Genomic DNA, 230,686 nt, shown 5'->3' on the forward strand with positions numbered 1-230,686 from the left:
GCGCCTTTAAGTCTCAATTTTGGGCACCTCGCTGGACTTCGGTAAATCTTTCTATTTTTGAAAAGGCGCACCCAATTAGCGTTCCTTATTATGATAACCGTATGTGCGAGTTTATCTGTAAAGTACCTGAAAAATATTTAGCAGATCGTAGACTTCAAATTGCCTATATTCAAAAAAGAAATCCGGCAGTAGCTAAAATTACATGGGAAGATCAGCGACCCTTCAATTTAAATAATTACCAATATAACAAAATGCCTTATAATTTACCTTTTAAAGTAAGTAGGAAACTGAAAGCTGGGGTAAATAAGGTTCAGCAGAAAAAATTTATACAGCGCAATTGGGAACTTCAGTTTTTAGGTAAAGAAAATGAAAAACAACTTCAAAATTATTTATTTGAAAATGATTTACAAGATTTCATTCCAGAAAAAATAACGAAAAATTTCTATAAAAAATTTCAAGAAAAAGATTCGGTTAACTATTCTCATCCTATAAGCATGTTACTTACTTTTAGCATTTGGTATCAACAAAAAAATCTAAATATTTAATAATTCTTTTATTTAAATCATGGATATGTTAAGTGTGATTGTGCCTGTTCATAATGGTCAACATTATTTGGAATCCGTAGTACAGCAGCTATTAGCTGAACAGTTAGTTTCATTCGAAATTATTTTTGTAGATAATAATAGTACAGATAAAACTTGGGCTATTTTACTTAAGCTTGCGAATCAATATAACTTTGTGCAAATACTAAAAGAAGATAAACTAGGGGCGTCTGCCGCAAGAAATAGAGGTTATTTAGCTGCTAAGGGAGAATTTATCTATTTTTTTGATGTTGATGACTTATTGATTCAAGGCAGCCTTGTGAAGATGCAGAATTTGTTGGTCTTGCATCCAGAAGCAGCCTGTGTATATGGTAATAGAATCGTAGTTAAGAATCGGCATGAATGTCTCAAGATCGAAAAAGAGGTTAGTTATGCTCTAGAAAAACCACCTACTTGCGGTTTAATGTGGTTTAAAAACTTTTCACTCTTGTCTGGTCCACCGGCTTTTATGCATCGACGTTGTAAGCTAGAAAAGTGGGGTTTATTTCCAGAACATATGCGCATTGGGGAAGATGCTTTCTTTCATATACGTTTGGGATTAAATGAAAAAATGATTCATTTAAAAACTCCAGTTTATATGTATTATAGACATTTAGAATCTACCGTAACAAAAAATAATAAATTAAGCAGTAGAACATCAATTTATTGGAAACAATATATCAATACTTACCTACCCTATTATTTTCAAGAAAAGACACCGTTAGTATTTGATATGTTGTTATTTAGAAAAATACAAGGTAGTTATCTCAAACTACTACTTGAGCCCAATAAAATTAGAAACCGTTATCGTCTTTTTAAGCGCTTAGAAATGGAGATCTTGCCGCTAAGGGTATCCTTTTATTTTAAATGCTTAGCTGTGCTACTGATACTTACAGGGTCTACCAAGATGTACAAGCTTTGTGTATATTATTTATTATCTAAAAAGTCATTAAAAAATGAAAGTTAAAAATAAAGGTGAATATAAAGTTGTACTTTCGTTTCTTAATGCTAATTAATGCTAGTTTATGTGTGGTTTTTTAACCGAGGTAACTTATAGTACAGATTTATTACCAAAGGAAAAATTTATAGAAATTTTAAATCTGTCAAGAAAAAGAGGTCCAGATTCTCAAGGTTACCTTAGTAATAATTCCCAAGTACAATTTGGTTTTAATAGATTGGCTATACTTGACTTGAGCGCTAATGGAGCACAACCTAAATCGAGTTATACTCAAAGGTATATGTACGTTTTCAATGGTGAGATATACAATCATTTACAGCTCCGTGAAAAATTAAGCTTCCAGAAATTTAAGGGAAATAGCGATACAGAAACACTAGGTCATTGTTTTGATGAGTTGGGAATAGAGCGAACGATTAGATGTTTAAATGGGATGTTCGCTATATGTATATATGATCAAAAAACAAAAACAACTACTTTGGTGCGTGATTTTGCTGGTATAAAACCACTTTTTTACGGTTGGGATGGTAAAAAATTAGTAGCAGCTAGTCAATATGATCAAGTTCGATCGCATCCACATTTTAATGTTAAGCCACTTGATTTATCTGTACTTAAACTCTATTTTGAACAACATTTTATCCCTGCACCTTTTGGACTATATCAAGATACATTTCAAGTAAAACCGGGAGAGATAATAAGTTTTGATGAGCAAGGGAAGCTCACGGCCAAACGTTATTGGGAACTATCTAAGTCTAAGAAAGCCACATTTAAAGATGAAACCAAAGCAATAAATAAAATAAAGTCTTCTCTAGATAAGAGTGTCTATGACCAAACTTTGAGCGATGTTCCTTTAGGAGCATTCCTTTCAGGAGGAGTCGATTCCGCCCTAGTATGCTCAAGCTTAAAAAAAAATAACTTCAATTTTGATAGTTTTACAATAGGTTCCGAAAGCAAAACCCATGATGAAACGGAACGAGCTAATGCCTTTGCTAGCAATTTAGAAATTCAACATCATATATGGCATCTTGATGCTAAAGAATCTTTATCTTACTGGGATGAGGCTATGCAAAGCATCCACGAACCAATAGGGGATTTTAGTTTACTACCCACCTTTTTAGTTTCTAAACTAGCTAAAAATCATGTGAGTGTAGCTTTAAGTGGGGATGGAGGAGATGAGTTGTTTTTTGGGTATGAGCGATTTCAAAGTGTAGCTAAAAATATTAAATTTCAACATTACCCTAAATTGGCCAAAAAAATGATTTATGCGGCCGATCGATATACCTTAAATAAAAAATACGTTAATGAGGTGTTGTTAGCTAATAAACAATCCTTAGCACACCAAGGTTTGCATACTCGTTTTAGAAATGATGATATTTTAAAGTTAAATGCCGATTTAAAAGAAATTAATTTACCTTCTAATTTTGATGTATTTAATTATAATAACACTAAAAATAAAGAGGAACTTCTAGCAAATATGCGTTATGCTGAATTTTATGGTATGATGCAAAAAACTTTGCGCAAAGTGGATTTAGCGAGTATGGAAAATAGTCTTGAAGTACGAGTGCCTTTTTTGGATAAGCGATTAATTAATTTAGCATTAGAGATAAAGCCGCGACTGAATTTTTATAAAGGAACCCAAAAAATATTACTTAAAAAACTACTAAAACAGCGAGTGTCTGGAGTACCTATGGAAACCAAGAAAAAAGGCTTTTCTGTACCTTTATCTGGATGGTTAAGAACTTCTCTTTATGAAAAATTTTGTGATACTTTGCTTCAGGATAAAGCCGAAGACTTTGGGTTGGATGTACGTCACATCGAAAAAATGTTAAAAGAGCATCGAAGTGGAGAAGCCGATTATAAGTGGCCTCTGTTTACTTTATACACCTTATTGAAATGAAAAAGATAAAAATACTTTATACTATACCAAATTTTGACACCGCGGGTAGTGGAAAGGCTTTATTAAATATTGCCAAGAGACTTAATAAAAATCGCTTTGATGTCCATATTATGTGTTTACACAACCGGGGAAAATTCTACAAAGAAGTAGAACAATCTGGAATTCCTTTACATATCTATCCTTATATATCCCCATCACGACCATATACTGCTTTGGCCCTAAATGTGGTTAAAGTAGCTCGAAAATTTAGGACACTCCAGCCCCATATTATACATAGTTTTCATTATGCAGCGGATTACACTGAGGTTTTAGCCGCTAGATTAGCAGGAGTACAGTGGATATTTACCAAAAAAAATATGAATTGGGGAGGTGCTTCAAAAAACGCGTGGTGGTTACGCTCTAAGCTTGCCAACCGTATAGCGGTACAGAATACAGATATGATCTGTCAGTTTTATCCAAATTCTAAAAAAATTGAACTTATACCTAGAGGAGTAGATATTACATATTTTAATATACTGAGTAGCTATACAAGCGACCTAATACCTTCATTTCCCAATAAAAATTTGCGCTACGTTGTTTGTATTGCTAACATGGTACCTGTAAAAGGGATTGAATTTCTTATTAAAGCATTTAATCAACTGCATGAACAACATGTGAATTGGCGTTTGAATTTGGTGGGTGATATAAATAGTAGTTATGGAGAAGAATTAGAACAATTAGTCAGAAATTTAAAATTAGGCCATAAAATTGAGTTTAGTGGAAAAGTAATGGATGTTAGACCTTATCTTCATCGAGCTGAAATTTTTGTATTACCTACAAGGGACAAAGGTCGTAGGGAAGGTAGCCCTGTAGCTTTACTAGAAGCTATGGCTTCTGGAAAGGTAGTATTAGGAACTAATATTCCAGGCATACGAGATCAATTAAAAAATTTTCCTGATTACTTAGTAGCACCAGAAAATGTTAATGACTTGTGGTTTAAGTTGAATCTTTTAATGGAGAAAGGTACACAAGAGTTGGATTATCTAGGAAAAATATTTGCAAGTTATGTGCAATCCCATCATACCATCGAGATGGAGACAAAAAAGCATGAAGAAATGTATTTAGAAGTTGCTTTATGAAGATAGGAATTGTTTTATCGCAGCCTCCAGGCTATTCAGAAACATTTTTTAATTCCAAAATAGAAGGATTACAGAAAAATGGATTTGAGGTCACTCTATTTTGCCAAAATAATGGTGTTGGATTTAATACCTGTAAAGTGAAGCGATTTTCTAAAACCACTTCTAACCCTATTATTCAATTGTTGTATTTTTTTAAGGTGTATATGGTTTTACTTCCATATCTCAAAAAAGTGATGAATTGGTACTCATTGGAAAGCAAACATGGGGTAAGTAAATTAAAATTTTTAAAGAAAGTGTATATCAACGCTCCAATTTTAAAAGCAGATTTAGATTGGTTACATTTTGGTTTCGGAACTTTAGCTTTAGAGCGAGAAACCTTAGCAAAAGCGATAGTAGCAAAAATGGCAGTGAGTTTTAGAGGGTTCGATATTGGTATTTACCCATTGAAAAATCCCAATTGTTATCAGAAATTATGGAAGCATTTAGATAAGCTACATGTTATTTCAGAAGATATTCATTCTTTAGCTGCAAAGCAAGGTTTACCAGAAACCATTCCTGTAACTAAAATTACACCAGCCATAGATTTGGAGTTTTTTAATACAGAAAAAACCGAAAACCTTTCTACAATGCCAATCTGCAAAATGATAACTGTTGGAAGGTTGCATTGGAAAAAAGGTTATGAAGAAGCCCTTCTTGCTTTAAAAATTGTAAAGTATGCGGGTTACCAGTTTCAATATAAAATTATTGGAGAAGGAGACGAATATGAACGCATTGCCTATGCGGCTTATGAGTTGGGATTGAAAGATGAGGTTTTGTTTTTAGGAAAACTCAGTCGGGAAGAAGTAAAAAAAAACGTAGAAGAAGCTACTGTTTATTTACAATACAGTATTCAAGAAGGTTTTTGTAATTCTGTTTTAGAAGCACAAGCACTTGGTAAACTCTGTATAGTTTCTAACGCTGAAGGACTTTCTGAAAACGTGCTAAATAATAAATCTGGCTGGGTGGTGCCTAAATTACAGCATGAACAATTAGCCCAAAAAATTATAGAGGTTATAGAAATGCCAGCGGAACAAAAAAAGAATATTACCAGTTTTGCAAAAAGACGGATAATAGAAGAGTTTAATATTAAAAAACAGCAACAAGAATTTGTTGAGTTTTACAAAAATTAACTATGCAAATATTTTATCCCTTTGAGCATTATAAAAAAAACTGTAGGGGACAGCTTTTTCCTTTGCTCAAACCTTTCGTTAAAAATGAAAACTTTACCGATGAACAACGTATAAAACTCTACGGAGTTTCAGCAAAGGATTATGAGTTTACCAATTCTCTTTCCACAGCAGAGATTGTAATTTTACCCATGTCTTGGAATTATTATGTACAAAATAAGAAGCTTCATCTAGCGAAAGAATTAATTGAACGAGCTGCAGGTTATCATAAAACAGTATGGAGTTGGAATTCTGGTGATTTTGGGGTGAAGGTTCCAAGGTACAATAATCTGAAAGTTTTTAGAATGGGAGGATATATGTCTCGACAGCAAGCGGGTCATTATGGAATGCCTGTATTTATTAAGGACCGATTAACTGAATATCAAGAAGAGATACCTTTTACATTCCCCTATACACAAAAACCAGTCGTTGGTTTTTGTGGACAAGCTCGTTCATCTGTTTTAAACGCAATTAGCGAAAAGTTAAGAATTGTACTTCGAAATTTACAATCTAATCTTAATCTAAGTGTAAACGAACCTCAAGCTCTGATAGCATCCACTCATTTAAGGGCACAGTTACTAAATAACTTAATTAAAAGCCCACATATACAGGACAATTTTATTTTAAGAAAAAAGTATAGAGCAGGAGCAAGTACAAAATTGGAACTTAATAGAAGTACTAAAGAATTTTATCAAAATATAAATAACTCTGCTTATGTTTTGTGTGTTCGTGGAGCAGGGAATTTTTCAGTTCGATTTTATGAGACTCTTATGATGGGACGTATTCCAGTTTACCTAAATACAGATGGTTTTTTACCTCTTACAGATCAAATTGATTGGAAAAAACATGTAGTATGGGTGGAGTATGAAGAAAGAAATCAAATAAGTAATATTGTAAAGAGTTTTCATGAAAGCTTAACACGAGAGAATTTTTTTAAGCTTTCAAAATCGAATAGAGAACTTTGGTTAAATGAGCTTAGCTTAGGAGGGTTTTTTAGAAATCAAAAAATGTTATAACTAAAAAACGGAGCCATTGGAAATCTAGGCATAAAGTTATCTTTAAAAAATTGCAGGGCAAGAGTTGATAAATTTAAGTTATGAAAAAAACAATAATAGTTAAATGAATGGTCATAAAAATCAAAAAAAGTACATCTTTATTTCTACATCAAGACCAGGTAATGCAAGACCAGATTACTTTTTCAATCTTGCTAACAGTTTTGTAAACAGGAACTATAAAGTAGTTATGCTTATTGATAAAAATTCTCTTGTAAAGTTTGATAATCCTAATATATCTTGTATCAATTGGCCCAGTAGAAGGCCAACTTCTTTAAAAGATTTTTTCTTTATTTGTAAGAAAATCACGAAATATAAACCTACGATCTTAATATCTTCTTTTGGTTCTGTAAATCTTATGAATATTGCAGGTAGTTTGTTAATGGTTAAAAACCGTATAAATTACTTACTCTCTGTAGTTGAATTATTTGGCAGCTCTAATTCTGGTAAAGAAAAAGTGCTAAAATGGAGGAAGCGTTATATATATAATATGGCTTCACTTTTTGTCGCTAATTCAAATGGGACCAAAGAAGGAATATTTAAATATTATAACCTTAATAATAAAAATAATATATTACTGCCCAACCTTATAAAATCTTCAAAATTATCTTATTTTTCAAAAGCGGATAGAAAATACCAAATCTTGATTTTAGGCAATTTGATTGAGCTTAAAGGTCACAAATACTTAATACAACAATTTGTTAATGTAATTGAGGTTTTTCCTAACTTAAAATTGTTGATTGTTGGCAATGGTATGGAAAAATCAGCTCTTGAGAAACAAGTAAAAGATTTAAATTTAGAAAATGATATCCTTTTTAAGGATAAAGTAAGCCATGCTGAAGTAAATCAACTTTTTGCTGAATCCTTAGTGCACATTTCTGCAAGTTCTCACGAGGCTTTTGGATTTGTGAATATTGAAGCATTACGAGAAGGGACTCCGATTATCTGTACACGAAATGAAGGAGCGGTAGAAATTATTAAAAAAAATATAAATGGTGAATTTTTCGATAGAGAAGAGAACTTTTCATTAACTAATGCGCTCGAAAGAATTTTAAAAAATTGGGAAAGTTACTCTAAAGGTGCTTTAAATTCTTTTGAAGAAAAATATGATTTGGATAAAAATATTGATCAACACGCCTCATTAATTTTAGAAAATTGTTCATGATTTTTAACTTTCTAAAATATCTGCAACCCGCCCATTACTTTGCTTTAAAAAGAAGAGATGAATCGTATGTTTTTCCAAAGACTGAAAACTTACCCCAAAAAGTTTTACAACAACTGGAAGAGGATAATGGTTTTAAAAGTGATTTGGCTAAAGAATACGATCTTTCTTGGCAGGCTTTAAACAAAGGCTATATAGCCTCTGGAGAAAATTATACGTATTTTAAAAAGTTACCCTTGGTAGATGAATACCGGTTTATACATAAGTACTTTCATCCCGTTTGGTGTCTGTATGGATTGGTGCTAAGATTATTTACTTTTAAAAACCCTTTAAAAGAGATTCCCGCATACTTAAAAGGAAGGAAAGTAAAACGGAGTACTTATTTACAGCGTCCCATTGATTATACAAGTTATAAGGATTTTGAATCTACATTAGTTGAAGAAAAGCCTTTTATTTCTGTTATTATTCCCACACTTAACCGTTATCTTTATTTAAAAGATGTACTGAAAGATTTAGAGCTTCAAGATTATACTAATTTTGAAGTGATTGTGGTCGATCAATCAGAGCCTTATCAAGAAGATTTTTATAAAGGCTGGAATCTAGACTTGAAAGTTATACAGCAAACCGAAAAGGCTTTATGGTTGGCAAGAAACCGAGCCATTCAATTGGCCAAAGGAGAATATGTTTTGCTCTATGACGATGATAGTCGGGTAGAAACCGATTGGATCACGCAGCATATCAAAACCTTAGATTTCTTTAAAGCAGATATTTCTTCTGGCGTTTCTATTTCTACGGAAGGCGGAGAAGTACCCGCACATTATTCCTTTTTCCATATTTCCAGTCAGTTAGATACCGGAAATGTTTTATTGAAAAAGAAAGTGTTTAAAAAAATAGGGCTATTCGATCGGCAATTTGAGAAACAACGTATGGGGGATGGAGAATATGGCTTACGATCTTATCTAGAGGGTTTCTTAAACGTTTCTAATCCATATGCCAAACGTTTGCACCTTAAGGTAGGCTCTGGAGGATTACGTGAAATGGGTAGTTGGGATGCATTTAGAACAGAAAAGTGGTTTGCTCCGCGACCTATTCCTAGTGTATTGTACCTGTTTCGAAAATATCACGGCAATAAACGAGCAAGACTCGCTTTGTTAAAAACGGTACCACCGTCTATAATCCCCTATAAATTTAAAAGGAACAAACCTATGCTTTTAATTGGGGTGTTCCTATCTGTATTCTTACTGCCTGTCATCTTAATTCAAGTCTATAAATCGTGGAGGTTATCCACTCAAAAATTAAAAGAGGGAGCGAAAATTGAAAGGTGGTAGGGACCTATTAATTTTGAATTTTAAAAAGAAAGATTTTTAGCTTTGCCTTGCTCCGTTCTGAATAATAAATGATGAACGCTTTCTAAGGAAGAGATCCCTCACTACACTGCGTTTTGTTCTGACTGACAGGTTATTTGTCATTTCGAAGAAGGCACGACTGAGAAATCTTTTAAAATAGGAGTTGTTTTTTCATTTAAAAATGCTTCAATAAAAAGAATATTTAGAGTTTTTATTTAAAGATACTTCGACTCCGCTGCGCTACGCTCAGTATGACAGTGATTTTTTGATTTCTATTTATATTTTTACTTTTTCCCATGGCCGAAAAAAGACCTCTTCGATAGAAGATGCACGAGCTCCAATAAAATAGTAAAGTGTGAGCTAAATTTTACGAATTCACCCGATTGGCATCGGTATCAGACAGCCTAAATTTTAAGTCTAACTATTTACCAACCTGCCAGACGCACAGGCTGGTTTCACAAGTAATTTTCGGTATGCCGAAGGCTTCCTAAGGGTATTATCAAATTTTTAAGGAAGAGACTCCTCACCGCACTGCATTTTGTTCTGACTAACAGGTTATTTGTCATTTCGAAGAGGCACGACTGAGAAATCTTTTAAAATAGGAATTGGAGTTTTTATTTAAAAGACGCTCCATTAAAAAGAATATTTAGATTTTCTAAGTTAAAGATACTTCGACTCCGCTGCGCTACGCTCAGTATGACAGTAATTTTTTGATTTCTATTTATATTTTTACTTTTTCCCATTGCCGGAAAAAGACCTCTTCGCTAGAAGATGCACGAACTCCAATAAAATAGTAAAGTGTGAGCTAAATTTTAGGAACTCGCCGATTGCCATCGGTCTCAGACAGCCTAAAATTTTACGCTCACTGCACTGCCAATTTCACGAGTAATTTTCGATAGGCCGCAAGCTTTCAAAAGATTTTTTTTGTTGTTATTAAAATAATTTGAATTTTTCTTAGAAAGATAAGTGACCTACTTTTCATGAGCGTAGTAAAATCAAGAAAAAGCTTAGCGTTGGGTGAGGAGGATAGCCTAGCGAAGCGGTTTGCTATCCGCAGGATAAAGTTTTTTAGCAGATTTTCAAGTTCAGGAAAATCAGTCTAGATTTTTGCTTCTTTTTAGCAATGAAAAAGAAGAAGCAGCTTCTAGAATACTTAGGCAATAACAAAGTGAGTGAGTAAACTGAAGTGATTTTTTCTTAAAAAGAATATTAAGGTTTTCTAAACTAAAGATACTTCGACTCTGCTACACTCAGTATGACAGTAATTTTTGATTTATATTTTTACTTTTTCCCATTGCTGGAAAAAGAACCAAACCAGCCTGCGGTACGGGTAGGAAGGTCTAGGCTTACGAACCTTACTCTAAATTTATCGTTCGAGGTCTAAATTTTAAGAAATCACTCCGTTCAAACAGCTTAAAATTTTACGTCCTCTTCACTTCATACTCGCCAGTTGCACAGACTGGTTTTATGAGTAATTTTCGATAGGCCGCATTTGTTGATGGATAATCTATATTTATAGATTAAGAGTAGAGTCTTAAGCCCTATGTTTTATCAAGAGATTCACAAGGAGTGCCCCAATCTTCCCCCTTGCTATATAGATCCCCCATAGATAAGCCCTATCCAGTCCACACTGAAACTATAGTGCTCAGACACCCTAACTACAATACTCCACTATATAGTGTTTTGATAGTGGACTGAAATTAAATTGGATATGTTAAAAGGGTATAAAATAAGGGTAGGATAGGGGGAAATAAGGGTGTGAAACCTTTATAAAAAGGGTATGTTCTGTTTTCTTCCTATAATCCTTATCTCAATCGTGTTAAATATTATTTCATTTTTTGAAAATGAAAACTGGATTTAAAAACACTCGAAGCATCAATAAAACTAAGCTTGTCTCTTCGAGGGGTTTTTAAAAACGGTAGCGTTAAAAATTGTATCGAAAAGTACTTAGTAGTACTAAACTCTTTCTCGACTAGTAGTATTGATCTTTTGCTTTGTTTTATATCAAGATAAATCAACTTTTGGAGATTCACGCAAATTTAAGATATAGTGAGGTGAGTGAGTAAAATGAAGGTGTTATTCCTTAAAAAGAAGATTTCTAATTACGATTTATATTTTTATTTTTTCCCATGGCTGGAAAAAGACCTTTTCGCTAGAAGATGCACTAACTCAATAAAAATGTAAAGTGCGAGCTAAATTTTACGAATTCACCCGATTGACATCGGTATCAGACAGCCTAAATTTTAAGTCTAACTATTTACCAACCTGCCAGACGCACAGGCTGGTTTCACGAGTATTATTTGATAGGCCGAAGGCTTTCTAAGGGTACTTTATATCAATTGATAGATAAGGATTATATGTCGTACGTCCTATGTCCTAGCTTCATCATTAAAAGCTAAGTCTTAAGTCTCACCTCTTTTCTCTCATATCTTGGATATAAAATCTAGGCTTACGAATCTTACTCTAAATTGTAGGTTTGCAAGCTAGGTTTAAGGAACTCACTTCGCTTAAACAGCTCAAAATTTTACGCCCTTCTCACTTTAAACCTGCCAGACACACAGGCTGGTTTCACGAGTAATTTTCGATAGGCCGTGTGCTTTCTAAGAATATTTAGAGTTTCTAAGTTAAAGATACTTCGACTCTGCTGCGCTGCATTTTGTTCTGACTCGGGTTATTTGTCATTTCGAAGGAGGCACGACTGAGAAATCTTTTTAAATAGGAGTTGGAATTTTTAAAAGATACTTCGACTCCGCTGCGCTGCGCTCAGTATGACAGTAAGCGATTGTCATTTCGATCTACAGAGGACTGAGAAATCTGCTTAATTGAAAATTGTACGCTGTCATTTCGAAGAAGGTACGACTGAGAAATCTTTTTACACAGAAGTTAGAATTTTTAAAAGATACTTCGACTCCGCTGTGCTACGCTCAGTATGACAGTAAGCGATTGTCATTTCGATGTACAGAGGACTGAGAAATCTTTTTAAATAGGAGTTAGAATTTTTAAAAGATACTTCGACTCTGCTGCGCTGCGCTCAGTATGACAGTAAGCGATTGTCATTTCGATGTACAGAGGACTGAGAAATCTTTTTACACAGAAGTTAGAATTTTTATTTAAAGATACTTCGACTGCGCTCAGTATGACAGTAGTTTTTTGATTTCGTTATCATTGTTTTAAAAGTATTTTTTCTATTAAAATAAAGATCTCTGCACTCGGCAGGCAAGCTTGTTTTATTTTTCTAGCTTTTTAAAAGAAAAAGTAAAAAGAGCGTTAAATAGAAAACTTTTGCTTTTTTTTGATGAATAATCGTAGATAGCATTTCATTAGAAAACGAAGACCTTGAAACAATCTAGAAAATTTTTATTGATCACCTCAGAATTTCCCCCACAACCCGGCGGCATTGGAAATCACGCATTTCATTTGGCAAAATCTTTTCAGAATAAGGACATACAAGTACAGGTGATTTCTGATCAGCGTTCTGGGGAAGGAGAAGAGGAAAAGCAGTTTGATCAACAACAACTTTTCAAGACTATACGAATTAAACGTAGAAGCTTAATATTGATTAGTTACCTTCATCGAATTCTAAAAGCCTTTCAGCTGGCGAAAGAGCAAGATATAGTTTTACTTTCAGGGAAATTTTCAATTTGGGTAGGCGGGTTGTTAAGTCTGTTTATTCAAAAAGAATATGTGGCGGTGTTACACGGGAGTGAAGTTTTACTTCCGTCAAGTTTACAACGAAAATATACTCAATTCTGTCTTCAGCGCTTTGATAAAATTATAGCGGTTTCTCATTATACCAAAAGCTTGATTGCTCATTTGGAACTAAATCAGCTAAAGGTTATTCCCAATGGTTTTGATATTTCTTCTGTCGAGAGTGTTCCCAAAGATGATGTTTCAGTACCGTTGCAATTGGTGACCGTAGGGAATGTGACCCCTAGAAAAGGGCAACATAATATCATAAAAGCTTTGCCTTACATTTTAAAAAAATATCCTCAACTTACCTATCATATTGTAGGAATTCCTACCACTCAGCCGCAATTGTTACAATTGGCAGAGAGTTTAGGGGTAGAAAAACATCTTGTTTTTTACGGAAGGGTTACTGAGGAAGAGAAATTAAGAATTTTAAAGCAATCTACTTTATTCATGATGTTGAGTGAACATACTAATGAAGGGGATGTAGAAGGGTTTGGAATCGCCATTTTAGAAGCAAATGCATTAGGAGTCCCTGGTATTGGAGCGAAGGGCTGCGGAATAGAAGATGCTATAGATAATTATGCATCGGGTGTATTGGTGGATGCGAAAAATGCACGGGAGGTGGTGCAAGCTATTGATGAGATTATAGTTGATTATCCGCTGTACAGTCAAAGAGCACTCAAATGGACCCAAAACTTTACTTGGGATAAGATTATTCGGCAATATTTAGATTTTCTAAGCTAAAGATACTTCGACTCCGCTGTGCTACGCTCAATATAACAGTAGTTTTTTGATTTTAGTATAATTTATTTTAAAATTAATTTTGAGTTTTAAAATAAAGATTCTTTACTGCATTGCGTTTTGTTCTGGCTCAGGTTATTTGTCATTTCGAAGGAGTGACGACTGAGAAATCTATTTAATAAAAAAATACCCTGTCATTTCGAAGAAGGCCCGACTGAGAAATCTGTTTAAAGAGGAGTTAGAATTTTTAAAAGATATTTCGACTCCACTGCGCTGCACTCAATATGACAATAAGCGATTGCCATCAATGTGCTAAATACTTTTGAAGTATATTTTTTCAATTATTAAAATAATGCAAATTTTTCTTAGAAAGCGAAGTGACCTACTTTTCATGAGTGTAGTAAAATCAAGAAAAAGCTTAGCGTTGGACGGAGAGGATAGCCTAGCGAAGCGGTTTGCTATCCGCAGGATAAAGCTTTTTAGCTGATTTTCAAGTTCAGGAAAATCAGTCTAGATTTTTGCTTCTTTTAAGCAATGGAAATCGACTTTTTGGAGATTCACGAATACTTAAGCAATAGCAAAGGGAATGAGTAAAATGAAGGGATTTTTCCTTAAAAATAAAATTTCTAACTAATATTCATATTTTTACTTTTTCCCATCGCCGGAAAAAGTAACAAAAAGGTCTAGGCTTACGAAATTTACTCTAAATTGTAGGTTTGTAAGCTAAATTTTAGGAACTCACCCGATTGCCATCGGTCTCAGACAGCCTAAAATTTTGCGCTCACTGCACTGCCAATTTCACGAGTAATATTCGATAGGCCGGGTGCTTTCTATGGATAATCTATATTTATTGATAAAGAGTCTTAAGTCCTACATCTTATCCTTGTATTCTTGCATCTTCTGTAAAAGTTGACCTATCTGAAAATATATTGAAAATCAAGGAAGCAGCGAGGGCTAGAAAATGAAAAGCTGTTTGAGACCGACTGATAAGGAGGGTGAGTTCTTTTCATTTGTGGCTGTGGTTTCCGTAGTATTTTTTTATAGATTTTTAGTCAGTCTTGATCTTTTGCTTCGTTTTGTATCAAGACAAAATGAAGAAATCATTAATATAATTTCTATTTAAAAGATGAAAGTTCAACTTCTATTGGTATTTATTCTTTTTTGCATTGCTAGAATAAAACCTCTTCGCTAGAAGATGCACGAATTCCAATAAAATAGCAAAGCGTGAGCTAAACAAACCCGCCTGCGGGATGGGCAGGGAGGTTTAAGTTGATAAATGTTCCTTTCTTTTCTTTTGCATTGCCCAAAAGAAACAAAAGTCTAGGCTTACGAACCTTACTCTAAATTGTAGGTTTGCAAGCTAAATTTTAGGAACTCGTCCGATTGCCATCGGTCTCAGACAGCCTAAAATTTTGCGCTTACTGCACTGACAATTTCACGAGTAATTTTCGATATGCCGAATGCTTTCTAAGAATATTTATATTTTCTAAGCTAAAGATACTTCGACTCTGCTGCGCTACGCTCAGTATGACAGTAATTTTTTGATTTCTATTCATATTTTTACTTTTTCCCATTGCCGGAAAAATACCTCTTCGCTAGAAGATGCACGAACCCCTATAAAATAGCAAAGCGTGAGCTAAACAAACCCGCCCGACCGGTACGGGCAGGAAAGTCTAGGCTTACGAAACTTACCCTAAATTGTAGGTTTGCAAGCTAAATTTTAGGAACTCGTCCGATTGCCATCGGTCTCAGACAGCCTAAAATTTTGCGCTTACTGCACTGACAATTTCACGAGTAATTTTCGATATGCCGTGTGCTTTCTAAGAAGATTTAGATTTCTTAAGTTAAAGATACTTCGACTCCGCTGTGCTAGGCTCAGTATGACAGTAATTTTTGATAGGTCGTGTGCTTTCTATGGATATTTAGAGTTTTTATTTAAAGATACTTCGGCTTCGCGGCGCTACGCTCAGTATGACAGTAATTTTTTGATAGGTCGTGTGCTTTCTAAGGATATTTAGATTTTTTAAGCTAAAGATCCTTCGACTCTGCTGTGCTAGGCTCAGTATGACAGTAATTTTTGATTTATATTTTTACTTTTTCCCATTGCCGGAAAAAGTAACAAAAAAGTCTAGGCTTACGAACCTTACTCTAAATTGTAGGTTTGTAAGCTAAATTTTAGGAACTCACCCGATTGCCATCGGTCTCAGACAGCCTAAAATTTTACGCCCTTTTCACTTTAAATTTCACGAGTAATTTTCGATAGGCCGGTTGCTTTCTAAGGGTATTTAGATTTTTTAAGCTAAAGATACTTCGACTCTGCTGCGCTACGATCAGTATGACAGTAACTTTTGATTTCTTTTCATATTTTTTCTTTTGCATTGCCCAAAAGAAACAAAAGTCTAGGCTTACGAAACTTACTCTAAATTTATCGTTCGAGGACTAAATTTTAAGAACTCACTCCGTTCAAACAGCTTAAAATTTTACGCCCTTTTCACTTTAAATTTCACGAGTAACTTTCGATATGCCGTGTGCTTTCTAAGAATATTTAGAGTTTTTATTTAAAGATACTTCGGCTTCGCTGCTCTGCGCTCAGTATGACAGTAATTTTTGATAGGTCGTGTGCTTTCTATGGATATTTAGAGTTTTTATTTAAAGATACTTCGGCTTCGCGGCGCTACGCTCAGTATGACAGTAATTTTTTGATAGGTCGTGTGCTTTCTAAGGATATTTAGATTTTTTAAGCTAAAGATACTTCGACTCCGCTGCGCTGCGCTCAATATGACAGTAATTTTTAGATTTCGTTATAATTGTTTTAAATGTAATTTTGAGTTTTAAAATAAAGATTCTTCACTTCACCCTGCTCAACTCTGAATGACCGTAAGGAATTTATTAGTATTATTGCAACGGCCTTACAAGTTTTAATTTTTAGACCTCATTGATGGGTTTACTCTGCTTAAAAAGATTTCATGAAGTTAGCTATTATTTCACATACGGAGCATTATAAAGATGGTGATGGGAATATAGTGGGATGGGGACCGACGATAACAGAAATTAACCATCTGGCTAAAGATTTTGAAAAAATATACCACGTTGCTTTTTTTCATCCAGAGGATGCTCCGCCTAGTTCTTTGAGGTATACAGTACCAAATGTAGAGTTTGTTCCTTTACCTCCTTCAGGAGGAAGAGATTTTAGGAGTAAAATGACGGTTCTTACCCATTTGCCTCAAACCATTTCTGTGGTTCGGGAGGTGTTAAAAATGGTTGATGTTTTTCAGTTTCGTGCTCCCGTAGGTATCGGAGTTTATTTGATCCCTTACCTCACTTGGTTTTCATCTAAAAAAGGCTGGTTTAAGTATGCCGGGAATTGGAGTCAAGAGCATCCTCCTTTAGGTTACAAAATTCAGCGTTATTTACTGAAAAGGCAGAGGAGGAAGGTTACGATAAATGGAAAATGGCCTGATCAACCACAGCAGTGCCTTACTTTTGAAAATCCTTGTTTGACTTTAGCAGAGCGAGCCGCTGGACTGAAAATAGTAGAACAAAAACAATATGTACCTAAATTTACATTCTGTTTTGTAGGCCGATTAGAGGATGAAAAAGGGGTGCAACGAATATTAGATGCTTTTACACAAAATGTGTGTACACAATTTGTGAATAAAATTCACTTGATAGGAAACGGACCTAAACGGAATGATTATGAAGCGCAAGTGAAAGAGAAAAATATTCCCGTTCAATTTCATGGCTTTTTAAGTAGAGAGGAAGTATTTGCAGTTTATAAAAATTCTCACTTTCTTCTATTGCCTAGTACAGCTTCAGAAGGTTTTCCTAAGGTTATTGCTGAAGCTATGAATTATGGGTGTATTCCTATTGTATCTCAAGTTTCCAGTATAGGTCAGTATATTCATACTTCAAACGGCTATCTTGTACATCCTCCAACTGCTGATACTTTAAAACAAATATTAAATCATATCTTTAAAGAAGAAAAGGAGCAGGGGTTGAGTGAAAAAGCTCTTAAAGCTTATCAGGTAGCCACAGACTTTACTTTTGAGCATTATAGAAAGAGGATTCAATTAGAGATTATTCCACATGATAAGAAGGATTAAAAGAAAAAAAAAGCTTAATGATCTTAAGCCAATTTCTACCATTTTATTTCATGTAGTATTAGGTGTAGTAGCGATCATGTATAGGCCTATTATGCAGGTGTATGTTATTGGTTGTGTTTTTTACTTTTTATACCGCTTTTTAACCCGAAAAAACAAAGAGAAAGAAGTGCTGATAGCTTGCGCCTATATGGCGGGAGGAGAGGTGTTTTTTAGAATGACTAAAGCCATGGTGTTTTATGAAACCGGAAAATATGCCGTGATCCTATTTCTTTTATTTGGTATGTTTTATCAAGGTTTTAAGCGAAAAGCTTATCCTTATGCTATTTACCTTATTTTATTGTTGCCCGGTCTTATTGGGGCTTTAGATTATTTTGCAGGAGACCTTTTTCTCTATAGGAAAACGGTTCTTTTTAATTTAAGCGGACCGATTAGCTTATGTGCGGCAGCTTTGTATTGCTATGGAAGAACCTTGAAGATGAGTGAATTTCTTCAAATTTTAGATACAATAGTCTATCCTATTATTGCCATGACAGTTTATTTATATTTGTATAATCCTGCAATTAGAGATGTAGTGACCAATACCGCTTCTAATGCAGCAACCTCTGGGGGATATGGACCTAATCAAGTTTCAACCATGCTGGGTTTAGGGGTATTTATTCTTTTTACAAGATTACTGCTTCCGTACAAACATAAACTGGTGCAATTCACCATGATGTTTTTTTTAATCGCCATGGCGCATCGGGCTTTGCTAACCTTTTCTAGAGGAGGAGTGTATGTGGCGATCCTTATTGCTTTTGCTTTTGTGATTATGCTGTATTTTTCATCTGGTTTAAGAATGAAGGCTAAACTCAGCTATAAGATATTGGTTACCTTTGCGGTGACATTTGGAATCTGGTTGATAGCGGTGAGTCAAACTGGAGGTTTATTAAGCAATCGCTATGCGAATGAAGATTCTTTAGGAAGAGAAAAGGAAGACATTTCAACAGGGCGTGGAGATTTATTGAGTGCAGAGATAGATGCCTTTGCGGATGAACCTATTTTAGGAATAGGGATTGGTGCCACCAAAATCTATCACATCCAACACTTAGGAAGTGCCTTGCCTACGCATAATGAAATTAGTAGGATGTTAGCAGAGCACGGTCTATTTGGTATAATAGCTCTATTGATTTTAATATTTGCTCCTTTAAGCAGTAAATTGCAGGGGCAACAGAATATATATTTTTACTCTTTTTTAGGGTTTTGGTTTCTTACCGTGGCTCATAGCTCTATGCGTATTGCAGCCCCTGGATTTATCTACGGATTGGCTTTATTGAATTTAACTTATGGAAAAAAGAAAAAAAATACTTTACCTAGGCAACCAACTCTCCAAGCACGGAAAAAATGAAACGGGGGTTGAATTTTTAGGACGAAGGCTGATGAGTTGGGGATATGCTGTAAAGCAAGTTTCCTCTTATGAAAATTCCGTACTAAGGCTATTGCATATGCTATGGAGTGTGTTGTGTTTTCAACGTAAACATTCTGTGATCTTGATTGATACTTATAGCACTAAAAATTTTTGGTACGCATATCTTACTGCCCAGCTGGCACGAATAAAAGGAATGGTGTATATCTGTATTTTACATGGAGGAAATTTACCCACGAGATTAAAAAAATCACCTAAGGCTAGTCATAATTTATTTAATAAGGCCTTATATAATGTAGCTCCTTCGGGTTATTTAATAGATCAATTTCTTCAGCAGGGTTATAGGGATGTTCGGTTTATCCCTAATGGGTTTGATGTATCTGAATATTCTTTTAAAGAGAGAAAAGAGGTGGCTCCGCGGCTCTTATGGGTACGTTCTTTTGCGGAAATTTACCATCCTTTTTTAGCGATACAAGTTTTAGAACAACTTTTAGAAACCTATCCTGATGCTCAGCTTAGTATGGTGGGGCCTTTAGATAATGATGTGTTTCCTCGTTGTAAAGCTTACGTAGAAAAATATCAACTTCCAGTTCATTTTACAGGAAAACTTTCAAAAAAGGAATGGATAAGTCTTTCTACCAATTTTGATATGTTTTTAAATACCACCAATTTTGATAATACCCCGATGAGTCTTATGGAGGCGGCTGCGTTAGGATTGCCTATAGTTTCTACACGAGTAGGTGGAATTCCTTATTTATTAGAAGATCAAAAGCACGCATTATTGGTGAAGCCCAGGGATGTGACAGAGATGCTAGGAGCTATTAAAAACATTATTGAAAAGCCAATAGATGCTTACCAAAGAACCTTACATGCTAGACAATTAATAGAGGGGTTTGATTGGAGAAAAATAAAAGAAAAATGGATTCAAGTTTTAAACTCTTAGAAATTAATATATTTACCGATTGATAGCATAGGTATGAAACCAAAATCTAAAATACACTTCGAAATTTCTGAACGTAAGATTTTGTTGAGGATTTTTGATGTGCTTCTCGTCTTAGCGGGGCTTTATTTTGTGAGTTCGGTCTTTGACTTTGCCTATTTTAAAATTAGTACGACCAATTGGGCTTGGTCCATAGTTCTAGCCATTTACTTAACGGTTTTTGCTACTATTTTTGAATTGTATAATTTGCAAAAAACGAATGACATTGACAGAGTCTTTAAAAACATTGTCCTCACTACATCGGTAACGGTATTGTTTTACTTACTTACTCCGTTTTATACCCCCTCTCTACCCGCTAATCGTTTACAAATCTTATATTTCTTTTTGGCTATCTTAGGTTCGCTATTTATTTGGCGATTGGCATACATTACTTTTATTAGTTCTCCAAGATTTTATAAAAATGTTTTGGTAGTCGGAGATTCTTTTGAAATCGATAAAATTGTGTCTAACCTCCAAGCTGCTGATCCGCATTACGTAGTTGTGGGTTACCTTAATACTTCTAACCATAATCCTTCTAGTTCAATCCCGAAAGTAGAAATAGCAGAACTCCTGCAAGCAGTAAAACACATGCGCATAGGTGAAATTGTAGTTTCGAGCTCCCTACAAGAAGGAGTAGGAAAAGACTTATATACCAAATTGATGGTATTATTAAAACAAGGTTATCCTATTAAAGAATACTTTCACGTGTATGAGGATATTACGAGCAGATTACCAGTAGAACATATGGATAAGGATTTTTATAAATATTTTCCATTCAGTCGAAGCAATCAAAATAAACTTTACTTATTCTTTCATCGCTTATTTGATCTTATTTTTTCGGGAATAGGCTTAGGAGTGCTACTTCTTTTTATTCCTCTTGTTTGTTTATTGAATTTGGCCTGGAATAGAGGCGCTTTATTTTATCGACAAACCCGAGTGGGTAGAGGGGGGAAGAATTTGAAATCATCAAGTTTAGAACGATGGTTAAGGATGCCGAAAAGCACGGAGCTCAATTTGCCAGTAAAGATGATGCTCGAATTACTGTTTTTGGTAAATTTTTAAGGAAAACTCGTATTGATGAGATTCCACAATTTTTGAATGTGATAAGGGGGGAAATGAGTTTTATTGGTCCGCGACCAGAGCGACCGTATTTTGTAAGAGAATTATCAAAATCAATTTCATTTTATGAAATTAGACATAGTATAAAACCAGGATTAACAGGATGGGCACAAGTAAGTACGAAGTATGGCGAATGTGAAGAAGATAGCTTGACTAAACTTCAATATGATCTCTACTACATCAAACACCGTGGTATGTTTTTAGATTTAAGAATTATTTTAAAAACAATGAGTACGGTGATTTTCTTTAGAGGACAGTAAAATTAGGGTTTTACCATCGCATCTACCAACTTACTTACACCCCACCATCGTACGTGATTTCCTTTTCGGGTTTCTATGGCCGCATAAATGGTTGCGATAAATTCAATGGCATTGATACCTATTATAACTGCCATATATATAAAGTAAGCTGAGTTTGCTTCCGTAAAGGTATAGAAAACTCTGAACGTCCACCAAAAAGCAATAGAGTTAATAGGAAATACAATAAGTTGAGAGATAAGAGCCTGGGTACAGTGCCACCTAATAAAATAACTTTTACGGGTGTGGGCTGTATAAAATATAAAAGTGGCTAATAAGTTAAGAATAGGTAGTGGTAGTCCTGCCATGATAGCTATTAAGGACATTAGGTAACTGTTGGAAGCTTTTTCGGCTTCATATTCTTTTTCTAAAAAGGATTTAGAATTCATAAATCTTTATATACATTCCATCCCCAATTTAATAAAATGATAGCGATAAGACTTATCATAATTGGTTTTTTTACAATCCATTTTTCAAATAGAAGGTAAAATTTAAAGAAAGAATTTTTTTTTAAAACCACATCCCTTATGATCCAAAGCGGTAAAATAAATAATCCGGTTACCAATAGAAAACCTAACGGATTAAAATAAAAGGCTTGAGAAAGATCTCCTTGGAGGATAGCTAACACCGAACGTGTTGATCCGCAAGAAGGACAGGGCAAAGTTGTAGTTGCTTTAAACATACAAACTTGCCCTATACTGGAGTTTTGCTTTTCGGAATAGGTTTGATAACCTAACCATGCATAGCCCAACAAACTCAATACGCTGATGAAAGTATAGAGTTTATTTCGTGTCATTCTTTAATATAATACTTGCTGAAGCTTGGCGATGTTTTTGTCTTTAGCAGCTCCCATAATGATAAACCAGTCTACAATTGCCCAAATACCAAATCCGCCACAGGTAAGTAATTTTCCTACTCCCAATCCTGTATCTCCAATCATAAAACGGTCGATTCCTAGACCTCCTGCTAAAAGAGAAACGATAAGAATAGTAGTTGGGTCTTGAAATTGAAGGGTTTGAATTAGCCCCCATTTAGAGTCGTCTAAAGCCAATAACTGCTCTCTGATTTGTGGGAGGTGATGACTTTCAAAATACTTGCTATTGGACATGATAAACATGTCTACTTTTTGTGAATCCATGGATTTTTGTTAATTAGAGCTGCAATATTACAGTAATTAATTGAATGTATAAAGCGTTTTTTCTAGTGTTAAATGTTTAAGCTTGAATTTATACTTCATTTCTTCTTCGGGTAAATGCGAAAAGGAGTACAAAAATTAAGATAAAGAGAGAGATTCTAGCGATATAATCTCCGAATAAAACATAAAACGTCATTTTTTTAGAAATAGGCACGTGCGCCAAAATACTTCCTTGTTCTTCATAATCGAGACGTTTACTTACTTCTCCATTTGGTAAAATAGCCGCCGAAATTCCTGTATTGGCGCTTCTCACTACCGAGCGTCTGGTTTCTATGGCTCTTAATCTTGCATAGCTAAGGTGTTGTTGATGGCCTTGGGTATTTCCCCACCAAGCATCATTGGTGATAATCCCTAAGACTTCAGCTCCATTTCTCACGTAGCCCGTAACATATTCTCCGTATACAGATTCATAACAAATGATAGGAGCTATTTTGTGATTTTTAAGGGTGCTAAATACCTCTCTATCGTTTTGCGTGGTTTTCATAGCTACAGTTCCTCCCAAATCGATCATAGCATCTCCTAGTATAGGTTTTAAAACACTCTGATAAGGAAAGTTTTCTACACCCACCACGAGTTTTGATTTGTGGTAAATCTGCTCTAGATCATTTGTATTCACCATAAAGGCAGAATTATAATCATTATACCATAATCCTTCTCTAAGGTAATTGGTTTGTTTTTGAACTTGATCTTGAGAAGTGATTTTTTCAAAAAAGGAAATTCCTCCTAAAAAGCTGGTTTGGGAGTGATTTTTAATAGCGCTCAAACTCATATTCTTCGCAAAAGAATAATCCCACTGTGCTAGTTCTGTCCCATCGGCAAAAACAGTTTCGGGAGCTAATACCAAATCTGTATTGGAAGTAATTTTTTCTTGGGTGAGTTGCGTTAATAAATCACCTATACGTTTATCTGTAGTGTTGTACTTTTCGGTATAAGGATTAATATTGGGTTGTAAGATTAAAGCTTCTAGTTGAGGTTGATCCTCGTAAGTAAGCGAGTAAAATAAATAGTAAGAAAACGCAATGGGAATGCCTATCATTAAAACTGCTTTAAGGGCAGCTCTTTTAATAATTGCTGTGTCTTTGTATTTAAGGTATAAAAGAATACTTTTAAAAATACTAAAGTTAAGAATCCACACCCAAAGGCTACCACCAAAAGTTCCTGTAAACTCATACCATTGTATCCACTGGTAATATTCAGAAAAGGCATTTCCTAAATTAAGCCAAGGCCAAGAAAATTCCCACTGTAAGTGCAAGCTTTCAAAACTAATCCATAAGGTGGTTAAAAATATAGCAGAGAGATGAAAAGGAACTTTTTTTGCTAAAAAATGATAAAATAGAAAAACTAAACTCATTAAAAGCGTATTGACGCCTACTGCAAACCACATGCCAAAAGGGGTGGAGAAGTATAGCCAATAGGTGGTAATGATATTCCAGATAAAGAAACTGAGGTAAGTGTATAAAAAAACTTGAAGGGCTCCTTTCTTTTTTTCCGCTTGACGGATATCATATTCCAACCATAAAAGAGGAATAAAAGCGACAAACAACAATACAGGAAAACCGTAGGTGGGCCAAGCTAAAGCGAGTAATATTCCGCTAAGGCAAGAAGCGATAAGTTTTTTGATCATGGCATAGAAAATATACCCAAAGATACTATTATCACTTTAAAAAAAAACGAATTTATACATGTTCTAAGCATGAACTCAACTTGAAGCTTTCGCTGAAATATAACCACATTTAACGCATAGGTTTGATTACCTAAAGATACTCCAGTCTATTTTTAAGGAAAAAACATTAGAGTATAAAGCGACACTTTGGTCTCCAATATCGGTAAAGGCATAATCTACGTGAATCCCTTTGTATTTAAATCCTAGTCCGAAACCAGGTTGAAAACCTACTTTAGAAGATTGGTCTAGCTGTTCTACATTTTGAAAATTTCCCACACCTCCTCTTAAATATATCATATCTATATAACCCACCTCAAAGCCAAAAGCAGGGGTTATACTTACTGCAGAAGTAGAGATAATATCGTTGGTTTCTGCAAAGCGCATTTGTAAATCGAGCTCTGTCTTAATATCAAAGTCATAGCGAATAGTAAAGGTTTTAGCGACTCCTAATTGTAGTTTGGGTAAAGTAATTTCGGTAGTTTCGGGGAGTTCTTGGTTTTGTCCTTCTACCGCTTCTTGAACAGTGCTGTATTCTTCTTCATCTATCGTCCATGTATTATAAGTAGTTGTAATGTCTCTCGCCATAGCACCAAACTCCCAACCATTATCACTTTGGTATTGAACGCCAAGGTCTAAACCAAAGCCCCAAGAATTAGCAAAATCACCAATAATACGTCTAATTACTTTTGCGTTCACACCATACGACATGCCATCTAAGGGTAATTGTCTCGCATAAGAAAACGTAAAAGCATAATCGGCTGTAGAGAATAAACTTATTCGGTCATAATTAATTTCCCCTTGATCATCTATAAGTTGTGTAGTATTTAGAATATTATCTACCCCAAATCTAATCACATTTATAGCTACCGCACTGCGATCGTCTAGAGGCATAGCGCCTCCTATATAGTCGTAGTTGGCAATATTGGCAAAATAACTGGCGTGCATTAAAGCAATTTCATTATCCTCTAAGCGTGTAAGTCCGGCCGGATTCCAATAGCTAGCATTCACATCAGCAGTCGTGGCGGTTACCGCATTGGCCATCCCAAAAGCCGCAGCATCCACACCAATATTCATAAACTCGTTAGAATATTTTCTAACGCTTTGCGCGGAAGTGGCTAGAGTAACTAAAAATATAAGTGGTAGAAGTTGTATTTTCACTTCACAATTTTTTTTGCAAATATCTTATTAATTTATAATATATAAACTTTAATTTACCTTAGTTATTGTACTTTGTGTTTTACAAAGGCTTTCTTTTGTATTTTTGATAAAAATTATTGGCATGTTAAAAAAGCAAATTCCTAATCTTATTACGTTATTAAATCTGTTAAGTGGTAGTATAGCCGTTATTCTAGCTTTACAGAATCAACTTTTAATGGCTACCGTTTTTGTAGGTTTAGGTATTTTCTTTGACTTTTTTGACGGACTAGCAGCTAGAAGTCTGAACGTACAAAGTGAATTGGGTTTACAACTCGACTCCCTTGCCGATATGGTTACTAGCGGGTTAGTGCCTGGTATAGTTATGTTTCAACTATTATGCCAAGCCTTAGGAGCCGATGTTCTTGCTCCATTAGCCTGGGGAGCTTCTACTTTTGAAATCAATTTTCCGCTTATTGCTTTATTCGGGCTGCTAATTACTTTGGGTTCTGCCTACCGATTAGCTAAGTTTAATATTGATGACCGCCAAACGAGTTCGTTTATAGGTTTGCCAACACCTGCCAATGCTATACTCATTTTAAGTTTACCATTAATTCTTCATTTCCACGAAAGTGAAATGGTTACTACTTTTATACTCAACCCTTACTTTCTGATTGGTTTAAGTATTTTGAGTTGTATTTTGCTGAATGCGGAAGTGGCCTTGTTTGCTCTGAAATTTAAAAACCTATCCCTTAAGGATAATTGGTATAGATATCTTTTTCTACTTATGAGCTTGGTTGGAATTGTTGCATTTCACTTTATCGCTCTACCTTTTATTATTTTAGGTTATATTCTATTATCTGTTTTGGTCCAGAATAAAGCTTAAAATCTTTTTAAGTGGTTTGATGAATAGCAAGAATATCCAGAGACTCTTCTCGTATCCTTTTGTTTTTAAATGTGAATTTACCCATATATAGCAAAGTAATGCTTCGTATTTTAACTCTTGTTCCCAATTTACAGTTATTCTTTTAATTTTTTAAGATAAATGGTGTTAATCATCGACTTATCAACACTTTGCTCGTCTGTGTTTATTTAAACGAAAATAAGCACCGTTTAACGAGTTTATTTGTCTAGCCTGTTTTTAAGTACTCTTACACACTAATTTTGCACCCTGAAAAATAATGTTCTACTGATTATCAGTGTTTAAGAGTTTTTGTTATGATCTATGGTATTAGAATTTTAGTAATGTTTTTAGTGTTTACCACGGGAAGTGTAATGTCGCAAAATACAACATGGAATGGTGCTCAAAGTAGCGACTGGACACTAGCCAGTAATTGGACTAATGGTGTTCCTACGCCTAACTCAAACGTAAAGATTGGTTATATACACTCTTCCAATCACCAACCAATTTTATCTTCTCAGGCAGTTATAAAAAAATTGACTTTAGGGAGTAATAACCAAACCTTAGAATTTGATGACCAAGCACAGCTTCAGGTAAATGGAACCTTGAGCATAGGTAATAGCGGAAAAATTAATTTAGGAGATGGTTCTTTAACTGTGGAGAAAAATTCTACTATTGGAGGAGAGATAGAAATAGCTAGTGGACATCTTACCTTTTTAAAAGATATGACCTTGAATGGAAATGGAAAGATAGACAATCAGTCTGGAGTCATTACCGTAGGAAGCATAAATAACTCTAATGTGAACTTATTACTAGCTGGGAATGGAGAGTTTCAATTAGGATCGGGTGATCTTATATGTTTTGGATCCTTTAAGTTTTCTGGTTCTCATATGTTTTATGGAGATACAGGAACTATAGAATTAAAAGAAGATGCTCAATTTAATGGTGGTGCAGGTTTTTATTTAGGAAATGCTACAATGGTTATTGAGGAGGATGTAGTATTTACACAAGGGGATAATTTCAAAGCTCAGTATGGAAATATTTCTATTTTAGGAGATGCAGAGTTTAGTGGTGGGGTAGATTTCTATTTAGATAACTCCAACTTAGATATTTCAGGAAAAACCCAATTTACAGGAGGAGCCTATTTTTATGGAGGAAATGGAACGGTGACTTTTAATGATGACATCTTGTTTTCTGGAGGTCCAAGTTTTACTCCGCAAGAAAGCTTAACTATTTTAAATGGGAGTTTTTCAATCGATCAGCAAAGTAATAATTCGGTTACTTTTAATGATGTAGAGGTAACTAGTGGTTCTAACATAAACTCTAATTTAAACACCACGATGAATGGGTGGTTAGATAATAATGGAAATTATACTCAAAACTCAAATACCACTTTGAATGTTGTAGAACAGGTGTATGGTTATCAACAAGTTATTTCAGAAAAGCCTTATGCAATCTCGATGGAATATATAAATGCAAACCAATTTAAAGTAGTCTTCAATGAAGTTTTAGATGGAAATGTGACCAATGGTTCTTGGATGTATACCTTAAGAAATGGGTTAGATTGGTCCTCTACGATTAATGATCAATTAAGCTCGAGCCCTATTTTAAGTCCTAACGGAAAAGAACTTATTTTTACTACTAGCAGTACAATTACTACAAACAGTACAGATATTGTTTGGATGAATAATATTTTAGATATCGATGGTGATCATGCTAATTCTCCACATAAGAAAAGATTTACAGAAGAAGACCTAGGCATTAACTATGTTTGGGTTGGAACGACAGATGATCAATGGACAACTTCAAGTAACTGGTTGAATATGACTACTGGTTTTCCAAATCCTAACGGAAACATTAATTTAATTTTTGATGATAATGCTATACATGATTTAAGACTTCCAGTAAATGTAAAAATTCATAATTACCAAAATAATGGATCGGCTAACTTGGATGTTAATGGAAAAGAATTAAAAATTAGTGGTCAATTTATCACCAACGGAAGCAATTATATTAAAGCGTCAGATTTAAGTTCCGTTATATACTTTAATGGAGAAGCAGCACAAAACATTCCTGCAAATGTATTTGAGGGTGATTATATGAGTAATTTGGTAATTGACAATCCAGTTTCTGTAAGTGTAGATACTCCTATTTCGGTTTCAGGAGTGGTAACATTAAAACAAGGTGATTTTAATACCAATGATCAGCTAACTTTTAAAAGTTTTCAAAGCCATACTGCTGTTTTAGCGCCAATAGAGGGAGGCCAGGTTGTAGGAGAGGTAATTACAGAGAGATACCTTCCTGCTAAGAGAGCTTTTAGGTTTATTTCTCCTTCGGTAACTTCAACAGGAAGTATAAAAGACAACTGGCAAGAAGGAGTTAATAATACCACATTGAGTAGCAATCTAAATCCTTATCCAGGTTATGGAACACATATAACAGGTTCTACTACAGGACAAAACGGCTTCGATGCAACTGCATCAGGTAGCCCTTCACTTTATACTTTTGATGATTCTACACAAAGTTGGAATGTGGTAAATAATACCAATCAAAATATAGTTGAAGCAGGAAAGGCTTATCGTTTAATGGTACGTGGTGATAGAAGTATAAACGTGACGAGTAATGCTGCAGTTCCTACTAACACCGTTATCAGGACTAAAGGTAACTTAGCTCAAGGAGATCTTCAATTTTCTGGAGATGCTCCAAACGCAGGTTTTATATTCCTAGGAAACCCCTATCAAGCCATTGTAGATATGGAAGAAGTTTTAGCAAATTCTAATAATGTGAATGGTCAATTTGTATATCTATGGGATCCTACAATTAATGAAAGAGGAGCTTTTGTTACAGTAGATGCTAATTTAAACGCAAATAGTAACTCAGGTTCTACAGCTACAAAGTATCTGCAACCAGGGCAAGCTGTATTTATAAAAAAAGTAGGAGGAGGAAATAACCCTGCAACGATAAATTTTACTGAAAATAATAAATTATATTCTAACGTCACGCAAAGTGTTTATAGACCACAGTTTTCTCATACGGCTTCTATAAAAGTGAATATGCTTAGAGAGGATAGCCAAAGTAACTTAAGTAATTCTATTGATGGAGTAATTATAAATTTTAATTCCAATTTCGAAAATACAGTCGATGCTGGAGATGCTGCAAAACTTTTCAATTTAGATGAGAATTTAGCTGTTAAAAATGGAAACGATTTATTGAGTATAGAGAATAAGGAGTTACCAGTTGCTGGAGATGAGCTTCAGCTGGCGAACTACACTTATAGAGGGAAAGATTATCAATTTAAAATTCATGTTAGTGAATTCAATATGCTAAACGCTTCTTTGTACGATGCTTATTTAGATATTTATACTCCGCTTCAAAATAATAATTCTACGTGGGTGTCATTTTCGGTAGATGAGAATTTACCTGCTAGCATTGATCCCAACCGATTTAAAATTGTGTTTGATGAAAATAGTTTAGATGCTACAAGCGATCATTGGGTAAGTAATTTTCAATTGTATCCTAATCCGTCTATGGGGGATGTGGTATATATCAAAGGGGAGAATTTTTTAGGAAATAAAGTTAGTATTGAAATTTATGATGTTGTAGGAAATAGAGTTTCGGAAAAGAAATATTCTGATTCTTCATCAGATACTCTTGCTATAAATGTGTCTTCCCTTGCGGATGGTATATATATCGTGAAAGTAAATTCTCAAGGGAAGAGTTTTAGTAAAAAACTCCTTAGAAAATAGATTTTTAATTGCTTTTAGAAAAGAAAAAAAATCCCGTTTTATTATTATAAAACGGGATAAAATAATTTTACTCGAAAATTCTCTTTTTACGGAGTTCGAAATTCTGTCCTAGATATACTTTTCTAACCATTTCATCGGAAGCTAATTCTTCGGGTTGACCGTGTTTAAGAATATTTCCTTCGAACATAAGATAGGTTCTATCGGTAATCGCTAGAGTTTCTTGTACATTATGGTCGGTAATTAAAATACCAATATTTTTATTTTTTAACTGGGCTACAATGCGTTGAATATCTTCAACTGCCACGGGATCTACACCCGCAAAGGGTTCATCTAATAAAATAAATTTAGGATCTGTAGCTAAAGCTCTTGCAATTTCTGTTCTTCTACGTTCCCCTCCAGAAAGTAAATCACCTCGATTGGTTCTTATATGACCCAAACTAAATTCATCGATGAGGCTTTCCATTTTTGCTTCTCGTTCCTTTTTAGAAAGCTTAGTGAGCTCTAGTACACTCATGATATTATCTTCAATACTTAATTTTCTAAAAACAGAAGCTTCTTGTGCTAAATAGCCAATGCCATGTTGAGCCCTTTTATACATGGGGTATTTAGTAATATCAGTTTTATCTAAATAAATATTACCGCTATTTGGTTTAATAAGTCCGACTATCATATAGAAAGAGGTGGTTTTTCCAGCACCATTTGGACCTAATAAACCAACAATTTCACCTTGATTAACCTCTACTGAAATGCCTTTTACAACCTCTCGGCCTTTATAGGCTTTCATTAGATGATCTGCTCTTAGTTTCATATTTTTTAATTTTTTTTACTGGATTTTTTTAGCTTCTAAGGTCTCCCAGTAATCGTAAGCTCTTCTTAAATGTGGAATTACAATGGTACCACCAATTAGTGTACCAATACTTAAGGTTTCCATAATTTGATCTTTAGACATTCCGCTACTGTGACTAGATTCTAGATGATACTTTACACAGTCATCACAACGCAATACTAAAGAAGCTACTAAGCCTAATAATTCTTTTGTTTGTTTATCTAGAGCACCTTCCGTAAAAGCATTAGTGTCTAGATTAAAAATTCTTTTTAACACCTTATTATTTTCTCCAAGAATCTTATCATTCATCTTTTGGCGATAAGCATTAAACTCATCTACTTGATCACTCATTTCTTATTTTTTAGCAATTGATTTTTCTTTTTTTCTTTCTTTTCTTATCACAAAAGCAGAGATATAAATGCTCACTTCATATAAAATCATCACAGGAATAGCTACTATAATTTGGCTTGCAATATCTGGAGGAGTAATTAAAGCTGAGATAATTAATATACCTACCAAGGCAAATTTTCTGTATTTCCTAAGTATCTCTGGCGTTACCAATCCTATTTTAGTCAGTAAAAACATAATGATAGGAAGTTCAAAAATTACCCCACAAGCTAATGAAGAGGCTCTCACTAAACCAAAATAACTGCTTAAATCAATATCATTAAAAACCTCTTCACTCACTTGATAAGTTCCTAAGAAGTTAATAGATAATGGGGAAATTACATAATAACCAAAAAGCACTCCTAAAAAGAATAGAAAAGAGGCTATAAAAATAAAACCTTTAGAAGCTTTCTTTTCATTTGCGTGTAGTGCGGGAGATATAAAACGCCAAAATTCATACAGTACATAAGGAAAAGCTACAATAAACCCAGCGGTAATAGACGTCCAAATATGCGCGCTAAACTGCCCTGCCATTTGCCTACTTTGTATTCTAAAAGGAATTTCAGTAAAACAAAAACTTTCATCCATCCCCATAGAAGAAGCGATATTACATAGCACTCTATAGGTAATAAAATTAGGATCTTTGGGGCCAAAAAGAATTCCGAATATAAAGTCTTTAGCGATAAAAGCAACTGCACCAGCAATTACAATAGCTAAGGTTGATCTAATTAAATGCCATCTTAAATCTTCTAGATGGTCTAGAAAAGACATTTCTTCAGGGTTTTTAACTTCTCTCTTTGCCATAGGCTTATATAATTCCTTCTTTTATAAGATTGTGCAAATGTACAATACCTGCATACTTTCCTTTATTGTCTTTAGCAATTAATTGTGATATACCGTTGTCTTCTAAAATATCCATCGCATCTACCGCCATCGCATGATTATCGATAATTTTGGGAGAAGCTCCCATAATATCTTTAGCTTTTAGCTGAGAAAAATCTTCATTCTTTGTGAGCATTCTACGAATATCACCATCGGTTATGATCCCAACTATTTCTTCATTTTCAATCACAGCAGTAACACCCAGCATTTTTTCTGAAATCTCTATAATTACTTTATTGATAGAAGTGTTAGGAGTCACCTGTGGCTTTTGATTTTCTGAAGTAATATCACTTATTCTTAAATATAATTTTTTTCCTAAAGCACCTCCTGGGTGATATTTAGCAAAATCTTTGCTAGAAAAACCCCTTAAGTGCAATAAGCAAACTGCAAGAGCATCACCTAATACCAATTGCGCCGTCGTACTGGTTGTAGGAGCAAGGTTATTAGGACATGCTTCTTTATCGATATACGCATTTAAAACATAATCAGATTGCTTTCCTAAAAAAGAATCTTTATTTCCTGTGATTCCAATCAAGGTGTTTTTAAAATTCTTAATGAGAGGGACTAAGACTTTAATTTCGGGAGTGTTTCCACTTTTAGAAATACATATTACTGTATCATCTTCTAAAATTGTTCCTAAGTCTCCGTGAATAGCATCTGCCGCGTGCATAAAAATAGCAGGAGTGCCTGTACTGTTTAAAGTAGCTACAATTTTGGTAGCAATAATAGCACTTTTGCCAATTCCTGTAATAATTACCCTACCTTTGGAGTTATAGATATGTTGAACCGCATGCGCAAATTCATCATTTAAATAATCTTGAAGTTTTTCAACGGCTTTTGCTTCATTAGAAATTGTATCTCTAGCGACAGAAAGTATGTTGGATGCTTGCATTTAAAATTTTAAATTTGAATTTGTAGGTACTAAAGAAAAACGTATCTTTAGTGTAACAAAGGTATGTAAAATTGTAACATTAAATAATCAGTTTGTCAGAAATCGATTTACATCAAGAATTAAAGAAATATTTTGGCTTTAGCCAATTTAAGGGATTACAAGAAGAAGTAATTAAGAGTATAGTAGCTAAGGAACACACATTTGTCATTATGCCTACGGGTGGTGGAAAATCGTTGTGTTATCAATTACCTGCGTTGATTAATGAAGGTACTGCTATTGTAGTTTCTCCTTTAATTGCTCTTATGAAAAATCAAGTAGATGCTTTACGCGGAATTTCTTCCGAACACGGTATAGCCCATGTACTCAACAGCTCTTTAAACAAGACTGAAGTGAAGCAGGTTAAGAAAGATATCTCTGAAGGAATCACTAAATTGCTTTATGTAGCGCCCGAATCTCTTACCAAGGAGGAGAATGTGGAGTTTTTACGCGGAGAAAAAATCTCTTTTCTAGCCATAGACGAAGCGCATTGTATTAGTGAATGGGGTCATGATTTTAGACCAGAATATAGAAACTTAAGAAGCATCATAAAGCGAATAGGAGATAATATACCTATTATCGCGCTTACTGCCACAGCAACCCCTAAAGTTCAAGAAGACATTCTTAAAAATTTAGGAGTTACGGATGCTAATACTTTTAAAGCTTCCTTTAATAGACCCAATCTTTACTATGAAGTAAGGCCAAAAACAGCCAATGTAGATGCCGATATCATTCGTTTTGTGAAGCAAAATGAAGGAAAAAGCGGGATTGTCTACTGTTTAAGTCGGAAAAAAGTAGAAGAATTGGCACAGACCTTACAAGTAAATGGAGTTTCGGCCGTTCCCTATCATGCAGGTTTAGACGCTAAAACTAGAGCCAAGCATCAAGACATGTTCTTAATGGAAGATGTAGATGTCGTAGTGGCAACCATTGCTTTTGGGATGGGAATCGATAAACCCGATGTTCGTTTTGTGATCCATCACGATATTCCAAAAAGTATAGAAAGCTATTACCAAGAGACCGGTAGAGCAGGACGAGATGGAGGCGAAGGACATTGTTTAGCTTTTTACGCTTATAAAGACATTGAGAAACTCGAGAAATTTATGAGCGGTAAACCCGTGGCCGAACAAGAAATAGGTCATGCGTTATTGCAAGAAGTAGTGGCTTATGCAGAGACATCGATGTCGCGTAGAAAATTTATACTTCATTATTTCGGCGAAGAATTTAACGGCGGAAAAGAAGATGGTGTAGATATGGATGATAACGTTCAGAATCCTAAAAAGCAAATTGAAGCTCAACCTGAGGTAGAATTACTCTTAAAAACTGTAAAAACGACCAACCAACTCTACAAATCTAAGGAAGTAGTCAATACCCTTATCGGAAAATCAAATGCGCTCATAAAATCACATAAAACAGATGAGATTGCTCTTTTCGGAAAAGGAAAATATAAACAAGCCCCTTTTTGGATGGCTCTAATCCGCCAAGCATTAGTTGCGGGTTACCTGAAAAAAGATATAGAAACCTACGGGGTTGTAAAAATCACCGAAAAAGGAAAAGAGTATATTAAAAATCCTGTCTCTTTTATGATGACAGAAGATCATAGTTACGATAGTCAAACCGATACTAAAAATATAATCTCCACAAAATCTGGAGGAGCGACAGATGAGCGACTCATGAAGATGCTTAAAGATTTAAGAAAAAAAGTAGCTAAGAAAAAAGAAGTTCCACCATTTGTGGTTTTTCAAGATCCTTCTTTAGAAGATATGGCTACAAAATACCCTATTACATTAGCAGAATTGAGTAATATTCATGGGGTAGGAGATGGGAAAGCTAAAAAATTCGGTAAAGAATTCATTCAGCTTATCTCTAATTATGTTGAAGAAAATGATATTCTTCGTCCAGATGATATGATTGTTAAATCTACTGGAGCTAACAGCGGATTAAAACTATACATCATTCAAAATGTGGATAGAAAACTTCCTTTACCCGATATCGCTTCTTCTAAGGGTATGGAAATGAAAAACTTTATAAAAGAAGTTGAAGCCATTGTTTATAGTGGTACCAAACTAAATATTTCGTATTGGATAGACGAACTTTTTGATGAAGAACAACAAGAAGAATTACACGATTACTTTTTAGAAGCTGAAACTGATGGTATCGAGGAGGCTATGGAAGAATTTGATGGCGATTACGAAGATGAAGATCTACGTTTGTATCGCATTAAATTTATGAGCGAAGTAGCCAACTAGAAAAAATAATATTGAATACAAAAACCTGATTTCTAATAGTTTTAGAAGTCAGGTTTTTCTTTTTAGGAAAAGCCCTAAGAACAACTTATCTTTGCACTTTTAATAAAACAATTACTATGGAAAACGGATTATACGCTAAATTTACGACCAATAAAGGAGACATCTTAGTCAAATTAACCCATGATAAAACTCCCGGTACTGTGGGGAATTTTGTGGGACTTGCTGAAGGAAAAATCAAAAATGACGCTAAAGCGGAAGGAACACCGTATTACGACGGACTTAAATTTCACCGTGTGATAGAAGATTTTATGATTCAAGGAGGAGATCCTAAAGGTAGCGGAGCAGGAGGACCTGGTTACCAATTTGAGGATGAAATTCACGCAGATCTAAAACATGATGAGCCAGGGATTTTATCTATGGCAAATGCAGGACCAGGAACTAACGGAAGTCAGTTTTTTATCACTCACGTACCTACGCCTTGGTTAGACGGTAAACATACTGTTTTTGGGAAAGTAGTAGAAGGAAAAGAAATTGTAGATAAAATTCAGCAGGGAGATAAAATTGAAAAATTAAGTATAGAAAGAGTAGGGGAAGAAGCTGAGAGCTTTGACGCAAAAGCTGCTTTTGAAAAATTTAATGCTTCTAAGGCAGAAAGAGAAGCTGAAGCGAAAAAACAAGAAGAAGAAAAAATGAAGTCACTAACCGAAGGGATGACAAAAACCGATAGCGGCTTACATTATAAAATTACGCAAGAAGGTAAAGGATCAAAACCAAATAAAGGAAGCAACGTTTCTGTACATTATAAAGGTATGTTAACCGACGGAACTGTATTTGATTCATCTTTTAAAAGAAATCAGCCAATACAATTTCCAGTAGGAATGGGTCATGTAATCGCAGGATGGGATGAAGGTGTGATGTTATTAAACGAAGGAGATAAAGCTACGTTTGTAATTCCGTCTCATTTAGGATATGGAGCGCAAGGAGCTGGTGGTGTAATTCCTCCAAATGCAACTTTAATCTTTGATGTAGAGTTGGTGAAAGCTTAATTCACTATTTAAAATACAATTACCTTATTAAAAAAGCTATTCTTCTAGAGTAGCTTTTTTATTTCCATTTTATACTACAGCCTACACTAGGCTTTTGAAGCTGAGGTATAGGTCTGCTATTAAAAAGAGCATCTAATACTTCTCGCACACTTCTTCCATTGACAGCAATACCATTTTGGGGTCTAGAATCATCGAGCTGTCCGTGATAAACCAATTCCGCGGAAGCGTTATAGACATAAAAATCTGGGGTACAAACCGCCTCATATTTTTTTGCTACACGCTGGCTTTCATCATACAGATATGGAAATGTAAAATGATGTTTTCTGGCGAATAACCACATATGTTCTAAGCCATCTGCTGGATATTGTTTGGCGTCGTTACTAGAAATCGCTACAAAACCAAAACCTAAAACTCGGTAATCATTAGCTAGTCTTACCAATTCATCTGCCACATGTTTTACGAACGGACAGTGGTTACAAATAAACATGATGACCGTTCCTTTTTCTCCCTGTATATCGGCTAAGCTATAGAGGTTATTGGTGCTGGCATCTAAGAGAGAAAAATCGGGTGCTTTTTCACCTAATTTTATTTGAGAAGACTCTAGTTTCATATCTTTTCTTTAATTTTAAATTTAATAAAAATTAAAACTATTTGGGCATTCCTGCTTAAAAAAAAGCAGGTCGGGCTTTCCGCTGTATTTTCTATCTCGCAAAAAAAAGCTAGAAAGAAAGATGCCGCAGCGATCCCTAATGCAAAACTTAAAAAAGATGAAAGAAATAACTTGGAGTGATTTTGAAAAAGTAGATATGCGTGTGGGTACTATTATAGAGGTAAACGATTTTCCTAAAGCTAGAAAACCAGCCTACCAACTTAAAATAGATTTTGGAGCAAAAATTGGGATTAGAAAAACTTCGGCTCAAATTACTAAACGTTACACAAAAGAAGATTTATTAGGTAATCAAACCATCGCGGTGGTTAATTTTCCTAAAAAACAAATCGCCAATTTTATGAGCGAATGTTTAGTGTTGGGAGCAGTTGATGGAGATGATATTACTTTAATACAGCCCGAAGCTCAAATTGCAAATGGTTTGAGAATAGGATAGAAAACAAAAAGCTCGTCTTGAAGAAGACGAGCTTTAAATATTTTTTCTTTAATGATTAAATATCATCAAAACTTACATCAGTGAAATCACCTGTAGAAGTTCCATTAGAGGAAATATCTTCGGTGGTTTCGTATTCTTTTTTGAAATCTTTTTGGTGACGTTCACTAATTACTTCTTCTCCTTTTTCATTGATGATGTAATTTGTCATTTCTTTTAAAATCTCTTCAAAACCTTCAAAATCCTCTTTATATAAGTAGATTTTGTGCTTTTTGTAGAAAAATGAACCATCATCGTTAGTGAATTTTTTACTTTCTGTAATGGTTAAATAGTAATCATCAGCTTTAGTCGCTCTTACATCAAAGAAATACGTACGTCTTCCAGCTCTTAAAACTTTAGAAAATATTTCTTCTTTCTGCATCGTTCCGTTGTCGCTCATAGTCAAAAATATTAGTGTTTATTTTTAGTTGCTGTCAAAAATCATAAAAATATTAACATATAGCAAGAAAAATCAATTTTCTTTTTCACTCAGTTGCTTTAAATAAAGCTCTTTGTAATAGCCTTCTTTAGTGATAAGTTGATTGTGAGTACCTTGTTGTAAAATTTCTCCATCTTCTAAGACAATGATTTTGTCTGCATTTTTAGCAGAAGAGACTCTGTGACTTACAATTACTGTAGTTTTCTTGCTGGAGATGGCGTGTAGGTTATTAAGAATTTCTTCTTCCGTCTCCGTATCTACAGCAGAGAGACAATCATCAAATAATAGAATTTGAGGGTCTTGAATAATAGCTCGTGCAATAGAAACCCTTTGTTTTTGTCCGCCAGAAAGAGTGATTCCTCTTTCTCCTAAAACAGTATCGTAACCTTTGGAGAAGTTGGTAATGTTTTTATGAACGGCGGCATTTTTAGCTGCGGTCATAACTTCTTCTTCCGAGGCATCGTTTTTACCAAATTTAATATTGTTTTTTATAGAGTCGCTAAACAAAAATGCATCTTGAGGTACATAACCTATAGCTTTTCTTAAGCTAGATAAATGGAGCTGCTTTATCTCTTTTTTATCAATTAATAATTCTCCGTTTTGGACATCGTAGAGTCTGCTTATAAGTTCTAGAATAGTAGATTTGCCCGAACCTGTTTTTCCTATAATAGCTAAGGTTTCTCCAGGATGAATATTGAAAGAAACATTTTTTAAGGCTGTTATACCTGTGTCTTCGTAAGTAAAAGTGATGTTTTTAAATTCGATATCTCCATTAATTTCTGTTTCTTCATCAGAATGATTGTTGATTTCGGGTTTTTCACTTAGAAACTCATTAATTCTTTTTTGTGAAGCTTCTGCACGTTGAACCATATCGGCCACCCAGCCTACGGTAGCTACTGGCCAAGTAAGCATATTCACATATAAGAGAAATTCAACAATAATTCCAAAATTGTCAATTTCACCGCTAATGACTTGTTTACCTCCAATGTAAATTACCAAAATATTACTGATTCCGATAAGCAAAACCATTAAGGGAAAGAAAAAAGCTTGCACTTTTACAAGGTCAATGTTCTTTTCTTTATTCATATTGGAGAGTTCAACAAACTCTTTATTAATTTGCTGTTCTAAACCGTAGGATTTAATCACTGTAATTCCGCTAAAGCTTTCTTGAGTATAAGTATTAAGCTTAGATAGGTACTGCTGAACGATAGTACTTTTTTTGTTGATTTCCCGACTTAATTTGTAAATCGCAAAAGATAAAAAAGGTAAGGGAGCAACGGTATAAAGAGTTAACATAGGAGCTGTACTTATCATATAAGCCAGAACCACCACAAATAAGGTAATGGTTGTAGCGCTATACATTAAAGCAGGTCCCGTATACATTCTTACTTTAGAAACATCATCACTTATACGGTTCATTAAGTCTCCTGTTCTGTTTTTCTTATAAAAATTTAAAGACAGGGCTTGGTATTGGCGATATACTTCATTTTTAAGATCAAATTCAATGTGTCTAGAAACTACGATAAAAGTTTGTCGCATTAAGAAAGTTAGAAATGCTGAAATTAAAGTAGCTCCTAAAATGATAAGTATATTATCGATTAAGGTAGATTTTACATAGCTAGCATCGGTAATTTCATCATTGATGTATTGTTCGATGACGTGGGTAGAGTCTCCAATAAACTGGGGAACATATAAAGCAAAAATTCGTGCAGCTATGGTAATTATGAGTCCTAAAAATAAGCGTCCTTTATATTTTGCGAAGTACTTATTGATATGCTGAAGTTCTTTCATAAAACTAAATCAGTAAATATTTATTGATGATTATTCAATTTAACACCAAGATCGTTCATTATCTTTCAAACAATGTTTACTTTTGCGGTTCGATATTAAGAAATACATAAATTAAAAAGTTTTACCTATGAACGCTGAAATTTTAAAAGCAAACGAATTAAAAAAAGTAGCGCCAGTATTTGGGCAACTTTCTTTTGATGAACATGAACAAGTTGTTTTTTGTAACGACAAAGATACAGGTTTAAAAGCAATAATAGGAATACATAATACAACTTTAGGACCTGCTTTAGGAGGAACTCGAATGTGGGATTATGCTAGTGAATGGGAAGCATTAAATGATGTGTTGAGATTATCTCGCGGGATGACCTTTAAAAGTGCAGTGACTGGTTTAAACCTTGGAGGAGGAAAAGCGGTTATTATAGGAGATGCTAAAACTCAAAAAACACCTGAATTAATGAGGAAGTTTGGAGAGTATGTAGATTCATTAGGTGGAAAATATATTACTGCGGAAGATGTAGGGATGGATACTGCCGATATGGACACGGTAAGAGAGGTAACTAAACACGTAACAGGTATTTCTGAACATTTAGGAGGTTCTGGAAACCCTTCTCCAATTACTGCTTACGGTGTGTATATGGGAATGAAGGCTGCAGCAAAATATAAATATGGAAAAGATTCTTTAGCTGGTAAAAAAGTATTGGTACAAGGGATTGGACATGTAGGAGAAACTTTAGTTAAATACATTGCTGAAGAGGGAGGAGAAGTACTTATTGCAGATATTAACCAAGAGCGTTTAGAGCAAATAAGAGATAAATATGGAGCTGTGATTTTTGGAGGCGAAGATTTATATACTGCCGATGTGGATATTTATGCACCTTGTGCTTTAGGAGCTACGGTAAATGATGAGACTATTCATAAGTTAAATGTTGATATTGTTGCAGGAGCAGCGAACAATCAATTAGCCGATGAAAAAGTTCATGGAAAAATGCTACAAGAAAAAGGTATCGTTTACGCTCCAGACTTCTTAATCAATGCAGGAGGGATTATTAATGTTTATGCAGAATTAGAAGGTTATGATAAGCCAGAGATTATGCGTAAAACTGAAAATATCTACCATACTACTTTAGAGATTTTAAATTCTGCGGAAGCGAATCAAATCACTACGCATCAATCTGCTTTAAAAGTTGCTCAAGATAGAATTGAAAAAAGAAAAGCAGAAAAGAAGCAGTAAGCATTAGAAAAACATAATTTAATTATATTTTTGCAGGGCGAAATAACTATTTCGCCCTTTTTTAATTTAAAGTTCTTTAAAATACGCTATGTTAACAAGAAGACATATTCGAGTAAAAGTAATGCAGTCTATGTACGCATTTACACAATCGGCTAACGATAACTTAATTGCTGAGCAAAAATTTCTTCAGAAGAGTATGGGAGAAATGTATGATTTATTTTTACTCAACTTAGATTTACTGGTTCAAGTAAAAAATAAAGCTCAAGATTACTTAGAGAAATCACAGAAGAAACATCTTGCTACAAATGAGGATAAAAATCCTAATCTTAAATTCATTCAGAATAAATTAATTTACAAGATTGAACATAGCGAAAATCTTAGTGAGTTATTGGATGATAAAAAATTGACCAATTGGCAACAGGATGACGAATATGTGAATATTATTTGGGAGGAAGTAAAACAAAGCGAAACTTATAAAGATTACTTAACATCAGACCTATCTTCGTTTCAAGAAGATAAAGAATTTATCATAACTATATTTAAGGAAATCATAGCTCCTAATGATAAGCTTTATGATTACTTAGAAGATAAAAAACTGACTTGGTTGGATGATTTACCTATTGTTAATACCAGCATCCTTAAGTTTTTGAAAAAAGAAAAGGAAGCCAATCCAGAGGTAAAAGTCCCTAAACTATTTAAGAATAGGGAGGATGAGGAATTTGCAATAGAATTGTTTAGAAAAACACTTTTAAATCAAGAAGCTTACGTAGAAGATATTCAAGAAAAAACTCCTAATTGGGATAAAGATAGAATAGCTGGCGTAGATAGCATATTGCTTAAAATGGCAATTTGTGAATTTATGAAGTTTCCTTCGATTCCTGTCAAGGTTACTATTAATGAATATTTGGAGATTGCAAAAGAGTATAGTACTCCAAAAAGTAGCGTGTTTATTAATGGAATTTTAGATAAGTTATCTAAGGAGTATAAAAGTTCAGAAAAAATCAATAAAATTGGTCGCGGATTAATGTAATCCATTAAATTTTATTATTTTTAGCACTTGAAAAATCAATTACAAACAATTAAAATAAGTTAAAATGAAAAAAGGATTTTTAATGTTAGCTGCTGTAGCGGCAATGGTTTTTACATCATGTAAAGAAAATGCAGCAGATAAGGTAAATGCAGAAAACGAGAAAGAAGTTGCTGAACGTGATGCTAACACTTCTGGAGCTCCAGCAATGAAGTTTGAAGAAGACATGCATGATTTTGGAACTATCAATGAAGGAGATGTTGTAGAGCATACGTTTACATTTGAAAATACCGGAGATGCGCCTTTAGTTGTTTCTAATGCAAAAGGAAGCTGTGGTTGTACTGTTCCTACTTGGTCTAAAGAACCAATCGCTCCAGGTGAAAAAGGAGAGATGGTAGTTAAGTTTAACTCTAATGGTAAGCCTAATAACCAAATGAAGACTGTTAGAATTACTGCTAACACAGAGTCTGGTCAAGAAACTATCAAAATTAAAGCTTTCGTAACTCCTAAAGCAGGTGGTGCAGCAACTGGAAATCCTGTTAATAATACAGCAGTACAGCCAGGACACGAAGGACATAACCACTAATTTTTTTTAATGGAAAACTTAACCAGTTTTTTACCTTTTATTGCGATTATAATCATATTTTACTTCTTTATGATTAGACCGCAGCAAAAGCGTCAAAAGGAAGAAAAGAATTTTTCTGAAAATTTAAAAAAAGGTGATAGAGTTATTACCAAGAGTGGAATGCACGGTAAAATTGTAGATTTTAGTGAAAAACTAAATACTGTAATTATAGAAACGGGTGCAGGAAAAATCACTTTTGAAAGATCTTCTATATCATCGGAGTTGAGTAAGCAATTAAATACAACTACTCCAAAAGAAAATTAATTCTACTATTTAGATAATAAAATAAAAAGGATTCCTTAACGGAATCCTTTTTTTATTTATACTTATTATATAAACCCACCTGATTTATGATCATAGGTTTAATTTTTTCTAATCGTTTATCTTTTGTATTTGATCTTTTGGCTTCCCTTATATAATCAGCATACTCTCTTTGTTTGCCTTTTGTTAGGTTGTGAAATGAAGTTTCCATTTCAGGGTTTTTTTGAAAATATTGAGTTAACTCTGTGGGGATAAGTAATTCCTTATTTTTTTGAATAGGGACAGACTTACCCTCTTTTTGTAATTCGATTGCTTCCTCTATATAAGTTTTTAGCGTAGGAGAGTCAATTTTATCTTCCTTGGTAAATCTAATTTGCCTGAGGGCTTTTGTTTTTCCTTCTTGAGCATTTACCAACAAACTGGTATTCTTTTTCAATAAGGCTCCGTTAAAAAACCATAGTGCATAGTGATTTTTAAAACCACCGAGACTTACTACATTTTTATTGTTTAAGGTGTATGTAGGAGCTCCCCATTTAATGGTTTCCTTTAAGTCTGTTGACAAAATGACTTCTCTAAGTTGTATAAGTTCATGTTCCCATTGGGGGTGTTTTTCTATATAGTCTTCAAAATTCTTAACTGGCATTTTTTTTAGATTTATTGGTAATTAATTATTTAAGATAAAAAGGTATAAAAAAAAGCCCAAGTAAAACTTGAGCTTTTGAGTAATTAATAGCTTTATCTAAGCTTGGTATTTTTTCGCTGTAAGTTCAGCTACTTTAACAATAACTTCTGTAGCTTTAATCATACTTTCTACAGGAACATATTCGTACCTTCCATGAAAATTATGACCTCCAGCAAATATATTAGGACAAGGTAGCCCCATAAAAGAAAGTTGAGAACCATCGGTGCCGCCTCTAATTGGTTTAATTAAAGGTTCAATGTTCACCTCTCTCATCGCTTCTTCTGCAATATCTACAATATGCATTACAGGCTCTAGTTTTTCACGCATATTAAAGTATTGATCTTTGATTTCTATTTCAATAACTTCTTTATCATGCTGAGAGTTAATTTCGCTTACTAGATCTAACATCATTTTTTTTCGAGCTTCAAAGTGAATTTTGTCGTGATCTCTAATAATGTAGTTCAATTTGGTTTCTTCTACTTTACCATTAATTTCTGTTAAATGGAAAAAACCTTGAGTTCCTTCGGTATGTTCTGGAGTCTCAAGGCGAGGTAGGGAATTGATAAAATCTTGAGCAATATACATGCTATTTACCATTTTTCCCTTCGCATAGCCAGGGTGAACGATCTTTCCTTTTACTTTTATTTTTGCTCCTGCAGCGTTAAAATTTTCATATTCTAACTCACCAATTTGACTTCCATCCATGGTATAGGCCCATTCTGCACCAAATTTGGCAACATCAAATTTATGTGCTCCCCTTCCAATTTCTTCATCTGGTGTAAAACAAACTTTTATAGGACCGTGTTTTATTTCTGGATGTTGAATTAGATATTCCATCGCAGACATAATTTCTGTGATTCCTGCTTTATCATCTGCTCCTAACAATGTAGTTCCGTCGGTGGTGATAAGCGTCTGCCCTTTATATTGCAATAGATCTTCAAAATAATCTGGAGAAAGAATGATCCCTTCCTCTTCATTTAAGATAATATCTTTCCCATCATAATTCTCTACAATCTGAGGTTTTATATTCGCTCCGGTGAAATCTGGTGAGGTATCAAAATGAGAAACAAACCCTATGGCAGGTACTTCGTGATCTACATTACTAGGTAGAGTAGCCATAACATAAGCATTATCATCTATATTTACATCGCTCATTCCTATAGCTTTTAACTCTTCAGTTAATTGCTTTGCTAAATCCCATTGTTTGTTGGTGCTTGGTGTGGTACTGCTTTCTGGGTCACTTTCGGTATCTACAGTTACGTAACTTACAAAGCGATTTATAATAAGTTGTTTTTCTATCATGGTTTACTTTTTTGGTAAAAATAATTAATCGTTAGGGGAGTACAAAGACTTTTAAGAATATGCTTTTAGATTTTTTAAAATAAAGTATTTTTGCCAAAACTTTCCCATTATGTATAAGTCTATTATTCGTCCGATTTTATTTAAGTTTGATCCAGAAAAGGTTCATCACTTTACTTTTTCAACTCTAAAAAACAGCTTAAAAATTCCTGGAGTTTCTTCCGCTTTAGCGAAAACCTATTTAGTTGAGGATAAAAAATTAGAGAGAAATGTATTCGGACTTAACTTTAAAAACCCGGTAGGCTTAGCAGCAGGCTTTGATAAAGATGCTAAACTTTACAAAGAATTAAGTCAATTAGGATTTGGTTTTATAGAGATAGGAACGGTAACTCCTAAAGCTCAAGGCGGAAACCCTAAGCAAAGATTATTCCGTCTAAAAGAAGATCAGGCGATTATTAATAGAATGGGATTTAATAATGAAGGAGTTGAAGCTGCGGTTAAAAGACTAAAAAAGAATAATCACGAGGTTTTAATTGGAGGAAATATTGGGAAGAACAAAATTACTCCAAACGAAAATGCAGTTGATGATTATAAAATTTGCTTTGAAGCCTTATTTCCTTACGTAGATTATTTTGTAGTCAATGTGAGTTCTCCTAACACCCCAAATTTAAGAGCGCTACAAGATAAAGAGCCTCTTACTAGATTGTTAAATACTTTGCAATCGCTTAACGCGGAAAAGGAAAACAGAAAGCCCATTTTACTAAAAATAGCACCAGATTTAACTGATGATCAACTTTTAGATATTATTGAGATTGTAAATACCACTAAAATTGCTGGAGTCATCGCTACCAATACAACAATTTCTAGAGAAGGTTTAGAATCTGAGCATAAAGAAGAAATGGGAGGTTTAAGTGGGAAGCCATTAACTTCTCGTTCTACAGAAGTAATTCGATTTTTATCTGAAAAAAGTAATCAGGCTTTTCCTATTATTGGAGTAGGAGGAATTCATTCTGCTCAAGATGCTTTAGAAAAACTACAGGCGGGAGCAAGCTTGGTACAACTCTACACAGGGTTTATATATGAAGGTCCTCAATTGATTAAAGAAATTAATCAAGCGATTTTGAAAGAAAACGCTTGAATATAGAAATTCTCATATCGTTTGTGGTAGCTGTTTTTGCTTTGGCAATTTCACCAGGGCCCGATAATATTTTTGTACTAGTACAAAGTATTCGCTTTGGTAAAAAGTACGCCTTGGCAGTGGTATTAGGTTTAATGGCGGGCTGCTTAGTTCACACCTCTCTCGTCGCTTTTGGAGTTTCATTATTTATAGCAAAAAATGAAATTTTATTTACTTTACTTAAATTTTTTGGAGCTGCCTATTTATTATACCTAGCTTTTAAAGTATATAAATCTTCTGATGAGATAGATTTTAATACTGAAAATATACCAGCTAAGCCCGTGACAAAATTATTCCGTCAAGGCTTTATGATGAATGTACTCAATCCTAAAGTTTCCTTATTTTTTTTAGCTTTATTTCCTGGATTTTTATTTTCTGAAACCTTATCAGAAACGCTTCAGTTTTTCATTTTAGGAGGAGTGTTTATCGCTGTTTCTTTTCTTGTTTTTGGAAGCATAGCTATGCTTGCGGGCTCGTTAAAAACCTATATAGAAAGACACCCAAATTCTGGAGCTTTTTTAAAATGGTTGCAAATAGTTGTATTTATAGGTATTGCAATTTTTATCTGCATCTAAGCCTATAATACTTATATATTTTAAAGCTAATGAGTATCTTTGAGCTATGAACAAGATTAAGCTAATAGAATGTCCTAGAGATGCCATGCAAGGTATTAAGGACTTTATACCTACTGAAAAAAAAATTCAATACATTCAGTCTTTGCTACGTTGTGGTTTTGATACCATAGATTTTGGAAGTTTTGTATCTCCCAAAGCCATCCCGCAAATGGTAGATACCAAAGAGGTATTGGCAAATTTAGATTTATCAAAAACCAGTAGCAAATTATTGTCTATTGTAGCTAATGTTCGTGGTGCACAAGATGCCGTACAACATCCAGAAATAGATTATTTAGGTTATCCTTTCTCTATATCAGAAAACTTTCAAATGCGAAATACGCATAAAACCATAGAACAATCTGTAGAGACCTTACGAGAGATTTTAAACATTGCCCATAAACACGGGAAACAAGTAGTAGCTTATTTATCTATGGGATTTGGAAATCCTTATGGGGATCCTTGGAGTGTAGAAATTGTAGGAGAGTGGACACAGCGTTTATCTTCTTATGGTGTAAATATTTTATCCTTATCGGATACTGTGGGGACTTCAGATGCAGAAACTATAGATTATCTTTTTTCTAATTTGATTCCTGCCTATCCAAATATTGAATTTGGAGCGCACCTGCATACTACACCAACTTCCTGGCACGAAAAAATAGACGCAGCTTACAAAGCTGGGTGTGAGAGATTTGACGGAGCTATACAAGGTTTTGGTGGATGTCCTATGGCTAAAGATGACTTAACTGGAAATATGCCTACCGAAAAAATGCTAAGCTACTTTAATGCGGCTAAAGCAGATTCTAATGTAAAAATGGGTAGTTTTGAATCTTCTTATAATGAAGCTACCAAAATTTTTAATCTTTATCATTAATCTTATTTAAATTAAATATAAATAAAATTTGTTTGCAGACTTAAATAATATATTTTTGCAGCCGAATTAAAATTATTTTTAAAAAATCTAAATAAAGGTATAATGAAGAAAATTTTTATCCCCGCGTTAATTTGTACTACTATATTTTTTACCTCTTGTTCTAGTGATGACGATAATAATATTATCGGAGGAGAAGATCAAATAAACGTTCCTGCCAATTATGAATTTGAAAGAGAAGGTGTTTCTACTGTAAGTTATGGTGGTCAAACAACTAGAATTTTAATGGCAAAAGAATTAAGTGATGCTTTTACAGACTTTGATAATTTAACGGCCGATCGTTTAACAAATATGTTTTCAAATGAAAACGCACCATTTTCTGAAGGAGATTTAAACAGTTCTTCAAAAAGTATAAAAAGTAAAGTTGCAGCTTCTAACGATTATTTTTCATTAAATTCAACTGGTTCTGCAGCTGTAAAAGAAGATTTTGAATCTTGGATGAATGCTCAATTTGATGAGGTTCTAGCTAATCAAAATGTAGGGGCAACCGCAGGAGTTGCTGGACAAATTGCACAAGGTGATAAGACTAGGTATGTAAGTGCAAAAGGATTAGAATACAATCAAATGTATGCTAAAAGTTTAATGGGAGCTTTATTAGCAGACCAAATGTTAAACAATTATTTATCGCCAGCTGTTTTAGATGAAGGAGATAATATTGTCAACAACGAGAACGGAGTTACCGAAGAAGGGAAATCATATACTACTATGGAGCATAAATGGGATGAAGCTTATGGATACTTATATGGAGATACAAGTATATCAACTTCTAACCCTATGAGCGTATTAGAAAATAATTCAGATAAATTTTTATTCAACTATATAAGACAAGTTGCTGCCGATGATGATTTTGAAAATGTAGCGCAAGCAACTTTTGATGCATTTAAAAAAGGAAGAGCGGCAATTACTGTAGGTAATTATGAGGTAAGAGATGCACAAGCTGACATTATTAAAGAAAACATCTCTTTAATTTTTGCGGTAAGAGCAATTCACTATTTCCAAGCAGGAAAAGAATCTATTGCTGCTGGTGAAATGGGAGCTGCTTTTCATGAGTTATCTGAAGGATTAGGATTTATGTACAGCATACGTTTTTCTCAAAATCCAGATACTGAAGCACCTTATATGAGTGCATCAGAATTAGAAACTTATAAAAACGAATTGTTGGAAGGTAACGGATTTTGGTCTGTTTCTGCAGAAAAGTTAGATGAAGTTTCTGAAGCTATTGCAAATGCATACAGTATTTCTGTAAGTCAAGTTGATTAAGCTAATCAGTTAGAATTCAAATAACAAGGTCTTTTGCGAAAGGCCTTGTTGTAATTTTAAGAATATGAAAAAGTTAATTTTATTATTTATTTCCCTTAGTTTATTTGTAGTGAGCTGTAGCGATGATGATTCATCCTCTACTACTGCTGGCGATGATGCTTTTGATAGAAAAGAAATGCTCACACATTGGGCAGATCATATAATTGTACCTGCTTATACTAATTTTGTAGCTTCTTCTACTGCTTTAGATGCAAGTACCCAGACGTTTATAGAAACTCCTAATGAAGCAAATTTAGTTCAGCTTCGTGAAGATTATCAAAAAGCTTATTTAGATTTTCAAACCATATCTATATTTGAAATTGGCCCAGCTGAAACTATTGGGTTTAGAGGCTTTGTAAATACATATCCTACCAATGCCATTGCGATTACAAAACTTATAGAAAATTATGAAACTCCTAATTTAGAATTACCTTCAAGCAGAGCGGCACAAGGTTTTCCTGCTTTAGATTATTTTTTATACGGTGTAGCCGATAATGACAATAGTATTATTGAAACTTATAGCACAGGTAATTTTGCTAATGGTTATAAAACTTATTTAGGTTTAGTAAGTAAACGTATAAAAGATTTAAGTACTCTTATTCTTAATGATTGGAATAACGAATATAGAGATAATTTTGTAGCGAACACCAGTTCTTCTTCAACAGGATCTGTAGATATGTTAGCAAATGATTTTATCATTCATTTTGAAAAATTTATCCGTAGCGGAAAAGTGGGTATTCCTGCTGGAGTGTTTTCGGGTAATGTAGAGCCTCAAACCATTGAGTCTTATTACCAACCTTCATTTTCAAAAAGTTTGTTAGAAAAATCTCTTAATTCAAGTAAAAACTTTTTTAAAGGATTATCTTTTGATCAGAGTACTACGGGCTTGAGTTTTGAATCTTATTTGGATTATCTAAATTCAATTAAAGAGGGAGAAGATTTATCGACTTTAATTCTTAATCAATATGAAGATAGCGCTTCTAAAATTGGTTTACTGAATGATAATTTATTACAAGAAGTTGAAAATAACAATTCTAAAATGCTTACTGCATATGATAGTATGCAAGCCAATGTTATTTTATTAAAAATAGATATGTTGCAAGCACTTTCAATAAGCGTAGATTATGTAGATACCGATGGAGATTAATCTATAGAAAAAAAAATAGATGTTAATTAAGATTAAACATTATTTTAAAAAAAATACGGATGCAGCTCCTTTAGCAGTATTCCGTATTTTTTTTGGTTTAATGATGAGCTTAAGTATCGTTCGGTTTTGGGCAAATGGTTGGATAGATAAGCTTTACGTGCAACCTAAATTTTTCTTTTCTTATTACGGGTTTGAATGGGTGAAGCCTTTAGGGATTTATACTTATTTTATTTTTTTAATAGCACTAATTTCTGCTATTGCCATTATGATAGGCTATCGTTATAAATGGTCTATACTTATATTCTTTTTAAGTTTTACGTATATAGAACTGATGGATAAGACGACTTATCTTAACCATTATTACTTTATAAGTATTCTTAGTTTTTTAATGATTTTCTTACCGGCTTCAGCTCATTATTCTATAGATGCTTATTTAAATCCGCGTAAAGCGTATCAAAAAATACCCAAGTGGTGTATTCACAGTATTCAGCTTTTAATGAGTATTGTGTATGTGTATGCAGGTTTAGCTAAGCTTAATTCTGATTGGCTTTTGGAGGCCATGCCTTTAAAGATTTGGTTACCTTCAAAATATGATATACCTCTGTTAGGAGATTTTTTACAACAAACTTGGGTGCATTATGGGTTTAGTTGGTTGGGGATGATGTACGATTTAAGCATTCCTTTTTTATTACTCTATCGTCCTACTCGAAAAGTCGCCTTTTTTATGGTCATCGTTTTTCATGTATTGACGCGGGTATTGTTTCCTATTGGTATGTTTCCCTTCATTATGATTGTGAGCGCTACGATTTTTTTTGATGCTAAAGTGCATCGGCAAATTCTTAAAATCATTAGTAAAGTTTTTAAAATCTCTTACCATCGTTTTCAAAACCATAAAACTTTAGTTTTTTCCGCAAAAAAAAATAGCTTATTAACATTTGTACTTGTTTTGTTTTTTACAATTCAGCTATTTTTGCCGTGGCGTTACTTAGCTTATCCTAATGAGTTATTTTGGACAGAAGAAGGTTTTAGGTTTTCTTGGCGGGTTATGCTTATGGAGAAAGCGGGTTATGCGCAATTTAAAATTGTAGATGCTCAGACACAAAAGCGTTTTTATGTTGATAATTCAGATTTTTTAACGCCATACCAAGAAAAACAAATGTCTTTTCAACCCGATTTTATATTAGAATATGCGCATTTTCTGGGGAGTCATTTTGAGAAACAAGGTCATAAAAATGTAGAGGTTTATGTAGAAAGTTATGTGGCATTGAATGGGCGTAGGAGTCAGCCTTATATAGACCCGACTGTAGATTTATTACAAATAAAGGAATCATTTATTCCTAAAACATTTATACTTCCTTTTTATGATCAGATTAAAGGTCTTTAATTTTATCGCACTTTTCTTTTTGCTAAGCGTTTCTTTACATGCGCAATTTAGTTTTAAAGGAAGGGTAACTTCCGCTACGACGGGAAAAAATATACCAGAAGCAGAAGTGTTTCACGTATTGACAGGTGCTGTAGAAAAAACCAATGCCAACGGAGAATTTAGTTTCGATAATTTAAAAGAGGGTACCTATACTTTCGTAATTTTTGCAGAATCTTTTGAAGTGTATGAAACGCAGCTTAGTCTTAGTGAAGATGTTGAAAAAACTTTTGTTTTGACAGAACTTTCTGAAGAGTTATCTGAAGTAGTTATCATTCAACGAAAAGAAAGAATTTTTGCTTTACGGAATTTAAAACCCGTTGAAGGAACCGCTATTTATGCAGGTAAAAAAACCGAAGTTGTTCTCTTAGATAAAGTTACAGGAAACCTTGCCGCTAATAATGCTAGACAAATTTATAGCCAAGTAGTAGGTTTAAATATTTATGATAATGGAGATGCAGGTTTACAGTTAAATATTGGAGGACGAGGTTTAGATCCTAATCGCACGCAAAACTTTAATACGCGGCAAAACGGTTATGATATTTCTGCCGATGTTTTGGGTTATCCTGAAAGTTATTATACGCCACCTCCAGAAGCGTTGGAGGAAATACAAGTGATACGCGGTGCTGCTTCTTTGCAATATGGAACGCAGTTTGGTGGATTGATCAATTTTAAGTTCAAAAAACCAAATAGGTATAAAAAAATAGAATTGGTTTCAAGGCAAAGTTTAGGTTCAAATCAATTATTTACCAGTTTTAATAGTTTAAGCGGGACGGTAGGTAAGTTGAGTTACTACACATACTACCACTATAAAGGCGGAAATGGTTTTAGGGACAATTCTGGATTTGATTCTCATCAAGCATTTGCACATTTAGGTTACCAAATTTCTGAGCAAACCAAATTAGAATTTGAATATACATTTTTAGATTATTTAGCTCAGCAACCTGGCGGAATTACCGATGCTCAATTTTATGAAAACCCAGATTATAGCAATCGTGAACGAAACTGGTTTAAAGTAAATTGGAATTTATTTTCGGCTAAATTAAAGCATCAATTTTCTAAAAAAACAGATTTTAGTCTTAACCTTTTTGGCTTGTCTGCTTCGAGAAAAGCTTTAGGATTTAGAGATAATCGAGTTTCAAGTGTAGATGATCCTAGTTTGCCTCGAGAATTATTAGTAGATCATTTTGAAAACTGGGGAGCCGAAGCTCGTCTTCTTACAAGATATCAGTTATTAGATCAAGAATCTGTTTTTTTGATAGGAAGCAAATTTTACAAGGCGCATAATACACAAATGCAAGGAGCTGGTAATGCTGGGAGTGAAGCTAATTTTAATTTCGCCACGAGAGAATTTCCCAATTATGAACGTCAGGCAGATTTTACATTTCCCAATCAGAATTTAGCTTTTTTTGGAGAAAACATTTTTAGGTTAAACTCGCGTCTTTCAGTAACTCCTGGTTTTCGTTTGGAGTTTATAGATACCCAAAGTAAGGGATCGTATCAAAACATTGTGAGTGATAATGCAGGAAATGTTTTGGTAAATGAAACTTTAGAAGACAATAGAAATTTAGAACGTTCTTTTGTATTATTAGGAATAGGAGCTAACTATCAACTCTCTTCTCAAGTAGAATTACTCGCTAATTTTTCTCAAAATTACCGTTCAGTTACCTTTAATGATATACGTGTAATTAATCCAGTTTTTGTGATCGATCCTAATATTAATGATGAAGAAGGCTTTACAGCCGATATCGGCATGCGTGGAAAATTATCTCGAAAATTACGATATGAATTAGGGGTTTTCGGACTTCAATATAAAGATAGAATAGGAGAGATATTACAAAACCAGGGGAGAATTGTAAGGTATAAAAGTAATATAGGAGATGCTTTTATTTACGGAATCGAAACTTTCGCAGAATTTGATCTTAAAAATCAATTTTTCAATTCTAACAAAAATTTACAGTGGAGTATTTTTAATAATTTTACATTTACCCAATCCGAATATACTCAATCTCAGCAGACGAATGTAGAAGGAAATAAAGTAGAATTTATACCAGAGTATAATCTTAAAACAGGAATGCGTTTTGGTTATAAAAATTTAATGGGTAGTTTGCAATACTCTTATTTATCTAAACAGTTTACAGATGCTACTAATGCTCCACAAGTAAAAACAGATAGTCAACGAGGTATTGAAGGGGAAATACCAGCCTACGGGATTTTAGACTTTTCTCTATCTTATGTGTATAAACGATTTAGATTAGAAACGGGAATTAATAATCTTTTAAATAATGATTATTTTACCCGAAGAGCTACGGGGTATCCAGGTCCTGGAATAATACCAGCTCAACCTATTAATTGGTATACCACCTTGCAAGTGAAGATTTAAATTAAGAATTATCGTCAAAAATTAAATTAAAAGTAGTATCTTTTTAAATGAAATTTTCAAACTTTCTTAATTAAGAATATACAAGTATCAATATGTGTTTATGGTTTAAATACAGAAATTATATACGTGTTTAAAAAAATACTTACTTTCTTTTTTTTGCTGACTATAATTTCAACTTATGGTCAAAATATAGACTCTATTAGGTATTTTAACAAAAAAGCAATAGATACTTATAGAAATAATTCTGAGGAAGCACTAAACTATCTAAATGAGGCAGAATTACTATTACAAGAATTTCCTAACGATTCTTTAAAAGCAAAAGTCAATCAGATTTATGCCTTTACATATTATTTGAAAGGTAATTATAAGGAATCCTTATCTTATTATTTAAGTGCCCTTAACGGATTTAAAAGACTACAAGATGAACATAATATGGCTAGGTGCTATAATGGTTTAGGTCTTATTCAGCAAGGCATTGGTAGACACAATCAAGCTATTCAATATTTTGAAAAATATTTAGAATTTGTAGATGATAAAGATCCATCTGCAGCTTACCTCAATTTAGGAATTTCTTATTTGGCTTTAAATCAAATCGATAAGGCTAGTCAGTATTTTGATGAGTCGTTTAAATTTTCTATTACTTCCGAAAATAAATCTATAAAATTAGCGGCAAAAAATAGAATAGCACAAGTATATTATTTAGAAGAAAACTTAGAGGAAGCTATTTTGACCTACAACCAAGTAATCAATGAATCTAAGAATGATAATTGGGAGTTAACCTTTGCGTATGGAGGATTAGCGGAAATTTACATAAAATTAAACGAGCAGGAGAAAGCTCTTTCTGCAGCACAAAAATCATATCAAGCCGCTATTGAAATTGATGCACTTTGGGATCTTGAACGAAGTACAGCATTATTAGCTAAAATCCAAGTCTTAAAGGAGGATTACAAAACTGCTTATCGTTTTTCAAGGGACAATAGAAAGTATAAAGATTCTCTTTTTAATAAAGAACAAGCACAGATTATAGCAGTAATGCAGTTAGATAAAAAAGAAGCAGAAAATGAAATTTTGACAACTAAAAATCAACAGTCTGAGAATAAAATCTTTTTTAATCAATTAGTTACAGCCCTTATTGCTTTAATATTGGTTATCACTTTATTCTTTGCATTTAAATATAAAAAAATAATTAATGAAAAAGAGGAGTTGAATACAGCCTTAGCTCATAAAAATAGACAGCTTGTAAAACTAGATAAAGGAAAAAATAAACTTTTTTCGATCATATCTCATGATTTAAGATCGCCTATTGCAGCTGTTTCTCAGGTAATGGACTTACTGCTTCAAAATGCCTTTACGGAAGAAGAAAAAATTGAAGTTTACTCTTCTATGCGTTTGCAATTAGACGAAACTTCTAGAATGCTTAATAACCTATTAATTTGGGCAAGTACACAATTAAATGGAACGAAAATAAACTTTACGAAAATTAATATTGTATCAGAAATGATAGAAATTTTAAATGTATATAAAATTTCGAGTCAGAGTAAAGGGGTGACGATCATTCATAACATTTATAAAGAAGCTATTATGATTACGGTAGATACTGTCCAATTGCACGTAATCTTACATAACTTATTATCAAATGCATTAAAATATACTCCCAAAGAGAAAAGTATAAAAATATCTTATCAAATTAAGCCGGAACATATCGAAATACATATTTTTAATGAAGGAACACCTATTTCTAAAGATCAATTAGATAAAATTTTCTCAGAAAATAATTCTTCCATCACTTCTTTAAAAGGGACAGATGGCGAATTTGGAACTGGCTTAGGCTTGTTTTTAATTAAAAAATATGTAGAGCTTAACAAGGCTGAGTTTGCGATCCAACCCATTGAAAACAAAGGAACTCTTGTTGTACTTTGTTTTGATAAAAGCTAACGCTTATTTTTTGTCTTTGTATTGTTAAAGCTATCAAGGGATACAAAAAAATGCATACCTATGTGGGTATGCATTTTATATTTTAAAAGTTAATTATTTTTAAGCTGTAACTTGAGGCGCCCAATAAGAACATAACATATCGGGTGCTGCTTTTTTAGGGTGGGCACAAGTAGGGCTCATATATCTTGAACAAGTGGTACAGTTTTCCTTGTCCAAAAATCTATTTTTCATGGTAAAACTATCACACGTATGCCTATCACTAACAGAGGTATCATGTTTCATACAAAAATCATTTTCAAATTTTTTACAGTTTACACAGCTATTTCCTAATCTAATACTCATAACACTCAGTTTTTTAATTAATTACTTAAATATAAAATTTAGATAAGGAAGAAGCAATATAAATAACTGAATTTGAGTATTTTGTAATTGGATTGATTAAATATAAAAAGCTACTCTGTGCAGAGTAGCTTTAAAATAATTTGGTTGGTATTGGCTAATTAATTTAGAATCAACTTTTGAGTTGTACTATGACTTCCTGCTTGATATTTAACAATATAAGTACCGTTTGCTAATTGCGACAAGTTTAATGTTTGATTAGTAAACCCAGCATTTTGCAATTGAGAAGTGAATACTTTTTTACCCAAAAGATTATAGATTTCTACGGTTTGATTAGCATCTTCGCTTTCAACTAAAACATTAATTTGTTTGTCTGAAGATGGGTTAGGGTAGATACTAAATGAATTTTCAGCATCAAAAGCCACCGTGTTTAACTGGCTTGTTACATCTTCATAGTTAAACTGAATGTCTCCTGTAGAACTTCCTCCAAAATCAATAAAATTTAATTTGTAAACTGTTCCGTCAAGGTATTTTACGTAAAAATAAAGATCTGGTTCTATATCATAAGTATAACTTGCATTTAATGTTTTCCAGTCGTAACCAATTGTATTGATTTCATCTGAATAATTAAGATTACTAGTATCTCCATTTCCGTTAGGCTCTATGTTCTCTGCTACGACTACGTCTGGATGTTGTAAAGCTCCTGTTACTACATACTTCATAGTTCCTCCGCTATAAGCATAATCTGTAGTGAATTTTGTAAATTTTAGATCCCAGTCTGTACTTGCAGGTTCAGCAACTACTTCGGTAGCGGTAGTGAAATTGTAGTAGTTGAACATGTTGTTAGGATTGCTGGTGTTAGAAACAGTTTCGGTAGTATCTGCACTCCAAGTAGAAGTGGTTTCGTCCCAAGTAGCATATTTAAATGTATATCCACCAAAATAATCTTCAATGAATAATTTTTTGAAGCTCCCGTCAGCATATTTTAATAAAAAGGTAACGGTTCCTTCTACGTGGTGGTTTGCTGGATTATATTCTCCAAAACCATAAGAAGCCGAACCTGTATTAAAAGCTCCTTCAAACCAACTGATGTCACTGTTGTATAACTGTGTGAAGTTGGCAACATTGTTAACATCTACGGTAGCATAATCTGCAGGAGTATTAGCTGCTTCAAAAACTTCTAAACCAATTCCGTCATTAATTCTAATGGCAAAATTCATATTGTTATTTCTCAAAAAAGCAATTTCCCAATCGGTTGCCGTATGGTCGTAACTTTGATTGGTAGAAAACTTATAATAAACTTCGTTTGCATAAGAAGGATCTAAGCTAAGATTTACGGTAGTTTGTGCCGTTGCGATTAAGCAAAAGCTAAAAAACGCTAAGAAAGATAGTTTTAAATTCATGAGGTGTAATTTTTAGTTATGATTGTATATTTAATTAAGGATTTGATATTCAAATTTTGGATAACCGCGTACTCCATTTTCATTCACCATCGAAGTAAACTTTAACTTATAAGTATTTCCGTCAGTATCTTGAATGATGTAAAAACGCTCGTTAAATAGTCCGTTAAAAACATCTCTCCAATTGGCTCCAATTACTCTTTGATCGATTTCATATAATGAATTATCGATATTTGAGGAAGTGAAATCTTGATAGGCAATATCTTCAGTCATTACTTGATAAGCTCTGGTGTTAGAAAGAGTGTTAGTAGCTACATAATCAGAAAAACCATAAGCAGATTCTCCACCTTCTGGAAGATCTAATACTTCCGTGAAAACAGTGAAATTCAGATCCCATTTCCCTTTTGTTGGAGCAACATCTACCACATTTTCATTTACCATACTGAAATAGTTGAAATCGTAACTGTTATCCTTAGCAATAGTGATTTCTTGGTGAGTAGTTGCATCTAAATCGGCATAAAGCAATTTATAAGCACCGCTTTCTTGTACAATTCTTATCTTTTTCCAACCTCTATCGGCTCCAGCAACGGCAACGCTTCCAGTTTCTGGAGTGTCGGTTCCAATTTCGTTCCCCATTTTAATGAGGTAAACTTTATTCTCTTCAAGGTTGATAGAAATTTCTTCGATCACCGTTTCGTTTAAATTTCCGCTAGGAGCATCTACAAATTCATTAGATCCTTGTACTAAGAAAGCCATTTGTGACTGTAAACTAGCAACATCAGCTTCGGCAACTGCATCAATATTCGTAGTTTCTAATGGAGCAGCCATCATAAATAAAGAGCTATTTAGCTTAACGCGGAATTGATCTCCGTTATAAAAAGCTAAATCCCATTTATCTCTACTGACAACGGTTTCTTGTTGTGTACTTAAATCTAAATACACTTGATTTCCTTCATTAGGCCCTCCTAAATTGGGAGAAATACTTCCGCCAAGAGAAGCAGTATCAGAGAAACTTACGAGATTGGTAGTGTTTCCTTGAGTAAAACCATTAGCAATATTCACTTCTGTTATGGAGAACTCAATAGATTTATCAGTGTCATTTTGAGCAGGATTTGAGTTTAATCTTTCCAGACTGAATGAGGTTTGATGGGTTCCCATCACAATAGGAATTTCAATAATTCCGCTTTGCGCGGATGGAGTAGTGCTATAATCCTCACCGTAACTTAAGTTGATTTCGGTATAGGTAATAACGAGCATTCCGTCTTGTGGCGCTTCATTAGAAAAAACAAGGTCTATTTCTTTTTCATTATCAGTTTCCGCGAAAGCTGTAGAAGGATTTTTAAAAGCCACGACAAATTCAGAATCATTGGCTGTGGAATCATCATCTTTATTACAAGCCGTAAAGAAAATAATGACGAGAGAAAAAAGTACTAAATAGTTAGATTTCATAATTAAAAATTTAGATGGTATAAAAGTTTTACAAAGAAAGACCTGCCATATCCTAATAACTGAGATGAAGATGCTGCAGTGTGCGTGCCACCTTGGCCTGTACTAGAGTTTACTTCTGTAATATCTAATACATTTCTTGCGCCTATAGTAATATCTAAATCTTTGTAAAATGTTTTTTTGATAGATGTATTTAACCACCCATAACCGTCAATTTTTCCACGGGTAATAATTGTTTCTCCACTATCGTTTATGCTAGAAACAAATTGGTATTGAGGACCATTTAACTTGAAAAATGTAGAAAAAACGGTATTCCATTTAGGAATTTGGTAAGATAGATTAGAGTTAAATTGAAGCGCATATAAATAGTCATCATTATATGTTTCACTACTGTTCAATATTTTAGACTCTCCAGAGAAAGCAAGTCCTAAGGTAGCAGAAAGGTTTTTGTATTTAAGGGTATTTCTTAAAGAAAGCCCCCAGGTTTTGTGTAAATCTATATTGTTGTATTGGTAGGCGAGGGGAGAAGTACTCGTAATAATTAAATCTATTTTATCTTCTACATCTAGATACCAAGTCGATAGTTTTGGGGTGTATTTTACTTGGTAATCCTTAAACCAAAAGGTTTTTTTAAAATGAAAAAATATAGACTTCCCATATTCCGGATTTAAATTTTCGTTTCCTTGTACATTATGGTTGCTATCTACCATATAAAAGTAGAGCTGCTCAAAAGTAGGTGTTTTTGGCGCCGCTCCAACAATTGTTCTAAGTTGATAACCTCCCTTAAAGCTATATTTTCCGCTAAGGGAAAGCGCATATTGCGGCGAGAATTGTGTAGAGCTTATGATTCTAGCGCCTGGTCTTAGAGATAATCTGTTGGTAGGTTTAATTTCCGAAGAAACAAAAAAGCTATAGGAGTTAAGCGTGTTGTTTTGGGTTCTTTTTGTAATATCTTGAGAAGAAAGTCCACTAGCAGAACCATTATCCAGTGTAGTTTCATAACCTAATTCTAATTTAAACTTCTCTTTATTAAAAAAGTTATTGAAAGTTCCTCTAGAGAAAAAGCCTTTGCGAGTATTGTAATCATAATTTTCAATATTAGACTTCTCTTCAGCTTTTATGGTGTAAGTAAAAGTTTCAATATTCTTAGTTTGTTCTTGGTAAGATGCAGAAATATTGAAGTTGATTTGGTCTCTAATTTTCCCTGTGGCATTTAAATGATGATAAAACCTGTCTGAATTAAAGATCTCATCATTGGCTGTGGGGTTATTAGTTTGTGTAGAACTATTATGATTTAATAAAACATTGGTATTGTACTTATTAGTTTCTTCCGTGAAGTATTCCAACTTGTAAAAAACGGTAAAGTTTTTAAAACGATAATTAATTAAAGTTTTAATACTATTTTGTTCTTTAGGAAGCCATTCATAACCTCTTAAACCATCATTTTCATCCTCAGGATTAAAATAATTTTTCCCTTGGTTTTGATTAAGAAATCCTTGAAAATCATTTCTGGTAAACAACACATTCGCGTAGAGTTTATCCGTAAAATTATGGCCCACTTTTAAAGACTGTATATGTCTGCCTTCATCAAATAATCCATATTCGCTGCTAATGGTTTCTTCTTGAATATATGGCGTGATTTGCCATTTCGCTTTCGCGGATTTTTTAGTGATAATGTTCACTACACCGGTTACTGCATTAGAACCGTATTGTACACCCATAGCACCTTCAATAATTTCTATTTGCTGAATGTCATCTAAGTTAATTTGAGAAATATCTATAGCATTCCCGAAACCTTCATCCCCTACAATGGGTACATTATCTACTAAAATTTTTACATATTCTGAGTTAAATCCAAACTGTTGAATTCCCGATCTGCCTTCACCGGCTTGCGGAATAATATTCATATTTAATGTTTGGGTAAGAACATCGGCAAGGTTATTTCCTGCCATCAACTGAATGTCTTTTTCTGTAATTACCTGTACTTCAAAAACTGATTTTTTTACAGATTGGGAGTTGTACTGTCCTGTGAGAATGACTTCCTCTAGATCATTCACTTTTATGCTGTCTTTTTTCTTGTCATTCGTTTCTTTCTTAACCTCAGTCTCTTGAGCTTGAATGTTAAAAAAGTTTAAAAGTAAAATGATGAGTAGAAATCTATTTTTCATTATTTAGACTAAGTCTTAATTAAAATATTTCGACAAATATATATATTATTTTAATCCAATCTAAATAAATTTAATATTTTTGTTCCAGAAATCAATCTATAAAAAACTAATAAAAATGAATTTCAAGAACTTATTATTGACAAGTGTTTTGATGGCAGCCACTAGCGTTGGTTTTGCCCAAAAAAATCTAAAAGAAGATAAACAAGCTATAAAAGATATGTGCGGCTGTTTTGAAGTTACCTTTAAGTATACCGAGACATTTTCTCCAGAAATTGATTATGAAAAGCATTATGATTATACAGCTACAGCATTAGAATGGGCAGAATTGATAAAAGATGAAAAAGATGAAATTTCTATTCAGCACCTTTTAGTACTTAATGATACCATGGTCATTAAGCACTGGAGACAAGATTGGTTATATGAAAATACAAAGCGTTATGACTTTAACCACGATAACCAATGGACTTTTGTAAATATGAATAAGAAAGATGTAAAAGGACAATGGACACAAAATGTATATCAGGTAGATGATAGTCCGCGTTACTCAGGTTCTGCAACTTGGATTCATGCAGATGGAAGGCATTATTGGAATAATACTACAAGTTCTCCTTTGCCGCGTAGAGAATATTCTAAACGAAGTGATTATAATGTAATGATGCGTGGTAATCAAGTTGAAATTACAAAAGAAGGGTGGTTACACGAGCAGGATAATGAAAAAGTAATTCGTGAAGATGATAAAGAAGATGTGCTTTTAGTAGAAGAAAAAGGATATAATGTATATCGTAAAGTAGCCGATGAAAAATGTAAAGCTGCAAAAAACTGGTGGGCTACCAATAAAGATTTTTGGAGTAGAGTAAGAAATAAGTGGAGTGATGTTTATGGTCGCGATAAAGATTTAGCTTTAGAGAAAGCGGTAAATGGTCAGGCTTTATTTATGCAATTATTCCCAATGGATATTGAAACAGAACAATCAAAAATTGGTAGTACCGTAGAAGAATACGTAAAAAAATAAATGATGATTAAAAGGTTATTAATATTTTGTGGCCTATTAAGTTGTTTTGCTTTTACGATTACAACAACCCAAGATAGGCTTCAAGAAAAATTTGATAAGGCGATAAAAAGCACTTACGAAGTAAAGGATTATCAGTTAGAATCTATTACGGCTTTAGGAAATATAGAAGAAAAAATTCCGGCGAAGACCGCAGCCAAAAACCTTTCAAGAATTTCTGTACAAGGAGAACTTATAGGTTATACCTATTTGGGAACTGCTCCAAGTAAAAAGAAGAAGTTTGAATATGTGGTGTTGTTTGATAAAGATTTGAAGATTAAAAAATCTAAAGTTCTTATCTACAGAGAAGATTACGGACTTCAAATAGGTTCTCAGCGTTGGCTTAAGCAGTTTATAGGTATGACGCCAGATTCTAAGGTTGAGTATGGAGGGAATATAGCTGCCATTAGTGGAGCGACTATTTCAGCCTCATCTATGGCGAGAGCTGTAAATAATGTATTAAAAACAATGCATATTTTAAAACAGGAAAATCAATTATGATCAACCTTAACGGATTTATTTTTAGGTTACCCAAAGAAGTAAAATTATTAATCGGCGCTTTTCTTGTAGTGTTAAGCGTCGGTTATTTTACGGGTTTGACTTTTGTAAATGATACTACTGAAAATCATCCTCAAGGTATTCAAGAAAACTATTTAGGTAACGAAGAAGACCTGGAAGCAGAAGTGATGAAGTTTAAAAAACCAGAAAGAGAAATGCTTACCATCATTCATACGCACATTCTTTCTATGTCAGTTATATTTTTTCTTCTTGGCGGATTGGTTTCCATAACCAAGTCTAACAAAAACTTAAAGAAAGCTTTGATGATAGAGCCGTTATTGTCGGTCTTGTTAACCTTTGGCGGAATTTATTTAATGTGGACTGGTTTACATTGGATGCGTTATGTGGTGGTGGTTTCTGGAATACTTATGACTACATCTTTTGTTATATCTGTACTTCTGGTTTTCTCACAATTGTTTAGAAAATAAATAATAACTTTATTACAAGTTTCTTAGCATAAAAGCTTACTTTTGCATGCAATTAAATCTTTAATTGCGATGACTGCACACGATAATAAAATTGTAGGAGAAGGATTAACATATGATGATGTTCTTTTAGTTCCTGCATTTTCCGAAGTTCTTCCTAGAGAAGTTAACATTCAAACCAAATTTACCAAAAACATAACCATCAACGTTCCTATTGTTTCGGCAGCTATGGATACGGTGACAGAATCTCGCATGGCTATTGCTATGGCTCGAGAAGGAGGTATTGGTGTTTTGCATAAAAACATGACTATCGAGCAGCAAGCACTTAAAGTCCGTAAAGTAAAAAGAGCAGAAAGTGGAATGATTATCGACCCTGTTACTTTACCTATAGAAGCAAAAGTAAAAGATGCCAAAGAATTGATGCGAGAGCATAGTATTGGTGGAATCCCCATTGTAGATCAAGAAGGAAAATTAATTGGGATTGTTACCAATCGTGATTTGCGTTTTGAGAAAAACAACGAAAGACCTATTGAAGAAGTAATGACTTCTAAAAATTTGGTAACCGTGGCAGAAGGGACTTCTTTAGAAGATGCAGAAGAAATCTTACAAGAGAATAAAATTGAGAAATTACCTGTTATTAATAAGGATAACAAGCTAGTAGGTTTAATCACGTTTAGAGATATTACTAAACTAACTCAAAAGCCTATCGCTAACAAAGATCAATACGGTAGATTACGTGTGGCAGCAGCTTTAGGTGTCACTGCAGATGCTGTTGATAGAGCAGAAGCTTTGGTAAATGCAGGGGTAGATGCTGTAATTATAGATACAGCTCACGGCCATACTAAAGGCGTGGTTCATGTATTGAAAGAAGTGAAAAAGAAATTCCCAGATTTAGAAGTAGTAGTAGGGAATATCGCTACTGCGGAAGCTGCGCAATATTTAGCTGACGCTGGAGCTGATGCCGTAAAAGTAGGAATAGGTCCGGGTTCTATTTGTACCACACGAGTAGTAGCGGGAGTAGGTTTTCCACAATTTTCTGCTGTAATAGAAGTAGCTGCAGCTTTAAAAGGAAGCGGAGTGCCAGTGATTGCAGATGGAGGTATACGTTATACGGGAGATATTCCTAAAGCCATAGCAGCAGGAGCAGACTGTGTGATGCTAGGTTCTTTACTGGCAGGTACTAAGGAATCTCCAGGAGAAACTATTATTTACGAAGGAAGAAAATTTAAATCTTATCGAGGGATGGGATCTGTAGAGGCGATGCAAAAAGGCTCTAAAGATCGTTATTTTCAAGATGTAGAGGACGATATTAAGAAGCTTGTTCCAGAAGGGATTGTAGGACGTGTACCTTATAAAGGAGAATTATTTGAAAGCATGAATCAATTTATTGGAGGTTTACGTGCAGGAATGGGATATTGCGGAGCAAAAGATATTGAAGCTTTAAAGAACGATGCTAAATTTGTGAAGATAACATCGTCGGGAATTCATGAGAGTCATCCTCACGATGTAACCATTACCAAAGAAGCACCTAATTATTCTAGATAGTTTTAAGTATAAACTTATAAAATTGAAGAAAGCTCTAATTGTATTAGGGCTTTTTTTTTAGGTTAGATTTTTTCTGCAAGCCATAAAAAAATATACTTCCTAGAAAATACATTACTACATCCCACCCATCAGAAGTGTAGCGAGGGTTTATTTGAGGTTGATAATATTCAAAATAAATAGCATAATAGATAGTCAAAGAGATAATTGTAAATAGAGATAGTCTTATGGAATCATCCTTTTTAATCTTTTGCACAGCTATTAGGCAAATAGTAAGTACAATTGGCATACATAACAAATCGTTAGTATACGAATTGATTATGGTGGGCAGTTGGATATGGAGTAAATGTTTTGTAGCTAATAAACACAGAAATAAAGTAAGAAGAGAATATAGAACTTTATAGATGAGGGTCATAATAAAAGCAAGGAAGTAATAAATGCTAAAATTCCTCCTATGACCATGACAATCATCCATACCGAGTAGCCCATTTTAGAAAAAAATAAGCTCAATTTACTTTTTGGTTTTTCTGATGTAGATTTATTTTCGCTTTCTTTTTTCATCCTTATTTAAATAGTATAAAGTTGTCCTCGATGCGGTTTTAGCGCATCTCTAATAGGTTTCATTTCATCTTTGGAGACAATCATAAATGCCAGAGAATGCATATCTGATAGGTTTTCAACTCCTGTAATATTTAGCTGAGTTTTTTCAAACTTGATAAAATCTTTAAGATGAATTTCATGATGCTCAGCAGTTTTTTGAGCGTGAGTACCTCTAAAATCCCATATAAGTTTAATATGTTCCATTACGTATTTTTTACACTTGTACCATCTTCCGCGAAAGCTTTAAAATCTTTCATATATTTTAAAGATTGTTTCTTAAATAGATTTGGCATAATCCATCCTAAAAACTTAAGACTTAAATTAGAAAATTTAAATTCACTCTCACTTATCCAAGTGGTTTGGTTCTCACCTGTTACTTTAAAATAATTGTGTTGAATATTATGAACACCTTTGGTGTCGTAGGTAGCGTGAAATTCTTCTGGGAAATCATTTTCAATAATGGTTTCAATCATTTCCATTTCTCGCTTCCCCATTTTATAACTAAGCTTCATTTGAGAACCTTCTTTACCAGGCTCTCCTGTCAGGAGACTAGCTTCTAATAAACCTTTTTGCCAGTGCTGTAAATTTTCCATAGAATCCATTTTCGCAATGACTTCTGTTCTGGGTAATTCGATAACAATTTGGCTGGTGTATTTCATAAAGAAGTAATTAAAAAGTTGAATTCAAATATAATTAATAATTTATTGAAGCGTTACTTTTCCTAGTGTCTTTATGCAGATTGAAAATTTGATTTTAGCAGAATAATAGAATTTTATTTTTACAACTTTATTTAGATGTAGGATCTTAATTTAAATACTTGTATAACCTTTTATATTTCTTATTTTTGAGCACTTTTAAAAATTATAAAATGAAAAATCTACTTTTACTTGTTTTCTTTGCGACAAGTTGTTTTGCAATTGCACAAAAAGACGAACAAAAAGTATTATTGACCATTAATAATCAACCCGTTTATGCCGATGAGTTTAAACGTGTGTTTTCTAAGAATTTAAATCTTCTACAAGACGATCAAAAAGATGTAGAAGAGTATATGGATCTTTTTGTAGATTATAAATTAAAGGTTTTAGAAGCCGAAGAGCAAGGCTTTGATACGCTTCCTTCTTTTATGGGGGAATATAATATCTATAAAAAGCAGTTGGCAGATAAGTATATGAAGGATTCTGAAATTACAGAGAACCTTTTAAAAGAAGCTTACAGTAGAAAAACTGAAGAAGTAAATGCCAGTCATATCTTAATTAAACTTTCGGCCAGTGCAACAGATACTTTAAAGGCATATCAAAAAGCAATGAAGGCAAGAAAAGAAATCCTTAGCGGAAAATCTTTTCAAGAAGTGGCACAAGCTTATTCAGAAGATCCTTCCGTAAAGCAAAACAATGGAGATTTAGGTTGGTTTTCTGTGTTTTCTATGGTTTATCCATTTGAATCGGCTGCTTATAAAACCAAGAAGGGTGGTATTTCAATGCCAGCAAGATCGCAGTTTGGTTATCATATTGTAAAAGTAAATGATAGACGAAAAGCAGAGGGTACCGTAAAGGTGGCTCATATTATGATAGAAAATAAAAAAGGAAATTCTGATGCTAAAACTCAAATTTTTGAAGTCAAAGAGAAGTTAGATAGCGGCAATGGTTTTTCTGAAATGGCTAAGCAATATAGCGACGATAAAAATACAGCCATAAATGGAGGTGTAATTAATACTTTTTCTAGAGGTAAATTAAACTCTAAAGAATTTGAAAATGTAGCTTTTGGTTTAACTGAAGTAAATGAAATCTCTCAGCCTTTTAAAACAGAATATGGTTGGCATATTGTAAAACTTTTAGAGAAAAATCCTATTAAAAGTTTTGAGGATGAGAAAGTAGAGCTTTCTAGAAGAATGAAGGGAGATATAAGAGCACAGCTTATAAGGGAAGATGTTTTAAAAGACATAAAAGAAACCTACAATGTTAAAGAAGATGAAGAAGCTTTAGCTTATTTTACTCAAAATGTTTCTGATGATATATTATCTTCAAGATGGGATATAGCAGATTTAAAAGATATTCCGCAAAAGAATATAATAGAAATAAAAGGAGAAGGGAAAAGCTATGAGGATTTTGCAAAGCTTATGAGTAATGCTCAACGCCAAATAGGTAATGTAGATTCTAAAGAAAGCTTAATTGCAAATTGGTTAGAGATGTTTAAAGAAAACTTTCTTATTTCTTACCATAAAGATCATTTAGAAGAAACCAATAAGGAGTACGCTTACATTATTGAAGAATACCGTAATGGATTGCTGTTGTTTGAGCTAATGGAAGATAATATTTGGCAAGCTGCTAAAGAAGATTCTATTGCTTTAAAGCGTTATTATGATCAGCATAAAAAAAGCTTTGTCAAAGAAAAACAATATACTTTGACAATGGTATCGACCGATACTAAAGATATGGCGAAGCAAGTGAGAAAATGGATGAAAGATGAGGTAGCTAAAGAAGAAATTGAAAAGAACGCTAAAGAAATGGGACACACCATATTATTTAAGTCGGGTGAATTCAAAGAGAATAATGAAGCGTTGCCTACTAAAATAAAAGATAGAAAAGGTGTTTCTAAAGTTTATGAAAATAATGGCGTATTTCTTGTGTTAGATATTAAAAATATTGAAAAAGAGGGAATAAAAACCTACGAAGAAGCAAGAGGTGAAGTGGTAAGTAAATATCAGCAGCAGCTAGAAAAAGAATGGATAGAGAATATTAGATCAAAGAATAATGTGACTATCCATCAAGAGGTATTAAAAAGTTTAGAGAAAGAATTTGAATAAAACTCCCTATTACATATTTATATTAAGTTGTTTCTTGCTAATGAGTTGTGATTTCTTTCAGCCTAAAGATGAAAGAGTTCCATTAGCAAAAGTACATGATAATTACCTCTATCAAGAAGATGTAAAAGGATTAATTCCCGATGGAGCTTCTTCAGAAGATAGTGCTTTATTTATGTCTAACTATATTAATCGTTGGGCTCAGGATGAATTGTTTATGTATCAAGCAAAAATAAATTTATCAGAAAAAAAACAGCAAGACTTTAAGGAACTTATTGAAAATTATAGAAGTGAGTTATATACAGAGGCTTATAAAGATGTTATAATTTCTAAAAAGATAGATACTACATTTCAAGATACGGTTATTCACAGTTACTTTGAAGCTAATAAAATAAATTTTAAGCTGAATCAAGACCTCATAAAACTAAGGTATGTTGATGTAAGTAAAGATTACCCTGATGTAAAAGAACTCAAGGAGAAAATTACAAGGTTTAATCAAGAAGATAAAATAGAGCTAGAGGAAGAGTCTTTAAAGTTTAGAAATTATTATTTAAATGATTCGGTATGGGTAAAGCCTATAGAAATCTATAATAAAATAGGACCTTTAGATACTTCTAAAAACGAAGAGTTTTTAAAAAAGGAAAACTTCTTGCAACTTGAGGATTCTTTAGGAGTATATTTGGTATACATAAAGGATGTCTTAAAAAGAAACGATCAAGCGCCTTTGGAGTATGTAAAACCAACGATTAAGCAAATTCTTCTTAATAGAAGGAAACTAGAACTATCAAAAGAATTAGAAAAAGAAATAATAAAAGATGCAATTAAAAATAAAAAGTTTGAAATATATAATTAATATCTGCTGTATAGCCTTATTCTCAATAACCGCGTTAAATGCCCAAACTAAAGCTGTAGATAGCAGTTTGGTTGTTACTGGTGAAGAAGAAATGGTAAAAACAGAGATCAAGAAAAAAGATTCTGTTCAGCCATTTAAGCGTTTCAAAGCAGATGGTGTTGCTGCAGTAATAGGTGATTATCTTATTTTAGAAACAGATATCATTAAAATGCGTGAAGACATTAAAAATCAAGGAATAGCTTCTGAAGAAATTTCTGACTGTCAATTAGCGGGTAGATTAATGGAAAATAAACTGTATGCGCACCATGCGTTGCAAGACAGTACCATTACGGTTTCTGAAGATGAGGTGAATAATATGATCGATCAGCAGATGGATAGAATGGTTCAGCAAATAGGAAGTATGGAAAAACTGCTGGAGTTTTATAGAAAAGAAAGCGAGAAAGATTTAAAAGAAGAGCTTTTCATAATCAATAAAGAAAGAACTTTAAGTGATCGTATGCAAAGTAAAATTGTAAGCGAAATTGAAGTTACTCCAGAAGAAGTAAGACAGTTTTTTGATCGTATTCCAGAAGATGAACGTCCGCAGTTTGGTGACGAAGTAGAAATTTCTCAATTGGTAATTGAGCCAGAAGTTCCGCAAGAGGAGGAGCAAAAAGTAATCGATCAGTTAACTGAAATGCGTAATGATATTGTAGATAATGGAGCGAGTTTTGCCACTAAAGCTGTTTTGTATTCTCAAGATGCAACCAGCACCAAAGGAGGACAAATGACCATTACTAGAAAAGATCCTCTAGATAAAGATTTTAAACAAGTAGCTTTTAGTTTACAAGAAGGAGAAGTGAGCAAGCCCTTTAAATCATCTTTCGGGTACCATATTATTCAGTTAGATAAAATAAGAGGTCAGAAATTAGATATTAGACATATAATCATCATGCCTAAAGTAACCGATGCAACTATTAAAATAGCAAGAGAGAAATTAGATACTATAAGAAATAGCATTGTTAACAATAAAATTTCTTTTGATGAAGCGGCTAGAAGATATTCAGACGAAGAAGAAACTCGTGGTGATGGGGGTAAATTAATTAACCCTAAAACAGGAGACACTCGTTTTGAATTAACAGATATAGATCCTATTATTTATGAGAAAGTAAATAGTTTAAATGAAGGAGAGACTTCTTTAATTTTAATAGATCAAACCCGAACAGGTACTAAGTTCTTTAAAATAATTACCGTTAATAAAAAGTATAAAGAGCACATTGCAAATTATTCTCAAGATTATACCAAAATAAAAGAATTAGCTTTGAGGGAAAAGCAAATCAAAGCCATCGAGAAATGGCAAAAAGAAAATATTAGCGATACTTACGTAAAAGTGGGAGAGGAATATAAAGATTGTGCTTTTAGTGGTAACTGGTTAAAACAATAAATTATGTCTGGAGATGTGCGTGCCATCGAAAATTTTGTAGAAAAATATAAACAACTTCAATTAGAAATAGGAAAAGTCATTATAGGACAAGAAAAAGTCGTTAATGAAATTTTACTATCTGTATTTGCAGGAGGACACGCACTATTAATCGGAGTGCCAGGACTAGCTAAAACCTTAATGGTTAATACTATATCTCAGGCTTTAGGTTTAGATTTTAAAAGAATTCAGTTTACACCAGATTTAATGCCGAGTGATATTTTGGGTTCAGAAATTTTAGATGAATCTAGAAATTTTAAGTTTATAAAAGGACCTATTTTTGCTAACATTGTTTTAGCCGATGAGATCAATAGGACACCGCCTAAAACACAGGCAGCTCTCTTAGAAGCAATGCAAGAAAAAATTGTTACCGTTGCCGGAAAACGTTATCCTTTAGAGCAACCTTATTTTGTATTGGCTACACAAAACCCTATTGAGCAAGAAGGAACATATCCTTTACCTGAAGCGCAATTAGACCGATTTATGTTTTCAATTTTTCTAGAATATCCTAGTTACGAAGAAGAAGTAAATGTGGTAAAAAGTACAACTTCTACTAGCAAAGTAACCATTAATGCGCTTTTTAATGCACAAGAAATTATCGACTTCCAGCAGTTAATTCGTAGAATTCCTGTAGCAGATAATGTAGTGGAATATGCTGTTAAACTTGTCGGAAAAACCAGGCCACAAGGTGAGTTTGCCCCACAGTTAGTAAAAGACTATATAGATTGGGGGGCAGGACCAAGAGCTTCTCAAAACCTTATTTTAGCTGCAAAAGCTAATGCAGCTACCAAAGGAAAATTCTCTCCAGACATTGAAGATGTAAAAGCTGTAGCTAACGGAATTTTAAGACACCGTATCATCAAAAATTATAAAGCAGAAGCGGAAGGCTATTCTGAAGAACAGGTTATTAAGGAATTACTTTAAGTAAAATGCTAAACCATTCAATTTAACTTAGCTTGATAGGTGCTCTAATTTTAAAACCAAGGAGAGCAGAAATTCATTATCTGGTAAAATTAGTTTTTCAAGTAGTCTTATAGTTGTAATCCTAGCTTGTAAAATATTCGAAAAGTTCTCGAGCGATTAATTTTAAAATAAATTTTAGTTAAATTACTATCTCTTTAGAATAGAATATTCATTCTGCTTTGCATTAAATTTTATTTTTAGAGTTGTAATAAAAATTCAAAATAATTACAATCTTTAAATAAATTCACTTTTTTTTTATTAAATCGTCAATTCAAATCGTTTAAATTATCAATCCGTTAATTATTCTTCAAAATAACCTTATTTTGATTCACTATAATTAAGGTTTTTGCTATTTCACTGAATTATCTTCCGCTAAATTGATGTTTTGATAGTTATTTTTTAATTTCATTAAATTTCATTACTTTCGCAGGACTAAAAAAACAGACCTATGGCATACGATATTGATATGATTAAGAAGGTTTATACTCAAATTGCTGAGCGTGTAGATAAAGCCCGCGAAGTAGTAGGTAAACCATTAACACTTTCAGAAAAAATCCTTTATTCTCATTTATGGGATGGTGAAGCTACACAAGCTTATACCAGAGCTGCAGATTATGTAAACTTTTCACCAGATAGAATTGCTTGTCAAGATGCAACCGCACAAATGGCATTATTGCAATTTATGCAAGCAGGAAAAAAGAAGGTAGAAGTTCCTACTACGGTTCACTGTGACCACTTAATCCAAGCTAAGCAAGGAGCTAAAAAAGATTTAAAAAGAGCTAATGAAACCAGTAATGAGGTTTTTGACTTTTTAGGTTCAGTTTCTAATAAATATGGTATCGGATTTTGGAAGCCAGGAGCAGGAATTATTCACCAAGTAGTTTTAGAAAACTATGCATTCCCTGGAGGGATGATGATTGGTACCGATTCTCATACTGTAAATGCTGGTGGTTTAGGAATGGTAGCTGTTGGTGTTGGAGGTGCAGATGCTGTAGATGTAATGGCTGGAATGCCTTGGGAGTTAAAATTTCCTAAACTGATTGGAGTAAAGTTAACTGGAGAATTAAACGGGTGGACTGCTTCTAAAGATGTAATTTTAAAGGTAGCTGGTATTCTTACGGTAAAAGGAGGAACTGGAGCTATTATAGAATATTTTGGAGAAGGTGCTAGAAACCTTTCTTGTACTGGTAAAGGTACGATTTGTAATATGGGAGCAGAAGTTGGTGCTACAACTTCTACTTTTGGTTATGATGATTCTATGGAGCGTTTCTTACGTGCTACCAACCGTGATGATGTTGCTGATGCTGCAAACGGAGTTCGTGAGTACCTAACAGGAGATGATGAGGTTTACGAAAACCCAGAACAATATTTTGATGAGGTAATCGAGATTAACTTATCTGAATTAAGACCACATTTAAACGGACCTTTTACGCCAGATTTAGCAACACCTATTTCTGAAATGAGTGTAAAAGCAAAAGAAAATGATTGGCCAATTAATGTGGATTGGGGATTAATTGGTTCTTGTACAAACTCTTCTTACGAAGATTTAACAAGAGCTGCCTCTATTGCAAAACAAGCAGTAGATAAGAAAATTAAAGCAAAATCAGACTTCGGGATTAACCCAGGATCAGAGCAAATTCGTTACACAGCAGAGCGTGATGGATTGTTACAGATTTTTGAAGATTTAGATGCGACAATATTTACTAATGCTTGCGGACCTTGTATTGGTCAGTGGGATAGAAGCGACCGTAAGGGAGAAGAAAAGAATACTATTGTTCATTCTTTTAACAGAAACTTCTCTAAGCGTGCCGATGGTAATCCAAATACTCACGCTTTTGTAGGTTCTCCAGAAATGGTAGCTGCAATCGCGATTTCTGGTCGTTTAGATTTTGATCCTACTCGTGATAAATTAATCAATGAAGATGGAGAAGAGGTAATGTTAGAAGAGCCTAAAGGAATTGAACTTCCTACAAGAGGTTTTGAGGTTGAAGATGCTGGTTATGTAGCGCCGATGAAAGATGGAAGTGGTGTAGATATTAAAGTAGCTAACGATAGTGAGCGTCTAGAGTTACTAACTCCATTTAAACCTTGGGATGGTAAAAATTTATTAGATGCAAAACTATTAATTAAGGCTCACGGTAAATGTACTACAGATCATATCTCTATGGCAGGACCTTGGTTGCGTTATAGAGGTCACTTAGATAACATTTCAAATAACTGTCTTATTGGTGCGGTAAACGCGTTTAATATGAAAACTAACTTTGTAAAAAGTCAGTTAACAGGAGAATATGGTGGTGTGCCAGATACACAAAGAGAATATAAAGCTAAGGGAATTCCAACTGTAGTGGTGGGTGATCATAACTACGGGGAAGGTTCTTCTAGAGAACACGCGGCAATGGAGCCTCGTCATTTAGGAGTTCATGTAGTATTAGTAAAATCTTTTGCTCGTATTCACGAAACTAACTTGAAAAAGCAGGGTATGTTAGGAATTACTTTTGATAATGAAAGTGATTACGAATTAATTAAAGAAGATGATACCTTTAACTTTATTGATTTAGAAAATTTTGCTCCAAATCAACCTTTAACTATCGAAATAGTTCACGCTGATGGTTCTAAAGATACGATCAAAGCAAATCATACCTATAATGAAAATCAAATTGAATGGTATAAAGAAGGATCTGCGTTAAATTTAATTAAAAAATTAAACGCTTAATCAGTCCCTTTTTATAGTATAAAAATAAAACTCCTGCATTTTGCAGGAGTTTTTTTATGAATATACTTAGTATTGGGTATTTCAGAAGAATGCTAAAGGTCTTAATTTAGATTAATAATTCTTTAAAGCAAAGATGATGAGAGCGATAGAAATTGAAAACGAGACTAGCGAAATAAATGTAGAATCAAATACTTGGGAGCACGAATATTGGGAAATAAACGATCACGTACCTTTAATTTAAGCTTTTAAAGAAAGCTTTGATAAATGCTGAAGAATATAAAGTTCCCATGATTTTTAAATCTTCTGAGAATTTTGTTTCTTCATCTAAGTATTTAAATATGTCTTGAATGCTGTTTTCACTATAAAACTGATCAAACAACCATTCTCCCTTTTCATTTTCTTTCTCTAAGACTTTTAAAAATACTTTATCGTAGTAATAAAACTTTTTATTGAAAGTTCCATTAGAAGGAGATTTCTTTTCCTTAAGATTTTGGAGAATATGTTGTACTTTCTTTTTGGTATGTTTAAACGAATAACCTGTTGAAGGTTTAACCCATCCGCCGCCTGTTCCTATTTTTGTAATTTTGTTGGAATGATATTTATGAAATGGAAAATTGGTCATAGGTATATTTCCCATTTCAGTTTCGGTAATACGGTAATCTTTTAGCTTTAGATATTTTTTAATATATCTTTTCAATTGTTCATCGTACACACCTTCCTCGGTAGTGAAAGGGGTAAAAAAAGTATATTCTACGAAAGCTTTGGTCGGTGATATAGGCAAAACGTAAGTGAAACTAGTAGAGTTTTTCCATTTAAGTCTATAATCCATCATAATAAATTGCTTTGGATTAAATTGCGGTGTACTTGTTTCTATCATCCAACCTTTAAAATGTTGATGAATCTTAGTTATTTTTTTATCTTCTTTATGATAATCATTAGGAATACGACTATCAAAAACATGAGTAGCAGTATAAATTTGTTGCTCTCCTATAACTTGAACCTCGGTTTCGTTTTCTTCCATGGAAGTGACACAATCCTGAATAAATTTAATAGAGTTATGCGCTTTTAATTGAGATTTAGCATCGCTATAAAAGTCGATAGCCCTTAGCATTTTATAAGTGTAGGGGCTAAGTTTTAATGATAAGTTTTTATGATTAGAAATAAAAGCACCTTTATCCCAAGAGGCGTATATAAGGTGATCCCAATTTCCTTTTCCTTTTTCCCAATAACACCAGGTTTTATCGTTTTTAGATTTTGATGATTTATCTATAAGAGCAATGCTTTTGTCTTTAAAAAAATTATCCTTTGAAAAAGCAAGCGCAAGCTGTAAACCTGCTAAACCACTTCCAACAATGATAAAATCATAGTGGTGATTTTGCATGTTATTTTTGTTTAAAATATTTAAAAGGAACCATAAGCATACCAAAATTCTCACCTTCTTCTTTACCCAGATGTTTATGATGAATTTTATGTGCTCTTCTTATACCTTTAGCATACCAATTGTCGGCATTTCTAAACATTTTAAAGCGTTGGTGTATAAAAATATCATGCACTGTAAAATAAGCTATTCCATAAGCTAAGATGCCTAAACCTATAGGAAGTGTAAACCAGATATTTTCATATTGCCAAAGCAAAAAGCAGCCTATGCTAACGAGTGCATAAAAGATAAAAAATAGGTCATTTCGTTCCCACCAACTGCCATGATCTTTGTGGTGATGGTCTTTATGTAAAGACCATAAAAACCCGTGCATGACATATTTGTGCGTGAACCAAGCCATAAATTCCATAAAGAAAAAGGTGGAAAAGAATATAAGTACCCAATAAACTGTTTGCATTACTAAATAAGGTTTAATCTACAAGAAATATATGATTTTGCTAAGAGTCCGGCTTTTTGGTAATTAGGAACTCTTATGCGTTGCTCCTTGATTTGTAGGGAAGGAGTTTTTTTAAGTTTGTTTAATAATTTATAAAAGTAAATATAAGCAGTGTAAACTCCTAATTTTGCTTCGACTGGTAACTTTGAGATTCCACGTAAAGCTTGAGTAAAATCGTCTTCAATTTCTTGAATGATTTCTTTTTTAGTCAATTCATCTAATTGCTCAAGATTTGCGTTGGGAAAGTAAGAGCGATTTAAATTTTCAAAATCGGCTTTTAGATCACGTAAGAAATTTACTTTTTGAAAAGCAGATCCTAGTTTCATAGCATCCTCTTTTAGTTCCTTATATTTTTCTTCATTTCCTTTTACAAATACTTTTAAACACATAAGCCCCACAACATCTGCGCTACCGTAAATATATTGCTGGTATTCTTCTTGAGATAAATAAGTGGTTTTATGTAAGTCTGTTCGCATGCTTTTTAAAAAAGCAACGTATAATTCTTTTGGAATTCGATATTTATGAACTGTTTCTTGAAAGGAGTTTAAAATAGGATTCAGACTTATCTTGTGTTCTAAAGCTAAATATAAATCTTCTTCAAACTTATTAAATAAAAACTCTTTATCGTAATCATGAAAGGTATCTACAATTTCATCGGCAAAGCGAACAAAACCGTAAATATTATAAATATCCTGCCTTATTGATGGGGCTAAAAGCTTGGTAGCAATTGAAAAGGAGGTACTGTAAGATTGAGTAACTTCTTTACTGCAAAGCTTTGAGACAAGGTCAAAAGTTGCTTTCATAGAGGTTGTTAGTTATGTTTTTTTATAAGTTCTGCTACTAATTTACCTGAAATTAACGAAGGAGGAACTCCGGGTCCTGGCACGGTTAGTTGTCCGGTAAAATAGAGACTTTTTACTTTTTTGCTTTTCAATTTGGGACGTAAAAAAGCCGTTTGAAAAAGTGTATTTGCAAGTCCGTATGCGTTTCCTTTATACGAGTTATAGTCTTTAACAAAATCATTTACACAAAAGGACTCTTTAAATATAACGTAATCTGAAACATTTTGGTTGGTAATTTCCTCAAAGCGTTTAATTATTTTTTTAAAATAACGTTCTCTTAAGGATTGTTCATCTCTTAATCCTGGTGCAAGCGGAATGAGAAATATGGCTGCTTCTTTCCCTTGCGGAGCTATGTTATCATCTGTTTTAGAAGGGAAACTAGCATAAAATAAAGGCTCTTCAGGCCATTCTGCATTATCGTAGATGGCTTTTGCATGGGCTTTAAAATCGACATCAAAAAATAAGGTGTGATGTTCTACGTTTTCAATCTTCTTATCAAAACCTACGTAAAAGAGAAGGGAAGAGGGAGCAAAAGTTTTCTTGTCCCAATAGGTTTCTGAATACTGACGAAGTTCTGGTTGTAGTAAAGTTTCGGTATGGTGATAATCGGCACCACTCAAAACGATATCTGCTTGGTGTTCTTTTCCGTTCGAAATGATCCCTGTAGCTTTGTTATGATTATCGACTAGAATTTTTTCCGCGGAAGCGTTTAAATTAATTTTTACGCCAAGGCTTTTTGCCAATTCACTCAAACCTAAAATTACTTGATACATTCCTCCTTTAGGATGCCAAGTTCCTAAGCCAAAATCTGCAAAATTCATAAAACTATAAAAAGCCGGAGTGTCGCTAGGTTTCGCACCTAAAAATAATACAGGGAACTCGAGTACTTGTATAAGTTGGTCATTTTTAAACTCTCTTCTCACTTCTTTGGCTATAGTGCTAAAAAACTGATTGAGTTTGGTTGCAGTTTGAGGCGTGATAAGTTCTAAGGGAGAAACTCCAGGTCTATAAACCAAATCTTTAATAGCAATATCATAATTGCTTCTGGCTTTTTCTATAAATTTTTCTAATTTTTGAGAACTTCCTTTTTCAATGCTTTCAAAAGCAGCATATATTTTGTCTAAAGTATCACCTATAGTGATACTTTCTTCTTTACTGAAGTAAACTTTATATGCCGGACTGAGTTTTATAAGGTTATAATAGGCTTGGGGAGTGGTATTAAAATCTGCAAAAAAACGTTCAAATACATCGGGCATCCAATACCAAGTGGGGCCAATATCAAAGGTGAAGCCTTCTTTTTTTAATTGTCTGGCTCTGCCTCCTATGCTGCTATTTTTTTCAAATATTTCTACCTCATAACCTTGCTGTGCTAAATAACAGGATGCACTTAGCGAGGAAAATCCTGAACCTATAATTATAATTTTCTTTTTCATGGTTATAATTTTAGAGTTAGTTCAGAAATATTTTTGAAAGTAGAGATATTTTCATTCAATAGGCTTTTATCGATTTCAGATTTTTTGTGTCCCAAGATCCAAAGCTTAAGTTGATGTTCTTCGCTAATTAATTCTTTTTTAAATTCTTTAATATAAGAAGTGGGATCTTCTGGTTGTATGGTAAAGTAAGATATAAAAAATATTTCTTTCGCCATGTGAGTAAAAGTCTTTAAGTTTTCTAGCGGAATGGTATGTCCTAAGAAAATTACCTTATAACCTAAAGATAAAAGTTCATAATTAATAAAAAGTATGCCTAAATCGTGGATTTCATTTTCAGGTAAAAAGAGAATAAACAACTTCTCTTCGCAAAAAGGTTTTTCATATTGAAGCTTCTCAATATTGCTATAAACTTTTTGCCGTATAAGATTAGAGATAAAATGCTCGTGAGATGGGGTAATGGTATTGGTTTGCCATAATAAACCTATATGCTCTAAAAAAGGTATAAAAACGTCTTTAAAAACTTCTGAGAAGGTTCTCTTTTTTAGAAGTTCATCGTAGGTATTTAAAAACAGAACAGCATCGTAATTAAACATAGCTACCAAAAAGGACTTTATAGCTCTGTTTTCATAATTGTTTGAGGAGGATGTAGATTGTACTAAATCACTAATTTCCTTATCGGAAAGATTTGATATTCTTGAAATCTTATATCCATTTTCATTGAGAAAGGCAATATTGAGTAATTTTTGAAGGGACGTAGTGTCGTAAACTCTAATATTGGTATCGGTTCTATTAGGCTCTAAAATATGATATCTCTTTTCCCAAATTCTTATGGTGTGAGCCTTTACTCCGCTAAGAACTTCGAGGTCCTTAATACTAAATTCTTTTTTGATATACTGCATAGGTCTATATTCAACACTTCAAAACTAAACTATAAAAAATAATTTTGTTTAAAGAATAAGTTAAAATATTAAACAAAATGTTTTACGATACTTCAAATGGCCTTGAAGGTTGAGTTTATAATATCAAAAGTGTACTAAGAATGATTGGAAAAAGGTGAGCTAAACTTATGTTATTGATTTCTTGCCTAACGATAGAAGAAGAAATAAGTTTTACTTATTATTAATTTTCTTAAGTAGTCTAAAAGCTTTGTTCGCTTAATCTTCCTTTATAAGAATGTAATAAAGTTATTGTGTTAAATAGAGTATAGTGTTCTTATATCTTTAATAAACACATCGAGATTACTAAAAAGAGGAGTTAAAAGGGATGTAATATAAAATTATAAAGAAAAAATATTGAAGTAAAGTGCCCAGAATGGGAGTCGAACCCACACGCCCTAATGGACACATGGCCCTCAACCATGCCTGTCTACCAATTCCAGCACCTGGGCCGAGGATTTTGAAGAGAATTAAAAAGTGATCTGGCTGGGGCTCGAACCCAGGACCCTCTCCTTAAAAGGGAGATGCTCTACCAACTGAGCTACCAGATCATTTTTAAAAAGTATATTTAAGAACTAAAATCTTTGTGATCTGGCTGGGGCTCGAACCCAGGACCCTCTCCTTAAAAGGGAGATGCTCTACCAACTGAGCTACCAGATCTAAATAACATTCTTTCCTTGAACGCGGGTGCAAATATAAGATGTATTATTAATTTATCAAGTAAATCATCAAACAATTTTTAATATCTTTAAAAAAAAATAATTTCTCATTAATTTAAGCTTATGAAAATTGTCTTGTGTGGATATATGGGTTCGGGGAAATCTCAAGTTGGAAAGTTGTTAGCCAGTAAATTAGGTTTGGTTTTTTTTGATCTGGATGATCAAATTGAAATAAATCAGCAAAAATCAATAAAAAAAATATTTTCAGAAAAAGGTGAAATTTTTTTTAGAAAAAAGGAAAATGAAGTATTAAAAGAGCTTTTAAATGCTCCTGAAAATTTCATTTTATCGCTAGGAGGGGGAACGCCATGTTATGCAGACAATCTAGAAATTTTAAAAAACAATAAGGAAGTACGACTTATTTATTTAAAAGTAGAGCTAAACGAACTCACTAAGCGGTTATTTAATGAAAAGGAGAAGAGACCTCTTATTAGTGGACAAGAAAGTCGAGAAAGCTTAAATGATTTTATAAGAAAACATTTATTTGAACGTCAGTATTACTATTTGCAAAGTGATATAATTTTAGATGTTTCTGAATTAAGTATAGAAGAGACTGTTAATTCACTAGTAAAACAGTTATAATAGTTCTGCCTTATATTCTTTGCCTAAAGACACTTTTACATTTTCACTTAATGAAGTAGAAAGAGATATTCCTTTAAAGTCGGCTTTAATAGGAAACCTTTTGTGACTTCTATCTACTAACACTGCAGTTTGTAGTTTTTTTAACGGAACGTTTAAAAAATACTTGATACCATAAATTAAGGTAGCTCCAGAGTTTAAAACATCATCTACCATAACAATAGATTTATTGGTGTAAAGATCTTCACTTAGTGAGGTTGTTACTTTGTTGAGAGGCTCTTTCTTATTTACTCTAACTTCACAAAGATTAATCTTAATAGGGGAAATATCTTCTAAACAATCTTTTAATTTTTGAGCAAAAAGATATCCACTATTAGCAATTCCAGCCAAGAAAATTTCATCTTCATCAATGTTGTTTTCATAAATTTGGAATGCTATTCTTCTTATCTTATGCTCTATTTGAGTGTGGTTTAAGATTAATGTGGCTTCTTTTTTCATAGATTATTCTTTAATTTCTTTGTCTGTTGCTGGGGTTTCAAACCAATCATCGATATCTCTACGATCTTTTTTAGTGGGTCTTCCAGTTCCTTTTTTTCGATAGTAATCTTTGGAATATTTTAAAAGATCTAATTTTTCTAAATTCTCTTTAGGAGTAATATCAGTAATATAAATGCTTACCAACTTAGCACCTACCCGAGATGGAGGTAAATCTAAAACTTCAATTTTATAATTAATTTGATTTTTTCTTACTTCAATTTTATCTGAAGGAAAAACATCACGAGAAGGCTTAACACTATCTCCATTTATTTTTACGTGTCCTTTTTTACAAGCATTAGTAGCAATACTCCTAGTTTTAAAATAACGAACACACCATAAAAACTTATCTACCCGCATAGTTGTTTAATTTTAAACTTTAAGTCAAAACAAAAATATAAGAAAATTGTATCTTGCACGCTTAAAAAGCATAAATGATGAAATATAAACTGATTTTTACATTAATGATTGCCGCAATTACTCTTGTGTCTTGTAATGATGATGATGGAGGAAATGGAGTTACTTACCGAGATAGAGCAGAAGTTGCAGCGGAGAATCAACAAGAAATTTTAACTTTCTTAGAAACTCATTTTTACCGATTAGAAGATAACCCTGCAAATACTAACTACCAAGTTATGGTTTTTGATACCATTGCTGGAGAAAATGCAGATGAAACACCATTGATTGATTCTGAATTTTTAAAATCTAAATCCGTTTCTGATGGAGTGGTAGATTACACGTTGTACTATCTTCAGGTTAGAAAAGGAAATGAACAAGAATATCAGCCTACTTTTGCGGATAATGTAATACTTACTTACAAAGGTGAGTTGTTAGATGGAGAACTTTTTGATCAAAGTATAAATTATACTAACTTCCAATTACCAAATTTAGGAGATGGAGGTTTAATAAAGGGGTTTGTAGAGGGTGTAAATGAATTTAAAGGCGCATCTGGCTTTGTGACTAATGAAGATGGCACAGTTTCTTATAATGATGACTTTGGAATCGGAGCGGTGTTTATTCCTTCTGGATTGGGGTATTTTGCAGAACCACCAATAAGTACTCCAATTGTAGCGTACGAATCTTTAATCTTCAGCTTTCAGATTTATAAAGGAATTCAAAATGATCATGATAGTGATGGGATTCCATCTTATATGGAAGACTTATCAAATGATTCTTATCTACTAAATGACGATTCTGATGAAGACGGGGTGGTTGATGCGTCAGATATTGATGACGACAATGATGGAGTCTTAACCATAGATGAAATAGAGGTAAATGATGCTAATGAAGACGGTTGGATTTCTCCAGATGAAATTATTTTAACAGATTCTAATAATGATGGAACTCCAGATTATTTGGATCCTGATGTATTTTAAATACAACTTTTAAAAAGCCTCAATTTTTAATTGAGGCTTTTTTTATCTTCTTTTCTTGAAAATAAAAACCTTGGTATTTCGTTTCCTATCATAAATGGTTACTTTTGCCGCTATGCAAAAAATAGGGTTATTACTCTTTATATTCTTATGTTCGTTCGATTTGTCAGCTCAAATTGGAGGGCAATCGACTTACCAATTCCTTAATTTGGTAGCTTCTCCAAGGCAAGCTGCATTAGGAGGAAAGAATATTACAGCCTACGACTATGATCCTACCGCAGCTATTTACAATCCTTCATTGATAAATTATAGAATGGATAATCAGCTATCGGTTAACTATGTTAACTATTTAGGTGATGTTAACTATGGAACAGCTTCGTATGCTTATTTGTTTGATAGGAGAACTCAGGTTTTTCATACAGGGATTACTTATGTAAATTACGGGACGTTTGATGGATATAATGAATTTGGAGAGGCTACAGGAGAATTTAGTGGTGGGGAAGCTGCACTTTCATTTGGTTATGCTTATAATATACCGTGGTCAGATTTTTATGTAGGCGCTAATGTTAAATTAATTTCTTCCAAGTTGGAACAGTATTCTTCTTTTGGAGGTGCAGTAGATTTAGGAGTAACTTACTTTTATGAAGACTGGGACTTGGTAGTTGCAGGAGTAATAAGAAATATTGGTACTCAATTTACTCCTTATAATGAAATTTACGAAAAAATCCCGTTAGAAGTCAATTTGGGGATTTCACAAAAAGCTAAAAATATACCCATTCGTTGGCATGTTACATTAGAGAATTTACAAGAATGGAATATTGCGTTTAGTAATTCGGCGAGAAACGAGACCGATTTAGAAGGAAATGTAGAAGAAGATGATCCTAGTTTCTTTAATAACGTACTAAGACACACTATACTTGGTGCAGAAATTTTTCCTGAAGGAGGTTTTAATTTAAGACTTGGTTACAGTTTTAGACGCGGCGAAGAACTAAGAATAGTAGATCAGCGTTCTTTTGCAGGAATTAGTGGTGGTTTGTCGGTTAAATTTAATAAAATCCGCCTAAGCTACAGTTATGCAAGATACAGCAGTGCGGCAAGTTCTAGCTTTTTTGGAATGCAGATTAACTTACAGTAATTAGTCAAAAACTGATAAGTCTTTTTAGTCTGGAGAAGTGATTTTTTGCTTTCTGCCGATAGAAAAATAAAGCAAAGTTCCTATTAAGTTTAAAAAGAGTACGACAAGTACCCAAATGATTTTATCATTTCCTTTAAATTCACTTTTTAAAATATCGATTAAAGCTATTACAGGTAATAAAAAACCTACAATAAGCAAAACGATTAAAATTGTCTGCCATATTCCAATAATTTCCATCCTTATATAAATCATTTAGTTAGTGTATAATTTTTGCAATATATTAAAATAATATAGTTGTGGAGACTAGTTAAAACTAAATCCGAGACCTATTTTAAAAGCAAAATTATCATCAAAACTGTCGAGATGATACGCTCCGTAGCGATAAAAAACTCCGGCGTTGAGGCTAAAATATCCCATATTAAAGTAATTGATCTTTATTAATCTTCCAAGTTGTAAACCTGCTTCTAAGTATATATTTTTTTTAGTTTTGAAATTTAGAGTATGATCGTCTAGATTTCCCCAACCAAAATTATGATGTATAATAATTTCTGGATTAAAATCTCCTTTCTTAAAAAGTAAGGATCCAAAATTATGAGAAAGAAAAAGATCTACATATTCTTGAGATAAAAACTCATACAGAGTTTGAGTTTGGAACGTGTTTTCAATTAAAAATAATATATCTGGATCATAGCTGCCTTCTCCCGTAAACATAAGTCCGTTTGGTAAAACTTTATTGATGTACCCTCCTTGTAGTCGGTAAGAGGTTTCTCCGAAATTGCGAAGAAAAAAATCTTGTTCCGCTCTAAATTCAATTTTTTGGTAATCAAGCTCTCCCTCCAAAATATTATCAAAACCTTTGGTGTAATTGAGCGTAAAAACGGGGTAAGAAGTTCCTAAACTTACATTTTGATGTGGAGTTTGAACCAATTTCTCTCTAAAAGCATATCTCAATCTCACACTAGCGGCAGTATGTTGATATTCGTTGGGAATAAGTTCTGGGGTTTCAAAACCATAATTTTCTAACGGAGAAATTTTATCATGCTGGCTCGAAACATTTACTTTTAAATATTTAAAAATTCTAAAACCAGTTTCTACTTTATATTGCTGTAAATGATCCATTTTTGAAGCCATAAAATCCCTTAAACCACCAAAAATTTGATTAGATATTGGTAACCCATAACTTCCAATTTCTTTTACATTGTTTTGGTAAGAGGTTTTTATAAAAAACTCATTTTCTCTATTTATAATATGTTTTGCTTCTACACCGTATTTCCAACGATTATCTTGTAATCCGTATCCAAAAAAGCCTCCAAGACTCGAGTCTTTAAATAGTTTTTCATTCGTATAAAGTCCGGTTCCTAATCGATAACCTTCAAACTGATTGTAAATAAATGTTTTGCTAAGATCGATATCTATAAATTTCACGGGAATTCTACCTTGTGGTAGTTTTTCCATATAAGAAAGAATACGATCAAATTTATATTTTTCTCCCAAGCTATCCATTACTTGGTAGGTGATTGCTTCTCTATTCCGTAAAGGGTCTACACGATATTGAGTCCAAAATAAGCTATCTCTTTTTGCGGCTTGCTCTTCAATTTTTACGCTTAACGCGGAAAACTCTTTCTTCTTGATTTCTGAGTTAAAATCAACCTCATTAATATAGCTTTTCCCATTTACTTTTAAAATATCTCCATCTTCAGAAACTGTATGGACTTGAAGCTCGTAATTCAACTGTTCGGGAAACCAATATTTGTTTTCTAAAAATTGATATTGTTGCTGAATTTTTAAATCCATTTTAAGTCCATTTGCAGGTTCTGCAATTACGTTTTGTAAGGCATAATTATTTGTATTAATGTAAAGAACACCTTTTAAACCTTCAAAGTTTTTATTGGGAATTGGTTTAAATAAAATCAAGTGAATTTTATCTTCTCCTTTATATAGAGTTTCCGTTAAACGGAATTCATATTTCTTCAACGCACCATTACTAATAGGGTTAAGGAAAGGAATTTCTAAAAGCTTAATGTTTTCATCATAAAATGAAAAGGGTTGCATATCGGTAGCTAAAGTTGCGAAATAGGGATTCTTAAAACCAGAAACCTTATTACCAATTACAGTTTCTTCACTTAAATTGGGGGCAATAAATTTTTTCTGGGTAACCGATTCCATCACAGTAAGATGTCCTCCTTTAAAAACACTGTTCATAACAGAGTCTGTCTTCTTATCTTTGGCGACATAATCGAAAATAGTTTTATTGTAAGATGTGTATTGAAAAGACTTAATGTTATTAGGATTGTTTTCTTCTCGTTTAGCAATCACTTTTTCTATAATCGCGTGAGCAGGATTTTTGGCAGAGAGAATTACTTCTTCTAATTGATCTTCTTTAGGAGAAAGAGAAATTCTTAAATAATTATGACCGCTTATTTGTAAGGTTTTAGTTTCAAAACCTAGATAACTACACGTAATCGTATTAATTTTTTCATTCTGTTTTATGGTAAACATCCCGTCAATGTCTGTAATAACCCCTGTTTTTGTATTGTGGTTAATGATGATGTTTACAAAAGCTAAAGGCTCTCTGGTTTCTTCATTAATAATAATTCCGCTAAGGTCAGCTTGTGCACTTAAAGAAGAAACGATAAAGGCTAAGCATAAAAAAAGAAGCTTTTTCATAGAGTAGGTATGGCAAATTAATTATATTTTCGTGCTAAAGCCATATTGCTTAACGAATATAAACAAACCTACTTTTGAAAAAAATAATTATTGCCATAGACGGTTTTTCGTCCACAGGAAAAAGTACTGTTGCCAAACAACTTGCGAAAGCATTAGGATATGTTTATATAGATACGGGAGCGATGTATCGTGCCGTGACGTTGTTTGCTATGAATCATAATTTAGTAGGGCAAGGCTATTTACACGAAAAAGAACTAGAAGAGAAATTAAGCGAAATACAAATTCATTTTAAGCTCAATCCCACCACCGATGTTGCCGATGTTTACCTTAATGGAGAAAATGTAGAGAGAAAAGTAAGAACTTTAGAGGTTTCTCAATATGTAAGTCCTATTGCTACAGTTTCTGCGGTAAGAAGAAAACTGGTAGAACAACAGCAAAAAATGGGAGAGGAGAAAGGTATTGTGATGGATGGTCGTGATATTGGAACAGTAGTTTTTCCTAAAGCCGAATTGAAATTATTTATGACTGCTTCCGCAGAAAAAAGAGCAAGACGTCGTCATGACGAATTGTTAGAGCGAGGAGAACATGTAAGTTATGAAGATGTATTAGAAAATGTAGTCACTAGAGATAAAATTGATGTTTCTAGGGAGGATTCGCCATTGGTAAAAGCTGAAAGTGCTATAGAAATTGATAATAGCAACCTAACTTTACAAGAACAGTTTGATAAAATACTCAGTTTGTCTAAAAAGAGTATTTCAGAGACATCTTAAAAACTGTTTTCTTTCAATAGAGAGTATTACTTCTCATATTAACTTCGTTAAAAATCATAAATCTATAATTTAGGTTTAAAGGTTTGAATATCAAAAAATAAGTTGTATTTTTGCACTCCTTTTTGCAGCGTTTCGGAAAAGAGAAAGGGAAAATATAATCTATTTTTATAAACACTTCTGTGTTTCAGTTGTTTAAATCTTCCGAAGAGATTACAGAATACAAATTTATAATCAGCAATGGCTGAAGAAAAAAACACTCCTGAGGTAGAAGAAGTAGCAGGTATGGCTACCAAATCTCAACCAGCTCTTAGTGAGCAACAAGAAAATCCTGAAAAATTCTTATCAGATTTTAACTGGCATAACTACGAAGAAGGAATTGATCCTATCGACGATGAAAAGCTAGAAGAGTTTGAGAAATTAGTAGCAGAAAACTTTGTAGATACTTTAGATGATGAAGTAGTAGAAGGTACGGTAATTAACATTACAGATCGTGATGCAATTATTGATATTAATGCAAAAAGTGAAGGGGTAATCTCTTTAAATGAATTTCGCTACAATCCTAATTTAAAAGAAGGAGATAAAGTAGAAGTACTTATTGATGTTCGTGAAGACTCAACAGGTCAATTAATACTTTCTCACCGTAAAGCTCGTGTAATCAAAGCTTGGGATCGTGTTAATGCAGCACACGAAGAAGGAACTATCGTTAACGGATTCGTTAAATGTCGTACTAAAGGTGGTATGATTGTAGACGTATTTGGTATCGAAGCTTTCTTACCAGGTTCTCAAATTGACGTGAAGCCAATTAGAGATTACGATGCTTACGTAAATAAAACAATGGAATTTAAAGTTGTGAAAATTAATCACGAATTTAAAAACGTTGTAGTTTCTCATAAAGCGCTTATTGAAGCTGATATCGAGGAACAGAAAAAAGAAATTATTGGTCAATTAGAAAAAGGTCAAGTATTAGAAGGTACTGTGAAGAATATTACTTCTTACGGTGTGTTTGTTGATCTTGGTGGAGTTGACGGATTAGTTCATATTACAGATCTTTCTTGGTCTAGAATCAACCATCCAAATGAGATTGTTGAATTAGATCAGAAATTGAATGTTGTAATCTTAGACTTTGATGAGGCTAAAACAAGAATTCAATTAGGTCTTAAGCAATTAAGCAAACATCCTTGGGAAGCTTTAGATGAAAACTTAAAAGTTGGAGATAAAGTAAAAGGTAAAGTAGTTGTAATCGCAGATTACGGTGCATTTATCGAAGTAGCTGAAGGTGTTGAAGGATTAATCCACGTTTCTGAAATGTCTTGGTCTACACACTTACGTTCGGCTCAAGATTTCGTTAATGTTGGAGATGAGGTAGAAGCGCAAATCTTAACTTTAGATAGAGAAGAGCGTAAAATGTCTCTTGGTATTAAGCAATTAACGCCAGATCCTTGGACAGATATTACTACTAAATACCCAGTTGGTTCTCGTCACTCAGGTATCGTGAGAAACTTCACTAACTTTGGTGTATTCGTAGAATTAGAAGAAGGAATTGATGGTTTAATCTATATCTCAGACCTTTCTTGGACTAAGAAGATTAAGCACCCGTCAGAATTCTGTAACGTAGGAGATAAATTAGACGTTGTAGTTCTTGAGTTAGATGTTGATGGACGTAAATTAAGTTTAGGTCACAAACAAACTGAAGATAACCCTTGGGATAAGTATGTAACTGAGTTCGCAGTAGGAACGAAACATACGGCTACTATCGATGAGATGGTAGACAAAGGAGCTACAATCGAGTTTAATGAAGATATTACAGCATTCGTACCAACACGTCATTTAGAGAAAGAAGATGGATCTAAGTTAGGTAAAGGAGACGAAGCAGAATTTATCATCATTGAATTCAATAAAGAATTTAAAAGAGTAGTTGCTTCTCATATGTCTATTCATAAAGAAGAAGAAGCTAAGATTGTAAAGCAAGCCGCTAAAAAATCTCAAGAGGAGAATAAACCGACTCTTGGTGATGCAAATGCAGACTTACAAGCTTTAAAAGATAGAATGGAAGGGAAATAATTTTCTAACTATTTTTTCTAATAAATTAAAAGCCTTCTCAATTTGAGAAGGCTTTTTTTGTAAAGTAATAACTCTCTTTGAAAGGTTTATTTATGAAGAATATAATTATAATTTTAATCGACTTGTGTTGACTAAAATAATTAATGCTTCTTTACTTAAAAATATTGTTACAAAGTATTACTTTTGTTACTTTTACGAATCAAAATTGAACTTCTAGAAAAACCTGATTATGAATTTACACGAATATCAAGGAAAAGAAATATTAAATAGTTTTGGAGTAAGAATACAACGAGGAATCGTTGCAAATACACCAGAAGAAGCAGTTGAAGCTGCAAAGAAATTAACTGAAGAAACAGGAACTGGATGGCACGTGATTAAAGCACAAGTACATGCTGGTGGACGTGGAAAAGGTGGTGGAGTAAAGCTTGCCAAAAACCTACAAGAAGTAGAAACTATTGCAGGAGAAATTCTTGGAATGCATTTGGTAACTCCTCAAACCTCTGCTGAGGGGAAATTAGTAAATCAAATTTTGATTACAGAAGATGTTTATTATCCTGGAGATAGTGAACCAGATGAGTATTATATGTCTGTGCTTTTAAATAGAGCAAATGGTAGAAATATGATTATGTATTCTACTGAAGGTGGAATGGATATCGAAACCGTTGCAGAAGAAACTCCGCACTTAATTTTTACAGAAGAAATTGATCCTGCTACAGGGATTTTACCTTTCCAAGCTAGAAAAATTGCTTTTAACTTAGGTTTATCTGGAGCAGCGTTTAAAGAAATGACAAAATTTGTTACCGCTCTTTATACAGCTTACGATAAGTCAGATTCATCATTATTTGAAATTAACCCAGTGTTAAAAACAAGTGATGATAAGATTATGGCAGTAGATGCTAAAGTATCTTTAGATGATAACGCACTATACCGTCACAAAGATTACGCGGCTATGCGTGATGAGCGTGAGGAAAATGCAACAGAAGTAGAAGCTAGAAATGCAGGTTTAAGCTATGTTGACCTTGACGGAAACGTAGGATGTATGGTTAACGGAGCAGGTTTAGCGATGGCAACTATGGATTTAATTAAATTTGCAGGTGGTGAGCCAGCAAACTTCCTAGATGTAGGAGGTACAGCTGATGCAAAACGTGTAGAAGAAGCTTTTCGTTTAATCTTAAAAGATGATAAAGTAGAAGCTATCTTAATTAATATATTTGGAGGAATTGTTCGTTGTGACCGTGTAGCACAGGGAGTTGTAGATGCCTATAAAAATATGGGTGATGCGATTAATGTGCCAATTATTGTACGTTTGCAAGGAACAAATGCAGATATCGCTAAAGAGCTAATTGATAATAGTGGTCTTAATGTAGAGAGCGCTGTTCAATTTCAAGAAGCGGCAGATAAAGTTCAAAAAGTCTTAGCTTAAACATTAAGATTAACTCATAAAAAAACCCGCTATTATAGCGGGTTTTTTATTTGTCAAAATCCTACAAATGCAAACCGCATTCTGTTTTTGGATTATTATTCCAGCGTCCGCTACGGTCTTCGCCAGGTACGGTACAGTGGCTACAACCTATAGAGTGGTATCCTTTTTCAACTAATGGATGAAAGGGTAGTTGGTGCTTTTCTATATAAGAATCTCTTCTTTCTTTAGATACATCTAATAGAGGGTAAAACTTCAAGATCTCTCCTCTTTGCTCAAAAATGTTTAGGGTAGAACGGTGATCTGATTGCCATTCCATTAATCCTGAAACCCAAACAGAATAATTTTCTTTGATAATCTCTAATGGTTTTACTTTATTGATAGAACAACAAAAATCTGGATTTTTTTTCCAAGTTTCATCTTTTGTGGTAAATGCGTGTTCTTCTTTTAAAGCGCTAATAGACTTTACATTCAAGTTGTATTTCCTTGAAAGCTCTTCTTTATAGTCAAGTGTTTCGGGAAAATGATATCCTGTGTCTATAAAAAATACCTCTTGTTGTTTGTTGATATCAGCAAAAAGTTTTAGCAAAAATGCAGAAGTAGCAGCAAAGGAACTTGTAAGCATTACTTCATTTACATCAAAGTCATTGTAAAGCTCATTTATTCTTTGATCAACAGATAAAGGCTGATATTTTTTATTTAGAATATTAATTTCTTCTTCAGTTAGAACTCGCTTGGGGTAGGCAATTTCATCTATCATATGATAACATTTATGCAGTAGGCTTTTTGTCTTTAGGTTTATTATCTTTTTTAGGAGGCATAGGTCCTCTTAAATGAATAATAAGTCCGTTAAGGAAATTTCTCAAAAATTGATCTCCGCATTCTACATACTTAGGGTGATCCTCTTTTCTGAAAATAGCACTCAATTCACTTTTAGTCACTTTAAAATCTACTAAAGCAAAAATTTTAATTATATCGTCGTCTCTCAACTTGTGAGCCACTCTTAATTTCTTAAAAGTATCATTATTGGTTAAAGGCATAATAATTTTTTAGGATGCAAATTTACTGATTTTAATTGGTTTTGGGTTGTGGTAGTGATTTATATAAAGATTCAATTCTATTGATATCGGTTTGATTTTTTATAGTTCGTTTGGTGTCTTGAAAAAGTAATTCAGCTTCAGCTAAAATAGCAGAATGATATTCTTTAAGGTGTGGTTCCTGTAAGAGAAGATATTTAAACATAATAAAAAGTTTTTGGATACAAGTAAGGTCATTTTTACAATAGGTTCTGTAAGAAGACATCACTTGGTAAAGAACCTCTTTAAAGTTAGCTGTTGTAATAGCTATTAACGGTTCCTTTTCTTCTGAAGATATTACCGTTTTATCATTTTTTTGAAGTCTTAGTGCAAATAATTCAGTTAAATAATCTATACTGTTGATGGCGGTACCAGGATCGTTTATACCTGGAGACATAGCTTTTACTCCAATCTCTGTAATTTGTTTAAACGCTAAAGCATAATTATCTTCTATAAATTCTCCTCTTGCGAAGTTGAAGTTGGAAAGTATTTTTTTTACTAACTCTGAATCTATTTCTTGATTTACTTTGATAATAGGAACTTTCTTAAGTACAAAAATTCCTTGTATAGGTAAAATTTTTATTTTTATTTGGTGTTCTTTACAAATGGCAATAAGGTTAGATACAGCAATTTTTTGAAAATATCCTGTTTCTGTACTGTAATAGCTTTTCCAATTTGAAGTGTCGGGAAATTCAGGTGGAGTTTCTTCTTCTTTTTCTAATAGATGCTCCAGTCTAATTTTTGCTTTTTTATAGATGTTATCCAGAATATTATTGACTTGAATCGCCTGCGAAATAGAATGTATAAAATAAAGGAAAGCTCCAAAACATATAACAGTAAAAATAATTCCTAGTAAAACAGAAAATCCTGGTAATTGGTATTTACTATCTTCTTGGGGATTTATGCCAACTAGAGTAAATGTGTTATATAGAATGGTGGCTAAATAGATTCCTAATACATATTGATGATTTCTGTTAGATATAAGTCCGGGTAATACGCGGGGCGAAAAGTTACTGGAAGCCTGATTTAACAATACCATTACCATCGAGAAGCTAAAAACCATAATAGAGATAATCCCGCCAGTTAAAAAGCTTAGTAAAGTTTTTGCTGTATCGGGGTTATTAATAACTAATTCAGGTACATGTTCTATGATAAAAGCTGATATTCCCTTATCCTCTAAATAGAGCATCAGCATCGCGAAATTGAACCCAATAACACTCAAAAGAGTAGGGTAAAAAGCAATTTTTCCTCGAATTGTGTTTATAAAACTTAGTAACTTATTGTAGAGTGATTTCATATTGGAATTAATCCTGCGGTAAATTTCAAACAATTATATAGATGAAGAGGTATTATTAACAATCTTTTAATTTAAAAATTGCCAATATGTCACATTTTGGTTGTTTAGCTTTGACAAAATGACACCTAAAGTGATTTGGTATTTAATTTGAAATAGAAATTCTAAACATTAAAAAATAAAATTATGAGTTTAGTTAAAATAAAAGAAAATAGGTTTCCTCTAGTGTTTGAAGACTTATTTAAAACAGACTGGTTAGGAGGTACTTCTGCGGTAAACAATACGGGTTTTAATTCTCCTGCAGTAAATATTAAAGATAATGAGGAAGAATTTGTGATAGAAGTTGCAGCTCCTGGTAGGACTAGAGATAGTTTTAATATAGAGCTTAACAATGATAGATTAATCGTTTCTTCTATAGAGAAAAATGAAATTGAAGAGAATATAAGGTTTACTCGAAAGGAATTTGATTATAGTACTTTTAAAAGGATATTTCGTTTACCAGAGACTATAGATAATTCAAAAATTAATGCTTCTTATAAAGACGGTGTTTTGTTGATCACATTACCTAAAAAGGAAGAAGCGAAAATTCAACCCAAAAGGTTCATTGAAATTTCTTAATTACATTTTAAATATTTGTGTTAGTTAGCTTAAACCTCTTATATTTTATAAGAGGTTTTTTCTTGTTAAGAAACTACTTTTAAGCCTATAATACTAATGATTAAAGTGGTAATAAAAAATATTTTCCAAAAAGTAGCTGGCTCTTGAAAGTAAAATATTCCTAATAAAACAGTTCCTACAGCTCCAATTCCTGTCCAGGTAGCGTAAGCAGTTCCTATAGGTAAATGTTGAGTTACTTTAACTAATAAAATCATACTTATACTTAAGCAAATGATAAAAGAACCATACCAAAATAAGGCTGTATTTCCATTTAATTCTTTTGCTTTCCCTAATGAAAACGCGAAACCTACCTCAAAAAGTCCGGCAACGATTAATAAAAACCAATTCATAACTAATCTTTTTTATCCTTTTTCTTTTCTTGTAACATCTTAATCTCGTCTCTCAATTGTGCTGCAGTCATAAAGTCTAACTCTTTTGCTGCTTTTTCCATTTCTTTACGCACTTTACGAATGCGATCTTCTAATTGGTTTTCTGTAAAGTAAGTAACTTCTTCTTCAGCAGCTTGCAGGGTAGGAGCTTTTTCAAATTTATAAGGTTCTACTTTTTTACCTGCTAGAGCACTGTCTAATGACTTGTTAAGTGCTGTGGGGGTAATGTTATGTTTAGTATTATAATTAATCTGTTTAGTTCTTCTGTAGGCAGTCTCATCAATAGTTTGCTGCATACTATTGGTAATTTTATCGGCATACATGATCGCTTTTCCTTCCAAATGTCTTGCCGCTCGGCCAATGGTTTGCGTAAGCGAACGGTTGCTTCTCAAAAAACCCTCTTTATCTGCATCTAGTATTGCGACTAAAGATACTTCAGGTAAATCTAAACCTTCTCGTAATAAGTTAACACCTACCAAAACATCGAATATACCTTTACGTAAGTCGTGCATGATTTCTACCCGTTCTAGGGTATCAATATCACTGTGAATATAGCGACAGCGGATATCAATTCTGCTTAAATACTTGGTAAGTTCTTCTGCCATTCTCTTGGTAAGCGTAGTAACTAAAACACGTTGGTCTTTTTCTACACGAACTTGAATTTCTTCTATTAAATCATCAATTTGATTAAGACTTGGCCTCACCTCTATAATTGGATCTAATAGCCCTGTAGGTCTAATTACCTGTTCAACATAGACTCCATCAGTTTTATGGAGTTCATAATCTGCTGGGGTGGCACTAACGTAGACAACTTGGTTTTGAAGCGCTTCAAACTCTTCTGCTTTTAGAGGTCGGTTATCCATTGCAGCGGGAAGTCTAAATCCGTATTCTACCAAATTTTCTTTTCGGCTACGATCACCTCCGTACATAGCTCCTACTTGAGGAATGGTAACGTGACTTTCATCTACGATCATTAAATAATCGTCTGGAAAATAATCTAATAAACAGAAAGGTCTAGTGCCAGGAAGCCTTCCGTCAAGGTATCGAGAGTAATTTTCAATACCTGAGCAATAACCCAATTCTCGAATCATTTCTAAATCAAAATTGGTGCGTTCTTCTAATCGCTTTGCTTCAAGGGGTTTTCCTGTATCTTTAAAAAATTCTACTTGTTTACCTAAATCTAAACTTATCTGATTGATGGCTCCATTTAATACATCTGGAGATGTCACGAACATATTGGCAGGATAAATATTTAAGCGATCGTATTTTTCTAGAATTTCGTTGGTTTTTACATCAAAAGCTTCAATTTCTTCAATTTCATCTCCAAAAAAATGAATTCTAAAAGCATCATCGGCATAACTAGGGAAAACATCTACGGTGTCTCCTTTAATTCTAAAATTCCCGTGGTGAAACTCTGCTTCTGTTCGCGCATATAAACTTTGGACCAAGCGATGTAAAAGTTTGGTTCTTGAAATTTCTTGATCTTTATGAATAGAAATCACATTCTTTTGAAACTCTACTGGATTACCGATACCATATAAGCAACTTACCGAAGCTACTACTAAAACATCTCGACGACCAGAAAGAAGTGAAGAGGTGGTGCTTAATCGCAACTTTTCAATCTCCTCATTAATAGATAGATCTTTTTCTATATAAGTTCCAGAAGAAGGTATAAAAGCTTCGGGCTGGTAGTAATCATAATACGAAACAAAATACTCTACTGCATTGTTAGGAAAAAATGCCTTAAACTCTGAATATAACTGAGCTGCCAATGTTTTATTATGTGCCAAAACTAAGGTAGGTCGTTCTACTTGTTCCACCACATTGGCCATTGTAAAGGTCTTTCCGGAACCTGTAACTCCCAACAAAGTTTGGTAACGCTCATTAGAATTAATACCCTCTACTAATTTTTTAATAGCTTGGGGTTGATCGCCTGTAGGTTTGTAATTAGATTCTATATTGAATTTCATGGAATACCCAATTTACTTCCGTTTAACGGAAAATATAATTTAACTGAAAGTGAGGATAAATTTACTTAAAACCTATCTCTTTAATGTGAAATGTGACTTAAAATTAGAACCATCTATAAGTTCTGCACTAAACCAATAATCATTTGAAGGTAGGCTTTTCCCATTGTAAGTTCCGTTCCATGAATCGTAAGGAGAAAGTACTTGAAGTATTTTACCAAATCTGTCAAAAATAATGACTTTCTTTATTATTCTATTACCTCTATCGATACCTAGAAGTCTCCATGTATCATTATTCCCATCTTGATTAGGGGTGAAAAATTTCATGTAACCAATGACGTAGATTTGCTTAGAGCTAATCCCACAACCGTTTTCATCTTTAACGTAAATAGTGTGCTCACCAGGTTGAACATTAAATATAGGAGAGGTGTAATAGGGTCCGTATATATTATCTATGGCATAACTATAATTCCCTGTACCCGAGGCTAAAACTTCTACTTGGTAATTACCAAATTCTCCTAATAAATTATATGAAATAGTAGCTTTTTCTGAAGGAACAACTGTTATAATGTTAGTGATAGTGCAAGAATAAGTGATACCATTAATTTGAGTCTCTTGTGTTATATTAACTTCATAAGTGCCCATTTCAACAACTTCAATTTCTGAAGTTGTTTCTCCGTTTTCCCATAAGAAAGTATAATCATTAGGATCTCCAATTACCCCTGAATTTATCGATACTGAATTTTCTTCACTACAAAGATAAAAAGTAGTGTTTTCTTCAGCTTGTGGAGTGGGAGCTTGATCTAAAATTACTTCTACAATTCCTTGGCAACCTAACGGCGTTTCTGCTCTGGCAAATATACTCTTAGGTAATTCTGAGTTTAAAAGTTCTAGCGTATTTGCTAATTTATTTTGTTGTGTTATAGCATTTTCCGCAGTAGCGTAAAAATCTACAAAAAGATTACTCATGCCTATTTCGCTCTCTATGAGTGAGATCGATTTATTAAAATTAAAAAGTATGGAGGCACCATTCACGCATTCTACATAGCGAACTGGTTTATATAATCCCGATGGCGTAGATAGAGTGATTTCAATAACTTTGTAGCAACCAGGTTTCATTTCTATATTAGCAAAAATAACTTGATTAGGAGTGGTGTTTTGAAATGCCGATGGGGTTGTGATTGGGTTAGCTTCATTTTGAGCATCTGCATACGATAAATAAAAACCTTTTACTGAAAGGTTGGGGTTATTATTAGTAAAAGTATTGTTATTGCTACTTATGTTATAAATTGTAAGACCATCATTGTTGTTGTCACATTCACTAATTGTTTTATCTGTAATATTACTAAAATCGGTATACTCAACTAGAATATCGTCTTCTGCAGTGCAACCATTCCCATAATCTAAAACTACTTTATAAACTCCTGGTGTAGAAACAGTATATGTTGTTTCTGTTGGACCTGTGGTTAGTACAGTTTCGTTAGCATTATTGTCAACTTCTAACCAAGTGTAATTTTGTGGAGTGTTACCATTATCAGAAACCTGTAAGGTATAGGTTTCATTTTCACAAAGTGCATTTGCTCCTACAAGATCATCTCCTAAATCTGCTCCAATGTTAAAGCTTCCTCCTTCTAAAAAAACCGCAGAATCATAACGGTAATTTTGTTCATCGGCAATAATTAATTTAATATGATAGGTCGTATTTTGAATTACAGCAGCAGTAGCTGTGAGTGCTTTTGTTTGGCCGTTAAAATTAATAGGAACATTGACATTGTTAAACGAACCAAAATACTGCTCGTTTTCTGCATCACATCCCCCAGGAATTTCAGGGTGAACTGTAGTGACTTGTACGGGAATATTAGTACCCGGTACAACTGCAATATTGGTATAAGTTCCTCCCTGTGGTTTAATCAAAAATGCAAAAACATCTGAATAAATACATGTATTAGGGTCACCTTCTTGATATTCTTCTGAGGCGAAAATATATCTAAACTGAACTATATTAGCATTTGGAGTAAAATCAAACTCTAAAACTGTGGCATTGGTCGTGTTAGATACCCCTAAAATATTTTCTAAATCTTGATCACTTCCCCAACCAGACGCATCATCATCACTTAGATTGTTATTAGGGCCAGGGACATTCGAAATTCTTCCAGTGCTCATTACAACTCCATTATCAAACGGAAAATTGGTGTTATTACTTTCAAAATATCCAAAACTACTATCATTAGCCCCAAAGTTACCCGAAACAGTATTGGTAACGTTAATATTTTCAATGCAACCACTATCTATTAAGATATCCTCAATAAGTTCTTGTGGGGTATAATTATTATTTACTGTTATATTTTGAGCTTGTAGAGCAAAAGATATAACACTTATAAAAATAAATAGGAAGTACTTCAACATTGTATTTTTTGGGAGTGCAAAAATACACAGTAAAGTTTATTTATAGATAGGTATTAGAGTTATTTAACAGTATGGTAATCTAACACATTAAATTCTTACCTATTTAAATAAACCCAACCTTTATAAGGGCCAAATTTAGGATCTTTAAGATTTAATAAATAAAAGTAAGTTCCTGTCGGTAATTTTTTTCCTACATTATTTAACCCTTTGTTACTGTTGCCATCCCAAGCATCTACATTATTATCACCTCTATAAATTAGATTTCCGTATCGGTTAAATATCTGAAGTTCAAAATTTTCAAAAATATCATAGAGTCCTTTAATATAAAAAGTATCATTGATACCATCTCCGTTAGGTGAGAAGCCTTCAGGAATAAAAGGTTCACAATGTTCTGTAGAAATATCGAAAAAGTAAATATGCTGACACTTATTAGGTAGATTACTATCTATTCTTACATAAATAGTTTGCGGATTTATGGTATTACTGAATGACAATGGTGAATTAATTGGATTTTCAAAATTGTTTGCATCTAAAAAATTTAAAAAATATCCTGAAATCGATTCATCTGAAGATAAAGTAATCTGTTGTGAAATTTCACTTAGATCAAAATTATTGGAATCAAAACCAGTATCACACTTCAAATCCCCATCAATCTCTGTAAGATTAATATCCCCAACATAAAGAATAAATGATGTAATATCCATGCAGTCTTCAAAATTTGAATTGATTAGGGATGCATAAATAGTTTGTGGGTTGTTAGTGTTTTCAAAATTTGTAGAGTTTCTAATAGGATTAGTCCCATTTTGTGCGTCTGATAAAGTAAGGTGGTAATTAATGTTAACACCTTGTTGATTACTAGTGATTAAACTATTGTTTTGGGTTAAGTCAAAAGAAGCAATACCATCGATTTCATTAGTGTCACACACAAAAAGATCATCTGGATTTCCAGCTATCGGAAAATCGTGAATAATTAGGAAAAAGGAGTCAATTTCATAGCAATCTGGATCAGTTAAAGATTGGATTTTAATAAATATTTCTTGAGGATTCTGGGTGTTTTGATATGCAATAGTATTGGTTATAGGGTTGTTATCATTTTCTGCATCATTTAGTGATAAGAAATAATTTACACTTACATTAGTTTGATTTCCAACAGCTAGATTAGTATTTTGAGAAAAATCAAAAATTTCCACTTCATCGTTGTCCACATCGTCGCAAACTTCCAGATCATTAGGAGGATTTTCGATTGTAGCTATTTTCAAATTAACCAAAGTATCATCTGTATTGTTAGTGTTATCTAATTCTGGAATGATAGAATTTTTTGAGCTATCAAAATTAACTTCTATTTCTAAATTAAAATCACTTGGAATGTTGTTAGGAATGGTCAACACCATTTGAAAACTTTCAGCAGCTCCCACAGGAATAAGGTTAGGTGTGAAAACTTCATTTATAAAAGTATTATTGGCAAAAAACTTTACGGAAACACCACTAGGTAAATCTTCTGTTCCGTTTATATTATCTACGGTATAGTTAACATCTATGTCTCTGGAGTTGCAAGCAGTTTGTGTTTGTATAATTTCAGGATGTGGATCTGGTAGGGTACTATTAAATACGGTAATAATATTGTTGACCATAATAAAATCACCACTAACTCCATTACCTGATGTCAACTCAATATTAGCAGTAGCATCACCGATATTAATATAATTTTCAACATCATAAAAATCTAAATCCATATTGTAAAAATTGCTATCCATCGTAAAGCTATTTGTACCGTTAAAAGCATTATTAGCAGGATTTAGAGGAGGGTTACTTAAAATATTTCCGTTAATTCTTAAGGTTTCATTTATTGCTATTGCAGGATCTTGATCGCCTTCCCAAGCTAAAAATCCAATTTTGCTTCCAAGATTATCAATTACATTGAGATTATTTAATGTAATTTGAATTGAATTTTTAGTCGCTGAAACCGCTTGTAAACCATCATATATATTGATTTGATTAAGAGGTAGAGATAAATCTTCATAGATAATCATAAGAGCCCATCCTCCAAAATTAGTTTTATTTGTACAGTTAGGAATAATGGCTTGAGTTAAATCTAATTCACTAATGGTATATAATGCAGAACCCGTACTTATTACTTGAGATGTAACATCAGCAAAAGCTGAGAAAAAATCTAGATCGCCTGCGCTAGAAAAATTTTCTGAATAACTAAAAGTTCTAGTGGCAGCAACATCAATTCCGTTTAATTTAATATTAAAGTCGCCAGTTCCAGAACCAGCCCAATATAAATAAGCTTTTTTAACTGACTCGTTACTATTTAAAGTAAGGGTTGCAGATGCTGTGGTTTTTATTGTACATGGAGTTGAAGAAGGAATTTCATTATTTTCAATAGGATTGAGAGTTGCACCAATTGCCTTATAATCGTAATTTCCATTTAACTGTTGGTATAAATCTATATTTTGGCTATAGCAGTTTAAATATGAAACTAAAAATATAAAATAGAGTAATGATTTTTTCATAGGGAAGAATTTACTTCCCTAAAGATAGCAATTTTTTTAAGTTATCTTATTAGCGAAAAATTACCTGTAAAAACCTGTCCGTCTTCCAAAATAATTTTGTACCAATAATCGTTAGAAGGCATATTTTTTCCATTATAGCGGCCATCCCAACCTAGAGAACTTCCTTTAAGACCCGCTAAAAGTTTACCAAAGCGATCATAAATATAAATTTTAGCGTTTGATAAATTACTTTCATATTTCCCTAAAATCGTCCAGCGGTCATTGAACCCATCTTGATTTGGAGTAAAAAACTTCATGATGTTTTTAACACCTACTGTTTTTTTCGTAATACCGCAGCCATTGAGATCTCTAACATAAATATTATAGACACCAGGTTTTAACCCATCAAAATAAGGTTCAGGTTGATATGGTCCTAAGCTATTATTTAACGCATATTCGTAGCTTCCAACAGAGCTTTCATTTAAAAGGATGGTTAAACTATTATTTTCAGAAAAATCATTGACATTAACTTCAAAGCTAGCTTTGTTAGATGCTTTTATAGTAATATTTCTTGTTTGGCTGCAGCCGAATTGATCTGTTACCGTTACACTATGAGTAGTAATTTCATTAGTTTCTATGGTTTCGCTAGTTTCTCCACTTGGGCTCCATAGATAAGTATAGTTACTGATTAAATTCGAAGAAATACCAGAATTCAATTCTATTTTTTGTGGTAGGTCTTCTAGGCAATAAATTATTTCAGGTATATCTTCTCCAATAGGAATAGGTTCATAGACTTCTAAATTCACTTTTAAAATGTCATTACAACCTAATGAAGTGTCTATTCGTAAATAAAGTGTTTGATTAAAAGGGTTTTCATTTTCAAAGGAATTTTGATTCTCTATGGGGTTGGTTTTTAAGACCGCATTTTCTAGACTTGTATAAAAAATTCCGTTAAGGTTTGGGTTGTTATTAATTACATTATCTTCAATTTCAGACAAATTAAAAATTTCTATACCTGAATTACTCGTAGGACAAAGACTTTTAGTGATTTCTGTATTTTGTATAATTACCACCTCTAATTCTACTGTGGCTATTTTTGAACAGCCCGTTTGATTGTCAAATACTTTTACATATAGAGTTTGAGGATTTGATGCATTTTGATAATCGGTAATTTTATTAATAGCATTATTTTCATTTTCTGCTTCAGCAAACGTTTCGAAAAAAGAAGCTTCTAGGTTGGAAGAGGTTTCTATATCTGGATTTACTTTGCTATAAATACTTTCTAGGTTAAATAATGAAGTAGGTTGTGAGTCTAAAGAACAGTTTAAATATTCTACATTATTTGCGGTAGGAAAATCATTATAAATTATGGTAGCAATACCTTTAAAAGGGCATTCTCCATTATTAGGCTCGATCTCTAATTTATAGGTGTGTGAATAAGGTAGTGTTTGAGAAGTATCAAAACTAGTATCTAAAGTATTGTCAACTTCTCCGGGAATTAATTGACCATCTTTATACCAGGAATAAGTTGCTCCAGGTATATCTAGATAGGATAAACTATAATTCTGTTGTGGACAAAGTTTAAGTTCTGTAACAATATTTTCATCATTTCCATCTATAATGTTTATCGTATTGAGGAAGAAAGACTGGATGAATGGAGGTAAACCAAAAGTTGAGCTATTTCCCTTAAGGCTAATTGCTCCGTTGGCAGTAGATTGAGAATAGTTAACATTGGCAGCATCAGCTTCTGGATTATTGATTACCGCTAAGACATTACTTCCGATTATAGATTTGTAAATTTTTCCATTTGATGCTAACTGTAATGCGGTTGCAGATGATCCAGTTGCTCCAGGAATAGACTGAATACTGTTAGGAATATCACTGCTTTCTAAGTCCCATTGGTATAAATTAAGTGTGTTTTGTTGAGTAGTTGTTGCATAAGCCTTTTTGGTGTTCATCGAAAACTCAACCCCATAAGCATTAACATTTTCTATTAAAGCAATACTGTTTGAAACTGTTCCTGTGATAGGATCAAAATCAGATAAATAAACACCACCATCATCCAAATCTTCGTTTCCGTTTTGGTTAAATGTCCTAGTATTATGGGCTATTAATATTTTTTCTCCATTTGGAGATGCTTTCATATAGCCTAAAGCACTACGTCTATAGGAAGCTATTGGTATATTAGGACCAGTTTGGGATATGATAGGAGTAGTGTCGATACCAGAAGCATCTATCTTAAAAGCATAAAATTTATCAATAAAATGTGTCATCAACCAGATAGAATTACAATCTGCACCTTTAACAGCTGTAATTTTTTCTGAACACTTATATTTTATTTCTTCAGCATCATTGGGGTCATAAGTGATCAACGGCATGTTTTTTTCCGTGGCAACGATATCACCTAAGCCGCCATTAAGATTCATATCTACCAACGAATAATTAAGACCATTATTAAAGCCATCATCATCTTGCGGAATAGTTCCATTAATATCGGTATAAGCAGGAATAGAATTCCCGCTAGCATCTGCTGGTCCTTGATTAGGGTAGGCATTAGCATTTTCATGATGAGGTTCATCTACTGTGAAAATGTAATATAAATCATCATTGGTGGGGTGAGGAACGATAAGTCCGCTAGAAGTACTGGAAGGGTCACCTAATAATCCTGAACCACCAAAATAGTTGGCATTTGCCATAATTTGGTGGTTTCTATTCCATACTGTTCTTCCGTCGGTATAAAAAAGTAGCTGACCATTTTCATTTGAAATAGAGGAACATCCTTCATTGGTATTCACTTGTCCATTATTTAAAGCGGAAGGAGGAGAGGTGTTAAAATTAACACCAGCATTGTTTCCAAAGTACCAAGTGTTGGCTTCTCCTTGTGCATAAACTCCAATTGAGAATAGAGCAAGAAAGAGACTTAATAAAGATTTCATGGGGCAATTTTCCCCAAAAATAACACTTTTAATTATAAATCTCTCTTTTTAAGCAGTGTAAGTGAGCCCCATATAAATATAGCTGTCCAACCCAAAACGATGATAACTTGATACCAGTGTACTGCATAATCAAACGCAACATCTGTTTGAAGTTGATTAGCAGCAGATTGTATAATATTTAATCGAGTAAGAGGTTGCTTTACCAAATTTGCCATAGATTCTAATGGTAAAAATTGAGAAATATATTCGGTAGTTACGGCATCTTTTAAAATAAGAAAACGTAGAACCCCTATAATAATACTTTCAAAAATCCACCAAACAAATAAAAATCCTAACGCAAAAGCAGATCGTTTTACCAAAACGCCTAAAAATAAACAAAAACTAAAAAAGCCTAAAAGCTTAACGAAGTATGCTAGTAAGTATTCTAAATCAGAAAAAATGATTCCAAATTCAGTATAATCAGAGAAAATTAAACCTAAGATTAAAGAGACTAGAAATATAAAAACGGTTGATATGAGTGCAAAGGAAGCAACTACATAAAATTTAGATAATATAAATTCTTTTTTGCTTAAGCCATCGATTAGGTTTTGTTTAAGTGTGCGATTGCTATATTCATTAGAAATAAGAGAGACTATAACAATTGCTAAGAAAATTTTTAATAGTGCTGCGCAATACGTGTTAAAGTGCCAGATGTAAGGGAAATTAAAAATTCCTTGATCGGCAATATGAATTTCTGCACCAAATAAATTAAATTTAATAGAGGCGATGAGAGCGATCAAGGTAAATAAGCCAAAATAGATAATAGATAATACTTTAGCAGATCTACTGTAGCGTAATTTTTGGAATTCTATTGTGAGTAATCGTAACATCTAGGCGCTTTTTTGGTTGGTTAATTGTAAGAATTGCTGTTCTAAGCTCTCTCTTTTCTTTACTAAATGAGAAAGAATAATTCCTTTCTCTATAAGTATTTTATGAAGCTCTTCGGCCTCCATAGGTTTAGTTAGAATAGCTGTAAAAAAATCATCTTCTTGATTTTTCTTAACGGAATCGAATAAATTAGTTTCCGTTAAGGCATTTTTTAGAACCTCCATATTACTACTTCTCAATTCAAAGAAACCATGATTTGCATTTAATTGATCAACAGGACCGGCATAAAGCTTAACTCCCTTTCTAATTATAACCACATGATTACAAACTTTTTCTACTTCGTCTAGTAAATGTGAAGCCAATAGTATGGTAGTTCCTGTAGAGGCAATTTTTCTTATAATCTCTCTGATTTGATGAATTCCTTGCGGATCTAATCCATTAGTAGGTTCATCTAAAATAAGAATTTCAGGGTCATTAAGTAAGGCAGAAGCAATAGCTAAACGCTGCTTCATACCCAATGAAAAGGTTTGAAACTTACTGTTTTTTCGATCTAATAATCCTACAATTTCTAGCTTTTCCTCAATCTTAGCATCAGTCACATTCTTTATCTTGCATACCAAATCTAAATTTTGGGCTGCTGTCATGTAGGGATAGAAGTTTGGCCTTTCTATAATGGCACCAACTTTTTTTAAAGCCTCGTGTGTGGTATCACTTCCGTCAAACCAATGAAAATCCCCACTAGTTTTATTTACCACATTTAAAACCATGCCTAAGGTGGTAGATTTACCGCTACCGTTAGGGCCTAAGATTCCGTAAACATTTCCTTTTTCAATGGTAAAAGATAAATTATCTACGGCAGTGATGGGGCCAAATTTTTTTGTGAGATTGCTAATCGTAAGAATTGTTTTCAAAATAAGATCGATTTTCTAATACGACGTCTAAGTTAACGTTTTGTTACAGTGATATTACAAAATAGAATGCTATTTTTGAAAAAACCGAAAATCAATGGATGAGAAGTTGATGTCAAAAAAAAAGCCTAGTTTTCCTATAAATGAAAGGCTTAGCAAATATTTGATCAAGCACAATCGAAATACAAAAATCCCTGTTTTCTATGAGGATTTACTTAGGTTTTCGGGTTCGATCGTGGTTTACGATCAACATGATGAAGACACACTTTGGGTACGGTGTTATTATCCAGATCATGAACGTACTGAAATTGACAACAGTCTTAAACGAGTATATACTATTCTACACTCTGATGGTAGTGATGATTCTTTTGAATTTTTAAATGTAGATGCCATTGATTATTGTACATTTGGAAATTCTAAACCTTTCCGGGTTAAAGTGAGAAATATTTTAAATGATAGTTACACTTACTTTTATGTAAAAAAAGCAGATGCTTCTAGAATCTACGGTTTAGAGTTTGAACATATTCTTTCTCCACACCGTATTAATTTTCTTATTTATAAGGAAACTCTTATAGAAGAACACATTGCCGGAATACCAGGTGACGTCTTTATAGAAGAAAAACTACAAGAGTGCGATGAGCGAGAAAAAACACAAATTGCTAAACAGTTTGTGAAATTTAATGAGCGTTGTACCTTACGCTTATTGGGAGACATGCGATCATATAATTATGTTGTGATTCCTACACACGATTTTGATCATGTTGCTTACCAAATAAGAGCCATAGATTTTGACCAACAATGCTATGAGGGTAAATTAAAAGTGTACCGACCACAATTTTTTAAAGAGAATTATGAAATGGTAATGCTTGTGGCTAATAAATTGGAACAAACCTCTATTGAGCAATACAGAAGAGAAGAACGTTCCCAAGTAGCTAAAAGATTAATTACCTCCCAGAAAAGATATAAAGAGTTGATTCGTTGTATGACGCAAGATTCTATTTCTACCGATAAAAATGTAAAAAGACTTAAAGCCGATTTGGTTGAATTCTCTAAAGATGTAAAATTTAGACGAGCAAAAACTATGGGACATATATTAAGAACTGCCTTAGATTTTGTAAAACGCAATTATGTAGATACCAATACTAAAGAAATTATGGAGTTTTGATTTCCGTAATTTTAAAACAAAAAAAAGGCAGCAATCTAATTTAGGTTGCTGCCTTTTTTGATATACCTAAAATTAGTTTTTTTCTTCTTTGTTGAAGTATACTAGGTAATAGTACATCTGTTTTTCTTCGTCCCAGCCCTTTTCTATAAATTTTTCAGCGCTTTCAGGATTAATAAAATCTAACTTAATTTGCATGTTAGTATCTAAATTAATCACACTTTTAATTTTCTTTCTCGCAGAAGTTACTGCAGTATTAGAAACAGGAAACTCGGTTAAATCTTCAATCTTATATTTAGGAGCTTTCTCGGTTTTATAATTTTGAAATTCAGGAATTAAGTCTGGATTTTCCATAACTTCGTTTAAGAAATTATTTTCCTGAAAATTATCATTTTTAGCAAAATGATTTACTGCGCGGTTCATAAACATTACCTCTTGCTGTTTATCTTCTGCAGGTAAAACAACATCTTTAGCAAAATCCTGACAAAATTTTAAATACTTTTTAGTATAGAAATTTTCATCTGCAAATACATCTACTCCCAAAAATTGCTCCAACCAATATTTAGTATCATAGCGGTTAGAATCTATAGAAAGTACCTTGTAACCTTCTTCCTTATTTTTGTTGAAAATAATAGCTCCTTTATCCAACTTATTTAAATTCACACCTTGTTGTAAAATAGCTTCCAGGTTTTCAGATTTTTCTTCAAACTGAAGAAAATCGTGCTTTAACTCAGATTTAAAAATACCCACGGCATCAACTTTCTCGTTATCCAAGAGCATATTTTCAAAATATACTACGTATAATTCTCCGTTTTTAATGTGCGGATGTTTTCCTTCGTTAAAGAGCAGCTGCGCTATTTTCTTCGAATTTTCATGAACAGTCCTGGGATCATTAAAAATCTCTGAACAAGTATTGTATAAATCATGAAACTCCAAATCGGTTTCGTGTACAAATTGATAGTAATTCTCTTCCTTCTCTCTAAACGACTTCAAAAAGTACTCTTTCAATAAAGAGTTAAGCTCGTCACTTATTACTAACGGAGATTGGGAAAGAAAAATCCCTTCATTTCTAGCTTTATTCCCCACGCGGTGAATAGAAAGCGACTCAATTTGAGCATTATATACGTTAATCATAGTGTTCTGTAAATTGAAATATTAATACTTTGGGCATTACCCTGCGGGTCGGGCTATTCGCTATATCTTTTTTAAAAGCTTAGTGCTTCGCATAAGCAGTTAAAAAAGGATGCCGCTACTATCCCTAATGCAAAAAAATAGAGATTGATTTAATTCCAGTTTTCATCAAAATCGAAATCATCTAAACTCTCAAAACCATCTCCTTGACTATACAAATCTTCATCTTCTTCTGCATAAGGATCATCTTCGGCTTCAAAATTTTTATCTGGAGGACTATCAGGTAACTGCCCTTGAACATACATAAGGTTAGGGTAATCTCTGCCATCTTCTGGTTCAGTAATATCGGCCAACTCCACATAGAATGTCCACATACTTAAAAAGTCATACACATAAATGAGCTTGGTTTCTTTTTGAGAAACTACTGTATCTAATGCAGTTTCATTCATCATACGAACAGGGTTGTGCCCTTCGCTCATATCAAAAAGAACAATTTCCTCACCTTGATTCCACTCCTCATCACTCGTATAAAAGGAAGCCATTTCGGTTCCATCAAAACCAAAGGCCTGTGTAATCGCATTGTGTAAATCTTCTAAAGTATCGTTTTCCTCAATCTCGATATCTCTAAAAACATCATCTAACGTATCTAATACGATTCGAAATTTATAAATCATCATCTTTCAAAAATTTGGATTGCAAAGTTAGCTATTTTTTGTCTGAATTTCGGCTTTCTTGCTTTGCAATAAAAGGTAAAATTGAAGACCGAAAAGTACACTGGCAATTACTAAATGTGCAGCTTGGGTAGCAAACGGAAAATCAAAATAATACATCGCAATTCCCGTAAAAACTTCAAGAATAATAAGCAGCATCACCCAGTGGGTAAGAGGGTAGCCTAAATGCTGTTGTTTGTTTTTCCACCAAATAAACATATTTAATAAAAAGACTAAAACAGAAAAACTTCTATGAGCATAAAATTGAAAGTTTGGATTCTCTAGCCATAAATGCTTTTCGTAGCCTATATCTTTGATTTGCATATCTACAAACTGTCTAACCTCGGTACCTAAAACCACTTGAATAAGAGTTAGTACAATAGAAAGTATAAGTAAATTTTTAAATAAGGGATTATAGCTAAAATTTACTTTTTTAGGGCTAGCTAGGTGTAAAATATAAAGAATCAAAGCTACAATAATCAATGCGACTACCATATGTATGGTAATTCTTACCGGAGCCAACACCGAATATACCACCGTTGCTCCTAGCCAAGCTTGAAACCCCATTAAAAATGTAGTAAACCAAGAAAGTAGGGTTATTCTTTTATTTTTTCTCCATTTCCAAATAGATAAAATAGCCGTTAAAAGTACGGCAAGTCCTGCAAGAGCTCCAAAAAGTCTATTAATATATTCTACCCAAGTGTGAGTAGGATTAAAAACGGCATAATCATGTTTGGTATAAAGTTCCCAATTACTTTTATTAAATTTTTTAGAAGATGTAAATTCAAATTTAGAAACTTGTAAAGTTTCGTCTACTATAATTACTTGACCTTTGTGAAAATTTTGCTCTGGATGCCATTCTAATTGAGCACGTTCTGTAGGAGGTATAAAATGACCAAAACATTTAGGCCAATCGGGGCAACCCATTCCGCTTCCAGTCATTCTCACCACTGCACCTGCGATGATGACTAGATAAACTAGAATAAGAGATATTTTAACAACTTTTTTAAACATTTTTGGTCTCCTTAGTGGTTAATCCTAGTTGCGTGCCTTTTTCAATCATGAACGCTTTAGCAGCTTCATATTCATTAGGAATTTCACCATCTAAAATCGCTTCTTTTATTGCGCTTTTAATAATGCCTATTTCTTTAGAAGGTTGAATATTAAAAGTCTTCATAATCTCTTCCCCTGAAACGGGAGGCTGGAAATTACGAACATGATCTCTTTCTTCTACTTCCTTAAGCTTTTGCCTAACAACTTTAAAATTGTTATGGTATTTTTTGTAACGCTTTGGGTTTTTAGTAGTAATGTCTGCCTCACAAAGTGTCATAAGGCTTTCAATAGATTCTCCAGCGTCAAAAATCAATCTTCTTACAGCAGAGTCGGTTACATGATCTTCTGCGATAACAATAGGACGGGAGCTCATGAAAACCATTTTTTGAACGAATTTCATTTTTTCATTCAAGGGCATTTTTAATCTTTTAAAAAGAGAAAATACCATTTTAGCTCCTACAAATTCGTGACCATGAAATGTCCAACCAATTTTTTTGTGAAACTTTTTTGTGGGTGCTTTACCAATATCGTGTAGTAATGCTGCCCAACGTAACCAAACGTCGTCTGTATTTTTAGCAATATTATCTACAACTTCTAAGGTGTGCCAAAAATTATCTTTATGACGTTGTCCTTCTTTTTCATCAATACCTTGTAAAGCCGATAATTCTGGTAATATAATGGGTAGTAATTTTGTCTTTCTAAGTAATCCAAATCCTATAGACGGAGTATGAGATAATAAAATTTTATTTAGCTCATCTACTACACGTTCTTTAGAAATAATTTTAATGCGTTTGTAGTGAGTAGTAATAGCATCTAATGATTTTTCTTCTATTTTAAAACCCAATTGAGAGGCAAATCTAATGGCACGCATCATTCGTAATGGATCATCTGAATAGGTTACCCCTGGCTCTAGAGGTGTTTTGATGATTTGGTTTTTTAGGTCTTCCAATCCGTTAAACGGATCTAATAATTTTCCAAAGCTGCTTTTGTTTAACTGAAGCGCTAAGGCGTTAATCGTAAAATCTCTTCGGTTTTGATCGTCTTCCAGTGAACCCGATTCTACTTCGGGATTTCGACTATTTTCGGTGTAAGATTCTTTACGTGCTCCAACAAATTCAATCTCCAAATCAAACGCTCTAAGCATGGCGGTACCGTAGGTTTTAAATACTTGTACCTTTGGTTGATGAGGCAATAGTTTTGCTACTTCTTCCGCTAAGGCTATTCCGCTGCCTACAGCAACTACATCTATATCTTTGGCATCACCTCTTTGTAAAAAATAATCTCTAACAAACCCACCGATTGCATAGGTTTCTAGAGAGAGATTATCTGCTGCTTGGGTTATATATTCAAAAACTTTATGTGATAATGCTTCTTTATACGTTTTCTCTTCGGGCATTTTATTTTCTAATAATTTGCACTTTTCCGTCTAAGGTCAATTTAATAATTGTTGAGGGTTTAGCGCTTTTATTTGCTGGCTGCAAATTTACAACATAGTCTACTCCTTTTAAAATTTCGGGACTTATTTGATCGAAAGATTTTGGAGTAGGTTGACCGCTAATATTAGCTGAAGTAGATACGATAGGGCGTTTAAATTTTCTTATTAATTTATTGCAAAACATATCCTTGCAAACTCTAATGGCTAATGAATTGTCTTCGGCAATTAAATTTTCAGCCACTCTAATAGGGTCATCAAATATTATCGTTGTAGGTTTTGCCGCAAATTTTAAGATATCATAAGCGACTTCTGGTATTTCTTCTACATATTGATTAAGCATCTTATAATCTGAAACTAAACAGATAAGAGATTTGCTTTCTGCTCTTTTCTTTAGTGCAAAAACTTTCTCTACTGCCTCTGCATTGGTGGCATCACAGCCAATTCCCCAAACCGTATCGGTTGGGTAAAGTATAAGTCCGCCTCGTTTTAAAACTGTTAGGCATTCGTGAATTTCGTCTATCATGATAGATTATTTATAGTTTGATTTTGTTTTAAGGATAATGAGGTTGGAGCTCCTCGCAGTAATACAAAAAATAGCTTCCAGTATTTAGGTTTTAAGATGCTCGAGAAAAAGTAACGAATAATATAATATCCTAACAATAATTTGTATTGAATAAATCCATAATGTTTTCTAATATAGTAAAGTAGAGATATTTTCTGTTCGATTTTTATAAGAATGTTTTTTTTAGTGCTAGCACTTTTATAATGAATGTATTCTAAATCTGGAAATAAATATGTGCTAAGATTTAATTGCTTAAGTAATCTTCTAGAAACATCGGACTCTTCATAGTAAAGAAATAAATTATCATCGAATCCACCAATTTGATTAAAAGCATCAGCTCTAATAAACATATAAGATCCCTGAACATAGTGAACTTTTGTAGGTTTTTGATAACGAACCTTTCTATTTAAATAAGTTTTAGGGAATAATTTTTCTAGTAAAGGTCTTCGCAAAATCTCTCTCCCTAAGGAAGAAAAGTGATCTATAGTTACTCTGAAATTTTTATCTTGATCTAACATTTGAGGTGAAACAATACCAATTGTCTCATTTTGATTCATGAAATTCATTAGACGTTGTAACGAATTCTCAGAAACATGTAATGTATCATTGTTAATAAATGCATAATAATTGCAAGGACTAGATATTTGTACACCTAACATATTTCCTGCTCCAAACCCCACATTTTTTTTACTTCGAAAAAGCTTTAGTTGTGGTAGATTTAATTTTTTAAACTCTTTTAGCAACCATAGATAATCGTCTTCCGCGGAAGCATTATCTACTACAATAATTTCGTAATTAGATAAGTGATTTTCTAGTGTAATTATAGATTTTACACAAGCTAAAGTATACTTTGCTGTGTTATAATTAATAATAATGCAGCTAACATCTACAGGTTTTATATTAAAATTGGTTTCCATTTTTTTGAGATGATTTCTAAGGTATAATTTTTAGCACTTTCTTTTGCTGCAGTAGCCATTACTTCAGAAAACCCTATTTTTACTGCAGCAGTAATGGTTTCTTCTAAATCTCCTTCAGTGAAAATATAACCTGTTTTATTATTGATAATTTCTTTTGGACCTGCGTGATTACTAGCTATAGGAATTGATTTTTGAGCCATTGCTTCAATAAGAACCATACCAAATAATTCTTCCCACTTTTTTGTTTTCTTTGAGTTTAATAGAAAAAATTGATGTTGATTGAATTGAGTGGCCAACCTCCCTTTATCTGTAATTTTAGGATAAAAACTAATATTTTTAGTTTTATTAGCAACTTCTTTCACTTTGCTTTCTAATTTTCCTGAACCAATGAGGGTTAAATTTAAATTAGAGTTTTTTATAAAGAAATCTAAAATCTCTTCAATTCCTTTTTCAGGAGTTAACCTACCTACGTATAAAAAAGTATTGAGTTCTTTATCCTGTTTATAGTTTTTTAAAAAGGCTTCGTGTAAACTATGATTAACAACACTTATTTTACTTGGTGATAATTGGTAATTTTCTAGGATACTGGTTTTAGTTTGTTGAGAAACAGCAAAAACATGAAGTACTTTCTCTTCTAAAAAATATCGCCAGTTTTTATAAACTTTTTGTTTATTAGTGGGCTTAGGTTGGAAACTTTTATCCCAGCATGTCCAAGAACTGTGATAATATATTTGGTGTTTTTTTAGAATAAATAATAAACGACCTAATTTATGATCAAAAGGAGCAATACCTAGAACTATTTTTTTATTTTTGGTAAATAATAGTTGAATAAAAAAGCCAATATTTATAAGTTGTTTTTTGAAAAGTAAAGGTTTACCTTTTATTAGGCCTTTAAATAGTTTACCAGCAATAGAAAACTCTCTGTGTTTTAACTGTAAATTTTCTTGGTGCAATAGATGTGCTAAACCTAAATAATGGCTTTCAGCACCATTTTTATGTAAAATATAAACAACATTAGTATTCATAGGCGTTAACTATACTGCAAACTTACTATTTTAAACGATGATGATTTACGATTGCTTTATCTTTTTTAATAAATTAGAAGTATTGAAATTTCGGTTTGATACGCTTTGCTATGGTGGATTAAATATATTGGCTGTAGCCGATGAGATAAAATCAGAGAAAAAATAGTTTCTTTATAGTTGAAAAGTTTCAACTGCCTTAATAGTATAAATTCAACCTGCTAAATTAATTGATTTTTTATTTTAATTGATCTCCATGAAAGTAATTTTTTCAGAAACATCCCCTGTAGAAAAGAAAAATGTCAAGCATATTATCAATAATTTTAAAACAGAAGGTGAGGCTTTTGGAGAAGCTGCACGGAATGTAATTCGACTTTTTACTATCAATGGAACTCTAGTAAACGTAAAATCGTTTAAAATACCCAACCTGATAAATCAAATTGCTTATCGTTTTTTTAGAAAAAGTAAGGCTCAACGCTCTTTTGAATATGCCCAGCATTTAGAAAAATTAAATATAGGCACTCCTAAGCCTATTGCTTATTTTGAGGAAAGTACTTTTCTCTTATTTAAAAGTAGTTATTATGTAAGTGAACATTTAGATTGCGATTTGACTTATCGCGAGTTAACCAAAGATTTAAATTTTCCTAATCACGAAGAAATACTTAGAGCTTTTACAAGATTTACTTATCAGCTTCATGAACATAAAGTTCTTTTTTTAGATCACTCTCCAGGAAATACATTAATTAAGTTAAATAATGGGAATTATCAATTTTACTTGGTTGATCTAAATCGTATGAATTTTAAGAGTTTGAGCTTGGAAGAGCGTATAAAAAACTTTGCTCGATTAACCATACATAAAGAAATGGTAGAAGTTATGAGTGATGAATATGCTAAATGTATAGGTGAAAACAAAAATAAAATTTTTGAAATGATGTGGAGTAATACTCAAAAATTTCAAGAAAAATTTTATAGAAAAAGAAGATTAAAGAAAAAATTTAAGTTTTGGAAAAAATAAGTATTCCATACATTTTAAAAATTATCTGGTTTAGACCCTCAAAAGTTTTAAAGCTTATAATTGCTTCTAAGAATAGGGATAATGTATATGTTTTACTTTTTTTGGGAGGGATTGCATATTCATTTTATAAAGCTATTAATAGGGGAGAATTAGGTTTCTCATCTATTTACCATATGGTGATTTTTAGAGGGATTTTAGGAGGACTTTTAGGCTGGTTAGTTTTTTATATTTTCACGTCACTTTTAAGTTTTACGGGAGAATGGATAGGAGGAAAAGCAGAGGGAGATCAATATAGAACAGTTTTGGCTTGGTCTATGATACCAGCCATTGTAGGTTTATTTTTACTTATTCCTGGTTATATGATTTTTGGAGAGGGTTTGTTTTCTAATACTCAAGAAATCTATCAATTTGAATATATTTCCTTTTACTCAGGTTTCAAAATTTTATATTTTATCTTGAATGTATGGTCAGTAATTATTTTTATAAAGGGAATAAAAATAATTCAGAATTTTAGCACGTTAAGAGCTATAGGAAATCTTTTTCTGCCAAGCTTAGCTTTGGCAGCAGTCTTCTTAATATTATTATTTACCTTTAACTTAATTAATTAAATATTGATACTCTAGAAAAAGTTACTTGATACCTTTTCTAAGAAGCCAAATCTTTAAATAACGTGTAAAAATAGAATATGATCTAAGAAAGGCAATGGTTAGACCAGGGACTCCGTCTCTAAATCCGCTTTGTAAAAGATAGTGCTTAAAAAACCCCCAAAATGGTTTAACAATAAAATGGTAAGCAGTTATTTTATCTATTTTTTCATTATAATCTAATGCACGCCACCAAGCATATTTGTTCACTTTCTCAATATGATTGTCAAAACTGGTATAGGTATAGTGAAGAAACCTACTATTTAGTTTTCCAATATTTCCATCAGAAGTAATTTCTTCGTGTACTCTTTTATTATTGTAACGACATTCATCTCTTTTAAATAGACGAATAACTTTATCATTTTTCCAACCACTATGATTAATGGGTTTACCCATAAAGTAGTTTTGTCTTCCTATCCAATACCCGACTGTATCTTTAGATGGGTTTTTAAGAACGTCTAAGATTTCTTGTTTTAACTCAGGAGTAACACGTTCATCGGCATCAACTAATAAAATCCATTGATGTTTAGCCTGAGGGATAGCCCAGTTTTTTTGGGAAGAAGGGTAATCAAATTTTCGTTGTAAAACGACATCTGCAAGAGTTTGAGCTTTTTCGTAAGTGCCATCAGTACTAAAACTATCTACCACCATGATTTCATCGGCAAAATCTACAGAAGCTATTACTTCTTCAATATTGTGAATTTCATTTCCGGTAGGTATTAGTGCTGTAAGTTTTTCCAACTTTTTTAATTATTGCTTTATACTAATGAAAAATTTTAATCTTAAACCAATGACAAATTTATATCAAACAAAAGATACTACATAACAAAGATGTATTTTTCTTAAAATGGTTGCGGCGATTTATTAACTTTTTTTGACTTTAATCAAGCGACTTGGTAAAAATCACTATTTTTGTGGCTATAAAATTAACCCAATAAATTCTTGAAGTTGAATAATAGCATCCATATATCAGTTATCATTAGTACCTATAATTCCGAAGATTGGTTAGAAAAAGTTCTTTGGGGATATGCTTGTCAAGATGATGCTACTTTTGAAATAGTAATTGCTGATGATGGTTCTAAACAACCTACGTTTGATTTGATAGAACGTTTACAGAAAGAGGTTTCTTATCCTATTCAACACGTTTGGCAAGAGGATGAAGGTTTTCAAAAATCAAGAATATTAAATAAGGCAATTTTAGCGTGCAAAGCAGATTATATTTTAATGAGTGATGGGGATTGTATCCCGAGAAAAGATTTTGTTTCTACTCATTTAAAATATCGTGAAAAAGGTTACTTCCTATCGGGAGGATATTTTATGTTGCCTATGAACATCTCCAAAATAATCACCAAAGAAACTATTTTTTCTCAAGATTGCTTTAAAGTTAATTGGTTGAAAAAAAATGGTTTATCTTCTTCTTTTAAAAATAATAAGCTTAGTGCTAATGGTTTCATGCAAGGTTTATTAAATAAAGTGACACCTACGAATGCTAGTTGGAACGGACATAATGCAAGTGGTTGGAAAGAGGATATTTTAGCAATTAATGGCTTTGATGAACGTATGCAATATGGAGGTCAAGATAGAGAATTGGGAGAGCGTTTAATGAATAAAGGTATTAAGTCTAAACAAATTCGTTATTCTGCCGTGTGCATACATTTAGACCATCCAAGAGGGTATAAAAACCAAGATTCTATTGATAAGAATTTAGACATTAGAGCAGAAACTAAAAATAAGAATAAGACTTGGACCAATTACGGAATTAAGAAAAACTAAATTTCTTTAATTTCTTTTTGACCTTCAGCTAAGTGAGGTAATTGAATATAATCTCCTAAAATCTTATTGTATTTTGACGGATGAAAATCTTTTCTTCCGTCAGACGGATAAAAAGTCATTTCACCAAAAATGGTTTTATTTTTAATAGAATATAGGTCAACTCTTACAAAAGGAAATTTATCTGCTAATGTTCTCGCAGCCCAAACCATTTCTTCAAAATTCTCTGGTTGAGTCATTTCTCCTTCATATACTTTATTTTCTTTATTATAAAATTCTAGTTTGTTCCATTCTAAATCATAAAAAGCACGCTGATCATTAATACCTCTTTCTACATCTATTTGCAAAAACTTAGGCTCCCCATTAAAACAAAAAAACTTGTAATCTAAGATAACATCTTTATCCATTTCTGTAAGAAACTTCTCGGCAATAAGCCTTGGCGGAACATTCTTATAAGCCCACTCAAAACCACCTCTAAAATATTGATTTTTGCTCATCCATTTATTCATGAGAAAACGAGCTCTTTTTCGGTTTAGCGTGCTTTTATCTTTTACAATTAAGTTAAAATGAAAACCATGAACTCCTTTAATTACAAATTGATGTGGAAGTTCATCAAAATTCACTTTTGAAGCTTTATCGTAAACAGCGATAAGTTCATTAAGGTATTGAGCACCTATTTTTTCTTTTACATATTCCCGAACAGAATATTTATCTACCAATTGAGTTAATATATCGGGGTGATAATAAGTTTTTAACCATTGTATTTTTTGGTTAAATTCTACAGGATTATTAAGATCAAGTTTTTTACCTAAATAGTACTCATAATAAATAGGGATATAAGTTTCGGGAGGAAGAAACTTCATCTTTTTTAAAATTCCGTAAAGTAATTTTTTAACTCCCATTTAAACTAGTAATTGAATTTTTTATAAAATTAACTAAAGTTTTCTTTATTAACTCAGGTTCAAATTTAAGGTAATATTCTTTTTGATTCTTTCTAAAGTCTTTTTTATTGTAATTTTTAAATAATTGAGGTTCAAAATCTCTTAAATGAACATTTAAATTATGGTCATCCTCATCGTTTGCACCCCAAGTTTCTTTTCTTATCCAAGGTGAAAAAATTGCAAAACTAGGAATGTTTACAGCTTTGGCCATATGAATGGCTCCTCCTTCGTTGCCTATCATGGCATCACAAAAAGACGTAAGTATAATAAATTCTCTTAAACTAGGGGCGTAAAAATTAAGTATATTATTTTGTGTTTTTTGAGAACAATAAGACTTTAAGGTATTTACCTGATCTTGTTGTTTGGGAATATAATTGAATAAAAATTTAATATCTTTAAAGTGATTAACCAATTCATCTAATAATTCGGCTAAATAAGGAAGTGGATAGGTTTTGCTAGGAGAACTGCCTAAAATATTGACCATCACCACAGGATCTTCTTTTAAAGACAATTTTTCATTTTTTAGTTTCAGTTGTAACTGATCCTTCTCTTTTTCAGTAATAAAAATTTGTGGTTCAACCTTGTAATTGATGTTTTTTACAAACGGAGTTAGCATATTGAGTCTATTCTCATAAGCTAACGGAATGCCGTGATTCCTCACTAAATCCATTCCCGATTGGTGTGTATATGCCCAATTAAGATAGGACTTTGATTTTCCTATTCTAATCTTTGCTTTAGAGAAAGATGTAATAAATGCACTAGAAGTTTTGCTATAAACATCTATTACAGCGTCATATTTTTCTTTACGGATTTCTTTAAGAAAACGATAAAACTGAAGCTTGCTATTTTCAATTTTTGGTGTAAATAAAACCAATTTGTCAATAAACGGATTGTTTTCAACTACAGGGACTGTGTGGCTATTGACTAAATAATGTAATTCAGCAGAAGGGTGTTCTAGTTTTATAGCTTCACAAAGAATAGAAGAGGTAAGAACATCTCCAATCATTTTCTGCTGAATTACAAGTACTTTCATATTATACTGCTACATCATAAGTTCGTAAGGCATCATTTAAAGATGTCTTTTTATTTGTGCTTTCTTTGCGTTGACCAATTATTAGAGCACAAGGGACCTGATATTCCCCAGCAGGGAATTTCTTTGTATAACTCCCAGGAATCACTACAGATCTAGCTGGAACAATTCCCTTCATTTCTTTAGGTTCAGCTCCTGTAACATCTATAATTTTGGTTGAGGCTGTTAAAACCACATTAGCTCCTAATACAGCTTCTTTTTCAACACGAACACCTTCTACGACAATAGATCTAGACCCTAGAAATGCATTGTCTTCTATAATTACTGGAGCAGCTTGCAATGGCTCTAAAACACCACCAATACCAACTCCGCCAGATAAGTGTACGTTTTTACCTATTTGAGCGCAACTACCTACAGTCGCCCAAGTATCTACCATAGTACCTTCATCTACATACGCACCAATATTCACATAACTAGGCATCATAATCACACCGCTAGAAATATAAGCACCATGTCTGGCCACTGCATTTGGGACTACACGTATTCCTTTTTCTTTGTAACCTGTTTTTAATGGCATCTTATCGTGATATTCAAAAATACCCGCTTCTAAGGTTTCCATTTTTTGGATAGGGAAATATAAAACAACAGCTTTTTTTACCCATTCGTTTACTTGCCAACCTTCTGTTGTTGGTTCTGCACAACGTAATTCTCCAGCGTCAATTTTATTTATTACTTCTCTAATGCTATTTTGCGTAGACTCTTCTTTTAAAAGCTCTCGGTTTTCCCAAGCTTCTAATATATGTTGTTGAAGTTTTTCCATAGATTTAAAAATTTTGCGTAAATATAAGGCTTCCATATAAATATTATAGCAATACTAAGAGAAGTGTTACCTTTGCAAAAAAAATTTTGATGGCAAGAATCCTCGCATTAGATTTTGGAACTAAACGCACCGGAGTAGCAGTAACCGATGAATTAAAATTAATCGCCTCTGGTTTAACTACGGTAGATACTAAAGAGTTAATGCAGTTTTTAAAGGATTATTTCCGTAAAGAAAAAGTAGAGCTAGTGGTGGTGGGAGAGCCCAAACAAAAAGATGGGACAGCCTCTCAAAGTGAAGTTTATATACAGTCCTTTTTAGAAGAGTTCGCTAAACAATTTCCTACGATGCCCGTAAAAAGAGAAGACGAACGTTTTACTTCTAAAATGGCTTTCCAAACGATGATCGATAGCGGTCTTAAAAAGAAACAACGCCAAAATAAAGCGTTAGTAGATGAGATTAGTGCCACAATTATTCTTCAAAATTACCTTTATAACGTATAGTATTTCTCTCTTTTAATTTAAGATTTCAAATCACTACCTTTGCAAAAAAGAATTAAAGTATCTTATATATGATTTTACCTATTGTAGCTTACGGGGATCCCGTTTTAAAAAAGCAAGCGAAAGATATTACAGAAGATTATCCTAAGTTAAAAGAACTTATAGAAAATATGTGGGAGACCATGTATGGCGCTTACGGAGTAGGTCTAGCGGCACCACAAATAGGTCTTCCTATACGCATGTTTATCATAGATACATCTCCTTTTGCAGAGGATGATGATTTATCTGAAAATGATAAAGAACAGCTACTAGGACTCAAAAAAGTATTTATAAATCCGCAAATCACTGAGGAAACTGGAGATGAATGGGCCTTTAATGAAGGTTGTTTAAGTATTCCTGAAGTGCGTGAAGATGTGTTTAGAAAACCAAATATCGTTATAGAGTACTACGATGAAAACTTTAAAAAGCATACCCAAGAGTTTACAGGTTTAGCAGCAAGAGTCATACAACATGAGTACGATCATATTGAAGGAATTTTATTTACCGATAAACTTTCAAGCCTAAAAAAAAGATTAATTAAAGGAAAATTAGAAAATATTTCAAAAGGAAAAATAAGCATTGATTATAGAATGCGTTTCCCAAAAGTAAAAAAAGGGCGTTAAAATTTTTGTGATTACCTACAGAGATTAGATATTTGCCACCCAAAAAAAATAGAAGATGAGTTTAGACAAAGTTTTAGCAATTTCAGGGAAACCGGGATTATATGAGTTAAAGGCACAAACCAGAGGAGGTTTTGTAGCAGAAGCATTAGCAGATGGTAAAAAACTATCGGTATCTGTGAGACATAATGTAAGCATGTTAAGTGAAATTGCTATGTATACCTATACAGAGGAAGTTCCGTTAAGAGAAGTTTTTCAAAAAATAGCTGAGAAAGAAGATGGGAAAGAAGCTATTAGTCACAAAGAATCGAAAGCTAAATTAGAAGAGTATTTTAAAGAAATTTTACCAGAATATGATGAAGATCGTGTATATGTAAGCGATATCAAAAAAGTTTTTCAGTGGTATAATATTTTAATTGGCGCAGGAATGAACGACTTTTCTGCCCCAGAAAAAGAAGAAACCACTAAAGAAGAAGCAACTACAGAAGAAAACTAACATTTCTTTTTTTGTTATATAAATAGAGCCTTGTTGAAAAACAGGGCTTTTTTTATGGCATTCCCTTCGGGCCGGGCTTTCCGCTATAGCTTTTTCGCCGCAAAAAAGCGATTAAAAAGGCTGCCGCTTCTATCCCTAATGCAAAACGATATAAAGTAAAATATACTTACATTTAAACTTTTAAATTTACCTTTATGACTACAAGAGAACAACAACTCAAAGCATTTGATAGACTGCTAAGCATTATGGATGAACTTAGAGAGCAATGCCCTTGGGATCGTAAGCAAACTATGGAAACGCTCCGACACTTAACTATCGAAGAAACGTACGAGCTAGGCGATGCTATTTTAGATAATGATTTAGAGGAAGTGAAAAAGGAGTTGGGGGATGTTTTGTTACATATAGTGTTTTATGCTAAAATAGGAAGTGAAAAAAATGCTTTTGATATAGCCGATGTAGCAAATTCTATTTGCGATAAACTTATCGATAGACATCCACATATTTATGGAGATGTAGAGGTAGCTAACGAAGAAGAAGTAAAGCAAAATTGGGAAAAGTTAAAGCTTAAAGAGGGTAAAGAAAGTGTGTTAGAAGGGGTGCCAAGATCTTTACCAGCTTTAGTAAAAGCAAGTAGAATACAGGATAAAGTTGCAGGTGTAGGGTTTGATTGGGAAGAACCACAACAAGTTTTTGAAAAAGTTAAAGAAGAGCTGGAAGAATTACAGCACGAAGTGAATAGTCAAAATCAGGATCTTATTGAAGCGGAGTTTGGTGATGTCTTGTTTTCTATGATAAACTATGCTCGTTTTTTAAAGGTAAATCCAGAAAATGCTCTAGAAAGAACCAACAAAAAATTTATTAAACGATTTCAATACATTGAAAAGAAAGCTAAGGAAAACAGTAAAGAATTAAAAGATATGACCTTGGCCGAAATGGATCTTTTTTGGGAACAGGCAAAAAAAATATAAACTTAGAAGCTAAAATGGAACAGAAAATAATTCAGAATACAATAAAAATAAATGCTACACCTCATCAAATTTGGGAGGTATTAACTTTAGCCGATCATACTCAAAAATATATGTATGGATGTAAAGCTATTTCTACTTGGGAAGAAGGAGCACTTTTAAAGTGGGAAATGCTACACGAAGGGAAACTTTTTATTCCTGTAGAAGGAATAATTCTCACTATAGAAAAGCCTTTTGTATTAACTTATACGGTTATTGATCCTTATGCAGATTATGAAAATATCATTGAAAATCATTTGCAGGTTAATTATCATATAGAAGCCATTAATGAGAATGAATCTAGGTTGACTATATCACAGTACGGTTTTGAGACAGTTGAAAGTGGAGAAAAACGCTATGAAGAAATTTATAATGACGGTAAAGGTTGGGAGTCTATTGTTCAGCAAATAAAAAATTTAGCAGAAGCTCTATAGGCAGAACCTAAACTATTGATTCTTCGTAAGTTTTTATATAAAATTAAGACTACAACGGTCAATTAAGTTAATTAACCCTAAGAATATCACACTTTATATGAAATATTCATATCTTTTCTTGTTTTTTATTATTTTTCAGTCAGCTTTTGCTCAGCAGTTAGTAGATGAAGATTTTGAAATTTGTAAAGCAGAACGTCTTTCAGCAGAAAAGCGAATACAATTTGTCTCTAATAGCAATACTGGAAATTATGATGTGAATACACAAGAATTGAATTTACAGCTAGATCCTTCCGTAGCTTATATCGAGGGTGTGATTACAACTACTTTTACAGCCAAACAAAGCTTATCGTCTATTATATTTGATTTAGCTGCAAATATGCAGGTAAATGAAGTTACCAATTCTAGTAATCAAACTCTTAGTCACTCACGTAGTGGAGACGAATTAATTATCAATTTAAATTCAACACTAGCTGCAGGACAAACTTATACACTAAGTATAGATTATGAAGGTAACCCTATAAGGTCTGGATTTGGTTCTTTTGAGCAAACTACACATAATGGCCATGAAGTAATTTGGACGCTTTCAGAACCTTACGGAGCAAAAGCTTGGTGGCCTTGTAAGCAAGATTTAAATGATAAAATTGAAAGTGTAGATATTTTTTTAACGGTTCCCCGATTTAACAGCAATAACGAAGAAAATATACCTGTTGCCAATGGTCTGGAGGTTAGTAACAGTTTTATTGGTAATTCTAAAACCGTTCATTTTAGTCACGATTATCCTATTCCTGCTTATTTAATAGCTGTAGCAGTTACCAATTACGCGGTTATAAATAACAATTATTCTTTTAATGGAATGAACTTCCCGCTTATTGATTATGTATATCCCGAAGATTTAGCGAGTGCTACTCAAGATTTACAAGAAACCGCACCAATCTTAAATCTATTTTCAACACTATTTGGTAATTATCCTTATGAGAATGAAAAATACGGACACGCTCAATTTGGTTGGGGAGGAGGTATGGAACACACGACCATATCATTTATGGGTAACTTTAGCAGAGGCCTTATAGCTCATGAAATGGCGCACCAATGGTTTGGAGATAAAGTAACTTGCGGAAGCTGGAAAGATATTTGGTTAAATGAAGGCTTTGCGACTTATTTATCAGGTTTGGTGGTAGAAGATTTTGACGGAGCTTCAGCTTTTAATAACTGGAAGGAAAGTAAGGTCCTACAAATTACATCGCAACCCGATGGTGCGGTTTATCTATCAGATAATGATACTCTAAGTGTCGGGAGAATATTCAGCGGAAGGTTAAGTTATAGCAAAGGTGCGATGGTTCTTCATATGTTGCGAAAAAAATTAGGGGATGCAGATTTCTATCAAGCGACTCAAAATTATTTAGATGATCCAGCTTTAGCTTATGGTTATGCTAAAACACCCGATTTTAGACAAAAATTAGAGCAGCAAAGCGGTCTTTCTTTAACCGAATTTTTTGATGATTGGATTTATGGAGAGGGTTTTCCAACTTTTTCTGCATACGTAACTCAACCTACTTCTAGTAGTGTGAATCTTACACTTAATCAAACCCAGAGTCATCCTTCAGTAAGCTTTTTTGAAACATTACTTCCGGTAAGGCTTTTAGGTGCTAATGGAGAAATTTTAGATACCACGGTCGAGCATACCAGTAACAATCAGCAATTCACTATTCCTGTGAATTTTACTGTGGTAGATGTAGAAATTGATCCGCAGTACGACGTAATTACTTTAAATAGTACCGCAAACTTATCTATTTCTAACGCTAAAGCGGAATTATTTAAAGTTTATCCGAACCCTGCTCAAGATAAAATATACTTTTCTCAGGTTCAAAAACCAATCCAGCATATTGAAATTTTTGATCTTAACGGAAGAAGTGTAATTACTGAAAAACAAAATTTTAAAGAAGTCAATGTAGAGAGTCTATCTCAGGGAATTTACCTCTTAAAAGTGAATTTTGAAGATGCAACAAGCACAACAAAAAAGTTGATAAAAGAGTAACGTATCTCTATTTTACGAATTAAAAACGCCGATAATTTTAAGAATTATCGGCGTTTTTAATTGGTATATCAACTCAATGAATTTTAGATATTTACTTTTTGATCTTTCAAGATGTCAGCAATAAGTTGAGGTTTTACTTCGTGTACTCCCTCAAAAGGATAAAGTTGTAAACGATCTCCAAAAAGAGATTGTGCAATTTCTTTTTCGGCTTGTAGTTTGGCTTCAGTGATGTATTGATCTTTATTTCCGTAAAGTAGATTTACTTTGCAATTGTTGTTTAAATACTTAAACTGCTCTGGTTGGAGCTCTTTAGGAATACTTCCTGAATGCAAAAACAATGCTTTTGGTTGTAATTGTTTAGCAGCCATCCAACGCGTAATAACAGATACTCCTTGAGAATATCCCAGTAAAATTAAATTTTTATCCTTTCCTTCAGCTTCTTCCGTAAAGACAGCGTTTAAATAAGCCAGAACGTTTTCCATTTCTAAGGCTGTAGCTTCTTTGGTAAGCCAGCTGGCACCAACATGTTTAAAATCTTGTTTTTGGTAATATTTGGCTTGCGCTTGCGGGGCTACAATATAATTTTCTTTACTATCTAATGTTTTAAAATACTGAATAAAATACCTACTTAAATAACCTAATCCGTGACAGCAAATCCATATATTTTTTGTTTCTTGGGTTAGCGAATTTAAAGTGGAATAGGAGTTAGTTGTGGTATAACTTACTTGCTTTTCTATAGAAGCCATTTTATAGGGTTTTTGTACTTTTACAAAAGTAAAACTTTCAGTAAGTAAACGTAAACTTAAACCAATGAAATATTCTAAAGAAGAAATTCTTGCCAGTTTTGCCAAGAGGTGTAAAAACACTTTAATGGAAACTTTAGCTATAGAGTTTATAGATATAGGAGAAGATTATTTGACAGCTAAAATGCCAGTGAATTCTAGGGTTCATCAACCCGATGGAGTGTTACATGGGGGTGCTATGGTAGCTTTAGCAGAGAGTGTAGGGAGCGCGGCAAGTTTTATTTTTCTTGATGGAGAGCATTTTTATATTCGCGGAATAGAAATTTCGGCGAATCATGTAAAAAGTATTGCAAGCGGTGAAGTTTTTGCAAAAGCTCAATTTTTACATAAAGGAAGAACTACCCAAGTTTGGGACATAAAAATTAAAGACGCAGAAGAAAACTTAATTTCTGCTGTAAAATTAACAACCATTGCTTTGCCTAAAAAATAAACTATGAATTTCGATTCTTTTCTAGAAAAAGTAAAGGAGCATCATTCCTTACAATTACCTTTTGTAATGTACCGTCATCCTGGTGAGAAGTTGGTGAAGGGACAGTTACAGCCTAATAATATCATAGAATATATTAGCGATTTTCAAGAAAAGGGTTTTGTATTTGCTCCGTTTAATTCTCAAAAAAGAGCAATAGTTTTTTCCTACGCTTCCGCGGAAGCGATCTCTGTTGAACAAGAATCTTTTAAGGTCAACTTAAAAAAAAGAGAATATAAAAAAGAACAACAAGAACAAGATCGATATGAGAATCTAATAAATAAAACTATAGATACTATTAAAGCTTCAGGCTTAGAGAAAGTGGTTATTTCTAGAAAGAAAGAAATTGAGTTAAAAACAGAGCCTTTTCTTTATTTTAAACGCTTGTTAGAACTTTATCCCGAAGCTATGGTGTACTGTTGGTATCATCCTCTTGTAGGAATGTGGATAGGAGCAACACCAGAAACATTAGTGAAAACAGAAGGTAGACGTTTAAAAACTATGGCTTTGGCAGGTACGCAAGTATTTAATAATACTAAAGAAGTAAGCTGGAAAGAAAAAGAAAAAGAAGAGCAAGCTATTGTTACCAGGGCTATTGTAGATGGGTTGTCTCAAATTACCGAAGTAAGTAACCTACAAGTTGGAGAGCCACATACGATAAGAGCTGGTAATGTTTTACATTTAAAAACGAATGTTTCAGCAACTTATGAAGCCGACGGTTTAAAGAAAATAATTAAAAAATTGCATCCCACACCTGCGGTTTGCGGTCTGCCGTATGAAATAGCATATGATTATATTCTTACTAAAGAAAACTATGATCGTAGCTATTACACAGGTTATTTAGGAGAGTTGAATTTTCAACATACCAAAAATAGAAATCCGCGTCGGAGAAATATTGAGAACTCTGCTTATCAATCCGTTTCTAAACAAACTAATTTGTATGTTAATTTACGATGTATGCAAGTATCTGATAACCGATTAGAAGTATATGTGGGAGGAGGAATTACAAAAGATTCTCAACCTAAATCTGAATGGGAAGAAACACAAAGAAAAGCAGAAACGATGCAACAAGTGTTGTGAAACACATCTTATAAATCTTAGGCATTCCCCAATAATAAGTTTATTTTTGTAAGAATAAACAAGCAATTATTTATGCAAATTTCCAATATTCCTTTGGCGCAATCGGTTGTGTTATTGTGTCTTTCAAAAGGTATAAATCATGTGATTATATCGCCAGGTTCTAGAAATGCGCCACTTACTTTAAGTTTTGCTAACCATCCTCAAATAAATGCCTACAGTATTGTAGATGAACGTTGTGCTGCATTTTTTGCTTTAGGAATGGCTCAGCAATTAAAAAAACCAGTGGCTTTGGTGTGTACATCGGGAAGTGCATTGCTAAATTATTATCCAGCTGTAGCCGAAGCTTTTTATAGCGATATTCCTTTGGTGGTCATTTCGGCAGATCGACCTGTGGAAAGGATTGATATAGGAGATGGGCAAACGATCCGTCAAAAGAACGTATTTCAAAATCATATCTTATATTCAGCTAATTTATATTCAGAGGTTGCTTTAGATATTTCTCCTGAAGATCAAAAAATTCAGCAAAAATTTTCGGAGGCTCAAAAGCATAATGAAAGGGAAATTAACCTTGCTTTAAATACAGCAATAGAGCAAAACGGACCAGTGCATATAAATGTTCCTTTTTATGAGCCTTTGTACGGGATGGTAGAGAAAACATCGGTAAATCCCTTAGAAATTGAGCCTATAAAAGAACCCAAAACTATTTCCGCGGAAGCGTTAAAAAAATATGCATCTACGTGGAATAAAGCCAAAAGAAAATTGGTTTTAGTAGGTGTTCATGAGCCTAACCAAATAGAGCAAGAATTGTTAGATGAATTAGCGAAAGACCCTTCTGTATTAATTTTTACGGAAACAACTTCTAATTTACATCATAAAAAATTTATCACAAGAATAGATAAACTTATTGCTCCTTTAGAAGTAAGTGAAGATCCTGAATCTGAATTTCGACAATTACAACCTCAAATATTACTAACTTTTGGAGGGCTAGTTATTTCTAAAAAAATAAAAGCATTTTTAAGAACTTATAGTCCGCAGCAGCATTGGCATGTAGATACCAAAAAAGCATTGAACACTTATTTTTGTTTGAATAAGCATTTTGATGTTTCTGCAAATGAATTTTTACAACACTTTTTACCTCAAGTAAATCAACCTGAAAGCAATTATAGAGATTCTTGGTTGGAGGTGAAAGAACGAAGAGATATACATCATCTTCAGTATATAGAAAGAATTCCATTTTGTGACTTAAAAGCATTTAGTAAAATCGTTACCAACTTGCCTAAAGAACAACTTATTCATTTTTCTAATAGTAGTATCATTCGTTATGCTCAATTATTTAAGTTTGAAAAAGAGCAATTTATATATTGTAATAGAGGTACTAGTGGGATTGATGGTAGTACTTCAACATCGGTGGGGGGAGCGGTAGCGTCAACGATGCCTACTACATTAGTTACAGGAGATTTAAGTTTCTTGTATGATAGTAATGCTTTGTGGAATAACTACATACCTAAAGATTTTAAAATTATTCTTATAAATAATCAAGGAGGAGGAATTTTCAAAATTCTACCAGGAGCTAAAGAAACTAAAAACTTTTCAACTTTTTTCGAAACTAAGCATCAACTCACTGCAGAACATCTGTGTAAAATGTATGGGTTTGAATATCAAACTGCAAGCAATGAAGAAGAGTTAGAAGGTAATTTAGGTTTGCTTTACGCGGAAAAAAACAATAAACCCCAGCTTTTAGAAGTTTTTACCCCAAGCGATATTAACGATAAGTATCTAAAAGATTACTTTAAGTTTATATTGCCGTAAATTTCATTAAAAATTAAGAAATAATTTTTTTAATTCTTCTTAAAAAGGTTAAATTGAACCTTTATTAACACTAAACGAAACCACTATGAGTAAGTTAGATGAAAAAATGGGTGACTACCTAAAACACTTAGACGAAATTGAAGGAAACCACGATGTAGAACTCCTAAGAAAAGTAGCTAAAGGTTTAGGACCATCAATATATAATAGAGATGCTTCAACAGTTTCTGGGTCTGATCCTAAAGAATTGCAAACTGTGAGAAAAAACTTTCTAGTTAAAAAATTAGGTTTAGAAGATACCGATGATTTAGATAAAGGCATTAATGCGGTTATCGAAAAATACGGTAAATCTAAAACTAATAAATATAGAGCTGTAGTCTATTATCTATTAGCAAAGCATTATAAAAAAGAAGATATTTATAATTAATATCTCTCTCATAAAATTTAAAAACACCGTAAAAATTCTACGGTGTTTTTTTATGTATTAAAAGCATTACCTTTGCCAAAAAATAAAGTAGTTTATGTTAGCGATAGGACAATTACATACCTTAACGATAGATAGAGATACTCCTCCTGGATTATTTCTTAAAGATGATAGTGGAGAAAAAGAAAATGAGATTTTATTACCTAATAAATATAAACCAGAAAGTTTTGAGTTAGAAGATGAAATTGAGGTATTTGTTTACTTAGATCATGATGAAAGACCTGTAGCTACAACTTTGAAACCTTACGTAAAATTAGACGAATTTGCTTATTTACGTTGTGTAGAAGTTAATAAAATAGGAGCTTTCTTAGACTGGGGTTTAGAGAAACATTTATTTGTTCCGTTTAAGGAACAAGCTTATCCTATGAAAGAAGGTCAATGGTATCTTATCTTTTGCTATTTAGATGAAGCTAGTGAACGTTTGGTAGCATCTAGTAAAGTTAATCACTTCTTAGATAATGATGAGTTAACTGTAGAGCCTTATGAAGAAGTAAGACTTATTGTAACTAATAAGACAGAACTTGGTTTTAATGTTATTGTAAATGAATTACATCAAGGGTTGATTTATCACGATGAAATTTTTCAGGATTTAAAGACGGGAGATCAGCTTAAAGGCTGGGTAAAGAAAACTAGAAAAGATAAAAAGATAGACATTACACTTCAACGTTCTGGTTATAGAAGTATAGAGCCCAATGCCCAAGCCATTTTAAATGAACTAGAGTTGCAAAATGGATCTTTACCTTTACACGATAAATCTTCTCCAGAGGAGATTAAATCTTACCTAGAAATGAGTAAAAAGAGTTTTAAAAGAGCTATTGGTACTCTTTATAAGCAAAAGATGATCACTATAGAAGAAAACGGAATTAAGCTGAATAAAGATTAATTTTTTCTGCTAAAAAAATTATAAACCGCTCTATTAGCATCTTTTACAAACTGCGGAGCATTAAAGCGGTAACCTATTAAAAAAGATATAGATCTAATGGTGTCATCGCCTACAACGTTGGCACCATTATTTTGTTTTTGTAATGTCCCTTTAGAGATAATACCAGCGTAAAAATTATCTGTATTATAACCCACGGATAAATCAATAGAGCTTGTAGTAAGTAAAGTAGTAACACTTCTATCACTGTCTATGGTTTGAGTGAGTCCTAATCCCAGAGAAAGCCCTCCAGAGACTAAAAAATGTTCATCTATAACCCAATTGTAATGATAGGCTGGTGCTATTGCAAAATTAATAAACCTAGCTTTCGTATCATAATCTACTTCTTTGGTTTGTTGTAAAGAAGTATAGTAGTAAACTAAAGAAGGAATAAAGCTACCAGTACTTTTTAGCTGCCTTTCATTTTCAAAATTTTTAGCTTTATAAGAAAAGTTAGGGTTAAAATTAAATGAAGTGCTTCCACCGACTTTAAAGGTTTTTAAGTTTTCTAAGTAAATAGATGGTTCATTGAGCAATTCTAAAGTCATCCCTTTTTGATAAAATAAATCAAGATGTTGTATCCAAGGTCCTAAAAATAAATCGGTAGAAAATGATAAAAGTTTAGAGTTTTTATTGTCTCTATTTTCGGTTAAAAAAGCAGGAGCAAAACCAATACTAAAAGCTAAAATGTCATAGTTGGCAGAAAATCCTAAAGACGTTTTTCGGTTGGGAGTAAGTAAAATTCTTTTGTCTGCGTTTTCATCATATAACTCAAAATCATTAGACCTATTTAAAGTAAATATTTTGGTAGATAACTTACCAGAATACTTTTCATAAAACGCTTGATTGCTAATACTATCTTGTTGAGAAAAACTTACTTGATATAATAATATAAAGACTAGTATAAAAAATCTACTCATAAATATAAAAGGAATTTTTAAGATTTAATTAGTATCGCGTTATAGAAAAAGTTGGTCGGTTAGATCTTCGATAATAAGAATTGTTTCTATAATAAGGGGTAAAATAAAACGGACGCTCTTGACTTTCATAAACCTCATTTCTTATACCGCCATCTGGGGTAGTTCCATTAAAATTAAAATCACTATTGGTACGCCTGTCAAAATTAAACTGATTAGCAAAAATTTGCACATTAGAATTTATTTGTGAAGCTTGTTTTTCAGGAAATTCAAATTGTTGAGCAGCCAATTGTTTCTGTCTTTCATTATCCCAGGCCATTCCTAACATATCAATTTTTTTCTTTGTATTAACCCCATATACATCTACAGGAGGAATACTAAACTCTCTTTTTTCTATTTGCATCCCGTAAAAATGAGAGAGAGAAGTGGCGTTTTTTAAAGAAATAAAGTTGTCAAAACCACTATTGAGGTTGGTTAAAGTATTAGATGTAGATAACTCTTGCGCTTTCGCGGAAGAAAATCCGATAAATATTAAAATAAAAAAAATCCTTTTCATACTGAATAATATACCCTTCACACAACAAATATGGTGCTAAAGTAACTTTTAAGAATTTAAAACTTTAAAGTTTAGTGTTAACTTTAGGAAAGTGATGAATTAAAAATTGAGCATTGTTGTCAATTAAAATTCCGCTAGGATAATTAAGATTAGGATACAAAGTTTCATTTAATGAAGCTTCTTTTAAATAATTAATAGAATTATAATATCGAGTTTGTAACATCTTTTTTAAACTCACCTCTTTAGGTTTTAAAAAATCCCGATTAAAAGTAAAAGAATGATCTTGTGCAATATCTATATTCTGTAAAAATCGAGAAAGACGAGGAGTAGAGTCGCGCTCTGTATTTTGATTTAAGTCTACGCTATGACTTTTTTCTTGTCCCCAACTGTTAATTGAAAACAAGCCAATAAATAAGATATAAAAAATTAAGTTTTTCATACTTAAAGATATTACTTTTTTATTTGAAAACAATTAAACTTTTAAATCCCGACAGAAAAATCTTTAAATATTCTCACTTCAACCAGAGGGTAGGGTTGACAAGTTGGGCTCTTATTATAAATACCGTGGTTAGGATAATTTCTATTAGGGTCTAATTGCCTTCGCAATTGTATTTCTTTTAAATCTTCATGAATAGAGAAGTGATTAAACTGTGATGTAGAGTTAATTTGTTTGGCGCTAAAACTAACATCAAAATGATAATTTTCTAAATGATTAGAAAAATTAAATATAGAAAATTTTTCTTTCTTCTTCTGAAATAGAAAAGTTTTAGTATTCGTTTCTCACTCAAAAGGGTTAACCTGACATACCTTTTGGTTTTGAGAAGCCATTTCTTAAGAAATTCCACTTACCGGCATTCCAAAAATGCATATGAATAAATATATAATCAATTTCATATAAAAGAAGTCCTTTTTTAAATATAAGAAATCTAAAGCAAAAACCTTAAATTTGGTCTCTTAAACTTTATGTTTCGAGAGTCTATAGTTCGATTAGCCTAATTTATATTATTACTTACATTAGACTTAAAAAGAATTTTAAAATAAAACTAACAAAAAATATATGAGTTCGATAAACTGGAAAACCGTTAAAGAATATGAAGATATCACCTATAAAAAATGCGAAGGGGTTGCTAGGATAGCTTTTAATCGTCCAGATGTAAGAAATGCATTTAGACCAAAAACGACATCAGAGCTTTTAGATGCTTTTCATAACGCACAAGAGGATACAAGTATAGGAGTGGTATTACTTTCAGCAGAAGGACCTTCTTCTAGAGATGGGGTTTATAGTTTTTGTAGTGGAGGCGATCAAAAAGCAAGAGGACAACAAGGTTATGTAGGTGAAGATGGTTACCACCGTTTAAATATATTAGAAGTTCAACGTCTTATTCGTTTTATGCCAAAAGCTGTAATATGTGTAGTTCCTGGTTGGGCTGTAGGAGGCGGACATAGTTTACACGTGGTGTGTGATATGACTTTAGCGAGTAAAGAACACGCTATTTTTAAACAAACCGATGCCGATGTAACCAGTTTTGATGGAGGTTATGGTTCTGCATATTTAGCAAAAATGGTAGGTCAAAAGAAAGCTAGAGAAATTTTCTTTTTAGGTAGAAATTATTCAGCTCAAGAAGCCTTTGATATGGGAATGGTAAATGCAGTTGTGCCTCACGATCAATTAGAAGACACTGCTTTTGAATGGGCTCAAGAAGTATTGGCAAAGAGCCCTACATCTATAAAAATGCTAAAATTCGCCATGAACCTTACAGATGATGGTATGGTAGGACAGCAAGTTTTTGCAGGAGAAGCGACTCGCTTAGCTTATATGACCGAAGAAGCAAAAGAAGGTAGAGATGCTTTCTTAGAAAAAAGAGCTCCAAATTTTGACAAAAAATGGCTACCATAGAACCTCATACAAATTTTACTAATAACGCAATTAATTCTCAGGAGCTTCCAAATTATAAACTTGAAGCTTTAGAAAAGGTATCAAAAAGATTGCTTAAAAAAATACTAACAGGATTAATTGTTTTTTTAGCCCTAATCCTAATAGTAGCGGCAGTTCTTTATTTGAAAGAATGGGTAAAATTAAATTACATTTTCGTGGGGCTATTAGGTGCAATAGGTTTTTTATTATTAATGTTTATTTATCATTTTTTTGCACAAAAAAATTATGGTTATGTAGTGCGAGAGAAAGATATTTTATTTCAAAAAGGAGTGTTGGTTATTAAAACGACTATCATTCCTTTTAATAGGGTACAACATGTTTCGACTACTCAAAGTTTATTCGATAAGTATTTTAAATTAAAAAATGTAAAAGTTTTTACGGCAGGAGGACAAGGGAGTGATATAAAAATTCCAGGACTAACTCCGCAAAAAGCATTGCAAATTAAAGAATGGATTGCTCATAAAATTGTAGAAGAGAAGATTGATGAGTAAAGCTTTTTCACAACCCGAACGCCAATCATCCATAGGGATTATTCTTATTTTTCTAAGCGCACTATACAAATCTTTACGTGGACTTTGGGCTATTGCTGTGTATGCGCTATTGGGTAAAACCTCTCAGTTTAATTATACTTATATAGTTTTAGGGTTAACGGTTTTTGCACTTCTTATTCTCGTATTTAGTATTCTTTCTTATCGGAATTTTCTTTTTTATATTAATTATGAAGATGATGAGTTTGTATTAAATAAAGGGGTTTTTTCATCTGAAAATATAACCATTTCATTCGATAAAATTCAACAGGTATATTTTAAACGTTCTATCATTCAGCGAATGATTGGGGTTTATAGCGTAGTGATAGAATCTGCTGGAAGTAGTGAGAAAGAAATAGAAATCAAAGCACTATCAGAAGAGAAAGCGGTTTTGCTTCAAAAGAAATTACACTCTTTTATTAGTGAGGAACATGAACAAGAGGAATCTGAACTTTCTACCGATACCACTTCAGAAAAAAGGGTTTCTCCCACTTATTGGGAGCATCGATTAACATTTACCGATCTTTTAAAGCTTGGTATTACAAGTAATTATTTTAGAGGTTTCGGACTTATTCTTATATTTTTTAGTTCACTTTATAATCAATTTTCTGATTTATTTACTGAAAATGAATATGCCGATGAAGCAGCCAATTATCTAAATACATTTCAATCGGTTGGAGAGATTGTTATGGTTTTACTATTTATGTTCGTGGCTGTCTTCCTTGTCGGAATTGTAGTAAGTATTATAGAAATTTTCATCAAGTATTTTGAACTGAAACTTACTCAGAGTAAAGATAGTTTAGAGTTAGAAATGGGCCTGAAAACCAATACGAAAGTATCTTTACGCCCTCATCGCGTTCAAATTTTGAGATTGATTACGAATCCAATTCAGCGAAAGCTAAATTTGTATCAATTACAGCTTTCACTAACGAGTAGCACAGAAACACATAAAAAAAATAGAATTAATATCCCGGGATTGTCTTGGGATAAAGCTAAAAAAGCAAGTCGATTTTTACACCAACACGAACGTAAAGAAGGGGTTATTTATAAACCTCATAAAATCTGGTTGTATAGAAGATTATTTTGGGGAATTGTCCCTTTACTCATAGCGGCAGTGGTTCTAAGTTTTATTTTTGATGATTTGCATATTCCCGTTCTTTCTATTTTTATCTTAATTTATGTTGTTTTGTTTTTTATATATCAGCGTAAAGTATATCAAAAAATGCAGTTGGAAATAAGTGAAGAGTTTTTGGTAAAATCTACTGGACTTTGGAGCAAAGTACAGGTGGAGATAGAAACTTTTAAACTGCAATCTATAAGTGTAAGTCAGCCAGTGTGGTTAAGAAGAAGAAAATTGGTGAATATAACTTTTCATACCGCCTCGGGAGATGTCAGTTTTCCACTAGTAAGCGAAGAATTTGTAAAACAAGTAAATTATTTACTCTATAAAATAGAAACATCCACAAATGAGTGGATGTAACTACTTTCTTGGGGTTTAATAAGCATCGCTATGTACTCGCGCTACCGCTCTACCGCTAGGGTCATTCATATTTTTAAAACTCTCGTCCCAGGCTAATGCAACCGGACTACTACAAGCTACAGAGGGAACCGAAGGCACGCTTAAAGCTGCGGTATCACTCGGGAAATGTTCCTCAAAAATACTTCGATAATAAAACTCTTCTTTACTAGTAGGGGTTTGTATAGGAAATCTGTGATGTGCATTTTCAAATTGATGATCACTAATTTTATCATTTACCATTTCTTTTAGCGTATCAATCCAGCTGTAGCCTACGCCGTCACTAAACTGTTCTTTTTGTCTCCAAACTACACTTTTGGGAAGCATATCTTCAAAGGCTTTTCTAAGCACCCACTTTTCCATACGTTCTCCGTTTATCATTTTGTCTTTCGGGTTAATGCGCATGGCAACATCTATAAATTCTTTGTCTAAAAAGGGAACTCTTCCTTCAATTCCCCAAGCAGCTAAACTTTTATTTGCTCTAAGACAATCATATTGATGTAATTTCTCTAGCTTTCTCACGGTTTCTTCATGAAATTCTTGAGCATTAGGTGCTTTGTGAAAGTATAAATAACCTCCAAAAAGCTCATCACTACCTTCTCCGCTTAATACCATTTTTATTCCTAAAGCTTTAATAGCCCTAGCCATGAGAAACATAGGAGTGGAGGCTCTAATGGTAGTTATATCATAGGTTTCGAGATGATAAATCACATCTTTAATGGCGTCTATGCCTTCCTGAATGCTAAATTTAATTTCGTGATGAACGGTATCTAGATGCTTAGCAACTTTTTTAGCAGCTGCCAAATCTGGACTACCTTCTAAACCTACGGCAAATGAATGTAAGCGTGGATACCAAGCATTTTCTCGGTCTCCAGTTTCTATGCGCTTGTCTGCATATTTTTTCGCTAATGCGGAAGTGATTGAGGAATCTAAACCTCCCGATAGTAACACTCCGTATGGTACATCACTCATCAACTGACGTTTTACAGCTTCATCTAAAGCTTGACGGATTTCTTGTATCGAGGTCTCATTGTCTTTTACAGTGTTATAATCTTTCCAATCTCTCGTGTACCAAGTTTTTAACTCTCCTTCTTTGCTAGACAAATAATGCCCTGGAGGAAATAATTCTATTTTAGTGCAAATCCCTTCCAATGCTTTTAACTCTGAAGCTACATAAAAGGTTCCGTTTTTGTCCCAGCCCATATATAATGGAATAATGCCCATATGGTCTCGAGCAATCAAATATTCATCTTTTTCTACATCGTAGAGAGCAAATGCAAATATTCCATTAAGATCATTTAAAAATTCAACACCTTTTTCCTGGTAAAGTGCCAAAATGATTTCGCAATCCGATTGTGTTTGGAATTCATAGTCTTTTTTTAGCTCTTTCCGTAAAGACAAATGGTTATAGATTTCACCATTAGCAGCAAGAACTAGGTTTTTATCTTTGCTATAAATAGGTTGTTTACCTGAAATAGGGTCTACAATCGCTAAGCGTTCGTGAGCCATTATTGCATTATTATTATGAAAAATTCCACTCCAATCAGGGCCGCGATGTCTAATTATTTTTGACATTTTTAATACTTGAGGTCTTAACACCTCTACCGATTCTTTTAGTTCAAAAGCACATACAATTCCACACATAATCTTCTATTTTTAAATTAAAATTTCATTTTTGGATATAAAAAAACCCGTCAGGTAAAAAACCTGACGGGCTATATATTCGCGACAAGTTTTTGTTACGGGAACGGGTTATTATTATTGTTATTTAAACGAAATACTAACATAAAACTTATCTTATTTGATCAATTGTTATTTGTAAATATAAATTAAAAATACAAATTCACCTTGTTTTTATTAAATTACTTTAATGCAGGAAACTGATTTGGGTTTACTTCATTAAAGATTTCATATACTTTTTCGAATACATCTTCAGCAGAAGGTTTAGAGAAATAATCCCCATCTGTACCGTATGCAGGACGATGCGCCTTAGCAGTTAAGGTTTGGGGTTTACTATCTAAATGCTTATATCCATTTTGGTTTTCTACAATTTCTTGTAAAATATATGCAGAAGCTCCTCCTGGTACATCTTCATCAATAACCAATAATCTATTGGTTTTTGCAACACTTTTTACAAGGTCGTGATTAATATCAAAAGGAAGTAGAGACTGTACATCGATAATCTCTGCATTAATACCTACCTCTAGTAAGTCTTTAGCAGCCTGTTCGATAATTCTAAGTGTAGAACCGTAAGACACAAGCGTAATATCTTCACCTTCTCTTATGGTTTCTACCACTCCTACAGGAGTTCTAAACTCACCCAAGTTATTAGGCATTTTTTCTTTAAGACGGTATCCGTTAAGGCATTCTACAATAAGTCCTGGTTCGTCACACTCTAATAAAGTATTATAAAAACTAGCAGCAATAGTCATATTACGGGGAACTAAAATATGAATTCCTCTAAGTAAATGCACCAATCCTCCCATAGGAGAACCACTATGCCATATACCTTCTAAACGGTGACCACGAGTTCTTACAATAAGCGGAGCTTTTTGTTTTCCTTTAGTTCTATAATGTAAGGTTGCTAAGTCATCACTCATAATTTGCAACGCATACAAAATGTAATCTAAGTATTGAATCTCTGCAATAGGGCGTAAGCCTCTCATCGCCATTCCTATTCCTTGTCCTAAAATAGTAGCTTCACGAATACCAGCATCAGCAACTCTTAGCTCACCGTACTTTTCTTGCATTCCCTCTAAACCTTGGTTGACATCTCCGATGTTTCCTGTGTCTTCTCCAAAAATTAAGGTTTCTGGTTTGTTAGAAAAGATTTTATCGAAGTTATTACGAAGAATAAGTCTCGCATCTACATCTTCCGCGTCAGCGTCGTAAGTTGGTACTACAGCGTCTATGTTTAATGCAGAAAATTCACTTTCACTATGTAAGTGACTGCTATAATCAGGTTGTGTTATTTTTACATAATTATCAATCCAGTTGATCAATTCGCTTTTCGCGGAATTATTCTCTTCACGTACGTAACGTAAGGCTTTTCTTCCTGTTCTAAGAATTTGATGTTTTTCTGGGTTTCCTAATTGTTCTATTTCTTCTTTTAAAGGCTGAATGAAACTACGGTTAGAAGAGTTTTGAGCTAGGTTGTCTAACAGACTTGTCATTTCTTTTTGAGCTGCTTTGGGACCTTGAGTTACCTCGTTCCAAGCTGCTTTTTTACCTTCTCTAACTATTTTTTTAGCCTCTTTTTCTAAGGCTTTTAATTCATCTTCAGTAGCAAGGTCGCTTTCTAATATCCACTGACGCATTTGTACGTTACAGTCATATTCTTTTTCCCAATTAAGGCGATCTTCACTCTTGTAACGTTCGTGAGAACCAGAGGTTGAGTGTCCTTGAGGTTGAGTAAGCTCGTAAACGTGAATTAGAACAGGGACATGCTCTTCTCTAGAAATCTTACTTGCTTTTTGGTAAGCTTCCATTAACTCAGGATAGCTCCACCCTTTTACTTTAATAATTTCGTAACCATCCCCCATTTCATCTCTTTGAAAACCTTTTAAAATTTCAGAGATGTTTTCTTTAGTAGTTTGGTATTTAGCAGGTACAGAGATACCGTATTCATCATCCCAAACGCTAATAACCATAGGTACTTGCATTACTCCCGCAGCATTAATGGTTTCCCAAAATAGCCCTTCACTTGTACTTGCATTACCAATAGTTCCCCAAGCGATTTCGTTTCCTTTGTTAGAAAACTGAGGTGCTATATCTATTCCTTCAACGTTCCTGTATATTTTTGAAGCCTGAGCTAGTCCTAAAAGTCTAGGCATTTGTCCTGCAGTAGGAGAGATGTCGGCACTAGAATTTTTTTGTTCTGCTAGGTTTTTCCAAGTTCCATCTTCTTGAAGACTGTGGGTCCCAAAGTGTCCTCCCATTTGTCTTCCTCCCGCCATAGGCTCTTTCTCTAAATTGGTATTACCATAAAGACCGGCAAAAAACTCTTCTACAGATAGAAGGTTTAATGCCATCATAAAAGTTTGATCCCTGTAATACCCAGATCTAAAATCACCGTTTTGAAAAGCTTTAGCCATTGCTAATTGAGGCACTTCTTTACCATCACCAAAAATACCAAATTTGGCTTTTCCTGTAAGTACTTCACGACGTCCTAGTAAACTACATTCTCTACTAATAACGGCAGTCTTATAATCTTGTATTACTTGTTCCTTAAAATCTTCAAAGGAAAGGTCATTTTTTTCTATAGTTTTCTCTTGCATGGGTTGTATGTTTAATACCCTCATAGGGCGTTATACGTGGTATGTTTTCAAAAATAAAAAAACGCTTATTTAAGAATTCATACTTCAGTATTTAATTCCCAGACTGTGCATTTTGGGAACTTTGCGAAGATAAGAAAAATGATTTTAAAAATCAATCAAAAAGTGAGGTGTGAAATTATTGAATTTTCAGCATTTTCTATTTTTACTGAATTATATTCAAAATTATGTAGTAATTAAAGCTTTTATTGAGAATTATTCAATTTAGTACCATCTCCTTGTAAAGAGTTTTAATAGGGTATTAAAATCTAAAGAAACGATGAATCTTATTTTTTGATCATAATTTGACTGAGCTATTTCCCATCCTAAATTAGAGTGTACGGGGAAAAATAATTCAAAGTAATCTTGCACTAAACTTACGCGTATTCCAGAATCATAGAGAAATTGCGCATTCTCCTCTTTATTTTTTACTAAACCAACATCACCATAAGCGTGAATCCAATTCCATATAGTGAAACTTCCGTTAAGGGATGTAAGCCATTGATTGGCAAATGCAGGTTGTAATTGAGATTTAAAACCTCCTTCGGCTTCAATAAATTGCTGACTAAAAAGTCCTTGATCTTCACTTCTTCCGTAGTAATTATAATCAAATAAATAATCTGTAGGACGGTCTAAAGCAAAACTAAAATAGTCTGAATCTTTCGCTTCATTGAATAAGAAAGCACCAGCGAAAAAACGCAATTCTATTTGTCTATTATTTAGGAATAGCTTTCTCCATTTTGAGGTTACCGATATTTTACTGAATTTTTTAGCTACTTGATAATCAAAAGTACCTGTAAAATAATCGGCAAAATTACGGTCGCTAAAACCGTACCTTGCGTTGAGTACGCTATAATCTGGTTCGTCTACTGTATTTAAAACATCTCTATCTCTAAAAACATTTATATTTCGAATACTTATAAATTGATATTCGTTGCTTCTTAAATCGTCATCTCTAAAACCTATACTAATAAAAGGAGTTACTTTATGATAGTATAAATCTTGTGCATAAGAAAAGCGAGTTCCGCTAATTCCCATTTTAAACTCGTATAAGTTTTGGTTTTGATATTGGGTAGAGTGTGTCACCGATGCAGACCCTAAGATAGCACCGCTACCAAAACCATATTTAGGAGCAATTTTATAATTAAAATTTCGAGATAAAATCGTAGTGTTATACAGTTTTGGACCAATAGTAATACCATCATATAAATTATAATCAAACTCAGGAATAATAAAGAATTGATTGTAATAAGGATCTTCAATATCTAAAAGTAATCTTACTTGCACAGGTTTATCAAGCCAAGTGGTTACTTTTTTATAATTATCTCTTTGGTTAAATTCAGGAATTACAGCTTCATAATTTAAGGCAAGGCGTTCTACATTTTGCGCGGGTATAGTGATGGTTTTCTTGTCTAAAAAATGATTTACCCAAGTTTTAGAAACTATATCTCTGTCTTTTATTCCGTAAAGGGAAATAGGGATTTCTTTATGGGTTTTATTTTTTATGGTTACGTGTAAAGAATCACCAGATTTGTTAACCTTACTAATCTTAAAATCAATATTAATATTATTACCCACATAGTCATCAAAAAACCAATTGACATCTTTAGAAGTATTTTGACGGAGTATTTCTTTAAAAGCACTTGTGCTGGTAGGGTTTAGAACATTTTCGGTATAAAACTGTTTTATAGTCGTATTGATCACCTCGTCATCTTCTAAGTAATCTTTTAAGTAATTAAAACCAATACCAGCTTTATAAGGATTAGCAATATTTTTATTGAATTTTATGAGCTTATCGTTATTTTCATCTAAAGCTTGGTCTAGATTTAAACGAGCCATATTTAAGTAGAGGAGCGGATAACGATCATTAAATTCTAAGTCTGATGCATGAAACCATCTAACTCCTATAATTTCACTAAAGGAACCCAATAGCTTCGTATCCTTATAGAATTGATTCACATAATCCATCAAGATGTAAGTGATGATACCTTCATTTAACCAACTTTCTTCTCTAGAATTAAGAATTAATGTATTTTCTAAATAATTTCTGGTAATGGTTTTTAAGAGTTTAATATCATATTGAAAACCATCTGGAAAAGGCCTTATAAATGTTGGCAATTGGTTAAGTCCGTATACAGGATTAGAAAGATAATCTTCCTCTGAAACCATTAAATTTTTATGAGGAAAATCTCCTAGCCTGTAATTAAGATAGTGAGTAATTCTATCTACAATTAAGGCTTTCATTTCTGGCCTTAGGTTATTATCCTCAATATTGGTAACAACGTTAAGCTTGTCTGTTTCAATCGTTTCAAAATTAGATGACTTAACAATATGTAATTTAGTATCGACTTGCTTTTTTTCGCTAAAGCGGAATTGATGCGTGCTTTCTAAGCTGGTTTTTCCTTCACTATTGAGACCAGAAACAACCACAAAGTCTTTAGGAACTTCTAGATTAAGTTCAATATCATAAGGTAGAACATATAAATCATTAAGATCTTTATTGCTGTAAAATTGCCATCTCCCATCCTCAAATACCGAAGGAAGTATGAGCCAATACCTTAACTCAAATCCTTTTTTGCTATAACCATAACGGGTAAATTTATCGTTAGGGATTTTAACGCGGTATTGAAGCTTAAATGTTATTTCTTCATTGGGAAATAGGGGCTGATCTAAATCTAACTTTATAATATCAGGATGTTTTTCTGGTCTTGACCAGTTGACGGCAGGCTGATTGTGAGTAGAAGTTGAAAACATCTCTGTATTTCCTCTTTCATAACTTTTAGCATAATAAAAATTACGCTGAAACTCTTCCTCAAAACGTTGCGCTAAAGGAGTACGCTTATCTTTAAAACTGTTAGCCCAATCGGTAAGGTAAACGTTATTTAAAATTTCTTGCGAAGTATTTTTATACGTAATTTCTTGACTAATGTCTATCGTTTTCTCTTCTGCATTTAATTTTGCATCTACGGCAATAGAAGATTGCCCCATCGTAGAAAGACAGGTAAAAATAAAAATTAAAAAGAAGAGTAAACGGTTTATCAACCTGAATTAAGATTTATAAGATTTGGGTATTCATAAAAATGCTACTTAAAAAGTATATTATTTTAAGTAGCATGAACTGTGCCTAACAAATTTTAGAAATTAGGACTCAAATTAAATTGTTTGTAGAATTGGTCTAAAATTTCGATCACTTCATCCTCTGTGTCTACCATTTGAACCAAGTCCATATCTTTTGCACTAATATTTTTAAAAGAATCTAGTAGAGTAGTTTGTACCCACTCAAATAATCCTCCCCAAAATTCTTTTCCTACTAAGATAATTGGGAATTTATCTATCTTATGAGTTTGTATAAGCGTAATAGCTTCAAAAAGTTCATCTAGAGTTCCAAAACCTCCTGGCATTACTACAAAACCTTGGGAGTATTTTACAAACATTACTTTTCTTACAAAGAAGTAATCAAAATCAAGATTTTTATCTTTGTCTATATACGGATTATCATGTTGCTCGAATGGTAAGTCTATGTTTAAACCTACCGAAACTCCTCCAGCATTATGAGCCCCTTTATTACCAGCTTCCATAATACCAGGACCTCCTCCTGTAATTACACCGTAACCGTGTTCTACTATTTTTTCGGCAACCTTCGTAGCCAGCTTATAATATTTATGATTTTCATCTGTTCGGGCCGAACCGAAGATAGAGACACAAGGTCCTATTTCGCTCATTCGTTCGTAACCCTGAACGAATTCTGCCATAATTTTAAATAAAGCCCAACTATCGTTGGTTTTAATTTCGTTCCAGCTTTTATTTTGTTGATCGCTTCTCATGATACTCATTATTCAAAAATTTACAAGACGGCTAATGTAATTCTTTTCGTAAGAATTTGGCCGTATAACTTTTTTTATGCTTTACAATTTCTTCTGGGGTTCCTTCTGCAACCACTTTTCCTCCATTTTTTCCGCCTTCATAACCTATATCAATAATATGATCGGCAAGCTTAATTACATCCATATTATGTTCTATGATAAGTACGGTATTTCCTTTATTGGCTAGTTTATTTAATACCTCCATCAATACACGAATGTCTTCAAAATGTAATCCAGTGGTGGGTTCATCTAAGATATAGAATGTGTTTCCTGTATCTCGTTTAGATAATTCCGTAGCTAATTTAATACGTTGTGCTTCTCCACCAGAAAGGGTGGTGCTTTGTTGTCCCAAGGTAACGTATCCCAATCCTACATCTTGGATGGTTTTTAGTTTACGGTATATTTTAGGGATTTGATCAAAGAAATCTGTAGCTTCATTTATGGTCATTTCTAACACATCACTAATCGATTTTCCTTTATATCTAATCTCTAGGGTTTCTCTATTAAAACGCTTTCCTTGACAAGTTTCGCATTCTACATACACATCGGGTAAGAAATTCATTTCTATTACACGTAGACCTCCACCTCGACAAGTTTCACAGCGTCCGCCTTTCACATTAAAGCTAAAACGACCCGGTTTGTATCCTCTAATCATCGCCTCTGGAGTTTTTGCGAATAGAGATCTAATTTCTGAAAATACACCTGTGTACGTAGCAGGATTAGAACGCGGAGTTCTCCCAATAGGGGATTGGTTAATATCTATGACCTTATCAATATGGTCTAAACCATTAATGCTTTTGTAAGGAGCGGGCACTTTTACACCATTAAAATAATGGGCATTCATAATAGGGTAGAGGGTCTCGTTGATTAAAGTAGACTTCCCACTTCCTGAAACGCCAGTTACCAATATCATTTTTCCTAAAGGAATCTTTACGGAAACATTTTTCAAATTGTTACCAGTAGCACCTTTTAATTCAATAAAATTACCGTTACCTTCTCTACGTTTCTTCGGAACTTCAATTTCTTTAGTTCCGTTAAGGTAAGAAGCAGTGATTGTTTTATGTTTTAAAATCTCTTTAGGAGTTCCTTCACTAATAATTTCTCCGCCAAATTTTCCGGCAAACGGCCCAATATCTATCACATAATCGGCACGTTCTATCATATCTTTATCGTGTTCTACCACAATAACAGAATTCCCTACATCCCGAAGAGACTCTAAAGAATTGATGAGTTTTTCATTATCGCGCTGGTGCAAGCCAATACTAGGTTCGTCTAAAATATAGAGAACACCTACCAGCTGAGAACCAATTTGAGTAGCTAATCGAATACGCTGTGCTTCTCCTCCCGAAAGGGATTTTGAACCTCTATTGAGTGAGAGGTAAGTAAGACCAACATCTACTAAAAACTGTAATCGCGTTTTGATTTCTTTTACAATCTCTTCGGCGATTTTCCATTGGTTGGTAGATAAATGCTTTGGCAATTCTTCAAACCATTTGGCTAGTTCTAAAATGTCTTTTTGAGCGAGATCTGCAATATTTTTCTCGTTAACTTTAAAATAAAGTGATTCTTTCCTTAACCTAGTACCTTCGCAGGTAGAGCAAGTTACTTTATCCATATAGCCTTTTGCCCAACGTTTAAGACTGGTAGAATCATTGTTGTTAAAAGTACTCTCAATGAATTTGGCTACTCCTTCAAAGTCTATTTTGTAATTTCGGGCAACACCTAACTCCTTAGAGCTGACTTCAAATTTTTCTTTCCCTCCGTAAAGAATCATATCTAATGCTTCTTTAGGAATATCTTTAATAGGATCAGTAAGCTTAAAATCAAAACGCTGTGCAATTAATTCTAACTGCTTAAAAGCCCAGTTTTTTTTCTGTGGTCCGTGTGGTTCTAATCCCCCTGCTTTGATCGATTTTTTATCATCAGGAATAATTTTTTGAACGTTGACTTCGTATAAAGAACCTATCCCATTACATTTTGGACAAGCACCTTTTGGAGAGTTGAAAGAAAAGTTATTAGGCTCAGGATTAGGGTAAGAAATACCAGAAGTAGGACACATTAAAGTTCTACTAAAATATCTGCCTTCTTTCTTCCCGTGTTCTAAAACCATAAGAACATCATCTCCTTGACTCATGGCAGTATTAATACTTTCGGCTAAACGCTTATCTGTATTTTCGTCTTCCTCAATTTTTATACGATCAATCACCACCTCAATATCATGAGTTTTATAGCGATCGAGTTTCATGCCTTTTTCTATATCTCTTATCTCCCCGTCGGTTCTTACTTTTACAAAACCTTGCTTAGCCACATGCTCGAATAACTCTCTGTAATGTCCTTTTCGAGACCGAACGACAGGAGAAAGGATATTGATTCGTTTTCCTTTAAACTCTTGTTTTATAAGCGATTTGATTTGTTCATCACTATAGCTTACCATTTTGTCACCAGTTTTGTAACTGTAGGCATCGCTAGCACGAGCATATAATAAACGTAGGAAATCGTAAATTTCTGTGATAGTTCCTACAGTACTACGCGGACTTTTACTCGTGGTTTTTTGCTCAATTGCAATTACAGGAGATAAACCATCAATTTTATCAACATCTGGACGTTCTAAACCTCCTAAAAACTGCCGGGCGTAAGCAGAAAAGGTTTCAATATATCTTCGTTGTCCTTCAGCATAAATTGTATCAAAAGCCAAGGAAGATTTACCAGATCCCGAAAGACCTGTTATTACCACCAATTTCTCTCTAGGGATCTTAACATCTATGTTTTTTAAGTTATGAACTCTGGCGCCCAAAACCTCTATATTTTCTTCGAATTTTGCCATAATTTTTTGCAAGACACAAATTTACTCAAACAATTGAAATTGAGAAACCTCAGTTCTTAAAGCTTTAATAAAATTTTTTAACGTTTTGTTTCTGTTTAAAAAACTTCTCTAATATAAAAAGCTATCGTATTTTTGTCCTGTGAAATATGCACTACCCATATTAGCGATGGTTATTTTTTTTAAGCCCGTGCTTCCATTTTTGGATTACGCGTTCAATTATGATTATATCGCAAAAGTTTTGTGCATTAATAAAGACAAGCCAAAGTTAAAATGTAACGGTAAATGTTACTTAATGCAACAGCTGGCTAAAAATGCCGAAGAAGATTCTTCAAAAGAAAATTTACCCAAAAAAGTAGAATTTCAATTGTTGTTTTTTCAAGATAGTAGGTTGCTAGAATTTGAAGTTTTACCGCAACCTGTAAATAAACAATCTTCAACTTTATGGGTGTCACAGTCTTATAAGAAACGTTATATAGACGCCCTTTTTAGACCTCCAATTTTCGCTTAATTCTATTGTATTCGCTTTAAATTTATTTTAATAGATAAGGATTGTTTTTCTAACCTATTGTTTTCTATGTAATTATATAATAGAAAATACATTTATAGCGCTTAGCTTTTCCGTTTAACGGAAGAGAAGACTGATGTTATTATAGAAATAAGCCACCATACTATTGAAATATCTATTTTATATATTTTCTTTTTTAATCTTATTTAAACCTGCTTTCCCTGTCATAGAATACTTAGTTAATTATGACTATATAAGGAAAGTATTGTGTATCAATAAAGATAAGCCACAATTACAATGTGACGGAAAATGCTACCTGATGAAACAGTTGGCAAAAAATGCTAGTGACGAACGAGATAAAGATAAAACCGAGCGAAGAAATAAGGTGGAAACTCCTTTTGTTTTTGTTTTAAAAGAAGAAAATATACTCCCAATTATTGAAGAAGTAGAAAGTCACGAAAAATTTACTTTCTACCAGAATTTTTACAAAAAAACCATTCATTTTAAGTTATTAAGGCCTCCCATGTATGTTTTGAATTCTTAAAAAGAAAACAAAAAATACATTTAATTTAAACTATACAAAAATGAAATTAATACACATAAAATTATCCATATTAGTTGCCGCTTTTATAAGTTTAACTTCTTGTTCATCAGACGATGATAACACTTCTGATGCACTAACAGGTGAAAACAATGTAAGTCTTGAGTTTGATAATAGTATGAATGGAGATGACCTTATTTTAGGAACATCAACTTATACCAATTCAAACGACGAAACTTTAACCATTAATAGACTTAATTACATTGTAAGCAATTTTGTACTTATTGATGAAGAGGGAAATGAGTTTATTTATCCTAAAGATGAGAGCTATTTTGTAATAAGTGAAGAAAATGCACTTAATGAAGTAGTGCTTACCAATATCCCAGCAGGAAAATATGTTCAAATGAGATTTGGAGTAGGTGTCGATCAAGAGAAATACCAACAAGGAGCTGAAGGACAAGGAGATTTTTTACAGATTGCTGAAGAAAACAATATGATGTGGGCTTGGCAAGCAGGATACAAATTCTTGAATTTTGAAGGTACATTCACTGCGCCATCTATTGCTAGCAGTACAGACTTTAAAATACATATGGGAAGTCATGGAAACACTTTAGATAATTATAAAGAAGTAACGGTAAACCTTCCGTCTACAGCAATGGTTAGTGATGAAATGATTCCGCTTATACACCTTGAGGTTGATGCTAATCAAATTTTAGATGGGGAGCATAAAATATATTTATCAGAAGCTCCTGTAGTGATGGTAGATGAGGTTAAATCACCTCAAATTGCAGAAAACACCTCTACGATGTTCGAAGTACACCACGTACATAACGGAGAAGGCGGACACCATTAATTAATTTTTCTCACCCAAGATTTACTTTGGGTGAGAAAATTATTTCTTTATTATGAAGAAAATATGTCTATTTCTATTAAGCATGTTTTTATTGGCATGCTCAAACGATGATACAAGTTATGTTGCTGTAAACAAGAAGTTGTCATTAGAAATTCCTTTTAATTTTCCCAATTTAACTTACAATCTAGACCCAAACCCTCTTACTGAAAAGGGGTTTGAATTAGGAAAAAAATTATTTTATGACGGAAATCTCTCGGCTAACGGATTTATCTCTTGTGGTTTTTGCCACGAGCAACGTTTTGCGTTTACACATCATGAACATCAATTTAGCCACGGTATAAATGATTTGGAAGGTACCAGAAATGCTCCTCCAATTCAAAATGCCGCATTTATGAAAGAGTTTACTTGGGACGGAGCCACTTCTCATTTAGATCTTTTTCCTATTATACCCATTACCAATGAGGTAGAAATGGGAGAAACACTTACCAATGTGATGGCCAAATTGCAAGCGAACCAAGAGTATCAAAAGCTTTTTTTAGAGGCATTTGAAAATGGGGAAGTGAATAATGAAAACTTTTTTAAAGCCCTCTCTCAGTTTATGGTGATGATGGTTTCTTCTAATTCAAAATATGATAAATATGTAAGGAGAGAAGATGATATTTCCTTTACGGAAGAAGAAACTTATGGGCATCAAGTTTTTAAACAAAAATGTGCCTCTTGTCATAAAACCGATTTATTTACAGATGATGCTTTTAGAAATAACGGTCTACCAGCATATCCAGGAATCAATGACGTAGGCAGAGCTGAAGTTACTGGAAGTGCTTCAGATAATTATAAATTTAAAGTGCCAAGCTTAAGAAATGTAGAGGTAACAAAACCTTATATGCACGACGGAAGGTTTGGAAGTTTAAAATCTGTACTCGATTTTTATGACAGTGGAGTGCAAGACTCAGAAACTTTAGATCCTATTTTAAAACAAAATGAGAGGTTGGGAATAGCGTTAAGCGAAGAAGAAAAAGAAGTCTTAATTGCTTTTTTGCTAACCCTAACCGATAATGAATATTTAAACGATGAAAGATTTGCAGAATATTAAATTTAGTTTTTTTATCCTTTTTTTAGGTTTTACACTATCCTTATGGTCTAAGCCACTAGAAAAAGTAGAAGATACTTTACCAACTACTTCTCAAAGACAGGTGTATTTTTTTGAGGATTGCGATGTATGTGGTTGTAGTGGTAATGGAGGAAGTATGGGATATGGCGGTAATTTAACCGATAATTTTATAGGAGTACGTTACTTAAAGCAATCCTATAAATCTAGAGATGGAATTTTTAACAATTCTCCTTGGGTAGATGAAAATTTCAATACGCTACAATTGTGGTCTAAAATACCAGTTACTGAAAAGATAAGTGTCCATGCAATTGTGCCTTATCATTTTCATGATCGTGAGTTCAAAGACAATTCAACTGAAAAAATTAACGGAATAGGAGATATATCGGTATTAGCATTTTATAAACTTATACAAACCAATAAAGATTCTCTAATGTTAAATCCCGATAAACTTGCACATACGTTAAGAGTTGGAGGAGGAGTAAAAGCACCTACAGGAAATTATGAAAAAGACAATAACGCCGGGAGTGTAAACCCTAGCTTTCAAGTAGGGACAGGAAGTTGGGATTATACAGTTGGTCTAGATTACAATTTGGGGTATAGAACGTACGGAGCAAATGTGTTATTAAATTACACTTTTAAAACTGAAAACGATTTAAATTACCATTTTGGAAATCAGACCAATTATGGATTAAGCTTTTTTGGATCTTTCAATAGTCAGAATGCTGTTTCTATTTCACCAAGTTTAGGAATTGCAGGAGAGATTTTTGAAGAAAATGAACAATATGGTGAAGCGGTAGTCAACACTAAAGGAGATGTGCTTTTCTCACAATTGGGTATACATACTACTTATAAAAAATGGTCAGTTGGTGCTAATGTCATGTTACCAATTCATCAAAACCTCAATAGTGGTTTGGTAGAGGTAAATTATAGAACCGCTGTTTATGTCAATTTTTCAATTTAATACTTAAAGCCTCAATACTTATTTTAGTTTGGGGCTTTATCATAAAGTTGATCAATAAGGCTTAACTCTTTTTTACTGTATGCTATTAATTCCGTAAAGAATAAAGAAAACTCATGTTCTAGTTCTTCATAAAATTCTTCTAACTCAACTATAGATTCGTGTAAAGGAACACGATGTTTAATACGATGATTCATTTGTGCTAATATGCCCTCAATTCCGTTTATGGAAGTATAACTTAATAACCAGTTTTGTTCTACCATATAAGGATAAAAACGTTGCACATTTTTAGGTAAGATTTCAAAATGAGTTTGAAGTAATTCATAAAAAGAATTTACGTAATCACTCAACGGAATGTTAGAGTAAGATTTCCAATTTTTAGCCAGAAAATGATCGTAAATCACATCCATTAATACCGTATTATAATGACCGTATTTTTCAAAAAAACGATGAGCACTTTTAAAAACAATAGGATGCGAATCTGTAAAACTATCTATTTTTCGATGTAATAAAATACCTTTTTGCATTTCTACAGGTAGGCTTTTATATTTTTTTCCTTTAATAGAATCGGCTGCAAAATTTCCTATTTGCACTAAATCTCGGTCCTGAGAAAGGTAGATGTGAGCTAAAAAATTCATGGTTCTAAAGTAAGCTTAATAATAACTTTAAACAAGGCTTTTGCGGCAGATGTATTTTGCACTTATATTTGTAATCTAATTAAATCAATCATTGTATGACATTAATCAAATCAATATCAGGAATTAGAGGAACCATTGGCGGGAATGTAGGAGATAATTTAACCCCAATAGATGCAGTTAAATTTGCTTCGGCATACGGTACTTGGATTAAGCAGCAAACCAATAAAGACCAATATCGAGTTGTGGTAGGAAGAGATGCGAGAATTTCTGGTGAGATGATTCAGCAATTGGTAATGAATACTTTGGTAGGTTTGGGAATACACGTTATAGATTTAGGACTTTCTACAACACCAACGGTAGAAATGGCTGTGCCAATGGAGCATGCCGATGGCGGAATTATTTTAACCGCAAGTCATAACCCTAAACAATGGAATGCTTTAAAACTATTAGACCAAAAAGGAGAATTTCTTAACGGAAAAGAAGGAGCTAAAATTTTAGAAATCGCAGAAAGTAATTCTATCGCTTTCGCGGAAGTAGATGATCTTGGTAAAATTAGTGTAAACGATGCTTACATAGATTTACACATAGAAGAAATCTTAGACCTAGATTTAGTCGATGCTGAAGCTGTAAAAAATGCAAAACTAAAAGTGGTGGTAGATGGCGTTAACTCTACAGGAGGTATTGCTATCCCTAGAATTTTAGAAGAATTGGGAGTTGAGGTAGTAAAACTTTATTGTGAACCCACAGGTGATTTTCCTCATAACCCAGAACCTTTAAAAGAACACTTGGGAGACATTTGCGAGCTAGTAGTAAAAGAAAATGCCGATTTAGGGATTGTGGTAGATCCAGATGTAGATCGTCTCGCTTTTATAGATGAAAAAGGAAATATGTTTGGAGAAGAATACACTTTAGTCGCTGTAGCCGATTATATTTTAGGTAAAAAAGGAGGGAATACTGTAAGTAACCTTTCTTCTTCACGTGCTTTGAGAGACGTAACCGAAAAACATGGAGGTTCTTACCAAGCTAGCGCTGTAGGAGAAGTGAATGTGGTGCAACTTATGAAAGATACCGACGCAATTATTGGTGGTGAAGGAAACGGAGGAATCATCCTGCCAGAACTGCATTATGGTAGAGATAGTCTAGTGGGAGTAGCTTTATTCTTAACCTATTTGGCAGAAAAAGATATGACGGTTTCGGCCTTACGAGAAACCTATCCTGCTTATTTTATGAGTAAAAATAAAATAGAGCTTACGCCGGAATTAGATGTAGATCGTATTTTAGAAGAAATGGCCACAAAATATGCTTCTGAAGAGGTTTCTACAGTAGATGGTGTTAAAATTGATTTTCCTGAAAACTGGGTGCATTTGAGAAAATCTAACACAGAGCCTATTATAAGAATTTATACCGAAGCTAAATCTCAAGATGAAGCTACGCAGTTAGCAGATAAAATTATTGCAGAAATAAAAGCTATTGCAGGATTGTAATAAATTAGCAAACATAATCTATAAAAATGCCCATCATATCGTTTTGATAGATGGGCATTTTGTTTTTTATATTTTAAGTAAACCTTAAAAATCTTTCTTTTGATGTTTCCAACGTTTGTGCGTCCAAAGGTAAAATTCAGGTTGGTTTCTAATTTGCTTTTCTAACTCATTGAAGAACGAAGTAGTGATTTCAAAATCTTCTGTTTCTTTTGGGTTTTCCGCTAAGGGAAGAAGTGTAGCTTCATAAAAACCACGTTTTACTTTTTCTACTTTTAAATATAAAACAGCAAAATCTAATTTTTTTGCCATCGCTTCCGAACCATTAAAAACCGGAGTTTCTGTTCCCATAAAGTTAGTCCAATTTTTAACAGTATTCTTTTTAGGAGATTGATCGGAAATCATATAATAAGTAGAAGAAATTGCATCTCTCTTATTTCTAAGCATCGTCGGGATTGCTTCTCTGCTGCTAATTAAGGTGGCACCTAAATTGGCACGAATATCTTTAATTAACTTATTAAAATATTGGTTTTTTATCTTTTTATAAATCGCATAACCTTTATTTTTGGTCTTGTAAAAATTAATGGCTGTAGCCCATTCGTAGCTAGCGTAATGACCACACATTATTATAATCCCGGCAGATTGTTCTTCTAAACGTTGGAGCTCTTCAATATTTTTATAGACAAATCTTTCTTTTAATTGTTTTTTAGAAATAGATAAAGTTTTTATCATTTCTAAAAACATATCGCACATATGGTGATAGAAAGCTTTTTCAATTTTCTTTAACTCTTCAGTAGATTTGTGAGGGAAACATAACTCTAAATTGCCTCTCACCACTTTTTTTCGATACCCAATTAAATAGTAAACAACCACATATATAAAGTCAGAAAACAGATAAAATAAAGGAAAGGGTAGTTTTGAGACTAACCACAATAAGGGATAAGCGATATAAAAAACAAATTTGCGCATAGTAAAAATTATGTGCAAATATAAAACTTAAATCTAAAATTTTATTTGTAACACCAGTTAGTTTTTCTAGATAATACAAACCAAATTCCATTAAATTTTATGTCATAAAAGCTTAGGTAATCTTAGGATTAGAAATAGGCTTTCTGTAAAGTTATAGTATATTTGAATAGTAATAAATATAACTTATGGGAGATATAGAAATCATCACTTTAGTGATTATAGCGATTAACTCAATCGTTTCATTTAAAGGTTTTAACGATCAAGTTTTCTTTGAAGAATATAAATTTGATATTGGGCGAATTAAGGCGGGAGAAAAAATACGTTTTTTTACATCGGGATTTTTACATGTAGATATTACACATTTATTTGTAAATATGTTGACTTTATATTTTTTTGCAAATGTGGTGATCTACAATATGGGAGCTGCTCAATTTCTTATAATTTATTTAGGTAGTTTATTATTAGGGAATCTCTTAGCTTATTTCTTTCACAAAGACGAACCTTTTTATACTGCTGTTGGTGCAAGTGGAGCAGTTATGGGAGTATTATACTCCGCTATTTTATTACAGCCCGATATGATGCTAGGCTTATTTTTTATTATTCCTATTCCTGCCTATGTATTTGGGATAGGTTATTTATTATATACTATTTACGGAATGAAAAATAGACAAGATAATATTGGTCACGACGCTCATTTTGGAGGCGCTATGGGAGGTTATTTTATTACATTATTACTTTCTCCTTGGATATTTACCGAGCACTTAATGATGGTTTTTTTGTTACTTATACCAATTGTGACTTTATTTATTCTGAAAAAAACTGATAAAATTTAAAATTTGGTATTCTTCTTGAAAGCTAATTAACAAACAGAAAAATAAAAACTATGAAAAAACTAATTTTTAGTATTTTAATGCTAGCAGCTGCAACAACATTTGCACAAACAGAACCAACTGGTGTTTTGGTAGTAGGAGAAGGAACTGTTATGGCAGCTCCAGACGAAGTGAACTTAAACATTAGAGTGGAACACGAAGGGAACAGTGCAGAAGAGGTGAAAAATGCGGTGGACAAGGATGTAAGAAACGTCTTCAAGTTTTTAAAGAAAAGCGGAATTGATGACAAGTATATTCGTACCGAATATTTAAATGTAAATAAGAACTATCAATACCAAACGAAAACCTACAATTATGTAGCCAACCAAGCGATATCAATTAAATTGAAAGATCTAAATAAATATGAAAAAGTGATTTCTGGTTTATTGGCAACAGGTATTAATAGAATAGACGGAATTCAATTTGGCGCTTCTAATATAGAACAACTTAAAACTCAAGCTAGAAAAAAAGCCATGCAAAACGCTAAAGCTAAAGCGGAATTATATGTAAATGAATTAAATTCTAAACTAGGATCTGTAGCTTATATTTCAGAAGTTGGTTCCTCTCAACCATATCCAGTAGCTTATAAGTCTATGGCGATGGACAGTGCAGAAAGCGGTGGAGGAGAATTTCCAAGTATTGCTACTGGAGAGATGGAAGTTAAAGTAAAAGTGAACGTAAGGTTTCATATTCTTTCCCAGTCATAAGAACCACAATACAGTTACCATAATAAAATAAAAAATCCCCGTTGAAGAACGGGGATTTTTATTTTTTTTAAAATTAAGCTTAGTCTAATAACTCAGCAATTTTATCATCTAGCATTTTACCTCTTAAATTTTTGGCTATAATCGTTCCGTTCTCATCTAAAATAAACGTAGAAGGAATAGATCTTACTTTATAAAGCTTAGCAATAGGCTCATTCCAATATTCTAGGTTAGATACATGTTGCCAAGTTAATTTATCATCTTCTATAGCTTTTAACCATTTATCTTTTTGTGATGCCTTATCTAAAGAAACACCAATAATATTTAAACCTTTATCGTGGTATTCATTATAAAGTTTTACCACATTAGGATTTTCAATTCTACAAGGCTTACACCAAGAAGCCCAAAAGTCTATAATAGTAATTTTTCCTAACGCATCATTTAAAGAAAGATCCTTTCCTTCAGGAGTTTTTGCGGTGAAGTTAGGCGCTTTAGATCCGATAGAAATATCTTTGTTAGCATCTAAATATTGCTGAATCTTTTTCCCAGAAGGTGAGTTTTTTGCTTTTTCAGATAAAGAATTATATAAAGCTTGTTTATCTGCATTAGGATTAATATTCATTCCAATCATATCAGAAAGAACTAAAATAGAAACCAATGAGTTAGGATTATCTTTTATAAGCTTTTCTCTATATTCATTTTCTTGCTTGGTTAATCTAGCTCTTTCTTCTTGAAGAGATTGAGCCATTTGAGGATCATTTCTTAGATTAGGATCTCTAAATTTTTTCCCCAATTCATTTGCTTTTTCTCCTTGTTCTCCAATAAAAGTTAAATAATCAGATAACAATTGCTGATTTTTACCACCTTTTAATTTAGAGTTTCTTAAACTGTCTTTATAGATTGTAGCGTCTATCTTTTCATTTTCATTAATAAATAAAACATTTCCCTGAACGTTTCCCTCTAAGCTAAGAATACTTAAGGTTTGATAATCTGCTTCTTCAAGATCAAAACTAAAATTCCCATTTTTTACAGTTGCAGTATCAACGGCTTTAGGAGCACCTTCATCAGTCATAGCAGAATAGTATACTTTTGTACCATCTTGGACATCAATTTTAGCCGTTAAAACAGGCTTTGTATCAGTTTCATTTTGACAAGCTACAAGCGTGGTTAAAGCTATAGTTAAAACTAGAAATTTTTTCATTTGATTATATAATTTGATTTCTTGCAAAAATAATTAACTTGCTTTAGATAACGGGCAGTTTAAGCTAAAATATTGTTAATTTAAAGTATTTTGTTTTACTTTATATGGGAGTAAGCTTAATTTGTTAAATCAATATTGTATAGATGAAAAATAAGTCAGAAGATTTACCATTTAGAATAAAAGTAAGCTTCCAAAAAGTGATAGAAGCTTACAAGGAAAGGTATAAAACAGAAGATAAAAAATTAGCAAAAAAATATTTAGAAGATTTATTAGAGTACATACAAGAGTTTCCAGAATTAAGTGACGGTATAGAAAATGTAGAAGACATAGAAAAATATGATGAACCTATACAAATTCTATTAGATGATATATTTCCAAACGTACTTACTAATAATGAAATAAAAGCAGCGACTGTTCCTAAATATGATATTGTATTAAGTCAAACCAATCGCTTTAAAGAGATTATTAATAATGCAGGGGAGGGTTTTGAGTTTAGAATACGAAACTTTGAAGATGAATTTGACTATATAAGGGGATGTCTATTAATACTTAAAAATTTCTATAAATATGATATAGATTTTTCAAGACCTCTCTATTATGATATTCCAGAAAAAGGCGGAATTACAAAAAATTATAAGTTAGCTGTAAATGCAGATTTTGTGAGTTTTGAAAAAACAGAAACGGCATTAGATGTAACCGAAGAAGATGTAGATGTTTTAATACAAAATACAGACAATATTGAGTTGTGGAAAGAGAAATTCCCTCCTCATAGTTGGATATTTAAAGGCTTTATATTACTTAACCTAACAGATGTTACGGTAGACGATGGAATATCTGATTTAAAGACTGAACTTTTAAATAATAATGTTCCTGAAGATAAAAACATGGATGGAATGTTAGAGATATTTAGATCTATTTATAGGATTCCAGACTTAGAGATAGGTTTCACCATGTTTGAAGACACTCTACAAGAGTTCTATAACATGAAGAAAGGGTTAATTAAAAGCTATATCTTAGATAATAAATCTACATTTGATTGTAAAAATATACTTTGTGAATCTGCTTATGATACGCTAATCAATAAACAAAGCTATTTTGTCATTGCCAACGTAGAAAATTATGCAGAAAAAAACAGTGATGTTTTATTAGCGCAAAATTTATTAGCGAACAACGTAAAAAGTTGTATTCTAGCTCCAATTTCTAAAAATAACAATTTACTTGGTGTTTTAGAACTGGTTTCATTTAGAAAAAATGAACTCAACAATATAAATGCGATTAAGCTTGAAGATGTTCTTCCATATATTGTCACTGCCGTGGAAAGAAATAAAACTGACTTTGAGAATAGAGTAAAAGCGGTGATACAAAGTGAATGTACCTCGATACACCCAAGTGTGCTTTGGGTTTTTGAAGAAGAAGCCAAACGATTTATTGAAGATTTAGATTCAGATGGTGTTTCTTCCTTTAGAGATATTGCATTTAAAGACATTTATCCGTTATATGGGCAAATAGATATTGTAGGTTCTTCAGAAGAAAGGAATAATGCTATTCAAAAAGATCTTTTAAGTCAGTTAAATTCTATTTTAATCATCATAAATGAGGCTTACGATATTGAGCCTATTCCTATTTATGAACAAATGAAATTTAGAATTGAAGAATTCAGTAAAGATCTCAAGGAAAATCTTAACGCTTCTAGTGAGCAAAAAATTATAAATTTCATATACAAGGAGCTAAATCCGCTTATAGAACATTTAGAGCATAAATCTGAAAGTCTAAAAAGCAAAGTAGAGGAATACGAGAAAAATTTAGACCCTAAAACGGGAGTGATTTACGATCAACGAAAAAATTATGATGATACGGTACAAAGAATTAACCGTACACTATCTCGTTACTTAGATCGAAAACAAGCTGATGCTCAAAAAATATACCCTCATTATTTTGAAAGGTATAAAACAGATGGAGTAGATCATAATATGTATATAGGTAGTGATATGGTTAAAAATAAACCTTTTAGTGAGGTTTATTTATTTAACTTAAGACTTTGGCAATTACAAGTAATGTGCGAAATGGAAAATAGATTCTACAACGTACAAGAAAATATGCCTTTAAAGTTAGACGCTGCTTCGCTAATTCTTGTTTTTAGTTCTACTTTATCTATTAGGTATAGAATGGATGAGAAAAAGTTTGACGTAGATGGTACTTACAATGCGAGATATGAGATTATTAAAAAAAGAATAGATAAGGCCTATATTAAAGATACTGAAGAAAGAGTAACTCAAAAAGGTAAAATTGCCATTGTATATTCTCAAAAATCTGACGAAAGAGAGTATTTAAGATATATTAAATACCTTCAAAAGAAAAATTATTTAGGTGATCAATTAGAATTATTAGAGTTAGAAGATGTACAAGGAGTCGTAGGATTACGAGCGATAAGAATTAATGTCCTCTACAAATCTGATGATAAAGAAGAAAATATATCCTATGAAAATTTAATGAAAGAATTACATCATTAAAAAAAAAGCTCTTCGATTAAGAAGAGCTTTTTTATTTTATTATGTTGTTCTAAACAGACCAAAAGGCTATCACAAAACTAATAACCGATATAATGATTCCTGTCATAAATATGGTGTAAGTCCATCGTAATAGATTGTACTTTCTATTTAAAACAATACCTAGTAAGTACAAATCTTTTGTTAAGGCTTCATAGACATAATCTTTATCTTTCAAAATTTCGTCAATCGCCCATTTGTATTGATCGAATGGCATTTTATGAAAATTTCCGAAGAATAAAATATTCACGTCTCTATTTCTTACTTGCTCTTTTGTAAACTCGCCGCTAGTTACATTAGGTCGGGTAGACATAATGGATAGAATAATAGAAGCTACACTAAAACATACCAACACCAATATAGGCATCATCAAATGGCGATTAGATGCAGCATCTAGTTTAGGAATAATGTTAGCTAAAGCAAGCGAAATTATAATAGCATTTACAGAAAGTAGGATGTTTGCTTTGGTATCTGCAATATCACTTAATTTAATATGGTTCCTTAACGTAGTCCTATATAAAGTTTGGATACTCCTTTCGGGGTTATCGTTTTTATATTTCGCTTTAAATTTGGCTTTCGCTTTTTCTTTATCATACTTTTTAGAAAGTTTCTTCTGACTTTCCAAAATTGAAAGTAGATTTTCATCTTTCTTAGGTTTCCATTTCTCTATGGCGTAAGGAGTGTAATAGCGATGTTTTTGGGTAAAAAGTTTGATATTTTCTTCTACCCATTCATTCGTAGAAAAATTACGAATCTTCTGAATTTTTAGTTCCTGTCTTAAAAATTCACTAGTTTCCTCAAAATATTCTTTCGATAAATGTGAAGAATCTGCATCCTTAATAATTTTTTCAGGCAAGGTTTCAGGTATAGCCGACATTCTCGTTGTAGAGATGTATTTGACCACCATCTCTGTAATCTCTTTATCTACATTTTCTTCAGTTAAAAAGTCTTTAGCAATTCTTATGCTTTCTTCTTCATGACCTTCAGATTTAACCGTATAGCCAGTGTCATGAAGCCAAGCAGCAAGCAAAAGCGCTCGTTCTTCTTTAACATTTATTTCGGAATTTTCAATTAATTCTTTAGTACTTTTAACCACCCTTTGCGTGTGGTTATAGTTGTGATATATAAAAGTATTTGGTAGTTTTTCAGTAAATAATTGAAGAACAAATTTGTCTACTTTTTCTAAAATATCTGCCATAGGTTTATATTAAATGTCTTGCAAATTACAAAAAATCAAAGTTGATTTATTATTTATGAAGAAAAATAACATAGTTCTAACAATTATAGTTGCACTGGTCATGTTGGGTTGTGCTTCTTTCGAACCTAAGTATAAAGATGAAGATGCTCAAAAGGCGATTGTTTACCCTAATCAAAAAAAGTTAGAGCATCGTTTTTTTCTTTTAGGTGATGCAGGATATTCTCAAGCGGGTGGAACTTCTTTAGGAATCTTAGCATTTAAATCTATGTTAGATTCTATGCAATCTAAAAATTCGACTACTATATTTTTAGGAGATAATATCTATCCTGCAGGGATGCCTCCAAAAGGAGATCCGTTAAGGACGCAGTCAGAATATAGAATTGATGCCCAATTGGATGCTTTAGAAAATTACGATGGGAATATTATTTTTATTCCTGGTAATCATGATTGGTATGATGAAGGAATTAATGGTTTAGAAGAACAGAAAGATTATATAGAAAAGCATTTAAAGAAAAATAATGTATGGGCACCAAATTCGGGTTGCGGATTTGAAGTTAGAGATGTTTCTGAAGATTTAGCTATAATTATTATTGATTCTCAATGGTTCTTAGAAGATTGGGATGAAAATCCTACCATAAATGATAATTGTCCTGAGATAAAAACTCGTGAAGCAATGTTATTAGAATTTGCAAATGAGTTAAAGAAGAATGAAAACAAAAATGTCGTAGTAGCCTTACATCACCCTTTGTTTACCAATGGCGTACATGGAGGTAATTACCATTTAAATAGACACTTATATCCTTCTCAAAGAAAAATTCCTTTGCCTGTTTTAGGGTCTTTAGCTATGTTGATAAGAACCACGGGAGGAGTTTCCATCCAAGATGCACAAAACCAGCGTTACAAGAATATGGTAGATAGACTGTCTACCGCAGCGGCTGGATATGATAATGTAATCTTTGTGTCTGGTCACGAACATAATTTACAATACAATGTAGAAGGGAATATTCATCAAATTATCTCGGGATCTGGTTCTAAAGAATCTTATGCTAGCTTAAGAAACAACGGGGTTTTTGCTTATCCAGGACAGGGTTTTGCTGTTTATGATGTGTTCACCGATGGCTCAACGTGGGTTAAATTTTATAAAAGTGTTAATAATAAACCGGTGTTAATGTTTCAACAGGAAATATTTGAGCCTAAAAAAGAATTTGATTTCGTTCCTCTTATTTCCGATAAAATATATTCTCCTTATATCAAAGCTTCAATTTATGAACAAGAAGAAGCTGAAAAAGGAGAGGTTTACAAAAGTATTTTTGGGAATCAATATAGAAATCTTTACGGAAAAAAAATAAAAGCACCTGTTGCCTATCTAGACACTTTATATGGAGGTTTAGAAGTTATTCGAGCGGGAGGAGGTCACCAAACTAGATCTTTAAGATTAAAAGATAAAAAAGGTAGAGATTACAACCTTAGAGCACTTAAAAAAAGTGCTTTGCAGTTATTGCAAACTGTAGCGTTTAAAGATGAGGAAGTTGGAGAAGATTTTGAAAATACCTTAGCGGAAAAAGCGATTCAAGATTTTTATACTGCAGCACATCCCTATGCATTTATGGTAGTGCCAGATCTATCTGAAGCCATTAATATATATCATACTAATCCACAGATTTTTTATGTTCCTAAGCAACAAGCCTTAAAAGACTACAATGAAGACTATGGGGATGAGCTTTATATGTTGGTAGAAAGACCAGAAGAAGGTTGGATGGATTCCGATAAGTTTGGAAGCCCTAATGAAGATATAGAAAGTACTTCAGGTTTGTTTGAGCGTTTGCGAAGAGATGAAGAATATCATTTAGATGAAGCTACCTATATTAGGGCTAGAGTTTTTGATATGTTATTAGGAGATTGGGATAGGCACCAAGACCAATGGCGTTGGTCTGAATTTGAAGATGAAGAAGGAAATAAAACATTTAAGCCTATACCAAGAGATCGAGATCAAGTTTTTTCAAATTTTGATGGAGCTTTCTTTGCTACCTTAAGAGGAATATCAGGTTTTGGAAATCAATTTAGTACGTACGGCGAAAATATTGGCGATATCGAATGGTTTAACTCTTCGGTAGTAGGATTAGATAGAGCATTACTTCAGAATAAAGGAAAAGAAGAATGGTTAAAACAAGCAAAATATGTTCAAGAGAATATTACCGATGAAGTGATTGAAAAAGCTTTTTCTAAACTTCCAGAAGAAATTTTGGTTGAAGAATCTACAGCAAAATTAAAATCTGATTTAAAAGCGAGAAGAAGGAATATTGTGAATATAGCTGAAAAATACTATGATTACTTTGCTAAATTAGCCATCGTTACTGCGACAGATAAAGATGATTTTATAGATATTACAAGGCTAGGAGATGGTAGTACAAATATATCTATTTATCGAAATATAAAAGGAAATCGTAAATACGTGGTGAGTAACAAGACCTATTCAAAAAAGGAAACCAAAGAAATTTGGATTTATGGTTTAGATGATGATGATGTCTTTAATGTAGTAGGAGAGTCTAATCACTATATTCCAATTAAAATCATTGGAGGACAAAATAATGACATCTTTAAAATTAAAAATGGAAAAGGGGTCACCGTCTATGATTACGAATCTAAGCCAAATACGATAGACGAGATTGGGGATGCCAAACTAAGACTTACAGATAAATATGCGGTAAATATTTATAATAAAGATAAAAAAATATCTTCTTCAACTTCAGTTTTACCAGGATTTGGTTACAATCCAGATGATGGATTTAAAATAGGAGTACAAGCAGTACTCACCAATAATCGTTTCAACAGAAACCCTTTTACTTCTCAACATAAAGTAGGAATAGCATATTATTTTGCATACGATGGTTTTGATGTTAATTATGAAGGACAATTTGCAAACGCTATAGGCAACTTTAATTTTGCTGTTGAAGGACATTATACTAGCAATAATTATACAACTAACTTTTTTGGGTTTGGAAATGAGACTACCAATTTTGCTGAAAATGGATTGGCTTATGATTACAATCGCGTAAAAATAAATAAAATAGGTGTAGAGGCAGGACTAAAACAAGCGACACCATTTGGTAGTTATTTTGAGTATATGCTTTCTTTTGAAACTGTAAATTTAGAAGAATCTTCAAATAGGTATGTAACCGATTTATACAATGCCAATGATGATGAATTCTTTGAAAGAAAGTATTTTGCAGGAGCTCACGGTACGTATAAGTATGAAAGTTACGATGATGAAATAAACCCTACGAGGGGAATGGATTTTGAGTTTACCCTTGGCGGAAAAATAAACACTACAGAAACTAAAAATTCTTATGCATATATAAAACCACATTTAGAGTTTTATAATTCTATATCCAGAAATAGAAAATGGGTGATAAATACTCACGTAGATTCTCAAATAAATATAGGAAATGATTATGAGTTTTATCAAGCAGCTCAATTAGGAGGAGAAACGGGACTTAGAGGATATAGAAATGAAAGATTTTCAGGGCAAAGATCATTCTCAACCGGAGCAGATTTAAGATATAGTTTTAATCAATTTAAAACACGTTTCTTACCATTTCAAATAGGAGTGTTTGCTGGAGGAGATTTAGGTAGAGTCTGGATGGATGGAGAAGGTAGTGAACAATGGCACAGTGACTATGGTGGAGGTATATTTGTGAATAGCGCCCAATCTATCAATGGTAAATTTAATATGTTTAACGGAGAAGATGGCTGGCGTTTTAGTTTTGGATTCGGATTTAAATTCTAATTCCGTAAAGATAATTGAAGTGAATATTTTAATTTTTTTAATTCTCTGAACCGCTTCTGTTTATCTGATTTAAATGCAAATGTTAAAAAAATTTAATGGTTAATATTTATTCAGAAAGAGTTTTAATACGGCCTATTCATTCCAAAGATGCTTTAGAGGTTTTCTCGTATAGATCAAATTTTGAAGTGAATAAGTATCAAAACTGGATTCCTTCAACTACGGAAGAAGTGAATCGTTTTATTGATAAAAATCCAAATGCTTTCAATGAACCCCATACTTGGTTTCAGTTAGTGATAGAGAAAAAAGATACTCAAGAAGTAATAGGAGATATTGGAGTACATTTTGAAGACCCACAGAATCTTCAATGTGAGTTAGGATGTACGATAAATGAAAAATATCAGCATCAAGGCCTTGCATCAGAGGCCTTAAAAGCAGTGATTAATTACTTGTTTCACCATTTAAATAAGCACAGAGTCAAAGCTTCAGTAGATCCTAGAAATACAAAATCTATTCGGTTAATGGAACGCTTAAACTTTAGAAAAGAAGCGCATTTTAAAAAGAGCCTATATTTTCGTGACGCTTGGGTTGACGATGTTATATATGCGATTCTTCAAAAAGAATGGAAAGTAATTGAATTCAAAAAATAAAAAATCCGCATTTAGCGGATTTTTTATTTCAAATATTTTGAACTTATTCCTTTTGTGAAGAATTAATTGTAATCGCTTCAGATCTAAATTTATTTTTCCCAAAATCGAGCGTTCTAATTGGGAAAGGAATATTGATGTCTTCCTCGTTGTAAGCTTTTTTAATCGCAAGGATAGCTTTGTGTGTGTGAAGTAGAATATCTCTCTGTTTAGTTACATCTGCCCAGAATCTTACTACGTAATTTATAGAGCTATCACCAAAACTTTGATAAGCAAATTCTATTTGTTCACCATTATTTTGTTTGAATATTTTTGCAATAGCGTCGATAGTTATTTTTTCAACTTTTTCGAGGTCACTCTCATAACCTACCCCACAATTAACCATTATCCTAGATCTAGGGGTTCGACTAAAGTTTTTGAAAGAATCTTCGGCTATTTTGGAATTGGGAATAATTATATGATTATTATCCGATTGTTTGATAACAATATTTCGCAGATTAACTTCTAAAACTTCTCCAGCATATCCATTGGTTTCAATCCAATCACCAATTTGCAATTCGGGTAAGAAACTAAGAATAACTCCGCTAAAAGTATTATTTAAAGTTCCTTGTAAGGCAAGACCTACAGCAAGACCAATTACCCCAGCTGCACCTAAAATTGTGGTAAGTAGTTTATCTAGATTAAGAACGCTAAGCGCTATAAAAAAGCCTATTGCGATTATAATTAGATTAAATACTCTAGTAGTTATTCCTCTAACGGAATGCTGCATGTTTCTTCTTAATAATAATTTATCAAGAAACTTAGTTAGGTATTTAGCAACAAATACAAAACCGATAAAAACTAAAACAGCTAAAATAAAATTGGGTAGATTCAAGACAATAGAATCTACCCAATTAGATAATTTATCCCAAATTCCACTTATGGCTTTGGTAATATCAAATACTTCTTCTTTCATGAATATCTATGATTAAGACTTGATTTCTTTATGAGTGTCTTTTGTTTTCATAGACCAAGCATCTAACATCCAACTTGTTTTTTCTAATTCTCTAATATAAGCACCAATAAGATCTATAGTTCCTTCATCTCCGGCTTTATCTGCTGTTTCAACAACATTAGACATTTGTGAAAGAATCTTGCTGTGATCACCTAATAATTCTTTTACCATTTCTTTATCAGACTTATCTGAATTAGATTCTTTTAAGTTTGAAAGCTTTAGGTAATCAGAAAAATTACTGGTTGGTTCGTATCTTAAAGTTAATATTCTTTCTGCTATCTCATCTATTTTAAGCATAGCATCATCATACATTTCTTCAAATTTTTCATGTAAATAGAAAAAGCTTTGGCCAACAATATTCCAGTGATAATTTCTTAATTTTTGGTAATAAAGGTGGTAATCAGCTAGTAAAATATTTAACTGTTCTACCGTTTTATTTGTTGTTTCTTTATCGAGGTTTAAATACTTCATAATAGTTTTTGTTTATTATATATTTTATTTCAATACAAAAATACAATAGTTAATGGTTTTAATTTCTATTGAAAACTGACTTTAATATAATTTTAACCCGCGCTTAAGGTTGAGTAATACGTAATTTTTCAAGAATTTCTTTAGAAATTTGTCCGCTATAAGCACCATAAGCATCGGTGAGTAAGCCTTTCTTATTATTTGAGGTTGTTATAGCATATAAGATAGAATTATCATCAGGATTACTCATTCCTTCAAATCTTAATACTTTATCAACTTCAAATTCTTTTGCTGTAAATTTCTCTCTATCTTTTTTATTTTCTAGGTATTCATCAATGAGGTTAAAATCTAAAGTGTAACCTTCTTCTAATTTCAATTTATTGATAGCCTGAGATAATGTCCCGTAATCTTTCATGGTTAATTGGTTTTGTTTAGGTTCAATTTAATAGGAAACTCAGAAACTTTCAAGTTTTGTAATGGGTTTAGTATAAGTTTAACTCACTTAAGTATTTAAATAAAAAAACCCAACAATAAATGTTGGGTTTCGAGTGGTTATAAAATTGGTTGGTTAGTTGGGCATTAGCTATTAAGCATTACTGGCATTACTAGCATAGTTACTTTTTCGCCTTCATCTAAACCGTCTTTTGGAGTTAGAATACCAGCTCTATTAGGAAGGCTCATTTCTAATTGAACCTCGTTTGCGTTAAGGTTGTTAAGCATTTCGGTTAAGAAACGTGAGTTAAACCCAATTTGCATATCGTCACCTTGATAATCACAAGTTAAACGCTCTTCTGCTTTATTATTGTAATCGATATCTTCGGCTGAAATATTTAATTCAGCTCCTGCTATTTTAAGTTTTACTTGATGAGTAGTTTTATTAGAAAAAATAGAAACACGTCTTACAGAACTTAAAAATTGACTTCTATCTATTACTAATTTATTAGGGTTTTCTTTTGGGATAACAGCTTCGTAGTTAGGATATTTCCCATCAATTAACCTACAAATCAATTGAGTTTCATCAAAAGAAAATTTAGCGTTAGAGTCATTATATTCAATTAAAACATCACTATCGTTTCCTGCTAAAATAGCCTTTAATAAGGTTAAAGGTTTTTTAGGCATAATGTATTCTGCCGTTTGTGTAGCAGTAACATCTTCTCTCGTGTACTTAACTAATTTGTGAGCATCTGTCGCCACAAATGTTAAACCATCTGTAGAGAATTGAAAGAACACTCCGCTCATTACGGGTCTTAAATCATCGTTACCAGAAGCAAAAATAGTCTTGCTAATTGCGGTAGATAAAACCTCTGCAGGAACAATGGTTTTGCTAGGATCGTCTAATTCAACCGCATTTGGGAATTCTTCCCCATCAGCGTAAGCTAAAGCATATTTACCGTGACTAGAGCTTAATTCTAAAGTTCCATTTTCTTCAATAATAAAAGTAAGTGGTTGTTCAGGAAAAGTCTTTAAGGTATCTAAAAGTAATTTTGCAGGAACGGCTATTTTTCCGTTAGAATCAGAATCTACTTCTAAGACTGCAGACATGGTAGTCTCTAAATCTGAAGCAGAAACCTTAAGTTGGTTTTCATTTAATTCAAACAAAAAGTTATCTAAAATAGGTAACGTATTGCTGTTATTGATAACACCTCCTAAAATTTGAAGTTGTTTTAATAAATATGAACTTGATACTATAAATTTCATGTGAATGCAATTGAAAATTTAAAACATCTACAAATATATTTTATTAACTGAACAAATGCCATCATGCGCCCTATTTTTATTAACAGAAATACCCACAAATATTGTATAACTTTTAGAATTGAAAAATTGCACCTACTTATAGAACATTTAGAATAATATTTTTAATTACTTTTGCTTACTAGAATACCGAATTTCTTTCTTACACATGAGTCAAAAAATCTTACTTAACGCCAAAGAGATAGAAATTATCTTGCATAGGCTCGCCTGCCAATTGTTAGAAAAACACTTAGATTTTTCTGAAACAGTTCTTGTAGGTATTCAGCCAAGAGGTGTATTTTTAGCAGATAGAATTCAAAAGATATTAAAAGAAAGTTACGGTTTACCCGATGTAAAAGTTGGTAAGCTAGATATTACTTTTTACAGAGATGACTTTAGGAGAAGTGATAAGCCTCTAGAAGCTAATAAGACGAAGATAGAATTTTTGGTAGAAGATAAGCGAGTAGTATTTATAGACGACGTGCTTTATACAGGTAGAAGTATAAGAGCAGCTTTAACAGCTATACAATCTTTTGGACGTCCTAAAGAAATTGAATTGCTAACTCTTATCGATAGAAGATTTAGCAGACATTTACCCATCCAGTCTGATTATAACGGACGACAAGTAGATGCTATTAATGAAGAAAGGGTATTGGTAAACTGGACAGAAAACACTAGTGAAGACAGTGTTTACCTTGTAAAAAAATAAAATTTATGAGTGAATTAAGTGTAAACCACTTATTAGGAATTAAATATCTTAAAGCAGAAGATATAGACTTAATTTTTAAGACGGCAGATCATTTTAAAGAAGTGATTAACCGCCCCATAAAAAAAGTTCCTTCGCTTAGAGATATAACTATAGCCAATCTATTTTTTGAAAATAGTACCCGAACAAGACTTTCTTTTGAGTTGGCCGAAAAACGCTTAAGCGCAGATATCGTGAATTTTTCTGCGGCATCTTCTTCCGTAAAGAAAGGAGAAACACTTATAGATACCGTAAATAATATCCTATCTATGAAGGTAGATATGGTAGTAATGAGACATCCTAATCCAGGTGCTGCTGTATTTTTATCTCAACATGTAGATGCAAAAATAATAAACGCGGGAGACGGGGCTCACGAGCATCCTACCCAAGCATTATTAGACTCTTATTCTATAAGAGAAAAGTTAGGAGATGTAAAAGGTAAGAAAGTTGTGATTGTTGGTGATATTCTTCACAGTAGAGTGGCATTGAGTAATATTTTTGCACTTCAATTACAAGGTGCAGAAGTAAAAGTATGCGGACCAAAGACTTTAATTCCCAAACATATTGAAGAATTGGGAGTAGAGGTAGAAACTAACCTTATTAAAGCTTTAGAGTGGTGCGATGTGGCAAATATGTTACGTGTGCAAAATGAACGTATGGATATGACCTACTTCCCAAGCACTCGAGAGTACACACAACAATACGGAGTAAATAAAAAAATATTAGATCAATTAGGTAAAGAAATCGTAATTATGCATCCTGGTCCCATTAACAGAGGGGTTGAAATTACCAGTGATGTAGCTGATTCAAAAAATGCTATTATTCTAGACCAAGTTGAAAATGGAGTAGCCATTAGAATGGCAGTTATTTACCTCTTGGCATCCAAAATTTAATACCCATGAAATTAATAGAAAAAGATTTTTATATCATTGTGGAAGATGAAAAAGGTGATGTGAAACAATTTGCATCATTTTTGGAAAACACGGGTTATGAGAATATAAAAGATAAAAATGTAGTTGTAGATATCCAAAAATACGGAGAATTACAGTTACCTGAATTGCTTTCATTTTTATCACTTTCTAATAAGCATCGTTCTAGCAAACATTCTTTCGTATTGGTAAATAATACGATTATGATAGACGATGTGCCAGCTGAACTTATTGTGGTGCCAACCTTGTTAGAGGCAGCAGATATAATTCAGATGGAAGAAATAGAACGTGACTTAGAAGCGTTTTAAAACCTAAAATTTCCATTGATGGAAGTCACTATTCTCGGCTGTTATTCTGCCACTCCACGTACGTTCAATCATCCAACCTCTCAGGTTCTAAACATTGCTAATCACTTATTTTTAATTGATTGCGGAGAAGGTACACAGGTTGAGTTGAGAAGACATCGCATAAAATTTTCACGAATCAAACACGTATTTATTTCTCATCTACATGGGGATCATTTTTTTGGTCTTATCGGACTTATTTCCACTTTTAGCTTATTAGGCCGAGAAACTGATTTGCATATTTATGGCCCAAAGGGAATTAAAGAAATAATAACCCTTCAGTTAAAACTCTCTAAAGCTTGGACGAGTTACGGTTTATATTTTCATGAACTAACCAGCAAATCTCCCCAAGTAATTTTTGAAGATGATAAAGTGAGTGTAGAAACCATTCCGTTAGATCATCGAGTATATACCAATGGATTTCTGTTTAAAGAAAAAGAAGGAGATCGTAAATTACTAATGAATGAGGTGCTTAATTACGACATAGACAAAGCTTATTATAGAAGTATTAAAAAAGGGAAAGATGTAACGCTAGATGATGGCACAGTTATAGAAAATAAGTTACTTACAGGACCTCCGCCACCTATTAAAAGCTATGCATTTTGTAGTGATACATCTTACTTGCCTTCTATTATAGAGCAAATTAAAAAAGTTACAGCTTTGTACCACGAATCTACTTTTTTAGAATCTCACGTACATTTATGTAAATCTACCAAACACTCTACTGCAAAACAAGCAGCACAAATTGCCAGTCAAGCAGAAGCAAAACAACTCATATTAGGTCATTATTCCACTCGTTACGATAATATTAATTTATTTAAAGAAGAGGCAAAGGCTTGTTTTGAGAATGTGGTTTTAGCAGAAGATGGAAAAACTATTTCTTTCGATTAATTTATTGCTAAACTTTTAAAATTCTCTTTTTCCCTAAGCTAGATTCTTGTAAATTGCAGTATGGAAAAAGACTTGCAAAACTATCGTAAATCTTACGAAAAATCAGAACTCAGACTTAATCAACTTCATCGAGACCCTATTTTACTTTTTAAAGATTGGTTTATAGAAGTAGAAAAAGCACAATTAGTAGATGAAGTAAATGCTATGAATATAAGTACGGTTGGGGAAGACGGTTTTCCTAAAACGCGTATAGTATTGCTTAAAAAGTTTTCTAAAGATGGTTTTGTTTTTTACACTAACTATAAAAGTGAGAAAGGTTTAGCTATAGAAAAACACCCGAAAGTGTGTTTATCTTTTTTTTGGCCAGCAGCCGAAAGACAGGTTATTATTAAAGGAATTGTAGAAAAAACCCCACAAGAACAGTCGAGTAATTATTTTGCTTCTCGCCCTAAAGGCAGTCAAATGGGAGCAATTGTTTCTCCGCAAAGTCAGCCAATTCCTAATAGGGAGTTTTTAGAAGAAAAATTGAGCGAACTACAAAAAGAAGAAAGCGAACTTAAACGTCCAGAGCATTGGGGCGGTTATATTGTAAAACCTCAAGAAATGGAGTTTTGGCAAGGAAGAGCTAATAGGCTTCACGATAGGTTTTTATATACCTTAGATTCAAAAACTAATGATTGGAATATCGTTCGTTTAGCACCATAATTTATGAAAACACTTATCTTAGTAAGACACGGAAAATCATCTTGGAAAAATGATTTACCAGATCATGAGCGTCCGCTTAAAAAGAGAGCTTTTAAGGATGCTAATCTTGTTATAAATGCTCTTAAGCTTCAAAAACAATATCACCCAAGAGTTTTTTCAAGTAGCGCGGTAAGAGCTTTAACTACTGCGCGATTATTTAAAGATGCTTTACAAATTCCAGAAGATCAATTTTCAGTAAAAAAAGAACTTTATACATTTGATGAGGAAGATTTATTGAGTTTTGTTAAAAACAGTGATGATCATATAGAAACGCTCATGCTTTTTGGTCATAATCCCGCTATGACGAATTTAATTAATGATTTAGGAGATGAATATTTAGATAATTTGCCTACTACGGGATTAGTGATTTTGCAATTTAATACCACTTCTTGGAAAGATATAAAAACAGGAAAAACCTTATTAAAATTATTCCCGAAGACATTTAGGTAATGCAGCATAAAAATACATACAATAATAGAGAGATTAGTTGGTTGCAGTTTAATGCAAGAGTTTTGCAAGAAGCGGCAGACGAAAGCGTTCCGTTGATTGAGCGATTACGATTTCTCGGAATTTTCTCTAACAACCTCGATGAGTTTTTTAAGGTTCGATATGCTACGGTAAAGCGTATTACTCAAGCAGGAAAAGGAGCTAGAAAAGCCCTTGGCGGAATTACTGCAGGGAAACTTTTAAAGCAAATAACACAGATTGTTATAGATCAACAATCTCGCAGTTTAGAAATATTACATGATATTCAACGAGAACTAACAGATCATAATATCTTTATAATCCGTGAAAACGAGGTAACCGATCAACAAGCGCAATTCTTAAAAGATTATTTTCTACAAAAAATAAGCCCGGCTCTAGTCACAATTTTACTCAATGATCTAGAGGAGATTCCGCGATTAAAAGACAGCGCAGCCTATTTGGCTGTAAAAATGATTTTGAATACCCAACATAACGGAAAGGTAGATGAAAAGCAGTACATTCTTATAGAGATACCTAGGGGAATTGATCGTTTTGTAGAAATTCCTTCAGAAGACGACAAGAAATACATTATAATTCTAGATGATCTCATTAGGTATAATTTACAGAGTATCTTTAATATTTTTGACTACAAAAGTATTTCGGCTCATATGATTAAGATCACCCGTGATGCCGAATTAGATATGGCGGGAGATTTAAGTAAGAGTTATATAGAAAAACTATTGTCTAGTGTAAAAGATAGAATTGAAGGTCAGCCTGTAAGATTTGTATACGATAAAAACATTGAGCCAGATACCTTACACTTTTTACTATCAAAAATGGGGATTGATGATTCAGATAGTTTAATTCCTGGTGGGCGATACCATAATCGAAGAGATTATATGAAATTCCCAAGCCTGGGAGCTAAGAATTTGTTATACAAAAAATACAGTCCGCTTCCCGTTAAAGGCTTAAGCTTACAAGGAAGTTTGTTACAAAAAATTGCTGAAAAAGATTATTTACAATATACACCCTATCATACCTTTTCTTACACAGTAAAATTTTTGAGAGAAGCTGCTTTAGATCCTAAAGTGCAAACTATTAAAATTACAATTTACCGTCTAGCGGAAATTTCACATATCGCAAGTTCGCTTATCAATGCCGTTAAAAATGGAAAAAGTGTCACCGTTTCGATCGAGTTAAGAGCACGTTTTGATGAGGCAAATAACATTCGCTATGCAGAGCAAATGCAACAAGAAGGTGTAAAGCTTATTTTTGGTGTACCTGGTCTAAAAGTTCATTGTAAAGCCTGTGTAATTGAACGTTTAGAAAATAAAAAATTAAAAAAATACGGTTTCATAAGTACGGGGAACTTTAACGAGAATACAGCAAAACTATATACAGATTATACCTTGTTTACTGCAAATTCTTCTATTTTAAAGGAAGTGAATAAAGTGTTTGATTTTTTTGAAATTAATTATAAAATCAATAAGTACAAGCATCTTATTGTTTCTCCACATTACTCTAGATCTACTTTTGAGAATTTGATTAATACCGAAATAAAAAATGCCAAACAAAATCTACCTAGTGGAATTCGTTTAAAGCTTAATAGTCTTTCAGATTACAAGCTTATTGATAAGCTTTATGAAGCAAGTAGAGCAGGAGTTAAAATTAAACTGATAGTGAGAGGTATTTGTTGTTTAATTCCTGGAGTAGAGGGAATGAGTGAAAATATTGAAGCTATAAGTATTATAGATAAGCATTTAGAGCATCCTAGGCTATTTATTTTTGAAAATGCAGGAGAGCAGAAAATATATATTTCTTCAGCCGATTGGATGACAAGAAATGTAGATCACCGAGTAGAAATTTCTTGTCCTATATATCAAGAAGATATTCAAGAAGAATTAGTAAAAACCTTTGAAATTAGTTGGAATGATAATGTAAAAGCAAGATGTTTTTCAAATGAAACTGAAAATGCTTATATAAAAAATAACCAACCCAAGTTAAGAAGTCAGTTTGCTACTTATGATTACTATTTAGAGAATTTAGCTAAGAATTAAAAGACAGTATATACGTGTTAATAATAAAAAAATATGCAGCAATCGATATAGGCTCTAATGCCGTTAGATTGTTAATTTCTACCATTACAGAACCAGAAGATAAAGATCCAACGTTCAAAAAAACCTCACTCGTTCGAGTTCCCATAAGGTTAGGAGAAGATGTTTTTGTAAACGGTAAAATCTCTGCATTTAATATGATGCGTATGCGAGATACCATGAAAGCCTTTAATTTGCTTATGAAGTCTCATCAAATAGAGTGTTATAAAGCTTGTGCTACATCAGCCATGCGAGACGCTAAGAACGGACAAGAATTAGCAAAATTGGTGAAAGAAGAGTCAGATATTGACATTGAAATTATAGATGGTGAGCATGAAGCAGCTATCATTGCGGCGACAGATTTGCATACACTTATTCAGGATGATAAAACATATCTTTATGTAGATGTAGGAGGAGGTAGTACCGAATTTACGCTTTACGCGGAAGGGAAAACGATAGCGTCAAAATCTTTTAAATTAGGAACTGTTCGTATTCTTAACGATATGATTGAACCTAATATATGGGAAGAAGTTGAAGCTTGGATTAAAAAAGAAACAAAAAATTATACTAAGATATCACTTATAGGTTCTGGAGGAAATATCAATAATATTTTTAAAAGTAGTGGAAAAAAAATGGGAAAACCCTTGTCTTATTTTTATCTGAGCTCTTATTATCAATTACTTAACTCTCTCACTTACGAAGAAAGAATATCTCAGCTAAATCTAAATACCGATAGGGCAGATGTTATTATCCCAGCCACCAAAATATACCTTTCTGCGATGAAGTGGAGTAGAGCAAGGAAAGTATATGTTCCTAAAATTGGACTTTCAGATGGAATTATAAAATCACTTTATAATGACGAAAAGGCAAAGGAGTAATTAACCGTGAATACTTTCTTTTTTACTCAAATCCTCCATAATTTTAGCTTCGTACTCTAATAGAGATTGCCATTTTTCATCTACCTGTTCACGGTCTCCATATTGGCGTGCAAAATTGAGAAACATTGTGTAATGGTTAGCTTCACTAATCATTAGCTTCTTATAAAAAATGCGTAATTCCTTATCGTTTAATTCTTCCGATAGTAGCTTAAATCTTTCGCAACTTCTGGCTTCGATCAATGCAGCATATAGCAGTCGATGTACCATTTGGTCAATCCTACTTCCGCCTTTAGGGAAAAATTTGAGCAATTGTAGAACATACTCATCCTTACGATCTCTTCCCATTTCATACCCACGTTTTAAAAGTTCGTCATGCACCATTTTAAAATGACTCATTTCTTCTTGTACCAAATCTATCATAGCTTGAGTAAGCTCTGTAAATTCAGGGAAACTTACAATTAAAGAAATAGCCGTTGAGGCTGCTTTTTGCTCACAATAGGCGTGATCAATTAAAATTTCTTTTAAGTTTTTTTCAGCAATATTTACCCAACGAGGATCTGTAGGAAGTTTTAAACCAAGCATCATTTTATATCTAAATCAAAGGTTTTACGTAGTTTTTCGAGCATAGGATTCTTTTCGGCCATCTTATCAAATTTTTCTCTTCCTGTAAAAGCATATTTCTTTGCAACGGCTTCATTTACATTAATTTCAAGATCGACGTAAGAATTGTTTAGTCGCTTTCTTAAATATTTAATGACAGGACCTTTTGCTCTTTCTAATTCAACTTTCATGGTAGAATTTGGCAACGTGATGTTGAAAATCTTATTTTTTATTACAGGTGTATCTGTATCTAATATAGAAGCTAATATTTTCTGTCCGTTTTTTTGGAGTCTTTGTACGTATTCATTCCAGGCAGCTAAAGCTTGCGTTTCTGTAAAGTTTTCGTCTAATTTCACCTCCTCTTTGGCGACTTTTTCTTTCTTTTGGGCTTCTATTTCTTTTTTACGTTGAATACTTTTTATAGAAAGACCAGAGGTTTTTTTCTTTAGAGTTTTCGCTTCCGCGGAAGCGTTAACAGGAGGAGCTTTTTCTTCTACAAGAGCGGGCTCAGTATTCTTTGTATTATTGGTAGCATTTTCAGGGTGCTCATTAGTGACAATGACTTCTTTAGAGGCCGGAGTAATGGAAACAAAGTTCTTAGCAGGAATTATATAGTGCTTAGACTTTTTTTTTTCTCCATCGAAAGTGATGGAGGCCAATTGCATTAAGCAAAGTTCGACGAGTAAACGTTGATTTTTACTCGAACGATATTTAAGATCACACTCATTGGCGAGCTCAATAGCTTGCAGTAAGAAACTCTGACTCGCTTTTTGTGATTGCTCAAAATATTTCGCTTTAGTTTCTTCTCCAACTTCTAACAAGGTGATAGTAGATTGATCTTTACAAACTAATAAGTCTCTAAAGTGTGAAGCTAAGCCGGAAATAAAGTGATTTCCGTCAAATCCTTTCGCTAAAATCTCATTAAACTGAATAAGAAGTTCGGGAATTTTATTTTCTAAAATATAGTTTGTAGAAGTAAAATAGACTTCGTAATCTAAAACATTTAGATTCTCTGTGACCGCTTCTCGAGTAAGCTTATTCCCAGAAAAACTAATTACCCTATCATAAATAGAAAGGGCATCTCGCATAGCACCATCTGCTTTTTGAGCAATAATATGTAATGCATCATCTTCTGCTTCTACCCCCTCATTTTTAGCAATTCCAGATAAATATTCTTTAGCATCACTTACTGTAATTCTTTTGAAATCAAAAATTTGACATCTAGAAAGAATAGTAGGTATGATTTTGTGCTTCTCTGTAGTTGCTAAGATAAAAATAGCGTGTTTTGGAGGTTCTTCTAATGTTTTTAAAAAAGCATTAAAAGCCGATGAAGAAAGCATGTGTACCTCATCTATAATATATACCTTATAAGACCCTACCTGTGGCGGGATTCTTACTTGATCTATTAAATTACGAATATCATCTACCGAATTATTAGAAGCAGCATCTAATTCAAAAATATTAAAAGCAAAATCTTCCTGCTTATTTTCGGTAGCTTGTTGGTTAATTTTTTTAGCCAATATTCTAGCGCAAGTTGTCTTTCCAACTCCTCTAGGACCTGTAAATAAAAGTGCTTGTGCTAGGTGGTTATTTTTTATAGCATTTTCTAGCGTATTGGTGATAGCCTTTTGTCCGACTACATCGGCAAAAGTTTCGGGTCTATATTTTCTGGCAGATACTATAAAATGTTCCATCGCTTACAAAGATAAAAATAGGGGGGTAAATTTACTTATAAGTGGAGTGTTTTTTTATTGGAGTTATTCACAATTTTCAATTGGGAAAAACTATATTTGCTGTCTAAGCAGACCGCCTTATCGCTCTATTTATAGAGAGGAAAGTCCGGACACCACAGAGAAGCATAGCGGCTAACAGCCGCCAATACCATTTTATGGTATTAGGACAAGTGCAGCAGAAAGAATGTACAGGTAATGCTGTAGTGAAACCAGGTAAACTCTATGCGGTGCAATGTCATGTAAACCAGTGCTTGAGGGTGCTCGCCCGATGTTGGAGGGTAGGCAGCTAGAGGTTTTTGGTAACAAAAACCCCAGATAAATGATAAGGGCCTTTTAGGTACAGAATCCGGCTTATAGGTCTGCTTTTTTTAAATTGTTTCTTCCACCCAATTTATAGCATTTTCAATTTCCATAAACACATTAAAAGGTTTATTGTAAAATCTTTTTTCATAAAAAGCCATATCTTTTTGACGTTGGCTTTTGCACACTATAGCAAATGCAGATAGATTTTTATATTGCGCAGTTCTATAATAAGTAAGTGGGTTTATAGAATAAGCATTCACTCGGTTTGCTATATAACCAAATTTTGTATTGGGATAATATTTATCAAATAAATCGCTAAACCAATCTATATGTTCATGATCTAGGGCTAGTCCTTCTGTAATAGTAGATATTGCGTAAGATTCATAAATTTCTACAGTGCTAATTTCATTAGAAATTACAATTATGGGTGAAGTACGAGGCATCTTTATGATTTAGAAAAAAAAGAAAATACAGATCCACCATAACGTCTTTCTTCTGTAAAGTAGGTATGGTTCTTTAAATGTTCTGTGTGTTTTGAGTGTTCTATAATTAGAACTCCATCTTCTTCTAAAAAATCGTTTTCAAAAACTAGTTGTACGATGTTTTCAAAAAGTTCCTCAGAAAAATCATAAGGAGGATCGGCAAAAATTAGATCGAACTTTGTATTTACTTTTTCTAAATATTTAAAAACATCACTTTTAATAGTATTTACAGATCCTTCTAACTCTAGTGAGGTTTCTTTAATGAATTTTACACAACCGTAGTGTTGGTCTACAGCAGTAATATTTTGAGTGCCTCTAGATATAAATTCATATGTGATATTTCCTGATCCTGAAAATAAATCTAATACCGAAATGTCTTGAAAATGAATGCGATTATTCAAAATATTGAAAAGACCTTCTTTTGCGATATCTGTAGTAGGACGAATAGGTAGCTTTTTGGGAGCTATTATTCTTTTACTTTTAAATTTTCCAGAGATAATGCGCATTAAAATTGACTTATTAAAAGGTTATGTCTTTGAGTGTCTATTTTTAAATTTTCCGATAAGGAAATTGAAGAATATTCTTCTGTAAAAAATTCTATGTGTTGAATGTATGTAGAGAGTATTTTAAAATTTTGATCTTCCTCTTCTATATTTCCGCTTAAATATACAAGAATATTTAATGGGTCTAACTCTAATTGCTCTAATACAAACAATAGGTAATAAATAAAATCTTCTTTAGTTTGATAGTTAAAACTATTAGCTAATTGTAATTCTCCTTCTTTAAAAACTACGGCATGAAAATGAGTAGAATATACGTTTAGCAAAACCTTATTTTCTAGATCCTCTTTTTTAAATAGGTCAATTAATGTCGAGCTTATGTGTTTAAAAGAAAACTCCCCAAAAATTTCAAATAAATAATTATTGATATTAGTATAGGGAATATAAACATTTTTAGCTGAAATAGATTCCACATTGTCAAAAGTCACATAGTCTGTAGCTAATATTTTTGTATTAAACTTTAGATAATCTGTTAAGTTCTTTTCGGAAAAAAAAGCATCTGGGACTAACGTATATAAGGTGTTAGAGTAGAAAACTTCTAGTTCATCTATAGTTTCTTTTTCTTTGAGAAATGAAAACTCTAGGGTGGTTTTAATTTCTTTAAGTAAGTTTTCTGGGGTTTGTTTAGAGAGAAAAGACTTGTGTTTAAATTCTAATACGGTATGGGTATCTTTATTTCCTTTACAAAAAGAAAATCCATCCTGAGTTATCAGGATGGATAATTTATTTTTTATAGGTTGACTGTTATTGGTCGTTTGCTCCATAAACTTGTGGCCAGTTACCGTTGGTGTTAATTTCGGTCATAGAACCAATGGTAATGTATTCACCATTTACCCCATCTACAGATATAACCTGCTTTTCTTGCATTAATAGGTCTTTATCTAGATCGCTTAAAATAACATCTTTAGAAACTTTTACTTCAAATACAGAAATCTCGGTATCATTTTTATTGATTTTTCCAGACTCAATTTCAAACTTGGCTTTCTTATCGGTTGTAGGAACGTACATCATTTCCTTATAACGAGAAGAGTTTTTGAAGATAGAATCTTTTACAGGTACATATCCTAAAGTATCAACAATAGTTTGACTCTTATATTGATCTACACCATAAGTCTTTTTATATTCTTCGTCTAATACAGTAGTATCTCTACGTTGAGTTACTGTATATTCAGCTGTATCAATAAATTTAATTAGATTATCAAAGTCCCCTGCAAAAACACCAGTTACTTGCTTGTGAGCAAGTTGTGCTTTTCTAATATCCTTAAGTTTATCAATTACTTTTTGGTAACGAGCTTCTTTAACTTTATTAAATTCAATTGGTTCATAAACTGCGTTAAAAGTTAAATAACCTAAAACACCAATAACAATCCAAAGTAGTAATTGAATTACAAGTTTCATAGTTTAAAATTTATGATTTATAGTATCTACGCAAATCTACAATTTTTTTTTGTTCGTAAAAGTTTCAAAAGATAAAAATGCGTCTTTATATTTGATTTTTTTATATTCTTCCATTATGACTTCACAAGAATTATACCGTTTGCTTAAAGAACAATTTTCTTTTCAGCCTACCTTACATCAAGATATTGCTCTTCAAAAACTGTCTCAGTTTTTAACGGAGGATAGTAAAGATAATATGTTTATCTTAAAAGGGTATGCAGGTACGGGAAAGACTACTATCATTGGTACTATAGTTAAGAACTTATGGAAAATAAAGAAAAGCCCTGTACTTATTGCTCCTACAGGACGTGCTGCTAAAGTAATGAGCAATTATTCTGGTCATCAGGCATTTACTATTCATAAGAAAATTTATTTCCCTAAAAAAAGTGGAGGCGGAGCTAATATTCAATTTACTTTACAACCTAACAAACATAAAAACACCATTTTTATAGTAGATGAAGCTTCTATGATTTCTGATTCTACAGCAGATAAGAAGCTCTTTACGGATGGTTCTTTGCTCGATGATCTTATTCAGTATGTGTATGCGGGTCGTAATTGTAAATTAATATTTATAGGAGATACAGCACAGTTACCACCAGTTCATCATAGTTTAAGTCCGGCGTTAGACCCTAAAAAACTTTCTATTAATTATGATAAAGAAGTAGACCAGGTAGAGTTAACTGAAGTGATGCGTCAGCAATTAGAAAGTGGAATATTAGTCAATGCAACTTTATTAAGAGAAACGATTAAAAGCAGTTTCTACGACACCTTTAAATTCAAAAATACGGGTGGAGACTTTGTTCGTCTCATAGATGGTTACGAAATCATGGATGCTATTAATGATGCTTACAGTTCTCAAGGGCATGAAGAAACAGCCATTGTAGTCATGTCTAATAAAAGGGCAAATATTTACAATGAACAAATACGTTCTCGCATTTTATTCCGCGAAAGCGAAATTGCAGCAGGAGATTATTTAATGGTGGTAAAGAACAATTATTTTTGGATTAAAAGTAATAGTGAAGCAGGCTTTATAGCGAATGGTGATATTATTGAAGTCTTAGAAATTTTTGAAATCGTAGAGCTTTACGGATTTAGGTTTGCCGAAGTAAAAGTACAAATGGTGGATTATCCCAAAATGAGCCCTTTTGAAACTGTGGTTATGTTAGATACGCTAACCTCTAATACGCCTTCTTTGCCTTACGAAGAGTCGAATAACTTGTATCAAGAAGTGATGAAAGATTATGCCGATGAGACCTCTAAATACAAGAAGTTTTTAAAAGTAAAGAACAATAAATATTTTAATGCCTTGCAGATAAAATTTAGCTATGCCATGACGTGTCATAAATCGCAAGGGGGACAATGGAATACCGTTTTTGTAGAGCAACCTTATCTTAAAGATGGTATTACTGAAGATTACTTACGTTGGTTGTACACTGCTTGTACCCGAGCAAAGGAACAGTTATACCTTATAGGATTTAAAGATAGTTTTTTTGAAGAGGAGAATGAAATACATTAGTAGAAAGAAAAAAAACTTATTTTTGAATCAAACTTTAATATCGTGAACAAAACAAAGCTAAAAGTAATTGCAATGATTCCCGCTAGGTATGCGGCAACACGATTTCCTGGTAAATTAATGCAAGATTTAAATGGTAAAACAGTAATTACTAGAACGTATGAGTCTGCATTAAAAACAGGATTATTTGAAGATGTTTTTGTAGTAACTGATAGTCAAATTATATATGATGAGATTATCGCTCAAGGCGGAAAAGCAATATTAAGTAAAACTGAACACGAGTGCGGGAGTGATCGAATTGCTGAGGCTGTAAAAGATATGGATATTGATATAGTTGTTAATGTTCAAGGCGATGAACCATTTACTTCCAAAAGTAGTTTAGAAAAAGTGTTGAAAGTGTTTTACGGGAGTGATGCTCGCCAAATTGATTTGGCATCTCTTATGACTCCATTACATGAAAAAGAGGAAATCGAAAACCCTAACAATGTAAAAGTTATTGTTAACCAAAACAATTTTGCGCTATATTTTTCAAGATCTCCTATTCCTTATCACCGAGATAAAGAGGTGGAGGTTACTTATTATAAGCACATTGGTATTTACGCTTTTAGAAAGCAAGCAATTTTAGATTTTTATCAATTACCCATGCTTACTTTAGAAGCTTCAGAAAAAATAGAGTGTATTCGATATTTAGAATACGGTAAAAATATTAAAATGGTAGAAAGCGAACCTATGGGAGTGGGTATCGATACACCTGAAGATTTAGAAAAGGCAAAGCAAATTTTAAATAAAAGAGGAGCGTAATATTTATTTTTTTACAGCTTCTTTATATACTTGTAAACATCGTTCACGGGCTTCTTTGTGGTCTACCATCCTTTCTGGATAGTCTTTGGTATCATATTCTGGGATCCATTGTTTGATGTATTTTTTATCCTTATCAAATTTTTCTAATTGAGATTGGGGATTAAAAATTCTAAAATAAGGAGAGGCATCGACACCACATCCTGCGACCCACTGCCAATTACCAACATTAGAAGACATTTCATAATCTAACAATTTTTCGGCAAAATAAGCTTCACCCCATCGCCAATCGATTAAAAGATGCTTACAGAGAAAGCTACCAACTACCATTCGAACTCGATTGTGCATCAACCCAGTTTTGTTGAGCTGTCGCATTCCTGCATCAACCATTGGGTAGCCTGTTTTACCTTTTTTCCATAGCTCAAATTCCTTCTGGTTGTTCCGCCATTTAATATTGTCATATTTAGATTTAAAAGCATCGGTGACCGTTTCAGGATAATGATAAAGAATTTGCATAAAAAACTCTCTCCAAATAAGTTCATTCCAAAAAGTTTCATTTTCCGCATTAAGCGCCTTTTTCAATACTTTTCTTATGCTGATCGTACCAAATCTAAGATGCGGACTTAAATTACTAGTACTTTCTTTTGCGGGTAAATCTCTATTGTTTTCATATTCTTGAATAGTGGTTGGGGTTATGTCATATTCAGGAAATTGAATAGAAGATTTTTTAAAACCGATATCGCTTAAAGACAGGTTGGGTAATCTAGTATTTGCTATAAGGTTAGAAAGGTAATCGTTGGTATAATAAATCTTTAAGTCATGTGATTTAAAAACCTCTTTCCATTTTTTCATATATGGCGTGTAGACAAGGTAAGGGGTGTCATCTGATTTTACCACTTCGCTTTTTTCAAAAATCACTTGATCTTTATAGGAGAAGAATTCAATTTCCTTATTTTCTAATAGGTTTTGTATTTGACTGTCTCTCTCTTTAGCATATGGCTCATAATCTGTATTTGTAAAAACTGCTTGAATGTCATAATCATCTAACAATTTCTCAAAAATATTTAAAGGTTTACCGTAAAACATGCCTATTGAACTCTCATAATTTTCTTGTAGTTCTTTACGCATAATTTGTAATTGCTCAAAAATATAGCTTACACGAGCATCGTCATTAGGTAACTCACTTAGGATGCCTTTGTCAAAAATAAATATAGGAAGTACAGGGTATTCTCCTTTTAAAGCTTGTAGGAACCCTAAATTATCATCGAGTCTTAAATCTCTTCTAAACCAAAAAATAGAAACTTTATTTTTTTTCACACTTATACTTTTAAAGTTGACATTCCGCCATCAAGATGGATTACCTGCCCCGTCATCCAACTACTTTTATCAGAAAGGAGGTAAGTAGTTGCATTTGCAATATCTATTGCTTCTCCCACACGCTTAAGCGGATGTCTTTCATCCATCAATTTTTTTTTCTTGTCATTGTTCAAAATATGGTTAGACAAGCTGGTATTGGTGAGGGAAGGTGCTATTACATTAATCCTTATTTTTGGGGCATATTCTGCCGAAAGTGCTTTGGCAAAACCTTCAATTGCTCCTTTAGAAGCAGCAACGCTAGTATGAAAAGGCATCCCTAATTTAACTGCCACGGTACTAAAATAAATAATACTAGCTTGATTAGATTTTTTTAAACGAGGAAGTATTGCTCGGGTACAATTTGTTAAACTAATAAAGTTTTTATGCAAATCATCTTCAAAATCTTCTTGTTTAAGCATTTTGAAGGGTTTTAAATTGATTGTGCCAGGGCAATAAATAAAACCATCCAATTGTTCTGGCAGATCTAGATCTTCTAAATTATCTTTGTAAGCATCAAATGTGTGGTGAGTTACATTTAACTCTTTTAAGTGATCATTAGTTCTTGAAGCTACAATAACATTGTTGTTAGTATGCAGTTGTTTTACAACTTCTAATCCGATTCCGTGGCTACCGCCAATGAGTAAAATATTTTTCATAATCGTGAATTTTAAAGAGTTCCAAACATTTCAGTAAGTTTACTTTTTCTATACTCAAATATTTCTCTTAATTTAGGTTTAACCAGAAAAGGATGCACCATCTGACCTAAAACACCTAAGGGTAATTTATAATCTACAATATCCTCCATTTGCACCCCACCTTCAACTTCTTTAATAAAGTGTTTATGATGCCATAAGGAATAAGGGCCAAAACGTTGTTCATCCACAAAATATTCGCCCTCTTTTACGTGAGTAATTTCAGATACCCATTTAGTTTTAATACCAGCAATAGGGGTAACTATATATTGAATAATCTGGCCAGCATACATGCTTTTATTTTCTTCAGTCAAAATATTGAAGCCCATATAATCTGGAGTAATTACTTTTAGATTTTTAGGATTGGATAAAAAATCCCAAGCTTCAGTAGTTGATATAGGAAGATTTTGCTTTTCGTGTAGTCTATAAATTTTCATAAAGCTAAATTAACCTATATTTTGTTTAATGTAAAATAAAATAAGTTAAACAAAAGTTATTCTTTTCATTTTTAATTGAGTTTACATTTTAAAAAAATTACTTTTATTATATATTAATAAAAATCAAATTTATGAAGAGCGTTCTCGCCTTAAGTTTAGTGTTAATACTATTTGCTTGTAATGGCACTAAAACAATTAATGATGTATCTTCTAACGAAGGAAATACCGATGACAAGCAAGAGATGTCAAATTATATAAATGAAATAAGTTTAGTATCGGGTTGTTTATCAGGAGGGGAATGTAGTTTTGAAGTAATGCAAAATACGAAAATGGATTTCAAAACAGATACAGCTAATATGCTTTATCCAGATTTTGTAGACGCTAAAGATACAAATACTATAAAGTTTGTATATAATGAAAATGCAGATAAAACTGAAACAGACGGTCATTATCGCGAAGAAATCTATTTTGAAGTAAAAGACGGAATTGATTCCATAAATCTAGAAAATGCTGAATTAGCAGATGTTAACTTTCTTTACGGAAGATTCTGTTATTGCAAGGGTAGTGCAGGTTATTTTAAGGTGAAAGAGGGAACATTGTTGATGGAAGGAGGAAGATTAATTATTAGTTTCGCAAATGGTCAAGTACCCCAAAAATTATCAAAAATCACTGCCGATTACAAGTAAATAATCTCAAATGAAAAAAGCAGCTCCAAAGAGCTGCTTTTTTTTATTTGAAATCTATTTGATGATTTAGTTAGCTTTATCAACCACTAGCCTTTCATCTCTATTGGCAACTTCCCAAGCAGTATAAAAAATAAGTTTAGTTCGCTTAGTCATTAATTCGTATTCAATTTTGTCTGGTGTGTCAGTTGCTTTGTGATAATCTGCGTGAGTTCCGTTAAAGTAAAAAATAACAGGAATATTATGTTTAGCAAAATTATAATGATCACTTCTGTAATAAAAACGATTAGGGTCATTATCATCATTATAGGTATAATCTAAGTCTAGATTCACATATTTATTGTTCATTTCTTCCGATAAGTTATGCAGATCTGTACTTAATTTATCACTTCCGATAAGGTAAATGTAGTCATCCTTACCTTCGTGAGCAGGATCAATTCTACCTATCATGTCTGTATTTAAGTCGGTCACTGTATTTTCTAAAGGAAAAATAGGGTTCTCGGTATAATATTTTGAACCTAATAAACCTTTTTCCTCACCAGTTACGTGTAAGAACAGGATCGATCTTCTAGGTCGGTAACCATCTTTTGCTGCTTCTTGAAAAGCTTCAGCGATTTCTAACATAGCTACTGTTCCTGAGCCATCATCATCGGCTCCATTATAAATATTACCTTCATCGTTCACGCCAATATGATCATAATGAGCAGAGATCACGACAATCTCTTCAGGAAACTCACTACCTTCAATAAATGCAACTACATTTTCTGAATCATTATATCTATCGTTAAAATAACTTGAGGGTATTATTTGGTAGTAATCATCTCCGCCTAAAGGAGAAGGTACGTCCATTTTTTTATATTCTTTTTTTAAATACTCAGCAGCTTTCTTTTGTCCGGGTTCACCTGTATCGCGACCTTGAAACTCATCTGAGGCAAAAGTATAGAGGTGATCCTTTAATTCTGTAACTGTAATTGAATTACCGTAGGTTTCTACATTGGCTTCAGATACTGCTTTGTCTTTTTGAACGCTACAAGAAAAAATTGTTCCTATAGCTGCAAATAATAAAATTTTTCTCATCATTTATTTTAGCTTAATTTATAGTGGTACAAGGTATTAAATTAATGAGAATTTTATCAAATAGAAATTCTTAAAAAAAAAGTATAAAATTATTTTTGTGAATTGAAAAAAGCTTTTATATTTGCACTCGCATTCAGGGAATACCTGATGAGGCACTCAAGGAGAAATGGCAGAGTGGTCGAATGCGGCAGTCTTGAAAACTGTTGAGGGTCACACCTCCGGGGGTTCGAATCCCTCTTTCTCCGCAAAAAAAAACCGCAACAATGTTGCGGTTTTTTGTTTTTAAGATCACTTCTCGCATTTATTTATCACTCAATAAGGTATTTGGGTTTCTGAAGATATTTATGAAAATTGGCTAAAATGTCCAAGACTCATATGTTCTAAATAAAACTAGCTTATTTTATTAGGTGAGTTATGAAATCGGGTAATTAGCAGATTGGTTTTGCGAAAACCTAAAAGATAATATCTAGTAAACACTTTTATTTAGAACCTCATCGAAAGTTTTACATTAAATACTCGAGGAGATAAATAATTAGGTATTGAATATAACCTCTTGGTGTATACATCTCTTATAAAAGTATTGGTAATAGAGTTTTGATTATCAAATAGGTTAAAAATTTCTATTCCGATATTTAACTCTTCAAATGCTTTTAACCAATTTGTATTGGTGTTGTTTTCAGAAGGATCTACAATTACATAAGAAAAGCCAACATCGGCTCTTCTGTAATCTGGTAAGCGCGTTTGATAGTCGTATGGATCTGCATAATTAGGAGAACCGCCAGGCAATCCAGTATTATACACTAAATTTAAATACATTTTTAAGCTTGGTATTTTAGGAACATAATCCTGGAATAACACAGCGAATTTTAGACGTTGATCGGTAGGGCGTGAGATGTAACCTCTGTCGTTAATGTTCTCTTCGGTTTTTAAATAACCAAAACTTAACCAGCTCTCGGTTCCTGCTACGAACTCACCGTTTAACCTAAAATCAAATCCATAAGCATACGCTTCAGCAATATTAGCAGCCTCATAACGTATTCTAACATTTTCTAAAGTATAAGGATTTACATCAGTTAACTTTTTATAATATGCTTCAGAAACCAGCTTAAATGGTCTGTCTCCCGCTTTAAAACTATAGTCATTTCCTAATACAAAATGCACAGATTTTTGAGCTTTTACATTTGGATTAACTTCACCCGTTTGTCCTCTTAACTCCCTATAAAAAGGAGGTTGATAATAATACCCTCCAGAAAGCCTAAATAACATATCTGCTTCCCAATTAGGCTGAATGGCAAATTGGGCACGCGGACTAATAACGCTTTGCGCGGAAGCGGTTTCATCATCATTAGTTACTGCCCAAGTATGAGAACGTACACCAGCGTTAAACCAAGCATCACTTTCTCCTAAAGTAGTTTTATAGCTCCATTGTACATAAGACTGTATTCTATTAATTTGAGTAGAATTAAACGCTCTTACACTATTAAAAGATTCTAGGGGAGCGTCAAAAGCTTCATAAGGCTGATTGTTTTGAAAATCTTCAAAAGGAGGTCTTATAGAAAATCCAGCAGAATCTATAATTTCATATTCTTGAATACGGTCTCTAATGTCTTCATGCGTATATTTAATTCCGTAATCAATTTGATGATCTTTAATTTTTAAAATTCCTTTATGTTCCACATTGAAAATTAAAGCATCTAGATCGTTTCTTGCGTGGGTAAGTTGAGCTCCAACACCTTCAGAAAATTCAACTTCTCCAAGATCTGAGCTTCCAATATCAGTATTTACATCACCTAATCGGTATTCTGCTAAAATATCATAATGCTCTTGCTCTTGCGTATTGAAAACCGAACCAATAAGCTTAGCGGTATAATTATCTGAAATTTCATAAGAGCCTTTTAAAGCCGCGAAATAGGTTTCGTATTGATCTTTTTCCTGTCCTTCATAAAAGATGAGTAAAGCTTTGGGGTCTTGAATGGTACCAAAATTGGTTTGTCTCGTAAAGGGTTCGTAATCGTATTTATTGATAGAAACATTTCCTAAAAAACCTAATTCAAACTTGTCATTTACTTGATAGCTAAGATAAGTCTGAGCATCGGCAAAGCGAGGTTTAAAGTTACTCTCTGTTTCTTTAGCATTTACAAAAAGACTATTATCTCTGTACCTTAGACCTATAATAGCAGACAGCTTCTTATTTTTAGAAACACCTTCTACAGATGCGCTTGCTCCTAATAAACTGGCTTGGAGAGAAGCTCCAAAATCTACAGGTCTTCTATAATCAATACTTAATACAGAAGAGAGTTTATCTCCGTATTTGGCTTGAAAACCTCCAGCAGAAAAGTCAACATTTCTAACCATATCGGTATTTACAAAGCTTAAACCTTCTTGTTGTCCAGAACGAATTAAAAAAGGACGATAAACTTCTATTTCATTAACGTAAACAAGGTTTTCATCATAGTTTCCTCCTCTAACGGAATATTGTGTACTTAATTCATTGTTAGAAGAAACCCCAGGTAAAGTTTTTAGTAAATTTTCTACACCGGCATTGGCCCCCGGTATTTTTCTTATCGTTTTAGGTGAAATGGTAATAAGGCCTTCTACTTTACTTCTTCGATCTCCTGTAATAATTACGGTACTTATTTGCTCGATGTCAGTTTTTAAAACTGGGTTAATTTCTTTGTCTTCACCTTCTTTTAAATTAACTGTAAAAACCACTTTTTTAAATCCTACATAGCTAATGGTTACGGTTATATTTTTATTTGCAGGTATAGCTAGATTATAAAAACCGTTTTCATTCGTAAGTGTTCCGCCATCTAGATAGCTAACATTCACAGATGGAATAGGGGTCTTGCTTTCATCAAGTATAATTCCTTTTATTTGGGCAGTTTGCGCAAGTAAAGTCGTAGAAAATAGGAGAAGGGCTAAGTAAAGAAAACTTTTCAAAGGATTGTAGGTTTAATTTTTTCTGAAAAATGTACCTTCAAATGTAGTACTATTTCCTACATTATCAAGTACGATAAGTTTTAATTTGTTTTCGGTTTCTTTTATGATATCATCCTCAAAGTAATATACCAGTCTGTCTGTTTTATAATCATACTCCATCAATATAAATTTTCCGTTAATAGTAGCTCGGTAGCCCCCAATATTGGTGAGTTCATCTTCAATCTTAAAGATCAATTCATTTTCACTAGACATCCATCGTTTTTCTCTAAAATTTATAGGAGTAATCTTAGGTCCTACACTATCTTGTTTAAGTTCATATTTACCGAAGGTTTTTGTGCTAACGCTAAAACGGTTGTTTTTCTTATAAGTATCAACATAATAAGCAGCTCCCCAATCGGTCATTCTTGCTACATATAGCTGTTCTCTATCTTTTACGGTGTAATTGCTTACATCAAAACCAATAGTCATATTTTTATGTAGAGGAGTGCTGTCGTGATGTACTTTTATTCCTTCTCCGTCTTTTTGTATATCTAAATAAGCGTCTTCATATAAAGCGCCTTTAGGAATATAAATATCAAAACCATCTTCGTCAAAAGCGATTGCTTGTCCTGCTTTTGCAAAATAAGCCGTACTGTCAATTTTTTTAGGAGTAATTTCTTCCAAAGAAAAGGTTTTACTAATAATAGGAACTTTAATAGTACTGGTGTTTCCTTTAAAATCTTTTACTTCTATCGTATAATTGTAGTCTAAGCTATCTTGAACATTTACAAAACCTTTTTCCCCGTAAGTGGTAATGATGCTTAAAGGGTTATTATCTTCTTTAAATAGTTTCTGTACACGATTTCGTTCATTCTTATAGTAAGCATAGTCTATAAAACGATTAATATATCTACTTTCAGAAAAAGAGAACTTTTTGAAATCTATTTGCATCAATTTATTTCCGTTAACGGAAGTTTTTATTTGATATACGCCATTTTTGTTGGGAGCAAAATCTAACCGGTCTACTGTAGAAACCCCAAAACCTAAAGTGCCGTACGCTTCAAAATTTTCAGTAATATAATTTCCGTTTCCTAAAGGAATCACTCTCAATTTTTGTCGGTTATTATTTTGATTAACGTGAGAGTTTTCTCCCTGCGGATATACAAACACTCCTTCAATTAAAGGATGAGAATTATCTTCAATTTTAAAACCAAAATCTAATGGATTCATTGGGCTTGCTGCAGCATCTCTAATTTCGAAATGTAAATGCGGACCGCCACTACCGCCACTGTTTCCGCTGTACGCAATAAGTTCGTTTTGTGTTACAGGCAGTTCGTTAGCATTAGGAAAAACTTCTACTTCATAGCTTTCTTTTGCATATTGCACCTTTCTAATATAGGCTTGTATGGCTGGAGAGAATTTTTTTAAGTGTGCATAAACTGTAGTGTAACCATTGGGATGTTGAATGTAAAGGGCTTTTCCATAACCAAAATGGGAAACTTTAATCCTACTTACATATCCTTCCGCGGAAGCGAGGACATTTAAACCTGTTTTTTGATGAGTTTTAATATCTAATCCGCTATGAAAATGATTGGATCTTAATTCGGCGAAGGTTCCCGAAAGAATTAAAGGGATTTCTAGCGGACTTGAAAAGTAATCTTGCGGTAAATCTTCTTGCGCTTTTACAGGAGAGCAGAGGAATAATGGTAACAAGAGTAAAAAAATAAATCTCATAAATAAGGATTAGAAATATGGTTAACTTTAAATATAGACTAATTATTATAAAAACAAAATATATTGATGAAATCCAGCGAAGTAACGCAATCTTTTAAAATAGATAAAGAAAACTGTTGCCATATTGATAAAGGTATGTTAACTTTGTATAGATAAGTATTACGTGAATAGCAGATGAGTAATTTGATTGAAATAGTTGATTCACTTGAAAATAAGATTAGTAAACTACTACATAAATATGAACTTTTAAAGCAGAAAAATAACGAATTAGAAGAAATCATAGAAGAAAATAAAAGTAGAATACTAGAACTTCAAACTGGTTTAGAGTCACTTTCACAAGAAAATCAAACACTAAAATCTGCTAACGCTATACTAGGCAGTAACGAACACAAAAGAGAAACAAAGCTCAAAATAAATAGCTTAATACGAGAGATAGATCAATGTATTGTTCAACTCTCTGAATAATTTTGAATGAGTGACAAATTAAAAATAAAACTATCTATAGCAGACAGGGTGTACCCCTTAACCATTGCGCCAAGCCAAGAAGAAGGTTTGCGTAAAGCTGCAAAAAAGATAGAAGAAGTTATTAAGCAATTTGAGCAGAGTTATGCCGTTAGGGATAAGCAGGATGTATTAGCGATGTGCGCTTTACAATTTGCAGCAAAGACCGAACAGCATTCAATAAATAATGATAAAGAAGTGATAGATGCAAGACAAAAATTAAGCGACTTGGTTGCAGTTTTGGATGATCACTTAAAATAATAACGTTCTTTAAAATAAAAACAAAGGTTTACTGCCTGTATTAGTTATTTATATTTGATAAACTCAACACTTATTCTTTTAAAAAGGGTGAGTCTAAGTTGTAAAAGCAAGCCGTCTTAGAACGGATCCTTGATCAGCTTGTTAGCCCTATACTTGTTTAAAGGAGTTTATACAAAATCTATGCTAATACAGGCTTTTTTTATATATAAAATTTATGGATATACAATTAATTATAGGAGCAGTCATAGGAATAATAGTAGGAGCTATTATTGCCTATTTTATCGTTAAATCATCGCAGAGCAAGAGCGCAAATTCTATTGTTGCAGAAGCAAAAAAAGAAGCAGCGTCTATTTTGAAGGAAGCTAAGGCGGATGGAGAAAGTAAAAAGAAAGATAAAATTTTACAGGCTAAAGAAAAGTTTATCGAACTTAAGTCTGAGCATGAAAAAGTTATTTTATCTAGAGATAAAAAAATTGCTGATGCAGAAAAGAGAACAAGGGATAAAGAATCTCAGGTTTCATCTGAACTTTCAAAAAACAAGAAATTAAATAAAGATTTAGAGGATAAAGTTAAAGATTACGATTTTAGAAACGATTACCTAGAAAAGAAGCAGGAGGAGATTGATAAAGTCCACCAAAATGCAATTAAGCAGTTAGAGGTAATTAGTGGTGTAAGCGCAGAAGAAGCAAAAGCTCAATTAGTAGAGTCATTAAAAGAATCGGCTAAAACCGATGCTATGGTGATTATTCAAGACACGATTGAAGAAGCTAAAATGACGGCTCAACAAGAAGCAAAAAAGATCATTATTAATACGATCCAGCGAATTGGAACAGAAGAAGCAGTAGAAAACTGTGTTTCTGTATTTAATTTAGAAAGTGACGATGTAAAAGGTAGAATTATTGGTCGTGAAGGGCGTAATATTAGAGCTATTGAAGCGGCAACAGGAGTTGAGATCATTGTAGATGATACCCCAGAAGCAATTATTCTTTCTTGTTTTGATTCAGTTCGTAGAGAGGTAGCAAGACTTTCTCTTCATAAATTAGTAACCGACGGGCGTATTCACCCTGCACGTATCGAGGAAGTTGTAAAGAAAACTCGTAAGCAAATTGATGAAGAAATCATTGAAATAGGTAAACGTACTGTAATCGATCTAGGAATTCACGGCTTAAACCCAGAATTGATTAAGATTGTTGGTAGAATGAAGTACCGTTCTTCTTATGGACAAAATCTATTGCAACACTCTAGAGAAGTAGCAAAATTATGTGGTGTAATGGCAGCAGAATTAGGTTTAAATCCAAAATTAGCTAAACGTGCCGGATTGTTACACGATATAGGAAAAGTGCCTGATACAGAAACAGAAGTGCCTCACGCAATTTTAGGAATGCAATGGGCAGAAAAATACGGTGAGAAACCAGAAGTTTGTAACGCGATTGGAGCTCACCACGATGAGGTAGAAATGACTTCATTATTATCACCTATTATTCAAGTTTGTGATGCTATAAGCGGAGCAAGACCAGGTGCAAGACGTCAAGTTTTAGATTCTTATATTCAACGTTTAAAAGACTTAGAAGAAATTGCATTTGGCTTTACTGGAGTTAAAAAGGCATACGCTATCCAAGCAGGAAGAGAGTTAAGAGTGATTGTAGAGAGTGAAAAGGTGAACGACGATAAAGCATCTAATTTATCTTTTGAAATCTCTCAGAAAATTCAAACCGATATGACTTATCCAGGTCAGGTTAAAGTAACTGTAATTAGAGAAACAAGAGCAGTAAATATAGCTAAGTAAAATATTTATTAGGATATAAAAAAAGCCCTCAATATTTAATTGAGGGCTTTTCTTTACACCACCTTCAAACTACTATACCCTTGTCCATTCTGGCTTAGTTGTATCTGTGTGGCAATACGTTCTTTTAAGCTGGTTACGTGACTAATTACCCCAATCATTTTAGAAGATTTGGCTTGAAGAACTTCTAACGTATCTAAAGTTTGGTCTAAGGTTTCAGGGTCTAATGTACCAAAGCCTTCATCTATAAATAAGGAGTTAATCTCTACATTTCTAGAAGCAAAATCAGATAAAGCTAATGCTAATGCTAAACTTAGTAAAAAAGTTTCTCCGCCAGAAAGCGTCTTTACCGAACGTCTTTGTCCGCCCATATGCTCGTCTATTGCCACTAAACTATCATCTTCATCTGCCAAAGGTTTATCCATTTTATAACGATCTGTAAGTAAGACGAGACGCTTATTAGCCAACATTAATAATTGGGATAGCGTTAGGTCTTGTGCGTAATCATTAAATTTTTTCCCTTTAGAATCTCCAATTAAATCATTTAAAATTTTCCAGCGTTTGTTTGTTTTCAACTGCTGACTAATTCCTGCTTTTATCTTCGAAATTTGTTTTAAATACTGCTCTTGATTTTTTATAATACGTTGTAATTCATTGAGCTGAATTTCAGCTTCTTTTCTTTTATTTTCTTGATCTTTAGAGTTCTCTTTTAACTCTTCTAGTGGTTTTTTAGTAGTTTTTTCTAATAAATCCTTCTGCTGATTTTTAAGTTCTTCTAAACGTGAACTTAATCTAATTTGTTTGTTTTTTAAAGCTTGTAATTCTTCCGAATATTTTTTAAATAAAGAGGGCGGCAACAGTTTATCAATAGCTGAAGCAATGCAACTATACCCTAAATTTTTGAATTCGATTTCTAAGGTTTGCTTTGTTTTTTCTTGCTGTTTTTCTAGTTGATCAAGCTCCTCAAAAATAGCTTTTTGTTCATTTGTTAATTGTTTGTTTTCTTGCGTAAGAGTTAGGTAATCTTTTTCAGTTGTGCCGATTTCTTTTTCAAAATCCTCACCTTTATATAAACTTTGTATTGCTTCTTTTTTATGAATACCACGCTTCAATAAATCGTTTAGCTCATCAATAGATTCTTGTAATTTTTGTAACTGTATGAGTTGCTCCAAAATATCTTTATATTTCTGTAGCGCTTTTGTTTTTTTATTAAACCGACCTTCAAGTTCAGCAAAATTATTTTCATTTAATAACTTAATCTCACGAGCAAACTTTTCTTGATAATTTTGCTGCTGAAATTTTATTTTATTTTCAATTTCTAAAATCTTTTTTTCTAAAGTAGAATTTTGCTGTTGCAATCCTTCTAATTGAGTTTCTGCTTGGGTAAGCTGCTTTTGAGTTTGATGCAAAGATTGCTGCAGTACACTAATTTCTGTAGAAATTTTATCATCGTTCACCGGTAAATGTTCCGCAAAAGGATGTTCTTTACTTCCGCATAACGGGCAAGGTGTTTCGGGCTGTAGATCTTGACGATAATCATCTAATTTTTTTTGTAAATCTGCTACTTTTTGTGCATTTTGTTTGGCCTCTAATTGAGCTTTTTGCAACTTAATTTCCTGCTGAAAACCTTTAATTTGCTGGGGAAGTTTTTTTAAGTCTAATTGATTCTTCTCTAAAAGTTCAGATTCTTTGACGCTCTCTTTTTTTAGTAGCTCAATCTCTAAATGTTTTTTTTCTGCAGCTCGAATGTTTTTTAGCTGAAGCTGAATTTTTTCCTGCTCCAATTCAAAATCTATGGTAGTAGAAAAAGAATGTTCATCTTCTAAGTTTTCTTTCTCTTTATTTTTTTTCTGAACAAGAATATTTACCTCACGTTTAGTTTCAAGCGGATTATTTTGGTATAAAACTAAATTGAAGCTCATCAATTGCTGCTGAATATTCTTAGATAAGGTTTTAAATTCAGTTACAATATTTTGGCGTTCGCTATAAAGATTGCGTACCTGTTGTTTGTAATCGTTTAAACTTTGTGTAAAATTATCTTCTTGTGTGTTTAAACCAAAAAGTGAACTAAAATTAGTCTTATTTTGTTGGAGTTTTTTTGAGAGTTTTTTTAATTTTTCTTCGGTGTTAACTCGTTTTTCATTTAATTGCTCTAATTGAGATGTGGTATAATTCCAAGAATTAATTTCATTTGTAAAGTCCTGTAATTCTTGATGTTTATTTAAAGCGTCTCCTTTTTCTTTCTCGAAAGTATTTTTTTCTTTATTATTTTCAAGATGTTCATTTTCTACCCCTTGAATATTTTTTTCAAGTTCTATTAAGTTTTTTTTGTCAGTAATTTGAATATTTAAATTCTCTACTTCTTTTTGAAGCTTGTCTTTTAAATCCTGAATATGCTGAGCTTGCTTTTTATTCTCCTCAAATTCTTCCTGCGAAATTAATTGCTCTTCAAAAGTGGTTATTTTGTCTTGTTGTTTTTTAACGGCACTTTCCAAATCACGGTATTTAAAGAAAGCTAACTGTCCTAGTTTTCGGTAAATTCCGGTTCCCGTAATTTTTTCCAGTAACTCTCCGCGTTCTTCTTTTTTTACTTGTAAGAACTTGGCGAAATCTCCTTGCGCCAACACCACAGATTTAATGAATTGCTCATAATTAAGTCCGATAAGTTCCTCATTTTTTCCTGGAACTTCAGATTTTTTTAAATCTAAGTTTACTTGTGCTGTATCGGCCAAAAACATCTCATAATCTCGTAGATTACCATTTCTATTGGTAGAAATTTCCCAGCGAGAACTGTATTCTCCAGTGATACAAGCATAAGTTACTTCAGCGAAAGCTTCACTTTGATTACGAGTAAGTATAGCGCCTTTTTTCACAATTTCGTTAGTGCTCATTTTTCCCAACCTTGGAACTTGATTAAATAAAGCTAAAGAAATGACATCTAACAACGTGGTTTTCCCGCTTCCTGTTGGTCCAGTAATGGCAAATAAATTGTTTTGCACAAAAGGAGGTTGTGTAAAATCTACTTCGTGCTCACCTTTTAACGAATTAATATTTTTAAAGCGAAGTTTTAAAATTTTCATAGTCGGTAAAATTTAATCAGAAGTGTGTTGCATTTCTTTTAATTCATCAAAAGTGTGTAGCAATTCTTGCTTTTCCTCTTCAGAAAAGGCTTCATTTTTCAGTAAAGACTCAAAAACTTCTTTAGGTTTTAAATCGGCCAAATTTTGCTGGGCCCCAAAAACCTCACTGCTTTGTAGTTGCTGATTTTTAAAGTGCGCACGATGCTTAATGATCTCTACATTTTCTTGATTAAAATTGCTAACCAATTCATCTAAATCTGCTAATTTTTGAGTGCTGTAATGCTCTTCTTGCATTTCAATTTCTACCAAAGTCGCCAAATTTTCTTCAACTTTTAAGTCGGTTAACTTCAATTTTAATTCTGCTAGGTTTCCTTTTAATTTTAAGAGCTTTCTGAAACTCGGAATCGGAATGCTTTTAGGTTCAAACCCGTTCTTGGTATCCAGTAACAAAACTCGTTTTTCATCTTTACGTTCGCTAAAGGAAAGCATTAAAGGAGAACCACTATAAAACGTAGGAATTTGAGTATTTATGCGTTGGGGTTGGTGAATATGCCCCAAAGCCACATAAGAAAAATAGGAGTTGAATTGTTCTGCCTTAAAAGCAGCTTGGTTTCCAATCTGGATGTCCCGTTCACTCTCCGATGTACTTACTCCGGCAGCATACAAATGCCCCATTGCTAATGCAGGAACCTTGGGATATTTATTTTTACAAATTTCTGCAGTTTCATCAAATTTTGCCTGAATCCCTTTTCTAATTGCTGCGAGACGTTCTTCATAAGTATTTCCTTCGTTTGCTAGGCGCACATCTGCATCTCGTAAATAGGGAAGGGCTGCAATTACCACTTTTGGATTTTCGTTGTGTGGCAACGGGATGATACAATCTTCCATATTTTTGGGTAAACCTCCAATAACATCCATTTGTAAAGCCGAAAGCAACTCTTTTGGTGCGTCTAACATACTGGGAGAATCGTGGTTTCCTCCTGTGATGATCAATCTGCAATTCAAGTTTTTTAAGGTGACTAAGGTTTGGTAATATTGTTTTCTCGCTTCCGCGGAAGGGTTTGCTAAGTCGAAAACATCTCCCGAAACTAAGATGACTTCTATTTTTTCATCGATCACCAACTTACACAGCCATTGAATAAACAAATTAAAGTCTTCGTACAAGTAGTGTTTGTGTAAACGCTTACCAATATGCCAATCGGCTGTATGTAGTATTTTCATAAAAGGAATTGAGCTGAAAAAATAAATTTCAATTTACGAAGGAAACCGCGACTATAAAAATGTCTATAACTGCTTTTATAAACAAAAACTTATCTTTGTAGAAAAATTAGAATGGCAAAATCTGGTTCAGAAAAAAATACAAAAAATAAAGCGAAGCATACGAAGTTAATGAATCGGAAGAAAAATAAACTCCGCCAAGAAAAAGCAGATAGAAAAGCGCGCTTAAAAGAGTTGACTGCTAAAATGAAAGAGAAAAAAGAGAATTAAAGGTCTGCTTTTCCTTTAATATCTTTAAAAAATAGTTGAAGCAATCTTAGGTCTTTTTCGTAATTCTTAGTAGGGTAGAAGGGTTCTCCAATTTTGACCACTTTTCTTCCATAATCAAACCCCACAGGAATGATTGGAACATTGGCAGCCAAGGCAATATAATAAAAGCCAGTTTTCCAATTCAATACTTTTTTACGTGTTCCTTCTGGAGCAAGGGATAGTCTAAATTCTTCTTTTTCTGCAAAGATTTTAGCAATAGCTTCCACTTTATTCTCACTATTACTCCTATCTAGAGGTGTGCCGCCCATCCATCTAAAATAAGCTCCAAACGGCCATTTGAACAATTCTTTTTTTCCTACAAAATCAATCGGGATTTTAACAATACTTCTAGTAAAAACACCAATATAGAAATCATGCCAACTCGTATGTGGAACCACAATAATAACAGATTTTTTTATTGAAGGATCAAATTCTCCTTCAATTTTCCATCCCATTATTTTATTAAATATATAATTGACCATCTACTATTTTAAGAATTCAGCAAAAATAAGAAATAAAAAAAGCTACCCCCAATGAGAGTAGCTTTTAATTTTTAAAAAAATGATTAATTGGAAATGATAGGTTTTTCAGATTCATTTCTAAATACCAGTTCCTCACCAAAGGCATCTATCAAAATGATACTTTCTGCGGTAACTCGTCCCGAGAGAATTTCTTTAGAAAGTTTGTTGAGTACTTCTTTCTGAATAGTTCTTTTTACGGGTCTTGCTCCAAACTGAGGGTCAAAACCTTTTTTGGAAAGTAGTGCGATTGCTTCTTGAGTTGCATCTATCGTAATATTCTGCTCCGCTAGCATTCTGCTTACTCCTTTTAATTGTAACCCTACAATCTCTTGAATATTTTCTTGGTTTAAAGGCGTAAACATCACAATATCATCTATTCTGTTTAAAAACTCAGGTCTTACCTGTTGTTTTAGTAAACCAAGAACTTCAATTTTAGCGCTCTCCATAGCAGTTTCAATAGCTTTAACTGCTTCAAATTTTTCTTGAATTATTTGACTTCCCATATTAGAGGTCATTACGATAATGGTATTTCTAAAATCTGCTAAGCGTCCTTTATTATCGGTCAACCTACCTTCATCTAAAACCTGTAAAAGAATATTAAAAGTATCGGGATGTGCTTTTTCAATCTCATCTAATAAGACGACTGAATAAGGTTTTCTTCTAACGGCCTCGGTCAATTGTCCTCCTTCATCATAACCTACATATCCTGGAGGCGCACCTACCAATCTACTTACCGAATGACGCTCTTGATATTCACTCATATCTATTCGTGTCATTGCGCTATCATCGTCAAAAAGATACTCCGCTAAGGCTTTAGCTAACTCTGTTTTTCCGACTCCGGTTGTTCCTAAAAACAAGAAACTTCCAATAGGTCTTTTTTGATCTTGCAGACCAGCGCGACTTCTTCTAATGGCATCACTCACCGCTTGTATAGCTTCTTCTTGACCAACCACGCGTTTGTGCAATTCATTTTCTAGATTCAAAAGCTTTTCTCGCTCACTTTGTAGCATTTTGGTAATCGGTATTCCCGTCCATTTTCCTACAACTTCAGCAATATCTTCATTAGTAACCTCTTCTTGAATTAAAGATTTTCCGCCTTTTGCTTTTTGCTCAGCCACTTCTTTTTGAAGTTTTTCTAAACGTTCTTGCGCTTCTTTAATCTTTCCATAACGGATTTCGGCTACTTTTCCGTAATCGCCATCTCTTTCTGCTCGTTCAGCTTCTAACTTAAAGTTTTCAATGTCGGTTTTTGCTTGCTGAATATTATCTACAATCCCTTTTTCGTTTTGCCATTTAGCATTCAGTTCAGCTCGATCTTCTTTAAGATTGGCTAAATCTGCTTGAAGTATCTTTAGTTTACTTTCATCTTTTTCTCGCTTAATTGCTTCAATCTCAATCTCGAGTTGCATGATTTTTCTATCCAAAACATCTAACTCTTCAGGCTTAGAATTAATTTCCATACGGAGTTTAGAAGCAGCTTCATCCATTAAATCGATTGCTTTATCAGGTAAAAAACGATTCGTAATGTAGCGCTGGGAAAGTTCTACTGCAGCGATTATGGCTTCATCTTTAATTCTTACTTTATGGTGAGTTTCGTATTTTTCTTTAATTCCGCGAAGAATAGAAATAGCACTTTCGGTATCGGGTTCATCTACGGTTACGCGCTGAAAACGACGTTCTAATGCCTTATCTTTTTCAAAATATTTTTGATACTCATCTAAGGTGGTCGCACCGATGGCACGTAATTCACCTCTAGCCAATGCAGGCTTAAGAATATTTGCCGCATCCATAGCACCTTGTCCGCCACCAGCACCCACAAGTGTATGAATTTCATCTATGAAAAGTACAATGTTCCCATCGCTAGAAGTAACTTCTTTAATAACCGATTTTAAACGTTCTTCAAACTCACCTTTATATTTTGCTCCAGCAATTAATGCTCCCATATCTAAAGAATAAATCTCCTTATCTTTTAAATTTTCTGGGACATCTCCAGCAACAATACGGTGTGCTAAACCTTCTGCAATAGCGGTTTTACCAGTTCCAGGTTCACCAACCAACATCGGGTTGTTTTTTGTTCTTCGAGATAAAATTTGGAGTATTCTTCTTATTTCTTCATCCCGACCAATTACAGGATCTAATTTTCCGCTATTGGCTAATTGGTTTAGGTTTTTAGCATATTTATTTAGAGAGTTGTAAGTTTCTTCTGCACTTTGAGAAGTTACACGATCTCCTTTTCTTAGCTCTTCGATGGCAGCTTTCAAACCTTTTTCTGTGGCACCTTGATCTTTTAAAATTTGAGCAACTTTACTTTTAGAATTGAAAATCGCTAAAATGAGATGTTCTACAGAAACATATTCATCGTTCATTTTTTTAGCAATTGAAGATGCTTCCGTTAAGGTTTTTCCTGCTTCCCGTGAAAGCACGATATCTCCACCACTTACTTTAGGGAAACTTTCCATGGTTTTGTCTAATATCTGATTAAACAAAGTCACATTAATGTTAAGTTTCTTCAGTAAAAATGGAGTTACGTTTTCGTCTACCGAGGTAATAGCTTTAAATAAATGCTCGTTCTCGATTTGTTGATGGCCAAATTCTTGAGCAAGTTGTTGCGCCTGCTGAATCGCCTCTTGTGATTTTATAGTATAATTATTAAAATTCATCTTGTTAATTTTTGATAAGAATTAGTCAAATAATATGCCTTTTATCGAAAGTGTCAAAATGGCATTATTTTGTATTAATAATATGACAATATTGCATATTTGCGAAATAATTAAGTTGAATCGTAATCTTTTTATAAAGTTAGAAAGAAGAAGAAATAATATCCTTAAATTTATTTTAAAAAGTAAGTTACAATGGGAATACTAGATAAGCTATTTAAAAAGCAAGATGATATCGCTAAAAAGGAAATAAAAGAAATTCCTTGGAAAATGTTAACCAAAGAAGAGGATTTGGATCTTATTTTAGATGAATCTGAAGAGGTTACTGTAGTAATTTTTAAACATTCTACCCGTTGCGGAATAAGTAGAACAGTCTTAAAGCAATTTGAAAAAAGCTATGATTTTGAACTCGATGAAGTGCAACCTTACTATTTAGATTTACTTCAATATAGAAATGTTAGTAATGCAGTAGCTGAAAAGTTTAAAGTTATGCATCAATCTCCGCAAATGATCGTGATAAAGAATCGGGTAGTAGTTCATCAATCTTCACATCATGAAATTGATGCAGATATACTCGCGTCATTTTAAACGGAAGTAAAAGAAAAAAAGCCATTTCTGTAATCAGAAATGGCTTTTTTAATATCAATTTTTTAGTTTTTTAGAGGTGGTAGTATTTTGGTGCTACATTCTCCAAATCCTATTCGGGTGTTTTTATTTTCGCAATGACCTCTTAAAATAACGGTGTCGTTATCTTGTATAAACTTACGATCACCACCTTCTTTAAGTTTTATTGGCTTTTCCCCATTCCATGAAAGTTCTAACATAGAGCCATAGCTATCTTTGGTAGGTCCAGAAATAGTACCACTTCCCATCATATCTCCACTATTTACAGGACAACCGTTAACCGTATGGTGAGCTAATTGCTGACTCATATTCCAATATAAATGCTTAAAATTGGTATTAGAAACAACAGTTTCTTCTTTTCCTTCCGGCTGAATCGCAACTTGTAAATGAATATCAAATGTTTTCTTTCCTTTAGACTTTAAATAAGGGAGTTGTTTAGTACTAGGTTTAGGTCCTTCAGTTCTATAAGGTTCTAAAGCATCTAGAGTAACAATCCATGGAGAAATAGTAGAGGCAAAGTTTTTTCCTAAAAATGGTCCCAGTGGAACATATTCCCATTTTTGAATATCCCTTGCACTCCAATCATTAAATAATACTAAACCAAAAATATGTTCTTCTGCATCATTTACAGGAATAGGTTCTCCTAAATGATTGGCAGCAGTTGTAATAAAAGCCATTTCCAATTCAAAATCTAAATTTCTTGAAGGGCCAAATATAGGCGTGTCAGATCCGTTAGGAAGTTTTTGTCCGTGAGGCCTTCTAATAGGAATCCCACTAGGGATAATAGAAGAACTTCTACCGTGATAAGCTACAGGAATATGAAGCCAGTTTGGTAATAAAGCCTTATCTGCCCCCCTAAACATTTCTCCCACGTTTCTAGCATGCTCTTCACTTGAGTAGAAATCGGTATAATCGCCAACTTGTACTGGAAGTTGCATTTCTATTTCATCTAGAGTGAATAGAATTACTTTTTGGTGTTCTTTATTTTCTTGAAGCGTTTTGTTATTTACATCAAAAATATCGGCAATCTTATTTCTTACTGCACGCCAAGTTTTTCTTCCGTCAGCAATAAAATCATTTAGTGTATCTTGTAAGAAAATATCATCAGTTAATGGAATATCTTCAAAATACCCTAATTGGTGTAAAGCGCCTAAATCAATCGCATAATCTCCAATTCTGGTACCAATGGTAATGACATCGTCCCTAGTTAAAAATACTCCAAAAGGAATATTCTGAATAGGGAAATCTGTATTCTTAGTAATATCTAACCAAGTTTTTCTATCGGGATTATTGGCGGTTATCTGCATGGATGTAAATTCAAATAGTTTTAATAATATGTATTCAAATATATTATTTTCCATGTATTAACCGAATGCTTTTCTTATTTTTGATAAAATTTTTAACGTTATTTAACTCATGAATAGAGATACTCAAATTTTCGATTTAATAGAAGCAGAAAAGAACCGCCAAATCAACGGATTGGAATTGATTGCGAGCGAAAACTTTGTAAGTGAACAAGTTTTAGAAGCTGCGGGGTCTGTACTTACTAATAAATATGCTGAAGGTTACCCAGGAAAACGTTATTACGGAGGTTGTGAAATTGTAGATGAAGTAGAAACACTTGCCATAGAAAGAGCTAAAGAACTTTTTAATGCCGAATACGTAAATGTACAACCGCACTCGGGTTCTCAGGCTAATACTGCTGTATTTTCAGTATGTTTAAAGCCAGGAGACACCATCTTAGGGTTTGATTTATCTCACGGCGGACATTTAACTCACGGTTCTTCCGTTAATTTTTCAGGAAAATTATACAATCCTGTATTTTACGGAGTAAAGAAAGAAACGGGTTTAATTGACTATGATCATGTAAGAGAAGTAGCGTTAAAAGAAAAGCCAAAAATGATCATTGCTGGAGCTTCGGCTTATTCACGCGAATTTGATTATAAGAAATTTAGAGAAATAGCAGATGAAGTAGGGGCAATCTTGTTAGCAGATATGGCGCACCCTGCAGGTTTAATAGCCAAAGGTTTAATTGGTGATCCTTTACCGCATTGTCATATTGTAACTACTACAACGCATAAAACCATTAGAGGGCCTCGTGGAGGAATGATTTTGATGGGGAAAGACTTTGAAAACCCATTCGGACAAAAATTGAAGAATGGAAATTTAAAGAAAATGTCTTCTTTACTGAATAGTGGTGTTTTTCCAGGAAATCAAGGCGGACCTTTAGAGCATATTATAGCTGCCAAAGCAGTGGCTTTTGAAGAAGCTTTATCTGATGAGTTTTTACATTATATGGTACAGGTAAAGAAGAATGCAAAAGCTATGGCTGAAGCATTTGTAAAAAGAGGTTACGATGTAATTTCTGGAGGAACCGATAATCATATGATGTTAATCGATCTACGAAATAAAGGAGTAACAGGAAAGCAAGCCGAAGAAACATTGGTTAAAGCTGAAATTACTGTAAATAAAAATATGGTTCCTTTTGATGATCAATCTCCTTTTGTGACTTCTGGAATTCGTGTAGGAACACCAGCGATTACTACTAGAGGATTGAAAGAAGAAGATATGGATAAAGTAGTAGGGTTTTTAGATGCTGTAATTAGTAATATTGAAGACGAAAGCCTTATCGAAAAAACTAAACAAGAAATACACGAAATGATGGGACATAGACCATTATTTCAAGCTTAATATTAAAACTAAATAAACATAACTTATGAAAAAATTAATTTTATCGGCAGGATTGGTCATGCTAAGTTTTACCTCTTTTGCTCAAGACGATTTTAAGACAGAAATGTTAAACTTTGTTGAGGTACAGTCTGGTTCTACAATGGATGCAGCACTAAGTCAAGTAATGCCTATGATTCCTGAAGGGAAAAGAGAAGCTTTCAAAAAGGAATTGAAAACAGAAATGAGTGGATTGTACTCAGAGATAGCTGATATCTATATTGAAAAAGTAGGAAAGGAAGACTTGCAAAAAATGTTGGATTTTTATGAAACTCCAGCTGGAAAAAACATTTTAGAAAAAACTCCAGCTGTTGTTGAGGCAAGCATGTCTTTAAACCAAAAGTATATGATGAAATTGCAGCCTATTATGCAAAAATATATGAGTAACTAAATTTATATTTTTTCAAAAAACGAAAAAGCATCTTCTTAACGGAAGATGCTTTTTTTTATTTAAGATGAAGAAAAGCTTACTCTTCAAAAATAACACTTTCATAAGCTCCAGCATCTGGAGAACTACCTCTAGAAGTTCCTAAAATATCTTGAGCGGTTGCTGTTGTAGGATTTGCCAAGCCGTTGGCGGCAGATTCTTCTCCTATTTGTAATTGATTAAGCTCTGTAGCTTTAAAAATAGGATCTTCATTTAAAACAATATTTTCAAATAGAGCAGAATTCTCAAAATTATACTCTGGAATATCTGCATAAAGGTTATTAAAATCATTGAACTTAATTAAGCAGTTTTCAAATTTATAATTGAAAGCCGCTTCTTCAGATTTTGAGAATAAAAGTTCTAAGTTTTCATTTCCGTAAATAATACAGTTATAAAAATTAGCTTCAATCAAATCAGCTACAAAAATGTTTTCTTGGGTTTCTAATAAATTCTCAACCAATACCGCAGGAAACTGCCTAAACCCATTGTTAAAATAATTTGCAAAAGTAGAGTTGGTAAAGTTATATCTTCCGCCAAGGGAAAGGTTTAGAGAGGCTTGTCCGCTATTGTTAATCACTAGATTTTCTCCTTCAATAAAACCAGTTCTAGCCAAAAGTCCAACATTAGCGGAGTTATAAATTTGTGTATTTTTAATGATTAGGGTAGGTTGGTTACTTCCATCGTTATTATCCATACGTATACCCACCGATGCATTTTTAATCGTTGCGTAATTAATTTGATTATTGGTACTTCCGTCTGTTAACCAAATAGCTCCCCATTGACCAGCAACATCGCTAAAAGCAGGTTCTAATCGATCGCCTTCAAAAATAACTTCATTCTCTAAAACTTCGGGATCGTTGCTTAAAGCCCCATTTACGTGCAAAGAACCGTTTTCTGCAACTATAAGTCCGCTTTCACGATGAAAATGTACGCGTGCTCCAGCATCAATAGTGAGTGTTTTATTAGAAGGAACGGCGGCATAACCGTAGATTACATAGGGTTTTTCGTTGGTGAAATTAAGTTCGGTGTCGTCTAAGACAAATCCTTCAATAAGAATCTCTTTGCCTTCATCATCAAAGCCAAATGAAAGCGCTTCTGTAGTGCCATCTGCAAATTTTTCAGGATATAAAAAATGAGCATCTTGTATAAGTGTAACTAATTCTACTTTTTGTTGATTGCTGTTGGTATCAAATTCTATAGCATCAGTATATAGAAATTGATTGTCGGTTTGAGATAGATTTTCGATATCTGCAGTGGTTTCTACGAAAATAAAAATACTGTCATTGGCAAGAATATCGATGTCTCGAAAACTTTTTCCGGGTAAACCGTCTACATTTAAACGATAATTAGAACTTTCACCTTTTGCTAGTTGAATATTAGGTATGGTAATATCATCATCACTTTTATTGTGTACCGTTAGATTGTAAGTGCTAGAACCAATATTGGTAAAAACAGTATCTAGATAAACCGTGTCTTTAGAAAAAGTAAGTTTCCCCGAACTTGGCGTAGTTTCAAAATCTTTTCTACAAGAACTCCACAATACTACCGAACAAAGCAATAAAATGCCGTAAACATATCTCATAAATTACTTTTCTTTAATTTTTATCTCAAAAAGCTTATCCCAGTTTTTACCAGTAACATATAACTTTTTGGTGGTTTTGTTATATGCAATTCCGTTAAGAACATTTTCTTGACCAGCTATATTCTTACTGTTCCCTAATTGGTCTCTTAATCCACGCATATCAATTATTCCCTCGATTGCTCCGCTAATAGGGTTAATAATTGCTATCCCGTCTTTTTGCCACGTATTAGCGTAAATTTTTCCTTCTACCCATTCTAACTCATTCAGTTTGGTAGAAAGTGAAGTGTGAGTTACGGGTTGAAAATAACTTTCTTCTTCTAAAGTTTCTGGATTTAAGATCCAGATTTTCTCAGTCCCGTCGCTTTTATAAAGTTTTTCACCATCATTACATAATCCCCAACCTTCTTTACTTTCGCTATAACTAAACGTTTTTAATTTTTTTAAATTGTTTACATCATAAATTATTCCTTCGCCAGAACGCCAAGTAAGTTGGTATATTTTGTCATTTAAAATGGAGATCCCTTCCCCAAAATAAATATCTTTCAACTTTACCTTTTGAAGTACCTCACCCGTTTCATAGTTTACTTTTCGAAGCGTTGATTGTGCATTTCTTCCTGTGCCTTCATATAAAGTATCATTATAAAACTCTAAACCTTGTGTAAACGCATTAGAATCGTGTGGATAGGTATTTACCACTTCATAAGTATATATTTTAGGAGCTTTATCGTGGTGTAAAACCAATTCCTTTTGCGTATCAAAACTTTCTCCTCCTATAAAAACTTTAGCCTTTAACATATTTCGACCTAAAGGTTTTTGTAATTGAATAGAAATACTTTCGCTTAATGCGGAAGAACCTAATTTTTGATTCTTATAAAAATACTGGACAGAGTCAATCTGAATGTTTTTTGGGTTATTTAATTTTAAATTTAGAGCGTCACCAGCTTGTATTTTTTCATTTTTTGAATCTATTTGAAGAGAAATAGATTCTTTTTTCTTTTCTAGGCTATCACCACACGAGAGAAGAGTAGAGGTTAATAAAATGATTGACAGAGGCTTATAAAATCGCATAATTGTTTACTTAAATTTGTGAGGCTAATTTAGTTAATTCCTTTTAAAAAAAGCTTGTGAAAAAAGATAAACCTTGTATATTTGCACCGGCAAGTCCCACACAACCAGCTCCTGCTGAATCCCCCAGGGCGGGAACGCAGCAAGGGTAAGCGGTCGTAGCGGTGTGATGTGGGTAGCTTGCCTTTTTTTGTACCCAAAACTCAAAGAATTTTCTTCTCTGCATTTTTTCACTTTCGCTTCAAAAGTCGATATTTGCCACTTATCTCAATCTACATGTCAAAACAAGTTGTATTAATTACTGGAGCATCTTCTGGTATAGGAAAATCTATAGGAGAATATTTACATCAAAAAGACTATAAAGTTTACGGTACTAGCCGAAACCCAAAGCATAAAGAGCTCAATGGAATACATTTCGTAGCTCTAGATGTAACCTCTTCAGAAACTATTTCTTCCGCTGTAGCGAAAATATTAGAAAAAGAAGGAAGAATAGACTTTCTTATCAATAATGCTGGAATGGGAATTACAGGTCCTATTGAAGAAACACCAGACGAAGAAATTAAAAAAGTTTTTGACACCAATTATTTTGGTGTTATAAAAGTGATTAAGGCTGTGTTACCAAGTATGCGGGCACAAAAAAGCGGTTTTATTATTAATATAACCTCGATTGCGGGTTATATGGGGTTGCCTTATCGCGGAATTTATTCTGCTACCAAAGGAGCTTTAGAACTTACTACAGAAGCTTTTAGAATGGAGTTGAAAGAGTTCGGAATTAAAATGACGAACATTGCTCCTGGAGATTTTGCCACCAATATTGCGGCTGGGAGGTATCACGCTCCTGTAAAAGAGAATTCTCCTTACAAGAAAAATTATGGAAATACGTTAGCAATAATGGATAAGCACGTAAGCAGTGGTGAAGATCCTATCGTAATGGCAAAAAAAGTATATGAAGTAATGCAAGAAAAAAATCCTACTATACACTATAAAGTAGGAGAATGGTTACAGAAAGCCAGTATAGCTTTAAAGCATATTTTGCCCGATAAAATGTATGAAAAAATGCTTATGAATCATTATAAACTATAACTTTACGGAAAAAACAGATCAACATGAAATTTTTTATAGACACAGCAAATTTAGATCAGATTAAAGAAGCTCAAGATTTAGGAGTCTTAGATGGTGTAACTACCAATCCTTCTTTAATGGCAAAAGAAGGTATTTCTGGAAAAGAAAATATTTTACAACATTATAAAGATATTTGTGAGATAGTAGATGGAGATGTGAGTGCAGAGGTGATTGCAACAGATTTTGATACTATGGTTAAAGAGGGTGAAGAGCTTGCTGCTTTACACGATCAAATCATTGTAAAGATTCCTATGATCAAAGATGGGATTAAGGCTATTAAATACTTTAGTGATAAAGGAATCAAAACCAATTGTACATTAGTTTTTTCTGCTGGTCAAGCATTGTTAGCAGCAAAAGCAGGAGCTACCTATGTTTCTCCGTTTATAGGAAGATTAGATGATATCTCTAGTGACGGATTAAGTCTTATTAGTGAGATTAAACTTATTTATGATAACTATGGTTTTGCAACCGAAATTTTGGCTGCTTCAGTAAGACATACGATGCACGTAATAGATTGTGCTAAAATTGGTGCAGATGTGATGACTGGACCTTTAAGTTCTATTGAAGGTTTGTTAAAACACCCTTTGACGGATATTGGTTTAGAAAAATTCTTAGCAGATTATAAGAAAACCAACGGATAAAACTCAATTAAATAAAATAAAAAAAGCGCTCATTTGAGCGCTTTTTTTATTGATTTAAAAATTGTAAAATCTTGTTTTCAAAATTAGGATCCTCGAGATTTAATCTGTTTTGAACAATATTACCTTGATTGTCAATAATTAAAACTTTATCTATAAAACTTTTATATAAATAACGTTCGTTTTTTCTATCTCTAATCTGATATTCAAAAGCTTTATCGTAACCAAAATTCTCAATTGATTTTTTCCAAAGCTTAGTGTCTTCTTCATCAATATTTACCGCAATAAAAGTAATTTCGGGATATTTATTTCGCAGCTCATTAATAAGATGGTGGTGTAGTTTATGATTTTCTACAAATAAAGACCAAGTATAGGTAATAACAGGTTTTTTTGATATAGCAGAAAATTTTAGCTTTTCCCCATCAGCAGACAAAAGTTTAGCATCTGAAACATTTTTACCTATAAAATATCTTTTTTGAAGGTTGCCTAAGTTTTTTAACTCCTTTAATTGGTCTTTAGGTAAATTAAACTTATTTAATAAACTAATGGTAGAATCAATTTGCCCATCACTTACTGAAAAATTGATCTGTTTCTTTGCTATTTTGCTCAAAAAACTATTTCTTATATTTTTAATTTTAAATAAACTATCGCTCAAATAAAGACGTTGTTTTATATTTTCAATGGTATTCGCCTTAAAGCAATGAGAGGGATTTTCTGTTTCATTATCAATGCAAGTCTCTATGGCTTTATTTTTTAGATAATTGTCTAAAAAGCGTTGATACGTGTAATAAGACTGGATTGAAGCATCATTAAAATTCACATTTTTACGATAGTCGAAAAAATCATTAGGAATTTCACTTCTAAAATCACTAAAATATCTATTGATTAAATAGGCATAGCGTTCTCTTAAATCATAATATTCATAATCAATGGTTTTATGAGCTACTTCCGTAAAGGTCTCAGAAAACTCGTACTTATCTTTTAAAGATGCTAACCTTTCTAATTTGAAATTTTTTATCGAATCGGTTTTTTTAGCAAAATCATCCGGACTCATTTTATAATAAGAAAGGATAAGGTCATTGTCTTTCTCATTAAGAAGATACATCTCCATCAAAAAATTGTTTTCATGAGATTTATCGTTTGTGTACATTAATGATTCGTCAAATTCATCCATGTTTACACGTAGAAGTAAACTGTCTCCTTCTTCTATATAAAAAACTTGACTTTCGGGAGTGTGTCTAAAAGTATAAAGACCAGGGGAAAATTTTTCTTGGTTAAAAGTATACGAGAATTTTTTGTTCTTATCTAGAAAAATAGAATCTATGAGTTCGTTATTCTTTTCTAAAGTTATATAATCGTAATTACTTTTAACAATTTCTCCGGCTAAATAAGTGCCATTAGTGTTCTCAGATTCCTTTTTACAGGAGAATAGAGATAATACTAAAGAAAAAGTTAATAATAATTTAGAATTCATGAGTAGTTATAAATCATTAATATGGGTAATTATGGGGGTTGGCCAAAGACAAATATAGAGTATGTAGAATCTTAGTTTGTTAATTAGTAGTTAAAAGGAAAAGATGAAAAGTTAATCTTTCTTGATGTAGTTTTTATTAGTTACTTTTGCCAAAATTTTAAGAGAAATATGTTATCAGTATCTAATTTATCGGTTCAATTTGGAAAGAGGGTTCTTTTTGATGAAGTGAACACTACTTTTACACAGGGCAATTGCTACGGAATTATAGGAGCAAATGGAGCAGGAAAATCTACATTTTTAAAGATACTTTCTAGAAAATCTGAACCTACTTCAGGTCACGTTCATTTAGAGCCTGGCAAGCGTATGTCTGTGTTAGAACAAAATCATAATTTATATGATGAGCATCCTGTTTTAGAAACTGTGTTAAAAGGAAATCAGCCTTTATACAAAGTTAAAGCAGAAATGGATGCGCTTTACGCGGATTATACCGATGAAAATGCTGATAGAATAGGGGAGCTACAAGTAACCTTCGAAGAAATGAACGGTTGGAATGCAGAGAGTGATGCGGCTTCTTTACTTTCAAACTTAGGTATTAAAGCAGATTTGCATTATTCCCTTATGAAAGACTTAGATGGTAAGCAAAAGGTACGTGTGTTATTAGCACAAGCACTATTTGGAAATCCAGATGTCTTGATTATGGATGAGCCTACCAATGATTTAGATTATGAAACTATTTCTTGGTTAGAACATTTCTTAGCAAATTATGACAATACGGTAATTGTTGTTTCTCACGACCGTCACTTTTTAGATGCGGTTTGTACTCATATTTCAGATATCGATTTTGGTAAGATTAATCATTTTAGCGGTAATTATTCATTTTGGTATGAGTCTTCACAATTAGCAGCAAGACAACGTTCACAACAAAACAAAAAAGCCGAAGAGAAAAAGAAGGAACTTCAAGAATTTATTCAGCGTTTTAGTGCCAACGTAGCAAAATCTAAACAAGCTACTTCGCGTAAGAAAATGATTGATAAATTAAATATTGAAGAAATTAAGCCTTCTAGTAGAAGATATCCTGCTATTATTTTTGAAAGAGAAAGAGAGGCTGGAGATCAAATCTTAAATATTGAAGGCTTAGAAGCTTCTATAGAAGGAGAAACTCTATTTAAAAATATAGATATTAATCTTAATAAAGGCGATAAGGTAGTCGTTTTCTCTAGAGATTCTCGTGCTACTACTGCTTTTTATGAAATTATAAACGGTAAGCAAGAAGCTGTAAGTGGGAAATTTCAATGGGGAATTACTACAAACCAATCTTATTTACCTTTAGATAATGCAGCATTTTTTGAAGAAGACCTTGCTTTAGTAGATTGGTTAAGACAATATGCTAAAACAGAAGAAGAAAGAGAGGAAGTTCATATTAGAGGTTTCTTAGGTAAAATGCTTTTTAGTGGTGAAGAAGCCTTAAAAACAGCTAAAGTACTTTCTGGAGGAGAAAAAGTGCGTTGTATGTTAAGTAGAATGATGATGATGCGTGCTAACGTATTAATGTTAGACGAACCTACGAACCACTTAGACTTAGAGTCAATTACAGCTTTTAATAATTCGCTTAAGAATTTTAAAGGTACCATTATGTTTACTACTCACGATCACGAGTTTTCTCAAACAGTTGGTAATAGAGTTGTAGAATTAACTCCAAATGGAGTAATAGATCGTTACCTTACATTTGATGAGTATATGAGTGATTCAAAGATTAAAGAGCAAAGAGATAAAATGTATAGCGTTAATGCTTAATAATTTATTGATAGGCTATAGCTTTATTACAGCGATAATTCCGCGAAAGCGCTATTGATAGTTTAACGAACATTTTTATCTATAATTTTAAAATCTTATTGGTATTAAATAAAAGTCATTTTTTTAAAAAACCTTTCTATTCAATTAGAAAGGTTTTTCTATTTTTAGAAAAAATTAAGAAAAATGCAACAGCTACCCAAAGGGAACAAAAAATTATTAAACGCTTGGGCGTTTTATGATTGGGCTAATTCGGTTTACAACTTGGTGATTTCTTCAGCGGTGTTTCCTATTTTTTACGGGGCATTAACTATTTTGAAAGATGAAGATGGAAATGTAATTACAGATCAAGTAAGTTTCTTAGGTTTTGAATGGAACAATGACACGCTCATAAGTTATGTGACTGCTTTTGCTTTTTTGACAGTCTCAATCTTGAGTCCGTTTTTAAGTGGAATTGCAGATTATGTAGGAAATAAGAAAAGCTTTATGAAGTTTTTCTGTTATCTGGGAGCTATCTCTTGTATTGGTTTATTTTGGTTTAATCTTGATCATTTATGGTTTGGGTTATTGTGTTATTATTTAGCATTGATTGGGTTTTGGGGAAGTATTGTTTTTTATAATTCTTACCTTCCAGATATTGCTTTTCCAAATCAACAAGATAAGATTAGTGCTAAAGGCTATTCTTTAGGATATATAGGAAGCGTTATTTTATTACTGATTTGTTTAGCGATGATCTTAATGTATGAAACTTTTGGATTCGAAGATAAAGGCTTGCCAACTCGACTTTCTTTTATCCTTACAGGAGTTTGGTGGATTGGTTTTAGCCAGTATACCTATTATTATCTTCCGCAAGGAAATAAGAAACAAAAACTGACAAGAAATGTAGTTTTTAATGGTTTTAAAGAGCTAAAACAAATCTGGATTAAGATTAAAGAGAATTTACAGTTAAAAAGGTATCTATATGCTTTTTTCATGTATAGCATGGCAGTACAAACGATTATGCTTATAGCTACTTATTTTGGTATTGAAGAATTAGATTGGGGTACACAAGATGCTACCACAGGATTAATTATTAGTATTTTACTAATACAATTAGTAGCTGTTCTAGGAGCCACATTAACTTCGAGATTATCTTCTAAATTAGGTAATATTAAGGTTTTAATCGGTTTAAACCTTATTTGGATAGCCATCTGTGCTTTTGCGTATTTCATAGAAACTCCTGTTCAGTTTTACATTACTGCTGCTTTTGTAGGTTTGGTGATGGGGGGAATACAATCTTTATCTAGATCTACATATTCAAAATTATTACCTGAAAATGCTATAGATACAGCTTCTTATTTTAGTTTTTATGATGTTTCAGAAAAAATAGGAATTGTTATAGGAATGCTTTCTTATGGCTTTATTGCTGAAAAAACAGGAAGTATAAGAACTACCATTCTCTTTTTTATTGTGTTTTTTGTACTTGGAGTAATATTTCTTTTACGAGTTCCAAAACAAAGTGTTAAAATTAAATAATTTTAGTTAAGTTTGTCTTTCCCAAATAAATAATATTAGAATGAAAAATATGACCCTATTTAGACCCCTTATCTTGCTATTGGCTATTGTTTCTTTTGTTAGTTGTGATAATGAACCTTTAGAAGGTGAGTTTGAAGCTACTATTCCTAGCAACCCTAATAATAGTTCTAATTACACGTTTAAAGCGTTAATTGATGGTGAAGAGTTTATTGCAGATGGGGCGTTAGCTATAACCCTTATAAACGGAGAATTAGTACAAACAAGCATTTCAGGAACTTCTATTGATGGGACTTCAATCTCTGTAGCTTATATCGATAATACTACAGGAACATTTGAGCTTTCTGACCCTTCTGAAGGAGACGGTTATGCGATGTACTCTATTTTAAACGGTCAAGAAGCTCCTTACAGTACCATGCCGTCTAATTCTACAGGTTCTTTGGAGGTAACAGATTATGATGAAGATGGATTATTAGTTTCTGGAACTTTCTCATTTCAAGCTGAAAGAGAGGTAGAGCTAGAAGATGGATCTACAGAAATTGAAATAGTAAGTATTACTGAAGGTGAGTTTGAAGATGTTCCTTTAACCATTAGTCAGTAAATAATATATAACTCTATAAAAAAAGCTCCCAATTTGGGAGCTTTTTTTATGAGTCAAATAAAGCTTTCATTAAAGTATTTATGCCTTTAAAAATTAAAAAAATAGCTCCTCCGCAGGCTATAATTCCTAAAATAAGTACGGCGATATATAAAGGATGTTCTCTATTATTAAAGGCGCTATATAAAATAGAAGGACCTAAAAAAATAAGTGGCATTGCGCCAGCCAAATACCTTAAACCTTTAAATAGTACCTCTTTGTTAGTTCTTTTCATTTTCTAATATATTTTCAACAGCTCGTCTCACACTTCCGTGGAAACGTAATTGTTCATTTGCTATTTTATATGTTGCTTGTGTAGCTTCCATAATCATTTTAATCCCTCTTTCAACTAGTTTGTCATTACTAAGTTGCATATCTACCATTTTATTGCCTTTCACACGACCTAATTGAATCATACTGCTAGTAGAGATCATATTTAAAACTAATTTTTGTGAAGTTCCTGCTTTCATTCGAGAGCTTCCTGTGACAAATTCTGGTCCTACTACAACTTCGATAGGGAATTTTGCTACCAAAGATAACGGACTTTTAGCATTACAAGTGATACAGCCTGTAATAATGTTTTGTTGATTACACCATTCAACCGCTCCAATTACGTAGGGAGTTGTGCCCGAGGCTGCAATTCCTATAAGAATATCTTTGGAGGAGATTTGATGTTCTTGCAAATCAAGAATTGCTTGTTCTTTACTGTCTTCAGCATTTTCTACAGCATCTCTTATTGCTTTATCGCCACCAGCAATAATACCAACCACCAAATCTTTAGAAACTCCAAAAGTCGGTGGACATTCGCTAGCGTCCAAAATTCCTAATCTACCACTTGTACCTGCACCTATATAAAATAGCCTACCTCCATCTTTTAGTTTTAAAACTACCTGTTTAGTAAGTTCCTCTATTTGGGGTAAAGAATTTTGTACAGCTAATGGAACAGTTTGATCTTCTTGGTTGATTTTAGAAAGCAAATCACCTATTGACATTTTTTCAAGGTGATTATGATTGCTATTTTTTTCTGTGGTTTTAATGAAGTTTTCCATTTTGAGTTTATTAATAAGTTTTACAATTCCTAAGTATGATAAGAATTTGATTGTAAAAATTTCTATTAATTAGAGTACAAAGATAAGTTTATTGAGTTAGTTAGAAGAGGGGATTTTGTTATTATATAAACTTGAAAACCAATTCAAGAATCATAAAGAAATGATAATTTTAAATGATTTAAATCTGAAAACTAGAAGAAATTCCGAGTTTAGTTGTAGTGTAAAGCATTAGTTTTATTGAGTTTTTGTTTTATATGTATCTGTAAATAAGGTTTTTATATAATTTTTAATTTTTTAGTAAAGTTTAACATTTGGTTTGTTTTGTATTTAATAAATGTTGTATCTTTGCACCGCAAAATTAAAGGCTGTCATAAGACATATACAAGTCCTTTAGAAACAAGTTGATTTGAAGAAAAAAATCGCAAAAATATCAATACTACCAGCAATAGGAGCATTGATTTTTTTAAGTTTTTCGAACAAAGAAGAAGCTATAACTGCAAGTGTAAGCACTACAAATTTACCAGAAGCTTACACTGTAAAAATGAACAATGAAATTTTGAACGAGGTAGAAGAAGCAATTTTCTATCCTGTTCTTAAAAAAAGTTACCTAGGTTTTAAAGAAGCTGTAGCTTTTAAAGAATCTAGAGGAGATTACCAAGTGATTAATCAATTTGGTTATCTAGGGAAGTATCAATTTGGTATCGGTACACTCAACCTTATCGGTATTTATGATGCCGAAGCGTTCTTAAACAATCCAGAATTGCAAGAAGCTGCATTTTATGCAAACGCATCTCGAAATAAATGGATTTTACGTAAGGATATTGCAAAATATGTAGGTAAGACCTTAAATGGTATAAAGATTACCGAATCTGGTATTTTAGCAGCAGCACACCTAGCAGGTCCAGGAAGTGTAAAGAAATACTTAAGAAGTGGAGGAGTGCAAGGTTTTTCTGATGCTTTTGGAACCAGTATAAAATACTACCTTAATAAATTTAAGGGTTACGATACTTCTTTTGTTTCTCCTAATAGAAAAGCGAAAGCTAAAGTAAAAAGAAAATTATACGAAGGAGTTTTATAATTATTCCTTTTGAAAAATAAATATAGCCGGTTTTTTATGTAAATCCGGCTTTATTTTTTTCCACTCGGCTATAGTTTTCGTTTTAATATATTCATTTTTTTGAGTCACTTCACAACCAATACATAATTTGGTAGAAGGATGAAGATTCTGTTTTAAATCTTCAAAAAACTTTTCATTTCTATAGGGTGTTTCAATAAAAATCTGCGCCTGATTTTGCTCTAAAGAAATTCTTTCTAAGCGTTTAATATGCTGTTTCTTTTCATTTTTATCTATGGGCAGATATCCGTGAAAGGCAAAATTTTGTCCGTTTAGTCCGCTACTCATCATTGTAAGTAAAATTGATGATGGTCCAACGAGAGGGACAACTTGTATCTCTTTTTCATGTGCAATTCTCACTACTTCTGCACCAGGATCTGCTATACCGGGACATCCAGCTTCGCTTAATAACCCCATATCAATTCCGTCAAGGCAAGCGTTTAAAAAACTAGGAATCTCAGAAGATTCAGTATGTTTATTTAAAATCCAAAATTTAAGATTAGGCTGAGATTTATTTGGACTTATTTGTTTTATATATCGTCTTGCTGTTTTTTCATTTTCGGCAATAAAATAATCTAATTCTTCTATTTTGTCCTTTACGGAAATAGGCATGGTTTCGGCATGAGCATTTTCACCTAATGGAGCAGGAATTAAAAATATTTTACCTTTTTGAGTATTTGTCATTGTATATTATTGAACGATAAATTTATCTACTTGATGCTTACCGTCAAGGTAAGTAGATTTTATAAAGTAAACTCCAGAAGCGAACTTTACAGATAATCTTGTGTTTTTCTTGTTAGGGTATGTGGTTTTGATAACTTTTCCTGTGAAGGAAATAACCTCAATTTTTTTAATTATTTCCTGCGCTTCAATATTTATAACACCTTGTGTAGGAATAGGGTAAATGTTTATTCTCTTTTGATGAGAAATGTCTACGGAAAGGTTGTCATCAACTATTTTGTAAATCGTACCTGTACTTAATCCTGAGATATAGAGGTTGGATTGATGATCGGTTCCAAAAGTAGAAAAGCCATTTCCTGAGAATGGGCCAAAATAGGTGATATTACCCATAGAGTCTACCGTTCCTATTTCGTCGCTACAAAAATCAGCGAAAAGATATTTTCCAGTTAAGTTAGGAAATTCACTTCCTCTGTATACATAACCTCCTGTAACGGAGCATTTACTTACGCTGGTGGCTGTATGAGAATATTCAGCGAAAGGAAACTCCATCGTGCTTTGGGGATCACATCCTGTTGTATTGAAATTGCTTGAAGCTTCATAGCATCGCCATCCATAATTTATCGCTTCCGCGGAAGCAGATTTATTAATTTCTTCAAATTGATTTTGTCCAACATCTGCAATCCAAACATCACCCGTAGTTTCGTCAAAAGAAAATTTCCAAGGATTTCGTAATCCGTAGGCATAAATTTCATCCAAGGCATTGGGATCATTTACGTAAGGATTATTGGTAGGAATAAAAGGTGCTGAAACATCTACATCAAATCTTAAAATTTTACCCAATAGAGAATTTAGATTTTGTGCATTCCCGTTGGGGTCGCCACTGCTTCCACCGTCGCCAGTAGCGACATATAAAAAACCATCATCTCCAAAAGCAATGCAACCCCCATTATGATTACTAAAAGGTTGTGTAATTACTAGCATTACATTTTCTGAAGCAGGAATAGCTTCATCGGGATCTATAGAGCTCGTTTCAAATTGAGAAAGCACCGAATCTCCAGAAGGATTGGTGTAATAAAGATAAAATAATCTGTTATTTTGATAATTAGGGTGAAAAGCTAAACCTAAAAGTCCGCGTTCTCCACCCGAAGAAACTTGCGAGGAAATATCTAAAAATGGATTTGAATTTGTAGATCCGTCGTCATTTAAAATTTTAATAACTCCGTTTTGCTCTACAATAAAAAGTCTGTCGTCCCCGGCATTTTGAATATTTACGGGAGAGTTGAAGCCTGTAGCTATTTGTTGAATATTAACATCTTCTTGTGCAGCAACCCAACCAAAAGATAACACGATAAAAAAAAAGTAAAATTTTTTCATGATAAAGGTTTTATGATTTGCTTAAATTTACGAAAAAAGAACCCTATTATTAACTAATTTCTTTAGCAATAATAGAAGTTGCTTCGTCGAGCATTTCGTAAACATTCTTAAAACCGTGCTCTCCTCCGTAATAAGGATCTGGAACATCTACATTTTCATGAGGGAAAATTTTGTTGAGGATAAGCTCTACTTTTCGCTTGTCTTCGTCATTGCGAGCTAATTTGATGACATCATCATAATTAGAATTATCCATAACGAAGATATAGTCGAAAGTGTCAAAATCTTCTTTAGTAAACTGTCTTCCTTTTTGTTGAGAAATATCTAATTTATTAGTGCTGGCAACAGCAATAGAGCGCTTATCTGGACTATGGCCTATGTGGTAATCTGAGGTTCCTGCAGAATCTACTTGAATTTTCTCTTGATCTACTTTAGAAGCTAAAAGTCCTTCTGCAAGTGGAGACCTGCAAATATTCCCTAAGCAAACCATCAACACTTTAGTTTTCATTTTACAGCGTTAGTTTTTTATTAAGATCTTCTACAAACTTTTTAAACTGCTTATCTGTAGTAGAAAGGTTATTTACAGTCTTACACGCATGTAATACGGTAGCATGATCTCTTTTTCCTATTTGTGTACCAATACTAGCTAAAGAAGCTTTGGTCAATTTTTTTGCAAAGAACATAGCTAACTGTCTAGCTTGAACAATATGTCTCTTTCTTGTTTTTGACTGAAGCGTTTCTACATCCATTTGAAAATAGTCACTAACTACTTTTTGTATGTATTCTATAGAAACTTCTTTTTTAGTGTTCTTAACGTAATTCTCAACGATTTTTCTGGCCAAATCGATGGTGATATCTTTCTTGTTAAAAGAAGAGTGAGCGATTAATGAAATTATAGCTCCTTCTAGCTCTCTAATATTCGTTTTAATATTATTAGCTAAATACTCTACAATATCTTCAGGCATTTCTACACCATCACGGTAAAGTTTGTTTTTGATAATAGAAACACGTGTTTCAAAATCTGGATGTTGTAATTCCGCCGAAAGGCCCCATTTAAAACGAGATAATAAGCGTTGCTCAATATCTTGCATATCTACGGGTGCTTTATCACTCGTTAAAATAACTTGCTTGCCATTTTGATGTAAATGGTTGAAAATGTGAAAAAAGACATCTTGTGTTCCTGCTTTACCCGATAATAATTGAATATCATCTACGATAAGAACATCTATAATTTGATAGAAGTGAATAAAATCATTTCTATTATTTTTCTTTACGGATTCTATGTATTGCTGCGTAAACTTTTCTGCAGAAATATATAAAACAGTTTTCTCTGGATATTTGTCTTTTACTTCAACACCAATGGCGTGAGCTAAATGAGTTTTACCTAATCCTACACCTCCAAAAATCAATAAAGGATTAAATGATGTTCCTCCAGGCTTATTAGAGACTGCCATACCAGCATTTCGAGCCAATCGGTTAGAATCTCCTTCTAGAAAGTTATCAAAACTATAATTAGGATTAAGTTGAGAGTCAATTTTTACATTTCTTATTCCCGGAATAATAAATGGATTTTTTAACTCTGGACTTTTATTTCTTAACGGACTGTCAATATCTTGTGAAGAAATTTGTGTACGCTGTGAACTAGGAATCTTTTCGGTAAAAGGTTGTTTGTTACCGTAAGTGTTTTCCATTCTAATCACATAGACTAGTTTGGCATTTTCACCGAGTTCTCTAGTAAGAGATACTTTTAAAAGTTTTACATAATGCTCTTCTAACCACTCGTAAAAAAACTTAGAAGGTACTTGAATACTTAACGCATTATCAGTTAATTTAACCGCTTTGATAGGTTCAAACCACGTTTTGTAGGCTTGTGGAGTAATATTATCTTGAATAAATGAAAGACAATTTACCCAAACTGATTGCGCAGTTTCACCCATAGTTTTTTTTAATTTTATTAGTTAGTGTAAATAAATAATGAAAATGAATACTTCTTTAATAAGTTTTAAAGACTCTCATTTTGGAGGAACAAATATGTGAACAAAAAAGGTAATAAAAAAACAAAATGTCTCTTGAATTTACCGTTTTTTTTTCTCATACTTAAATTCTTTTTAAACTTACAAAAACTAATTCACTTAATTCTAAAATTAACATGAAAAGCCATTCAACACATATAAGAGTACGTTACGCAGAAACAGACCAAATGGGAGTAGTGCATCACGGTAATTATGCGCAATACCTAGAGTTAGCAAGGTGTGACTGGTTAGAGCAGTTTGGTACTTCTTATAAATCTATGGAAGAAAGCGGAGTAATGCTGCCGGTTTATGAGATGAATTTTAAATTTAAACGGCCAGCAAAATTTGATGATATTTTAAGGGTAGAAACTACCTTGGTAAAGATGCCCGATGTGAAGATTGAGTTTAACTATAAAATCTATAATCAACATCAAGAATTGTTATCAGCAGCTTATACAGTTTTAGTTTTTGTAGATATAAATTCTAGAAAACCTATGAAGTGCCCGAGTTACATTTTAGAAAAACTGAAGGCTTAAAAATTATTCTATTTCTTTAATTTTAATTCCGTAAATACTATCAAACTTTTTAAAAATAGCTTCGGCCTCTTTTTCTCTTATTAAAAGATAAATTTTACAGTCAAGTTCTAAAATTTGATTCTTTACGTGCAGATCTTTTTCTTTTATTACCCGCATGACTTTATTCATATTGGGATAATCAAAAGAAACTTCATATTCCACATCTATGGTTTTGGTTAAAATGTTTGAATTTTCCAAAGCCATTTGAGCGGTGGTTTTGTATGCATTGATTAGTCCGCCAACACCTAGCTTGGTACCACCAAAATAACGTACCACAACAACTAAAATATTGGTGACTTCAAATGATTGTAATTGTCCGTAGATAGGCATTCCTGCAGAGTTTCCTGGCTCGCCGTCATCATTAGCTCTATAATGTTCATAGTTTTTGCCTAATTGCCAAGCATAACACCAATGTCTAGCTTGATGATGTTTTGTCTTAAGCTCCTCGATATGTAGTTTTACCTCTTCTTCGGTTTTAACCGGAAAAGCATATCCGAAAAATTTACTGCCCTTGTCTTTAAATAAAACTTCTTCGCTTGGTTGGTGAATGGTTTTGTAAATGTCTTTTTCCAAATCTATTGTGTTGTTAAGGCCACTAAAATAATACTAACAACTGCCAAGGCAATGCCAATCCAGTTTTTTCTTAAAATCTTCTCTTTAAATAAAGCAATTCCTAATAAAGTAGAAAGCATTACAATGGCGACATTATTGATTAAAAACACTGTCGAGCTGTCTAAATTTCCGCGTAAAGCTTGTATGAAAAAATATACAGAATAATAATTAGGGATTCCTAAAGCTATTCCGCCAAGAATTTCTTTATAAGTGAACTTAATTTTCTTTATGAAAAAATGGTAAATAGAAATAAGAATCCCCAACGATGCAGCAACAATAAATAAGGTCATTGAGAAAAGCGCCACATCATCATGAGCAACATAGTTTTGCTCTAAATACTTAATTCCTGTTTCTATAATTCCGCTTCCAAAAAATACCAATACAGGAAAAATTAAAGTATTTTTTTTAAATGTAATTCCCTTCCTTGTTTTTACTGATGCAAGGTAGACCGCCACTAATGCTAGAATAATGGCTAAGATTTTTAAAACACTTGCAGATTCTTTATAGTAGAAAATAACAAAAATAATGGGGATAGATAAACTCATTTTACTCGCCACCGAAACAGCCGAAAGTCCGTTAATCTTAGTCGTTAATGCCATAAGATTAAAAACTACAATAAAGAGAAAACCTAAAATAAGTGCACCCCAAAACCAATCGGCATTAATGATGGTTTGTGCATCAAAACTTTTAGAATGTCCTAAATATCCAGCAACGACCGCAGTTAAGTAATTGATCACAATCGCATAAGAAATGCGAATATCGAACTTGTCTAATAACTTAAAAGCAACATAAATGAGGCTTGAGGATAAAATACTTAATAAAAGATATATCAAAATAAATGTTGATTAGTTTTGAATAAAGAGGTTACATCTTCTGTCTCAGGATCGATATTCCACACATGAAAACCTAAAGATTTTGCTGCATCTGTGTTTTCTTTGGTATCGTCAATAAATAAAACTTCTTTAGGTTTTAATTGATGTTGGTCTAAAACAAATTCATAAATATTGGCATTTGGCTTTCTCAAGTTGATCTCGTGAGACAAATAAAAAGCATCAAAACAGTTTTTAAATTCTTCGTAAAAATTTACTTGCTCTTTAATCCACGAAATATGTAAATCATTGGTGTTACTCAATAATATTAATTGAAATTCCCCTTTTTTCTTCAGTTCTTTAAGAAACTCTAATCGCTGTAAAGGAAAGTCTAATAAAATGGAATTCCATGCTGTTGTTATCGCTTCCGCGGAAGCGTTATTGTCCTTAAGGTTAGTGCGGTAGTAAGAAATAAAATCTTGTGAAGATAATTTCCCTACTTCATAAGCTTTGTTTTTTTCAATTTGTTCAGGCGATAACTTCGTTATTCCAAATTGTGCTAAGTGCTTTAAAGTAGCAGATTTATCTAAATTGATAAATACGTCACCAAAATCGAAAAGTAGCGTTTTAATCTGCTTCATAGAAAGTTATGGTATTGTCTTGTAAGTTTATTTTATTACTGATTTTACCACTTATTTCTGGAGCAGAAATTCCGTTTTCCCAAGAATTTAAATTTTTGGTAACTCTTGCTTCATCCCAATAATTTTTATTGATGAATTCCTGTAAAGTTTTGGCGCCGCCTTCAACAATAAGACTCTGAATTTCCTTACGATATAAAAAATCACAGATTTGCGGAATAAGAGGTTGATTAAAATCTAAGGTTTCAAACTCAATAAATTTCTTGTTTTCTTTTTTTAAAGCTGTGAAAAATACAGTAGGTGTTTCTTGAAGGTATAAATGACTTTGAGTAGGGATTTTTAAATCTTTATCAATAACCAATCTTAAGGGAGATTTTCCTTTCCAAAGTCGGGTGTCTAATTTTGGATTGTCTTTAATAGCGGTTTGCGTTCCTATAAGAATAGCTTGTTCTTCGCTTCGCCATTTATGCACCAACTGTTTATTGTAGCGATTACTTATCCAAACAGGCTCTCTTTGATTTTGAATTAGGGGAGCTAAGAATCCATTAGATGTTTGTGCCCATTTTAAAATGATAAAAGGACGTTTTTGTTTGTGAAATGTAAAAAAGCGCTTATTTAAGTCTTGGCATTCTTTCTCTAAAACCCCAACAACTACTTCGCATCCTGCTTGTATTAGTTTTTGAATTCCTCTTCCGGCGACTTTTGCAAAGGGATCTATCGTCCCAATAACCACGTTTTTAATACCGTGAGCAATGATTAAATCGCTACAAGGAGGAGTTTTACCAAAATGGCTACAAGGCTCTAAACTTACATAAATTGTTGTTTTTTTAAGTAGAGATTTATCTTTAACAGAATTTACCGCATTTACTTCGGCGTGAGGTTCTCCAGCTTTTTGATGCCAACCTTCTCCAATAATCTGATCTTTATAAACAATTACGCTGCCTACCATTGGGTTGGGGTAGGTGTTCCCAAGTCCATTTTTAGCCAGCTGAATGCAACGTTTTATATATTTTTCGTGTATTTTCACATTTCAAAAATAGCATGAAAAATCAAGAATGGAACACCTAAAAATAAGACCTATACAAAAAGAAGACAATCCCTTTGTAGCAGAGATGATTAGAGCGGTGTTAATAGAAAATAATGCTCCTAAAACAGGAACCGCTTACGAAGATGAAAATCTTGATACCTTGTATGAAACTTATCAAAATGAAAAATCGGTTTATTTTGTTTTGACCGATGGTGTTAAAATTTATGGAAGTGCAGGAATTGGTTCCTTAGAAGGAAGCGACGAAATTTGCGAACTTCAAAAAATGTATTTTTTGCAAGAGGTTAGAGGTAAAGGTTTGGGAGGTAGGATGATACAATCTTGTTTGAATTTTGCTATGGAAGTAGGTTATAAAAAATGCTACTTAGAAACCCTGCCCAGCATGGAAGCCGCTCAAAAACTTTATAAAAAAAGTGGCTTTGAATATTTAGATACCCGTTTAGGAAATACAGGGCATTTTAGTTGTACCACTTGGATGCTTAAAGAATTCTAAAATGACTTTACAAGAATTAAAATTAAATTTCTTTACGGAATTAAACACATTGTACCCTGCTACAGAAATTGAAAGTTTCTTTTATTGGCTTACACAAGCTTACTTAAAGCTTTCACGATTAGAAGTAGCATTACAGCCCGAATATAAAATTGAGGAAATTGCTATAAAGAATTTTCAGCAAGCAACGCTGCAGTTAAAGAATTATGAGCCCATTCAATACATTGTTGGAGAGACAAAGTTTTTTGGTTTTCCGTTTAGGGTAAATCCTTCAGTTTTAATTCCGCGTCCAGAGACTGAAGAATTAGTAGCTTGGATTGTTGAGGATTTTAAAAACAACAAGAATTCATTAAAATTATTGGATATAGGAACGGGAAGCGGATGTATTCCTATAAGTTTAGCTAAAACCTTACCGCAGTTAGAAGTAACTTCAATAGATATTTCCGCGAAAGCGATAGAAACCGCCAAAGAGAATGCAGAGTTAAATGAGGTGGAAATTACTTTTTTAGAACAAGACATCTTAAAAGTAGAAAAATTAGAAGATAATTTTGATATTATAGTATCTAATCCGCCTTACGTGCGCGAATTAGAAAAAGAAATGATGCAAGAAAATGTTTTGCAACATGAGCCTGATTTAGCATTATTTGTATCGAATGAAGATCCTTTAATTTTTTACCGAAAAATAAGTGAATTGGCTTTTGATTCATTGTCTGAGGAAGGGATTTTATACTTAGAAATAAATGAATATTTGGCCAAGGAAACGGTACAATTAATAAACGAGATTGGATTTTCGTTTGTAGAAGTAAAAAATGATATTTTTGGAAAAGCAAGAATGATTAAAGCTAGTTGTACTAGTAAATAAAAGTTTAAAGAATGGAAACTACGAACAACTCAACATCAAATAATTTTATTAAAAGTATTGCTGTTTTTTGCGGAAGTGGTGATAGCAATGACGAATTTATTTATAGTCAAGCCTATGAATTAGGTAGATCTTTAGCTAACAAGGATATAGATTTGGTTTTTGGCGGAAGCAAACTAGGGCTTATGGGACAGGTAGCTAAAGGAGCTTTAGATTATGAAGGAATTGTTTTTGGGGTAATTCCAGAGTTTTTAAAAACCAAAGAGATTGTACACCGCAACTTAACCGAACTTATAACTACAAAAGATATGCATGAGCGTAAGCTTAAGATGCATGAAATGAGCGACGGTTTTATTATGTTGCCTGGTGGTTTTGGAACTCTAGAAGAATTTTTTGAAATTGTGACTTGGGCGCAATTAGGCTTGCATAAAAAACCAATAGGAATATTAAATACCGAGGGTTATTATAATGATCTTCTTATGATGTTTAATGCCATGGTGACCAAAGGTTTACTGAAAAAAGAAAATTTAGATTTGATTATCGTATCGGATGCGGTAGAGGTGCTTTTAGATAAAATGCATAAATATCAATCCACACACGAAGCAAATTGGCTAACTAAGGAAGATCAAACTTAAAATAAAATTCATTTACGCATTTACATATATTTTTAATTAGCATTTTTATGAGCACCACCGAACAGCAAATAAATGAATTAAGGCTAGCCTTACATCAACATAATTATAATTACTACACTTTGGATAAGCCAGAAATTAGTGATTATGAATTTGATCAATTGCTAGAAAAACTGCAAGAGCTAGAAGCAGCTCATCCAGAGCTTATGGATGAAAATTCACCTACTCAACGTGTAGGAGGTGCTATAACTAAGAATTTTCCTACGATCGTCCATGAAAATAGAATGTATTCATTAGCCAACTCATATTCTAAAGAAGATCTAGAAGATTGGGAAAAACGAATTGAAAAACTAAGTGATGGAGAAGTAGAATATACTTGTGAGCTAAAGTATGACGGGGCGTCAATTAGTTTAACTTATGAGAACGGTGAATTGCTTAGAGCAGTAACAAGAGGTGACGGAAATCAAGGAGATGAGATTACAAATAATATTAAAACCATAAAATCTGTTCCGTTAAAACTGAAAGGGGATTATCCGCAAAAATTTGAAATAAGAGGAGAAGTAGTTTTACCTTACGAGGGTTTTGCACAATTGAATGCAGAACGAGTAGAAAATGGGGGAGAACCATATGCCAACCCTAGAAATACAGCCTCCGGAAGTCTAAAGCTACAAGATAGTAGTGAGACAGCAAAAAGACCGTTAGATTGCTTATTATATAGTGTTATTGGGGAAGATTTGCCTTTTATATCTCAATTTGAAAGTTTACAAAAAGCAAGAGAATGGGGTTTTAAAGTTCCTCAAGAAGCTATTTTAGCTTCTAGTATGCAAGAAGTAGATGAATTCCTTCAATATTGGGATATTCATCGTCACGAATTACCATACGAGACCGATGGGGTGGTGATTAAAGTTAATAATTTGCGTCAACAAGAAGAGCTAGGCTTTACTTCTAAAGCGCCACGATGGGCAATGGCTTATAAGTTTAAAACAGAGCAAGAAGAAACCGTTTTAGAAAGTATTACTTATCAAGTAGGAAGAACAGGAGCTATCACTCCGGTTGCAAATTTAAAACCAGTGCAATTGGCGGGAACTACTGTTAAAAGGGCATCTTTACATAATGCCGATCAAATAGAAAAATTAGATATTAGAGTTGGAGATGCGGTATATGTTGAGAAAGGCGGAGAAATTATTCCTAAAATCGTAGGAGTAAACTTTAATAAGCGTGATGCATCTTCCAATCCTACGCAATATGCCATAAATTGTCCTGAATGTGAAACAGAATTGGTTCGTCAAGAAGGTGAGGCACAACATTATTGTCCGAATGCTACAGGTTGTCCTCCGCAGATTGTAGGTCGTATTCAACATTTTATTTCGCGTAAAGCGATGGATATTGAGGGACTTGGTGGGGAAACCGTGGCGTTATTAGTGAAAGAAGGTTTAATCGAGAATTACGCCGATTTATACGACTTAAAGAAAGAAGAAGTTCTTCCGTTAGAACGTATGGCAGAAAAATCTGCAATAAACTTGATCAACGGGATTCAGCAATCAAAAGAAGTTGCATTTGAACGCGTTTTATTTGCACTCGGAATTAGGTATGTAGGCGAAACTGTAGCTAAAAAGCTGACTAAATACTTTAAAACAATTGACGCTTTAGCGGAAGCTTCGCAAGAAACGCTGGTGAATGTGGAAGAAATAGGGGAGAAGATCGCAGAAAGTGTGGTTCACTTCTTTGAAGTTGAGGAAAATAGAAATACTATTGAAAGGCTAAAGTCTTTTGGTGTTCAGTTAGCCATCTCTGAAGAAGAGTTAGAAGGCTTAACCGATAAATTACAAGGAAACACTTTTGTAATTTCTGGAGTATTCCAAAAAGTTTCCCGTAAAGAGCTTAAAAAGTTAATAGAAGACAACGGTGGAAAAGTGACGGGTTCAATTTCGGCTAAAACGAATTACTTAGTAGCTGGTGAAAATATGGGGCCGAGTAAGCTCGCTAAAGCGGAAAAAGTAGGCACTCAAATTATTTCTGAAGATGATTTTTTAAAAATGGTTTACTAAACCAACCTTCTTTGATTTAAGAAATAACTTTTTTCTTTATTAATAGAGAGCTAATCATAACTCCTATTCCGATTCCTTTAACAGTTCCCTCTACAAGATCTGATACATCCAGAAATCGAGGTAGAAAGGAAGAAAAAATCATTAAGGCCATTCCTATTAGTAAAAGAATATATTGTTTTTTATTTAAGCTCATAATCATTGTTTGAGTTACAAGTTATAAAATTCTATACTAAAATACTAGCTCCTTTTCCGTTAATTTTATTAGAGTGGTCAAGATAAAAATCTATTCTACCTAAATTAATCCCAGCCCAGCCTACTTGGTTAACAAGTACATCTTTGCCTTCAGCATTTTTAGTTACGGTAGGTTTATCTAAAAATGTATGGGTGTGACCACCAATAATAAGATCGATATTTTTAGTTTTAGAGGCAAGTTTCAAATCATCAATTTTATCGTGATCGTAGTGATAACCTAAATGCGAAAGACAAATCACCAAGTCACATTTTTCTGTTTCTTTAAGTTGTTTTGCGATATCTTGAGAGATTGAAACGGGATCATTATATTCTGTTTCTTTATACATTTTTTTGTTGACCAAACCTTCTAATTGTATTCCTACACCAAAAACTCCAATTTTCACTCCGTCTTTAATAAAAACTTGATATGGTTTTATTTGTCCGTCAAGAACTGTATTAGAAAAATTATAATTAGCATTTAGTAAACTAAACTCAGCATTTGGGAGTTGGGCATTTAAGCCATCAATACCATTATCAAAATCATGATTTCCTATGGTTGCAGCATCATAACCTAATTTGCTCATCAATTTAAACTCTAATTCTCCACCATAAAAATTAAAATAAGGAGTACCTTGAAAAATATCTCCAGCATCTAAAAGTAAGGTATTAGGATTCTCCTTTTTTATCTTTTGAATAAGTGTATAACGTTTAGCGACACCTCCTTGTCCAGGATTCCTGTCATCATCTAAAGGAAAAGGGTCGATATGACTGTGAACATCGTTGGTGTGAAGAATGGTGATGTGTTTCGCTTCCGCGGAAGCGAAAGAACTACTAAGTAAAGCCGTACCTGCAATTCCTGTAAACACTCCGGCAGCAGTAGTTTTTTGTATAAAATCTCTTCTTTTCATGTGGTTTACTCTTTTATGAAACGTTCATCACGAACGGGTTGAATGGTGTCGTACTTTTTGAAATAATCTAT

At 33.0% G+C, this 230,686-nt stretch carries 205 protein-coding genes, 4 tRNA genes and 3 other RNA genes (2 of these 212 only partly in view); 109 read left to right on the forward strand and 103 right to left on the reverse strand.

The features are described from left to right. From FT986_RS12535 to FT986_RS16350, 14 genes are all read left to right on the forward strand, one after another. On the forward strand, window positions 1-545 hold the final stretch of the coding sequence (locus FT986_RS12535; RefSeq protein WP_147865351.1) for an asparagine synthase-related protein. The gene continues 850 nt to the left of window position 1, outside the view; only the last 545 of its 1,395 coding nucleotides appear in the window; its start codon lies off the left edge, out of view; its stop codon occupies window positions 543-545. A 25-nt stretch (window positions 546-570) separates the two neighbouring features. Next, complete coding sequence (locus FT986_RS12540; protein WP_187248632.1) at window positions 571-1,548, forward strand: glycosyltransferase family 2 protein; 978 nt, start codon at window positions 571-573, stop codon at window positions 1,546-1,548. 58 nt (window positions 1,549-1,606) lie between these two features. Further along, window positions 1,607-3,433, forward strand: a complete 1,827-nt coding sequence (asnB, locus tag FT986_RS12545) for an asparagine synthase (glutamine-hydrolyzing) (RefSeq protein WP_147865353.1) — start codon at window positions 1,607-1,609, stop codon at window positions 3,431-3,433. Continuing rightward, the gene (locus FT986_RS12550) at window positions 3,430-4,551 is read left to right on the forward strand and encodes a glycosyltransferase (RefSeq protein ID WP_147865354.1); all 1,122 of its coding nucleotides are present in this window, start codon (window positions 3,430-3,432) and stop codon (window positions 4,549-4,551) included. The genes asnB (FT986_RS12545) and FT986_RS12550 overlap by 4 nt, the downstream gene beginning before the upstream one ends. Beyond that, window positions 4,548-5,720: a glycosyltransferase family 4 protein gene (locus FT986_RS12555; protein WP_147865355.1), complete on the forward strand. Its 1,173-nt coding sequence runs from the start codon at window positions 4,548-4,550 to the stop codon at window positions 5,718-5,720. Before FT986_RS12550 ends, FT986_RS12555 begins: the two co-directional genes overlap by 4 nt. 2 nt (window positions 5,721-5,722) lie before the next feature. Then, the gene (locus FT986_RS12560) at window positions 5,723-6,772 is read left to right on the forward strand and encodes an exostosin family protein (RefSeq protein WP_147865356.1); all 1,050 of its coding nucleotides are present in this window, start codon (window positions 5,723-5,725) and stop codon (window positions 6,770-6,772) included. 226 nt (window positions 6,773-6,998) lie between these two features. Continuing rightward, on the forward strand, window positions 6,999-7,973 hold the full coding sequence (locus FT986_RS12565; RefSeq protein ID WP_187248633.1) for a glycosyltransferase family 4 protein: 975 nt from the start codon (window positions 6,999-7,001) through the stop codon (window positions 7,971-7,973). Then, window positions 7,970-9,298: a glycosyltransferase family 2 protein gene (locus tag FT986_RS12570; protein WP_147865358.1), complete on the forward strand. Its 1,329-nt coding sequence runs from the start codon at window positions 7,970-7,972 to the stop codon at window positions 9,296-9,298. The genes FT986_RS12565 and FT986_RS12570 overlap by 4 nt, the downstream gene beginning before the upstream one ends. A gap of 3,354 nt (window positions 9,299-12,652) precedes the next feature. Then, window positions 12,653-13,750, forward strand: a complete 1,098-nt coding sequence (locus tag FT986_RS12575) for a glycosyltransferase family 4 protein (protein WP_147865359.1) — start codon at window positions 12,653-12,655, stop codon at window positions 13,748-13,750. 2,963 nt (window positions 13,751-16,713) lie between these two features. Further along, entirely contained in the window at window positions 16,714-17,850 is a 1,137-nt protein-coding gene (locus tag FT986_RS12580; protein ID WP_147865360.1) for a glycosyltransferase, read from the forward strand. Continuing rightward, window positions 17,834-19,234, forward strand: a complete 1,401-nt coding sequence (locus FT986_RS12585; protein WP_147865361.1) for an O-antigen ligase — start codon at window positions 17,834-17,836, stop codon at window positions 19,232-19,234. The genes FT986_RS12580 and FT986_RS12585 overlap by 17 nt, the downstream gene beginning before the upstream one ends. Continuing rightward, window positions 19,173-20,195, forward strand: coding sequence for a glycosyltransferase family 4 protein (locus tag FT986_RS12590; RefSeq protein WP_255505968.1), 1,023 nt, complete (start codon window positions 19,173-19,175; stop codon window positions 20,193-20,195). Before FT986_RS12585 ends, FT986_RS12590 begins: the two co-directional genes overlap by 62 nt. A gap of 33 nt (window positions 20,196-20,228) precedes the next feature. Continuing rightward, on the forward strand, window positions 20,229-21,293 hold the full coding sequence (locus tag FT986_RS12595; protein ID WP_370451180.1) for a sugar transferase: 1,065 nt from the start codon (window positions 20,229-20,231) through the stop codon (window positions 21,291-21,293). Beyond that, window positions 21,212-21,610, forward strand: coding sequence for a sugar transferase (locus FT986_RS16350; RefSeq protein WP_370451181.1), 399 nt, complete (start codon window positions 21,212-21,214; stop codon window positions 21,608-21,610). The genes FT986_RS12595 and FT986_RS16350 overlap by 82 nt, the downstream gene beginning before the upstream one ends. A gap of 2 nt (window positions 21,611-21,612) precedes the next feature. Here FT986_RS16350 and FT986_RS12600 read toward each other — a convergent pair whose 3' ends face one another. The 5 genes from FT986_RS12600 to FT986_RS12620 all read right to left on the reverse strand — a co-directional run bounded on the left by FT986_RS12600 (window position 21,613) and on the right by FT986_RS12620 (window position 25,662). Continuing rightward, a complete protein-coding gene (locus FT986_RS12600; RefSeq protein WP_147865362.1) occupies window positions 21,613-22,035 on the reverse strand; it encodes a DUF4870 domain-containing protein in 423 nt (140 codons plus the stop codon). Further along, window positions 22,032-22,442: a DUF2752 domain-containing protein gene (locus FT986_RS12605; protein ID WP_147865363.1), complete on the reverse strand. Its 411-nt coding sequence runs from the start codon at window positions 22,440-22,442 to the stop codon at window positions 22,032-22,034. The genes FT986_RS12600 and FT986_RS12605 overlap by 4 nt, the downstream gene beginning before the upstream one ends. A gap of 3 nt (window positions 22,443-22,445) precedes the next feature. Continuing rightward, on the reverse strand, window positions 22,446-22,784 hold the full coding sequence (locus FT986_RS12610) for a TM2 domain-containing protein (RefSeq protein WP_111541510.1): 339 nt from the start codon (window positions 22,782-22,784) through the stop codon (window positions 22,446-22,448). An 88-nt stretch (window positions 22,785-22,872) separates the two neighbouring features. Further along, entirely contained in the window at window positions 22,873-24,465 is a 1,593-nt protein-coding gene (gene lnt / locus FT986_RS12615; RefSeq protein ID WP_255505969.1) for an apolipoprotein N-acyltransferase, read from the reverse strand. A 126-nt stretch (window positions 24,466-24,591) separates the two neighbouring features. Beyond that, complete coding sequence (locus FT986_RS12620) at window positions 24,592-25,662, reverse strand: PorV/PorQ family protein (protein ID WP_370451182.1); 1,071 nt, start codon at window positions 25,660-25,662, stop codon at window positions 24,592-24,594. Between the two features lie 121 nt (window positions 25,663-25,783). Between FT986_RS12620 and FT986_RS12625 the strand changes: the two genes are divergently transcribed. After that, complete coding sequence (locus FT986_RS12625) at window positions 25,784-26,524, forward strand: phosphatidylcholine/phosphatidylserine synthase (RefSeq protein WP_147865364.1); 741 nt, start codon at window positions 25,784-25,786, stop codon at window positions 26,522-26,524. 359 nt (window positions 26,525-26,883) lie between these two features. Further along, window positions 26,884-30,285: a T9SS type A sorting domain-containing protein gene (locus FT986_RS12630; RefSeq protein WP_187248635.1), complete on the forward strand. Its 3,402-nt coding sequence runs from the start codon at window positions 26,884-26,886 to the stop codon at window positions 30,283-30,285. A 67-nt stretch (window positions 30,286-30,352) separates the two neighbouring features. Here the strand turns inward: FT986_RS12630 and lptB are convergent, their stop codons facing one another. From lptB to FT986_RS12650, 4 genes are read right to left on the reverse strand one after another with little or no spacing between them, the layout of a single operon-like run. Further along, entirely contained in the window at window positions 30,353-31,093 is a 741-nt protein-coding gene (gene lptB, locus FT986_RS12635; RefSeq protein WP_147865366.1) for an LPS export ABC transporter ATP-binding protein, read from the reverse strand. A 15-nt stretch (window positions 31,094-31,108) separates the two neighbouring features. Then, the gene (locus FT986_RS12640; protein ID WP_111541385.1) at window positions 31,109-31,462 is read right to left on the reverse strand and encodes a carboxymuconolactone decarboxylase family protein; all 354 of its coding nucleotides are present in this window, start codon (window positions 31,460-31,462) and stop codon (window positions 31,109-31,111) included. A gap of 3 nt (window positions 31,463-31,465) precedes the next feature. Continuing rightward, window positions 31,466-32,302, reverse strand: a complete 837-nt coding sequence (gene tatC / locus FT986_RS12645; protein WP_147865367.1) for a twin-arginine translocase subunit TatC — start codon at window positions 32,300-32,302, stop codon at window positions 31,466-31,468. A gap of 4 nt (window positions 32,303-32,306) precedes the next feature. After that, window positions 32,307-33,272 (reverse strand): SIS domain-containing protein, encoded by a 966-nt coding sequence (locus FT986_RS12650; RefSeq protein WP_147865368.1) that lies wholly within the window; start codon window positions 33,270-33,272, stop codon window positions 32,307-32,309. An 86-nt stretch (window positions 33,273-33,358) separates the two neighbouring features. Between FT986_RS12650 and recQ the strand changes: the two genes are divergently transcribed. Continuing rightward, window positions 33,359-35,557, forward strand: coding sequence for a DNA helicase RecQ (gene recQ / locus FT986_RS12655; protein WP_147865369.1), 2,199 nt, complete (start codon window positions 33,359-33,361; stop codon window positions 35,555-35,557). Between the two features lie 116 nt (window positions 35,558-35,673). Next, window positions 35,674-36,603 (forward strand): peptidylprolyl isomerase, encoded by a 930-nt coding sequence (locus FT986_RS12660; RefSeq protein WP_147865370.1) that lies wholly within the window; start codon window positions 35,674-35,676, stop codon window positions 36,601-36,603. Window positions 36,604-36,661: 58 nt separating this feature from the next. On the opposite strand, the gene FT986_RS12665 is transcribed toward FT986_RS12660, so the two are convergent. Continuing rightward, window positions 36,662-37,213 (reverse strand): thioredoxin family protein, encoded by a 552-nt coding sequence (locus FT986_RS12665; protein WP_147865371.1) that lies wholly within the window; start codon window positions 37,211-37,213, stop codon window positions 36,662-36,664. 157 nt (window positions 37,214-37,370) lie between these two features. Here FT986_RS12665 and FT986_RS12670 point away from each other — a divergent pair, with 157 nt between their 5' ends. After that, entirely contained in the window at window positions 37,371-37,706 is a 336-nt protein-coding gene (locus tag FT986_RS12670) for a tRNA-binding protein (RefSeq protein ID WP_147865372.1), read from the forward strand. Window positions 37,707-37,761: 55 nt separating this feature from the next. Here FT986_RS12670 and FT986_RS12675 read toward each other — a convergent pair whose 3' ends face one another. Further along, window positions 37,762-38,142 carry a PUR family DNA/RNA-binding protein gene (locus FT986_RS12675; protein WP_111541397.1) on the reverse strand — a complete coding sequence of 127 codons (381 nt, stop codon included), beginning with the start codon at window positions 38,140-38,142 and terminating at the stop codon, window positions 37,762-37,764. Window positions 38,143-38,214: 72 nt separating this feature from the next. Then, window positions 38,215-39,972 carry an ABC transporter ATP-binding protein gene (locus tag FT986_RS12680; protein WP_147865373.1) on the reverse strand — a complete coding sequence of 586 codons (1,758 nt, stop codon included), beginning with the start codon at window positions 39,970-39,972 and terminating at the stop codon, window positions 38,215-38,217. 127 nt (window positions 39,973-40,099) lie between these two features. On the opposite strand from FT986_RS12680, the gene FT986_RS12685 reads away from it, so the two are divergent. The 4 genes from FT986_RS12685 to yajC all read left to right on the forward strand — a co-directional run bounded on the left by FT986_RS12685 (window position 40,100) and on the right by yajC (window position 43,119). Then, complete coding sequence (locus FT986_RS12685; protein WP_147865374.1) at window positions 40,100-41,203, forward strand: Glu/Leu/Phe/Val dehydrogenase; 1,104 nt, start codon at window positions 40,100-40,102, stop codon at window positions 41,201-41,203. An 88-nt stretch (window positions 41,204-41,291) separates the two neighbouring features. Then, window positions 41,292-42,233 (forward strand): transcription antitermination factor NusB, encoded by a 942-nt coding sequence (gene nusB, locus FT986_RS12690; protein WP_147865375.1) that lies wholly within the window; start codon window positions 41,292-41,294, stop codon window positions 42,231-42,233. A gap of 64 nt (window positions 42,234-42,297) precedes the next feature. After that, window positions 42,298-42,816, forward strand: coding sequence for a DUF1573 domain-containing protein (locus tag FT986_RS12695; RefSeq protein ID WP_147865376.1), 519 nt, complete (start codon window positions 42,298-42,300; stop codon window positions 42,814-42,816). A 9-nt stretch (window positions 42,817-42,825) separates the two neighbouring features. Next, a complete protein-coding gene (yajC, locus tag FT986_RS12700; RefSeq protein ID WP_147865377.1) occupies window positions 42,826-43,119 on the forward strand; it encodes a preprotein translocase subunit YajC in 294 nt (97 codons plus the stop codon). Between the two features lie 52 nt (window positions 43,120-43,171). Here the strand turns inward: yajC and FT986_RS12705 are convergent, their stop codons facing one another. Further along, window positions 43,172-43,759 carry a YdeI family protein gene (locus FT986_RS12705; protein WP_147865378.1) on the reverse strand — a complete coding sequence of 196 codons (588 nt, stop codon included), beginning with the start codon at window positions 43,757-43,759 and terminating at the stop codon, window positions 43,172-43,174. A gap of 96 nt (window positions 43,760-43,855) precedes the next feature. Continuing rightward, window positions 43,856-45,100, reverse strand: coding sequence for a peptidase T (gene pepT, locus FT986_RS12710; protein ID WP_147865379.1), 1,245 nt, complete (start codon window positions 45,098-45,100; stop codon window positions 43,856-43,858). Between the two features lie 109 nt (window positions 45,101-45,209). On the opposite strand from pepT, the gene FT986_RS12715 reads away from it, so the two are divergent. The 8 genes from FT986_RS12715 to FT986_RS12750 all read left to right on the forward strand — a co-directional run bounded on the left by FT986_RS12715 (window position 45,210) and on the right by FT986_RS12750 (window position 56,000). Beyond that, the gene (locus tag FT986_RS12715; RefSeq protein ID WP_147865380.1) at window positions 45,210-46,235 is read left to right on the forward strand and encodes a quinone-dependent dihydroorotate dehydrogenase; all 1,026 of its coding nucleotides are present in this window, start codon (window positions 45,210-45,212) and stop codon (window positions 46,233-46,235) included. Then, window positions 46,232-46,849: a LysE family translocator gene (locus FT986_RS12720; protein ID WP_147865381.1), complete on the forward strand. Its 618-nt coding sequence runs from the start codon at window positions 46,232-46,234 to the stop codon at window positions 46,847-46,849. The genes FT986_RS12715 and FT986_RS12720 overlap by 4 nt, the downstream gene beginning before the upstream one ends. Before the next feature lie 46 nt (window positions 46,850-46,895). Beyond that, window positions 46,896-47,759, forward strand: a complete 864-nt coding sequence (locus tag FT986_RS12725) for a hydroxymethylglutaryl-CoA lyase (protein ID WP_147865382.1) — start codon at window positions 46,896-46,898, stop codon at window positions 47,757-47,759. A 102-nt stretch (window positions 47,760-47,861) separates the two neighbouring features. Further along, on the forward strand, window positions 47,862-49,076 hold the full coding sequence (locus FT986_RS12730) for a DUF4856 domain-containing protein (protein ID WP_147865383.1): 1,215 nt from the start codon (window positions 47,862-47,864) through the stop codon (window positions 49,074-49,076). Between the two features lie 64 nt (window positions 49,077-49,140). Continuing rightward, a complete protein-coding gene (locus tag FT986_RS12735; protein WP_147865384.1) occupies window positions 49,141-50,262 on the forward strand; it encodes an imelysin family protein in 1,122 nt (373 codons plus the stop codon). Between the two features lie 19 nt (window positions 50,263-50,281). Continuing rightward, complete coding sequence (locus tag FT986_RS12740) at window positions 50,282-51,646, forward strand: HTTM domain-containing protein (RefSeq protein ID WP_147865385.1); 1,365 nt, start codon at window positions 50,282-50,284, stop codon at window positions 51,644-51,646. Beyond that, on the forward strand, window positions 51,624-54,065 hold the full coding sequence (locus FT986_RS12745) for a TonB-dependent receptor domain-containing protein (RefSeq protein WP_255505970.1): 2,442 nt from the start codon (window positions 51,624-51,626) through the stop codon (window positions 54,063-54,065). The genes FT986_RS12740 and FT986_RS12745 overlap by 23 nt, the downstream gene beginning before the upstream one ends. A 156-nt stretch (window positions 54,066-54,221) precedes the next feature. Beyond that, the gene (locus FT986_RS12750; RefSeq protein WP_147865386.1) at window positions 54,222-56,000 is read left to right on the forward strand and encodes a tetratricopeptide repeat protein; all 1,779 of its coding nucleotides are present in this window, start codon (window positions 54,222-54,224) and stop codon (window positions 55,998-56,000) included. A gap of 99 nt (window positions 56,001-56,099) precedes the next feature. Here the strand turns inward: FT986_RS12750 and FT986_RS12755 are convergent, their stop codons facing one another. The 4 genes from FT986_RS12755 to FT986_RS12770 form a co-directional block, all read right to left on the reverse strand. Then, window positions 56,100-56,342, reverse strand: a complete 243-nt coding sequence (locus FT986_RS12755) for a hypothetical protein (protein ID WP_147865387.1) — start codon at window positions 56,340-56,342, stop codon at window positions 56,100-56,102. A 158-nt stretch (window positions 56,343-56,500) separates the two neighbouring features. Further along, on the reverse strand, window positions 56,501-57,742 hold the full coding sequence (locus FT986_RS12760) for a T9SS type A sorting domain-containing protein (RefSeq protein ID WP_147865388.1): 1,242 nt from the start codon (window positions 57,740-57,742) through the stop codon (window positions 56,501-56,503). Window positions 57,743-57,772: 30 nt separating this feature from the next. Next, window positions 57,773-59,188 carry an HmuY family protein gene (locus tag FT986_RS12765; RefSeq protein WP_147865389.1) on the reverse strand — a complete coding sequence of 472 codons (1,416 nt, stop codon included), beginning with the start codon at window positions 59,186-59,188 and terminating at the stop codon, window positions 57,773-57,775. A 2-nt stretch (window positions 59,189-59,190) separates the two neighbouring features. Continuing rightward, complete coding sequence (locus FT986_RS12770; protein WP_147865390.1) at window positions 59,191-61,353, reverse strand: TonB-dependent siderophore receptor; 2,163 nt, start codon at window positions 61,351-61,353, stop codon at window positions 59,191-59,193. 115 nt (window positions 61,354-61,468) lie between these two features. Here FT986_RS12770 and FT986_RS12775 point away from each other — a divergent pair, with 115 nt between their 5' ends. The 4 genes from FT986_RS12775 to guaB all read left to right on the forward strand — a co-directional run bounded on the left by FT986_RS12775 (window position 61,469) and on the right by guaB (window position 64,929). Next, complete coding sequence (locus FT986_RS12775; protein WP_147865391.1) at window positions 61,469-62,365, forward strand: DUF6607 family protein; 897 nt, start codon at window positions 61,469-61,471, stop codon at window positions 62,363-62,365. Window positions 62,366-62,368: 3 nt separating this feature from the next. Beyond that, window positions 62,369-62,902 carry an FMN-binding protein gene (locus FT986_RS12780; protein ID WP_187248636.1) on the forward strand — a complete coding sequence of 178 codons (534 nt, stop codon included), beginning with the start codon at window positions 62,369-62,371 and terminating at the stop codon, window positions 62,900-62,902. After that, complete coding sequence (locus FT986_RS12785) at window positions 62,899-63,387, forward strand: hypothetical protein (protein WP_370451183.1); 489 nt, start codon at window positions 62,899-62,901, stop codon at window positions 63,385-63,387. Before FT986_RS12780 ends, FT986_RS12785 begins: the two co-directional genes overlap by 4 nt. Before the next feature lie 69 nt (window positions 63,388-63,456). Continuing rightward, entirely contained in the window at window positions 63,457-64,929 is a 1,473-nt protein-coding gene (guaB, locus tag FT986_RS12790; protein WP_147865646.1) for an IMP dehydrogenase, read from the forward strand. Between the two features lie 408 nt (window positions 64,930-65,337). Here guaB and FT986_RS16000 read toward each other — a convergent pair whose 3' ends face one another. From FT986_RS16000 to FT986_RS12800, 3 genes are read right to left on the reverse strand one after another with little or no spacing between them, the layout of a single operon-like run. Then, window positions 65,338-65,487, reverse strand: a complete 150-nt coding sequence (locus tag FT986_RS16000; RefSeq protein WP_187248637.1) for a hypothetical protein — start codon at window positions 65,485-65,487, stop codon at window positions 65,338-65,340. A gap of 6 nt (window positions 65,488-65,493) precedes the next feature. Next, a complete protein-coding gene (locus tag FT986_RS12795; protein ID WP_147865393.1) occupies window positions 65,494-65,730 on the reverse strand; it encodes a hypothetical protein in 237 nt (78 codons plus the stop codon). Continuing rightward, complete coding sequence (locus FT986_RS12800) at window positions 65,730-66,185, reverse strand: SRPBCC family protein (protein WP_147865394.1); 456 nt, start codon at window positions 66,183-66,185, stop codon at window positions 65,730-65,732. Before FT986_RS12800 ends, FT986_RS12795 begins: the two co-directional genes overlap by 1 nt. Window positions 66,186-66,394: 209 nt before the next feature. Between FT986_RS12800 and FT986_RS12805 the strand changes: the two genes are divergently transcribed. The 5 genes from FT986_RS12805 (at window position 66,395) to FT986_RS12825 (ending at window position 74,314) form a co-directional block, all read left to right on the forward strand. Then, on the forward strand, window positions 66,395-68,329 hold the full coding sequence (locus FT986_RS12805) for a peptidylprolyl isomerase (protein ID WP_147865395.1): 1,935 nt from the start codon (window positions 66,395-66,397) through the stop codon (window positions 68,327-68,329). A gap of 40 nt (window positions 68,330-68,369) precedes the next feature. Further along, complete coding sequence (locus FT986_RS12810) at window positions 68,370-69,179, forward strand: peptidyl-prolyl cis-trans isomerase (RefSeq protein ID WP_147865396.1); 810 nt, start codon at window positions 68,370-68,372, stop codon at window positions 69,177-69,179. Then, the gene (locus FT986_RS12815; RefSeq protein WP_370451184.1) at window positions 69,163-70,602 is read left to right on the forward strand and encodes a peptidylprolyl isomerase; all 1,440 of its coding nucleotides are present in this window, start codon (window positions 69,163-69,165) and stop codon (window positions 70,600-70,602) included. Before FT986_RS12810 ends, FT986_RS12815 begins: the two co-directional genes overlap by 17 nt. A gap of 3 nt (window positions 70,603-70,605) precedes the next feature. Then, window positions 70,606-71,562, forward strand: a complete 957-nt coding sequence (locus FT986_RS12820; RefSeq protein WP_147865398.1) for a MoxR family ATPase — start codon at window positions 70,606-70,608, stop codon at window positions 71,560-71,562. 487 nt (window positions 71,563-72,049) lie between these two features. Next, the gene (locus tag FT986_RS12825; RefSeq protein ID WP_147865399.1) at window positions 72,050-74,314 is read left to right on the forward strand and encodes an aconitate hydratase; all 2,265 of its coding nucleotides are present in this window, start codon (window positions 72,050-72,052) and stop codon (window positions 74,312-74,314) included. Window positions 74,315-74,546: 232 nt separating this feature from the next. On the opposite strand, the gene FT986_RS12830 is transcribed toward FT986_RS12825, so the two are convergent. The 8 genes from FT986_RS12830 to FT986_RS12865 form a co-directional block, all read right to left on the reverse strand. After that, a complete protein-coding gene (locus FT986_RS12830) occupies window positions 74,547-75,695 on the reverse strand; it encodes a lycopene cyclase family protein (protein ID WP_147865400.1) in 1,149 nt (382 codons plus the stop codon). Window position 75,696: 1 nt separating this feature from the next. After that, a complete protein-coding gene (locus tag FT986_RS12835) occupies window positions 75,697-76,149 on the reverse strand; it encodes a sterol desaturase family protein (RefSeq protein WP_147865401.1) in 453 nt (150 codons plus the stop codon). A gap of 2 nt (window positions 76,150-76,151) precedes the next feature. Then, on the reverse strand, window positions 76,152-76,991 hold the full coding sequence (locus FT986_RS12840) for a phytoene/squalene synthase family protein (protein ID WP_147865402.1): 840 nt from the start codon (window positions 76,989-76,991) through the stop codon (window positions 76,152-76,154). An 8-nt stretch (window positions 76,992-76,999) separates the two neighbouring features. Further along, window positions 77,000-78,463 carry an NAD(P)/FAD-dependent oxidoreductase gene (locus FT986_RS12845; RefSeq protein ID WP_147865403.1) on the reverse strand — a complete coding sequence of 488 codons (1,464 nt, stop codon included), beginning with the start codon at window positions 78,461-78,463 and terminating at the stop codon, window positions 77,000-77,002. Window positions 78,464-78,465: 2 nt separating this feature from the next. Next, window positions 78,466-79,362, reverse strand: coding sequence for a MerR family transcriptional regulator (locus FT986_RS12850; protein WP_147865404.1), 897 nt, complete (start codon window positions 79,360-79,362; stop codon window positions 78,466-78,468). A 404-nt stretch (window positions 79,363-79,766) separates the two neighbouring features. Continuing rightward, window positions 79,767-79,850 (reverse strand) — tRNA-Leu (locus FT986_RS12855). Window positions 79,851-79,876: 26 nt separating this feature from the next. After that, window positions 79,877-79,949, reverse strand: a tRNA-Lys gene (locus tag FT986_RS12860). A 36-nt stretch (window positions 79,950-79,985) separates the two neighbouring features. Then, window positions 79,986-80,058 (reverse strand) — tRNA-Lys (locus tag FT986_RS12865). A 122-nt stretch (window positions 80,059-80,180) separates the two neighbouring features. Here FT986_RS12865 and FT986_RS12870 point away from each other — a divergent pair. Then, window positions 80,181-80,699, forward strand: a complete 519-nt coding sequence (locus FT986_RS12870; RefSeq protein WP_147865405.1) for a shikimate kinase — start codon at window positions 80,181-80,183, stop codon at window positions 80,697-80,699. On the opposite strand, the gene FT986_RS12875 is transcribed toward FT986_RS12870, so the two are convergent. Continuing rightward, window positions 80,694-81,194 (reverse strand): phosphoribosyltransferase family protein, encoded by a 501-nt coding sequence (locus FT986_RS12875; protein ID WP_147865406.1) that lies wholly within the window; start codon window positions 81,192-81,194, stop codon window positions 80,694-80,696. The genes FT986_RS12870 and FT986_RS12875 overlap by 6 nt on opposite strands. 3 nt (window positions 81,195-81,197) lie before the next feature. Next, the gene (locus FT986_RS12880; protein WP_147865407.1) at window positions 81,198-81,590 is read right to left on the reverse strand and encodes an RNA-binding S4 domain-containing protein; all 393 of its coding nucleotides are present in this window, start codon (window positions 81,588-81,590) and stop codon (window positions 81,198-81,200) included. A gap of 74 nt (window positions 81,591-81,664) precedes the next feature. On the opposite strand from FT986_RS12880, the gene FT986_RS12885 reads away from it, so the two are divergent. Then, the gene (locus tag FT986_RS12885; protein WP_147865408.1) at window positions 81,665-82,606 is read left to right on the forward strand and encodes an FKBP-type peptidyl-prolyl cis-trans isomerase; all 942 of its coding nucleotides are present in this window, start codon (window positions 81,665-81,667) and stop codon (window positions 82,604-82,606) included. Window positions 82,607-82,718: 112 nt separating this feature from the next. Continuing rightward, on the forward strand, window positions 82,719-83,738 hold the full coding sequence (gene porQ, locus FT986_RS12890) for a type IX secretion system protein PorQ (protein ID WP_147865409.1): 1,020 nt from the start codon (window positions 82,719-82,721) through the stop codon (window positions 83,736-83,738). 24 nt (window positions 83,739-83,762) lie between these two features. Here porQ and FT986_RS12895 read toward each other — a convergent pair whose 3' ends face one another. Together FT986_RS12895 and FT986_RS12900 are read right to left on the reverse strand one after the other, a co-directional pair. Further along, complete coding sequence (locus tag FT986_RS12895) at window positions 83,763-83,990, reverse strand: PLDc N-terminal domain-containing protein (RefSeq protein WP_147865410.1); 228 nt, start codon at window positions 83,988-83,990, stop codon at window positions 83,763-83,765. A gap of 51 nt (window positions 83,991-84,041) precedes the next feature. Then, window positions 84,042-86,405, reverse strand: coding sequence for a DUF5686 and carboxypeptidase-like regulatory domain-containing protein (locus tag FT986_RS12900; protein WP_147865411.1), 2,364 nt, complete (start codon window positions 86,403-86,405; stop codon window positions 84,042-84,044). Window positions 86,406-86,479: 74 nt separating this feature from the next. Between FT986_RS12900 and cmk the strand changes: the two genes are divergently transcribed. The 3 genes from cmk to sucC all read left to right on the forward strand — a co-directional run bounded on the left by cmk (window position 86,480) and on the right by sucC (window position 90,659). Continuing rightward, window positions 86,480-87,175: a (d)CMP kinase gene (cmk, locus tag FT986_RS12905; protein WP_147865412.1), complete on the forward strand. Its 696-nt coding sequence runs from the start codon at window positions 86,480-86,482 to the stop codon at window positions 87,173-87,175. A gap of 237 nt (window positions 87,176-87,412) precedes the next feature. Then, a complete protein-coding gene (gene rpsA, locus FT986_RS12910) occupies window positions 87,413-89,236 on the forward strand; it encodes a 30S ribosomal protein S1 (RefSeq protein WP_111540833.1) in 1,824 nt (607 codons plus the stop codon). 229 nt (window positions 89,237-89,465) lie between these two features. Beyond that, window positions 89,466-90,659 carry an ADP-forming succinate--CoA ligase subunit beta gene (gene sucC / locus FT986_RS12915; RefSeq protein WP_111541583.1) on the forward strand — a complete coding sequence of 398 codons (1,194 nt, stop codon included), beginning with the start codon at window positions 89,466-89,468 and terminating at the stop codon, window positions 90,657-90,659. Between the two features lie 61 nt (window positions 90,660-90,720). On the opposite strand, the gene FT986_RS12920 is transcribed toward sucC, so the two are convergent. From FT986_RS12920 to FT986_RS12930, 3 genes are read right to left on the reverse strand one after another with little or no spacing between them, the layout of a single operon-like run. After that, complete coding sequence (locus FT986_RS12920; protein WP_147865647.1) at window positions 90,721-91,413, reverse strand: phosphoadenylyl-sulfate reductase; 693 nt, start codon at window positions 91,411-91,413, stop codon at window positions 90,721-90,723. Between the two features lie 13 nt (window positions 91,414-91,426). Continuing rightward, entirely contained in the window at window positions 91,427-91,696 is a 270-nt protein-coding gene (locus tag FT986_RS12925; RefSeq protein ID WP_147865413.1) for a DUF1456 family protein, read from the reverse strand. A 31-nt stretch (window positions 91,697-91,727) separates the two neighbouring features. Further along, the gene (locus FT986_RS12930; RefSeq protein ID WP_147865414.1) at window positions 91,728-93,029 is read right to left on the reverse strand and encodes a DUF2254 domain-containing protein; all 1,302 of its coding nucleotides are present in this window, start codon (window positions 93,027-93,029) and stop codon (window positions 91,728-91,730) included. Between the two features lie 183 nt (window positions 93,030-93,212). Between FT986_RS12930 and FT986_RS12935 the strand changes: the two genes are divergently transcribed. Further along, window positions 93,213-93,644: an Hsp20/alpha crystallin family protein gene (locus FT986_RS12935; RefSeq protein ID WP_147865415.1), complete on the forward strand. Its 432-nt coding sequence runs from the start codon at window positions 93,213-93,215 to the stop codon at window positions 93,642-93,644. Window positions 93,645-93,709: 65 nt separating this feature from the next. Here the strand turns inward: FT986_RS12935 and FT986_RS12940 are convergent, their stop codons facing one another. The 7 genes from FT986_RS12940 to FT986_RS12970 form a co-directional block, all read right to left on the reverse strand. Further along, on the reverse strand, window positions 93,710-94,033 hold the full coding sequence (locus FT986_RS12940) for a multidrug efflux SMR transporter (RefSeq protein ID WP_147865416.1): 324 nt from the start codon (window positions 94,031-94,033) through the stop codon (window positions 93,710-93,712). Between the two features lie 2 nt (window positions 94,034-94,035). Next, complete coding sequence (gene uvrB / locus FT986_RS12945) at window positions 94,036-96,042, reverse strand: excinuclease ABC subunit UvrB (RefSeq protein WP_111540908.1); 2,007 nt, start codon at window positions 96,040-96,042, stop codon at window positions 94,036-94,038. A 72-nt stretch (window positions 96,043-96,114) separates the two neighbouring features. Next, window positions 96,115-98,445, reverse strand: coding sequence for a T9SS type B sorting domain-containing protein (locus tag FT986_RS12950; protein ID WP_147865417.1), 2,331 nt, complete (start codon window positions 98,443-98,445; stop codon window positions 96,115-96,117). 95 nt (window positions 98,446-98,540) lie between these two features. Further along, complete coding sequence (locus tag FT986_RS12955) at window positions 98,541-100,961, reverse strand: gliding motility-associated C-terminal domain-containing protein (RefSeq protein ID WP_147865418.1); 2,421 nt, start codon at window positions 100,959-100,961, stop codon at window positions 98,541-98,543. A 41-nt stretch (window positions 100,962-101,002) separates the two neighbouring features. Then, window positions 101,003-103,876 carry a T9SS type B sorting domain-containing protein gene (locus FT986_RS12960; protein ID WP_147865419.1) on the reverse strand — a complete coding sequence of 958 codons (2,874 nt, stop codon included), beginning with the start codon at window positions 103,874-103,876 and terminating at the stop codon, window positions 101,003-101,005. A 32-nt stretch (window positions 103,877-103,908) separates the two neighbouring features. Further along, on the reverse strand, window positions 103,909-104,745 hold the full coding sequence (locus FT986_RS12965; protein WP_147865420.1) for an ABC transporter permease: 837 nt from the start codon (window positions 104,743-104,745) through the stop codon (window positions 103,909-103,911). Continuing rightward, window positions 104,746-105,654, reverse strand: a complete 909-nt coding sequence (locus FT986_RS12970) for an ABC transporter ATP-binding protein (protein WP_147865421.1) — start codon at window positions 105,652-105,654, stop codon at window positions 104,746-104,748. It lies immediately after the preceding gene. Between the two features lie 94 nt (window positions 105,655-105,748). Here FT986_RS12970 and FT986_RS12975 point away from each other — a divergent pair, with 94 nt between their 5' ends. Further along, window positions 105,749-106,816 carry a hypothetical protein gene (locus FT986_RS12975; RefSeq protein ID WP_147865422.1) on the forward strand — a complete coding sequence of 356 codons (1,068 nt, stop codon included), beginning with the start codon at window positions 105,749-105,751 and terminating at the stop codon, window positions 106,814-106,816. Between the two features lie 72 nt (window positions 106,817-106,888). Here FT986_RS12975 and FT986_RS12980 read toward each other — a convergent pair whose 3' ends face one another. From FT986_RS12980 to FT986_RS13010, 7 genes are all read right to left on the reverse strand, one after another. Next, window positions 106,889-107,947 (reverse strand): nucleoid-associated protein, encoded by a 1,059-nt coding sequence (locus tag FT986_RS12980; protein WP_111540915.1) that lies wholly within the window; start codon window positions 107,945-107,947, stop codon window positions 106,889-106,891. Between the two features lie 149 nt (window positions 107,948-108,096). After that, a complete protein-coding gene (locus FT986_RS12985) occupies window positions 108,097-108,618 on the reverse strand; it encodes a hypothetical protein (protein WP_111541153.1) in 522 nt (173 codons plus the stop codon). Between the two features lie 27 nt (window positions 108,619-108,645). Beyond that, complete coding sequence (locus FT986_RS12990; RefSeq protein ID WP_147865423.1) at window positions 108,646-109,668, reverse strand: heme A synthase; 1,023 nt, start codon at window positions 109,666-109,668, stop codon at window positions 108,646-108,648. Further along, window positions 109,661-111,103, reverse strand: coding sequence for a CCA tRNA nucleotidyltransferase (locus FT986_RS12995; protein ID WP_147865424.1), 1,443 nt, complete (start codon window positions 111,101-111,103; stop codon window positions 109,661-109,663). The genes FT986_RS12990 and FT986_RS12995 overlap by 8 nt, the downstream gene beginning before the upstream one ends. Window position 111,104: 1 nt before the next feature. Next, complete coding sequence (locus FT986_RS13000) at window positions 111,105-111,665, reverse strand: L-threonylcarbamoyladenylate synthase (RefSeq protein WP_111540917.1); 561 nt, start codon at window positions 111,663-111,665, stop codon at window positions 111,105-111,107. Further along, window positions 111,662-112,621 carry a glycosyltransferase family 2 protein gene (locus FT986_RS13005; protein ID WP_147865425.1) on the reverse strand — a complete coding sequence of 320 codons (960 nt, stop codon included), beginning with the start codon at window positions 112,619-112,621 and terminating at the stop codon, window positions 111,662-111,664. The genes FT986_RS13000 and FT986_RS13005 overlap by 4 nt, the downstream gene beginning before the upstream one ends. Further along, entirely contained in the window at window positions 112,600-113,646 is a 1,047-nt protein-coding gene (locus FT986_RS13010; RefSeq protein ID WP_147865426.1) for a glycosyltransferase family 4 protein, read from the reverse strand. Before FT986_RS13010 ends, FT986_RS13005 begins: the two co-directional genes overlap by 22 nt. Window positions 113,647-113,899: 253 nt before the next feature. On the opposite strand from FT986_RS13010, the gene FT986_RS13015 reads away from it, so the two are divergent. Beyond that, window positions 113,900-114,658, forward strand: a complete 759-nt coding sequence (locus FT986_RS13015) for a lipopolysaccharide kinase InaA family protein (RefSeq protein WP_147865427.1) — start codon at window positions 113,900-113,902, stop codon at window positions 114,656-114,658. Then, a complete protein-coding gene (locus FT986_RS13020; protein WP_147865428.1) occupies window positions 114,646-115,266 on the forward strand; it encodes a YIP1 family protein in 621 nt (206 codons plus the stop codon). The genes FT986_RS13015 and FT986_RS13020 overlap by 13 nt, the downstream gene beginning before the upstream one ends. A gap of 21 nt (window positions 115,267-115,287) precedes the next feature. On the opposite strand, the gene FT986_RS13025 is transcribed toward FT986_RS13020, so the two are convergent. Then, on the reverse strand, window positions 115,288-116,043 hold the full coding sequence (locus FT986_RS13025) for a glycosyltransferase family 2 protein (RefSeq protein ID WP_147865429.1): 756 nt from the start codon (window positions 116,041-116,043) through the stop codon (window positions 115,288-115,290). A gap of 207 nt (window positions 116,044-116,250) precedes the next feature. Between FT986_RS13025 and FT986_RS13030 the strand changes: the two genes are divergently transcribed. Next, window positions 116,251-117,075 carry a glycosyltransferase family 2 protein gene (locus FT986_RS13030; RefSeq protein WP_147865430.1) on the forward strand — a complete coding sequence of 275 codons (825 nt, stop codon included), beginning with the start codon at window positions 116,251-116,253 and terminating at the stop codon, window positions 117,073-117,075. On the opposite strand, the gene FT986_RS13035 is transcribed toward FT986_RS13030, so the two are convergent. The 3 genes from FT986_RS13035 to FT986_RS13045 are packed head-to-tail and all read right to left on the reverse strand — an operon-like array spanning window position 117,072 to window position 119,863. Beyond that, the gene (locus FT986_RS13035; RefSeq protein WP_255505972.1) at window positions 117,072-117,974 is read right to left on the reverse strand and encodes an ATP-grasp fold amidoligase family protein; all 903 of its coding nucleotides are present in this window, start codon (window positions 117,972-117,974) and stop codon (window positions 117,072-117,074) included. The genes FT986_RS13030 and FT986_RS13035 overlap by 4 nt on opposite strands. Then, window positions 117,964-119,046, reverse strand: a complete 1,083-nt coding sequence (locus tag FT986_RS13040) for a glycosyltransferase family 9 protein (RefSeq protein ID WP_147865431.1) — start codon at window positions 119,044-119,046, stop codon at window positions 117,964-117,966. Before FT986_RS13040 ends, FT986_RS13035 begins: the two co-directional genes overlap by 11 nt. A 1-nt stretch (window position 119,047) precedes the next feature. Further along, on the reverse strand, window positions 119,048-119,863 hold the full coding sequence (locus FT986_RS13045) for a 2,3,4,5-tetrahydropyridine-2,6-dicarboxylate N-succinyltransferase (RefSeq protein ID WP_147865432.1): 816 nt from the start codon (window positions 119,861-119,863) through the stop codon (window positions 119,048-119,050). 89 nt (window positions 119,864-119,952) lie between these two features. On the opposite strand from FT986_RS13045, the gene ruvX reads away from it, so the two are divergent. From ruvX to FT986_RS13075, 6 genes are all read left to right on the forward strand, one after another. Then, a complete protein-coding gene (gene ruvX / locus FT986_RS13050; protein ID WP_111540925.1) occupies window positions 119,953-120,363 on the forward strand; it encodes a Holliday junction resolvase RuvX in 411 nt (136 codons plus the stop codon). Window positions 120,364-120,431: 68 nt separating this feature from the next. Next, entirely contained in the window at window positions 120,432-121,022 is a 591-nt protein-coding gene (gene def, locus FT986_RS13055) for a peptide deformylase (RefSeq protein ID WP_147865433.1), read from the forward strand. Between the two features lie 55 nt (window positions 121,023-121,077). Next, complete coding sequence (locus tag FT986_RS13060; protein WP_111540927.1) at window positions 121,078-121,515, forward strand: DUF5606 domain-containing protein; 438 nt, start codon at window positions 121,078-121,080, stop codon at window positions 121,513-121,515. A gap of 194 nt (window positions 121,516-121,709) precedes the next feature. Beyond that, window positions 121,710-122,483: a nucleoside triphosphate pyrophosphohydrolase gene (gene mazG, locus FT986_RS13065; RefSeq protein ID WP_147865434.1), complete on the forward strand. Its 774-nt coding sequence runs from the start codon at window positions 121,710-121,712 to the stop codon at window positions 122,481-122,483. Window positions 122,484-122,497: 14 nt separating this feature from the next. Continuing rightward, window positions 122,498-122,953 carry an SRPBCC domain-containing protein gene (locus tag FT986_RS13070; RefSeq protein ID WP_147865435.1) on the forward strand — a complete coding sequence of 152 codons (456 nt, stop codon included), beginning with the start codon at window positions 122,498-122,500 and terminating at the stop codon, window positions 122,951-122,953. A gap of 97 nt (window positions 122,954-123,050) precedes the next feature. Further along, a complete protein-coding gene (locus FT986_RS13075) occupies window positions 123,051-124,988 on the forward strand; it encodes a M1 family aminopeptidase (RefSeq protein ID WP_147865436.1) in 1,938 nt (645 codons plus the stop codon). A gap of 83 nt (window positions 124,989-125,071) precedes the next feature. Here FT986_RS13075 and FT986_RS13080 read toward each other — a convergent pair whose 3' ends face one another. Continuing rightward, window positions 125,072-125,734, reverse strand: a complete 663-nt coding sequence (locus FT986_RS13080; RefSeq protein ID WP_147865437.1) for an alpha/beta hydrolase — start codon at window positions 125,732-125,734, stop codon at window positions 125,072-125,074. Window positions 125,735-125,798: 64 nt separating this feature from the next. Here FT986_RS13080 and FT986_RS13085 point away from each other — a divergent pair, with 64 nt between their 5' ends. From FT986_RS13085 to FT986_RS13105, 5 genes are all read left to right on the forward strand, one after another. Then, window positions 125,799-126,221 (forward strand): PaaI family thioesterase, encoded by a 423-nt coding sequence (locus tag FT986_RS13085; RefSeq protein WP_111540931.1) that lies wholly within the window; start codon window positions 125,799-125,801, stop codon window positions 126,219-126,221. A 3-nt stretch (window positions 126,222-126,224) separates the two neighbouring features. Continuing rightward, the gene (locus FT986_RS13090; RefSeq protein WP_147865438.1) at window positions 126,225-127,337 is read left to right on the forward strand and encodes a chorismate-binding protein; all 1,113 of its coding nucleotides are present in this window, start codon (window positions 126,225-126,227) and stop codon (window positions 127,335-127,337) included. Window positions 127,338-127,409: 72 nt separating this feature from the next. After that, window positions 127,410-129,146: a 2-succinyl-5-enolpyruvyl-6-hydroxy-3-cyclohexene-1-carboxylic-acid synthase gene (gene menD, locus FT986_RS13095; RefSeq protein WP_147865439.1), complete on the forward strand. Its 1,737-nt coding sequence runs from the start codon at window positions 127,410-127,412 to the stop codon at window positions 129,144-129,146. A gap of 85 nt (window positions 129,147-129,231) precedes the next feature. After that, on the forward strand, window positions 129,232-129,570 hold the full coding sequence (locus FT986_RS13100; RefSeq protein ID WP_111540934.1) for a DUF2853 family protein: 339 nt from the start codon (window positions 129,232-129,234) through the stop codon (window positions 129,568-129,570). A 94-nt stretch (window positions 129,571-129,664) separates the two neighbouring features. Continuing rightward, on the forward strand, window positions 129,665-130,510 hold the full coding sequence (locus FT986_RS13105; RefSeq protein ID WP_147865440.1) for a S1 RNA-binding domain-containing protein: 846 nt from the start codon (window positions 129,665-129,667) through the stop codon (window positions 130,508-130,510). Here FT986_RS13105 and FT986_RS13110 read toward each other — a convergent pair. The 3 genes from FT986_RS13110 to FT986_RS13120 all read right to left on the reverse strand — a co-directional run bounded on the left by FT986_RS13110 (window position 130,507) and on the right by FT986_RS13120 (window position 132,458). Beyond that, window positions 130,507-131,466 carry a DUF4421 family protein gene (locus tag FT986_RS13110; protein ID WP_147865441.1) on the reverse strand — a complete coding sequence of 320 codons (960 nt, stop codon included), beginning with the start codon at window positions 131,464-131,466 and terminating at the stop codon, window positions 130,507-130,509. The two genes, FT986_RS13105 and FT986_RS13110, sit on opposite strands and share 4 nt — an antisense overlap. A gap of 28 nt (window positions 131,467-131,494) precedes the next feature. Next, a complete protein-coding gene (locus FT986_RS13115; protein WP_147865442.1) occupies window positions 131,495-132,019 on the reverse strand; it encodes a hypothetical protein in 525 nt (174 codons plus the stop codon). Between the two features lie 64 nt (window positions 132,020-132,083). Then, window positions 132,084-132,458, reverse strand: coding sequence for a hypothetical protein (locus tag FT986_RS13120; RefSeq protein WP_147865443.1), 375 nt, complete (start codon window positions 132,456-132,458; stop codon window positions 132,084-132,086). 618 nt (window positions 132,459-133,076) lie between these two features. Between FT986_RS13120 and FT986_RS13125 the strand changes: the two genes are divergently transcribed. The 3 genes from FT986_RS13125 to FT986_RS13135 are packed head-to-tail and all read left to right on the forward strand — an operon-like array spanning window position 133,077 to window position 135,962. Next, a complete protein-coding gene (locus tag FT986_RS13125) occupies window positions 133,077-133,916 on the forward strand; it encodes a 1,4-dihydroxy-2-naphthoyl-CoA synthase (protein WP_147865444.1) in 840 nt (279 codons plus the stop codon). Beyond that, window positions 133,904-134,446, forward strand: coding sequence for a PH domain-containing protein (locus tag FT986_RS13130; RefSeq protein WP_147865445.1), 543 nt, complete (start codon window positions 133,904-133,906; stop codon window positions 134,444-134,446). The genes FT986_RS13125 and FT986_RS13130 overlap by 13 nt, the downstream gene beginning before the upstream one ends. After that, on the forward strand, window positions 134,439-135,962 hold the full coding sequence (locus tag FT986_RS13135) for a PH domain-containing protein (protein ID WP_147865446.1): 1,524 nt from the start codon (window positions 134,439-134,441) through the stop codon (window positions 135,960-135,962). The genes FT986_RS13130 and FT986_RS13135 overlap by 8 nt, the downstream gene beginning before the upstream one ends. A 15-nt stretch (window positions 135,963-135,977) precedes the next feature. Here the strand turns inward: FT986_RS13135 and asnB (FT986_RS13140) are convergent, their stop codons facing one another. The 5 genes from asnB (FT986_RS13140) to uvrA form a co-directional block, all read right to left on the reverse strand. Then, the gene (gene asnB / locus FT986_RS13140; protein WP_147865447.1) at window positions 135,978-137,642 is read right to left on the reverse strand and encodes an asparagine synthase B; all 1,665 of its coding nucleotides are present in this window, start codon (window positions 137,640-137,642) and stop codon (window positions 135,978-135,980) included. A gap of 218 nt (window positions 137,643-137,860) precedes the next feature. Further along, complete coding sequence (locus FT986_RS13145) at window positions 137,861-140,275, reverse strand: thiamine pyrophosphate-dependent enzyme (protein WP_147865448.1); 2,415 nt, start codon at window positions 140,273-140,275, stop codon at window positions 137,861-137,863. Window positions 140,276-140,536: 261 nt separating this feature from the next. Continuing rightward, complete coding sequence (locus FT986_RS13150; protein ID WP_187248639.1) at window positions 140,537-143,299, reverse strand: metalloprotease; 2,763 nt, start codon at window positions 143,297-143,299, stop codon at window positions 140,537-140,539. A 146-nt stretch (window positions 143,300-143,445) separates the two neighbouring features. Further along, a complete protein-coding gene (locus FT986_RS13155) occupies window positions 143,446-144,135 on the reverse strand; it encodes a TIGR00730 family Rossman fold protein (protein ID WP_111541158.1) in 690 nt (229 codons plus the stop codon). Window positions 144,136-144,166: 31 nt separating this feature from the next. Beyond that, window positions 144,167-146,998, reverse strand: coding sequence for an excinuclease ABC subunit UvrA (uvrA, locus tag FT986_RS13160; RefSeq protein ID WP_147865450.1), 2,832 nt, complete (start codon window positions 146,996-146,998; stop codon window positions 144,167-144,169). A gap of 292 nt (window positions 146,999-147,290) precedes the next feature. On the opposite strand from uvrA, the gene FT986_RS13165 reads away from it, so the two are divergent. The 5 genes from FT986_RS13165 (at window position 147,291) to FT986_RS13185 (ending at window position 150,969) form a co-directional block, all read left to right on the forward strand. Continuing rightward, the gene (locus FT986_RS13165) at window positions 147,291-147,506 is read left to right on the forward strand and encodes a hypothetical protein (RefSeq protein ID WP_147865451.1); all 216 of its coding nucleotides are present in this window, start codon (window positions 147,291-147,293) and stop codon (window positions 147,504-147,506) included. A 316-nt stretch (window positions 147,507-147,822) separates the two neighbouring features. After that, complete coding sequence (locus tag FT986_RS13170) at window positions 147,823-148,047, forward strand: hypothetical protein (protein ID WP_111540948.1); 225 nt, start codon at window positions 147,823-147,825, stop codon at window positions 148,045-148,047. A gap of 40 nt (window positions 148,048-148,087) precedes the next feature. Then, the gene (locus FT986_RS13175; protein ID WP_147865452.1) at window positions 148,088-148,897 is read left to right on the forward strand and encodes an MbnP family protein; all 810 of its coding nucleotides are present in this window, start codon (window positions 148,088-148,090) and stop codon (window positions 148,895-148,897) included. 52 nt (window positions 148,898-148,949) lie between these two features. After that, window positions 148,950-149,990 (forward strand): cytochrome-c peroxidase, encoded by a 1,041-nt coding sequence (locus FT986_RS13180; protein WP_147865453.1) that lies wholly within the window; start codon window positions 148,950-148,952, stop codon window positions 149,988-149,990. Then, entirely contained in the window at window positions 149,968-150,969 is a 1,002-nt protein-coding gene (locus tag FT986_RS13185; protein WP_370451185.1) for a transporter, read from the forward strand. Before FT986_RS13180 ends, FT986_RS13185 begins: the two co-directional genes overlap by 23 nt. A gap of 23 nt (window positions 150,970-150,992) precedes the next feature. On the opposite strand, the gene FT986_RS13190 is transcribed toward FT986_RS13185, so the two are convergent. Further along, the gene (locus FT986_RS13190) at window positions 150,993-151,604 is read right to left on the reverse strand and encodes an ACP phosphodiesterase (RefSeq protein ID WP_147865454.1); all 612 of its coding nucleotides are present in this window, start codon (window positions 151,602-151,604) and stop codon (window positions 150,993-150,995) included. 95 nt (window positions 151,605-151,699) lie between these two features. On the opposite strand from FT986_RS13190, the gene glmM reads away from it, so the two are divergent. Continuing rightward, window positions 151,700-153,088, forward strand: a complete 1,389-nt coding sequence (glmM, locus tag FT986_RS13195) for a phosphoglucosamine mutase (RefSeq protein ID WP_147865455.1) — start codon at window positions 151,700-151,702, stop codon at window positions 153,086-153,088. A gap of 84 nt (window positions 153,089-153,172) precedes the next feature. On the opposite strand, the gene FT986_RS13200 is transcribed toward glmM, so the two are convergent. After that, complete coding sequence (locus tag FT986_RS13200; RefSeq protein ID WP_147865456.1) at window positions 153,173-154,054, reverse strand: lysophospholipid acyltransferase family protein; 882 nt, start codon at window positions 154,052-154,054, stop codon at window positions 153,173-153,175. A gap of 185 nt (window positions 154,055-154,239) precedes the next feature. Here FT986_RS13200 and FT986_RS13205 point away from each other — a divergent pair, with 185 nt between their 5' ends. Further along, window positions 154,240-154,887 carry a rhomboid family intramembrane serine protease gene (locus FT986_RS13205; protein ID WP_147865457.1) on the forward strand — a complete coding sequence of 216 codons (648 nt, stop codon included), beginning with the start codon at window positions 154,240-154,242 and terminating at the stop codon, window positions 154,885-154,887. Window positions 154,888-154,937: 50 nt separating this feature from the next. Continuing rightward, a complete protein-coding gene (locus FT986_RS13210; RefSeq protein WP_255505974.1) occupies window positions 154,938-155,630 on the forward strand; it encodes an SIMPL domain-containing protein in 693 nt (230 codons plus the stop codon). 79 nt (window positions 155,631-155,709) lie between these two features. Here the strand turns inward: FT986_RS13210 and FT986_RS13215 are convergent, their stop codons facing one another. Continuing rightward, a complete protein-coding gene (locus tag FT986_RS13215; RefSeq protein ID WP_147865459.1) occupies window positions 155,710-156,828 on the reverse strand; it encodes a TlpA disulfide reductase family protein in 1,119 nt (372 codons plus the stop codon). A 143-nt stretch (window positions 156,829-156,971) separates the two neighbouring features. Here FT986_RS13215 and FT986_RS13220 point away from each other — a divergent pair, with 143 nt between their 5' ends. Beyond that, a complete protein-coding gene (locus FT986_RS13220; RefSeq protein WP_147865460.1) occupies window positions 156,972-159,338 on the forward strand; it encodes a GAF domain-containing protein in 2,367 nt (788 codons plus the stop codon). A 49-nt stretch (window positions 159,339-159,387) separates the two neighbouring features. On the opposite strand, the gene FT986_RS13225 is transcribed toward FT986_RS13220, so the two are convergent. After that, window positions 159,388-160,572 (reverse strand): Pycsar system effector family protein, encoded by a 1,185-nt coding sequence (locus tag FT986_RS13225; protein WP_147865461.1) that lies wholly within the window; start codon window positions 160,570-160,572, stop codon window positions 159,388-159,390. Window positions 160,573-160,627: 55 nt separating this feature from the next. Here FT986_RS13225 and FT986_RS13230 point away from each other — a divergent pair, with 55 nt between their 5' ends. Further along, entirely contained in the window at window positions 160,628-164,359 is a 3,732-nt protein-coding gene (locus FT986_RS13230; protein ID WP_147865462.1) for a metallophosphoesterase, read from the forward strand. Between the two features lie 95 nt (window positions 164,360-164,454). Continuing rightward, on the forward strand, window positions 164,455-165,006 hold the full coding sequence (locus FT986_RS13235; protein ID WP_147865463.1) for a GNAT family N-acetyltransferase: 552 nt from the start codon (window positions 164,455-164,457) through the stop codon (window positions 165,004-165,006). 43 nt (window positions 165,007-165,049) lie between these two features. On the opposite strand, the gene FT986_RS13240 is transcribed toward FT986_RS13235, so the two are convergent. The 4 genes from FT986_RS13240 to dnaN all read right to left on the reverse strand — a co-directional run bounded on the left by FT986_RS13240 (window position 165,050) and on the right by dnaN (window position 168,163). Next, window positions 165,050-165,958: a mechanosensitive ion channel family protein gene (locus tag FT986_RS13240; protein ID WP_147865464.1), complete on the reverse strand. Its 909-nt coding sequence runs from the start codon at window positions 165,956-165,958 to the stop codon at window positions 165,050-165,052. A gap of 12 nt (window positions 165,959-165,970) precedes the next feature. Next, a complete protein-coding gene (locus FT986_RS13245) occupies window positions 165,971-166,468 on the reverse strand; it encodes a Dps family protein (RefSeq protein WP_111540962.1) in 498 nt (165 codons plus the stop codon). A 103-nt stretch (window positions 166,469-166,571) separates the two neighbouring features. Next, complete coding sequence (locus FT986_RS13250) at window positions 166,572-166,880, reverse strand: phosphoribosylpyrophosphate synthetase (protein ID WP_111540963.1); 309 nt, start codon at window positions 166,878-166,880, stop codon at window positions 166,572-166,574. Window positions 166,881-167,044: 164 nt separating this feature from the next. Then, a complete protein-coding gene (gene dnaN / locus FT986_RS13255; RefSeq protein ID WP_147865465.1) occupies window positions 167,045-168,163 on the reverse strand; it encodes a DNA polymerase III subunit beta in 1,119 nt (372 codons plus the stop codon). A gap of 205 nt (window positions 168,164-168,368) precedes the next feature. On the opposite strand from dnaN, the gene pyrR reads away from it, so the two are divergent. The 8 genes from pyrR to FT986_RS13295 are packed head-to-tail and all read left to right on the forward strand — an operon-like array spanning window position 168,369 to window position 175,288. Continuing rightward, window positions 168,369-168,908 carry a bifunctional pyr operon transcriptional regulator/uracil phosphoribosyltransferase PyrR gene (gene pyrR / locus FT986_RS13260; protein ID WP_147865466.1) on the forward strand — a complete coding sequence of 180 codons (540 nt, stop codon included), beginning with the start codon at window positions 168,369-168,371 and terminating at the stop codon, window positions 168,906-168,908. Window positions 168,909-168,913: 5 nt separating this feature from the next. Further along, window positions 168,914-169,837, forward strand: coding sequence for an aspartate carbamoyltransferase catalytic subunit (locus tag FT986_RS13265; protein WP_147865467.1), 924 nt, complete (start codon window positions 168,914-168,916; stop codon window positions 169,835-169,837). Window positions 169,838-169,842: 5 nt separating this feature from the next. Further along, window positions 169,843-170,181, forward strand: coding sequence for a ribonuclease Z (locus FT986_RS13270; protein WP_147865468.1), 339 nt, complete (start codon window positions 169,843-169,845; stop codon window positions 170,179-170,181). 18 nt (window positions 170,182-170,199) lie between these two features. Continuing rightward, window positions 170,200-171,108 carry a ribonuclease Z gene (locus tag FT986_RS13275; RefSeq protein ID WP_147865469.1) on the forward strand — a complete coding sequence of 303 codons (909 nt, stop codon included), beginning with the start codon at window positions 170,200-170,202 and terminating at the stop codon, window positions 171,106-171,108. A 60-nt stretch (window positions 171,109-171,168) separates the two neighbouring features. Beyond that, entirely contained in the window at window positions 171,169-171,813 is a 645-nt protein-coding gene (pdxH, locus tag FT986_RS13280) for a pyridoxamine 5'-phosphate oxidase (RefSeq protein ID WP_147865470.1), read from the forward strand. A gap of 3 nt (window positions 171,814-171,816) precedes the next feature. Continuing rightward, window positions 171,817-172,302, forward strand: a complete 486-nt coding sequence (locus tag FT986_RS13285; protein WP_147865471.1) for a histidine phosphatase family protein — start codon at window positions 171,817-171,819, stop codon at window positions 172,300-172,302. Continuing rightward, window positions 172,302-174,374, forward strand: coding sequence for a polyphosphate kinase 1 (gene ppk1 / locus FT986_RS13290; protein ID WP_147865472.1), 2,073 nt, complete (start codon window positions 172,302-172,304; stop codon window positions 174,372-174,374). Before FT986_RS13285 ends, ppk1 begins: the two co-directional genes overlap by 1 nt. 14 nt (window positions 174,375-174,388) lie before the next feature. Then, on the forward strand, window positions 174,389-175,288 hold the full coding sequence (locus FT986_RS13295) for a Ppx/GppA phosphatase family protein (protein ID WP_147865473.1): 900 nt from the start codon (window positions 174,389-174,391) through the stop codon (window positions 175,286-175,288). Here the strand turns inward: FT986_RS13295 and FT986_RS13300 are convergent, their stop codons facing one another. Continuing rightward, window positions 175,289-175,870 (reverse strand): tRNA-(ms[2]io[6]A)-hydroxylase, encoded by a 582-nt coding sequence (locus FT986_RS13300; RefSeq protein ID WP_147865474.1) that lies wholly within the window; start codon window positions 175,868-175,870, stop codon window positions 175,289-175,291. Continuing rightward, a complete protein-coding gene (gene dnaX, locus FT986_RS13305) occupies window positions 175,870-177,582 on the reverse strand; it encodes a DNA polymerase III subunit gamma/tau (protein WP_147865475.1) in 1,713 nt (570 codons plus the stop codon). Before dnaX ends, FT986_RS13300 begins: the two co-directional genes overlap by 1 nt. 104 nt (window positions 177,583-177,686) lie before the next feature. Here dnaX and rnpB point away from each other — a divergent pair. Then, window positions 177,687-177,991: RNase P RNA component class A (gene rnpB / locus FT986_RS13310), an RNA gene on the forward strand. On the opposite strand, the gene FT986_RS13315 is transcribed toward rnpB, so the two are convergent. Genes FT986_RS13315 through FT986_RS13330 form a run of 4 tightly spaced genes read right to left on the reverse strand, consistent with a single transcriptional unit; the run spans window position 177,990 to window position 180,364 of the window. Continuing rightward, entirely contained in the window at window positions 177,990-178,367 is a 378-nt protein-coding gene (locus FT986_RS13315) for a hypothetical protein (protein WP_147865476.1), read from the reverse strand. The two genes, rnpB and FT986_RS13315, sit on opposite strands and share 2 nt — an antisense overlap. Window positions 178,368-178,369: 2 nt before the next feature. Further along, the gene (rsmD, locus tag FT986_RS13320; RefSeq protein ID WP_147865477.1) at window positions 178,370-178,912 is read right to left on the reverse strand and encodes a 16S rRNA (guanine(966)-N(2))-methyltransferase RsmD; all 543 of its coding nucleotides are present in this window, start codon (window positions 178,910-178,912) and stop codon (window positions 178,370-178,372) included. Continuing rightward, window positions 178,912-179,730, reverse strand: coding sequence for a DUF3822 family protein (locus FT986_RS13325; RefSeq protein ID WP_147865478.1), 819 nt, complete (start codon window positions 179,728-179,730; stop codon window positions 178,912-178,914). Before FT986_RS13325 ends, rsmD begins: the two co-directional genes overlap by 1 nt. Next, the gene (locus FT986_RS13330; RefSeq protein ID WP_147865479.1) at window positions 179,711-180,364 is read right to left on the reverse strand and encodes a hypothetical protein; all 654 of its coding nucleotides are present in this window, start codon (window positions 180,362-180,364) and stop codon (window positions 179,711-179,713) included. The genes FT986_RS13325 and FT986_RS13330 overlap by 20 nt, the downstream gene beginning before the upstream one ends. Before the next feature lie 115 nt (window positions 180,365-180,479). Between FT986_RS13330 and FT986_RS13335 the strand changes: the two genes are divergently transcribed. Both FT986_RS13335 and kdsB read left to right on the forward strand, forming a co-directional pair. After that, entirely contained in the window at window positions 180,480-181,919 is a 1,440-nt protein-coding gene (locus FT986_RS13335) for an ATP-dependent RecD-like DNA helicase (protein WP_147865480.1), read from the forward strand. A gap of 72 nt (window positions 181,920-181,991) precedes the next feature. Beyond that, on the forward strand, window positions 181,992-182,717 hold the full coding sequence (gene kdsB, locus FT986_RS13340; protein WP_147865650.1) for a 3-deoxy-manno-octulosonate cytidylyltransferase: 726 nt from the start codon (window positions 181,992-181,994) through the stop codon (window positions 182,715-182,717). 3 nt (window positions 182,718-182,720) lie between these two features. Here kdsB and FT986_RS13345 read toward each other — a convergent pair whose 3' ends face one another. Genes FT986_RS13345 through FT986_RS13355 form a run of 3 tightly spaced genes read right to left on the reverse strand, consistent with a single transcriptional unit; the run spans window position 182,721 to window position 185,199 of the window. After that, the gene (locus FT986_RS13345; RefSeq protein WP_147865481.1) at window positions 182,721-184,031 is read right to left on the reverse strand and encodes a deoxyribodipyrimidine photo-lyase; all 1,311 of its coding nucleotides are present in this window, start codon (window positions 184,029-184,031) and stop codon (window positions 182,721-182,723) included. A gap of 2 nt (window positions 184,032-184,033) precedes the next feature. Continuing rightward, the gene (locus FT986_RS13350) at window positions 184,034-184,729 is read right to left on the reverse strand and encodes an SDR family NAD(P)-dependent oxidoreductase (protein WP_147865482.1); all 696 of its coding nucleotides are present in this window, start codon (window positions 184,727-184,729) and stop codon (window positions 184,034-184,036) included. An 8-nt stretch (window positions 184,730-184,737) separates the two neighbouring features. Continuing rightward, a complete protein-coding gene (locus FT986_RS13355) occupies window positions 184,738-185,199 on the reverse strand; it encodes an SRPBCC family protein (RefSeq protein ID WP_147865483.1) in 462 nt (153 codons plus the stop codon). A 131-nt stretch (window positions 185,200-185,330) separates the two neighbouring features. Between FT986_RS13355 and FT986_RS13360 the strand changes: the two genes are divergently transcribed. Further along, the gene (locus tag FT986_RS13360; protein ID WP_147865484.1) at window positions 185,331-185,885 is read left to right on the forward strand and encodes a hypothetical protein; all 555 of its coding nucleotides are present in this window, start codon (window positions 185,331-185,333) and stop codon (window positions 185,883-185,885) included. A 66-nt stretch (window positions 185,886-185,951) separates the two neighbouring features. Here the strand turns inward: FT986_RS13360 and FT986_RS13365 are convergent, their stop codons facing one another. Continuing rightward, a complete protein-coding gene (locus FT986_RS13365) occupies window positions 185,952-186,959 on the reverse strand; it encodes a M28 family metallopeptidase (protein ID WP_147865651.1) in 1,008 nt (335 codons plus the stop codon). Window positions 186,960-187,119: 160 nt separating this feature from the next. On the opposite strand from FT986_RS13365, the gene FT986_RS13370 reads away from it, so the two are divergent. After that, window positions 187,120-187,204: transfer RNA gene (locus tag FT986_RS13370), tRNA-Ser, on the forward strand. Window positions 187,205-187,442: 238 nt separating this feature from the next. Here FT986_RS13370 and FT986_RS13375 read toward each other — a convergent pair. Both FT986_RS13375 and FT986_RS13380 read right to left on the reverse strand, forming a co-directional pair. Then, the gene (locus FT986_RS13375; RefSeq protein WP_147865485.1) at window positions 187,443-189,899 is read right to left on the reverse strand and encodes a TonB-dependent receptor; all 2,457 of its coding nucleotides are present in this window, start codon (window positions 189,897-189,899) and stop codon (window positions 187,443-187,445) included. 12 nt (window positions 189,900-189,911) lie between these two features. Next, entirely contained in the window at window positions 189,912-191,612 is a 1,701-nt protein-coding gene (locus tag FT986_RS13380) for a M23 family metallopeptidase (protein ID WP_147865486.1), read from the reverse strand. 174 nt (window positions 191,613-191,786) lie between these two features. Between FT986_RS13380 and FT986_RS13385 the strand changes: the two genes are divergently transcribed. The 4 genes from FT986_RS13385 to rny all read left to right on the forward strand — a co-directional run bounded on the left by FT986_RS13385 (window position 191,787) and on the right by rny (window position 194,160). After that, complete coding sequence (locus tag FT986_RS13385) at window positions 191,787-192,077, forward strand: hypothetical protein (RefSeq protein ID WP_147865487.1); 291 nt, start codon at window positions 191,787-191,789, stop codon at window positions 192,075-192,077. 6 nt (window positions 192,078-192,083) lie between these two features. Then, window positions 192,084-192,374 (forward strand): cell division protein ZapA, encoded by a 291-nt coding sequence (locus FT986_RS13390; RefSeq protein ID WP_111540989.1) that lies wholly within the window; start codon window positions 192,084-192,086, stop codon window positions 192,372-192,374. A gap of 61 nt (window positions 192,375-192,435) precedes the next feature. Further along, window positions 192,436-192,543: non-coding RNA, 6S RNA (gene ssrS / locus FT986_RS13395), on the forward strand. Between the two features lie 45 nt (window positions 192,544-192,588). Further along, complete coding sequence (rny, locus tag FT986_RS13400) at window positions 192,589-194,160, forward strand: ribonuclease Y (RefSeq protein ID WP_111540990.1); 1,572 nt, start codon at window positions 192,589-192,591, stop codon at window positions 194,158-194,160. A gap of 53 nt (window positions 194,161-194,213) precedes the next feature. On the opposite strand, the gene FT986_RS13405 is transcribed toward rny, so the two are convergent. Then, window positions 194,214-197,237, reverse strand: coding sequence for an AAA family ATPase (locus tag FT986_RS13405; protein WP_147865488.1), 3,024 nt, complete (start codon window positions 197,235-197,237; stop codon window positions 194,214-194,216). A 12-nt stretch (window positions 197,238-197,249) separates the two neighbouring features. Continuing rightward, entirely contained in the window at window positions 197,250-198,458 is a 1,209-nt protein-coding gene (locus FT986_RS13410; protein WP_147865489.1) for an exonuclease SbcCD subunit D C-terminal domain-containing protein, read from the reverse strand. Between the two features lie 111 nt (window positions 198,459-198,569). Here FT986_RS13410 and FT986_RS16005 point away from each other — a divergent pair, with 111 nt between their 5' ends. Next, window positions 198,570-198,725: a hypothetical protein gene (locus FT986_RS16005; protein ID WP_170116594.1), complete on the forward strand. Its 156-nt coding sequence runs from the start codon at window positions 198,570-198,572 to the stop codon at window positions 198,723-198,725. Here the strand turns inward: FT986_RS16005 and FT986_RS13415 are convergent. Both FT986_RS13415 and clpB read right to left on the reverse strand, forming a co-directional pair. Then, on the reverse strand, window positions 198,722-199,219 hold the full coding sequence (locus tag FT986_RS13415; RefSeq protein WP_255505976.1) for a 1-acyl-sn-glycerol-3-phosphate acyltransferase: 498 nt from the start codon (window positions 199,217-199,219) through the stop codon (window positions 198,722-198,724). The two genes, FT986_RS16005 and FT986_RS13415, sit on opposite strands and share 4 nt — an antisense overlap. A 110-nt stretch (window positions 199,220-199,329) precedes the next feature. Next, window positions 199,330-201,945, reverse strand: coding sequence for an ATP-dependent chaperone ClpB (gene clpB / locus FT986_RS13420; RefSeq protein WP_147865490.1), 2,616 nt, complete (start codon window positions 201,943-201,945; stop codon window positions 199,330-199,332). Window positions 201,946-202,137: 192 nt separating this feature from the next. On the opposite strand from clpB, the gene ytxJ reads away from it, so the two are divergent. Further along, complete coding sequence (ytxJ, locus tag FT986_RS13425; protein ID WP_147865491.1) at window positions 202,138-202,530, forward strand: bacillithiol system redox-active protein YtxJ; 393 nt, start codon at window positions 202,138-202,140, stop codon at window positions 202,528-202,530. Between the two features lie 62 nt (window positions 202,531-202,592). On the opposite strand, the gene fahA is transcribed toward ytxJ, so the two are convergent. Next, window positions 202,593-203,873, reverse strand: a complete 1,281-nt coding sequence (gene fahA / locus FT986_RS13430; protein ID WP_147865652.1) for a fumarylacetoacetase — start codon at window positions 203,871-203,873, stop codon at window positions 202,593-202,595. A 109-nt stretch (window positions 203,874-203,982) separates the two neighbouring features. Between fahA and glyA the strand changes: the two genes are divergently transcribed. Then, a complete protein-coding gene (gene glyA, locus FT986_RS13435) occupies window positions 203,983-205,257 on the forward strand; it encodes a serine hydroxymethyltransferase (protein WP_147865492.1) in 1,275 nt (424 codons plus the stop codon). A gap of 25 nt (window positions 205,258-205,282) precedes the next feature. Continuing rightward, window positions 205,283-205,684, forward strand: coding sequence for a DUF2059 domain-containing protein (locus FT986_RS13440; protein ID WP_147865493.1), 402 nt, complete (start codon window positions 205,283-205,285; stop codon window positions 205,682-205,684). A gap of 76 nt (window positions 205,685-205,760) precedes the next feature. Here FT986_RS13440 and FT986_RS13445 read toward each other — a convergent pair whose 3' ends face one another. Beyond that, window positions 205,761-207,302 (reverse strand): hypothetical protein, encoded by a 1,542-nt coding sequence (locus FT986_RS13445; RefSeq protein ID WP_147865494.1) that lies wholly within the window; start codon window positions 207,300-207,302, stop codon window positions 205,761-205,763. Window positions 207,303-207,305: 3 nt separating this feature from the next. After that, window positions 207,306-208,370, reverse strand: a complete 1,065-nt coding sequence (locus FT986_RS13450; protein ID WP_147865495.1) for a glutaminyl-peptide cyclotransferase — start codon at window positions 208,368-208,370, stop codon at window positions 207,306-207,308. A gap of 87 nt (window positions 208,371-208,457) precedes the next feature. Between FT986_RS13450 and ffs the strand changes: the two genes are divergently transcribed. The 3 genes from ffs to fsa all read left to right on the forward strand — a co-directional run bounded on the left by ffs (window position 208,458) and on the right by fsa (window position 210,130). Further along, window positions 208,458-208,556, forward strand: an RNA gene (gene ffs, locus FT986_RS13455) — signal recognition particle sRNA small type. An 87-nt stretch (window positions 208,557-208,643) separates the two neighbouring features. Then, a complete protein-coding gene (locus FT986_RS13460) occupies window positions 208,644-209,450 on the forward strand; it encodes an SDR family oxidoreductase (RefSeq protein ID WP_147865496.1) in 807 nt (268 codons plus the stop codon). Window positions 209,451-209,473: 23 nt separating this feature from the next. After that, a complete protein-coding gene (gene fsa, locus FT986_RS13465) occupies window positions 209,474-210,130 on the forward strand; it encodes a fructose-6-phosphate aldolase (RefSeq protein ID WP_147865497.1) in 657 nt (218 codons plus the stop codon). Between the two features lie 46 nt (window positions 210,131-210,176). On the opposite strand, the gene FT986_RS13470 is transcribed toward fsa, so the two are convergent. Next, window positions 210,177-211,601 (reverse strand): hypothetical protein, encoded by a 1,425-nt coding sequence (locus FT986_RS13470; protein ID WP_147865498.1) that lies wholly within the window; start codon window positions 211,599-211,601, stop codon window positions 210,177-210,179. 168 nt (window positions 211,602-211,769) lie between these two features. On the opposite strand from FT986_RS13470, the gene FT986_RS13475 reads away from it, so the two are divergent. The 3 genes from FT986_RS13475 (at window position 211,770) to FT986_RS13485 (ending at window position 215,505) form a co-directional block, all read left to right on the forward strand. Beyond that, a complete protein-coding gene (locus tag FT986_RS13475) occupies window positions 211,770-213,395 on the forward strand; it encodes an ABC-F family ATP-binding cassette domain-containing protein (protein WP_147865499.1) in 1,626 nt (541 codons plus the stop codon). Between the two features lie 183 nt (window positions 213,396-213,578). Further along, window positions 213,579-214,907, forward strand: a complete 1,329-nt coding sequence (locus tag FT986_RS13480) for an MFS transporter (protein WP_147865500.1) — start codon at window positions 213,579-213,581, stop codon at window positions 214,905-214,907. A 40-nt stretch (window positions 214,908-214,947) separates the two neighbouring features. After that, on the forward strand, window positions 214,948-215,505 hold the full coding sequence (locus FT986_RS13485) for a DUF6252 family protein (protein ID WP_147865501.1): 558 nt from the start codon (window positions 214,948-214,950) through the stop codon (window positions 215,503-215,505). Window positions 215,506-215,551: 46 nt separating this feature from the next. Here FT986_RS13485 and FT986_RS13490 read toward each other — a convergent pair whose 3' ends face one another. Both FT986_RS13490 and murQ read right to left on the reverse strand, forming a co-directional pair. Next, window positions 215,552-215,776: a DUF6095 family protein gene (locus tag FT986_RS13490; protein ID WP_111541006.1), complete on the reverse strand. Its 225-nt coding sequence runs from the start codon at window positions 215,774-215,776 to the stop codon at window positions 215,552-215,554. Then, window positions 215,763-216,590 (reverse strand): N-acetylmuramic acid 6-phosphate etherase, encoded by an 828-nt coding sequence (gene murQ / locus FT986_RS13495; RefSeq protein WP_147865502.1) that lies wholly within the window; start codon window positions 216,588-216,590, stop codon window positions 215,763-215,765. Before murQ ends, FT986_RS13490 begins: the two co-directional genes overlap by 14 nt. Window positions 216,591-216,996: 406 nt before the next feature. Between murQ and FT986_RS13500 the strand changes: the two genes are divergently transcribed. Beyond that, on the forward strand, window positions 216,997-217,668 hold the full coding sequence (locus FT986_RS13500) for a peptidoglycan-binding protein LysM (RefSeq protein WP_147865503.1): 672 nt from the start codon (window positions 216,997-216,999) through the stop codon (window positions 217,666-217,668). On the opposite strand, the gene FT986_RS13505 is transcribed toward FT986_RS13500, so the two are convergent. Genes FT986_RS13505 through dnaA form a run of 4 tightly spaced genes read right to left on the reverse strand, consistent with a single transcriptional unit; the run spans window position 217,669 to window position 221,693 of the window. Continuing rightward, the gene (locus tag FT986_RS13505; RefSeq protein ID WP_147865504.1) at window positions 217,669-218,388 is read right to left on the reverse strand and encodes an SAM-dependent methyltransferase; all 720 of its coding nucleotides are present in this window, start codon (window positions 218,386-218,388) and stop codon (window positions 217,669-217,671) included. A gap of 6 nt (window positions 218,389-218,394) precedes the next feature. After that, window positions 218,395-219,759, reverse strand: coding sequence for a PQQ-dependent sugar dehydrogenase (locus FT986_RS13510; protein ID WP_147865505.1), 1,365 nt, complete (start codon window positions 219,757-219,759; stop codon window positions 218,395-218,397). A 49-nt stretch (window positions 219,760-219,808) separates the two neighbouring features. Continuing rightward, window positions 219,809-220,264 carry a low molecular weight protein-tyrosine-phosphatase gene (locus FT986_RS13515; protein WP_147865506.1) on the reverse strand — a complete coding sequence of 152 codons (456 nt, stop codon included), beginning with the start codon at window positions 220,262-220,264 and terminating at the stop codon, window positions 219,809-219,811. Window position 220,265: 1 nt separating this feature from the next. Continuing rightward, window positions 220,266-221,693 carry a chromosomal replication initiator protein DnaA gene (dnaA, locus tag FT986_RS13520; protein ID WP_111541012.1) on the reverse strand — a complete coding sequence of 476 codons (1,428 nt, stop codon included), beginning with the start codon at window positions 221,691-221,693 and terminating at the stop codon, window positions 220,266-220,268. A 212-nt stretch (window positions 221,694-221,905) separates the two neighbouring features. Between dnaA and FT986_RS13525 the strand changes: the two genes are divergently transcribed. Then, window positions 221,906-222,304: a thioesterase family protein gene (locus tag FT986_RS13525; protein WP_147865507.1), complete on the forward strand. Its 399-nt coding sequence runs from the start codon at window positions 221,906-221,908 to the stop codon at window positions 222,302-222,304. Between the two features lie 3 nt (window positions 222,305-222,307). Here the strand turns inward: FT986_RS13525 and FT986_RS13530 are convergent, their stop codons facing one another. The 4 genes from FT986_RS13530 to ribD are packed head-to-tail and all read right to left on the reverse strand — an operon-like array spanning window position 222,308 to window position 225,429. Beyond that, the gene (locus FT986_RS13530) at window positions 222,308-222,922 is read right to left on the reverse strand and encodes a YigZ family protein (RefSeq protein ID WP_147865508.1); all 615 of its coding nucleotides are present in this window, start codon (window positions 222,920-222,922) and stop codon (window positions 222,308-222,310) included. Beyond that, window positions 222,919-223,788 carry an EamA family transporter gene (locus FT986_RS13535; RefSeq protein ID WP_111541015.1) on the reverse strand — a complete coding sequence of 290 codons (870 nt, stop codon included), beginning with the start codon at window positions 223,786-223,788 and terminating at the stop codon, window positions 222,919-222,921. Before FT986_RS13535 ends, FT986_RS13530 begins: the two co-directional genes overlap by 4 nt. Continuing rightward, window positions 223,785-224,405 (reverse strand): HAD family phosphatase, encoded by a 621-nt coding sequence (locus tag FT986_RS13540; protein ID WP_147865509.1) that lies wholly within the window; start codon window positions 224,403-224,405, stop codon window positions 223,785-223,787. Before FT986_RS13540 ends, FT986_RS13535 begins: the two co-directional genes overlap by 4 nt. Beyond that, the gene (gene ribD, locus FT986_RS13545) at window positions 224,392-225,429 is read right to left on the reverse strand and encodes a bifunctional diaminohydroxyphosphoribosylaminopyrimidine deaminase/5-amino-6-(5-phosphoribosylamino)uracil reductase RibD (protein ID WP_147865510.1); all 1,038 of its coding nucleotides are present in this window, start codon (window positions 225,427-225,429) and stop codon (window positions 224,392-224,394) included. Before ribD ends, FT986_RS13540 begins: the two co-directional genes overlap by 14 nt. Before the next feature lie 28 nt (window positions 225,430-225,457). Between ribD and FT986_RS13550 the strand changes: the two genes are divergently transcribed. The 4 genes from FT986_RS13550 to ligA are packed head-to-tail and all read left to right on the forward strand — an operon-like array spanning window position 225,458 to window position 229,476. Beyond that, the gene (locus FT986_RS13550) at window positions 225,458-225,940 is read left to right on the forward strand and encodes a GNAT family N-acetyltransferase (RefSeq protein WP_147865511.1); all 483 of its coding nucleotides are present in this window, start codon (window positions 225,458-225,460) and stop codon (window positions 225,938-225,940) included. A 1-nt stretch (window position 225,941) separates the two neighbouring features. Continuing rightward, the gene (gene prmC / locus FT986_RS13555; protein ID WP_147865512.1) at window positions 225,942-226,799 is read left to right on the forward strand and encodes a peptide chain release factor N(5)-glutamine methyltransferase; all 858 of its coding nucleotides are present in this window, start codon (window positions 225,942-225,944) and stop codon (window positions 226,797-226,799) included. Window positions 226,800-226,810: 11 nt separating this feature from the next. Further along, window positions 226,811-227,431 carry a TIGR00730 family Rossman fold protein gene (locus tag FT986_RS13560; protein ID WP_147865513.1) on the forward strand — a complete coding sequence of 207 codons (621 nt, stop codon included), beginning with the start codon at window positions 226,811-226,813 and terminating at the stop codon, window positions 227,429-227,431. A 47-nt stretch (window positions 227,432-227,478) separates the two neighbouring features. Continuing rightward, window positions 227,479-229,476, forward strand: coding sequence for an NAD-dependent DNA ligase LigA (gene ligA / locus FT986_RS13565; RefSeq protein ID WP_147865514.1), 1,998 nt, complete (start codon window positions 227,479-227,481; stop codon window positions 229,474-229,476). Window positions 229,477-229,700: 224 nt separating this feature from the next. Here ligA and FT986_RS13570 read toward each other — a convergent pair whose 3' ends face one another. Further along, the gene (locus FT986_RS13570) at window positions 229,701-230,615 is read right to left on the reverse strand and encodes a bifunctional UDP-sugar hydrolase/5'-nucleotidase (protein ID WP_147865515.1); all 915 of its coding nucleotides are present in this window, start codon (window positions 230,613-230,615) and stop codon (window positions 229,701-229,703) included. A 5-nt stretch (window positions 230,616-230,620) separates the two neighbouring features. Further along, a protein-coding gene (locus FT986_RS13575; RefSeq protein WP_147865516.1) for a 5'-nucleotidase C-terminal domain-containing protein crosses the window boundary here: on the reverse strand, window positions 230,621-230,686 show its 3' portion. It continues 711 nt past the right edge of the window; the window shows 66 of its 777 coding nt (coding positions 712-777); the start codon falls outside the window, past its right edge; its stop codon occupies window positions 230,621-230,623.

The sequence above is a fragment of the Mesonia sp. K4-1 genome, assembly GCF_008017825.1.
In the GTDB taxonomy this organism is placed as follows: domain Bacteria; phylum Bacteroidota; class Bacteroidia; order Flavobacteriales; family Flavobacteriaceae; genus Mesonia.

Bases quoted from the DNA above. Each gene is read 5' to 3' on its own strand.
- fsa (WP_147865497.1), top strand. From the start codon at position 209,474: ATGAAATTTTTTATAGACACAGCAAATTTAGATCAGATTAAAGAAGCT.
- FT986_RS13170 (WP_111540948.1), top strand. From the start codon at position 147,823: ATGAAACAGTTGGCAAAAAATGCTAGTGACGAACGAGATAAAGATAAA.
- FT986_RS13355 (WP_147865483.1), bottom strand. From the start codon at position 185,199: ATGAAAATTTATAGACTACACGAAAAGCAAAATCTTCCTATATCAACT.
- FT986_RS13130 (WP_147865445.1), top strand. From the start codon at position 133,904: ATGGCTACCATAGAACCTCATACAAATTTTACTAATAACGCAATTAAT.
- FT986_RS12955 (WP_147865418.1), bottom strand. From the start codon at position 100,961: ATGAAAAAATCATTACTCTATTTTATATTTTTAGTTTCATATTTAAAC.
- tatC (WP_147865367.1), bottom strand. From the start codon at position 32,302: ATGGCAAAGAGAGAAGTTAAAAACCCTGAAGAAATGTCTTTTCTAGAC.
- FT986_RS13200 (WP_147865456.1), bottom strand. From the start codon at position 154,054: ATGCGCAAATTTGTTTTTTATATCGCTTATCCCTTATTGTGGTTAGTC.
- ligA (WP_147865514.1), top strand. From the start codon at position 227,479: ATGAGCACCACCGAACAGCAAATAAATGAATTAAGGCTAGCCTTACAT.
- yajC (WP_147865377.1), top strand. From the start codon at position 42,826: ATGGAAAACTTAACCAGTTTTTTACCTTTTATTGCGATTATAATCATA.
- rsmD (WP_147865477.1), bottom strand. From the start codon at position 178,912: ATGCGCATTATCTCTGGAAAATTTAAAAGTAAAAGAATAATAGCTCCC.
- FT986_RS12935 (WP_147865415.1), top strand. From the start codon at position 93,213: ATGAGTTTAGTTAAAATAAAAGAAAATAGGTTTCCTCTAGTGTTTGAA.
- FT986_RS12885 (WP_147865408.1), top strand. From the start codon at position 81,665: ATGATGAAATATAAACTGATTTTTACATTAATGATTGCCGCAATTACT.
- uvrA (WP_147865450.1), bottom strand. From the start codon at position 146,998: ATGGCAAAATTCGAAGAAAATATAGAGGTTTTGGGCGCCAGAGTTCAT.
- FT986_RS12985 (WP_111541153.1), bottom strand. From the start codon at position 108,618: ATGATTTATAAATTTCGAATCGTATTAGATACGTTAGATGATGTTTTT.
- FT986_RS13100 (WP_111540934.1), top strand. From the start codon at position 129,232: ATGAGTAAGTTAGATGAAAAAATGGGTGACTACCTAAAACACTTAGAC.
- FT986_RS13440 (WP_147865493.1), top strand. From the start codon at position 205,283: ATGAAAAAATTAATTTTATCGGCAGGATTGGTCATGCTAAGTTTTACC.
- FT986_RS13010 (WP_147865426.1), bottom strand. From the start codon at position 113,646: ATGAATACTAATGTTGTTTATATTTTACATAAAAATGGTGCTGAAAGC.
- lptB (WP_147865366.1), bottom strand. From the start codon at position 31,093: ATGAAACTAAGAGCAGATCATCTAATGAAAGCCTATAAAGGCCGAGAG.
- FT986_RS13205 (WP_147865457.1), top strand. From the start codon at position 154,240: ATGGGAGATATAGAAATCATCACTTTAGTGATTATAGCGATTAACTCA.
- FT986_RS16005 (WP_170116594.1), top strand. From the start codon at position 198,570: ATGGCAAAATCTGGTTCAGAAAAAAATACAAAAAATAAAGCGAAGCAT.
- FT986_RS12895 (WP_147865410.1), bottom strand. From the start codon at position 83,990: ATGATTTATATAAGGATGGAAATTATTGGAATATGGCAGACAATTTTA.
- prmC (WP_147865512.1), top strand. From the start codon at position 225,942: ATGACTTTACAAGAATTAAAATTAAATTTCTTTACGGAATTAAACACA.
- FT986_RS12835 (WP_147865401.1), bottom strand. From the start codon at position 76,149: ATGCAAACAGTTTATTGGGTACTTATATTCTTTTCCACCTTTTTCTTT.
- FT986_RS12715 (WP_147865380.1), top strand. From the start codon at position 45,210: ATGTATAAGTCTATTATTCGTCCGATTTTATTTAAGTTTGATCCAGAA.
- FT986_RS13110 (WP_147865441.1), bottom strand. From the start codon at position 131,466: ATGAGTAGATTTTTTATACTAGTCTTTATATTATTATATCAAGTAAGT.
- guaB (WP_147865646.1), top strand. From the start codon at position 63,457: ATGACTGCACACGATAATAAAATTGTAGGAGAAGGATTAACATATGAT.
- FT986_RS12590 (WP_255505968.1), top strand. From the start codon at position 19,173: ATGGAAAAAAGAAAAAAAATACTTTACCTAGGCAACCAACTCTCCAAG.
- FT986_RS13270 (WP_147865468.1), top strand. From the start codon at position 169,843: ATGAAATTAATAGAAAAAGATTTTTATATCATTGTGGAAGATGAAAAA.
- FT986_RS13475 (WP_147865499.1), top strand. From the start codon at position 211,770: ATGTTATCAGTATCTAATTTATCGGTTCAATTTGGAAAGAGGGTTCTT.
- FT986_RS12565 (WP_187248633.1), top strand. From the start codon at position 6,999: ATGCTTATTGATAAAAATTCTCTTGTAAAGTTTGATAATCCTAATATA.
- FT986_RS13285 (WP_147865471.1), top strand. From the start codon at position 171,817: ATGAAAACACTTATCTTAGTAAGACACGGAAAATCATCTTGGAAAAAT.
- clpB (WP_147865490.1), bottom strand. From the start codon at position 201,945: ATGAATTTTAATAATTATACTATAAAATCACAAGAGGCGATTCAGCAG.
- FT986_RS12695 (WP_147865376.1), top strand. From the start codon at position 42,298: ATGAAAAAAGGATTTTTAATGTTAGCTGCTGTAGCGGCAATGGTTTTT.
- FT986_RS12785 (WP_370451183.1), top strand. From the start codon at position 62,899: ATGATCAACCTTAACGGATTTATTTTTAGGTTACCCAAAGAAGTAAAA.
- sucC (WP_111541583.1), top strand. From the start codon at position 89,466: ATGAATTTACACGAATATCAAGGAAAAGAAATATTAAATAGTTTTGGA.
- menD (WP_147865439.1), top strand. From the start codon at position 127,410: ATGCAAATTTCCAATATTCCTTTGGCGCAATCGGTTGTGTTATTGTGT.
- FT986_RS13125 (WP_147865444.1), top strand. From the start codon at position 133,077: ATGAGTTCGATAAACTGGAAAACCGTTAAAGAATATGAAGATATCACC.
- FT986_RS13505 (WP_147865504.1), bottom strand. From the start codon at position 218,388: ATGACAAATACTCAAAAAGGTAAAATATTTTTAATTCCTGCTCCATTA.
- FT986_RS12755 (WP_147865387.1), bottom strand. From the start codon at position 56,342: ATGAGTATTAGATTAGGAAATAGCTGTGTAAACTGTAAAAAATTTGAA.
- FT986_RS12780 (WP_187248636.1), top strand. From the start codon at position 62,369: ATGATTAAAAGGTTATTAATATTTTGTGGCCTATTAAGTTGTTTTGCT.
- FT986_RS13490 (WP_111541006.1), bottom strand. From the start codon at position 215,776: ATGAAAAGAACTAACAAAGAGGTACTATTTAAAGGTTTAAGGTATTTG.
- FT986_RS12680 (WP_147865373.1), bottom strand. From the start codon at position 39,972: ATGAAAGAACTTCAGCATATCAATAAGTACTTCGCAAAATATAAAGGA.
- FT986_RS12980 (WP_111540915.1), bottom strand. From the start codon at position 107,947: ATGATTAACGTATATAATGCTCAAATTGAGTCGCTTTCTATTCACCGC.
- ruvX (WP_111540925.1), top strand. From the start codon at position 119,953: ATGGCAAGAATCCTCGCATTAGATTTTGGAACTAAACGCACCGGAGTA.
- FT986_RS12900 (WP_147865411.1), bottom strand. From the start codon at position 86,405: ATGAAAAAGCTTCTTTTTTTATGCTTAGCCTTTATCGTTTCTTCTTTA.
- FT986_RS12600 (WP_147865362.1), bottom strand. From the start codon at position 22,035: ATGAATTCTAAATCCTTTTTAGAAAAAGAATATGAAGCCGAAAAAGCT.
- FT986_RS13015 (WP_147865427.1), top strand. From the start codon at position 113,900: ATGAAAGTAATTTTTTCAGAAACATCCCCTGTAGAAAAGAAAAATGTC.
- FT986_RS13220 (WP_147865460.1), top strand. From the start codon at position 156,972: ATGAAAAATAAGTCAGAAGATTTACCATTTAGAATAAAAGTAAGCTTC.
- FT986_RS16350 (WP_370451181.1), top strand. From the start codon at position 21,212: ATGGTTAAGGATGCCGAAAAGCACGGAGCTCAATTTGCCAGTAAAGAT.
- FT986_RS13145 (WP_147865448.1), bottom strand. From the start codon at position 140,275: ATGCAAGAGAAAACTATAGAAAAAAATGACCTTTCCTTTGAAGATTTT.
- FT986_RS13330 (WP_147865479.1), bottom strand. From the start codon at position 180,364: ATGAAACTTGTAATTCAATTACTACTTTGGATTGTTATTGGTGTTTTA.
- FT986_RS12990 (WP_147865423.1), bottom strand. From the start codon at position 109,668: ATGTTTAAAAAAGTTGTTAAAATATCTCTTATTCTAGTTTATCTAGTC.
- lnt (WP_255505969.1), bottom strand. From the start codon at position 24,465: ATGATCAAAAAACTTATCGCTTCTTGCCTTAGCGGAATATTACTCGCT.
- FT986_RS13380 (WP_147865486.1), bottom strand. From the start codon at position 191,612: ATGAGATTTATTTTTTTACTCTTGTTACCATTATTCCTCTGCTCTCCT.
- FT986_RS12800 (WP_147865394.1), bottom strand. From the start codon at position 66,185: ATGAAATACACCAGCCAAATTGTTATCGAATTACCCAGAACAGAAGTC.
- FT986_RS13540 (WP_147865509.1), bottom strand. From the start codon at position 224,405: ATGAAGCAGATTAAAACGCTACTTTTCGATTTTGGTGACGTATTTATC.
- FT986_RS12740 (WP_147865385.1), top strand. From the start codon at position 50,282: ATGTTAATTAAGATTAAACATTATTTTAAAAAAAATACGGATGCAGCT.
- FT986_RS13175 (WP_147865452.1), top strand. From the start codon at position 148,088: ATGAAATTAATACACATAAAATTATCCATATTAGTTGCCGCTTTTATA.
- FT986_RS13250 (WP_111540963.1), bottom strand. From the start codon at position 166,880: ATGAAAGATTACGGGACATTATCTCAGGCTATCAATAAATTGAAATTA.
- FT986_RS13315 (WP_147865476.1), bottom strand. From the start codon at position 178,367: ATGCCTCGTACTTCACCCATAATTGTAATTTCTAATGAAATTAGCACT.
- FT986_RS12845 (WP_147865403.1), bottom strand. From the start codon at position 78,463: ATGAAAAAGAAAATTATAATTATAGGTTCAGGATTTTCCTCGCTAAGT.
- ppk1 (WP_147865472.1), top strand. From the start codon at position 172,302: ATGCAGCATAAAAATACATACAATAATAGAGAGATTAGTTGGTTGCAG.
- FT986_RS13365 (WP_147865651.1), bottom strand. From the start codon at position 186,959: ATGAGAAAAATTTTATTATTTGCAGCTATAGGAACAATTTTTTCTTGT.
- fahA (WP_147865652.1), bottom strand. From the start codon at position 203,873: ATGCAGATAACCGCCAATAATCCCGATAGAAAAACTTGGTTAGATATT.
- FT986_RS13480 (WP_147865500.1), top strand. From the start codon at position 213,579: ATGCAACAGCTACCCAAAGGGAACAAAAAATTATTAAACGCTTGGGCG.
- FT986_RS12665 (WP_147865371.1), bottom strand. From the start codon at position 37,213: ATGAAACTAGAGTCTTCTCAAATAAAATTAGGTGAAAAAGCACCCGAT.
- FT986_RS16000 (WP_187248637.1), bottom strand. From the start codon at position 65,487: ATGAAAAAAGAAAGCGAAAATAAATCTACATCAGAAAAACCAAAAAGT.
- FT986_RS12585 (WP_147865361.1), top strand. From the start codon at position 17,834: ATGATAAGAAGGATTAAAAGAAAAAAAAAGCTTAATGATCTTAAGCCA.
- pepT (WP_147865379.1), bottom strand. From the start codon at position 45,100: ATGATAGAAAAACAACTTATTATAAATCGCTTTGTAAGTTACGTAACT.
- FT986_RS13510 (WP_147865505.1), bottom strand. From the start codon at position 219,759: ATGAAAAAATTTTACTTTTTTTTTATCGTGTTATCTTTTGGTTGGGTT.
- nusB (WP_147865375.1), top strand. From the start codon at position 41,292: ATGTTAACAAGAAGACATATTCGAGTAAAAGTAATGCAGTCTATGTAC.
- FT986_RS13210 (WP_255505974.1), top strand. From the start codon at position 154,938: ATGAAAAAACTAATTTTTAGTATTTTAATGCTAGCAGCTGCAACAACA.
- FT986_RS13090 (WP_147865438.1), top strand. From the start codon at position 126,225: ATGAATTTCGATTCTTTTCTAGAAAAAGTAAAGGAGCATCATTCCTTA.
- kdsB (WP_147865650.1), top strand. From the start codon at position 181,992: ATGATTCCCGCTAGGTATGCGGCAACACGATTTCCTGGTAAATTAATG.
- FT986_RS12795 (WP_147865393.1), bottom strand. From the start codon at position 65,730: ATGGAACATATTAAACTTATATGGGATTTTAGAGGTACTCACGCTCAA.
- FT986_RS12605 (WP_147865363.1), bottom strand. From the start codon at position 22,442: ATGACACGAAATAAACTCTATACTTTCATCAGCGTATTGAGTTTGTTG.
- FT986_RS13570 (WP_147865515.1), bottom strand. From the start codon at position 230,615: ATGAAAAGAAGAGATTTTATACAAAAAACTACTGCTGCCGGAGTGTTT.
- FT986_RS12825 (WP_147865399.1), top strand. From the start codon at position 72,050: ATGGCATACGATATTGATATGATTAAGAAGGTTTATACTCAAATTGCT.
- FT986_RS13005 (WP_147865425.1), bottom strand. From the start codon at position 112,621: ATGGAAACCAATTTTAATATAAAACCTGTAGATGTTAGCTGCATTATT.
- FT986_RS12570 (WP_147865358.1), top strand. From the start codon at position 7,970: ATGATTTTTAACTTTCTAAAATATCTGCAACCCGCCCATTACTTTGCT.
- FT986_RS12650 (WP_147865368.1), bottom strand. From the start codon at position 33,272: ATGCAAGCATCCAACATACTTTCTGTCGCTAGAGATACAATTTCTAAT.
- FT986_RS12930 (WP_147865414.1), bottom strand. From the start codon at position 93,029: ATGAAATCACTCTACAATAAGTTACTAAGTTTTATAAACACAATTCGA.
- FT986_RS13445 (WP_147865494.1), bottom strand. From the start codon at position 207,302: ATGAGATATGTTTACGGCATTTTATTGCTTTGTTCGGTAGTATTGTGG.
- FT986_RS12805 (WP_147865395.1), top strand. From the start codon at position 66,395: ATGAAAAATCTACTTTTACTTGTTTTCTTTGCGACAAGTTGTTTTGCA.
- FT986_RS12730 (WP_147865383.1), top strand. From the start codon at position 47,862: ATGAAGAAAATTTTTATCCCCGCGTTAATTTGTACTACTATATTTTTT.
- FT986_RS13120 (WP_147865443.1), bottom strand. From the start codon at position 132,458: ATGAAAAACTTAATTTTTTATATCTTATTTATTGGCTTGTTTTCAATT.
- FT986_RS12810 (WP_147865396.1), top strand. From the start codon at position 68,370: ATGAGTTGTGATTTCTTTCAGCCTAAAGATGAAAGAGTTCCATTAGCA.
- FT986_RS12840 (WP_147865402.1), bottom strand. From the start codon at position 76,991: ATGAAAGCAACTTTTGACCTTGTCTCAAAGCTTTGCAGTAAAGAAGTT.
- pdxH (WP_147865470.1), top strand. From the start codon at position 171,169: ATGGAAAAAGACTTGCAAAACTATCGTAAATCTTACGAAAAATCAGAA.
- FT986_RS12705 (WP_147865378.1), bottom strand. From the start codon at position 43,759: ATGCCAGTTAAGAATTTTGAAGACTATATAGAAAAACACCCCCAATGG.
- FT986_RS13235 (WP_147865463.1), top strand. From the start codon at position 164,455: ATGGTTAATATTTATTCAGAAAGAGTTTTAATACGGCCTATTCATTCC.
- dnaA (WP_111541012.1), bottom strand. From the start codon at position 221,693: ATGGGTGAAACTGCGCAATCAGTTTGGGTAAATTGTCTTTCATTTATT.
- FT986_RS13275 (WP_147865469.1), top strand. From the start codon at position 170,200: ATGGAAGTCACTATTCTCGGCTGTTATTCTGCCACTCCACGTACGTTC.
- FT986_RS13070 (WP_147865435.1), top strand. From the start codon at position 122,498: ATGGAACAGAAAATAATTCAGAATACAATAAAAATAAATGCTACACCT.
- asnB (WP_147865353.1), top strand. From the start codon at position 1,607: ATGTGTGGTTTTTTAACCGAGGTAACTTATAGTACAGATTTATTACCA.
- pyrR (WP_147865466.1), top strand. From the start codon at position 168,369: ATGAGTCAAAAAATCTTACTTAACGCCAAAGAGATAGAAATTATCTTG.
- FT986_RS12875 (WP_147865406.1), bottom strand. From the start codon at position 81,194: ATGAAAAAAGAAGCCACATTAATCTTAAACCACACTCAAATAGAGCAT.
- FT986_RS13135 (WP_147865446.1), top strand. From the start codon at position 134,439: ATGAGTAAAGCTTTTTCACAACCCGAACGCCAATCATCCATAGGGATT.
- FT986_RS13390 (WP_111540989.1), top strand. From the start codon at position 192,084: ATGAGTGACAAATTAAAAATAAAACTATCTATAGCAGACAGGGTGTAC.
- FT986_RS12595 (WP_370451180.1), top strand. From the start codon at position 20,229: ATGAAACCAAAATCTAAAATACACTTCGAAATTTCTGAACGTAAGATT.
- FT986_RS12675 (WP_111541397.1), bottom strand. From the start codon at position 38,142: ATGAGCGACAACGGAACGATGCAGAAAGAAGAAATATTTTCTAAAGTT.
- FT986_RS13360 (WP_147865484.1), top strand. From the start codon at position 185,331: ATGAAGAGCGTTCTCGCCTTAAGTTTAGTGTTAATACTATTTGCTTGT.
- FT986_RS12745 (WP_255505970.1), top strand. From the start codon at position 51,624: ATGATCAGATTAAAGGTCTTTAATTTTATCGCACTTTTCTTTTTGCTA.
- FT986_RS12630 (WP_187248635.1), top strand. From the start codon at position 26,884: ATGTTTTTAGTGTTTACCACGGGAAGTGTAATGTCGCAAAATACAACA.
- FT986_RS13000 (WP_111540917.1), bottom strand. From the start codon at position 111,665: ATGATAGACGAAATTCACGAATGCCTAACAGTTTTAAAACGAGGCGGA.
- FT986_RS12820 (WP_147865398.1), top strand. From the start codon at position 70,606: ATGTCTGGAGATGTGCGTGCCATCGAAAATTTTGTAGAAAAATATAAA.
- FT986_RS13115 (WP_147865442.1), bottom strand. From the start codon at position 132,019: ATGAAAAGGATTTTTTTTATTTTAATATTTATCGGATTTTCTTCCGCG.
- FT986_RS13325 (WP_147865478.1), bottom strand. From the start codon at position 179,730: ATGGAGCAAACGACCAATAACAGTCAACCTATAAAAAATAAATTATCC.
- mazG (WP_147865434.1), top strand. From the start codon at position 121,710: ATGACTACAAGAGAACAACAACTCAAAGCATTTGATAGACTGCTAAGC.
- FT986_RS12765 (WP_147865389.1), bottom strand. From the start codon at position 59,188: ATGAAATCTAACTATTTAGTACTTTTTTCTCTCGTCATTATTTTCTTT.
- FT986_RS13485 (WP_147865501.1), top strand. From the start codon at position 214,948: ATGAAAAATATGACCCTATTTAGACCCCTTATCTTGCTATTGGCTATT.
- FT986_RS12940 (WP_147865416.1), bottom strand. From the start codon at position 94,033: ATGAATTGGTTTTTATTAATCGTTGCCGGACTTTTTGAGGTAGGTTTC.
- FT986_RS12830 (WP_147865400.1), bottom strand. From the start codon at position 75,695: ATGCAAAATCACCACTATGATTTTATCATTGTTGGAAGTGGTTTAGCA.
- FT986_RS12770 (WP_147865390.1), bottom strand. From the start codon at position 61,353: ATGAAAAATAGATTTCTACTCATCATTTTACTTTTAAACTTTTTTAAC.
- FT986_RS12975 (WP_147865422.1), top strand. From the start codon at position 105,749: ATGGATGAGAAGTTGATGTCAAAAAAAAAGCCTAGTTTTCCTATAAAT.
- FT986_RS13230 (WP_147865462.1), top strand. From the start codon at position 160,628: ATGAAGAAAAATAACATAGTTCTAACAATTATAGTTGCACTGGTCATG.
- FT986_RS12965 (WP_147865420.1), bottom strand. From the start codon at position 104,745: ATGTTACGATTACTCACAATAGAATTCCAAAAATTACGCTACAGTAGA.
- FT986_RS13085 (WP_111540931.1), top strand. From the start codon at position 125,799: ATGAAATATTCTAAAGAAGAAATTCTTGCCAGTTTTGCCAAGAGGTGT.
- porQ (WP_147865409.1), top strand. From the start codon at position 82,719: ATGCAAAAAATAGGGTTATTACTCTTTATATTCTTATGTTCGTTCGAT.
- FT986_RS12775 (WP_147865391.1), top strand. From the start codon at position 61,469: ATGAATTTCAAGAACTTATTATTGACAAGTGTTTTGATGGCAGCCACT.
- FT986_RS12995 (WP_147865424.1), bottom strand. From the start codon at position 111,103: ATGCCCGAAGAGAAAACGTATAAAGAAGCATTATCACATAAAGTTTTT.
- FT986_RS13075 (WP_147865436.1), top strand. From the start codon at position 123,051: ATGAAATATTCATATCTTTTCTTGTTTTTTATTATTTTTCAGTCAGCT.
- FT986_RS12660 (WP_147865370.1), top strand. From the start codon at position 35,674: ATGGAAAACGGATTATACGCTAAATTTACGACCAATAAAGGAGACATC.
- FT986_RS13240 (WP_147865464.1), bottom strand. From the start codon at position 165,958: ATGAAAGAAGAAGTATTTGATATTACCAAAGCCATAAGTGGAATTTGG.
- FT986_RS13215 (WP_147865459.1), bottom strand. From the start codon at position 156,828: ATGAAAAAATTTCTAGTTTTAACTATAGCTTTAACCACGCTTGTAGCT.
- FT986_RS12610 (WP_111541510.1), bottom strand. From the start codon at position 22,784: ATGGATTCACAAAAAGTAGACATGTTTATCATGTCCAATAGCAAGTAT.
- FT986_RS12850 (WP_147865404.1), bottom strand. From the start codon at position 79,362: ATGCAGTATATCAAAAAAGAATTTAGTATTAAGGACCTCGAAGTTCTT.
- dnaX (WP_147865475.1), bottom strand. From the start codon at position 177,582: ATGGAACATTTTATAGTATCTGCCAGAAAATATAGACCCGAAACTTTT.
- FT986_RS13150 (WP_187248639.1), bottom strand. From the start codon at position 143,299: ATGGGGCAATCTTCTATTGCCGTAGATGCAAAATTAAATGCAGAAGAG.
- FT986_RS13470 (WP_147865498.1), bottom strand. From the start codon at position 211,601: ATGAATTCTAAATTATTATTAACTTTTTCTTTAGTATTATCTCTATTC.
- FT986_RS13525 (WP_147865507.1), top strand. From the start codon at position 221,906: ATGAAAAGCCATTCAACACATATAAGAGTACGTTACGCAGAAACAGAC.
- FT986_RS12625 (WP_147865364.1), top strand. From the start codon at position 25,784: ATGTTAAAAAAGCAAATTCCTAATCTTATTACGTTATTAAATCTGTTA.
- FT986_RS13040 (WP_147865431.1), bottom strand. From the start codon at position 119,046: ATGAAAGTACTTGTAATTCAGCAGAAAATGATTGGAGATGTTCTTACC.
- dnaN (WP_147865465.1), bottom strand. From the start codon at position 168,163: ATGAAATTTATAGTATCAAGTTCATATTTATTAAAACAACTTCAAATT.
- FT986_RS13410 (WP_147865489.1), bottom strand. From the start codon at position 198,458: ATGAAAATACTACATACAGCCGATTGGCATATTGGTAAGCGTTTACAC.
- FT986_RS13180 (WP_147865453.1), top strand. From the start codon at position 148,950: ATGAAGAAAATATGTCTATTTCTATTAAGCATGTTTTTATTGGCATGC.
- FT986_RS13460 (WP_147865496.1), top strand. From the start codon at position 208,644: ATGTCAAAACAAGTTGTATTAATTACTGGAGCATCTTCTGGTATAGGA.
- FT986_RS13155 (WP_111541158.1), bottom strand. From the start codon at position 144,135: ATGAGAAGCGATCAACAAAATAAAAGCTGGAACGAAATTAAAACCAAC.
- FT986_RS12960 (WP_147865419.1), bottom strand. From the start codon at position 103,876: ATGAAATCTTTATTAAGTCTCTTTCTTGCTCTATTCTCAATTGGAGTT.
- FT986_RS12685 (WP_147865374.1), top strand. From the start codon at position 40,100: ATGAACGCTGAAATTTTAAAAGCAAACGAATTAAAAAAAGTAGCGCCA.
- def (WP_147865433.1), top strand. From the start codon at position 120,432: ATGATTTTACCTATTGTAGCTTACGGGGATCCCGTTTTAAAAAAGCAA.
- FT986_RS12925 (WP_147865413.1), bottom strand. From the start codon at position 91,696: ATGCCTTTAACCAATAATGATACTTTTAAGAAATTAAGAGTGGCTCAC.
- FT986_RS12870 (WP_147865405.1), top strand. From the start codon at position 80,181: ATGAAAATTGTCTTGTGTGGATATATGGGTTCGGGGAAATCTCAAGTT.
- FT986_RS13225 (WP_147865461.1), bottom strand. From the start codon at position 160,572: ATGGCAGATATTTTAGAAAAAGTAGACAAATTTGTTCTTCAATTATTT.
- FT986_RS13190 (WP_147865454.1), bottom strand. From the start codon at position 151,604: ATGAATTTTTTAGCTCACATCTACCTTTCTCAGGACCGAGATTTAGTG.
- uvrB (WP_111540908.1), bottom strand. From the start codon at position 96,042: ATGAAATTCAATATAGAATCTAATTACAAACCTACAGGCGATCAACCC.
- ytxJ (WP_147865491.1), top strand. From the start codon at position 202,138: ATGGGAATACTAGATAAGCTATTTAAAAAGCAAGATGATATCGCTAAA.
- rpsA (WP_111540833.1), top strand. From the start codon at position 87,413: ATGGCTGAAGAAAAAAACACTCCTGAGGTAGAAGAAGTAGCAGGTATG.
- FT986_RS13450 (WP_147865495.1), bottom strand. From the start codon at position 208,370: ATGCGATTTTATAAGCCTCTGTCAATCATTTTATTAACCTCTACTCTT.
- FT986_RS12725 (WP_147865382.1), top strand. From the start codon at position 46,896: ATGAACAAGATTAAGCTAATAGAATGTCCTAGAGATGCCATGCAAGGT.
- FT986_RS12950 (WP_147865417.1), bottom strand. From the start codon at position 98,445: ATGTTGAAGTACTTCCTATTTATTTTTATAAGTGTTATATCTTTTGCT.
- FT986_RS13035 (WP_255505972.1), bottom strand. From the start codon at position 117,974: ATGGGAGTTAAAAAATTACTTTACGGAATTTTAAAAAAGATGAAGTTT.
- FT986_RS12550 (WP_147865354.1), top strand. From the start codon at position 3,430: ATGAAAAAGATAAAAATACTTTATACTATACCAAATTTTGACACCGCG.
- FT986_RS13265 (WP_147865467.1), top strand. From the start codon at position 168,914: ATGAGTGAATTAAGTGTAAACCACTTATTAGGAATTAAATATCTTAAA.
- asnB (WP_147865447.1), bottom strand. From the start codon at position 137,642: ATGTGTGGAATTGTATGTGCTTTTGAACTAAAAGAATCGGTAGAGGTG.
- FT986_RS13560 (WP_147865513.1), top strand. From the start codon at position 226,811: ATGGAAACTACGAACAACTCAACATCAAATAATTTTATTAAAAGTATT.
- FT986_RS13245 (WP_111540962.1), bottom strand. From the start codon at position 166,468: ATGAAGTATTTAAACCTCGATAAAGAAACAACAAATAAAACGGTAGAA.
- rny (WP_111540990.1), top strand. From the start codon at position 192,589: ATGGATATACAATTAATTATAGGAGCAGTCATAGGAATAATAGTAGGA.
- FT986_RS13080 (WP_147865437.1), bottom strand. From the start codon at position 125,734: ATGGCTTCTATAGAAAAGCAAGTAAGTTATACCACAACTAACTCCTAT.
- FT986_RS13405 (WP_147865488.1), bottom strand. From the start codon at position 197,237: ATGAAAATTTTAAAACTTCGCTTTAAAAATATTAATTCGTTAAAAGGT.
- FT986_RS12560 (WP_147865356.1), top strand. From the start codon at position 5,723: ATGCAAATATTTTATCCCTTTGAGCATTATAAAAAAAACTGTAGGGGA.
- FT986_RS13165 (WP_147865451.1), top strand. From the start codon at position 147,291: ATGCAACAGCTGGCTAAAAATGCCGAAGAAGATTCTTCAAAAGAAAAT.
- FT986_RS13300 (WP_147865474.1), bottom strand. From the start codon at position 175,870: ATGCTTGGTTTAAAACTTCCTACAGATCCTCGTTGGGTAAATATTGCT.
- FT986_RS13550 (WP_147865511.1), top strand. From the start codon at position 225,458: ATGGAACACCTAAAAATAAGACCTATACAAAAAGAAGACAATCCCTTT.
- FT986_RS13415 (WP_255505976.1), bottom strand. From the start codon at position 199,219: ATGGGATGGAAAATTGAAGGAGAATTTGATCCTTCAATAAAAAAATCT.
- FT986_RS12760 (WP_147865388.1), bottom strand. From the start codon at position 57,742: ATGAATTTAAAACTATCTTTCTTAGCGTTTTTTAGCTTTTGCTTAATC.
- FT986_RS12670 (WP_147865372.1), top strand. From the start codon at position 37,371: ATGAAAGAAATAACTTGGAGTGATTTTGAAAAAGTAGATATGCGTGTG.
- glyA (WP_147865492.1), top strand. From the start codon at position 203,983: ATGAATAGAGATACTCAAATTTTCGATTTAATAGAAGCAGAAAAGAAC.
- FT986_RS12640 (WP_111541385.1), bottom strand. From the start codon at position 31,462: ATGAGTGATCAAGTAGATGAGTTTAATGCTTATCGCCAAAAGATGAAT.
- FT986_RS13060 (WP_111540927.1), top strand. From the start codon at position 121,078: ATGAGTTTAGACAAAGTTTTAGCAATTTCAGGGAAACCGGGATTATAT.
- FT986_RS12735 (WP_147865384.1), top strand. From the start codon at position 49,141: ATGAAAAAGTTAATTTTATTATTTATTTCCCTTAGTTTATTTGTAGTG.
- FT986_RS13385 (WP_147865487.1), top strand. From the start codon at position 191,787: ATGAGTAATTTGATTGAAATAGTTGATTCACTTGAAAATAAGATTAGT.
- FT986_RS13335 (WP_147865480.1), top strand. From the start codon at position 180,480: ATGACTTCACAAGAATTATACCGTTTGCTTAAAGAACAATTTTCTTTT.
- murQ (WP_147865502.1), bottom strand. From the start codon at position 216,590: ATGGAAAACTTCATTAAAACCACAGAAAAAAATAGCAATCATAATCAC.
- FT986_RS13515 (WP_147865506.1), bottom strand. From the start codon at position 220,264: ATGAAAACTAAAGTGTTGATGGTTTGCTTAGGGAATATTTGCAGGTCT.
- FT986_RS12880 (WP_147865407.1), bottom strand. From the start codon at position 81,590: ATGCGGGTAGATAAGTTTTTATGGTGTGTTCGTTATTTTAAAACTAGG.
- FT986_RS12540 (WP_187248632.1), top strand. From the start codon at position 571: ATGTTAAGTGTGATTGTGCCTGTTCATAATGGTCAACATTATTTGGAA.
- glmM (WP_147865455.1), top strand. From the start codon at position 151,700: ATGACATTAATCAAATCAATATCAGGAATTAGAGGAACCATTGGCGGG.
- FT986_RS13045 (WP_147865432.1), bottom strand. From the start codon at position 119,863: ATGGAAAAACTTCAACAACATATATTAGAAGCTTGGGAAAACCGAGAG.
- FT986_RS12555 (WP_147865355.1), top strand. From the start codon at position 4,548: ATGAAGATAGGAATTGTTTTATCGCAGCCTCCAGGCTATTCAGAAACA.
- FT986_RS13105 (WP_147865440.1), top strand. From the start codon at position 129,665: ATGTTAGCGATAGGACAATTACATACCTTAACGATAGATAGAGATACT.
- FT986_RS12580 (WP_147865360.1), top strand. From the start codon at position 16,714: ATGAAGTTAGCTATTATTTCACATACGGAGCATTATAAAGATGGTGAT.
- FT986_RS13185 (WP_370451185.1), top strand. From the start codon at position 149,968: ATGAAAGATTTGCAGAATATTAAATTTAGTTTTTTTATCCTTTTTTTA.